The 230686-nt window shown below is 67.2% G+C and carries 202 protein-coding genes, 1 tRNA gene, 1 other RNA gene and 3 pseudogenes (2 of these 207 only partly in view); 87 read left to right on the top strand and 120 right to left on the bottom strand.

The window, feature by feature from the left end:
• From ACOGI8_RS05615 to ACOGI8_RS05605, 3 genes are all read right to left on the bottom strand, one after another.
• A protein-coding gene (locus ACOGI8_RS05615; RefSeq protein WP_419855905.1) for a hypothetical protein crosses the window boundary here: on the bottom strand, positions 1-521 show its 5' portion. 397 nt of this gene lie to the left of the window's left edge; 521 of the gene's 918 nt are visible here — the first part of the coding sequence; its start codon is at positions 519-521; its stop codon lies off the left edge, out of view.
• Positions 522-530: 9 nt separating this feature from the next.
• A complete protein-coding gene (locus tag ACOGI8_RS05610) occupies positions 531-1535 on the bottom strand; it encodes a hypothetical protein (RefSeq protein ID WP_419855904.1) in 1005 nt (334 codons plus the stop codon).
• Between the two features lie 66 nt (positions 1536-1601).
• Positions 1602-2546, bottom strand: a complete 945-nt coding sequence (locus tag ACOGI8_RS05605) for a hypothetical protein (RefSeq protein WP_419855903.1) — start codon at positions 2544-2546, stop codon at positions 1602-1604.
• Positions 2547-2627: 81 nt separating this feature from the next.
• Between ACOGI8_RS05605 and ACOGI8_RS05600 the strand changes: the two genes are divergently transcribed.
• Positions 2628-4694, top strand: a complete 2067-nt coding sequence (locus tag ACOGI8_RS05600) for a polysaccharide deacetylase family protein (RefSeq protein ID WP_419855902.1) — start codon at positions 2628-2630, stop codon at positions 4692-4694.
• A 70-nt stretch (positions 4695-4764) separates the two neighbouring features.
• Here ACOGI8_RS05600 and ACOGI8_RS05595 read toward each other — a convergent pair whose 3' ends face one another.
• The gene (locus ACOGI8_RS05595) at positions 4765-6120 is read right to left on the bottom strand and encodes an LLM class flavin-dependent oxidoreductase (RefSeq protein ID WP_419855901.1); all 1356 of its coding nucleotides are present in this window, start codon (positions 6118-6120) and stop codon (positions 4765-4767) included.
• A gap of 159 nt (positions 6121-6279) precedes the next feature.
• On the opposite strand from ACOGI8_RS05595, the gene ACOGI8_RS05590 reads away from it, so the two are divergent.
• Positions 6280-7038: an NUDIX hydrolase gene (locus ACOGI8_RS05590; protein WP_419855900.1), complete on the top strand. Its 759-nt coding sequence runs from the start codon at positions 6280-6282 to the stop codon at positions 7036-7038.
• A gap of 101 nt (positions 7039-7139) precedes the next feature.
• Here ACOGI8_RS05590 and ACOGI8_RS05585 read toward each other — a convergent pair whose 3' ends face one another.
• Positions 7140-8450 (bottom strand): NAD(P)/FAD-dependent oxidoreductase, encoded by a 1311-nt coding sequence (locus ACOGI8_RS05585; RefSeq protein ID WP_419855899.1) that lies wholly within the window; start codon positions 8448-8450, stop codon positions 7140-7142.
• A gap of 60 nt (positions 8451-8510) precedes the next feature.
• Positions 8511-9932 (bottom strand): aminopeptidase P N-terminal domain-containing protein, encoded by a 1422-nt coding sequence (locus tag ACOGI8_RS05580; RefSeq protein WP_419855898.1) that lies wholly within the window; start codon positions 9930-9932, stop codon positions 8511-8513.
• A gap of 58 nt (positions 9933-9990) precedes the next feature.
• Between ACOGI8_RS05580 and ACOGI8_RS05575 the strand changes: the two genes are divergently transcribed.
• Positions 9991-11526 carry an acyl-CoA carboxylase subunit beta gene (locus tag ACOGI8_RS05575; protein WP_419855897.1) on the top strand — a complete coding sequence of 512 codons (1536 nt, stop codon included), beginning with the start codon at positions 9991-9993 and terminating at the stop codon, positions 11524-11526.
• 56 nt (positions 11527-11582) lie between these two features.
• On the opposite strand, the gene ACOGI8_RS05570 is transcribed toward ACOGI8_RS05575, so the two are convergent.
• Genes ACOGI8_RS05570 through ACOGI8_RS05560 form a run of 3 tightly spaced genes read right to left on the bottom strand, consistent with a single transcriptional unit; the run spans position 11583 to position 15153 of the window.
• Entirely contained in the window at positions 11583-12668 is a 1086-nt protein-coding gene (locus ACOGI8_RS05570) for a transglutaminase family protein (protein WP_419855896.1), read from the bottom strand.
• On the bottom strand, positions 12665-13657 hold the full coding sequence (locus tag ACOGI8_RS05565; RefSeq protein ID WP_419855895.1) for an alpha-E domain-containing protein: 993 nt from the start codon (positions 13655-13657) through the stop codon (positions 12665-12667). Before ACOGI8_RS05565 ends, ACOGI8_RS05570 begins: the two co-directional genes overlap by 4 nt.
• Entirely contained in the window at positions 13654-15153 is a 1500-nt protein-coding gene (locus tag ACOGI8_RS05560; RefSeq protein ID WP_419855894.1) for a circularly permuted type 2 ATP-grasp protein, read from the bottom strand. Before ACOGI8_RS05560 ends, ACOGI8_RS05565 begins: the two co-directional genes overlap by 4 nt.
• 187 nt (positions 15154-15340) lie before the next feature.
• Here ACOGI8_RS05560 and ACOGI8_RS05555 point away from each other — a divergent pair, with 187 nt between their 5' ends.
• Entirely contained in the window at positions 15341-16261 is a 921-nt protein-coding gene (locus ACOGI8_RS05555) for an alpha/beta fold hydrolase (protein ID WP_419855893.1), read from the top strand.
• Here the strand turns inward: ACOGI8_RS05555 and ACOGI8_RS05550 are convergent.
• A tRNA-Val gene (locus ACOGI8_RS05550) sits at positions 16235-16308 on the bottom strand. The genes ACOGI8_RS05555 and ACOGI8_RS05550 overlap by 27 nt on opposite strands.
• A gap of 79 nt (positions 16309-16387) precedes the next feature.
• Between ACOGI8_RS05550 and ACOGI8_RS05545 the strand changes: the two genes are divergently transcribed.
• Positions 16388-17698 carry a cytochrome P450 gene (locus ACOGI8_RS05545; protein WP_419855892.1) on the top strand — a complete coding sequence of 437 codons (1311 nt, stop codon included), beginning with the start codon at positions 16388-16390 and terminating at the stop codon, positions 17696-17698.
• Positions 17699-17728: 30 nt separating this feature from the next.
• On the opposite strand, the gene ACOGI8_RS05540 is transcribed toward ACOGI8_RS05545, so the two are convergent.
• The 6 genes from ACOGI8_RS05540 to ACOGI8_RS05515 form a co-directional block, all read right to left on the bottom strand.
• On the bottom strand, positions 17729-19402 hold the full coding sequence (locus ACOGI8_RS05540; protein WP_419855891.1) for an ATP-binding protein: 1674 nt from the start codon (positions 19400-19402) through the stop codon (positions 17729-17731).
• 126 nt (positions 19403-19528) lie between these two features.
• On the bottom strand, positions 19529-20347 hold the full coding sequence (locus ACOGI8_RS05535) for an ABC transporter permease (protein ID WP_419855890.1): 819 nt from the start codon (positions 20345-20347) through the stop codon (positions 19529-19531).
• Positions 20344-21099 (bottom strand): ABC transporter permease, encoded by a 756-nt coding sequence (locus tag ACOGI8_RS05530; protein ID WP_419855889.1) that lies wholly within the window; start codon positions 21097-21099, stop codon positions 20344-20346. The genes ACOGI8_RS05535 and ACOGI8_RS05530 overlap by 4 nt, the downstream gene beginning before the upstream one ends.
• Positions 21096-22049, bottom strand: coding sequence for an ATP-binding cassette domain-containing protein (locus ACOGI8_RS05525; RefSeq protein WP_419855888.1), 954 nt, complete (start codon positions 22047-22049; stop codon positions 21096-21098). The genes ACOGI8_RS05530 and ACOGI8_RS05525 overlap by 4 nt, the downstream gene beginning before the upstream one ends.
• A 105-nt stretch (positions 22050-22154) precedes the next feature.
• Positions 22155-23348, bottom strand: coding sequence for a 2-methylaconitate cis-trans isomerase PrpF family protein (locus ACOGI8_RS05520; protein ID WP_419855887.1), 1194 nt, complete (start codon positions 23346-23348; stop codon positions 22155-22157).
• A 74-nt stretch (positions 23349-23422) separates the two neighbouring features.
• Entirely contained in the window at positions 23423-24799 is a 1377-nt protein-coding gene (locus ACOGI8_RS05515) for a TrpB-like pyridoxal phosphate-dependent enzyme (RefSeq protein WP_419855886.1), read from the bottom strand.
• Between the two features lie 131 nt (positions 24800-24930).
• Here ACOGI8_RS05515 and ACOGI8_RS05510 point away from each other — a divergent pair, with 131 nt between their 5' ends.
• From ACOGI8_RS05510 to ACOGI8_RS05495, 4 genes are read left to right on the top strand one after another with little or no spacing between them, the layout of a single operon-like run.
• Positions 24931-25986, top strand: coding sequence for an LLM class F420-dependent oxidoreductase (locus ACOGI8_RS05510; protein WP_419855885.1), 1056 nt, complete (start codon positions 24931-24933; stop codon positions 25984-25986).
• 60 nt (positions 25987-26046) lie between these two features.
• Complete coding sequence (locus tag ACOGI8_RS05505; RefSeq protein ID WP_419855884.1) at positions 26047-26805, top strand: SDR family NAD(P)-dependent oxidoreductase; 759 nt, start codon at positions 26047-26049, stop codon at positions 26803-26805.
• Between the two features lie 54 nt (positions 26806-26859).
• Complete coding sequence (locus ACOGI8_RS05500) at positions 26860-28485, top strand: sulfatase (protein ID WP_419855883.1); 1626 nt, start codon at positions 26860-26862, stop codon at positions 28483-28485.
• Positions 28486-28496: 11 nt separating this feature from the next.
• A complete protein-coding gene (locus ACOGI8_RS05495) occupies positions 28497-29342 on the top strand; it encodes a VOC family protein (RefSeq protein WP_419855882.1) in 846 nt (281 codons plus the stop codon).
• A 6-nt stretch (positions 29343-29348) separates the two neighbouring features.
• Here ACOGI8_RS05495 and ACOGI8_RS05490 read toward each other — a convergent pair whose 3' ends face one another.
• Positions 29349-30116, bottom strand: a complete 768-nt coding sequence (locus ACOGI8_RS05490) for a DnaJ domain-containing protein (RefSeq protein WP_419855881.1) — start codon at positions 30114-30116, stop codon at positions 29349-29351.
• Positions 30117-30274: 158 nt separating this feature from the next.
• Between ACOGI8_RS05490 and ACOGI8_RS05485 the strand changes: the two genes are divergently transcribed.
• The 16 genes from ACOGI8_RS05485 to ACOGI8_RS05410 all read left to right on the top strand — a co-directional run bounded on the left by ACOGI8_RS05485 (position 30275) and on the right by ACOGI8_RS05410 (position 54210).
• Entirely contained in the window at positions 30275-31753 is a 1479-nt protein-coding gene (locus tag ACOGI8_RS05485) for an acetyl-CoA acetyltransferase (RefSeq protein ID WP_419855880.1), read from the top strand.
• Positions 31754-31951: 198 nt separating this feature from the next.
• The gene (gene ppk1 / locus ACOGI8_RS05480; RefSeq protein ID WP_419855879.1) at positions 31952-34054 is read left to right on the top strand and encodes a polyphosphate kinase 1; all 2103 of its coding nucleotides are present in this window, start codon (positions 31952-31954) and stop codon (positions 34052-34054) included.
• Between the two features lie 263 nt (positions 34055-34317).
• Positions 34318-36045, top strand: coding sequence for a 2-isopropylmalate synthase (leuA, locus tag ACOGI8_RS05475; RefSeq protein WP_419855878.1), 1728 nt, complete (start codon positions 34318-34320; stop codon positions 36043-36045).
• Positions 36046-36053: 8 nt separating this feature from the next.
• Complete coding sequence (locus ACOGI8_RS05470; protein ID WP_419855877.1) at positions 36054-36815, top strand: alpha/beta fold hydrolase; 762 nt, start codon at positions 36054-36056, stop codon at positions 36813-36815.
• Between the two features lie 50 nt (positions 36816-36865).
• Complete coding sequence (locus ACOGI8_RS05465) at positions 36866-38497, top strand: Mur ligase family protein (protein ID WP_419855876.1); 1632 nt, start codon at positions 36866-36868, stop codon at positions 38495-38497.
• A gap of 65 nt (positions 38498-38562) precedes the next feature.
• Positions 38563-39687, top strand: coding sequence for a D-alanine--D-alanine ligase family protein (locus tag ACOGI8_RS05460; RefSeq protein WP_419855875.1), 1125 nt, complete (start codon positions 38563-38565; stop codon positions 39685-39687).
• Between the two features lie 64 nt (positions 39688-39751).
• Entirely contained in the window at positions 39752-40738 is a 987-nt protein-coding gene (locus ACOGI8_RS05455) for a hypothetical protein (protein WP_419855874.1), read from the top strand.
• A gap of 63 nt (positions 40739-40801) precedes the next feature.
• Positions 40802-43198, top strand: a complete 2397-nt coding sequence (locus ACOGI8_RS05450) for an HAD-IB family hydrolase (RefSeq protein WP_419855873.1) — start codon at positions 40802-40804, stop codon at positions 43196-43198.
• Positions 43195-44784, top strand: a complete 1590-nt coding sequence (locus tag ACOGI8_RS05445) for a lactate racemase domain-containing protein (protein ID WP_419855872.1) — start codon at positions 43195-43197, stop codon at positions 44782-44784. The genes ACOGI8_RS05450 and ACOGI8_RS05445 overlap by 4 nt, the downstream gene beginning before the upstream one ends.
• Positions 44774-45754 (top strand): lysophospholipid acyltransferase family protein, encoded by a 981-nt coding sequence (locus ACOGI8_RS05440; protein WP_419855871.1) that lies wholly within the window; start codon positions 44774-44776, stop codon positions 45752-45754. Before ACOGI8_RS05445 ends, ACOGI8_RS05440 begins: the two co-directional genes overlap by 11 nt.
• Before the next feature lie 85 nt (positions 45755-45839).
• Complete coding sequence (locus ACOGI8_RS05435; protein WP_419855870.1) at positions 45840-46721, top strand: M15 family metallopeptidase; 882 nt, start codon at positions 45840-45842, stop codon at positions 46719-46721.
• Positions 46722-46838: 117 nt separating this feature from the next.
• On the top strand, positions 46839-47924 hold the full coding sequence (locus ACOGI8_RS05430; protein ID WP_419855869.1) for a class I SAM-dependent methyltransferase: 1086 nt from the start codon (positions 46839-46841) through the stop codon (positions 47922-47924).
• 101 nt (positions 47925-48025) lie between these two features.
• A complete protein-coding gene (locus ACOGI8_RS05425; protein ID WP_419855868.1) occupies positions 48026-50305 on the top strand; it encodes an aconitate hydratase in 2280 nt (759 codons plus the stop codon).
• A 276-nt stretch (positions 50306-50581) separates the two neighbouring features.
• Positions 50582-51499, top strand: coding sequence for a LysR family transcriptional regulator (locus tag ACOGI8_RS05420; protein WP_419855867.1), 918 nt, complete (start codon positions 50582-50584; stop codon positions 51497-51499).
• Between the two features lie 10 nt (positions 51500-51509).
• On the top strand, positions 51510-52847 hold the full coding sequence (locus ACOGI8_RS05415; protein ID WP_419855866.1) for an acyl-CoA carboxylase subunit beta: 1338 nt from the start codon (positions 51510-51512) through the stop codon (positions 52845-52847).
• 91 nt (positions 52848-52938) lie between these two features.
• Positions 52939-54210 carry a citrate synthase gene (locus tag ACOGI8_RS05410; RefSeq protein WP_419855865.1) on the top strand — a complete coding sequence of 424 codons (1272 nt, stop codon included), beginning with the start codon at positions 52939-52941 and terminating at the stop codon, positions 54208-54210.
• Between the two features lie 48 nt (positions 54211-54258).
• Here the strand turns inward: ACOGI8_RS05410 and ACOGI8_RS05405 are convergent, their stop codons facing one another.
• Positions 54259-55242, bottom strand: coding sequence for an NAD(P)H-quinone oxidoreductase (locus ACOGI8_RS05405; RefSeq protein WP_419855864.1), 984 nt, complete (start codon positions 55240-55242; stop codon positions 54259-54261).
• 41 nt (positions 55243-55283) lie between these two features.
• On the opposite strand from ACOGI8_RS05405, the gene ACOGI8_RS05400 reads away from it, so the two are divergent.
• Positions 55284-56108 carry a tyrosine-protein phosphatase gene (locus tag ACOGI8_RS05400; protein WP_419855863.1) on the top strand — a complete coding sequence of 275 codons (825 nt, stop codon included), beginning with the start codon at positions 55284-55286 and terminating at the stop codon, positions 56106-56108.
• Between the two features lie 65 nt (positions 56109-56173).
• On the opposite strand, the gene ACOGI8_RS05395 is transcribed toward ACOGI8_RS05400, so the two are convergent.
• Positions 56174-60346 (bottom strand): ABC transporter substrate-binding protein, encoded by a 4173-nt coding sequence (locus ACOGI8_RS05395; protein ID WP_419855862.1) that lies wholly within the window; start codon positions 60344-60346, stop codon positions 56174-56176.
• 145 nt (positions 60347-60491) lie between these two features.
• Between ACOGI8_RS05395 and ACOGI8_RS05390 the strand changes: the two genes are divergently transcribed.
• Positions 60492-61604 (top strand): acyl-CoA dehydrogenase family protein, encoded by a 1113-nt coding sequence (locus ACOGI8_RS05390; RefSeq protein WP_419855861.1) that lies wholly within the window; start codon positions 60492-60494, stop codon positions 61602-61604.
• A 149-nt stretch (positions 61605-61753) separates the two neighbouring features.
• On the opposite strand, the gene ACOGI8_RS05385 is transcribed toward ACOGI8_RS05390, so the two are convergent.
• The gene (locus ACOGI8_RS05385; protein ID WP_419855860.1) at positions 61754-62635 is read right to left on the bottom strand and encodes an MBL fold metallo-hydrolase; all 882 of its coding nucleotides are present in this window, start codon (positions 62633-62635) and stop codon (positions 61754-61756) included.
• Positions 62636-62750: 115 nt separating this feature from the next.
• Here ACOGI8_RS05385 and ACOGI8_RS05380 point away from each other — a divergent pair, with 115 nt between their 5' ends.
• Positions 62751-63194, top strand: a complete 444-nt coding sequence (locus ACOGI8_RS05380) for a PGPGW domain-containing protein (RefSeq protein WP_419855859.1) — start codon at positions 62751-62753, stop codon at positions 63192-63194.
• Between the two features lie 19 nt (positions 63195-63213).
• On the opposite strand, the gene ACOGI8_RS05375 is transcribed toward ACOGI8_RS05380, so the two are convergent.
• Positions 63214-64896 carry a fumarate hydratase gene (locus ACOGI8_RS05375; protein ID WP_419855858.1) on the bottom strand — a complete coding sequence of 561 codons (1683 nt, stop codon included), beginning with the start codon at positions 64894-64896 and terminating at the stop codon, positions 63214-63216.
• Positions 64897-65011: 115 nt separating this feature from the next.
• Here ACOGI8_RS05375 and ACOGI8_RS05370 point away from each other — a divergent pair, with 115 nt between their 5' ends.
• The 3 genes from ACOGI8_RS05370 to ACOGI8_RS05360 all read left to right on the top strand — a co-directional run bounded on the left by ACOGI8_RS05370 (position 65012) and on the right by ACOGI8_RS05360 (position 68070).
• A complete protein-coding gene (locus ACOGI8_RS05370) occupies positions 65012-65401 on the top strand; it encodes a VOC family protein (protein WP_419855857.1) in 390 nt (129 codons plus the stop codon).
• A gap of 97 nt (positions 65402-65498) precedes the next feature.
• Positions 65499-66875 carry a replication-associated recombination protein A gene (locus ACOGI8_RS05365; protein ID WP_419855856.1) on the top strand — a complete coding sequence of 459 codons (1377 nt, stop codon included), beginning with the start codon at positions 65499-65501 and terminating at the stop codon, positions 66873-66875.
• A 16-nt stretch (positions 66876-66891) separates the two neighbouring features.
• Positions 66892-68070, top strand: a complete 1179-nt coding sequence (locus ACOGI8_RS05360) for a phytanoyl-CoA dioxygenase family protein (protein ID WP_419855855.1) — start codon at positions 66892-66894, stop codon at positions 68068-68070.
• Here the strand turns inward: ACOGI8_RS05360 and ACOGI8_RS05355 are convergent.
• Entirely contained in the window at positions 68067-69113 is a 1047-nt protein-coding gene (locus ACOGI8_RS05355) for an ABC transporter ATP-binding protein (protein WP_419855854.1), read from the bottom strand. The two genes, ACOGI8_RS05360 and ACOGI8_RS05355, sit on opposite strands and share 4 nt — an antisense overlap.
• A gap of 85 nt (positions 69114-69198) precedes the next feature.
• On the opposite strand from ACOGI8_RS05355, the gene ACOGI8_RS05350 reads away from it, so the two are divergent.
• The gene (locus tag ACOGI8_RS05350; protein WP_419855853.1) at positions 69199-69963 is read left to right on the top strand and encodes an SDR family NAD(P)-dependent oxidoreductase; all 765 of its coding nucleotides are present in this window, start codon (positions 69199-69201) and stop codon (positions 69961-69963) included.
• 5 nt (positions 69964-69968) lie between these two features.
• Here ACOGI8_RS05350 and ACOGI8_RS05345 read toward each other — a convergent pair whose 3' ends face one another.
• A complete protein-coding gene (locus ACOGI8_RS05345) occupies positions 69969-70886 on the bottom strand; it encodes a 50S ribosomal protein L11 methyltransferase (RefSeq protein ID WP_419855852.1) in 918 nt (305 codons plus the stop codon).
• Between the two features lie 115 nt (positions 70887-71001).
• Between ACOGI8_RS05345 and ssrA the strand changes: the two genes are divergently transcribed.
• Positions 71002-71365: a transfer-messenger RNA gene (gene ssrA / locus ACOGI8_RS05340) on the top strand.
• 156 nt (positions 71366-71521) lie between these two features.
• Here the strand turns inward: ssrA and ACOGI8_RS05335 are convergent.
• The 5 genes from ACOGI8_RS05335 to ACOGI8_RS05315 form a co-directional block, all read right to left on the bottom strand.
• Positions 71522-72121, bottom strand: coding sequence for a hypothetical protein (locus ACOGI8_RS05335; RefSeq protein ID WP_419855851.1), 600 nt, complete (start codon positions 72119-72121; stop codon positions 71522-71524).
• Between the two features lie 450 nt (positions 72122-72571).
• Complete coding sequence (locus ACOGI8_RS05330) at positions 72572-73684, bottom strand: HNH endonuclease family protein (RefSeq protein ID WP_419855850.1); 1113 nt, start codon at positions 73682-73684, stop codon at positions 72572-72574.
• On the bottom strand, positions 73681-74802 hold the full coding sequence (locus ACOGI8_RS05325) for an adenine-specific methyltransferase EcoRI family protein (RefSeq protein ID WP_419855849.1): 1122 nt from the start codon (positions 74800-74802) through the stop codon (positions 73681-73683). Before ACOGI8_RS05325 ends, ACOGI8_RS05330 begins: the two co-directional genes overlap by 4 nt.
• Positions 74803-74990: 188 nt before the next feature.
• Positions 74991-75239 (bottom strand): helix-turn-helix transcriptional regulator, encoded by a 249-nt coding sequence (locus tag ACOGI8_RS05320; RefSeq protein WP_419855848.1) that lies wholly within the window; start codon positions 75237-75239, stop codon positions 74991-74993.
• Between the two features lie 223 nt (positions 75240-75462).
• Positions 75463-76476: a hypothetical protein gene (locus ACOGI8_RS05315; RefSeq protein ID WP_419855847.1), complete on the bottom strand. Its 1014-nt coding sequence runs from the start codon at positions 76474-76476 to the stop codon at positions 75463-75465.
• Between the two features lie 2166 nt (positions 76477-78642).
• On the opposite strand from ACOGI8_RS05315, the gene ACOGI8_RS05310 reads away from it, so the two are divergent.
• Positions 78643-78909 (top strand): integrase core domain-containing protein, encoded by a 267-nt coding sequence (locus ACOGI8_RS05310; protein WP_419856368.1) that lies wholly within the window; start codon positions 78643-78645, stop codon positions 78907-78909.
• Between the two features lie 108 nt (positions 78910-79017).
• Here ACOGI8_RS05310 and ACOGI8_RS05305 read toward each other — a convergent pair whose 3' ends face one another.
• From ACOGI8_RS05305 to ACOGI8_RS05260, 10 genes are all read right to left on the bottom strand, one after another.
• A complete protein-coding gene (locus ACOGI8_RS05305; RefSeq protein ID WP_419855846.1) occupies positions 79018-80400 on the bottom strand; it encodes an SAVED domain-containing protein in 1383 nt (460 codons plus the stop codon).
• 71 nt (positions 80401-80471) lie between these two features.
• On the bottom strand, positions 80472-81371 hold the full coding sequence (locus tag ACOGI8_RS05300; protein ID WP_419855845.1) for an AAA family ATPase: 900 nt from the start codon (positions 81369-81371) through the stop codon (positions 80472-80474).
• Positions 81368-81874 (bottom strand): hypothetical protein, encoded by a 507-nt coding sequence (locus ACOGI8_RS05295; protein ID WP_419855844.1) that lies wholly within the window; start codon positions 81872-81874, stop codon positions 81368-81370. The genes ACOGI8_RS05300 and ACOGI8_RS05295 overlap by 4 nt, the downstream gene beginning before the upstream one ends.
• Before the next feature lie 5 nt (positions 81875-81879).
• Positions 81880-82839: a CBASS oligonucleotide cyclase gene (locus tag ACOGI8_RS05290; RefSeq protein WP_419855843.1), complete on the bottom strand. Its 960-nt coding sequence runs from the start codon at positions 82837-82839 to the stop codon at positions 81880-81882.
• Positions 82840-82977: 138 nt separating this feature from the next.
• Positions 82978-84738, bottom strand: a complete 1761-nt coding sequence (locus ACOGI8_RS05285) for an AAA family ATPase (RefSeq protein WP_419855842.1) — start codon at positions 84736-84738, stop codon at positions 82978-82980.
• Positions 84735-85634, bottom strand: a complete 900-nt coding sequence (locus ACOGI8_RS05280) for a hypothetical protein (RefSeq protein ID WP_419855841.1) — start codon at positions 85632-85634, stop codon at positions 84735-84737. Before ACOGI8_RS05280 ends, ACOGI8_RS05285 begins: the two co-directional genes overlap by 4 nt.
• A complete protein-coding gene (locus ACOGI8_RS05275) occupies positions 85624-86226 on the bottom strand; it encodes a hypothetical protein (protein ID WP_419855840.1) in 603 nt (200 codons plus the stop codon). The genes ACOGI8_RS05280 and ACOGI8_RS05275 overlap by 11 nt, the downstream gene beginning before the upstream one ends.
• A gap of 753 nt (positions 86227-86979) precedes the next feature.
• On the bottom strand, positions 86980-87444 hold the full coding sequence (locus tag ACOGI8_RS05270) for a hypothetical protein (RefSeq protein ID WP_419855839.1): 465 nt from the start codon (positions 87442-87444) through the stop codon (positions 86980-86982).
• Between the two features lie 119 nt (positions 87445-87563).
• Positions 87564-88418 carry a hypothetical protein gene (locus tag ACOGI8_RS05265; protein WP_419855838.1) on the bottom strand — a complete coding sequence of 285 codons (855 nt, stop codon included), beginning with the start codon at positions 88416-88418 and terminating at the stop codon, positions 87564-87566.
• A 51-nt stretch (positions 88419-88469) separates the two neighbouring features.
• Positions 88470-88643, bottom strand: coding sequence for a hypothetical protein (locus tag ACOGI8_RS05260; protein WP_419855837.1), 174 nt, complete (start codon positions 88641-88643; stop codon positions 88470-88472).
• A 598-nt stretch (positions 88644-89241) separates the two neighbouring features.
• On the opposite strand from ACOGI8_RS05260, the gene ACOGI8_RS05255 reads away from it, so the two are divergent.
• A complete protein-coding gene (locus tag ACOGI8_RS05255) occupies positions 89242-89664 on the top strand; it encodes a PPOX class F420-dependent oxidoreductase (protein ID WP_419855836.1) in 423 nt (140 codons plus the stop codon).
• A 153-nt stretch (positions 89665-89817) separates the two neighbouring features.
• On the opposite strand, the gene ACOGI8_RS05250 is transcribed toward ACOGI8_RS05255, so the two are convergent.
• The 3 genes from ACOGI8_RS05250 to ACOGI8_RS05240 form a co-directional block, all read right to left on the bottom strand.
• Positions 89818-90588 (bottom strand): SDR family oxidoreductase, encoded by a 771-nt coding sequence (locus ACOGI8_RS05250; protein ID WP_419855835.1) that lies wholly within the window; start codon positions 90586-90588, stop codon positions 89818-89820.
• A gap of 118 nt (positions 90589-90706) precedes the next feature.
• Entirely contained in the window at positions 90707-91765 is a 1059-nt protein-coding gene (locus tag ACOGI8_RS05245; RefSeq protein ID WP_419855834.1) for a 4Fe-4S dicluster domain-containing protein, read from the bottom strand.
• 11 nt (positions 91766-91776) lie between these two features.
• Entirely contained in the window at positions 91777-92694 is a 918-nt protein-coding gene (locus tag ACOGI8_RS05240) for an alpha/beta fold hydrolase (protein ID WP_419855833.1), read from the bottom strand.
• Between the two features lie 148 nt (positions 92695-92842).
• Between ACOGI8_RS05240 and ACOGI8_RS05235 the strand changes: the two genes are divergently transcribed.
• Positions 92843-95221 carry an ATP-binding protein gene (locus ACOGI8_RS05235; protein WP_419855832.1) on the top strand — a complete coding sequence of 793 codons (2379 nt, stop codon included), beginning with the start codon at positions 92843-92845 and terminating at the stop codon, positions 95219-95221.
• A 77-nt stretch (positions 95222-95298) separates the two neighbouring features.
• On the opposite strand, the gene ACOGI8_RS05230 is transcribed toward ACOGI8_RS05235, so the two are convergent.
• A complete protein-coding gene (locus ACOGI8_RS05230) occupies positions 95299-96603 on the bottom strand; it encodes a DUF3644 domain-containing protein (RefSeq protein ID WP_419855831.1) in 1305 nt (434 codons plus the stop codon).
• Between the two features lie 132 nt (positions 96604-96735).
• Here ACOGI8_RS05230 and ACOGI8_RS05225 point away from each other — a divergent pair, with 132 nt between their 5' ends.
• Positions 96736-97761: a sterol desaturase family protein gene (locus tag ACOGI8_RS05225; protein ID WP_419855830.1), complete on the top strand. Its 1026-nt coding sequence runs from the start codon at positions 96736-96738 to the stop codon at positions 97759-97761.
• A 68-nt stretch (positions 97762-97829) separates the two neighbouring features.
• Here the strand turns inward: ACOGI8_RS05225 and ACOGI8_RS05220 are convergent, their stop codons facing one another.
• The 3 genes from ACOGI8_RS05220 to ACOGI8_RS05210 form a co-directional block, all read right to left on the bottom strand.
• Positions 97830-98654 (bottom strand): hypothetical protein, encoded by an 825-nt coding sequence (locus tag ACOGI8_RS05220; protein WP_419855829.1) that lies wholly within the window; start codon positions 98652-98654, stop codon positions 97830-97832.
• A gap of 64 nt (positions 98655-98718) precedes the next feature.
• The gene (locus tag ACOGI8_RS05215; RefSeq protein ID WP_419855828.1) at positions 98719-99516 is read right to left on the bottom strand and encodes a HugZ family protein; all 798 of its coding nucleotides are present in this window, start codon (positions 99514-99516) and stop codon (positions 98719-98721) included.
• Positions 99513-99749, bottom strand: a complete 237-nt coding sequence (locus tag ACOGI8_RS05210; RefSeq protein WP_419855827.1) for a hypothetical protein — start codon at positions 99747-99749, stop codon at positions 99513-99515. Before ACOGI8_RS05210 ends, ACOGI8_RS05215 begins: the two co-directional genes overlap by 4 nt.
• An 86-nt stretch (positions 99750-99835) precedes the next feature.
• Between ACOGI8_RS05210 and ACOGI8_RS05205 the strand changes: the two genes are divergently transcribed.
• Entirely contained in the window at positions 99836-100294 is a 459-nt protein-coding gene (locus ACOGI8_RS05205; RefSeq protein ID WP_419855826.1) for a nitroreductase/quinone reductase family protein, read from the top strand.
• Positions 100295-100351: 57 nt separating this feature from the next.
• On the opposite strand, the gene ACOGI8_RS05200 is transcribed toward ACOGI8_RS05205, so the two are convergent.
• Positions 100352-101689 (bottom strand): MFS transporter, encoded by a 1338-nt coding sequence (locus ACOGI8_RS05200; RefSeq protein WP_419855825.1) that lies wholly within the window; start codon positions 101687-101689, stop codon positions 100352-100354.
• A gap of 219 nt (positions 101690-101908) precedes the next feature.
• On the opposite strand from ACOGI8_RS05200, the gene ACOGI8_RS05195 reads away from it, so the two are divergent.
• Positions 101909-102523 carry a PQ-loop domain-containing transporter gene (locus ACOGI8_RS05195; protein WP_419855824.1) on the top strand — a complete coding sequence of 205 codons (615 nt, stop codon included), beginning with the start codon at positions 101909-101911 and terminating at the stop codon, positions 102521-102523.
• Positions 102524-102560: 37 nt separating this feature from the next.
• On the opposite strand, the gene ACOGI8_RS05190 is transcribed toward ACOGI8_RS05195, so the two are convergent.
• Together ACOGI8_RS05190 and ACOGI8_RS05185 are read right to left on the bottom strand one after the other, a co-directional pair.
• Positions 102561-103031 carry a hypothetical protein gene (locus ACOGI8_RS05190; protein ID WP_419855823.1) on the bottom strand — a complete coding sequence of 157 codons (471 nt, stop codon included), beginning with the start codon at positions 103029-103031 and terminating at the stop codon, positions 102561-102563.
• Between the two features lie 67 nt (positions 103032-103098).
• Positions 103099-103353 carry a hypothetical protein gene (locus ACOGI8_RS05185; protein ID WP_419855822.1) on the bottom strand — a complete coding sequence of 85 codons (255 nt, stop codon included), beginning with the start codon at positions 103351-103353 and terminating at the stop codon, positions 103099-103101.
• Between the two features lie 234 nt (positions 103354-103587).
• On the opposite strand from ACOGI8_RS05185, the gene ACOGI8_RS05180 reads away from it, so the two are divergent.
• Positions 103588-104355: an indole-3-glycerol-phosphate synthase gene (locus ACOGI8_RS05180; RefSeq protein ID WP_419855821.1), complete on the top strand. Its 768-nt coding sequence runs from the start codon at positions 103588-103590 to the stop codon at positions 104353-104355.
• A 42-nt stretch (positions 104356-104397) separates the two neighbouring features.
• Here ACOGI8_RS05180 and ACOGI8_RS05175 read toward each other — a convergent pair whose 3' ends face one another.
• The 3 genes from ACOGI8_RS05175 to ACOGI8_RS05165 all read right to left on the bottom strand — a co-directional run bounded on the left by ACOGI8_RS05175 (position 104398) and on the right by ACOGI8_RS05165 (position 106414).
• Positions 104398-105015, bottom strand: coding sequence for an RDD family protein (locus ACOGI8_RS05175; RefSeq protein WP_419855820.1), 618 nt, complete (start codon positions 105013-105015; stop codon positions 104398-104400).
• A 418-nt stretch (positions 105016-105433) separates the two neighbouring features.
• On the bottom strand, positions 105434-105667 hold the full coding sequence (locus tag ACOGI8_RS05170) for a TlpA family protein disulfide reductase (RefSeq protein ID WP_419855819.1): 234 nt from the start codon (positions 105665-105667) through the stop codon (positions 105434-105436).
• A 60-nt stretch (positions 105668-105727) separates the two neighbouring features.
• A complete protein-coding gene (locus tag ACOGI8_RS05165; RefSeq protein ID WP_419855818.1) occupies positions 105728-106414 on the bottom strand; it encodes a hypothetical protein in 687 nt (228 codons plus the stop codon).
• 192 nt (positions 106415-106606) lie between these two features.
• On the opposite strand from ACOGI8_RS05165, the gene ACOGI8_RS05160 reads away from it, so the two are divergent.
• The 4 genes from ACOGI8_RS05160 to ACOGI8_RS05145 are packed head-to-tail and all read left to right on the top strand — an operon-like array spanning position 106607 to position 109951.
• The gene (locus ACOGI8_RS05160) at positions 106607-107110 is read left to right on the top strand and encodes a 2'-5' RNA ligase family protein (protein ID WP_419855817.1); all 504 of its coding nucleotides are present in this window, start codon (positions 106607-106609) and stop codon (positions 107108-107110) included.
• A gap of 59 nt (positions 107111-107169) precedes the next feature.
• On the top strand, positions 107170-107670 hold the full coding sequence (locus ACOGI8_RS05155; protein ID WP_419855816.1) for a VOC family protein: 501 nt from the start codon (positions 107170-107172) through the stop codon (positions 107668-107670).
• A gap of 19 nt (positions 107671-107689) precedes the next feature.
• Positions 107690-108814, top strand: coding sequence for an alpha/beta hydrolase family protein (locus tag ACOGI8_RS05150; RefSeq protein ID WP_419855815.1), 1125 nt, complete (start codon positions 107690-107692; stop codon positions 108812-108814).
• A gap of 12 nt (positions 108815-108826) precedes the next feature.
• A complete protein-coding gene (locus ACOGI8_RS05145; RefSeq protein WP_419855814.1) occupies positions 108827-109951 on the top strand; it encodes an acyl-CoA dehydrogenase family protein in 1125 nt (374 codons plus the stop codon).
• A 14-nt stretch (positions 109952-109965) separates the two neighbouring features.
• On the opposite strand, the gene ACOGI8_RS05140 is transcribed toward ACOGI8_RS05145, so the two are convergent.
• Positions 109966-110310: a metallopeptidase family protein gene (locus ACOGI8_RS05140; protein ID WP_416246681.1), complete on the bottom strand. Its 345-nt coding sequence runs from the start codon at positions 110308-110310 to the stop codon at positions 109966-109968.
• Between the two features lie 121 nt (positions 110311-110431).
• Here ACOGI8_RS05140 and ACOGI8_RS05135 point away from each other — a divergent pair, with 121 nt between their 5' ends.
• A complete protein-coding gene (locus tag ACOGI8_RS05135) occupies positions 110432-111043 on the top strand; it encodes an EthD family reductase (protein WP_419855813.1) in 612 nt (203 codons plus the stop codon).
• A 62-nt stretch (positions 111044-111105) separates the two neighbouring features.
• Entirely contained in the window at positions 111106-112380 is a 1275-nt protein-coding gene (locus ACOGI8_RS05130; RefSeq protein ID WP_419855812.1) for an MFS transporter, read from the top strand.
• 30 nt (positions 112381-112410) lie between these two features.
• Here ACOGI8_RS05130 and ACOGI8_RS05125 read toward each other — a convergent pair whose 3' ends face one another.
• From ACOGI8_RS05125 to manB, 11 genes and pseudogenes are all read right to left on the bottom strand, one after another.
• Entirely contained in the window at positions 112411-113310 is a 900-nt protein-coding gene (locus ACOGI8_RS05125; RefSeq protein ID WP_419855811.1) for a crotonase/enoyl-CoA hydratase family protein, read from the bottom strand.
• Between the two features lie 110 nt (positions 113311-113420).
• Positions 113421-114314: a cell division protein FtsX gene (locus ACOGI8_RS05120; RefSeq protein ID WP_419855810.1), complete on the bottom strand. Its 894-nt coding sequence runs from the start codon at positions 114312-114314 to the stop codon at positions 113421-113423.
• Positions 114311-115045 (bottom strand): cell division ATP-binding protein FtsE, encoded by a 735-nt coding sequence (ftsE, locus tag ACOGI8_RS05115; RefSeq protein WP_419855809.1) that lies wholly within the window; start codon positions 115043-115045, stop codon positions 114311-114313. Before ftsE ends, ACOGI8_RS05120 begins: the two co-directional genes overlap by 4 nt.
• A gap of 59 nt (positions 115046-115104) precedes the next feature.
• On the bottom strand, positions 115105-116226 hold the full coding sequence (gene prfB / locus ACOGI8_RS05110; protein ID WP_419856367.1) for a peptide chain release factor 2: 1122 nt from the start codon (positions 116224-116226) through the stop codon (positions 115105-115107).
• A gap of 21 nt (positions 116227-116247) precedes the next feature.
• Positions 116248-119055 carry a preprotein translocase subunit SecA gene (secA, locus tag ACOGI8_RS05105; RefSeq protein ID WP_419855808.1) on the bottom strand — a complete coding sequence of 936 codons (2808 nt, stop codon included), beginning with the start codon at positions 119053-119055 and terminating at the stop codon, positions 116248-116250.
• 62 nt (positions 119056-119117) lie between these two features.
• Positions 119118-119717, bottom strand: coding sequence for a ribosome hibernation-promoting factor, HPF/YfiA family (gene hpf / locus ACOGI8_RS05100; RefSeq protein ID WP_419855807.1), 600 nt, complete (start codon positions 119715-119717; stop codon positions 119118-119120).
• Between the two features lie 65 nt (positions 119718-119782).
• Entirely contained in the window at positions 119783-120031 is a 249-nt protein-coding gene (locus tag ACOGI8_RS05095) for a phosphoribosyltransferase family protein (protein ID WP_419855806.1), read from the bottom strand.
• 446 nt (positions 120032-120477) lie between these two features.
• Entirely contained in the window at positions 120478-121935 is a 1458-nt protein-coding gene (gene ahcY, locus ACOGI8_RS05090; protein WP_419856366.1) for an adenosylhomocysteinase, read from the bottom strand.
• Between the two features lie 204 nt (positions 121936-122139).
• On the bottom strand, positions 122140-123222 hold the full coding sequence (locus ACOGI8_RS05085; protein WP_419855805.1) for an SIS domain-containing protein: 1083 nt from the start codon (positions 123220-123222) through the stop codon (positions 122140-122142).
• A gap of 143 nt (positions 123223-123365) precedes the next feature.
• A pseudogene (locus tag ACOGI8_RS05080) lies at positions 123366-123569 on the bottom strand (Trm112 family protein); the annotation flags it as partial.
• Between the two features lie 62 nt (positions 123570-123631).
• Positions 123632-124990: a phosphomannomutase/phosphoglucomutase gene (gene manB, locus ACOGI8_RS05075; RefSeq protein ID WP_419855804.1), complete on the bottom strand. Its 1359-nt coding sequence runs from the start codon at positions 124988-124990 to the stop codon at positions 123632-123634.
• A gap of 136 nt (positions 124991-125126) precedes the next feature.
• Between manB and ACOGI8_RS05070 the strand changes: the two genes are divergently transcribed.
• The gene (locus ACOGI8_RS05070; RefSeq protein WP_419855803.1) at positions 125127-126701 is read left to right on the top strand and encodes a KamA family radical SAM protein; all 1575 of its coding nucleotides are present in this window, start codon (positions 125127-125129) and stop codon (positions 126699-126701) included.
• Here the strand turns inward: ACOGI8_RS05070 and ACOGI8_RS05065 are convergent.
• Positions 126692-130150 carry a glycosyltransferase gene (locus tag ACOGI8_RS05065; RefSeq protein WP_419855802.1) on the bottom strand — a complete coding sequence of 1153 codons (3459 nt, stop codon included), beginning with the start codon at positions 130148-130150 and terminating at the stop codon, positions 126692-126694. The two genes, ACOGI8_RS05070 and ACOGI8_RS05065, sit on opposite strands and share 10 nt — an antisense overlap.
• A gap of 175 nt (positions 130151-130325) precedes the next feature.
• Between ACOGI8_RS05065 and ftsH the strand changes: the two genes are divergently transcribed.
• Positions 130326-132260: an ATP-dependent zinc metalloprotease FtsH gene (ftsH, locus tag ACOGI8_RS05060; protein ID WP_419855801.1), complete on the top strand. Its 1935-nt coding sequence runs from the start codon at positions 130326-130328 to the stop codon at positions 132258-132260.
• On the opposite strand, the gene ACOGI8_RS05055 is transcribed toward ftsH, so the two are convergent.
• The 5 genes from ACOGI8_RS05055 to ACOGI8_RS05035 form a co-directional block, all read right to left on the bottom strand.
• On the bottom strand, positions 132257-132688 hold the full coding sequence (locus tag ACOGI8_RS05055; RefSeq protein WP_419855800.1) for a hypothetical protein: 432 nt from the start codon (positions 132686-132688) through the stop codon (positions 132257-132259). The genes ftsH and ACOGI8_RS05055 overlap by 4 nt on opposite strands.
• Complete coding sequence (locus ACOGI8_RS05050; RefSeq protein WP_419855799.1) at positions 132688-134364, bottom strand: hypothetical protein; 1677 nt, start codon at positions 134362-134364, stop codon at positions 132688-132690. Before ACOGI8_RS05050 ends, ACOGI8_RS05055 begins: the two co-directional genes overlap by 1 nt.
• Positions 134365-134433: 69 nt before the next feature.
• Positions 134434-137754, bottom strand: a complete 3321-nt coding sequence (locus ACOGI8_RS05045) for a glycosyltransferase family 2 protein (RefSeq protein ID WP_419855798.1) — start codon at positions 137752-137754, stop codon at positions 134434-134436.
• A 26-nt stretch (positions 137755-137780) separates the two neighbouring features.
• Positions 137781-139946 (bottom strand): SpoIID/LytB domain-containing protein, encoded by a 2166-nt coding sequence (locus ACOGI8_RS05040; RefSeq protein WP_419855797.1) that lies wholly within the window; start codon positions 139944-139946, stop codon positions 137781-137783.
• A gap of 140 nt (positions 139947-140086) precedes the next feature.
• Positions 140087-141067 (bottom strand): GDP-mannose 4,6-dehydratase, encoded by a 981-nt coding sequence (locus ACOGI8_RS05035; protein WP_419856365.1) that lies wholly within the window; start codon positions 141065-141067, stop codon positions 140087-140089.
• Between the two features lie 145 nt (positions 141068-141212).
• On the opposite strand from ACOGI8_RS05035, the gene ACOGI8_RS05030 reads away from it, so the two are divergent.
• Genes ACOGI8_RS05030 through cofE form a run of 3 tightly spaced genes read left to right on the top strand, consistent with a single transcriptional unit; the run spans position 141213 to position 144393 of the window.
• The gene (locus ACOGI8_RS05030) at positions 141213-142718 is read left to right on the top strand and encodes a cell wall-binding repeat-containing protein (RefSeq protein WP_419855796.1); all 1506 of its coding nucleotides are present in this window, start codon (positions 141213-141215) and stop codon (positions 142716-142718) included.
• Positions 142715-143686: a 2-phospho-L-lactate transferase gene (gene cofD / locus ACOGI8_RS05025; protein ID WP_419855795.1), complete on the top strand. Its 972-nt coding sequence runs from the start codon at positions 142715-142717 to the stop codon at positions 143684-143686. Before ACOGI8_RS05030 ends, cofD begins: the two co-directional genes overlap by 4 nt.
• The gene (cofE, locus tag ACOGI8_RS05020) at positions 143683-144393 is read left to right on the top strand and encodes a coenzyme F420-0:L-glutamate ligase (RefSeq protein ID WP_419855794.1); all 711 of its coding nucleotides are present in this window, start codon (positions 143683-143685) and stop codon (positions 144391-144393) included. Before cofD ends, cofE begins: the two co-directional genes overlap by 4 nt.
• Here cofE and ACOGI8_RS05015 read toward each other — a convergent pair.
• The 7 genes from ACOGI8_RS05015 to ACOGI8_RS04985 form a co-directional block, all read right to left on the bottom strand.
• Positions 144390-145439, bottom strand: a complete 1050-nt coding sequence (locus tag ACOGI8_RS05015) for a sugar phosphate nucleotidyltransferase (RefSeq protein WP_419855793.1) — start codon at positions 145437-145439, stop codon at positions 144390-144392. The genes cofE and ACOGI8_RS05015 overlap by 4 nt on opposite strands.
• Positions 145436-146260, bottom strand: a complete 825-nt coding sequence (locus tag ACOGI8_RS05010; protein WP_419855792.1) for a hypothetical protein — start codon at positions 146258-146260, stop codon at positions 145436-145438. Before ACOGI8_RS05010 ends, ACOGI8_RS05015 begins: the two co-directional genes overlap by 4 nt.
• Before the next feature lie 102 nt (positions 146261-146362).
• Entirely contained in the window at positions 146363-147736 is a 1374-nt protein-coding gene (locus ACOGI8_RS05005; protein WP_419855791.1) for a UDP-glucose dehydrogenase family protein, read from the bottom strand.
• Positions 147733-149337 (bottom strand): LCP family protein, encoded by a 1605-nt coding sequence (locus tag ACOGI8_RS05000; RefSeq protein WP_419855790.1) that lies wholly within the window; start codon positions 149335-149337, stop codon positions 147733-147735. The genes ACOGI8_RS05005 and ACOGI8_RS05000 overlap by 4 nt, the downstream gene beginning before the upstream one ends.
• Entirely contained in the window at positions 149334-150701 is a 1368-nt protein-coding gene (locus ACOGI8_RS04995) for an FAD-dependent oxidoreductase (protein ID WP_419855789.1), read from the bottom strand. The genes ACOGI8_RS05000 and ACOGI8_RS04995 overlap by 4 nt, the downstream gene beginning before the upstream one ends.
• 46 nt (positions 150702-150747) lie before the next feature.
• Entirely contained in the window at positions 150748-151911 is a 1164-nt protein-coding gene (moeB, locus tag ACOGI8_RS04990) for a molybdopterin-synthase adenylyltransferase MoeB (RefSeq protein WP_419855788.1), read from the bottom strand.
• Positions 151912-152120: 209 nt separating this feature from the next.
• The gene (locus ACOGI8_RS04985) at positions 152121-152936 is read right to left on the bottom strand and encodes an SIR2 family NAD-dependent protein deacylase (RefSeq protein WP_419855787.1); all 816 of its coding nucleotides are present in this window, start codon (positions 152934-152936) and stop codon (positions 152121-152123) included.
• Positions 152937-153097: 161 nt separating this feature from the next.
• Here ACOGI8_RS04985 and ACOGI8_RS04980 point away from each other — a divergent pair, with 161 nt between their 5' ends.
• Entirely contained in the window at positions 153098-153826 is a 729-nt protein-coding gene (locus ACOGI8_RS04980) for a hypothetical protein (protein WP_419855786.1), read from the top strand.
• Positions 153827-153833: 7 nt separating this feature from the next.
• On the opposite strand, the gene ACOGI8_RS04975 is transcribed toward ACOGI8_RS04980, so the two are convergent.
• Positions 153834-155294, bottom strand: a complete 1461-nt coding sequence (locus ACOGI8_RS04975) for a leucyl aminopeptidase (RefSeq protein WP_419855785.1) — start codon at positions 155292-155294, stop codon at positions 153834-153836.
• Positions 155295-155456: 162 nt separating this feature from the next.
• Positions 155457-156353, bottom strand: a complete 897-nt coding sequence (locus ACOGI8_RS04970; RefSeq protein ID WP_419855784.1) for a biotin--[acetyl-CoA-carboxylase] ligase — start codon at positions 156351-156353, stop codon at positions 155457-155459.
• Between the two features lie 54 nt (positions 156354-156407).
• On the opposite strand from ACOGI8_RS04970, the gene ACOGI8_RS04965 reads away from it, so the two are divergent.
• Complete coding sequence (locus ACOGI8_RS04965; RefSeq protein ID WP_419855783.1) at positions 156408-158171, top strand: acetyl/propionyl/methylcrotonyl-CoA carboxylase subunit alpha; 1764 nt, start codon at positions 156408-156410, stop codon at positions 158169-158171.
• Between the two features lie 100 nt (positions 158172-158271).
• On the opposite strand, the gene ACOGI8_RS04960 is transcribed toward ACOGI8_RS04965, so the two are convergent.
• Genes ACOGI8_RS04960 through ACOGI8_RS04935 form a run of 6 tightly spaced genes read right to left on the bottom strand, consistent with a single transcriptional unit; the run spans position 158272 to position 164472 of the window.
• Positions 158272-159255 carry a glycosyltransferase family 2 protein gene (locus ACOGI8_RS04960; protein WP_419855782.1) on the bottom strand — a complete coding sequence of 328 codons (984 nt, stop codon included), beginning with the start codon at positions 159253-159255 and terminating at the stop codon, positions 158272-158274.
• A gap of 41 nt (positions 159256-159296) precedes the next feature.
• The gene (locus tag ACOGI8_RS04955) at positions 159297-160082 is read right to left on the bottom strand and encodes an ABC transporter permease (protein ID WP_419855781.1); all 786 of its coding nucleotides are present in this window, start codon (positions 160080-160082) and stop codon (positions 159297-159299) included.
• Positions 160079-161110 (bottom strand): ABC transporter ATP-binding protein, encoded by a 1032-nt coding sequence (locus ACOGI8_RS04950; protein ID WP_419855780.1) that lies wholly within the window; start codon positions 161108-161110, stop codon positions 160079-160081. The genes ACOGI8_RS04955 and ACOGI8_RS04950 overlap by 4 nt, the downstream gene beginning before the upstream one ends.
• Entirely contained in the window at positions 161107-162087 is a 981-nt protein-coding gene (locus tag ACOGI8_RS04945; protein ID WP_419855779.1) for an ABC transporter permease, read from the bottom strand. Before ACOGI8_RS04945 ends, ACOGI8_RS04950 begins: the two co-directional genes overlap by 4 nt.
• Positions 162084-163031, bottom strand: a complete 948-nt coding sequence (locus ACOGI8_RS04940; protein WP_419855778.1) for an ABC transporter ATP-binding protein — start codon at positions 163029-163031, stop codon at positions 162084-162086. The genes ACOGI8_RS04945 and ACOGI8_RS04940 overlap by 4 nt, the downstream gene beginning before the upstream one ends.
• A gap of 55 nt (positions 163032-163086) precedes the next feature.
• Positions 163087-164472 carry a 4-hydroxyphenylacetate 3-hydroxylase N-terminal domain-containing protein gene (locus ACOGI8_RS04935; RefSeq protein WP_419855777.1) on the bottom strand — a complete coding sequence of 462 codons (1386 nt, stop codon included), beginning with the start codon at positions 164470-164472 and terminating at the stop codon, positions 163087-163089.
• A gap of 116 nt (positions 164473-164588) precedes the next feature.
• Here ACOGI8_RS04935 and ACOGI8_RS04930 point away from each other — a divergent pair, with 116 nt between their 5' ends.
• Complete coding sequence (locus ACOGI8_RS04930) at positions 164589-165413, top strand: enoyl-CoA hydratase/isomerase family protein (RefSeq protein ID WP_419855776.1); 825 nt, start codon at positions 164589-164591, stop codon at positions 165411-165413.
• A gap of 21 nt (positions 165414-165434) precedes the next feature.
• On the opposite strand, the gene ACOGI8_RS04925 is transcribed toward ACOGI8_RS04930, so the two are convergent.
• From ACOGI8_RS04925 to lpdA, 4 genes are read right to left on the bottom strand one after another with little or no spacing between them, the layout of a single operon-like run.
• The gene (locus ACOGI8_RS04925) at positions 165435-166286 is read right to left on the bottom strand and encodes a hypothetical protein (RefSeq protein ID WP_419855775.1); all 852 of its coding nucleotides are present in this window, start codon (positions 166284-166286) and stop codon (positions 165435-165437) included.
• A gap of 31 nt (positions 166287-166317) precedes the next feature.
• Positions 166318-168087 carry a lipoyl synthase gene (gene lipA / locus ACOGI8_RS04920; protein ID WP_419855774.1) on the bottom strand — a complete coding sequence of 590 codons (1770 nt, stop codon included), beginning with the start codon at positions 168085-168087 and terminating at the stop codon, positions 166318-166320.
• A 2-nt stretch (positions 168088-168089) separates the two neighbouring features.
• Positions 168090-169496, bottom strand: coding sequence for a dihydrolipoamide acetyltransferase family protein (locus ACOGI8_RS04915; RefSeq protein WP_419855773.1), 1407 nt, complete (start codon positions 169494-169496; stop codon positions 168090-168092).
• 39 nt (positions 169497-169535) lie between these two features.
• Positions 169536-170999: a dihydrolipoyl dehydrogenase gene (gene lpdA, locus ACOGI8_RS04910; RefSeq protein WP_419855772.1), complete on the bottom strand. Its 1464-nt coding sequence runs from the start codon at positions 170997-170999 to the stop codon at positions 169536-169538.
• Positions 171000-171225: 226 nt separating this feature from the next.
• On the opposite strand from lpdA, the gene ACOGI8_RS04905 reads away from it, so the two are divergent.
• The 3 genes from ACOGI8_RS04905 to ACOGI8_RS04895 all read left to right on the top strand — a co-directional run bounded on the left by ACOGI8_RS04905 (position 171226) and on the right by ACOGI8_RS04895 (position 172307).
• Positions 171226-171546: a hypothetical protein gene (locus ACOGI8_RS04905; protein WP_419855771.1), complete on the top strand. Its 321-nt coding sequence runs from the start codon at positions 171226-171228 to the stop codon at positions 171544-171546.
• A gap of 66 nt (positions 171547-171612) precedes the next feature.
• Positions 171613-171840 (top strand): hypothetical protein, encoded by a 228-nt coding sequence (locus ACOGI8_RS04900; protein ID WP_419855770.1) that lies wholly within the window; start codon positions 171613-171615, stop codon positions 171838-171840.
• A gap of 32 nt (positions 171841-171872) precedes the next feature.
• The gene (locus ACOGI8_RS04895) at positions 171873-172307 is read left to right on the top strand and encodes an SRPBCC family protein (protein ID WP_419855769.1); all 435 of its coding nucleotides are present in this window, start codon (positions 171873-171875) and stop codon (positions 172305-172307) included.
• On the opposite strand, the gene ACOGI8_RS04890 is transcribed toward ACOGI8_RS04895, so the two are convergent.
• A complete protein-coding gene (locus ACOGI8_RS04890) occupies positions 172304-173368 on the bottom strand; it encodes a ribonuclease H family protein (RefSeq protein WP_419855768.1) in 1065 nt (354 codons plus the stop codon). The two genes, ACOGI8_RS04895 and ACOGI8_RS04890, sit on opposite strands and share 4 nt — an antisense overlap.
• A 21-nt stretch (positions 173369-173389) precedes the next feature.
• Here ACOGI8_RS04890 and aceE point away from each other — a divergent pair.
• Both aceE and ACOGI8_RS04880 read left to right on the top strand, forming a co-directional pair.
• Positions 173390-176091: pseudogene (aceE, locus tag ACOGI8_RS04885) on the top strand (pyruvate dehydrogenase (acetyl-transferring), homodimeric type).
• Positions 176092-176149: 58 nt separating this feature from the next.
• Entirely contained in the window at positions 176150-176611 is a 462-nt protein-coding gene (locus tag ACOGI8_RS04880) for a MaoC family dehydratase (RefSeq protein WP_419855767.1), read from the top strand.
• A gap of 30 nt (positions 176612-176641) precedes the next feature.
• On the opposite strand, the gene ACOGI8_RS04875 is transcribed toward ACOGI8_RS04880, so the two are convergent.
• The 4 genes from ACOGI8_RS04875 to ACOGI8_RS04860 form a co-directional block, all read right to left on the bottom strand.
• On the bottom strand, positions 176642-177406 hold the full coding sequence (locus ACOGI8_RS04875; RefSeq protein WP_419855766.1) for an alpha/beta hydrolase family protein: 765 nt from the start codon (positions 177404-177406) through the stop codon (positions 176642-176644).
• Between the two features lie 62 nt (positions 177407-177468).
• Positions 177469-177690 carry a hypothetical protein gene (locus ACOGI8_RS04870; protein WP_419855765.1) on the bottom strand — a complete coding sequence of 74 codons (222 nt, stop codon included), beginning with the start codon at positions 177688-177690 and terminating at the stop codon, positions 177469-177471.
• Positions 177691-177718: 28 nt separating this feature from the next.
• Entirely contained in the window at positions 177719-178165 is a 447-nt protein-coding gene (locus ACOGI8_RS04865; protein WP_419855764.1) for a hypothetical protein, read from the bottom strand.
• 77 nt (positions 178166-178242) lie between these two features.
• Positions 178243-179355, bottom strand: a complete 1113-nt coding sequence (locus ACOGI8_RS04860; RefSeq protein ID WP_419855763.1) for an acyl-CoA dehydrogenase family protein — start codon at positions 179353-179355, stop codon at positions 178243-178245.
• A 267-nt stretch (positions 179356-179622) separates the two neighbouring features.
• On the opposite strand from ACOGI8_RS04860, the gene ACOGI8_RS04855 reads away from it, so the two are divergent.
• Both ACOGI8_RS04855 and ACOGI8_RS04850 read left to right on the top strand, forming a co-directional pair.
• Positions 179623-181383: a molybdopterin-dependent oxidoreductase gene (locus ACOGI8_RS04855; RefSeq protein ID WP_419855762.1), complete on the top strand. Its 1761-nt coding sequence runs from the start codon at positions 179623-179625 to the stop codon at positions 181381-181383.
• A gap of 63 nt (positions 181384-181446) precedes the next feature.
• The gene (locus tag ACOGI8_RS04850; RefSeq protein WP_419855761.1) at positions 181447-182088 is read left to right on the top strand and encodes an MBL fold metallo-hydrolase; all 642 of its coding nucleotides are present in this window, start codon (positions 181447-181449) and stop codon (positions 182086-182088) included.
• An 87-nt stretch (positions 182089-182175) separates the two neighbouring features.
• On the opposite strand, the gene ACOGI8_RS04845 is transcribed toward ACOGI8_RS04850, so the two are convergent.
• Together ACOGI8_RS04845 and ACOGI8_RS04840 are read right to left on the bottom strand one after the other, a co-directional pair.
• Complete coding sequence (locus ACOGI8_RS04845; protein ID WP_419855760.1) at positions 182176-183021, bottom strand: ABC transporter permease; 846 nt, start codon at positions 183019-183021, stop codon at positions 182176-182178.
• On the bottom strand, positions 183018-184025 hold the full coding sequence (locus ACOGI8_RS04840) for an ABC transporter ATP-binding protein (RefSeq protein WP_419855759.1): 1008 nt from the start codon (positions 184023-184025) through the stop codon (positions 183018-183020). The genes ACOGI8_RS04845 and ACOGI8_RS04840 overlap by 4 nt, the downstream gene beginning before the upstream one ends.
• A 207-nt stretch (positions 184026-184232) precedes the next feature.
• On the opposite strand from ACOGI8_RS04840, the gene ACOGI8_RS04835 reads away from it, so the two are divergent.
• Entirely contained in the window at positions 184233-184670 is a 438-nt protein-coding gene (locus tag ACOGI8_RS04835; protein WP_419855758.1) for a hypothetical protein, read from the top strand.
• A gap of 14 nt (positions 184671-184684) precedes the next feature.
• Here ACOGI8_RS04835 and ACOGI8_RS04830 read toward each other — a convergent pair whose 3' ends face one another.
• Positions 184685-186412 (bottom strand): DNA methyltransferase, encoded by a 1728-nt coding sequence (locus tag ACOGI8_RS04830; RefSeq protein ID WP_419855757.1) that lies wholly within the window; start codon positions 186410-186412, stop codon positions 184685-184687.
• A gap of 109 nt (positions 186413-186521) precedes the next feature.
• Here ACOGI8_RS04830 and ACOGI8_RS04825 point away from each other — a divergent pair, with 109 nt between their 5' ends.
• The gene (locus tag ACOGI8_RS04825; protein WP_419855756.1) at positions 186522-188054 is read left to right on the top strand and encodes a HEAT repeat domain-containing protein; all 1533 of its coding nucleotides are present in this window, start codon (positions 186522-186524) and stop codon (positions 188052-188054) included.
• On the opposite strand, the gene ACOGI8_RS04820 is transcribed toward ACOGI8_RS04825, so the two are convergent.
• Positions 188051-189514, bottom strand: coding sequence for an amidase (locus tag ACOGI8_RS04820; protein WP_419855755.1), 1464 nt, complete (start codon positions 189512-189514; stop codon positions 188051-188053). The genes ACOGI8_RS04825 and ACOGI8_RS04820 overlap by 4 nt on opposite strands.
• Positions 189515-189564: 50 nt before the next feature.
• Here ACOGI8_RS04820 and ACOGI8_RS04815 point away from each other — a divergent pair, with 50 nt between their 5' ends.
• The 3 genes from ACOGI8_RS04815 (at position 189565) to ACOGI8_RS04805 (ending at position 192387) form a co-directional block, all read left to right on the top strand.
• Positions 189565-190938 carry a M20/M25/M40 family metallo-hydrolase gene (locus ACOGI8_RS04815; protein WP_419855754.1) on the top strand — a complete coding sequence of 458 codons (1374 nt, stop codon included), beginning with the start codon at positions 189565-189567 and terminating at the stop codon, positions 190936-190938.
• 189 nt (positions 190939-191127) lie between these two features.
• On the top strand, positions 191128-191958 hold the full coding sequence (locus ACOGI8_RS04810) for a hypothetical protein (protein WP_419855753.1): 831 nt from the start codon (positions 191128-191130) through the stop codon (positions 191956-191958).
• A gap of 9 nt (positions 191959-191967) precedes the next feature.
• Positions 191968-192387, top strand: a complete 420-nt coding sequence (locus ACOGI8_RS04805; protein ID WP_419855752.1) for a hypothetical protein — start codon at positions 191968-191970, stop codon at positions 192385-192387.
• Here ACOGI8_RS04805 and ACOGI8_RS04800 read toward each other — a convergent pair.
• Positions 192380-192715, bottom strand: coding sequence for a hypothetical protein (locus ACOGI8_RS04800; RefSeq protein WP_419855751.1), 336 nt, complete (start codon positions 192713-192715; stop codon positions 192380-192382). The genes ACOGI8_RS04805 and ACOGI8_RS04800 overlap by 8 nt on opposite strands.
• Positions 192716-192823: 108 nt before the next feature.
• Here ACOGI8_RS04800 and sufC (ACOGI8_RS04795) point away from each other — a divergent pair, with 108 nt between their 5' ends.
• The 4 genes from sufC (ACOGI8_RS04795) to ACOGI8_RS04780 all read left to right on the top strand — a co-directional run bounded on the left by sufC (ACOGI8_RS04795) (position 192824) and on the right by ACOGI8_RS04780 (position 196737).
• Positions 192824-193618, top strand: a complete 795-nt coding sequence (gene sufC / locus ACOGI8_RS04795; protein ID WP_419855750.1) for a Fe-S cluster assembly ATPase SufC — start codon at positions 192824-192826, stop codon at positions 193616-193618.
• A complete protein-coding gene (locus ACOGI8_RS04790) occupies positions 193615-194862 on the top strand; it encodes a SufS family cysteine desulfurase (protein ID WP_419855749.1) in 1248 nt (415 codons plus the stop codon). Before sufC (ACOGI8_RS04795) ends, ACOGI8_RS04790 begins: the two co-directional genes overlap by 4 nt.
• A 30-nt stretch (positions 194863-194892) precedes the next feature.
• Positions 194893-195393, top strand: coding sequence for a Fe-S cluster assembly sulfur transfer protein SufU (sufU, locus tag ACOGI8_RS04785; protein ID WP_419855748.1), 501 nt, complete (start codon positions 194893-194895; stop codon positions 195391-195393).
• 162 nt (positions 195394-195555) lie between these two features.
• On the top strand, positions 195556-196737 hold the full coding sequence (locus ACOGI8_RS04780) for an acyl-CoA dehydrogenase family protein (RefSeq protein ID WP_419855747.1): 1182 nt from the start codon (positions 195556-195558) through the stop codon (positions 196735-196737).
• Between the two features lie 42 nt (positions 196738-196779).
• On the opposite strand, the gene ACOGI8_RS04775 is transcribed toward ACOGI8_RS04780, so the two are convergent.
• The 12 genes and pseudogenes from ACOGI8_RS04775 to sufB all read right to left on the bottom strand — a co-directional run bounded on the left by ACOGI8_RS04775 (position 196780) and on the right by sufB (position 205137).
• Complete coding sequence (locus ACOGI8_RS04775) at positions 196780-196986, bottom strand: hypothetical protein (RefSeq protein WP_419855746.1); 207 nt, start codon at positions 196984-196986, stop codon at positions 196780-196782.
• Between the two features lie 239 nt (positions 196987-197225).
• Positions 197226-197465 (bottom strand): hypothetical protein, encoded by a 240-nt coding sequence (locus ACOGI8_RS04770; protein WP_419855745.1) that lies wholly within the window; start codon positions 197463-197465, stop codon positions 197226-197228.
• Between the two features lie 9 nt (positions 197466-197474).
• Positions 197475-197765 carry an AbrB/MazE/SpoVT family DNA-binding domain-containing protein gene (locus ACOGI8_RS04765; protein WP_419855744.1) on the bottom strand — a complete coding sequence of 97 codons (291 nt, stop codon included), beginning with the start codon at positions 197763-197765 and terminating at the stop codon, positions 197475-197477.
• Positions 197766-197807: 42 nt separating this feature from the next.
• Positions 197808-198362 (bottom strand): NUDIX domain-containing protein, encoded by a 555-nt coding sequence (locus tag ACOGI8_RS04760; protein WP_419855743.1) that lies wholly within the window; start codon positions 198360-198362, stop codon positions 197808-197810.
• 10 nt (positions 198363-198372) lie between these two features.
• Positions 198373-198669, bottom strand: a complete 297-nt coding sequence (locus tag ACOGI8_RS04755) for a 4a-hydroxytetrahydrobiopterin dehydratase (protein ID WP_419855742.1) — start codon at positions 198667-198669, stop codon at positions 198373-198375.
• Between the two features lie 260 nt (positions 198670-198929).
• A pseudogene (gene sufC / locus ACOGI8_RS04750) lies at positions 198930-199682 on the bottom strand (Fe-S cluster assembly ATPase SufC); the annotation flags it as partial.
• Positions 199679-200011, bottom strand: coding sequence for a non-heme iron oxygenase ferredoxin subunit (locus ACOGI8_RS04745; protein WP_419855741.1), 333 nt, complete (start codon positions 200009-200011; stop codon positions 199679-199681). The gene ACOGI8_RS04745 and the pseudogene sufC (ACOGI8_RS04750), both read right to left, overlap by 4 nt.
• Before the next feature lie 28 nt (positions 200012-200039).
• On the bottom strand, positions 200040-201290 hold the full coding sequence (gene sufD / locus ACOGI8_RS04740) for a Fe-S cluster assembly protein SufD (RefSeq protein ID WP_419855740.1): 1251 nt from the start codon (positions 201288-201290) through the stop codon (positions 200040-200042).
• Between the two features lie 43 nt (positions 201291-201333).
• The gene (locus tag ACOGI8_RS04735) at positions 201334-201747 is read right to left on the bottom strand and encodes a hypothetical protein (RefSeq protein ID WP_419855739.1); all 414 of its coding nucleotides are present in this window, start codon (positions 201745-201747) and stop codon (positions 201334-201336) included.
• Between the two features lie 14 nt (positions 201748-201761).
• Positions 201762-202637 carry an HpcH/HpaI aldolase/citrate lyase family protein gene (locus tag ACOGI8_RS04730; RefSeq protein WP_419855738.1) on the bottom strand — a complete coding sequence of 292 codons (876 nt, stop codon included), beginning with the start codon at positions 202635-202637 and terminating at the stop codon, positions 201762-201764.
• Between the two features lie 17 nt (positions 202638-202654).
• Positions 202655-203725 carry an HpcH/HpaI aldolase/citrate lyase family protein gene (locus ACOGI8_RS04725; RefSeq protein ID WP_419855737.1) on the bottom strand — a complete coding sequence of 357 codons (1071 nt, stop codon included), beginning with the start codon at positions 203723-203725 and terminating at the stop codon, positions 202655-202657.
• The gene (gene sufB / locus ACOGI8_RS04720; RefSeq protein WP_419855736.1) at positions 203725-205137 is read right to left on the bottom strand and encodes a Fe-S cluster assembly protein SufB; all 1413 of its coding nucleotides are present in this window, start codon (positions 205135-205137) and stop codon (positions 203725-203727) included. The genes ACOGI8_RS04725 and sufB overlap by 1 nt, the downstream gene beginning before the upstream one ends.
• 114 nt (positions 205138-205251) lie before the next feature.
• Here sufB and ACOGI8_RS04715 point away from each other — a divergent pair, with 114 nt between their 5' ends.
• The 9 genes from ACOGI8_RS04715 to ACOGI8_RS04675 all read left to right on the top strand — a co-directional run bounded on the left by ACOGI8_RS04715 (position 205252) and on the right by ACOGI8_RS04675 (position 214429).
• The gene (locus ACOGI8_RS04715) at positions 205252-207801 is read left to right on the top strand and encodes a cell wall-binding repeat-containing protein (RefSeq protein ID WP_419855735.1); all 2550 of its coding nucleotides are present in this window, start codon (positions 205252-205254) and stop codon (positions 207799-207801) included.
• Positions 207802-207826: 25 nt separating this feature from the next.
• A complete protein-coding gene (locus ACOGI8_RS04710; protein WP_419855734.1) occupies positions 207827-211147 on the top strand; it encodes a cell wall-binding repeat-containing protein in 3321 nt (1106 codons plus the stop codon).
• Between the two features lie 144 nt (positions 211148-211291).
• The gene (locus tag ACOGI8_RS04705; protein WP_419855733.1) at positions 211292-211645 is read left to right on the top strand and encodes a DUF2442 domain-containing protein; all 354 of its coding nucleotides are present in this window, start codon (positions 211292-211294) and stop codon (positions 211643-211645) included.
• 225 nt (positions 211646-211870) lie between these two features.
• Positions 211871-212422 (top strand): RDD family protein, encoded by a 552-nt coding sequence (locus ACOGI8_RS04700; RefSeq protein ID WP_419855732.1) that lies wholly within the window; start codon positions 211871-211873, stop codon positions 212420-212422.
• A 190-nt stretch (positions 212423-212612) separates the two neighbouring features.
• Positions 212613-212864 (top strand): ribbon-helix-helix protein, CopG family, encoded by a 252-nt coding sequence (locus ACOGI8_RS04695; protein WP_419856364.1) that lies wholly within the window; start codon positions 212613-212615, stop codon positions 212862-212864.
• Positions 212851-213159, top strand: coding sequence for a type II toxin-antitoxin system PemK/MazF family toxin (locus tag ACOGI8_RS04690; protein ID WP_419855731.1), 309 nt, complete (start codon positions 212851-212853; stop codon positions 213157-213159). Before ACOGI8_RS04695 ends, ACOGI8_RS04690 begins: the two co-directional genes overlap by 14 nt.
• Positions 213160-213345: 186 nt before the next feature.
• On the top strand, positions 213346-213603 hold the full coding sequence (locus ACOGI8_RS04685; RefSeq protein WP_419855730.1) for a superinfection immunity protein: 258 nt from the start codon (positions 213346-213348) through the stop codon (positions 213601-213603).
• A 263-nt stretch (positions 213604-213866) separates the two neighbouring features.
• Entirely contained in the window at positions 213867-214166 is a 300-nt protein-coding gene (locus tag ACOGI8_RS04680; RefSeq protein WP_419855729.1) for a DUF2442 domain-containing protein, read from the top strand.
• Between the two features lie 2 nt (positions 214167-214168).
• The gene (locus ACOGI8_RS04675; RefSeq protein WP_419855728.1) at positions 214169-214429 is read left to right on the top strand and encodes a DUF4160 domain-containing protein; all 261 of its coding nucleotides are present in this window, start codon (positions 214169-214171) and stop codon (positions 214427-214429) included.
• A gap of 39 nt (positions 214430-214468) precedes the next feature.
• Here ACOGI8_RS04675 and ACOGI8_RS04670 read toward each other — a convergent pair whose 3' ends face one another.
• A complete protein-coding gene (locus ACOGI8_RS04670; protein ID WP_419855727.1) occupies positions 214469-215374 on the bottom strand; it encodes an LLM class F420-dependent oxidoreductase in 906 nt (301 codons plus the stop codon).
• 173 nt (positions 215375-215547) lie between these two features.
• Here ACOGI8_RS04670 and ACOGI8_RS04665 point away from each other — a divergent pair, with 173 nt between their 5' ends.
• Complete coding sequence (locus ACOGI8_RS04665; protein ID WP_419855726.1) at positions 215548-215781, top strand: hypothetical protein; 234 nt, start codon at positions 215548-215550, stop codon at positions 215779-215781.
• Between the two features lie 257 nt (positions 215782-216038).
• On the opposite strand, the gene ACOGI8_RS04660 is transcribed toward ACOGI8_RS04665, so the two are convergent.
• A complete protein-coding gene (locus ACOGI8_RS04660; RefSeq protein ID WP_419855725.1) occupies positions 216039-216557 on the bottom strand; it encodes a gamma carbonic anhydrase family protein in 519 nt (172 codons plus the stop codon).
• Between the two features lie 73 nt (positions 216558-216630).
• On the opposite strand from ACOGI8_RS04660, the gene ACOGI8_RS04655 reads away from it, so the two are divergent.
• Positions 216631-218811, top strand: coding sequence for a S9 family peptidase (locus ACOGI8_RS04655; RefSeq protein ID WP_419855724.1), 2181 nt, complete (start codon positions 216631-216633; stop codon positions 218809-218811).
• A gap of 91 nt (positions 218812-218902) precedes the next feature.
• Here the strand turns inward: ACOGI8_RS04655 and ACOGI8_RS04650 are convergent, their stop codons facing one another.
• Both ACOGI8_RS04650 and ACOGI8_RS04645 read right to left on the bottom strand, forming a co-directional pair.
• Entirely contained in the window at positions 218903-219277 is a 375-nt protein-coding gene (locus ACOGI8_RS04650; protein WP_419855723.1) for a MauE/DoxX family redox-associated membrane protein, read from the bottom strand.
• Positions 219278-219345: 68 nt separating this feature from the next.
• Positions 219346-219840 carry a flavin reductase family protein gene (locus tag ACOGI8_RS04645; protein WP_419855722.1) on the bottom strand — a complete coding sequence of 165 codons (495 nt, stop codon included), beginning with the start codon at positions 219838-219840 and terminating at the stop codon, positions 219346-219348.
• 67 nt (positions 219841-219907) lie between these two features.
• Between ACOGI8_RS04645 and ACOGI8_RS04640 the strand changes: the two genes are divergently transcribed.
• Together ACOGI8_RS04640 and ACOGI8_RS04635 are read left to right on the top strand one after the other, a co-directional pair.
• The gene (locus tag ACOGI8_RS04640; protein ID WP_419855721.1) at positions 219908-221428 is read left to right on the top strand and encodes a thioredoxin family protein; all 1521 of its coding nucleotides are present in this window, start codon (positions 219908-219910) and stop codon (positions 221426-221428) included.
• Between the two features lie 118 nt (positions 221429-221546).
• On the top strand, positions 221547-222065 hold the full coding sequence (locus ACOGI8_RS04635; RefSeq protein ID WP_323672043.1) for a UGSC family (seleno)protein: 519 nt from the start codon (positions 221547-221549) through the stop codon (positions 222063-222065).
• A 66-nt stretch (positions 222066-222131) separates the two neighbouring features.
• Here the strand turns inward: ACOGI8_RS04635 and ACOGI8_RS04630 are convergent, their stop codons facing one another.
• Both ACOGI8_RS04630 and ACOGI8_RS04625 read right to left on the bottom strand, forming a co-directional pair.
• Complete coding sequence (locus ACOGI8_RS04630) at positions 222132-223067, bottom strand: A/G-specific adenine glycosylase (RefSeq protein WP_419855720.1); 936 nt, start codon at positions 223065-223067, stop codon at positions 222132-222134.
• A gap of 35 nt (positions 223068-223102) precedes the next feature.
• A complete protein-coding gene (locus ACOGI8_RS04625) occupies positions 223103-223786 on the bottom strand; it encodes a MaoC family dehydratase (protein WP_419855719.1) in 684 nt (227 codons plus the stop codon).
• Between ACOGI8_RS04625 and ACOGI8_RS04620 the strand changes: the two genes are divergently transcribed.
• The 3 genes from ACOGI8_RS04620 (at position 223785) to ACOGI8_RS04610 (ending at position 226863) form a co-directional block, all read left to right on the top strand.
• The gene (locus tag ACOGI8_RS04620) at positions 223785-225383 is read left to right on the top strand and encodes an acyl-CoA dehydrogenase family protein (RefSeq protein ID WP_419855718.1); all 1599 of its coding nucleotides are present in this window, start codon (positions 223785-223787) and stop codon (positions 225381-225383) included. The two genes, ACOGI8_RS04625 and ACOGI8_RS04620, sit on opposite strands and share 2 nt — an antisense overlap.
• Positions 225384-225451: 68 nt before the next feature.
• Positions 225452-226243 carry a hypothetical protein gene (locus ACOGI8_RS04615; RefSeq protein WP_419855717.1) on the top strand — a complete coding sequence of 264 codons (792 nt, stop codon included), beginning with the start codon at positions 225452-225454 and terminating at the stop codon, positions 226241-226243.
• Positions 226244-226371: 128 nt separating this feature from the next.
• Entirely contained in the window at positions 226372-226863 is a 492-nt protein-coding gene (locus ACOGI8_RS04610; protein WP_419855716.1) for a hypothetical protein, read from the top strand.
• Positions 226864-226906: 43 nt separating this feature from the next.
• Here the strand turns inward: ACOGI8_RS04610 and ACOGI8_RS04605 are convergent, their stop codons facing one another.
• Both ACOGI8_RS04605 and ACOGI8_RS04600 read right to left on the bottom strand, forming a co-directional pair.
• Positions 226907-227482 (bottom strand): GGDEF domain-containing protein, encoded by a 576-nt coding sequence (locus ACOGI8_RS04605; protein WP_419855715.1) that lies wholly within the window; start codon positions 227480-227482, stop codon positions 226907-226909.
• Between the two features lie 8 nt (positions 227483-227490).
• The gene (locus ACOGI8_RS04600; RefSeq protein ID WP_419855714.1) at positions 227491-228285 is read right to left on the bottom strand and encodes an SDR family NAD(P)-dependent oxidoreductase; all 795 of its coding nucleotides are present in this window, start codon (positions 228283-228285) and stop codon (positions 227491-227493) included.
• Positions 228286-228486: 201 nt separating this feature from the next.
• On the opposite strand from ACOGI8_RS04600, the gene ACOGI8_RS04595 reads away from it, so the two are divergent.
• Entirely contained in the window at positions 228487-229383 is an 897-nt protein-coding gene (locus ACOGI8_RS04595) for an LLM class flavin-dependent oxidoreductase (RefSeq protein ID WP_419855713.1), read from the top strand.
• Here ACOGI8_RS04595 and ACOGI8_RS04590 read toward each other — a convergent pair.
• Both ACOGI8_RS04590 and ACOGI8_RS04585 read right to left on the bottom strand, forming a co-directional pair.
• Positions 229380-230261 (bottom strand): DUF1932 domain-containing protein, encoded by an 882-nt coding sequence (locus tag ACOGI8_RS04590; protein ID WP_419855712.1) that lies wholly within the window; start codon positions 230259-230261, stop codon positions 229380-229382. The genes ACOGI8_RS04595 and ACOGI8_RS04590 overlap by 4 nt on opposite strands.
• A gap of 25 nt (positions 230262-230286) precedes the next feature.
• Positions 230287-230686, bottom strand: the 3' end of a protein-coding gene (locus tag ACOGI8_RS04585) for an ABC transporter ATP-binding protein (protein WP_419855711.1). Its footprint extends 422 nt past the window's final position; only the last 400 of its 822 coding nucleotides appear in the window; the start codon falls outside the window, past its right edge; its stop codon occupies positions 230287-230289.

The raw sequence follows: 230686 nt of genomic DNA, 5'->3' as shown, positions 1-230686 counted from the left end.
ACGAACATGGCGATGCCGAGCGCGATGAGCAGCACCACAAACACTGCGAAGTAGATGATCGCCAGCAGGACGGCCTTCGGTACGCGCGCAAGCCCGGTCCCGAGCGAGCGTCCTATGGCGGTGTTGCGGCCCTCGACATCATCGAGCGCGACCAGCGAAAAGGCGATGGTCGTCGCCCAGCCCAGCAGCGAGACCAGCAGACTCACTGCGAACAGCAGCGCCGCATTGACCAAGCGATTTCCCTCGATGGAGTCGAGCCACGCTTCGAGCGACGCCTCGATCTCTTCGCTCGCGACGTCTTCCTGTGCTGTCAGGTCCATGAATTCTTCAAACCTGGGATTCTCGAAGACCTCGTCGCCGACGATGTCGAGAGCCGAGACGACTGCAGCAACCGAGACGACCGCGACGGCGGCGGCGACGATGGCGATGACAGCGACCTCGCGAAAGCGCCGGCCCACGACGCCGAACGTGCCCCCGATCAGGTCCCGAATGGGCCGGTGTCGCAAGTCGTCGTCAGCCACGGCGAGATGCTAGGCCGACTGTGATATGGGGACGTTGTTGCCGGCGCCCATTGCCTCGGTCCGTGTGACGTCCGTTTCCATGACGGCCTTGCCGGCGGAGATTCCTGCCAAATCGGCATAGAGGAGAGTGAAGGCGGTCGTCAGGACGGTGTCGACTACGACCACCGTGGCGACACTGAGGCAGAACCAGCCGACACTTCCGAACTGAACGGCAACGATCGCCCACGCCGCAGTGCTCGCAACGCGGACGATCTGCCAGAGCAGCACCCGACCCAAGACAGCAGCACGCTGTCCTCGAACGAGTCGGCGGGCCCGACGGAACCTGGGCCGTCGTTCTTCGATCTTGATCGCAGTGAAGTAGACGTTGATCTGCGGCGCCGCGTACGCAACGACACCCGCAACCAAGTAGCACCACGACATCAGGTAAGTCAGCTCGCGATCGAGCAAGTACAACTGCAGGAAGAACAGCGGTGCGGCGAATACTGCAAATACGAGAAGGCCGTATATGAGATTCGCGGTGATCAACCTGGGAAGTCGACGCGCCGCCAGTCGCAGAGCCGCACCCGGCGCGACCGTGCCGTCGGAGTCGGACTGCACGACGAGATTCGCCAAAGCCGTGGTGAACAGGTACGAGCCAATGACGCCAACCGCCCCGCCCACCAGGCCCACCAACGCAAGACGCAACCCGATATCGCCATCAACAGCCTCGTCGAAGATCGGCCGATAAGCCCATCGGTACGCGGGCCACAAGATCGCCAAGGCGACTACCGCGGGAAGAGCCACGACCAGGACGCTGCGCAAGTTCCGAACGGCGAAACTGAAGGTGTCACCGATGAGGGCCGATATGGGCCGCAGCCTGCCCGGGTCGGGTTCGGAGGGCTCCGCCCAGAAGAACGGCTCAGGCGGATCTGCAGGCGGTGCTTCAGGCGCTTCGACCGTGTCGAGGTGCGTCGCCCGAGGAATCTGGCGGATGATCTCCGGTGTCTCGAGATGACGTGGTCGCCCGACAGGCACGAGGCGAAGCTAGCGAGGAGATCGGCCGGGATCCGGCGGCGCCGTATCGGAAATGACACGCCGACGTCAGCTCGGCGATACGACCTCTGTCGGCGCCGATTTCTCCGCAGTGACCAGATCGGCGTAAATGAGCAGGTATGCGACCGCTGTGAAGACGAAGGTGAGCGGAGTGACGACCAAGTTGATGACCAGATCTCCATACAGGTCTGGCAACGGCATCGGTCCCAGCGACGCCGAGATCGCGATGCTGATGACCTGGATCGCCACGATGATGAGCACGACCCTGCCCCATATCGCTGCCTTGCGACCGCGCATCAGGCGCATCCACCGGCGCGGCGACGGCATACCGGGCGTCAGATAGGCCATCACGAAGTACACGGGCAGCAGCGGCCCGAACACGACCAGCAGGGGCAGAAGGGTCAACGCCCACAGGATGGCGAATGCCGAGTGCACCCAATACAGCAGAAAACACCCGGCACAGGCGACCGTGCCGAGCACCATCACCATGGCGAACACCTTCGGCAGTCGCCGGAATGCCACTGCCAGCGCTCGGCTCGCGCTGATCTCGCGGCCTTCGACATCATCTAGGGCCGTGTGAGTGGCAGCGATGTCCTGCACGAAGTAGCCGATGAGGCTGGCGAGGCCGAAGGCCACGAGGAGCACTATCGCTGTAGCAGTCGGGGTGACATCGAACGACTCAAGCCAAGTTCCATAGTTCGGCTGGCTGTCACCGAGCGGATCGGACAGCTCATCGATCATGGTGAAGAACTGCCCACCGAACAGCGCATTCAGGCCGAGGAACAGCATCACGAACGCAACGAGATAGCCGGCCGCGCCGATGAGCGCATATTCCCCCATCGGGCGCCAGCGTCTGCCGATGAGCGCAAACGTGTCGCGCAGCAGATGAGGGATGCGGCGGAGTTCGCCGGGCGCGAGCGGACGATGATGCCATTGAGGCCGTTCGGCACCCGGTGGGAGTGCCGGGCGAGGCCGCTGGTTGTCTTCAACCATGCGGTCATGCTATGTGCTCAGCACTTTGTGCGCGAGATAAGCGGAGCGTCGGAGAGCGACGGGCTGTTCTAGCGTCGGCGTATGCACGACGTGGCCGACCCGGACGACGCAGCCAGGCGAGCCGACACGGCACCTGGCCTGATTGCACCGCTGCCGCGCAGCTTGCCGCCCCATCGCGTGCAGTACCTGCCGATCGTCGACCGGCCGCGTATCCGGTGGCCCAACGATGCGCGGGTGGCGTTGTGGATCGCCCCCAATGTCGAGCACTACGAGTTCCTGCCGCCGCGTGATCCCCAGCGCAACACCTGGACGCGCTCACCGCATCCCGATGTGCAGGGGTATGGCTACCGCGACTATGGCAACCGGGTGGGCTTCTGGCGCATGGCAGAGGTGCTTGACCGCTTCGGCGTGGTCGCCACGGCCTCCACCAATCTCGCCGTGTTCGACCACTACCCCGAAGTCGGCGCTGCGATGGTCGAGCGCGGCTGGGAGATCATGTCCCACGGCATCTACAACACCCGCTACATCTCCTCGATTGACGAGACCGCCGAGCGGGCGTTCCACATCGAGTGCATCGAGGCGCTGCGCAGCCACACCGGCCAGCAGCTGCGGGGCATGCTCGGCCCGGCGGTGTCCAACACTGCGGCGACGCCCGACCTGATGGCCGAGGCCGGGTTGATCTACCACGCCGACTGGTTCCACGACGACCAGCCCGTGCCGCTCGCAACCCGCAGCGGGCAGCGGCTGGTGTCGGTGCCCTATTCGATGGAGCTGAACGACGTGCCTGTGTTCACCCAGCACCACGACACGAGCGAATTCGTGGCGATGGCGAAGGCGCAGCTCGATGTCCTGCGACGCGAAGCCGACGACGACGCCGGCGGCCGGGTGATGTGCGTGGCGCTGCACCCCTACCTGATGGGCATGCCGCACCGAGTCGATGGGCTGGCGGCGATGCTCGATTACCTGATGAGCCACGACGACGTGTGGCAGACCACGGCCAGCCAGATCGCCCAGCACTTCATCGACCATCACTACGACCACTTCGTCGCCCACGAGCCTGAGTCGCCGATCGCTCGACCCAAGGTTGCGGTGACGGCCGCAAGCTCGGCCGGCACCGCTACTGCCAACCTCGGCTCGGCCAGCCACGCAGTCGGGAGCGCCGCTACCGAGGACCAGGCCCAGGGCTACGAGTTCGGCCCGGCCCAACACCAGCACGGCATGGACCATCCCTACTACGACTGGTGGCCACTGCCGAGCCGGCCCCGATTCGAGTGGCCCGACCGCAGCCCGCTCGCCGTCGGCGCGGTCGTCGTGCTCGAGCACGTCGAGTGGGAACCTCCCCCCGACGCCTACTCGCTGCGCCGTCGCAGCGGCGGGCTGGCACGCCTGCCCGCCCCCGATTACCCCCAGCTCACGATCCGCGAGTACGGCCACCGGGTCGGCATTTTCCGCCTGCTCGAACTGCTGGAACGGCATGGCATCGCCGCCACCGTCGCCGTCGACGCGCTCACCGCGGAGCACTACGGATGGCTGGTCTCGCACCTGGTCGAGCGCGGATGCGAGATCGCCGGGCGGGGTGTCGCAGCCACCCGGCTCATCACCTCCAAGAGCACCGAAGAAGAAGAGCGGGACGCCATTGCTCGCAGTATCGACGCCATCGAGTCTGCGGCCGGCGTCCGCCCCACCACGTGGTTCTCCGCTGAGGGAGTCGAGTCGTTCCGTACCCCGGCGCTGCTGGCCGAGGCCGGCGTCGACACCGTGCTCGACTGGCCCAACGACGAGCAGCCCGTGCTCATGACGACGGACGGGGTGCTGGCCGGTGTGCACCGTCCCGAAGGCACGGCGCCGATGGTGTCGCTGCCGCTGTTCCTCGAAGCCGACGACGAGTTCGCCCTGTGGCACCGGCGTGTGTCACTCGACGGCTGGCACGACATCATCACCGGCGCTGCAGCCCGCATGCACCAAGACGGCACCAAGCACCCCGCCGGAAACCGCCTGCTCATGCTGACCCTGCGCCCCTGGCTGTCGGGCCAGCCGTTCCGCGCTCAGGCGCTCGACAAGGCTCTCGCCCAGGTGACCGCTCTCCGAGGTCTCCACACAGCCGCCGCAAGCGACTTGGCCGCCCACGCCCGCTTGGCGTTGGGCTGAGACGGTTGATCAACCGCGATTCGCCCGTCCCTACCCCTCACGCAATCGTCGCTGCGGCGACAAGCGACGGCTAGGCCAGGCGCCAGGTTCCCGGCTTGGGAACGGGCAGGCCGAGGTGGTCACGCAGCGTTGTGCCTGCGTACTCGGTGCGGAACAGGCCGCGGCGCTGCAGCTCGGGCACGACCAGCTCGACGAAGTCTTCGAAGGCTCCTGGCATGTGGGTGCCCGCGATCACGAATCCGTCGACCGCGCGCTCGGTGAACCATTCCTCGAAATAGTCGGCCAACTCGACAGGGCCGCCCACGGTCGGGTGCGCCAGCCGGCCCCGGCCTGACACCTGTACGAAGTCCCGCACGGTGGGGTTGGCGCGCCCGGTGATCTGCAGCACTTGGTTGCGGATGCCCTGGATGCCGGTCATGGCGTCGAGGTCGTCGTCGGACAGCGGCTCGTCCAGCTCACGGCTGGCGAAATCGAAGTTCAGCCCCTCCGACAGCAGCGAGAGGTCGTCCACCAGCGTCGGCAGCTCGTCGTAGGCGGCACGGCGGTCCTCGGCTTCGGCCATGGTGCGGCCCACTACGGGGAACGTGAGGTTGGTGATCTTGACCTGATCGGGATCGCGGCCGAGCGCCGCGATCTGGGACTTCACCGCGGCGTAGTGCTCGACGGCACTGTCGAGCCGCACTTGGCTGACAAAAAGCAGCTCGCCCCAGCGAGCGGCAAACGTGGTGCCGCGGCCGCTCTGGCCGGCCTGGATGACCACCGGATGTCCCTGCGGTGTGCGGGGCACCGTGAACGGCCCACGAGACGAGAACCACTGCCCCTGGTGATCGAGCCGGTGCACCCGATCGCCGTGGGCATACAGCCCCGCCGCCCGGTCGGCGGCAATCGCCTCGGCCTCCCACGTGTCCCAGTGGCCGTGCACCACCTCCATGAACTCGTCGGCCCGGTCGTATCGCTCGTCGTGCGCGGGCGCTTGAGCAAGGCCCATGTTGCGGGCCTCGTTGTCGTTGACGGAGGTGACGACATTCCACGCCGCTCGCCCGCCGGTGAGATGGTCCAAGGTCGCAAACACACGGGCCACGTGAAAAGGCTCGTAGTAGGTGGTCGAGTAAGTGGCGCCCAAGCCGAGCCGCGTGGTGGCCATGCCCATTGCGGTGAGCACCGTGACCGGGTCGAGCTTCACGCAGCGAATACCCGCCTCCACCGTGTGCCGGTGGTCGCCGCCGAACATGTCGGGCATCGCCAGCCGGTCATCAAAGAAGCCGAGATCGAAGCAACCCGCTTCGAGCACTTGGCCGATGTGCCGGTAGTAGTCGAAGCTGGTGACGTCGTGGCGGGCGTCGGGATGCCGCCAGGCGGCGGGGATGGTCGTGCAGTTCTGGGCCTGCAGGAATCCCACCAGCACGATCTGGCGCTGAGCGTTCACGACCAGCGATCGTAGAGAGCAATCGCACGCAAAGACGGCTCACCGGCGGCGGCGCTCACTGATCTGGCTTCATCACGTCCTCGTCGGATCGGCAGCGGGAGAGCCGTGGTGTCAGACTCTGCGGCCATGCCGAGCGCTGCGTCGAGCCCGAATCGAGTGATGAGGCCGGCTCGCGAGATCGCGCACGATGCTGCGCTGCGGGAACGACTGGTAGCCAACCTGGCCCGCCATGAGGTGCACCAACACCCGGGCGAGGGACGCAAGCACGCTGCGGTCGCAGTGATCGTGCTCGACAGCGACGCCGAGCTGCACGGCTCCGACCCCGCATTCAGCGGCCTCGGCGCCGAGGAGCGGCGCGAGTTGCTGGCGGACATCCCGGGCGCCGCCGACGATCCGACGCTGACCGGCGATGTCGAGGGAACAGCCGGCGGTGCATCGGTGCTGCTGACCCGGCGAGGCTCACACCTGCGCGGCCACCGGGGCCAATGGGCACTGCCGGGCGGCCGGGTGGACGACGGCGAGACCGTGCTCGAAGCAGCCATCCGCGAGTGCTCCGAAGAAGTCGGCCTGGAGCTGACCGGCGATGACCTGCTCGGCCGGCTTGACGACTACCCCACCCGCTCGGGCTACGTCATCAGCCCGTTCGTCTTCTGGCTGACCGACGACCGCGAGCCGGTAGCGAATCCCGCCGAGGTGGCATCGGTGCATCGGGTGTCGCTGCGCGAGCTGATCCGGCCCGACTCTCCCCGATTCGTCAGCATCCCCGAAAGCGACCGTCCCGTCGTGCAGGTACCCATCGGCGGCGACCTCATCCACGCCCCCACCGGCGCCGTGCTCTACCAATTCCGCGCCGTCGCTTACGACGGCCTCAACACCCGCGTCGACGAACTGGAGCAGCCCGTGTTCGCATGGCGTTAGCCATGCGAACCATCAGACGCAGTGCATGGCGTTAGCCATGCGAACCATCAGATCCAGTGCATGGCGCTAGCCAAGCGAACCATCAAACACAGCGCCTGGGGTTAGCCGAGCACCGACATCGACGAACCGTGGAGATCGCGGTTGCGTGAGAACGTGCCCATGTCGATGTCGAATCCGGTGTGCTTGCCGGTCACCACGACCGGGTCGGCATCGTGGTCGTGGTCGGCTTCGACCGCACCGATCAGCTCGGCCATGCAGTGACCGGCCACCGCAGCGTTCTTGAACTGATTGCCGCTGGTGCCGATAGCCACATAGAACCCGTCGAGCGAGGTGCGGTCGTAGATGGGGATCCAATCGTCGGTCACGTCGTACACACCCACGACGCCCCTCGGCTGGTGCGGCAGGCCGAGTTCTGGCATGCGCCTGGCAAACCGCAAGACGTGGGTTTCCCATTGCTCGCGGGTGAGGTCTTGGGAGCAATCGTCGACCTCGTCGGCGGTAAGCCATTCCAGGTCGGTCATGTCGAGTTCGAGCGAGCCGATGAGGATGTTGTTGCCCACCTCGGGTCGCACGTAGCAGCCGCAGTCGTCATCGGCCATCGCCGCGCCGACGCGCTCGAAGTCGACCCCAGCCGGTGACGGCACGTGGTACACCTCCTTGCGCTGCGGCCGGGTGCTGACCGTCATGTCGTCCAGCACACCCGCCAACTCGTTGATGGCGCTGCTGTGCGGACCGGCGACATTCACGACCACTGGTGCAGCCAGCACTTCGCCACCCGCCAGCACGACTCCTTTGGCTCGTCCTGATCCGGCGATCCCCACCACGGTTTCGCCGAAGCGAAACTCTGCCCCTGCGGCTTCCGCCGCCAGTCGAAGATTGTGGGCCGCGAGCTGCGGGTCGCCGACGTAGCCGGCTTCGGGCGTCCACAGCGCACCTTCGAGATGCGATGTCGGCTCGGACCAGAAGTCGGGATCGGCGATCTGCCGGGGCGGTCCGAACTGCGACAGGTCGAAGTGGCCAAGCCGGGCGGCCGCCTCGTCACGATCCCAGATCTCGTAGGGCACGCCGAGCGCGTCGAAATGCGGGACGGGCAGCAGGTGCGGACCGTCGCCGCTGATCAGCGTGAGCATCCCGCATTTGGTGAACGTGGAGTAGCCGGCCTCGTCGCAGTCGCCGATGTGGGTGGGCCAGTTCAGCCAGTACTGCAAGCCTTCGTATGACATCGCCACCCCCGCCCGGGTGGAATACGTGAACCGCACGATGGCCGATGAAGCGCTGGTGGAACCCTGGCCGGCCCCTGGGTTGCGATCGACACCCACCACCCGCCAGCCGCGCCGGGCCAGCTCACAGGTGACGGCATTGCCGATGACGCCCGCTCCGATGACAACGGCGTCGTAGCTCTGCCCGCTCATCGGCTCAGCCTCCGGAACCGGCCGCAGGGCCCGAAGTGCATGGGGTGGGCAATTCCCGTCTCAGCCGATGCGGATCGGCTTGTCGATCGCCGCGGTCAGCACCTCGGGATCGCCATCGGTCACCAGCACGTCGTCCTCGATGCGGATGCCGCCGAAGCCCCGCAGCTCGTCGACGCGCTCCCACACGACGCTCTCGGCGAACTTCTCCCGTCGGGCCGGGTCGCACAGTAGGGCGTCGATGAAGTAGATCCCGGGTTCGACGGTGGTCACCATGCCCGGCCCGAGCACTCGGTCAGGTCCCAGCTTGGACAGCACTGGATCGTCGCTCGGTTCCCGGCTGTAGGGGATGCTCGTGATGTCGTGCACCGACAGGCCGAGCAGGTGGCCGAGCCCGTGGGGGAAGAACAACGCCACCGCGCCGGCTGACACAAGTTCTGCAGGGTCGCCCTGGAGCACGCCCAACTCGACGAGGCCGGCACCCAGGATGCGGGCGGCAGCCAGGTGCACCTCCTTCCAAACGATGCCGGGGCGGCACATGTCGATGGTCTGCTGCTGGGCGCTGAGCACCAGCTTCCACAGGAACTCCTGCTCGTCGGTGGGATCAGCACCCACGACCATCGTGCGGGTGACGTCGCTGGCGTAGCCGCCGAACTGCGCGCCGGCATCGATGAGCAGCAGGTCGCCAGCTTCGACGGTGCGAGTCGCGGGACGCAGCGGATCATCGCCTGCATAGACGTAGTGCAGGTAGGCGCCGTGCGGCCCAGAGGCAACGATGCTGTCGTAGGCCACGCGGGGTGCTCCTGCGGCGTAAAACTGCGCCTCCATGCCGACCTGGATCTCACGCTCGGTCATGCCAGGCGCCGCATGCTGGTACACCCACTCGAATCCTGCCGTGCTGGCCGCAGCAGCCTGACGGATGTCGTCGAGTTCCGCATCGTCCTTGGTCATGCGCTCCAGCGCGATGGCAGCGCTGAGCCGCAGCACCGTCGCTTCGGTCGAGGCATCAGCGTGCTCGTCGGCATTGTCGCCCGGCGCGGTCTCCGCTGCGGCATCGGCTGTATCAGCGTCAGGCGTGTCAGCCTTGTCCGGCGCTGCCGACGAGGGAAGCGCCTGGGGCATTGCTGCGCCCGCGCCCAGCTCGATGACTGTGCGTTCGCCACGCTGTTCCAGCCAAGCGCCCAGTTCGTCCAGCGGCTGACCGACGGGTGTCGGCGGCTGCTCCCAGACGAGCCGCTCGGACGTGAAGCGGGGCCCGAACAGCTCCCACTCGCCAGCGGCGGCGTCGAAGGCCAGCGTCGTGCCCGGCGAGCCCACCGCCGTCAGGTAGGCGATATCAGGATGGGGCAGGAACGCAAAGTGCTGATCGGTCCCCGACCAGCTTGCCGGCTCGCCAGCGCGCAAGACCACGACCTCGTCGGTGAGCTCCCAGCGCTTGGCCACCCGCGCCCGCCGCTCGGCCAACACCTCATCCGTCGGCTTCACGCCGCGCACCCTAACGCCACGGGTTCGCCTACCGGCTCAGCCTCTAGGTTCTTGCTGCGTGAGTGACGAAGCTTCTCCGGAATCAGATGCGCCTCCGCTGCTGGCCAAGGCCATGGCGGCCAAGGAAGCCACGCTCGACGAGGCGCGGCCCACAGCGGTTGCGCGCCAGCATGCCCGGGGTCGGTGGACCGCACGGGAACGCATCGCTGCGCTGTTCGATCCCGACACGTTTGTCGAGTACGGCCAGCTCGCGCAGCCCCAGATCCGCTCGCTGGGCGATGCGCCAGCCGACGGCCTGGTCATGGGCGTCGGGCAAGTGGACGGCGTCGCGGTGTGCGCCTTCACCTACGACTACACGGTGATGGGCGGCAGCCAGAGCCCGACCAACCATCGCAAGATGGACCGGATGATGGAGGTGGCCGAGCGCAACCGCTGGCCGGTCATCTTCTGGTCGGAAGGCGCCGGGGCACGCGCCACCGAGCTGTTCTACGACAGCGGCACGGTCACCACCTTCATCCAGCTCGCACGGCTCTCCGGCCTGGTGCCGATCGTCACGATCCTGTCGGGGCCGAGCTTCGCCGGCCAGGCCAACATCGCCGGCACCTCCGACGTGGTGATCGCGACCCAGGACTCCACGCTGGGCATCTCGGGGCCGCCGCTCGTGAGGTCCGCGACCGGCGAGGACTTGACCCCCGAAGAACTCGGCCCCATGTCGATGCACGAGCGGGTGGGCACGATCGAGTTGGTCGTCGACGACGAGACAGCGGCACTGCAGACGGCGCGCCGGTACCTGTCGTACTTCACCGACGTGGCGACTCCCCCGCCGCCGGTCGCCGCGGACCAAACCCCGTTGCGCACGATGGTGCCCGAGAACCCCCGGCGTGCCTATGACGTGCGCAAGATCGTGGAGATCCTGGCCGACGAAGGGTCGGTCCTGGAGCTGCGCCCGAAGTTCGGCCGGTGCCTGTCAACGTCGCTGTGCCGGATCGACGGGCACCCCATCGGCGTGCTGGCGAACAACCCGATGTTCGGTGCCGGCGCGATCGACGCCGAAGGCTCGGCCAAGTTCTCGCGCCATGTCGAGCTGTGCAATGCCTACGACCTGCCGCTGCTCTTCCTGTGTGACACACCGGGCTTCATGATCGGGACGGCTGCGGAGAAGTCAGCCCTCGTGCGTCACAGCGCCCGCACCCTGGTGGCGCTCAGCGCTACCGACGTGCCGATCCTCAGCGTGATCCTGCGCAAGGCATACGGCCTCGGCTACTACGCGATGGGCTCCGACGCGCTCGACCCCGACCTGTACGTCGGCTGGCCGACCGCCGAATTCGGCGGCATGGGCCTCGAAGGAGCGGTGAACATCGTGTTCCGCGACGAGCTCGAGGCGGCGCCCGACGACGCAACCGAGCGTGAGATCCGGGATCGGCGCGTCGCCGAGTGGAAGGAGCGCAACACCGGTCTGGAGTTCGCCCGATCATTCCTGCTCGACGACATCATCGATCCGGCCGAGACGCGAGGCATCGTCGCCCGACTCCTAGCGACGCTGCCCTCGCCGCAGCCGCGTCAAGGCCGCAAGCACCCGATCGACCCCTGGTAGCGGCACACAGCCCGCGAGCCCCGATCGACCCCTGGTCGCAGCGCCCGCTGGGCGCGCTACTGCTGCTGTTGCTGGGCTGCCTGCTGCTGGGCGCTCGTGTCGGTCGCCGGAGGGTTGACCGCGACCCGGGCCTGGCGACGGATCGGCTCGGTGACCATTGACATCGGCGCCGTCGGCTGGGCGATGATCACCTCGGCGTCCACCTTGGCATCAGCCGTGCCATTGAACACGCCGCGCACCGGCGGGACATCGTTGTAGTCGCGGCCGTAGCCGATCACCACATGCCGCTCGCTCACAGACCCGCCGTTGGTGGGATCAAGGGCATGCCAGCCGTAGCCGGGCACCGCAGCTTCGATCCACGCGTGCGTCTGCACCGAGATGGCCGTCGGCGTTGCAGCCGGTGCGCGCTCGGGGGCGAAGACGTCCTCGCCGACAAGGCCATGGCTGTTCCCGCCATTGCTGGCGTTGGGTGCTTCGGCGCCGGCAGCAGGCCCACCGTCATCGGAACCCTCGTCGAGCCGTGTTTCGTCCAGCGCGAACAGGTAGCCCGAGACATAGCGCGCGGGGATGCCGATGCAGCGCAGCATGCCCACAGCCAGATGGGCGAAGTCCTGACAGACCCCTCGGCCGCCGTCGATCAGCTCCTCCAGCGTCACACCGATGGAGGTGGAGCCGCGCTCGTAGGTGAGCACCGTGGGCACCGCCTGGGCCACGGCCAGCACGCGCTCGCAGACATCGTCGGCAGCACCGCGGACGGCCCATGACGCCACTTCGTCCACCAACTCCCCCCATTGCACATGCTGGGACGGCGCCAGATATTCGACGTGCTGGTTGACGAACTGCTGATCGCCCAACCGCTCGCAGCTCACCGGCGCCGGGGCGCCGTCGGTCGGTGTTGTCTCCACGGAAGCTTCGGCAACCACCAGCAGATCGTCATGCGGTGCGCGCATGCCCAGGTGGTCGACGGTCGTGCCGAAGTAGTCGCGCGTCTGCAGCACACGGGTCGCCGGGGTGGTCGTCAGCCGGTACGACAGCACCTGCTGGCGCAGATCGTCGCGGGGCCGCACGCGGATCTCGTTCTGCGACTCCGAGACGGGCTCCGCGTACGTGAAGTGCAGCCGGTAGGCGATGTCGAGTCTCATTGCGGCCTGCCGTTCCCGTCTCCGGGCCGCACGAACTGTGCATGCACTTCGGCGAAGCTCGATCTCGCCACCGTGCTGGCGTGCACATCGGCAGCGAGCTCGGCCAACGCCGAGCCCAAGAACGCCAGCTCAGCATCGGGTTCGGCCAGCAGCGTGTCGAGCTCGCCGTACTCCAGATGCGCTCGCAGGGCCCCGGCGCGCCGGCGGGGGGTGGCGACGGCACCCGCGGCCGCTGCCAGATCCTCCAAGCGCAGCTCCACCCGGCCGAGGCACCACAACACCGAGCGGGGCATTTGCTCGTGCTGCAAGAGGAACTTTGCGACTGCATGCCACTGCGGCGAGTGCCCCAGCTCGCGCCGGGCGGCCTGCAGCGAGTGTGTGAACGCCAGCAGGCGGTTCCCGTCGAACACATCGCTCCCGGTGCCCAGACCCGACTTCAGCAGTTCCACCGTCAGGATCGACCGTTCGAGCAGCCGGCCAGCCTCCATGAACGCGTACCCCTCGTCACGGCTCATCGACTCGGTCATGACGCCGCTGAGTGAGCGACATCCCCGCCGGGCCGTGATCACCGACATGCGCGACACCTCGCCGCCGGTCTGCTCCCGAGCGGCAGCACCGACGGACTTGGCGCTCTGCATGAGGATGTGCAGGCTGTTGGCCTCCTCCCAGAGCTCCACCGGGATGCGGTCGCGCACGATGCGCAGGTTCTCCCTCACCGCCTCCACAGCCGACACCACCGAACCCGGATGCGAGTCGTCAGAAACCAGGAAATCCATGACGGCATACGGGCCGGTGCCGACCTGGGCCGCTACGAATGCGTCCTGCAGCCCGAGCGCCTGCACGAGCCGGCGGGAGGCCAACCGGGCCTCAGTGGCCTGACGGTGCATGACGGCATTGGTCTCGACCGACACGCACCGGGCGATGGTGTCCGCCCGCTCCAAGTAGCGACCGGCCCACAGCAGGGAATCGGCGTGGCGGGCCAGGATCACGTTCGAGGCCCCATCGGCGCGGAGCTGTGCGAGCCCGCCTGCGTCTCGCCCTGTGGGGCGAGCACCCAAGTGTCCTTCGAGCCGCCGCCCTGTGAGGAATTCACGATCAGCGAGCCCTTGCGCATGGCCACCCGCGTCAGGCCGCCAGGAAACACCTGCGTGCGCTCCCCGGTGATCACGAACGGGCGCAGGTCGAGGTGGCGCGGCTCGAGCACGTCATCGCACATGGAGGCCAGCGTCGACAGCTCCACTACCTCCTGGACCACCCAGTTGCGCGGATCGGCCTCGATATCCGCCCGAGCGTTCGCCAATTCCTCGTCGGTGGCGTTGCGCCCGATGACGATGCCGTAGCCCCCCGACTCGCCCACCGGCTTGATGACCAGCTCGTCGAGCCGTTCGAACGCGGCCTCACGCTGATCGGGCTCCCACATCACATACGTCTCGACGTTGGGCAGGATCGGCTCCTCGCCGAGGTAGTAGCGGATCAGGTCGGTCACGTAGGGGTGGATGGCTTTGTCATCGGCAACGCCGTTGCCGACGGCATTGCAGACGGTCACCGTGCCCGCACGCATGGCGCCCAGCAGCCCCGGCACGCCGAGCGTGGAGTCGGGCCGGAACGACACCGGGTCGAGGAAGGAGTCGTCGATGCGCCGGTAGATCACGTCCACCGGAACCAGGCCCTCGATGGTGCGCAGGTACACGACATGCTCGTCCACCACCAGGTCGGGCCCTTCGACGAGCTCCACGCCCATCTCCCGGGCCAGGAACGCGTGCTCGAAGTACGCCGAGTTGTAGATGCCTGGCGTCAGGATCACGATGAGCGGCTTTTCACCCGCCCCGGTGGGCGCTACCGACTCGAGCGCCGTGCGCAGCATCCGGCCGTACTGGCCGACAGGTTCCACGGTGTGGTCTTCCCACACACGGGGGAACGCTCGGGTCATCGCCGCCCGGTTCTCGATGACATAGCTGATGCCGCTCGGGTTGCGCAGGTTGTCCTCGAGCACCCGGTACTGGCCCTCGGCGTCGCGCACCAGGTCGATGCCAGCGATCACGCAGTGGGCGTCGTGCGGCACGCTGACACCGAACGCATTGCGCTCGAAGCCGTCCGACGACTGCACCAGCCATGCGGGCACGACGCCGTCAGCCATGGCCGCCCCCTCGCCGGTGTAGATATCGGCCAGGAACCGGTTCAGGGCGGTGACGCGCTGGGCCAGGCCCCGCTCGATGTCCTGCCACTCGGTTGCGGCGATCAGCCGGGGGAAGAGGTCCATCGGCCAAGTCCGCTCGGTGCCCTGCGAATCGCCGTACACCGTGAACGTGATGCCTTGGCGGCGAAACTCCTCTTCGATGATGCCCTCGCGGCGCCGCAGCTCGGCCGAGTCGAAGTTGGAGAAGCGCTCCACGATGGCGGCGTAGAGCGGGCGGACGTTGCCGTCACGATCAAACGCCTCGTCGTAGGCGGGGAACTCGGCGTCAGGCTTCCGCAGCTCCGCCATGGCCCATTTGATAGCGCGTCACGGCTTGTGCCGGTGCCATTGTCGCCGTGGACGGCACGGCCGAAGCCTGCGATTTCCGTAGGAGAGCCGTACCCCACCGACCGCAGTTCCTGTTGTCTGTATGCCGCCACTCGCGACGCTTGGCATTCTCCGAGACTCATTGACGCCGCTATAGGAGACTGATCCGATGACGAGTAGGACTGATGTATCGACCACGGCGATCGAGGCGAATGGGCATCGCTTCACTGCCGATGTTGCGGGGCCGGCTGACGGTGAGCTGGTGCTGCTGTTGCATGGGTTCCCGCAGACCCGGCACACATGGCGTGCTGAGTTGCCAGCACTGGCGGCGGCCGGGTTCCGGGCGTGTGCTCCCGACCAGCGCGGCTACTCGGCGGGTGCACGGCCTGAGGGCATCGACAGCTACCGCACTGAGCTGCTGGTAGCCGATGCGCTGGCGATTGCGGACAGCTTCGGCGCAGAGCGATTCCACGTCGTCGGGCATGACTGGGGCGGCGCATTGGCGTGGTTCATCGCGGCGCACCACGCCGAGCGCGTCTACTCGCTGAGCGTCATCTCGCGGCCGCACGCTGCGGCCTTCGTTGCGGCGATGCGCGACGACCCCGATCAGCCGCACCGCTCGCGGCACCATCCCGCCTTCCAGAAGCCCGGGGCAACCGACAACCTGCTCGCCGACAATGCAGCGCCCTTGCGACGGGCCATGGCGCACGGCGGGGTGCCTGACGCCGACATCGACGCCTACCTGGCCACGCTTGGCGAACGCGACGCCCTCGATGCCGCCGTGAATTGGTACCGAGCCATAGGGAGCTCGCAGTATCAGCCGGCCGAGACGCCCCCGGTGAGCGTGCCGACGATGTTCGTGTGGGGGAACCAGGACGCCACGGTGGGCCGCATGGCCGCCGAGAACACTGCTGGTTTCGTGACTGGCCCGTACCGCTTCGCCGAGCTTGGGGGCATCAATCACTTCGTCACCGACGAGGCGCCTGGCGCGTTCACCGGATTGCTGCTGGCCCACCTCGCCGAGCACGGTGGCGCCACGGCACGGCAACCTGCGTCGAAAGGGTGGGCGATACTGGACTCGAACCAGTGACCTCTGCCGTGTGAAGGCAGCGCTCTAACCATCTGAGCCAATCGCCCGCGGGGCGACGATGATAGGGCCTGCCGGCGCCGCCGAGCGCACGCCGGTCCCGACGGCAGGGCCCAGACTGGAGGTCCAGTGAGCGCCGACGATTACCACACCGCACCGGATCAGCTCTCGCCCCCGCCGCCGGGCTGCCCGGTGCACGAGACCTGGTCGCCGCTCAACGAGGAATATCTGGCCGATCCCTACCCGATCGCCACAAAGCTGCGCGAAGACCACCCGGTCTTCTACGCCGCCGAGATGGGTCACGTCGTGGTGACCCGCATGGACGACATCGAGCGGGTCTTTATGGACCCGGATACATATGCCTCGTCCAATGTGCAGGACCCCATCTTCCCCCTCGCTCCCGAGGCGGCCGAGGTGCTCTCCGCGTCCGACTACGACCCCCAGGCGGTCATGTCGAACCGGGCTGAGCCCGACCACGGGCGCATCCGCGTGCACACCCGCGGCGGGTTCTCGGTGCGGCGGCTGCGCACGCTCGAGGACTACATGCGCTCACGGGCCACCGAGCTGATCGAAGAGATGCTCGCCGGCCCCAAGCCCGCCGACTACGTGAAGGCGGTGGCGTTCCCGCTGCCGGCGGAGATCGTGTTCCGTTTCATCGGGTTCCCGCCCGAAGACGACCTCATGCTCAAGTCGTGGTGCGTGAACCGCAAGGCGTTCGCCTGGGGCAAGCCGACACCGGCCGAGCAGGCGCACATGGCCGAGGGGATGCTGGCCTACTGGCGCTACTGCCGTGAGTTCGTGGCCGAGCGACATCGCAACCGCACCGACGACTTCTGCTCGGAGCTGCTCGACGCTCACGATGCCGACCCCGACCCCGAGGGCGGTACCGGGCTCAGCTACCGGGAGGTCGAATCGGTCATCTACGGGATCTCCTTCGCCGGGCACGACCCGGTCACGAACCTGCTGTGCAACACGCTTCGCTGCCTGTTGCCGCGCCGCGACCAGTGGGAGGCGCTGGCTGCTGACCCGTCGCTGATCCCCACGGCAGTCGAGGAGACGCTGCGGTTCGACTCCAGCCAGGTGGCCTGGCGCCGGGTGACCACCCGCGACACCGAGCTCGGCGGGGTGCAGCTGCCGGAAGGAACACGGGTGTTCCTGAACTTCGCAGCAGCGAATCGCGAGCCGTGCGCGTTTGCCGAGACCGACCGGTTCGACGTCGACTCCTACGACATCGCCCGACCCGATCCCCATCGCCACATCAGCTTCGGCAAGGGCATCCACTTCTGCCTCGGCGCCAACTTGGCCCGCATGGAGGCCCGCATTGCGCTGGAGATCCTGACCCAGCGGGTGCCGTCGCTGCGGCTGCCGCCGCAGGACTACCAAACGTTTCCGAACATCACCTTCAGAGGCCCCGAGGAGCTCTGGCTCGACTGGAGCTGACGTCGCGTCCGCGGGTTCAGCGGCCGACCGCTAGTCAGAGCGCACCGCAAGGACGTAGCGGGTGCCACGGCGGGTGCCTTTCATTTCGAGAACGCCGTCATCGCGCATTTCTCGGAGCAGGCGGCTGGCCTGGTCGGGAGTCACTCCGCAACAATCGGCCGCGTCGCTTCGAGCAATCGAGCCGTTCTGCCTGACGAATTCGAGAACCGTCCGACGATGCTCGGCGCTGCTCAAGGAGATGGTCGGTCGACGGGGGGGCTGCCCGAACCGATGGCTGAGAGAAGACGTGAAGACGTAGCGTCGACCCCGGCCGCTCCCGTGGGGTTCGATGATCCCCTTGCCCGCGAGGCCACCCAAGACCGTGCGGGCCTCCGAGCGGCCCACATGACCCAATTCGGCTGCCCGCTCCACGGTCACGGTGCCCTCGGCCCGGAGTTCGTGCAAGATCAGCAGGTCGTCGAGCGACAGATCCTGGCCATCACGCCGCGTCTGCGCGACAAACCTGGCCAACGCCTTGTCGAGCGATCCCGAATGCACCCGTACGACGACCGAAGTGGGGGTGCTGCGGCCGTAGTCCGGCACCGAGCGTCCGAGCGACAGCTGGCTCTCGAATACCCGGTTGATTCCTCGGCTGGTGCGCTCCACGAGACCCGCTCGCTTGAATGCGTCAGCCAACGCGGGATTTCGAGGGTGCGGGGGGGCGGTCAACAGCGTGGAGGTCGTCACTCCCGCAGGCAGGCCCCCCGGATTGGAGACGGTCAGGGTGTCGGCGGCCACCTCCACCAGCGTCGGCCCCTTGGCGGTGTAATCCCGGTGAACCAGGGCATTGGCGATCAGTTCTCTCACCGTGATCCCCGAAAACGCCGGCAATGCGATCCGCTGGAGCCCCACTTCGATCTCGTCTTCGGGATTGCGAGCCGACACCCGATCGGCGAACTCGGACATCGCCCGCAGCAACGGGAAGGCCGCCATCTCGCTGGCCCGCACTTCGAGCCCGGCAAGCTCTTGAAACCCCGCCTCATAGGCGGGCAGGTGCCGGGCGATCAGCCGTTCTGTGCCGAACAGCAGAAGCCCGCCGACACAGATCCGGCTGTCGTCGGCCATGAAGCCGAGTGCCTTGAGCATTTCTTCATTGGACAGCAGAGCGAGAGTGTCGTCGCCGCCGGTGCGAGCCAGCTCGCGCATCCGGGCGAATTCCACGTCCGACAGATCATCGGATGCCAACCCGGGTGCAACCACCTTGCTGAAGTCCTGGGCGCCGACGCTGCCCGCTCGTGACACCACCTCGTGCGGTCGCATCGGCAGACACTGGGGCCTGCCGTGCACGTCGATGGCCCTGCGCAGATACCGCCCCGACTGGGTCCCGACCACCGAGTCGGCGGCGGTCACCGCGATCACGATCACCTCGACCTTTTCGATCTCAGCCAACTCGACCGCCACTTCCGCCGACGGCTCAGTCCGGCTGGCTATGAGCGCTTGGAGGCGAACCGGGTGGGTTTGCGGGCCGTGACGAGGCTGGGCGCCGTGGGGGATCCCGTCATCGCCCACCCCGATGAGCAAGAAGCCGCCGTCGCCGTTGGCCAGGCAGGCCACTGCCTCCACCACATCGGCGTCGTTGATCGGGTCGTCGCCTTGGTCGGACTTGAACTCGACGGTGAAGGTCTCGCCCCCGTCGAGAAGCCGGCGCAGCTCTTGGCTTTCCACTCTCGGCATTATACGACAGAGTTATGCGATTTGACAAGAGTTAGGCGATGTTTGCATATCTAATGCAAACTTGGCACGTAGACGGTGCCGGACATGATCTTGCGGGCAGTGCGGGTGACGCCGCCTTCAGAGGCCCCGAGGAGCTCTGGCTCGACTGGAGCTGAGTCCTCGTATGGCGATGAATCCGAACACCGCCGTCAGCGCGACGGCCCAGCACACCGCACCCAGGATCGGTCCGGTGAGCTCGCCGCCTCGCCCCAGGCGGTCCAGCGCCGTCACGAACGACGTGGCCGGATTGAACTTCACGATCGGCTGCGCCCAGCCGGGGTAGGCCTCCAACGGCACCATGCCGCGCGAGAAGAACAGCAGCACCAGGAACAAAGCGCCCATCGGCGGTACCAGTGCCTCCTGCGAGCGGGCCACGGTGGCGAACGCCAAGCCCACCCACACGATCGAGACGGCCACCAGCACCGACACCAAGATGAACCCTGCGATGGCAACCAAGCCGTTGTCGAAACGGAATCCGACCGCGTAGCCCACCGCTACCAACGCCACGAGCGCAGTGATTGCGCGGCTGATCTCGGCCAGCACGATGCCGATGAGCGGTCCCGACTGTGCGACCGGCAAGGCACGGATGCGTTCCATGTAGCCGCCGCCGAGATCGGTGAACAGCCCAGCGGCAGTGCCGATGGAGCCGAACATGAGGCCCGACACCACCATCATCGGAACGAGTCGCTGGGCGTAGAGACCTTCGTCGAAGGCCTCCACCGCGGTCGAGAACACGGCCAGCAGCGTCAGCAGCAGCACGATGGGGAAGCCGACGGTGTTGATGAGGGTCTCGGGTGTCCGCAGGAAGCGCTTGTACGAACGGGTCGCGAATATCGGTGCCGCCATGAGCAGTCGCGGCGCGCTGGCACCTCCGGGCGAGGGCGATTCCGCGCTCATGACGACCTCGCGAACGCTCGGCCCCCGAGAATCGAGAACACCACGGCGCCGCCGGCGAGCCAAGCAAGCGCTACCGGCAGGGTCTCGCTGACCGATCCGTCGCCGATGAGCGCTCGCAGGGCGTCGATCACCGATGTGATCGGCTGCCACCGCACGAACGGCTGCAACCAGCCCGGGAAGTTCTCGACCGGCACGAAGCCCGACGAGAGCATCAGGAACGGCAGGTACGGGATCGAAGCGATCGATACGGCCGCGTCCGGCGACGACGCCACGTATCCGATCAGGCCCATGCCCAGCGAGAAGACCACGGCGAACCCGAGCGCCAGCACAATGAAGCCAACAGCGCCGACGAAGCTCTCGAAGCGCATCCCGGCCAGCACGGCCACCACGGTGACGACGGCGAGCGACATCGCCGCCCGGACCACGTCACCCACAGCGCGGCCCACGATCGGCGCGGCTCGGTGCACGGGCAGCGAACGCAGCCGCGAGGTCATGCCCGACAGCCGGTCGGCCGCCACGTAGTAGGCCGACGACATCCCCGCGAAGATCATCGCCTGGGTGATGATCGTGGGCGGCAGGAGCTGCACGTAGTCGAACCCCTGGTTGTTCATGACGCGGCGCATCACGATGTTGAACAGCGCGAAGAACAGCAGCGGGAAGACGAGTGCCCCGATGATCGATGCCGGGTTGCGCCGGCTGCGCGTCACCGAGCGGGCGCCGAGAAGCCGTGCGTCGGCGAGGAGCGAGGTCACGCTGGGTTCTCTGGTGACTCGCCGGTCAGCTGCAGGAAGACCTCGTCGAGGGTCGGCCGGCGCAGCGAGATGTCGGCGAGCTCGATGCCGTTGAGGCTGGCGATGATCTGGGCCAGCGCATCGGGCCCGGCGTCGGCGACGGTGACCGATCCGGTGTCACGGTCCACCGCCGGCTCGCCGAAGGATGCGAGCGCCGCGGCGCACTCGTCCAGCCGCGACAGCTCGACGGGCACCACCACGCATGCGTAACCGCCGGCGCGATCCTTCAGTTCGGCGGGTGTGCCTTCGGCAACGACGCGACCGTGGTCGATGACGACGATGCGATCGGCGAGCTGGTCGGCCTCCTCGAGGTACTGCGTCGTCAGCATGATGGTGAGACCGTCGTCACGCAGTTCCCGCACGATCGTCCAGAGCTCGGCACGGCTGCGCGGGTCGAGTCCGGTCGTGGGCTCATCGAGGAACAGCACCGGGGCGGGCACCACCAGGCTGGCGGCCAGATCCAGGCGGCGACGCATGCCGCCCGAGTACGTGCCCACCCGCTTCGACGCAGCATCGGCGAGGTCGAATCTGCCGAGCAGATCGTCAGCGCGGGCCGCAGCTTCGGCCTTGGAGAGCGATCGAAGGCGGCCGAACAGGATCAGGTTCTCCCGGCCGGTCAGCATGTCGTCGAGGGCCGCGAATTGGCCGGTGAGCGAGATGACGTCGCGGACGGCTCGGGGCTCGGCCAGCACATCGTGCCCGGCCACCCAGGCGCGCCCCGAATCAGGGACCAGCAGGGTGGACAGCACGTTGATGGTGGTGGTCTTGCCGGCGCCGTTGGGGCCCAGCAGCCCCACCACCTCGCCGACACTCACGTCGAAGCTGACCTCGTCGAGCGCCAGCACATCACCGAAGCGGTGCGTCAACCCCTCGATCTGGATGGCCTGCGTGCCGTCCTGCGCCGCTCTCACGAGGGCCGACCAGTTCTGTTAGGCATCCTTTACATACTAACGTCGGCTGGCCCGATCGGGCCGGGACCTCGCCTGCCGGCTCGGCCGCTCGTCCTTATGCAGGACTCAGGCGGGCCAGATGGTCTCCGGCACATAGACAGAGCCGGACATGATCTTGCGGGCGGTGCGCGTGACGCCACCGGAAACGATCCGCACGTTGCCGTCGCGCGATGCCGTCTGCAGCGCGACTTCCAGCGAACCGCTCGGGTGCTCAATGGTCACGTCGCGTCGCTCGTCGCCGTCATGTTGAAGGTCGCCTGCGGTCGAGCCCGCCGACTCCCGCGCGAGCGCATCGGCAGCCGTGCCCGGGATTCTCGGGGCCGCCGCCGGGCCGTCGACCAGAGATGCGGCCACGGTGCCCGGCAACGCTGTGGCTGCCGCCACGCAGATGCCGCCCGAGACTGCGTGGGCGGGGTGGCACTGGGTGGGTGTGAAGTAACGAGAAGTGATCGTGCCGCCCTCGCGAGCGACCGAAAGCAGGCCGAACTTGGGCACGACGCTGCGGGACACGTCGCCGAGGCCCATGCGCAAACCTGCCTCACGGCGGATGACCTCCATCGTCGCCATGAACTCAGCATCGCCGTCGAGCTCTGGCGGCGCTTCGTAGCCAGTCCGGCCCAGATCGGCAGCCCTCACCAGCACCATCGGCATGGCCACGTCGATCAGCGTGGCCTCGACCGCCACGCCGCCGGCCGTGATCGTCTCGATGGCGCAGCCGGTCGGCAGCATCGAGCCGGTCACTGATCCCTCGATGCCCCGGAACCGCAAGTCGACGGGTGCGGCCGTGCCGTCTATCCCGTCAATGGCGCAGTCGCCGTCATAGGTCAGCTCGCCGCCGGGCGTGCAGCAGACGACATCGATGAAGCTGTCGGTATTGACGTTGCGCACCACCAGCGATGTCGTCGGATCGCCAGCCTGCACCAACCCTGTCTCGATCGCGAACGGGCCGACGCCGACCAGCATGTTCCCGCAGGTGGGCCTGGTGTCCACCGTGCCCCACACCGGGTCGACTTGCGCGAACAGGTAGTCCACGTCGGCGTCGGGATGTGCCGACGGGCCGACCACCGCAACCTTGCTGGTGACCGTGGTGCCGCCGCCCAGCCCGTCGATCTGGCGACCGGTCGGGCTTCCCATGACGGCAGCCAGCACCGCGTCACGCATCACCGGATCGTCGGGCAGATCCTCAGCAGCAAAGAACGGCCCCCGAGACGTCCCGCCACGCATCAGCACACACGGGATCGAACGCTGCGTGGCAGTCACAGCCTCAGCCTGCCACCCGCAACTAGGCAGGAGGTCAGTGGCTGTGCCGCGACTCAGTTACTCAAAAGCTTCGATCAGCCCACCGCGGGGACGCCGGCCATGGCGTCGGCGATCGCGTCGTCGCTTAGGTCGACATCGACGAGTGCGCCTGACAGGTACGCCTCGTATGCCGGCAGGTCGAGGTGGCCGTGGCCGCACATGGCGGTCAGGATCGTGCGTTCCTCCCCCGCCTGCTTGGCAGCCTCGGCCTCGCGCAGGGCAGCGGCTAGGGCATGGGTCGGCTCGGGCGCAGGCACGATGCCCTCGCTGCGGGCGAACTGGATAGCGGCGGCGAAGCACTCCTCCTGCGGGATGGCCAACGCCTCGACCAGGCCGAGTTCGTAGATGTGCGACAGCAGCGGCGACATGCCGTGGTAGCGCAGCCCCCCGGCGTGGATTGGCTGCGGGATGAAGTCGTGGCCGAGCGTGTGCATCTTCAGCAGCGGCGTCATCATGCCGTGGTCTCCGAAGTCATAGCGGTACTCGCCCCGGGTGAACGTGGGGCATGCCGCCGGCTCGATGCAGCGGATCGTGGGATCCATCCGTCCCGCCAGCTTCTCGCGCAGAAATGGGAACGACAGCCCGGCGAAGTTCGATCCGCCGCCGGTGCAGCCCACGATCACGTCGGGCGCCTCGCCGAGCTTCGCGAGCTGCAGCAGAGCTTCCTCGCCGATGATCGTCTGGTGCATGAGCACGTGATTCAGCACGCTGCCCAGCGAGTAGCGAGCATTGGGATCGGCGGCGGCGGTAGCCACGGCCTCGGAGATCGCCACGCCGAGCGAACCGGGATGGTCGGGATCTTCGGCCAGCAGCGACCGTCCGTACTCGGTCGCCTCCGACGGGCTCGAATGCACTCGGGCACCCCAGATCTCCATCATCGTCTTGCGGTAGGGCTTCTGGCGGTACGACGCCGCCACCTGCCACACCTCGCACTCGATGCCGTACTGAGCCGTGGCGAACGCCAGCGCGGAGCCCCACTGCCCCGCTCCCGTCTCGGTGGTGAGCTTGGTGACACCCTCAGCGTGGTTGTAGAAGGCCTGCGGCACAGCGGTGTTGGGCTTGTGCGAGCCCGCCGGGCTGACGCCCTCGTACTTGAAGAAGATCTTGGCGGGCGTGTCGAGCGCGGCTTCGAGCCGGCGAGCCCGGTACAGCGGGCTCGGCCTCCACAGCCGGTACACATCAAGGACACCGCCGGGGATGTCCACGTGGGACTCACCGGTGACCTCCTGCATGATCAGCCCCATCGGGAACAGCGGCGCGAGGTCATCGGGGCCGATTGGCTCGTGCGTGCCCGGGTGCAGCGGCGGCGGGGGCGGTGCCGGCAGATCGGGAATCACGTTGTACCACTGGGTCGGCATCTCGGATTCGTCGAGATTCACCTTGGTCGGGCCGTCATCGCGTTCGGTGCTCATTGCGCGCTCCTTCCTGAAAGCTGCCGCGTGGCTGGGTGCGCGCGGACTGTACCCGCCCACTTCTGTGCCGCTGGCCGCCAGCGCCCATACTGGGCACTCTTGGATTCCCCGCAACGACAAGGCGACGTGACATGAAGCTTGCAACCGGTGTCGGCTACTGGGCGGCTGGCCCGCCGCCTGATGCGTTGGAGACGCTGCAACTCGCCGAGCAGCTCGGATTTCATTCCTTCTGGACTGCGGAGGCCTACGGCTCCGATGCCCTGACACCGCTGGCATGGTGGGGCAGCCACACCGAGCGCATCGGGCTGGGCACCGGCATCATCCAGATCTCTGCACGCACCCCGGCCGCTGTGGGCATGGCGGCGATCACGATGGATCACCTCAGCGGCGGCAGGTTCATCCTGGGCCTCGGCGTGAGCGGGCCGCAGGTGGTCGAAGGCTGGTACGGCCAGCCGTATCCCCGCCCGTTGGCTCGTACCCGGGAGTACATCGAGATCGTCCGGGCGATCCTCGAACGCGACAAGCCGGTGAGCTTCACCGGCGACCACTACCAGATGCCCTTCCCGGGGGGCATGGGCCTCGGCAAGCCGCTGAAGTCGACCGTGCACCCGCTGCGGGTTGACGTGCCGATCTACCTCGGCGCGGAGGGGCCGCGCAATGTGGCCCTGGCAGCCGAGCTGTGCGAGGGCTGGCTGCCACTGTTCTTCGCCCCCAAGGACAACCAGTTCTATGCGGATGCGCTGAATACCGGCTTCGCTGCGGCGGGCAAACCGCTGATCGGCGATGACGGGCGGATTCCCGACGATGCCGATTTCGAGGTTGTGTGCCCGATCAGCGTGGTGCCCGACGACGACATCGAGCGTGCGGCCAACCGGATCCGCCCCATGCTGGCGCTGTACATGGGCGGGATGGGTGCCCGCGACGCCAACTTCCATTACGACGTGTTCTGCCGGATGGGCTACCAGCACGTCGCCGACGAGGTGCAGGACATGTATCTCACCGGCCACAAGCAGGAGGCCGCGGCGACCATCCCGATCGAGCTGGTCGAGGAGGTCTCGCTGATCGGCCCGATGGACAAGATCGCGGCAGACCTGCGGCGCTGGGACGACACCGTGGTGACCGTGCTGCAGCTCTCCGGCCCGCCGACGCTGCTCGCCGCAATGGCCGAACTGGTCGCCACAGGCTGACAGGGCGGAACAGTCCAGGACACTGAACGGCGCAACTCGCTGATCGAAAGACAACCGAACATGGACCTGACAGGAAAACTGGCCGTTGTGACCGGGGGTTCCGGCGACATCGGGCGTGCAATATGCGAAGCGCTGGCCGCGGCCGGCTCTGATGTGATCGTGACCTACGTGGGCGATCAGGAACGCGCCGAAATCAGCGCCGGGCTGGTGCGCGACGCCGGCCGGCAGGCGAGCATCCAGCAGCTCGACCAGCGCGACGAGGCCTCGATCGACGCTGCGGCTGCAGCGATTGCTGAACACGGCCGCTGCGACGTGCTGGTCAACAACGCGGCATGGAACATCGGCATCCCGTTCAGACAGCTCGAGACGCTCGACTCTGCGACTTGGGACCGGGTGCAGGAGACCAACTTGCGCGGTCCGTACCTGCTGACGCGGGCGCTGGCCGAGCCGCTGGCTGCCGACGGCGGCGGGCGTGTCGTGAACATCGCCTCTGTGGGCGGTCTGTTGCCCGGCTCGAGCAGCATCGCTTACAGCTGCTCCAAGGCGGCCCTCATCCACCTCACCCATTGTCTGGCGGTGGCCATGTCGCCTTCGGTCACGGTCAACTGCGTGGCGCCGGGCCTGGTGGAAGGCACCCGCATGGCAGCCCGCCTGCCCGACGAGATCTCCGAAGGGGCACGGCGAGCGTCGCTGCTCGGCCAGGTGGGCAGCCCGATCGACATCGCCAACGCCACGGTGATGCTGTGCGAGGCCGAGTCGATCACCGGCCAGACCGTGGTGGTCGACGGCGGCAACCCCGCCGCGATGAACTTCGGCTGAGCGGCCCCACCGCCCCAGCCACTCCGCTGCCCGCACCATCGACGGGAGATCGCTATGAACGCAGCCGAAAACGGTACGCAGGCGCAGCCGAATGTGCTGTTCATCATCACCGACCAGCAGCGCGCCGATCACACCGGCTTCGGCGGCAACGAAGTGGTACGTACGCCCAACCTCGATGCACTGGCGGCCCGGGGAATGGTGTTCGACAACGCCTGGGTGGCCAATCCGGTGTGCATGCCGAACCGCTCCACGATCATGACCGGGCGCATGCCCAGCGCGCACGGCGTGGTCTTCAACGACCGGTCGCTCGAGCCGGGCGCCAACACCCATGTGCGGCAGTTCCGGGCGGCGGGCTACCGCACCGCGCTCATCGGCAAGTCGCACCTGCAGCACGGCATGTCGCGTAACGCGGTGTTGCCGACAGGTGCGCCCGCCGGAGCAGTCGACCAGTACTGGCCGACCGGTTGGGACACGCTCGAAGATGCCGAGCGCTACGTGAATGGAGCTCCCGAGTTCCCCGACAACTTCTACGGATTCGAACACGTCGAGCTGGCCATCGACCACGGCGCACGCGTCAGCGGTCACCACCTGCTGTGGGCACTCGATCGCGGAGGCCGCCTCGAAGACCTCATGGTGCCGTTGACCGCGGAGTCACCGGCCCGCCGCCGCTCGGAACGCTGGTGGCAGGTGTACGAACCGCCCTACGGGCCGGAGCTGCACTCCACGACGTTCGTCACCGAGCGCACGATCGCCTTCATCGAAGACGCAGCCACCCAAGGCGGGCCGTGGCTGGCGTGGGCCTCCTTTCCCGACCCGCACCACCCGATGACGCCGCCCGGCGAGTGGTTCGACCGCCACCGTCCCGACGACATGGAAGTTCCCGTCTCGGTCGACGACGACTTGACGGGTGCCCCTCAATATGTGCAGCACATCAGCCAGCTACACCCGAGCAAACAGCGCGGCTGGGTCACGCCCTGCGGCGTGGCCGGCGACTATCAGATGCTGCGGGAGGCGCTGGCGGCCACCTACGGGATGATCGAGATGATCGATGACGGCATCGGCCAGATCCTGGCTGCGCTCGACCGGCTCGGCCAAGCCGGCAACACCATCATCGTGTTCACCAGCGACCACGGCGACATGATGGGCGACCACGGGCTGATGCTGAAGGGCTTCATGCATTACCGCGGCACGCTGGCCGTGCCGTACGTCATCGTCGACCCGCGGCGCTCGCCGGGCCGCACCCAATCGCTGGCCGGCAGCATCGACTTGGGGCCGACGCTGCTGGAGCTTGCCGGTCTGCCCGGCTACGACGGCATCGGCGGCAGGAGCCTGGTGCCGATCCTGGACGATCCTGCAGAGACAGTGCGTGACGACGTGCTCATCGAAGACGATTTCCCGGGAGCGCTCACCTTGGACATCCTGACCCCAGTGAAGACCCGCACGCTCGTCACCGCCGATCTGCGCCTCACGCGCCACAGCGATGGCTCCGAGCAGCTCTTCGACACAGCGGCCGATCCCGACGAGGTGGCCCCGCTCGGCCACAGCGACCCGGCACGGCGGGCCGAGATGTACGAGCGCCTGGCTGCTGCCCTGATCGAAGCTGACGACATCGCCCGCGGCATGCCCGTGTACGCGCCCCCTGCCTCGCCCAACGGGAGCGAATCCTCCTTTCGGGCATAGCCTGCGACGCCATGCCGACCGACACCCTCGTCATGGACCACGTCGCCGTGGTGAGCGAACGTGCCTGGGACAACGTGATCCGCTACAGCCGCGACCTGGGCGGTCGCTGGATCGGCGGCCCCGATAACGACCCCGCGTCGCAGGCGGGCGACGATTTCTACTTCTGCCAGGTGTCGTTCGACGGCGGCGCAAGGGTCGAGATCCTCGAACCGCTCGAGCACCCCGGCAGCGATTTCCTGCACCGCTTCCTGGCTCGCAACGGCCCCGGCCCGCACCACTTCACCTTCAAGACGCCCGACTTCGCCGACACCGTCGGAGCGCTCGGCGACGCCGGCTACAACGTCATCGGGGTCAACGAAGAGAACCCACTGTGGAAGGAAGCGTTCCTCCATCCCAAGGACAGCTGGGGCATGGTCATCCAGATCGCTTGGGCGGGCGGCGACGGCTGGGACGACGCCCCGCCCCTGCCGCCCACTCGCCACGGGCGGTCCACATCGTTGGCGACCGTGGTCCACTTGACGTCCGATGTACAGGCCGCAGCCGCGCTGTTCCGAGGACCGCTGGGCATGGAGCAGACCGACGAGTGGAAAGACCCCAACGTCGGAACCGGAGTGGACCTGCGCTCAGGCCCGTGGAACCTCAAGCTCATCCAGCCAACCGACGCCAACCTGGCCCACTGGATGGGCAACCGCCCCGGCCGCCTGCAGCTCCTGCACTTCCAGCTCGACGACCCCGGCCTGGTTCCGGGCGCGCAACGGGTCGGCGTGTGCGGCGCCGGTGAACAGCAGGACGCCATGTTCATCGTGCCACCCGAGCACAACCTGGGCGTGCGTCTCATGCTCACCGAGCACGGCTGACAGCCACTACTCCGCAGCAGGCGGTTCCCAGCGGTCTACGGGCACCAGGCAGAGGCGGCGGCCAGCGATCGGGGCTGGGTGGGCGGCGGCATCAGGATGACGGCAGCGGTCGCTGGCGGACGTTGTGATGATCTCATCAAGCACACCGTCGGTTTGCGGCCATTCGCACCCGACGGTGAACAGCGTGCCATCGGGATCAAACCAGAAGCACTCGCCGACCTCGAGCGCAGCGACCCTGGATTGATCGACGTTGTCGCTGGCGGTCATGTAGGCGCTGGCCACGAAGATCACCACGCCCACGACGGCGATCGACAGCCACGGCAGCACCCGCACCACGAGCGCCGCACTTCGGTGGCGGACCACGAACCCGCCGGGGCCGCCTGGCTCCACCGTGGCGCCGTTGCGTTCGTGAGCCCACGGATCACCGCGGTCAGGCTCATGCGGCTCGTTTCCCGTGCCCGACGTCGGCCGCGCGGTGGGTGCCGCTCCGGCCGCATGGTCACCAGCGGCGGCGCCTGTCGGCCGATTGCGGGCCTCCACTTCGGCTCGCTCGGCGTCGTAGGAGCGGCGCGAGTCTGCGGAACCGAGCACGCGCCACGCTTCGTTCACCGACCGCATCCGGCTGTCGGAACGCTCGCTCTGGGCCTGCGTAACGTCACCGGGCTGATCGGGATGATTGGCCCGCGCCGCTCGGATCCACGCTCGCCGTATCGCGGCGGTGTCGGCGTCCGGGCGTACTCCCAGCGTCGCGTAATGATCGGGCAGTTGGGCCACCGGTGGCCTCCCACCGGTGACGCTACTGCCGCCCGTCGAGCGCTACGGCGCCGCTCGCGACCCCCGCGCGCGTTGCCCGGCCCGGCCTCGCTGGAACGCCGTTCGCTAACGTCGCGTCTCATCCACCCCGCCGTTCCTAACCACGAGGCCGCATCGCCATGACAAACAGCCAGATCGATCCCCGCACCCCCGTTCTCGTGGGCGCTGGACAGTTCAAGCAACGCCCCGAGGTTCCCGTCGAAGCGCTCGAACCGGTCGCCATGATGGCCGAGGCACTGGCCGCCGCCGCGCAAGACGCAGGCGCACCGGGGCTGACCAGCCGAGCCACGCACACCTGGGTCGTGAAGGGTGCCTGGCCCTATTCCGATCCGGCTGCACTGCTCAACGAGCGCTTCGGGGCCACCGGCAAGACCGGACTCTCCACCGACGGCGGCAACACGCCGCAGTCGCTCGTGAATGAAGCCTGCCAACGCATCAGCGCCGGCGAAGCCGACATCGTGCTGATCGCCGGCGCGGAAGGTATCTGGAGCCGACGCCGGGCGCGTCGGGCAGACCAGCGCATTCCCTACACCGACCAGACCGATGTGTTGCCCGATGAATATCTCGGCAAAGACGTCGTGATGAACAACAAGGTGGAGGCCGAACGCGGCCTGAGGGACCCGATCTGCCTCTACCCCGTCTTCGAGTCGGCCTTCCGGGCGTCGCGCGGCGAGTCGATGGACGGCCACCGCGACCGTGTTTCCACGATGTGGGAGAAGTTCAACCAGGCCGCCGTCGCCAACCCGTACGCCTGGGTCCGTACCCCGATGACGGCAGAGGAGATCCGCAACCCGAGCCCCAGCAACCGTCTCGTCGGGTTCCCCTACACGAAGTCGATGAACTCCAACTGGGATCTCGACTTGGCCGCTGCGCTCATCGTGTGCTCCGCAGAGGCGGCTTCGGCGGCGGGGGTGCCCGCCGACCGCTGGGTGTTCCCCCATGCCGGCACAGACGGGCGCGACACCGACTTCGTGTCCAACCGGGGCGATCTGCACAGCTCCCCCGCCATCCGAGTAGCGGGCCGGCGGGCGATGGAGCTGGCCGGCATGGACGTCGACGACATCGACTATGTCGACCTGTACTCGTGCTTCCCCTCGGCGGTGCAGATCTCTGCCACAGAGCTGGGCCTCAGCCTCGACCGCGACCTCACCCTCACGGGCGGGCTCACGTTCGCCGGGGGGCCGCTCAACAACTACGTCACCCACTCCATCGCCACGATGGCGGGCAAGCTCCGCGAGGAACCCGGCAGCGTCGGGCTGTGCTCGGCGAACGGCGGCTACCTCACCAAGCACGCCTTCGGCGTCTACTCCACGACGCCGCCGGAGAGCGGGTTCCGCCACCAGAACTGCCAGGACGAGATCGACCGGTTCCCCTCCGTCGACCTCGACGCCGACTACAGCGGCGACGCCACCATCGAGGCCTACACCGTCATGCACGGTCGGGAGGCGCCCGAAGTGGCCCTGGCCGCAGTGCGAACTCCGAACGGGCGGCAATGGGCTCGCAGCACCGATGCATCGCTCATGGACGAGATGACGCAAGCCGAGTTCATCGGCACCGACGTCGTCATCGACGAAGCATTCGAGTTCACCCCGGCCTGAGCGTCTGCGCAGGCAGGTGTCCACAGGACGCCTGCTCGATGCACACACATTGTCCACAGGCCGTGCCCGCAGACTGCGGCGATCTGCAGGGACTTGGCCGTCCCCTTGTGGACAGTGACGCCGATTGCGTACTCTCACGGGCGCAGGGTGCTTTGCCCCATGGTGCCTTGCATCGACCGTACAGGGGCTTGAGCCGTCATGTCCGCCGCCAACGGGGCCCGATCACCCAAGCGCTATCTCAATCGAGAATTGTCTTGGCTGGACTTCAACCATCGCGTCCTGGCACTCGCGCATGATCGAGAGCTTCCGCTCCTCGAGCGCATCAAGTTCGTGGCCATCCATGCGTCGAATCTCGACGAGTTCTTCCAGGTGCGTGTGCCCACGGTGCTCGACTCCATCGAGGCCGGGGTGCGCCAGGCTGGCTCAGACGGCCTGACACCGCGGGCACAGCTCAAGGGGATCCGGGAAGCCGCCGCCGAACAGCTCCAGGACGCTTCGTCGCTGTTCGAGGACGATCTGCGGCCGGCGCTCGCTGCCGAGGAAATCTCCTTCGTCGAACCCGACGATCTCGACGCCACCAGCCGCGCCTGGGTAGCCGAGCTCTTCAGCGAGCAGGTGTTCCCCGTGCTGACCCCGCTTGCTGTCGATCCGGCTCACCCCTTTCCCTACATCTCTGACCTGTCGCTGAACCTCGCCGTATTTGTCGAGCACTCCCGCAGCGGTCCGTCGTTCGCCCGTGTGAAGGTGCCGCCGATCCTGCCGCGCTTTTTGGCCCTGCCCGACGAGCATCGCTTCATCACGCTGGAATCGGTCATCGCCTGGCATCTCGACGACCTGTTCCCGGGCGTGAAGCTGCTGAGCCACAGCACGTTCCGGGTCACCCGCGACGCTGATCTCGACATCGACGACACCGAGACCGACGACCTGCTCAAGCACATGGAGCTCGAGTTGCGCCAGCGGCGCTTCGGCGGTGCGGTGCGACTCGAGGCCGCACCCGACCTGGGCAGTGACGCGCTGGACATGCTGACTCGCGAGCTGAAGCTGACTCACGACGACGTCTACACCTCGAAAGGACTGCTCGGCCTGTCAGACCTCTTCGAGCTGTACGACATCGACCGCGACGATCTCAAGACTCCGCCCCACAACCCCCGGACACCGCTGCCGCTACGAGCCTCCACCGAAGCGAGTGCGCTGCTTGCCAGCGGCACCGCGAGCCGGCGGGGAGCCGCAGAAGAGTCCGAGACCGGCGTCGACTTCTTCGACGTGCTCAAACGCCAGGACATCCTGGTGCACCTGCCGTACGAGTCGTTCACCACCAGCCTCGACGCGTTCATCCGCCAAGCCGCCGACGATCCAGATGTGCTCGCCATCAAGCTGACGATGTACCGGACCTCGGAGCGGACTCGACTCGTCAATTCGCTCATCCGGGCTGCGGAGCGAGGCAAGCAGGTCGTGGTGGTCGTGGAGCTGAAGGCACGCTTCGATGAGCACGCCAACATCGAATGGGCACGCATCCTGGAGCGCGCGGGCGTGCACGTGGCCTACGGCGTCGTGGGTCTGAAGACCCACTGCAAGCTCGCGATGGTGGTGCGGCGCGAGCCCCGTGGCATCACCCATTACTGCTTCGTCGGCACCGGCAACTTCAACGCCGACACGGCCCGCATCTACGAGGACTTCGGACTGCTCACTGCCGACCGGGACTTCGCAGCCGACGTGGCCGCACTGTTCAACTCGCTCACCGGTTACAGCCGCAAGACCGACTATCGCAAGCTGGCCGTCGCACCGCACAGCCTCGGCCAGTCCTTGGTCAAGCACATCGCAGCCGAGGCCGCTGAGCCCGACGGCCACATCTTCATGAAGATGAACGCCATCGTCGACAGCGAGGTGATCGACGCCCTCTACGAGGCGTCACAGCAGGGCTGCCGCATCGACCTTGTCGTGCGCGGCATCTGCTGTCTGGTCCCCGGCGTCGAGGGCATGAGCGAGAACATCTCGGTGCGCAGCATCGTGGGCCGCTTCCTGGAGCACAGCCGGGTGTACCGGTTCGGCAATCGCGACCGGGGCTACACGATCCTGCTGGGCTCAGCCGACGCCATGCCGCGCAACCTGCGCTACCGCGTCGAGGCGCTGGCGCCGGTGGAGGCGCCCGCACTCATCAGCGAGCTTGTGGATCTCACCGACATGTACCTCGACGGCGGCATTGCTCGCTGGGAGCTCGGCAGCGACGGCGAGTGGACTGAGCACTGCGGCACCGATCTGCACGAATTGATGCTGACGCTGCACGCCGAGCGCCGCGGCTGAGCCGCAGTACTCGCTCACGCGACCTTCCGGAAGCCGTCTGGTAGCCTGTACTGCGTGATTCGCGCCTCGACTCACACCGCACTGCTTTCCGCTACCGGACTGCTCCTTCTTACCTAGGCGAGGACCGCACAGGTCCTCGCCCAACCTCCTGCGCCTCCGGGCCAGGGGGTTTTTTCGTGGCCCCAACCCAACCGATCCGCCCGAACCCGACCGATCCGATTCCCGAGAACCCCGAACGACCGCCCTAACCGCAGGAGATTCCCATGGCAGACGTCAAGCGCATCAGCGCCCAGCAGCCGAGCTCGATGCCGTACGGCCTCTATGGCACCTACGCCTATCCCGCGCATCTGCCGGACCGCACCTGGCCCGACAAGATCATCTCCGAGGCGCCGCTGTGGTGCTCGGTGGACCTGCGCGACGGCAACCAGGCCCTCATCGACCCGATGGACGTGCCGCGCAAGCGCCAGATGTTCGAGGTGCTCGTCGAGATGGGGTTCAAGGAAATCGAAGTGGGGTTCCCGTCAGCCTCCGCGCCCGACTTCGAGTTCTGCCGCATGCTGGTGGAGGAGGACCTGGTACCCGACGACGTCTGGATCCAGGTGCTCACGCAGAGCCGGCCCGAGCTGATCGAGCGGACCTACGAGTCGATCGCCGGGGCCAAGAAGGCGATCGTGCACCTGTACAACCCGACGTCGGAGCTGCAGCGCCGGGTGGTGTACCGGCTCGACAAAGAGGGCATCCGCGACATCGCCATCTCCGGCACCCGGCTCTGCAAGGAGCTGGCCCAGCGCCACGAGGGCGGGGAGATTCGCTTCGAGTACTCGCCCGAGTCGTTCACGGGCACCGAGATCGACTTCGCGCTGGAGGTGTGCAACTCCGTCAGCGCGGAATGGGGCGCCACCGCCGAGGAACCGATCATCCTGAACCTGCCCGCCACCGTGGAGATGGCGACCCCGAATACCTACGGCGACCTCATCGAGTACTTCCATCGGAACGTGGACAATCGCGATGCCGTCGTGCTGTCGCTGCACCCCCACAACGACCGCGGCTGCGGCGTGGCGGCTGCGGAGTTCGGCGTGATGGCAGGAGCTGACCGGGTGGAAGGCACCCTGTTCGGCAACGGCGAGCGCACCGGCAATGTCGACATCATCACGCTGGCGATGAACTTGTTCAGCCAGGGTGTCGATCCCGAACTGGACATCAGCCACATCGACCACCTGCGCCGCATCGCGGAGTACTGCAACCAGCTTCCGGTGCATCCGCGCCACCCCTACGGCGGCGACCTGGTGTACACGGCGTTCAGCGGCAGTCACCAAGACGCCATCAAGAAGGGCTTCGAAGCGCTGGCCGACGACTACGACTTCTGGGAGGTGCCCTACCTGCCGATCGATCCGGCGCATGTGGGCCGCACGTACCAAGACGTCATCCGCGTGAACAGCCAGTCGGGCAAGGGCGGCGTGGCCTACGTGATGAAGAACAGCTTCGGCCTCGACCTGCCGCGCCGGCTGCAGATCGAGTTCAGCAGCGTGATCCAGGCGATCACCGACGAGGGCGGCGAGATCCTGCCGGAGGCCATCAAGAAGACCTTCGACGAGACGTACCTGCACGCCGAATCGCCGTACACCTACCTGGGTCACCGCAGCTACTTCGACTCTGAGTCGTCCGACGAGTCCGAGGTGGAGGCCACCATCAAGGGACCCGACGGCGAGGTACGGGCGAAGGGGCGCGGCAACGGCCCGCTGTCCGCGTTCAAGACCGCCCTGGCCGACGCGCTCGGCGTCGAAGTGAGCCTTGTCGACTACCACGAGCACGCTGTGGGCGCAGGCGCGGATGCCACGGCCGCGGCCTATGTCGAAATCGAGACACCCTCTCGCGACGTGTACTGGGGCGTCGGGCTGCACTCGAACATCGTCACGGCCAGCTTCCGAGCCCTGCTGTCGGCCATCAACCGCTCGCACCCTGGGCCCGACTCGGCGGTCCTCGCCCGCTGAGTTCGCCGGTGCTGAGCAGCTTCGCCGACGGCAGCCTCTTCGGCAGCCGCGTCGGTGATCCGCCGGCCGACGTGCTGGCGCTGCATGGCTGGGGCCGCAGCCACGCCGACTTCGACACGGCCCTGACCGGTCTTGCCGAGTCGCGAGCGGCCACCGGCGCCATCGCCCTCGACCTGCCCGGTTTCGGCGCCAGCCCAGCGCCCACTGCGCCGTGCGGCGCCGCTGGCTATGCGGAGATGGTCTGTCCCGTCCTCGACGAATGCAGTCCTCGGGTCGTGCTGATCGGCCACAGCTTCGGAGGGCGGGTTGCGGTGGAGCTGGCCACGCGATTCCCAGACGCTGTCGCGGCGCTGGTGCTGTGCGGGGTGCCGCTGCTTCGACGAGCCGACCGCCCCGCTGCGCGGCCGGCCATGCGCTTCCGTCTCGCTCGCAACCTGCACCGGCGCGGCCTGCTCGGCGACGACGCGATGGAACGCATGCGGCAGCGCTTCGGCAGCGCCGACTACCGAAGCGCGACCGGAGTCATGCGAGATGTGCTCGTGACGGTTATCAACGAGACCTATGAAGCTCAGCTCGGCCAGATCTCGCAGCCGGTGGAGCTGGTGTGGGGCCATGACGACGATTCGGCACCAGTGGACGTAGCGCGGCGGGCGTGTGGAATCCTCGCCGATGCCCAGCTGACGGTCCTCGACGGCGTGGGGCACTTCGTGCCGACGGAGGCTGCACCGTCGCTCACCGATGCCATTTCACGGCGCCTCGACGTGCTGTGACAACCTCTGAGGCGCGTGCCTAGCGAACGACTGCCTGCGAGCGGGATCCGATGAACCAGATCGTGCTGTGGACATCAGTCGTGGCCGGCATGATCTCGGCTGCTCGCTGGCTGCGAGTGGCTCAGCGTGAGCACTACGGCGTCGGACGAACGTCGCGATTCGCCCGGCGCTGGTGGCTGCTCGACAGGAACAATCGCGTGCTGGCACTCGCGGCTGCGGCCGGCGTGGTGCTGAGCGGCACGTTCTGGTGGGCGCCAGCGATCACTGCGGCCGCCGTCGCGGTCGGTCCGCAGGGCCTCGACATTCGGGGACGGTCCAGCCCGCTGGCATGGACCCGTCGGCTCGCCACCGTGGCAATCACCTTGGCGCTGCTGTGGCTGGTTCTGGTTGGCGTGGGCCTCCTGGTGGGACTGGCCGAGCCCGTGGTGGCGGTGCTGCTCTTCGGCATGCCGCTGTGGGTGGATGTCGCTCTGGCGATCTTGGCACCGCTCGAAGCCGTGCTGTCGCGCCGCTGGGTGCATCGCGCCCGGCAGCGCCTGGATGAGGTTGATCCGGTGCGCGTCGCGGTGACCGGTTCGTATGGCAAGACCACCATCAAGGGTTACCTGCGCCAGCTAGTGGAGGGATCCCGGGCGGTGGTGGCAACGCCCGCCAGCTTCAACAACACCGCAGGGATATGTCGCAGCGTCAACGAGCACTTGGTGCCCGGCACCGAGGTGTTCGTCGCTGAGATGGGCACCTTCGGCGCAGGCGAGATCGCTGCCATGGCCCGCTGGGTGCGCCCGTCGGTGTCGATACTGGCCTCGATCGGACCGGTTCACCTCGAGCGTTTCGGCAGCCTCGACCGCATCGTGGCCGCCAAGGCGGAGATCTTCGCAACGAGCCGCACGGCGATTCTCAACATCGACGCCTACGGATTGAGCGCAGAAGCCGACCGGCTGGCCGCCTCGGGCCTGCGGGTCATCCGGTGTTCGACACAGGATCCGAGCGCGGATGTGACGGTGCTGCCCGTCAATGCGCCTGCCGATGCGCCGACCAGCGCCATCGTGAACGAGGCCGCCGTCACGCGTCGCATCACCGTGTTCGGCAGGGAGATCGCCATCGGACCGCTCGGCGGCGCAGCACCGGCGAATGTCGCTTGCGCCGTGGCTGCGGCATCGGTGCTGGGTGTCTCCGACGCCGACATCGCGAGCCGCCTGGGCGACCTGCCGACGCCCGACCACCGCCGCACCGCCGGGCGCAGCCCCGGGGGGGTCATGGTCATCGACGACACCTACAACTCCAATCCGGCAGGGGCGCGCGCTGCCCTGTCCATGCTGGCGAACACGGATGCCGGCCGGCGCGTGGTGGTCACGCCTGGCATGGTCGAACTCGGCCGCAGCCAAGCGCACGAGAACCGCCAGCTCGGCGAGCAGGCCGCCGAGATCGCCGACGACGTGCTCATCGTGGGACGGACCAACCGGGTTGCGCTGCTGGGCGGCGCTGCCGGCTGGGACAGGGCCACCGCGCGCCGAGCGACGCGCGGACGCAGCGCACGCAGCTTGATCCACGACCGCACCGACGATCGCGCCACGGTTCGCTGCATGGCAGACCGCGAGGAAGCAGTGAAGTGGGTGCGCGCTCATCTCGGCGCCGGCGATGCCGTTCTGTACGAGAACGACCTCCCCGACCACTACCCCTGATCGTCTCCCGTCCATGAGAACATGGCGCACATGGCGGAGTGCCGAAGAACCTCGCTGGTGTGCCCATGACCCGTCCCGGCGTCTGTTTCGGCGGACCGTCGCCTGAACACGACATCTCGATCCTCACGGGTTTGCAGGCGGTGCATGCGCTTGCCGATGCCGGGCGCAACCCAGTGGCGCTGTACTGGTCGCCGGTCGGCACATGGCACGAAGTGCCGCCCGATATCGAGGCGTCGGCCTTCGCCGAGGGTCTGCCGCGCTCGGCATCCGAGATCGAGCCCGCAGCACGCCCCGGCGGCGGGTTTGTCCGTGCGGACCGGCGTCGCCGGCCAGTGCCGGTCGACGTCGTCGTCAATTGCTGTCACGGCGGCCCAGGCGAGGACGGCGGCTTGCCGGCCCTGTTGGACCTGGCCGGCTTGGCGTATACCGGTCCGGGGCAGCGCAGCGCCGCTATCTGCATGGACAAGCTCGCGTTCAGCGGTGCGACTGAAGCGGCCGGGCTGCCCACGCTGCCGCTCTGGCTGCTCACCGAAGACTCGCCCAGCGATGATGCAGCGGCAGATCTGGACGGAGTTCCGCTGATCGTCAAGCCTCGTTTCGGCGGGTCTTCCATCGGCATCGAGATTGTCGACGATCTCGCGACGGCGCGGGCGCTGGCGCGGTCGTCGCCGCTGTTGCGCGACGGCGCTGTCGTGCAGCGCTATCTCAAAGACATCATCGATCTCAACATCTCGGTGCGCACTTGGCCGGAGCTGCGGCTGAGCGCCGTGGAGCGGCCGCTACGCAGCGACAGCACGATCTACACCTACGCCGAGAAGTACCTGACCGGCGGTGGCGGCATGGCCACGGCGCCACGCGAGCTGCCCGCGGTGCTGCCGGAAGCCATCGAGTCATCGTTGCGCGCCGCGGCGGTCGAGGTGAGCCACCTCGTGATGGCCCGCTCCGTCATGCGCATCGATTTCCTTTGGGACGGCGGCGACGACCCGGCCGGGCTGTGGGTGAATGAGATCAACCCGATCCCCGGCTCGCTGAGCTGGTACTTCTGGTTGCACGAGGGCGACAGCCTCATCGAGTTGCTCGATGACCTGATTGCCGAAGCGCTGGACGGGCCCACGCGTCGTTTCGTCACCCAAGGCGCCGACGGCACGGCCCTGCGCTCCGTGGGGTCCATCGCCGCAAAGCTGGCGTGACCCGGCGCTGATGATGCGCCGCACCGCCAGCGCAGCGGCCCGACAGCACAGTCGCGTAGCTGGCGTGACGCTGCGCCGGGCACTCGTCGGGTGTGCCGTGGCGGTGCTGCTGTCATCGGCTTGCAGCGATCCGGGCTTGACGCCTGGCGGCGGCGAATCGAGCAGCAGTGACGACCTCACGGCATGCGAGCGCGAGCGTGTGGCCGCGGCCCTTGGCCTAGGCGATGCGACGGAGTTGTCGCTGCCGCTCGACCCTGCCGATGAGCCGCTTGCTGACATCGCCCGGGACATCTGCGCGCTCGACAGCGGTACCCCTAGATCGGTGACCACACCGGATACCCGGGTGCGCTCCCCTGCGCAAGAGCGTGACGCGGCGCTGCCCGCCGCGCTGGTGCGCGCTCCTGCGCTCTTCGATCCAGACGACAGCCCGCCCGGAGATGATCCAGCACTCGACGAGCTCTGGGTGGTGTGCGGGCAGGGCTCGGCCAGCGCCTGCAATGCCTTGCTGTACGAGTCGCCCGCGGGCAGCGACTATGAGGCCTTCGCATTCAGCTGTGGGGGGCGCGAGAACCTGCACTGCAGCGTGTTGCTCGGCGATCCGGGCGCCGACGCCGGCCTGCTCGGCATCGAATTCGATCCCGAGTCTCCGGCGCCAGGCAACATTCCCGAACTGGACGGCTGGTGGGCGGCGTGCGGCGACGGCAGCAGCCGTGCCTGCTCGCAGCTGGTGCTGTCGGCGCCAGGCGGTTCGGCCTATGCCAGCTTTGGTTGGACCTGCGGTGGCCGCACCACGCGAGACTGCGTCTTGCTGGTGGGAGACGACGGCGCTCCGCCGGCGCTCGCCGGCCGATCGCCCCAGGACCCGCCGCCCGGCGACGACGAGTATCTGGACCAGTTGTGGGAGCGCTGCGGCGCCGCCGACGCGCCCGCCTGCCGCGACCTGGCCACCTTCGGACCCCCCGGAAGCGACTACGAGCGGTACGCCCTGTCATGCGGCTGGCGAGCCGTCAGGGCGTGCGCCCGCCTGTTCGCCGAGCTCGCCACAAACTGAACTGATGGACGGATTGGGTGGTCGTGCGCGTATCCGGCGCCCGTTGGGGCTAAACAACACGTCGTGATCGCCGACGCGTTGGCCGCAAAACGCATCGCCATCACCGGTGCAACCGGTTTCTTGGGCACAGCGCTCGTCGAGCGGCTGCTGCGCTCGGTGCCCGATTGCGACCTGGTGCTGCTGGTGCGGCCGGGCCGCCGCACCGACGTGAACCGGCGCGTGCAGCGCGAGATTCTGCGCAACGACGCTTTCGAGCGCCTTCGCGCTGCGTGGGGCAACGACTTCGACGAGATCTGCAGCCGGCGCATCACGGCGGTTTCCGGGGATGTGAGCGTCGACGGCCTCGGGCTCTCCCCCAGCGATCTCGAGCTGCTCTGCAGCTGCGACGTCATCATCCACTCGGCCGCCACGGTCAGCTTCGACAGCCCGCTGGACGCATCGATCGAGACCAATCTCCTGGGCCCCAACCGATTGCTCGAGGCCTGCCAGTCCCACGGCACCACACCGCACTTCATCGCGGTGTCGACGTGCTATGTGGCCGGGAATCGGCGTGGTTCAGCGGCCGAAGTCTTCCTGGCCGACACACCGTTCTCGATGGACGTCGACTGGCGGGCCGAAGTGTCCGCCGCGCGCCGCACCCGCGCCGATCTCGACGCCGCCAGCCGCTCCCCCGAGCGCCTGCGCCGCTTCCATCGGGACGCGCGAGAGGAGCTCGGCCCCGCCGGCCTGCCGCTGCTGGCCGCCAAGACCGAGCAGTTGCGCCGGGAATGGGTGGACGCCGAGATGGTCACCGCCGGTCGCAGCCGCGCGACCTCGCTGGGATGGCCCGACGTCTACACGTACTCGAAGGCGCTGGGCGAGCAAGCACTGGTGGAGCTGCAGGGCGATGTGCCCATCTCCATCGTTCGACCGTCCATCATCGAATCGGCCTTCGCCGAGCCCTCGCCGGGCTGGATCCGCGGCTTCCGCATGGCCGAGCCGCTGTTCGTGTCGTTCGCGAAGGGCGAGCTCGACACGTTCCCGGGCTACCCCGAGGGCATCATCGACGTCATCCCCGTCGACATGGTCGCAGCGGCGATCATCGCCCTCGCGGCGCGAGGGCCGGTGCCCGAGCCGGAGATCTTCCAAGTGGCGTCTGGTGCGGTAAACCCGCTGCGCTTCAAAGTGCTGACCGAGACAACCATGCAGTGGTTCCAAGACCACCCCGTCTACGACGCCAAGGGTCATCCCACGGCTAGCACCCAGTGGCGCTACGCCGGGGCAAGCGGTCTGGAAGAGCAGCTCGATCGAGCCATGTCGTTGTTCAATACGGCAGAGAAAGTGGTGCACCGGCTGCCGATGCGGGGCCGCAACGACTTCACCATCCGGCTTGCGCAGCGGCGAGCCGGCCTCGAGCAGATCCGCGACTACGTCCTGCTGTACGGCGCCTACGGCAAGTGCGAAGCGCTGTACGAGATCGACCGCACGACCGAGCTGTGGGAGTCGCTGCCTGAAGCTGACCGCGAGCGGTTCGGCTTCGACCCCCGGGTCATCGACTGGGCCGCCTACATCGCCGAAGTGCACCTGCCGACGGTCATCGCCCAGGCACGCGTCAAGACCACGCCCCAGCCCCGCACCGGACCGAGCCGCAACGAGCGCCTGCGCACCGCAGTGCTCGACCCGGCACGCCATTTCGCCGCATTCGACCTCGAGAACACCCTGATCGCCAGCAACGTGGTCGAGACCTACGCATGGCTCGCAACCCGGCGGCTCGACACGCCCCAGCGTGTGCGCTTCGCCCTGCGCACGCTCGCGGAGACACCTGGTCTGTGGCGGAGGGACCGCCGCGACCGCACCGATTTCCTGCGCTACTTCTACCGGCGTTACAAGGGCGCGCCGGTGGGCCAGCTCGACGCCGATGCGGCGGAGATGCTCAGCCACCTGTTCTTGACCAAGGCGTTCCCGGCAGGGCTGCGACGGGTGCGTGAGCACCGAGCCGCGGGACATCGCACGGTACTCATCACCGGTGCGCTCGAGCTGGCCGTGCAGCCGCTGGCGCCGCTGTTCGACCACATCATCGCTGCGCGCATCGACAGCCGCGAGGGGCGCTATACCGGCGAGATGATCGATGTGCCGCCCACCGGCGAGGTGCGCGCCCAGATGATGGTGGACTGGGCCGCGGAGGAAGGTCTCGACTTGGCACAGGGCGTGGCGTATGCCGATGCGGCCTCGGACATGCCCATGCTGGAGGCCGTGGGCTACCCGGTAGCGGTGAATCCCGAGACCCGGCTGGTGACCATTGCCGACAAGCGGGGATGGCTGTGCGAGAACTGGGAACGCTCCCCCGGCGGCCCCCGGCCGCTGCTGCCGATCGCGCCGCCGTTCCGGGTGCGCGCCAACACCGACCGGCTCGACCGCACGCATCGGTCCCGCCGGGCACGCGCCACGGTCGGGAACCCCGCTGAAGGGTCTCGACGGTGACCGCGCGCAAGGGCCTCGTCCTCGAGGTGGACCGCACGACCCCGCCGATCCTGTTCCACCACGGCGAGGGGCTCCGGCTGGAGAAACTGCCCGTCGGCAGCCGGGTCGTGTACCCCAACGAGCCGCTGGATCCCGTGCGCGATCCCGAACGCGCTATTGCCGAGGCTCTGGCCAATCCGCAGGGCGATCGCGATCCCCTGGCCGCCTACATGCAGCCGGGCATGAAGCTGACCATCGCCTTCGACGACCTCTCGCTGCCGCTGCCCCCGATGGCCGCGCCCGACATCCGCGGCCGGATCATCGAGCAGGTCCTGGACATGGCGGCCGCCGCCGGCGTCGACGACGTCGAGCTCATTGCCGCGCTTGCGCTGCATCGCCGCATGACCGAAGCGGAGCTACGTCACGCCGTCGGCGACCGGGTGTACGACGCCTTCGCCCCCCACGGCCAGCTCTACAACTTCGACGCCGAGGATCCCGACGCGCTCACCCACCTGGGCACCACCGACGCCGGCGAGGAGGTGGTGATCTCCAAGCGAGCCGCCGAGTCGGACCTGCTGGTGTACGTCAACATCAACCTGGTGTCGATGGACGGCGGCCACAAGAGCGTCGCTACCGGCCTGTCGCCCTACACGGCGCTGCGCCACCACCACAACGTGCACACGATGCTGCACTCGACATCGTTCATGGATCCCGAGAGCTCTGAGCTGCACACGCGCAACTGGCGCCAAGGGCGCCTGCTGGCAGAGGCCGGCGTGAAGGTGTTCCAGATCGAGACGACGCTCAACAACAACGAATTCCCTTCGCCGTACGACTTCCTGAAGCGGCGCGAGTGGGAGATGACGCCGCGAGACCGCATGATGCTGATGGGCACCAAGACGGCGCTCGACCTCATGTCGCGCCGGCAGGCCCGGCGCATCTTTCAAGGCATCCGGGCGCCGTACGGGCTGACATCCGTGCAGGCCGGCGAGGTCGAGGCCGTGCACCGCCAGACGCTGGAGAACGTCTACCGCCAGCACCTGGTGCGGGTGGAAGGCCAGACCGACGTGCTGACCATGGGGCTGCCCTACATCTGCCCCTACAACGTCAACTCGATCATGAACCCGATCCTGGTGGCGTGCTTGGGCCTCGGCTATTTCTTCAACCTGTACCGGGGCAAGCCGCTCGTCCGCCAAGGCGGCGTGGTGATCATGACGCACCCCACGCCGTGGGAGTTCCACCCCGTCCACCACCCCAGCTACATCGACTTCTTCGAAGAGGTCCTGGCCAACACCACCGATCCAGCGATCATCGAGCACCGGTACGAGAAGCGCTACGCCGAAGACGAGTGGTACCGGCACCTGTACCGGACCTCCTACGCCTACCACGGCGTGCACCCGTTCTACATGTGGTACTGGTGCGCGCACGCGCTCGAGCATCTGGGCGGGGTGATCATCGTCGGCGGCGACAAGGCCGCCACCCAGCGCATGGGCTTCCGTTCTGCTTCGACGCTGAACGATGCGCTCGAGATGGCAACCGACGTGGTCGGGCGCGACCCGTCGATCACCCACTTTCACAATCCGCCCATGCTGATGGCCGATGTCGTCTGAGAAGCCGGGGATCTCCCACCTCGGGGCCAAGCGCGCCCAGCGCACGAGGGCGTCGGTGACGCGCATCATGCGCGGCACCGAATTCCCGCTGCGAGCGGCCGCAACCCCCCGAGGCCAGACGCCCCTGCCGGTCAACGTGGGTCCGAACTACGACACCGACTGGGCTCGGCGCTTCCCGGCTCGGGTTGCCCGACGGGTTGCACGCGACACCATCGTCCGCGGGCTCGTGCGCTACTACGCCCAGCCGACGATCAAGGGAGTGGACCGGCTCAGCGAGCTCGACGGTCCGGCGGTGTTCGCTGCCAACCACCAGAGCCATGTGGATACGGCAGTCATCGCCACCTCGGTTCCCGAACCGTGGTGCAACCGGCTCGTGGTCGGCGCTGCGGCCGACTATTTCTTCGGAAACCGGGTGTCGTCAGCGATCTCGGCACTGTTCGTCGGCGCCATCCCCATCGAGCGAACCGCACTCAACCGACGCACGATCGACAAGGCGGTCACGCTGCTGCGCAACGGCTGGAGCCTGGTGATCTATCCCGAGGGCGGTAGATCCCGCGACGGCTGGGGTCAGCAGTTCCGTCCCGGTGCTGCATTCCTGGCCAAGCAGGCCGGCGTACCTGTGGTGCCCGTGCACATCCGGGGCACATTCGACATCCTGCGCAAGGGCCGTGCGTGGCCGAGGCGTGCGCGATCGGTGATCAATTTCGGCCGGCCGCTGAGCTTCGGCGAGGGCGAGAACAACCGCCGCTTTACCCGGCGGCTCCAAGCTGCGGTGGAGGGACTCGCCGACGAGACGGCCACCGGGAACTGGTTCGCGGCCCGTCGGCGCTTGCACGACGCCGACAGCCCCGGCCTCGAGGGCCCCACGGCATCGGCGTGGCGCCGCCGCTGGGCGCTCACCGAGCCCGCCCGGCTCGATGGGGCCTCGGACAGCCCAGCAGCCGCGAAGCGTCGCTGGCCCTACGTGTAGACCCATCCGCCAGCCGGCGGGACGAACAAAGACGCTGCCGGATCGCAGCCATCTCGTATGGTTCGATTGGTGCTGTCGATGACTGGTGAGCGCGCTGGTGTCAACTGATCGTCGCTTGGCTTGGGCGGCAGCCACGCTGGCCTTCGCCGTCGGCGCGCTCGTCTCCCCGAATGCAGCTGGCGCGAGCTCGATCGACGGGCAATGGCACATCACCGACCCAGTCGTCGGACCGTGGGATCCGCCACGAACCACCCACGAACCCGAGTCTCGATGGCAGAAGCTCCCGCCCGCCGGTGTCGACTCGCTGTCCTTCCCGCACTTCACCGGGCCGGAGTTCAACGAGCTGTTCACCACAGCAGAACTGCCGAACCTGTCGTCGCTCTCGGCTGCGCCGACGATCACCTATTCGGACGAGATGGACGAGCACATCCGTGCCGAGGCCATCGAACGCGGCTACCAGCGCCGGCCCCTGCCAGCCGACTACGCGCTGATGCGCCTCATCGACGATGGCCTCACGCTGCAGCGTCCTGCCGCCGCGGCATGGCTGGCCCTGCAGCAGGACGCTGCCGAGCACGGCTTCGAGCTGGAGTTGAACTCCGCGTACCGGGGGCACCGGTACCAGCGGCAGCTGTTCCTGCGTCCGATCAAGGCGCCATATGAGTTCGATGACGTGGCAGACCGCATGAAGATGTCGGCACCCCCCGGCTATTCCAAGCACCACACCGGATACGCCATCGACATCGGCCAATCCGGCTACCACGACTTCGGCAGCTCCCCGGCCTATGAGTGGATCTCAGCCGGCAACTTCGCCAATGCCAAGAAGCACGGCTGGATCCCCAGCTACCCCCCTGACGGCGGCCGGCAGGGCCCGGAGCCCGAGCCATGGGAGTTCACCTACGTCGGCGTCGAGGCAATCCTGTGCTTCCATCAGCCCCCGACCGGCGACGACCCCCTCTGCACCGCCTGAGCGAGCGGCCAAGAGGCTGAGCCGCCAGGCGAAGCCGGGGCCTGAGCGGCCCGTGAGCCCAATCGCATGGGAATGGGGAACATGAGCGGGAAACACAGGGCGAGTAGCTTCTTGCGGATGGCTGAGACCGCAACCGAACAGCGTGAGATCGATCCTGACGTCCTGAAGAAGCTCGCCTTCCAAGTGTGGACGTACAAGAAGGGCGAGATGGTGTCGGCGATGCTGCACATCGGCGACCAGCTGGGGCTCTTCCCAGCCCTCTCGGAGACCCAACCCGCCACGAGCCATGACGTGGCGGAGGCAACCGGACTGACCGAACGGTTGGTGCGGGAGTGGCTGTACGGCGTGGCGGCCGCCGGCCTCGTCGATCACGACGACGGCGCCTTCTCGCTGTCGCCCGAGGCCGAGGCGCTGCTCGTCGATGAGGAGGGCTCGCTGCACTTCGCCATGGGCGCCTTTCGCGGCGGGCTCGGTGACCAAGTCTTGGATCTGATCCTCGACTCGTTCCGCACCGGCATCGGCATGACCTACGAGCAGCAGGGTCCCCGAGCGGCGGCCGGCTTGGCCCGCACCACCGGGCCATTCAGCCGCCAGAACCTCACGTCGGTCATCCTGGGCGGTCTCGACGGTGTCGTAGCCAAGCTGGAACGCGGTGCCAAAGTGCTCGACGTGGGCTGCGGAGCGGGCGTGTCGGCCTGCTTGATCGCCGAGAAGTGGCCCAATACCGAGGTCGTCGGCTTCGATCCGTCGGCCATCGCGGTCCAGCAAGCACAGGAACGGGCTGAGGACGCAGGTCTGGAGAACACGACGTTCGTCGAGGCCGGCGCCTCCGACGTTCCCGCCACGGGCGATTTCGATCTGGCACTCACGTTCGACTGCCTCCACGACATGCCCCGCCCCGACGACGCACTCGACGCCATCCGAGGCGCGCTCGACGCCGACGGCACGCTGCTCATCAAGGACATCCGCTCCAAGGGTGACTTCAACCTGGACCGTCGCAACCCGATGCTGGCCATGTTCTACGGCTTCTCCGTCACGAGCTGCCTCCAGTCGGCGCTGAGCGAGCCGGACGGCATGGGACTGGGCACGCTCGGTCTCTATCCCGACAAGGCCCGAGAAATGACCGCAGCCGCCGGATTCACACGCTTCACCGAGCATGACTTCAACGACGCCGCGAACCTCTACTACGAAGTCCGGCCTTGATCGCGCAGCGAACAAGAGCCGCATCCTCTAGATAGGTTCGACGGCGAGCAGGCTCAACCGCTGCGCATGAGCTGAGCACGCCGACGAGCCCGGGAGGACATATGGCCGTTCACGCGAGTACTCCGATCGAGCTGATCGAAGGGGTGTACGCCGGACTGGCCGACGCCGTGGTCTTCGGGCGCGAGCGGTTGGGCCGAGCGCTCACGCTGTCGGAGAAAATCCTGATCGCGCATCTGTCTCACCGTGAACAGGAACTCGAGCGGGGTGTCTCGTATGTGGACTTGACACCCGACCGGGTCGCTATGCAGGACGCCACAGCGCAGATGGCGTGGCTGCAGTTCATGACTGCGGGGCTGGACGAGGTGGCGGTGCCCACCACGACCCACTGCGACCATCTCATCCAGGCCCGTGAAGACGGCAAGCGCGACCTGCTCGCCGCGTCGGAGAACAACGAGGAGGTCTACGACTTTCTCGAGAGCGTGTGCGCCCGCTACGGCGCAGGCTTCTGGAAGCCCGGCAGCGGCATCATCCACCAGGTCGTGCTGGAGCAATACGCCTTCCCCGGCGGGATGATGATCGGCACCGACAGCCACACGCCCAATGCCGGCGGGCTGGGCATGGTGGCGGTCGGCGTGGGCGGCGCCGATGCCGTCGACGTCATGACCGGCTTCGCCTGGAACGTGCGGTGGCCCAAGGTCATCGGTGTACACCTCACCGGCGAGCTGTCCGGCTGGAGTGCGCCGAAGGACGTGATCCTGAAGGTGGCCGAGATCCTGACAGTGTCCGGCGGCACCGGGGCGATCGTGGAGTACTTCGGCCCGGGCGCCGAATCGCTCAGCGCCACCGGCAAGGGCACGATCTGCAACATGGGTGCCGAGATCGGCGCCACCACGTCGCTGTTCGGCTACGACGCTGCGATGGCCCGCTACCTGTCGGCCACCGGACGCTCCGCGGTGGCCGCGGCGGCCGACGCGGTCGCCGAGCACCTGCGGCCCGATGACGAGGCGATGGCCGACCCTGGCGCCCATTACGACCAGGTCATCGAGATAGACCTGTCGCGACTGCGGCCCCACATCAATGGTCCCCACACGCCCGACCTCGCCCGTGAGGTGTCCGCCCTGGGCGCGGAGGCCCAAGCCGAGGGCTGGCCGCTTCAGATCAGCGCAGCGCTCATCGGCAGCTGCACGAACTCCAGCTACGAGGACATCACCCGGGCCGCCTCGATCGCTCGCGATGCCGCTGCCAAGGGGCTGCGGGCACGGACGCAGCTGCTCGTGACCCCAGGCTCGGAGCAGGTGCGTGCCACCATCGAGCGTGACGGGCTGCTCGCCGACTTCGAGGCGCTGGGCGCCACGGTGCTCGCCAACGCCTGCGGGCCCTGCATCGGCCAGTGGGACCGCTCCGGCGACGAGAACTACGTCCCCGGTCAGGCGAACGTGATCGTCACGTCTTACAACCGCAATTTCCCCAAGCGCAACGACGGCGACGCCGCGACGCTGGCATTCGTCACGTCGCCCGAGACCGTCATGGCCCTGGCGCTGGCGGGAACGCTCGACTTCGATCCCGTGGACGGCGTGCTGCACACCGATGCCGGGGAGCCGGTCTCGCTGCCGACCCCGGTGGGCGTGGAGCTGCCGCCGGCCGGCTTCGATCCCGGCGAGAGCGGGTTCGTGGCCCCGCCGGCTGATCCGGGCAGTGTCGAGGTACGGGTCTCGCCGACATCAGACCGCCTGCAGGTGCTCGAGCCGTTCGAAGCGTGGGACGGCGACGACTACGCCGATCTCCCGGTGCTGGTCAAGGCCAAGGGCAAGTTCACCACCGATCACATCTCCATGGCCGGCCCGTGGCTTCGCTACCGGGGCCACCTCGAGAACATTTCGGGAAACCTGTACCTCGGTGCGGTGAATGCCTTCGACGGGTACGACGTCGGGCACGGCAAGAACCAGTTGACCGGCGAGACGCAGCCGTACCCGGAGATCGCGAAGGCGTATCACGCCGCCGGCGTGAACTGGGTGGTGATCGGCGACCAGAACATGGGCGAGGGCTCGAGCCGCGAGCACGCCGCCATGGAGCCGCGCTTTCGGGGCGGCTTGGTCGCGCTGTGCCGCAGCTTCGCCCGCATCCACGAGACCAACCTGAAGAAGCAGGGCATGCTGCCGCTCACGTTTGCGGATCCTGCCGACTACGACCACATCGATGAGGATGATCGGATCTCGGTGCTGGGGCTCGCCGATCTGGCGCCGGGCCGCCCGGTCACCGTCGAGGTGCGCAAGCCGTCGGGCGACACGTTCTCGTTCGAGGCCAACCACACGTTCAGCGACGACCAGATCGAATGGTTCAAGGCAGGCTCGGCGCTCAACATCATCCGAGCCTCGCTTTGACGCGAGGAAGCCGGCCCGGGGGGAGGGCCGGCTTCTTCGCTGAGGTCGCTGGGCGTGGGGGACGCTTCGACCTGGAGCCGGTCGGAGCGGGGGCTTCCGATCCGGCTTTCGCCTGCCTGGGTGGGGGGACACCGTGCGGCAGTGCGATATGTGAAACGGCTTGGGGTAACCGCTCGAGATCAAATTAGCGTCGGCTTCACTATCGGGCCAGCAGTTAGGGCAGATAGTTTTAATCTCTTTGAGAGATAGTGCGCCGTCCGGCGCTACTGTGGCCTCATGGACCTCAGATACCTCGAAGCGCTGGCCGCCGTGGCCGAGCATGGGCGCTTCTCCGCAGCCGCTCGGGCGCTGCACACCGTGCAGTCCAACGTGTCGAGCCACATCGCCAGGTTGGAGGACGAGCTGGGCGCGGTGCTCGTGGATCGCGCTGTGGGATCGCTGACGCCGGAAGGCGAAGTGGTGCTGGCGCGCACCAAGCGCATCAACTCCGAGATCGCTGCGATGCGGGCCGATGTGGCGTCGATGACCTCCCACGTCACCGGGGAGGTCAGCCTCGGCATCATCGGCACTCCCGGAAGGTGGCTGCTGCCGCCGTTCCTCGATGAGCTGCGGCGGCGCCATCCCGACGTGGACGCCATGGTGGTCGACTCCACCACCCTGGCGCTGATCCGCCTGCTTGAAGGCGGCGAATTGGACCTCGCCGTGATGAACGCCCCGCTCGACCACGAGGAGTTGGTGGCGACTCCCCTGTTCGCCGAGGAATTCGTGGTCATCGCCCCCACCGGGCACGCCCTTGCCGAACAGGGTGACCGCGAGGTGAGCTTCGCCGAACTCGAACAGCACGAGTTGCTGCTCGGACCGCCGGATTCGGTCATGCGCACGCAGATTGATTCCGCTGCCGCCCGGCACGGCGTGAGGCTGCAGACGCTGGCCCAGCTCGACGGCATCCGGCTGACCGCCACGCTGGCCTTTCAGGGCTACGGCCCGGCCATCGTGCCGATCACCTCGATTCCCGTCTGGACCGATCGAGGCGACTGGAGCGTGCTCACCGTGACCGGGTTGCCTCCCCGCCAGGTCGCGCTCGCAATCCGCCGCCGGGGCATGCTCTCCGCACCAGCGGCTGCAACCCGTGACGTGCTGCGCACGGTGATGCGAAGCGTCGCCCGCCGCATCCCCGGTGTAACTGCCGCATAACCTCACCACAGTGGAATTGCAGCTACGGGCTGGCGCCAGTGGACATGTCACCGCCGGCGTCGCCACGCTCGGTGGCCGGACGGCCATGCTCATCTCCGCCGACAGCCCCCACCGGCGCGGCGCTCTTGCGCCTGCCGACAGCGAAACGATCGTCGCCGGCCTGCAGACCGCGCTCGCCAAGCGGCTTCCCGTCGTTCTCATGCTGTCCTCGAGCGGCGCCGACGCTCACCACGGGGTCGCCGCGCTGCACGGCTGGGGCGAGGCCGCTCGGGTGCTCGTTCGCTGCTCCGGTGTGGTCCCGATCCTGGCTGGTGTAACAGGCCAAGCAATTTCGGGCATCGCGCTGCTGATCGGCCTCGCCGACATTGTCGTCATGGCCGACGACGCGTATGCGTTCGTCAGCGGTCCCGTGCCAGTGCAGGAAATGACCGGCGTGGTCATCGGGCCCGATGAGCTCGGCGGCGCGCCGATCCACGCCAGAGCTTCAGGGACGGCGTGCGCGATCACGTCTGCGGATGACGTGCTCGAAACGCTGACCGACATGTTGGCGTACCTGCCGCACCACTGCGACGAGCTGCCGCCGACCATCGACACTGCCGATCCACGCGGGCGGCTCACGCCCGAGGCCGGCGCCCTGCTGCCCACCCAGGCGACCGGCGCATACGACGTTCGGGGCATCATCGGCGAATCGGTCGACGACGGCTGCTTTGTCGAACTGAGGGCCGGCTGGGCGCCCAACATGGTGACCGGCTTCGCATCGCTGGGGGGCTATGCGGTGGGTGTGCTGGCCAACCAGCCAATGAGCATCGCGGGCACGCTCGATATCGCCGCCAGCCAGAAGGGCGCTCGCTTCGTCAATTTCTGCGACGCCTTCGGCCTGCCGCTGGTCACGCTGGTGGACACACCCGGCTTCTACCCTGGCAAGGACTTGGAGTGGCGCGGCATGATCCGTCACGGCGCTCAGCTCGCATTTGCCTATGCACGGGCCACCGTGCCACGGGTCGCCGTTGTGCTGCGCAAGTCCTACGGGGGCGCCTACATCGTCATGGACTCCAAGACGATGGGCAACGACGTCTACCTTGCGTGGCCGAGTGCCGAGCTGGCCGTGATGGGTGCCGAACAGGCAGCCCAGATACTGCGCCGGGGTGCCGACCCCACCGAGATCGCCGACTACGTCGCCGACTACGAGGGCACCTACCTCAACCCCTACGTCGCCGCCGAGCGCGGCTACGTCGACGGAGTGATCGATCCCGCCCACACCAGGCGAGAGCTCATCGACACGCTCGACATGCTCTCGACCAAGCGCGAGCGGCTGCGCCAGCGCCGGCACGACAACACTCCGCTGTGAGTCCACCACCCGTCGAATGGCCCCCAGCGGCGCCGGATTCGCGGTCAGCCGACATTTTGGGTACATTCGGCGGCGCGAACGAGGGGGACTGATGGCGCAGGACAGCTTCACGATCACCGACAACCGCACAGGAGAGTCGGTGACCGTTCCCGTGGTCGACGGCACGATCTCCGCGGCCGCACTGCGCGAACTGGACCGGGGCCTGTGGTTCTACGACCCTGCCTACCTCTCCACGGCCAACTGCGATTCGAAGATCACCGAGATCGACGGCAGCGAGGGCATCTTGCGCTATCGCGGCTACCCCATCGAGCAGCTCGCGGAGCAGTCCAGCTTCCTCGAGGTGGCGTACCTGCTGATCCACGGCGAGCTGCCGACCGAGGCCGAGGCGGCCGAGTGGATCCACCACATCACGTTCCACACCTATGTGCACGAGGACATCACGCGCTTCATCAAGGGCTTCCGCTACGACGCGCACCCGATGGGCACGCTGGTTTCGACCATCGCCGCGCTGTCCACCTTCTACCCAGAGGCCAAGGACATCGACGATCCCTACAAGCGTCTGGTCCAGATCATCCGGCTGATGGCCAAGATGCCGACGATGGCGGCGTTCACCTACCGCAATCGGATGGGTCTGCCGTACGAGTACCCGGTCAACCACCTCACCTACACCGGCAACTTCCTGCGGATGATGTGGAACGTGGCCGATCCCGACTACGTGCCCGACCCGACGCTGACACGGGCGCTCGACGTGCTGTTCATCCTGCACGCCGATCACGAGCAGAACTGCTCCACCACCACGATGCGCACGGTCGGGTCCAGCCGGGCCGATCCGTACTCGGCGGTGGCGGCGGCAACCTGCGGGCTGTATGGGCCGCTGCACGGCGGCGCCAACGAGCAGGTCATCCGGATGCTGCACGAGATCGGCAGCTTCGACAACGTGGCTTCCTACGTCGAGCGAGCCAAGTCGGGCGACGTGCTGCTGCAGGGCTTCGGGCACCGGGTGTACAAGAACTACGACCCGCGGGCCAGGATCATCAAGGAGACTGCCGACGAGGTGTTCAAGGTGACCGGCCTGAACCCGTTGCTCGACATCGCCATGAAGCTCGAAGAGGTGGCGCTCAGCGACTCCTACTTCAAGGACCGGCGCCTGTACCCCAACGTCGACTTCTACTCGGGGCTGATCTACGAGGCGATGGGCTTCCCGCTCGACATGTTCACCGTGCTGTTCGCCATCGGGCGGACGCCGGGCTGGCTGGCGCACTGGGTGGAGATGCTGGGCGATCCCGAGCAGAAGATCTACCGCCCCCGCCAGAAGTACACCGGCCCCGGTCAGCGCGACTACGTGGCCATCGAGAGCCGCTAGCCGTCTCTCCCTCACCCGGCGCAGCGGGCGCGGCGCCGGGTCACGTCGCTAGGCGATGTCCAGCAGGATCTTGCCGACGTTTGCGTTGGTGGCCATGTACTCGTGTGCCTCGGCGATGTCGTCGAGCGCGAATCGGGAGTCGATGACCGGTCGCAGTGAGCCGTCGTCGAAACGAGGGAGCAGTTCGGCGCAGAACCGCTGGTTGGCGTCGATCTTCTGCTCGATGGGCCGCGAACGCAGCACGGTGCCGATCAGCGCCGCTCGCTTCGGCAGCAGCGCGCCGAGCGGGAACGTGGCCGTCGGCTCGCCCATGACGCCGACTTGGATGATGCGCCCTTGGACGCGCACCGAGGCAATGTTGCGGGCCAGGTAATCGCCGCCGATCACATCCAGCACCACGTCGACACCTTGGCGGCCCGTCCATTCCTTGATCGCCCCGGCGAAGTCGGTCTCGGTGTAGTCGACGACGAGGTCGGCGCCGAGATCGGTGCAAGCCACCACCTTCGACGTGGAGCAGGTGACGGCGATGCGGGCGCCGATGGCTTTGGCGATCTGGATGGCGGCAGTGCCCACGCCCGACGCGCCGGCGTGCACCAGCGTGGTGCCGCCCGAGGTCAGCCCGCCCTGGGTCACCAGTGCGTCGTGGGCGGTCATGAACACCTCCGGGATAGCCGCGGCATCGCGCAGCTCCACCGAAGCGGGGATGTGCTGCAGCATGCGCTCGTGGGTGACGACCTGCTCGGCCTTGGCGCCGCCCGACACAATGCCCATCACCTCGTCGCCCACCGACCAGCCGGTGACACGCTCGCCGAGCGCGGCGATGGTGCCGGCGAACTCAAGACCTGGGATCTCGAATTCGGGCTTGGGGCCGGGTGCGGGGTACAGCCCCATCCGCTGGAGCAGGTCGGCGCGGTTCATGGCCGAGCACGCCACGTCGACGAGCACTTCTTCGGGTCCAGGCACCGGGTTTGGCACGTCCCGCACCTGGAGGACTTCGACGCCGCCGTATTCGGGTATCACCACTGCACGCATGAGCGGCGACGGTAGCCCGCAAGTGATTACCCTGCGAGCCCGTGCGTCGGGATGCCGTCATCACCCTCGAGGGCGCGAACAACTGCCGTGACATCGGCGGGTATCCCGCAGCGGGCGGACGCTATGTGCGGATGGGGGCGCTGTTCCGCTCCGACCGCCTGAGCGCGCTGTCCCTCGACGATCTCGAAGAACTCGGCAGCCGGGGCATCCGCACCGTTGTCGACTTCCGTGCCGGACCCGAGATCGAGCGCGACCGCTCGCGGCTGTGGCCCGGCGTGACCTCGCACATCTCGCTGCCGGTGGGCGACACCGTGGACGGCGACATCAGCATGGTGGAGCAGATCTTCGAGGGGCGACTGCGGTCGGTGAGCGAGAGCGACATGGCCGGGCTGTACCTGAAGATGGTTGGCGAATACGGCGAACGGTTTGCCCAGTTCGCGGCGCTCGCGGCCGACGTCGACCACCTGCCGATGCTGTTCCACTGCACCGCCGGCAAGGACCGCAGCGGCATCGCGTCGGCGCTGCTGCTTGAAGTACTCGGCGTCGCCCGCGAGACCGTGCTGGACGACTACTGCCTCACCAACGAGCTGCGATCCCACCAGCGCATGGCTGAGCTGGCGCCGGAGTTCGCGAAGATCGGCATCAGCATCGACGACGTGGGAGCCATTCTGAGCGCTCCGCGCGGCGTCATGGCCGCGGTGTTGGCCGACCTCGACGTCCGATTCGGTGACGTCGGCGCGGCCCGCGACAGCCTGAACGGCAGCACGACGGACGAAGGACCGCAATCCGGTGTAGTGGGATACCTGCTTGCCCACGGACTCGACCCAGCGGCGCTGGAGATGCTGCAGGCGAACCTGCTGATCTGAGGCTGCTCGCGACCCGACTGGATCAACACCCCTCGCGTCGACGCCGGGGCGGCCGCGAGCGCCCCCTACTGATCGGTGCGGTACAGGTAGCGGATGTCCCAGTAGCCGTACAGCGTCGGCGTGGTATTGCCGAACACGTTGCGCACAGCGCCCAGTCGTTCGCCGAGCGTCGTGTAGATCAACGGCACGTTCGCTGCGGCGATGGCCTGCGCCTCGCGGTAGAGCCGGACTCGCTTGTCGTGGTCGAGTTCCTGGCTGGCCTCGATATAGAGCCGGTCGATCTCGGCTTCCCAGTCGGTAGCGGGTTCGTCTTGGAACGGATGCCACAGGTGCAGCGACTGGGAACTGTGCCACAAGCCGATGCCGCTGTAGGGATCGGGGCCGCCGGTGAAGCCGATGACCATCGCCTCCCAGCCATAGGTGGTGGTGAGCTGCGACACCAGGTCTCGGAATTCGATCGCCTCGTAGGTGACGTCGAGACCCGCCTCGGCCATCCCGTCCCGGATGATCTCGGTGACAGCCTGGCGCACAGCGTTGCCCTTGTTGGTCACCAGCGTGAACGAGATGGGGTTGCCCAAGTCGTCCTCGCGGATGCCGTCTCCGTCGGTGTCGATCCACCCCAGATCGTCCAGGAGATCGTTCGCCCTGTCGATGTCGTACGGGTAGCGACGCACATCGGGGTTGTGGAAGTCGGCGGCGGCCGGGCTCACTGACGACCACTGCTCGTAGCCCAGCCCGTGCTGGACGCCATCGATCATGGCGGCCTTGTCGAGCGTGTGGGCCACCGCCTGACGGAAGTTGACGTTGCCGAACCAGTGCAGCTTGGTCGGGTCGACGAACGGCTCGCCTGCGTCGTTCGAGCCCGGATTCTGGTTGAAGGTCAGGAACGTGGTGCCGAAACCGGGACCCCGGCGGTGCAGGGCGAAGTTCTCGTCTTCCTGCAGCGGCTCGAGCAGCGCGTACTCCTCGCCCAGCACACCGTGGAAGTCCGCGGTGCCGTCACGGAACAGCGCCAGCTCAGACTCCAGATCCGGCACCACCATGTGCACCACCTGATCCAAGTACGGGAGTTGCTGGCCGTCGGCGTCGGTCTGCCAGTAGTGCGGGTTGCGCTTGAAAACGACCCGCTCCTCGGGTGTGTACTCCCCGATGGTGAAGGGCCCGGTGCCGACGATCTCGGACGGATCGGTATCGATGTTCCAGAACTCGGTGAACGTGCCTGCCTCGATGGGCCCTTCAAAGATGTGCTTGGGGTAGATGGACGTGCCCATCGAACGCAGGAACGGTGCGAACGGCTGCGGCAGCACAAACTCGACCGTGTGATCGTCGAGCGCCGCCACCTTCATCTTCGACGTTTCCCACTCTCCGTCATCGTTGAGATAGCGGAACTCGAAGGTGGCACGGCTCGATGCGTTGAAGTCGTCGTTGTAGATGACCTGGTTGAACGTGAAGTCCACGTCGTGCGCTGTGAAGGGCGTGCCGTCGTGCCACCGCACATCGTCACGCAGGCGGAACACCCAGCGCAGCCCGTCGTCGGAGCTCTCCCACGACTCGGCCAGCAGAGGCTCGATCTCATCGTCCAGCCACGACGTCTCAGTGAGGCCCTCGAAGAGGTAGCCCAAGACATTCGACGAGCCGGCGTCGTTGGACAGCGCCAGGTTGAAGGTGAGTGGCTCTGAGATCGTCGCCAGCGTGAGCGCGCCGCCGTGGGTGCCGATGTCGTAGGAGAAGTCGGCGGCATTGCGGCGCAGCTCGTCCACGATCCCCTGGGTCGCCAAGTCTTGTTCGGACGGGCAGAACGACAGCCCGAGGCTGTCGAGATCGTCGGCCAAGAATTCGGCGTAGCGCCAGTCGGCGGGGATGCAGCCGCTGAGCGTGTTGGTGCCGCCGAGCATGATCTGTTCAAGATCAGCAAGCGCCGCGAGACCTGCCGGGATGGGGCCGGTGAGCTGGTTGCCTTGGAGCCAGAGGCGCCGCAGGCTGCTGAGATTGCCGAACTCGGCCGGTATGGCGCCGGTGAGCTCATTGCCATCGAGGTAGAGCCGTCGCAGCTTGGTGAGGTTGCCGAGTTCGGCCGGAATCTCGCCGGTCAATTTGTTGCCTCGCAGCCATACCTCGGTCAGCTCCACGAGATTGCCGAGCCCGGCAGGCAGCTCGCCGCTGAGTTGGTTGTCATCGAGGTCGAGCCGGGCGAGATTCACCAGGTTGCCGAGTTCGGCAGGGATGGGACCGGTGAGCTCGTTGTGCCACAGGTTGAGTCGCGTGAGCGAGCTGAGGTTGCCGAGTTCAGCCGGGATCTCACCGCTCAGCTCGTTGTAGCGGAGGAAGAGGATCCGCAGGTTCGCTAGGTCGCCAAGCTCGGCCGGAATGGGGCCGTCGAGCTCGTTGAAGCTGAGCGAGATGCGCTCGAGATTGTCCATGCCGCCGAGTTCGGGCGGGATGGGGCCGGTCAGGGCGTTCCGGCTCAGGTCGAGGTTGCGCAGCTCATCTAGGCCGCTCAGCTCCGCTGGGATCTCCCCCGACAGCTGGTTGTCGTGCACGACGAGTTGCTGGAGCTTGGCCAGCCGGGCCACGCCTGCGGGCAGCTTGCCGGTGAGCGAGTTCCGGCTGAGATCGAGGCTTCTGAGCTGGCCGAGCTCGCCGAGCTGTGAGGGAATGGACCCGCTCAGCAGGTTGTTCGCCATGCGCAGGTCGCGCAGCTTGGCGAGGCGGGTGATGGTGACGGGGATCTCGCCGGACAGGCGGTTGTTGCTCAGGTCGAGTTCGGTGAGCTTGGTGAGGTTGGCGACCGCTGTCTTCAGCGGGCCGGACAACTCGTTGTCATTCAGCCGCAGCTCGCGAAGTTCGGTCAGGTCCCAGAGCGCATACGGGATCTGCCCGTAGAGGACGTTGTCGCTGAGGTCGAGGTGCTTCAGCTTCGTGAGCGCCCCCACGGCACTGGGGATCCGGCCGGTCAGCAGGTTGCGGTCGAGGCGCAGTTCGGTCAGGCTCGCTGCGTCCGCGAGCTCAGCGGGAATGGTGCCCGAGAGCTGGTTGTCGCCCAGGTTCAGAACCTGGAGCTGGCCGAGCTCGCCGATCCGGCTCGGAATGTCGCCCGTGAGCCGGTTGCGCTCCAGCCGGAGTTCCTTGAGCCTGGTGAGCTGGCCCACTTCGGCGGGAATCTCACCAGTTAGCTGGTTGGCTTCCAGCCGCAGGTAGCGCAGGTCGACCAGGTCGCCCAACTCGGGCGGCAGCGCTCCGCTGAGGCCGTTGTGGTCGAGACGTAGATGCCTGAGTTCGGCGAGCTGACCGATCTCGGCGGGAATCTCCCCGGACAGCTGGTTCTCGCTGATGACCAGATACTCGAGTTCGCCGAGGTCGCCCAGCTCTCCCGGGATCGACCCGGTGAGCTGGTTGGCGCGCAGGTCGAGCGTGACGAGCCGCGACAGATTGCCCATCTCAGGGGGCATCTCGCCGGCCAGCGAATTGTCGCTGGCGTCGAGCCAGGTCAACCTGGCGAGGTCGCCGATCTCGGCCGGGATCTCACCCGAGAAGCTGTTGCGGCTGATGTCGAGCCACTGCAGGTTGTCGAGCTGGCCGATCTCGGCGGGGATCTCACCCCAGAACAGGTTGTCGCTGATCACCAGATGCGAGAGCTGGGACATCTCCCCCAGTTCGGACGGCAGCGGGCCCGACATGCGGTTGCCCCGCATGTCGAGGACACGCAGGTTGTCGAGCTCCCACAGCTCGACGGGATTCCTGCCCCACAGGGCGTTGTGCTTGACGTCGAGCAGCATCAGGTTGGTGAGTTCGCCGATCTCGGCAGGGATCTGGCGGTAGAGCCGGTTGTTCTGCAGGTCGAGCTCCCGGAGGCTGGTGAGCTCGCCGATGGCCCGGGGAATCTCGCCGTGGACGCCGTTGTCTCCCAGGTCGAGGCGTTGCAGGCGCGTGAGCTGGCCGATCGCCTCGGGAAGCTCCCCCGACAGCCCGTTGGACGGCAGTTCGAGCCGCACCACGCGCCCGTCGCTGTCGGTGGTGACGCCGTGCCACCGGCTGAGCGGCGCCCTGGAGCCCCAGAGGTCGTTGTGGCTCCAGTTATCCCCGCCGGTTGCCGCGAACAGTTCCTCAAGCGCTGCACGGTCCGACCGTTCGTCGCTGTGTTCGCTGGCAGCAGCAGGAACTGCGAACTGCAAGGCCAGCGCGAGGGCCAGCGAGATGGCTGCGGCCTTGGCCGCCGTGCCGCGACGGGCTCGGATCATGGGTGTGTCCTCGCGTCAGGAAAATGTGGGCGGGCCGACGGTCGGGCAGAGTACAACTCGACCTCGTCGACCCAGCGGAGCCTGCCTGCGCCGGCGTCGATCGGTGTCATGAATCGTCTCGCCCATGCGCCGTAGGGTCTCGGCGATGGACTACTGCTGGCCCCAGGAACTGACCGATCTGGCCGACGAAGCAGCCCGGTGGGCGCGCGAGGCGACCGCCGACCTGTTCACCATCGACGACAGCTGGCTGGTGGGTTACTCGGAGGAGTTCACGCTGCGACTGGGCGAGCGCGGCTGGATCGGGATGTGCTGGCCCGCCGAGGCCGGCGGCGACGGGCGGCCCGAAGTCGAGCGCTTCGTGGTGACCGAGCAGCTGCTGCTCGCGGGCGCTCCGATGGCCAGCTCGTTCTTCCCGGATCGCCAGATCGGCCCGGTGCTGCTCACCTACGGCACGCCCGAGCAGCAGGCCCGGTTCCTGCCGGAGATGCGCGCCGGGCGATCCCGCTGGTGCATCGGCATGTCCGAGCCAGACGCGGGCTCGGACGTGGCCGCGATCGGCACGACGGCGGTGCGAGACGGCGACCGCTTCATCGTGAACGGCCAGAAGATCTGGACGAGCGGCGCCGCCACGGCCAACTGGTGCTACCTGATCTGCCGCACCGATCCCGACGCCCCGCCGCACAAGGGCATGAGCGAGCTGGTCGTGTCGATGGACTCCCCCGGCATCGAGGTGCGGCCGATCCGCGACGCCTCGGGCGACGCCCACTTCAACGAGGTGTACTTCGACGACGTGGCGGTGCCCGTTGAACACCTGGTGGGCGAGCTGAACAACAGCTTCTCCCAGACCATGCGCCAGCTCGAGCACGAGCGGGGCGGCATCGACCGGCTGGCGTCGAACCAGCGCCTCTACCTCGACATGAAGGACCGGGCCGACACCTCGGACCCGCTCATTCGCCAGCGAATGGCCCGTATCGAGACCGGCTACCGGATCGGCCGCGACATGGTGCTGCGCAATGTGCTGCGCCAGACGCCCTTCCCCCAGTACTCGGCGGTGACCAAGACGTGGTGCACCGAGTTCGAGCAGGAGGTCTCCCGCTTCGTGGGCGACGTGGCAGGCGCCGAGACGATGCTGGCCAACCGGGTGTCGCGCAACGTGGTGTACGCGCCCGCCTACACGATCATGGGCGGCACCACGCAGATCCTGCGAAACATCATCGGAGAGCGGATCCTGCGGCTGCCCCGCGAACCCCGCGGCTAGCGGCAAAGGCCCGCCGGGCCCGTGCCTGTTGTCTCCCGCTCTTGTTCCCCATTCTCATGTGATTGGGCTCACGGGCCGCTCGGGCCCCGGCTTCGCCCTGTGCTGCCCGCTCTTGCTCGCTCCGCTCGCGGGCCGCTCGGGCCCGGGGCTCAGCCTCCGGGAGCGAAGACCCAGCTGTTGGGCTGGTCGCCCGTCGTGATGCGGCCTGCGGTGCGGCCGGCGAAATGGGTGCCGATGATGAGACGGCCATCGGCCCAGCGGGGGTAGGCGTCGAGGCGGGTCGCGGTGGAGCTGCCGTCGCGGTTGTAGTCGGCGCTGGAGGCGAGGTCGGGATGCGCGAACTGGAGGGGGTGGTGCGTCATGTCCCCGGTGATGACCGCCCGCTCGCCCGCAGACTCGATGATCACGCTGACATGGCCGGGGGTATGGCCAGGCGTCGGTTCGAACCAGACCTCCCCGTTGATGTGGTGATCCAGCGCCACCAGGTCGCCGAGGCCAGCGTCCATGACCGGCTCCACCGAGTCTTCGAACACGGGGCCGTAGTCCTGCGGCTCGGCGCGCCAGTAGTCGAACTCCTTTTGTGCGAACAGGTAGCGGGCGTTGGCGAACGTGGGCACCCACTCGCCGTCGACGAGGCGCGTGTTCCAGCCGACGTGATCCACGTGCAGGTGGGTGCAGGCCACGGCGTCGATGGTCTCGGGGGCGAATCCGGCGGCAGTGAGGTCTTCGAGGAAGGGCGTGGAGAGCTGCTCGAACGGCGGCGCGCCGGGACGCGACTTGTCGTTGCCCGCGCAGGTGTCGACGACGATGCGCATGCCCTCCGATTCGATCACCAGCGAGTGCATCGACAGGCGCATGCGGCCGTCGTCGGTGACGAAATCGGGCCGCAGCCAGTCGTAGTCGTCGATGAGGTCGTCGGCCCCCGGCAGCAGCACCGAGAACGGCCAATGCACCTCCATCTCGGAGACGCGGGTAATGCGGACATCGCCCACCGTCCAGGTGATCGGCTCGGGCGTTTCGACGGTCGGCATCGTTGGGACTCCTCGTTGTGTTGCGGCGCGCGGCGCCCGTCACAGCGATGACGTTGCGGGACGCCGACGAACCGCCACACTATTGCCGCCCCACATCCCCCTGCCGTGCCGAGTCATGAACACATTTGCCTCCGACACACCTGATCCCGGCGATCCGACCCGCAGCGAGCGGTTCCGCGAAGCCGCCATCGCGGCCGAGCTGGAGACAGGCGAACGCGAGCCGACCCGTCAGAAGGCGTGGCGCAGTTCGATGCTCCGGCTGGTCAGGATGGGCTTCGGGTTCAGCGTGGTGGTGCTCGGCGTCATCATGATGCCGCTGCCCGGCCCTGGGATGCTGGTGGTGGCCGTGGGCCTGGCGATCCTGGCTCGGGACGCAGCGTGGGCCGACCGGCTGCTGGGCAAGGTGAGAGAACGCCTGCCGTCCAATGCCGATGGCAAGCTGCCCCGCTCGACCATCGCCACCATGGTGCTGCTCGCCGCGGCGGGCATTGCCGCCTCGATCTGGTTCACAGTCGGCGACATCAACCCGCTCGACGTGATCCTGTTCTGGCGGAACTGAGGGCAAGGCCCTCAGTTCCTTATGTCGCGAGCGGGGGCGAAGCCCCTTCGCTCGCAGAAATCTGCACGGGCGTTGAGACTTCGCTGAAGAAGTCGTTGCCCTTGTCGTCCACCACGATGAAGGCCGGGAAGTCCTCCACCTCGATCTGCCAGACCGCCTCCATGCCCAGCTCGGGGTATTCGAGCACCTCGACCTTGCGGATCGAGTCCTTGGCCAGCCGCGCCGCAGGTCCGCCGATGGAGCCCAGGTAGAAGCCGCCGTAGCGAGCGCACGCCTCGATGACCTGGCGTGACCGGTTGCCCTTGGCCAGCATGACGAGGCTGCCGCCGGCGGCCTGGAACTGCTCCACGTAGGAATCCATGCGCCCCGCAGTCGTGGGGCCGAACGAGCCAGAGGCGTAACCCTCGGGAGTCTTGGCGGGGCCGGCGTAATACACGGGCCGCTCGCGCAGGTAGTCGGGCAGCCCGTCGCCGGCGTCGAGGCGTTCTTTGAGCTTGGCGTGGGCGATGTCGCGAGCCACCACCAGCGTGCCGGTGAGTGACAACCGGGTCTTGACGGGGTGCTGGGTGAGCTGGTTGCGGATGGCGTCCATCGGCTGGTTCAGGTCGATCGGCACCACCCCGGATGACAGCTCCCGTTCCTCTGTCTCGGGCAGGAACCGGGCGGGGTCGGTCTCGAGCTGTTCGAGGAAGACGCCGTCGGCGGTGATGCGTCCGAGTGCCTGGCGGTCGGCCGAGCACGAGACAGCGATGCCAACGGGGCAGCTCGCTCCGTGACGGGGCAGGCGCACCACCCGCACGTCGTGGCAGAAGTACTTGCCGCCGAACTGCGCGCCGATGCCGAACTCGCGGGTGAGCTCGAGGATCCGGCCTTCCCATTCGAGGTCGCGGAAGCCGTGGCCGGCCTCGCTGCCGGCGGTGGGCAGCGTGTCGAGATACTTGGCCGACGCGTACTTGGCCACCTTCACCGCGAACTCGGCCGAAGTGCCGCCGATCACCACCGCCAAGTGATAGGGCGGGCAGGCGGCAGTGCCCAGCGTGCGCAGCTTCTCGTCGAGGAACCGGGTGAGGCTGTCGGGGTTGAGCAGGGCCTTGGTCTCCTGGAACAGGAAGCTCTTGTTGGCCGAGCCGCCTCCTTTGGCCATGAAGACCAGCTCGTACTCGTCGCCTGGTGAGGCGTAGATCTCGATCTGGGCGGGCAGGTTGTTGCCGGTGTTGCGCTCGGTGAACATGTCGAGCGGGGCCATCTGCGAGTAGCGCAGGTTCGAGGTGAGAAACGTGTCAGCAACTCCCTGGGAGATCGCTGCGGCGTCGTCGAAGTCGGGCTCGTCATCGGTGCCGGTGAGCACCCGCTCGCCCTTGTGGCCCCAGATGATCGCCGTGCCGGTGTCCTGGCAGCTCGGCAGCACTCCCCCGGCGGCGATGTTGGCGTTCTTGAGCAGTTCGAGGGCGACGAAGCGGTCGTTGGCCGAAGCTTCGGGATCGTCCAGGATCGCAGCGATCGAGGCCAGATGGCCGGTGCGGAACAGGTGCGAGATGTCTCGCATGGCCTCAGCAGTGAGCAACCGCAGCGCCTCGGGCTCGACCTGCAAGAAGCGCCGCCCCGCGGCAGTGACGGTCGAGACATAGTCGGACGTGAGGTGCCGGTAGGTCACATCGGCGGGTCCGGTGGGAAGCAACTCCACGTGGGTGTAGGTGCTCATTGCTTCATGCTACGGACGCTTGCACGCTGGCGAGCCGACCACACCGGCACGTCGGGTTTGCGACGCGTGCGGGCGGTGTCGGCGCGATGCCGAATCTTGCGGCGAGAATGGCGCCGTGGCTGGTGTCGAGTCGATCAATGCGATCACGCTGCGGACCGCCGACATGGCGGCATCGGTGCGGTTCTACGAGGCACTGGGCTTCCGGCTCAGCTACGGCGGCGATGACGCGCCGTTCAGCACGCTGCGCAGCGCCGAGTGCTTCGTCAACCTGATCGCCGTGGACAGCCCTGCGGGGGCCGAGACCGGCTGGGGCCGGGTGATCTTCCATGTCGACGACGTGGATGCGCTGTATCAGCAAGCGCTCGACGCGGGCCTGACGCCGCAAGCAGCTCCCCGGGACGCCCCCTGGGGTGAGCGCATGTTCCCCATCTTCGACCCAGCGGGACACGACCTGAGCTTCGCCAAGCGCATCCGCGCCTACGAGGTAGACCACCCCGAGCTGTGATCGGGGCACTCGCCGCTCGCGCCCGCACCGTGGACCAGCTTGCGACGAGCAGCCCATGCTGCACGCGCCCTGAGCGATGGCGGCGTACCGTCGAGGCGTGAGCGAGGGGCTGTTCGAGGCTGCGGGCGCAGAGCGCTTGGCCCGCCAGGCGCCGCTGGCAGCACGGCTGCGGCCCCGGACGCTCGACGAGATCGTCGGCCAAGACCATCTGCTCGCTTCTGGACGGCCGCTGCGGGAGCTGATCGAGGCCGACCGGCTGTCGTCGGTGATCCTGTGGGGGCCTCCCGGCACCGGCAAGACCACGCTGGCACGTGTCGTCGCTGCGCTGACAGCCAAGGAGTTCTGCGAGCTGTCGGCGGTGAGCGCCACTGTCAAGGACGTACGCGAGGTCATCGCTGACGCCCGACTGCGGCTCGGCGAGCACGGCCGGGGCACCATCCTGTTTCTCGACGAGGTGCACCGCTTCAACAAGGCCCAGCAGGATGCGCTGCTGCCGGCGGTCGAGGACGGCCTGATCGTGCTGATCGGCGCCACCACCGAGAACCCGCACTTCGAGGTGAACCCGCCGTTGCTGTCGCGCTCGACGCTGTTCCGGCTGGTGCCGCTCGACGACGCTGCGCTGCGCACCCTCATCGATCGGGCGTTGGAAGCCGAGGGCGCCCAGGCCGACGCTGACGCCATCGACCACATCGCCGCCCGCAGCGGCGGCGACGGGCGCCACGCCCTCACCAGCACCGACGTGGCGGTGGCGCTCGCCATGCGCCGCCAAGAGGCAGAGGCCCTCGAAGCCGTCGAGATCAGCGGAGCAGCGCACGCTGCCCGTGAGGGATCGGCCGGGGGCACTCACGTCACGCTGGCCGATGCTGAGCACGCCGTGGATGCCAAGGCTGTCCGCTACGGCGCCGACGGCCACTACGACACCATCAGCGCCTTCATCAAGTCGCTGCGCGGCTCCGATCCCGACGCCGGGCTGTACTGGCTGGCCCGCATGCTCGACGCCGGCGAGGACCCTCGCTTCATCGCTCGCCGCATGGTCATCTTGGCCTCGGAGGACATCGGCATGGCAGACAGCTTGGCCCTGCTGGTGGCCGAAGCCGCCGCCCGGGCGGTCGAGTACGTGGGGCTGCCGGAGGCGCAGCTCAACCTTGCACACGCGGTGGTGCGCCTCGCTACGGCGCCAAAATCGAACCGGGTCACGGTCGCGCTCAGCCGCGCCAAATCCGATGCCCGCTCCGCCGGCACCGGCGAGGTGCCGATCCACCTGCGAGACGCCCACTACCAAGGCGCGGCGTCGCTCGGCCACGGCGAGGGCTACGTGTACCCGCATGACGACCCGAGCGGCTGGGTGCCCCAGCAGCACCGGCCCGACGAGGTAGCCGGCAACGTCTACTGGGAACCCTCCGAGCACGGCCGCGAACGCGACCTGCGCCCCGCCAAGTCCGCCGAGCAATCCAGCGAACCAGCCGCCGACTGACCACAATGGAGGCACTATGAGCGCGAACGCAGCAACGCTGGGACTCACCGAGGTACCCATCGTCGAATACGGCGATGTCGAAGACGACATGGTCGCCTACCGGGCAGCCGGCACCGAGCGGGCGATGCAGCTCGGCAACCGTGGACCGATCCGCTTCACCGACAGCGGCGACCTGCATCCCGAGATTGCCGAGGCCTACTCGCGCTGCGGCTTCTACGTCTTCACCGGCGTGCTCGGCGCTGACGAGCTGGCCGACATCGAGGCTGACGTCATCGACCTGCTCGACCGCTGCCCCACCGGCCCCGACTCCGACATCGATCGGCACGGCCGCCCGGCGCTCGATGCTGGCCGCACGGGCAAGGCCATCTCGTTCGTCCGCCCGCTGTCGGATCCCTACGGCGGCACCGATGTCGCCCACGGGCGCCATCCGTTCAAGATGTTCGAGCCCGCAGCCCCCGACGGCTCGCCGGAATGGGTGGCGCAGGTCATCAGCGGTTCGCTGCAGTACTCCGAGGCCTGCCTGCGGGTGTACGCGCACCCCGGCCTGCTGGGCGTCGCCCAAGCGCTCAACGGCCCCGATTTCACGCCGTTCAACGAGGTGGTGTGGATCAAGCACCCGGGCCTCGGCGGCTCGGTGGCGTGGCACCAGGACGGCTGGACGCACTGGGACCATCCTGAGCTCGACGAGGGCACGCACGGCTTCAACTTCATGGCCCAGCTCTACGGCTGCGATGCCACCAACGGCCTGTGGGTGGTGCCCGGCTCGCACCGCATGGGCAAGCTGGACATCAAGGCGATGTGCCAGGCAGCAGGCTCAGACCGGCTCCCCGATGCGGTGCCGCTCATCTGCGAGCCCGGCGATGTCGCGATCACCAGCCGCCAGGCCATCCATGGCTCGTTCGCCAACACATCCGAGCGGCCGCGGGTCACCATCAACTTCGGCTTCCACCGGCGTCGCTCGGTGCTGGGCGTGCGCAGCGGCGGCGTCCACAACCCGATCTCGCTGTACGACGAGGTCTACATCGCCGAGCGCTCCCGGGTGATCGGCTGGGCGATCGATGCCCGCAGCAAGCGCTTCGGTGACGAGACGCCGTTCGTGTACCAGCCCAACGTGGGCCGCGAGCACGAGTTCGTCTGGGATGACGACGCCCGTGAGGCCATCAAGGATTACAACCTCAAAGACCTCGGCATCTAGGTTTCGAGGGCGAGCACGGCACTTGGGCCGATGTGCAGCTTCACGTTGGTGCCCACTGCGGGTCCGTGGGGGGTGATGGAGTCCAGGGTGGTGGCGACGCCTCCGATGTCTGCTTCCAGCCGCAGCTCGTAGCGGTCGCCGCGGAAGCGACGCCGGACCACCGTTGCCGGCAGTTGTGCCGTCACAGCGTCTGCGACGTCCGCGCTGGCGCCGTCGTCAACCTCCACCTCGATGCGGTCGGCCCGCAGCACGAAGCTGTCCGAGCGACCGGCTGCCTGAGCCAGCTCCGGCGGCACTTCGGAGTCGAACACGTTCGTGTGACCCAAGAATCGGGCCACCTGGGCGGTGCGGGGGTCTGTCCACACCTCTTCGGGCGTGCCGATCCGCAGCAGGCGACCAGATGCCATCACCGCAATTCGGTCGGCCAAGGCAAATGCCTCGTGATGGTCGTGGGTGACGTGCACGGCAGTGACACCGACCTGGTCGAGCACGGGCCGCAGTTCGTTGATGAGCCGTTCGCGCAGCAGCCGGTCGAGCGAGCCGAACGGCTCGTCGAGCAACAGCACTCTGGGTTCGGGGGCGAGGGCCCGTGCCAGCGAGACCCGCTGCGCCTCGCCGCCCGACAGCGTGGCCACGTCGCGGCCCTCGAAGCCCGCCAGGCCCACCAGCGCGAGTACTTCGGCCACTCGCCGGCGCCGTTCTGCGAAGGGCACTCTGGCCATGCGCAACCCGAACGCCACGTTGCCCTCGACATCGAAGTGCGGGAACAGCACCTCGTCTTGGAACATCAGGCCGATGCCGCGCTGGTCGGGGCGCTGACCGGTCAGGTCGCGCCCGTCGAGTTCGATCTGGCCGGCGTCCAGCGGCTGCAGCCCCGAGGCGGCCCGCAGCAGCGTGGTCTTGCCGCAGCCCGATGGCCCCAGCAGCACCACCATCTCGCCGTCGCCGACCGCGAGGTCCACCCCGTCCAGCGCCCTGAAGCCGTCGAAGTGAACGTGGGCACCCGTGATCCGCAGCGTCCCGCCGCCTCGCCCGTCTGCCATGTGCAAGACGCTACGCACTCCCCGACGCCTGCCTGAACAGGTTTCTTGACGCAAACTGATGATTCGCGAAGGGAAGGTCTGGGGAATGACGGAGAGGTTGAGCGGACGGACGGCGTTGGTGACGGGGGCAAGCCGGGGTATCGGCGAGCATTGCGCCCGGGCCTTGGCCCGGGACGGTGCACGGGTGGCGCTGGCGGCGAGAACCACCGACGATTTGGATCGAATCGCGGCCGAGCTGCCGCACGACCCGGTGGTGATCGAGAGTGACTTGAGCGCGGAGGGTGCCGGGGCCGATCTGGCCGCCGCCGCTGTTGATGCTCTCGGCGGGGTCGACATCTTGGTGAACAACGCCGGCCGGGGCGAGCTGCGAGAACCCGGAGGCGACCAGGCGGTGCTGCAGCTCAACTACCTGGCGCCGCTGGAGACCACGCGGGCGCTGGCGCGCCAGATGGGCGAGCGAGGTCACGGCTCGGTGATCCACATGTCGTCGATCGCCGGTTCAGTCGGCGTGAGCGAGCTGCCCACCTACGGGGCGACCAAGGCCGCTCTGGATTCGCTCACCCGCTCGCAGGCAGCCACCTACGGCCGATTCGGCATCCGGGTGAACGCCGTGGCGCCCGGTTTGATCATCACCGAGATGTGGGCAGCCGGCCGCGAGATTCCCGGTCTCGCCGACGGCCTCGAGCGCCACATCGCCCTAGGCCGATGGGGCGTGCCCGAAGAGATCGCCGACGTCGTCGCCTTCCTCGCCAGCGACGAGGCCCGCTACATCACCGGCCAGACCATCACCGTCGACGGCGGCTACCAAGGCGTCACCGCCTGGGCCAACTATCCCGCCCCGAGCTCGTAAGCGCGTCAGACCAGACCGCCCGACGCCTTGCGCCCCGACAGCGAGACCCAGTCGTCGAGCCGGACGGGATCGGCCAGCTCGATGCCGTAGCGGCGGTAGGCGGCAGCAACCGACGAAGTCTGGGCTGCGGAGATGCCGCCGATGGCAAGCCAGCCTCCAGGTGCGACTCGCTCGGCAATGTCGCCGGCTAGCGGCATCAGCACACCAGCAGTGATGTTGGCAACGACCACGTCGTATGTGCCGAGTTCGGCGCCGCCGACAGGGACTACGCCGAAGCTGGCCACGGCGTCGAGTCCGTTGCGCTGGGCATTGGCCTCGGCCGTCGCGATCGCTGCCGGTTCGATGTCGATGCCCACCACTTCGGCAGCACCCAGCCGGGCCGCTGCCAGCGCCAGCACCCCGCTGCCGCACCCCACGTCGAGCACCCGCTCGCCGCCGCTGATGTGCTCCGCGAGCCACTCAGCGAGGAGCCGGGTAGATGGATGAGTGCCCGCTCCGAATGCCTCGCCAGGGTCGACCTCGACCACCGCCGCAGCGTCAGCGTCCGCCCACGGGAAGCAAACGGCCAGCTTCCCGCCGACCTGCGCCGCACGGTTGCGGTTTCGCCACCCCACGGCGTGCGTCTCGTCAGGCGGCCCCAGCACAGCGGCGTGACCGTCGGCGCGCAGCTGTGCCACCACTTCTCGGGCGGCGCGGTCGTCGGTAACCCGAACCCGACTCACCCACCGGCCCCGCCCGAGCCATTCGTGCGTCACCGTCAGCGCCGCTGTATCCAGCCGTTCCGGCAGCGGGGGTATGAGCAGCCCGCCATCTGGCGCTTCACCGCCACCCATCCCCAGCGGAGCATCGTCGGCGAGCACGACACACGCACCGCCGTGGCGCTCGTCACCCCACAGCGCAGCCGGCGGCTGCGGATCGCTCACCCCAGCATTCTCGCCATCAGACCGTCATGACGCCGCGTTCGGCCCGTCACAGCCCATCGCTAGGGTGGTAGCCCGCCGAACGGGGCCCGCACAGCGTGGGTTCCGCTAACCACCTGGGGGTGATCGGTTTCGACTTTGACGGTTGAAGTGAGAGAAGCGAGCCGTGGTCTCCGGATCCACGAAAAAGAGCCGGAAACAAATACAAACGCCAACGTCGATCAAGACGATCTGGTGCTCGCAGCCTGATCTCAGGTTGTGAGTTCGGCCCGATAGCCCCAGTCCTGCGGGCGTCGGTGCCATCATCTGCAGGGCTCGCCCGCCGCCCGTGCCGACGGGGCGCCGGGGACACGCACAGACGGCTACGGCGACTGGCAGGGTGTCGCTGCCCGCCATCGCCCGACAATCCCCCAGCGACTGCGCTCGGAGAAGACTCACCGAAACGTTGAAGGACGCGGGTTCGATTCCCGCCACCTCCACGCGGGCCGGTGCGCTGCATCACCCGCAGGTCGGCGCTGCCGCAGTGGATGCACGTCATGACGACCTGCTCTGTATGCGTCGGGCGAGCAGCCCGGCGGCCCAGGCCGCCTCGGCGCGCCGCCGCCTGCGCCGCAGCACGTCGCGCACGAGCGCCGCCGTCACCCCGTCTCCTGTTCCTCACCGCTCGATTGCTCGGTCGCTGCCTCGTAGAGCCAGCCGGGGATATCCGCCGCTGCGAGGCGCATTTCGATGATCGCCGCCCTGTGCTCATGCAGCGTGAACCACTTGTCATCTACACCACCGACCGTCTTCCACCATGCGGGTTCGGGCGTAACACCGCGCAGCCACATCGGAGCGTCGTAGAAGTTGGCGTGCACCAACTGATTGCGAAGCCCGCGGAGCTTGTCAAGCGCTTCGACGACGGACTCCGGGCACCCACTTTTGCGCAGAGCTTCGATCTGTCGCTCGCCGGGCCATCCCATGAACTGCTGTACGGCATCACCGATTGGCTGCATGTCGTTCATCGCCAAATCACGCGCAAGTTTCTTGCGAGCGTGCGCGCATTCGACATGGAACATGACACCCCACAGCAATTGGCTGTGCAGCATCACAAACTCGCCCATCACCCTTGCGGTCTCCACACGGAACTCAGCCAGCACGCGGTCCATTTCAGCGCTGCGCGGGGCGTTTCGTTGGACCATCTCTAAGACTTCTGGCGGTACGTCCTCAGGCGACATCTCCTCGAACTCAATCGTCATTCCGCTTCTCCCTAATCTGCGGCCCTCGGGTTTAGTTTCCCGAACTCCCGGTAGTGGCTCACAGCAGCGTCTCCAAAGGCGACGGCAGCCGCCCGACCTGCGCGGCGCTCATCGGACCGCCCCGCACGCCGCTGTCTGTGTCGCACCAGCGCCGCCACCGTGCCCGCAGCCGCCACCATTGCGAGCGCCGCGTCGGCGGCGAACGCTTCCCTGCGTGCTGGCGGGCGCTGCGGCTGCCACCTCAGCGCCACATCGTGCGCAGGCACCACCAACACAGCAAACACAGCCACAGCCGCCGGGAAACACACGACCCAGCCGGCGCACTCGCCGCCCGACGGCTCACGGGGTTGCCTCGCTCTCGGCCGCAGGCAGCAGCCGGGGTGTTGGGGTTCGGCCGAGTCGATTGACACAATGCCGACGGCCACGATGGCCGGCACGGCAGTCCCGGCCTCAGCGGGCTCCCTTTTGGCGATTGCAGTCAGCGCACAGCATCTGGCAGTTGTCGTCGGTCGTCTTGCCGCCCGCCGACCAGGGCGTGATGTGGTCGCCGTGCATCTTGCCTATGGCGAAGTGCTCGCCGCAGCCGTCCGGCTTGACACAGATGCCGTCTTGCCGTTCGTAGGCGCGGCGCTTCTGCGAGTCGTCGAACGTCCGCAACTGGAGATGCCGCTCATCGTCGGTCAGCAGATAAGGGCAGATGCCCGCCTGTCTGCGGATTTCGTCGTCGTCGATCAGCTCTGCTACCCGAGCGTCTAGCGCTGCTGCGTCGAAGTCACTGTCGCCGTGTTTGCTCCACAGCGTTCCCCAGTCAGCCGCATCTGTGATGCCGGGCCGCACAGTGGGGAACACCGACTTCGCCCAGCCGACCACGGTGCGGAAGTGCTCGCGCAGCTCAGAGGCATCGGGGGCGTGCTGGTGCTGACCCATGTAACGCTGCACGTCACCGCCCGAAATCCACTCCAGCGCCTTGCGCAGCAACTCCTGGCGGATGGGCGAGCCCTTCACGTATCCGTCGGCCAAGCCTCCGGCGGCGGCGTTGGGCCGCGAGAAGAACGCCTTGGCATCCTCCAGCCACGGACCTCGGAAGACGGCGTTCAGCAGCTCTTGGGGCTTGAGCTGTTCGCCTGCGAAGTTGATCGTCTTGAACCACGCGATCTTGTCGTCCTCTGACCCCTCGCACACATACACGCTCAGCCGGTAGTCGAGTACCTGTTCCTGTTCGTCGGCGCTGAGGTTGTCGAAGAACCGGCCGTCATGCGAGAAGTCTCTGTCGGCATAGCGGGCGATCGAGATGGTGCGCTGCTGACCGTCCAGCATCTCGTAAGTGCCGTCGCCGCAGTCGGCCCAATACATGACGTTCAGCGGATGCCCTTTGCGGAGCGTGTCGATCACGGCGACCTGCTGCTTGGGTTTGTAGACGAACTCCCGCTGGAACGACGGCCGCACGCACAGCAGGCCGTCGTAGGCCCACACGCCCTGTGCTCCGGCAGCGCCGTCTGTCGTGTCGTCGCTGTAGCCGTCTACTAGTTCCCGCACCGTGACCTCGATCGGAGTGATCTTCACGACGGTCTCCGGCGGATCAATATGCGCGAGTACGGCACGGTGACCTCTCCGTCCACCACCATGTAAAGGTCGCCGTCGACAGCTCCCCGCTTCTGGATTGTCTTGCGATACTCACGGTGCTCTGGCTTGTACGGCCGCACACCGGCAGCCAAACCCAAATTGGCGATGCCGACCCCGAGAATCTCGAACTGCTCAGGATTGTGCTTGTCGAGATACGTGATGGGCACCCCCATCGGTCCGTGGTAATCCTCGGGAATCTCCGCCACCTTGTTGACATTGATGGCTTCGTGGTTCTCATACGTGCAGTACGCCTCTGGCGTGTATTGCTTCCACAACTCCAGTCGCTCATGGCGCTTGGCGTGGTCGAGGTTCGTGAACCAGTTCACATCCCCGCGGCTGATGTAGCGAACGCCGTCCTCCATTTTGTTGCGGGCTTCGGTCTGGACGTGGTCGTAGTCGTCTGAGACCCGGAACCACTTGTTGCCGCCGTTGTTGACTCCGAGCCAAACTCGGCCGTCTTGGATCAGAGGGAATATCTCCTTGTACTTGGTTGCGTTCTGATGGCCGATGACTAGGAACTGTTTGCCGTGTTCGATGAGCTGGGTGATGTACTCGCGGAACAGGCTGAACGGCGGATTAGTGACAACGATGTCGGCCTGTTTGAGCAGCTCGATGCACTCGGAACTGCGGAAATCGCCGTTGCCCTCCAGCGGCCGCCAAGTGTTTCCGCCTTTGCGCAACAACCATTCGACATCGGCGAGGTCGACTCGGCCGTCATGATTATGGTCGGCCACTTCTCGTATGTCGATCATGTGCGCCTGCGACTTCTCGGCCTCGGGTATGCCCCGGCCCGCGAAGTCGAGCTGCAGGTGCTCGCCAGCCACAGGCGACCCTGAGTAGCTAGTGGCGATCAGCCGCTTGAGCCCAAGCGCGTTGAACTGGGCGGCGAAGAACTTGAAGAACTCCGACTCGTACGGATCGTCGCAGTTCAGATAGACGGTCTTGGCGGTGAAGTGCGGCCGGTAGTGCCGCAGCTCCGCTTCGACGTCCTCGCGCTGTGTGTAGAACTCGTCTCGCTTGGCGGCCTTAGCGGCGTTGAGGTCGCGATTGCCCGTCATCGCCAACCATCATGCCTCGTTGGCCTCAGCGGGTGTCGGTCCTTCCGCCGAGTCAAACTTCGCAGAGGGTGACCTAGCGATCCTGATTGCCCCAGTCCCGTCCAACGATCCCCGGTCGGCAGCCCACAGCGCCCATCGTGCTCGTCGTGCCGGCCGGCGCAGCCGCGCCTCGCATCTTGGCACCGGGCTCACTTTGCGCCCGGTCGCGGCGGTGCGGCCGACAGCGAGCCGATGCCCGAGACGGCCGGCTTGGCCGCCGTGGCCGTCTTGGGGTCTGTTTGCAGCCAGGGTGTTGGGGTTCGGCTGTCGATCCATGCCGCTACTTCGCCGCTGTGCCAACCGATAGCGCGGGCGGCGAGCTGGTAGCTGGCGGGGAAGTCGCCTGCGGCCATGAGCTTGTAGATGGTGGTGCTCCCCAGGCCGGTGGCAGCCTTCACGTCGTCACGCCATTCTCCACTTAGTGAATCTCGGGACGGGGTCCGGCGTCGGCGCAACTGTGCACACCCAATTGTGCACCGGCTCGAGCCCCGCTTGTCGCCCGCCGACGAGGTCGCCTTCCGCTGCACACCGTGATCGCGATCCGTCTCCGAGTTCCTGCGCGGCATTCGCTCGCCCGGCTTGTCCGGGCCTCGGTGCCGGCATTTCTCCTAGGTCTGGGGATCAGCCGTTGTCGTCCAGCAGTCTGCGGAGGACGGTTGACGCGTGCGGTTCGTAGCCCGCGGTCGGCAGCTCTGCGGGCGGTTCAACCAGGAGAACCAGGTCGTATGTGAGCGAGACGAGGCCGACCACCAGCCTGGTCGCTCCGATCTGGGTGATCGCAGGCCGGTGTACCGCCTGGTTGCTCGCGTCGGTCCAGTGATCGATTCGCTTCCCCAGATCGTCCAGCCGGAACTGAAAGTCGGAGGCTTCAGAACTATCGAGAGCGTCCTCGGCGAACGCCCAAAGCCGGTTCTTCCATTTGTCCTGTCCCAGCTCTCTGCCGTTGCGCTTTTCGTCGGTTGCGGGGAACAGCCGGTCCGCGAGCCGTTCGAGGAAGCGCCTGCATGAGAGTCCCGATTGGGCGTACTGCTCCGCTGTACGCGCCGTGCTCAGAGCGAGCAGCGCAGCGTGGAGCGCCTCGACGAGCCCCGGGTCCAGATCGCCGACGCGCAGCATCACCTCGCGGGAGACGCCTTCCAACAGGTCGTCGAGCAGGTCCTCCGCTTCGGCGAGCACCGCGCCGTGGCCCGCGGACTCGAACCCGTCGAACATCGTTCCCTTGAGGCCGATGTTCTCCCAGGCCACGTCGTCGAACAGGCCGCTCCATCGCCAGTAGTCGAAGGACTCCAAGTCCCTCTCGTCGTCGCCGGCCACTTCTGTCGCGTCGTGCAGCACTCGCAGTTGGTTCCCTACGAGGCGGTACCCGTGCAGCAAGGTGGCTCCGTACAGCAACCAGTGCGTCTCGTCGTCCAGCCGGACCGCCACGGTTCCCGCATAGTCCGAGTACTGGGTCAGCTGCGAGTGGGCGAGTTCGGCTTGCTTGCGGGTCAGCCCCTGCACGAGCAGCGCGTAGAGTTCATGTCGGCCGATTGCCTCGATGTAGGGAGCGCTCGACAAGTCAAATGGGTTGAGATCCAGCATGCTCTTGGCTTGCCGAGGCAGCGCGCCTGCGTCCGTCAGATCGTAGATCGGCAACGATCCGCGCCTGATCGCGACGTGACATCTGGTGGGCATCCCCAGCAGAACTGTGAACAGGCGCCTGTCCACATCGCGCCACCTGTGACCGAAATCGACAAAGTGAATTGCGTAACTCATGGAATCCTCCCAGCGATTGGTCACACCAGCAGAAAGCGCTCGACGGTGACGCCGCTCAGCAGCGTCGCACGGGCCGCTCACAAGACACGGGCGCTAGCATGGGTCCCCATTCGAAGGCACACGGCGCGGCCTCGGCGTGCGTTTCTGCGGTGCTTTCCGACACGGCTCACTTCGGCACTGCGTTCCAGTCCGGATCGGACACAGGGTCCGCGCGCGTGGTTGGGAGCACGGCTGCAACTGCCACCGTCACTACCGGCGGCCCGCTCGCGTCACGCGCACAAGTCCAGCGATGAGTCCGGCTCGCCTTGGGACGGCCGTCGAGTGCCGCCAGCTGTCGCAGGTGAACCCGTGTGCACCGACGGTGAACGGCACCGCTATCGCTCCGATGATCAAGTAGAGGGCGTTGGCGGACATGTCAACTGGCTTTCTAACTGAAGGAATGGCGGCCTGCCGGCCGGGTTGACCTGCTGATGCCAACACGCCTCAACACGATTCAGCAGTTAGGTCACCTTCGCCCAGCGGCCGTGGCACCGGTCCAATCGTTCGCGCAGGCCTCAGACTTGCCAACGCGACCGGAATGATGCAGTTGGGCAACTGAGCGGTCTAATCGCAGGCTTGGCACAACATGACGAGCGCACTGATCCATGCAGGCACCGCCACGCCTACCGTTGCCGCTACAGCTATCGCACGCGTAATGAACACCGGCAGTCCGCTAGCGAGTCGCTCAACAGTGCGGTCGGCTTCCCTGTCCGACGCGAATGTCCGCCCTTGGTGCCACCGCTTCGTGAAGCGCCCGCACGACGTAAGCAGCTCGGTGGCATCGTCAAGCCCGCTTCTGATGCTCTCCCCATAGCGGCCTGCGGGGTTTCTAGCCACTGAGTACTTCAAGCCAGCAGGCACGTATTTGTCGTTGGGCAAAGGCCCATGCTCGGCTTCGATCTCATCGTCAACAAGGGACCACACCTGGTGCTGCACAAATACGAAGTAGCGGAATTGGTGCCGCACCGCTCGCTTCGGCTTGACGCCCTCGCCTCCGCAGGCCACGCAACTGTCGCTGTGCACCGCCGTGTCAGTCTTGCAGGTGCATCAGCAACGGCACAGTGCGGTTCAGACTCGTTCAGTCTCGGAAACGTCCGATCCACCTGCAGCGCGGCAGCGAACCGCCAGTCCGGCGCGCTTTAGCACGGCCACAGCCATCAGACGGATCTACGGCACCGCATGTCCGAATTCGAACGCGAACCGCTGACAGCGCCTGCCCTCACGGCGCCCGTTGCCAGCCGCCGATGCCTGTGTGTCAGATCACATGGCGCGGCAACCTGACGTCACCGGTCTGAAACTGACGGAGGTTGTTGACAGTCGGGATTTCTCGTGAGACGAAGTCCTGATGGACGATCGAGAACAGCAACGCAAGATCCGGCATTGGTCCTGGGCGCGGCGTCGACACGCCGAGGAGGTCTCAGGAAACGTCGCGGCGACGTGCCGCTGTGCGGGATCAGCCGGACGGTGTTGCTGCAGGTGGCGGAACCGGTTCGAGGAGCTGGGTGCCCAGGGGATGGGGACCCACCTAACGATGCCCCACCGCGACCTAGGGCGAAGTGGTGAAGCGGATCGTGCATCTGCGCCAGAACTACCACTTCGGTCCCGCTCGCATCGCGATGTACCTGAAGCACTGCCACGACGTCGAGATCTCCCCCTGCGGGGTGTGGAGGGTCCTGCACCGGCTGGGTCTTGGCCGGCTGCCGGCCAACCAGCGCCAACAGCGCCGCGCCCAGCGCCCGAAACGTTACGAGAAGCAGCGCCCGGGCCATCGGGTGCAGATCGACGTGAAGCTCCGTCGCCCGGATCGACAGCGTCACGACCAAACAGCACCGCCACCTCACCGCCATCGAGGGCTGCACCGGGCTGCGCGTGCTGCGCATCTGTCCCAAGCCGACCAGCGCACCACAATCGGGTTCTGCGACTACGTCACCGAGCGGCTCCCGTTCCCCGTCGAGGTGACCCCGGACCGACAACGGCCCGAACTACACCTCAGACAGGTTCGCCGAGCTGCTCGCCGAACGGGCCATCACCCACCGCCGCACCCAGCCGTACCGGTCCCAGACCAACGGCAAGGCCGAACGGTTCAACCGCACCATCGTCGACAAGTTCCTCTGCGCCCGGGTGTTCCAATCAGAAACCGACCGGCGGGTCCGCCTGGCCCGCTGGATCCACGATTACAACTGCCACCGACTCCACACCGCCATTGGCGGCCCGGCCCCATCACGCGCGCACAACCTCACGCGAACCGACAGCAGCGGTCACTCACCGATGTGATCCCCCAAACTTGCCTCAAGCTGGTCTTCCCCGAGCCTGAATTCACATGCATCTCACCGACGAAGTTCGCTCAAGCTGGCCCGCCCAAGCAATCCAATGCCAGCCCACCTAGCTGGAGATAGTGAATGCTGCCTCGTAGCCGTCGTCCAATAGATCTTCGTAGATGGTCGTCGTGCACATCCGATCCCAAGACCAGCCGAGAAATGCCGCGAATGGTGCTGGCGCCATCAGAACGAGATCGATCTCGCGGCATTCGATGCTGGCTCGGATCCAGTCTCGGATTGCAACGGCGGCAGACAGCGCATCATCAGCGTCAGCGAGCAGCGACTGATGCGGTCGCTCCCCGATCGTCAAGGTTATGAACCGGCCGTGCTCTGACGACAGCAGCGTACGTCGGACGTCATCGGTCCCATCTGTCGACATTGCGACGACAATGAGAGTCGGGCCGTTACCGAACCGCTCGTCGGTGAGGATGTTGACGCTGCGATCGGTTATGCGGCGCTGGTCTGCGACCCAGACCCCGCCCCGGTATTCCACGGCAAGGTCGAAACCTGCCACGCCTCGGAGTGCTGCACCCAACGCGAACCAGCACGGCAAACGCAGCGCGCCCCGCAACAGGACGCGCGTGTTGTTCTGTTCAATGAGAGTCGTACGCAGCGCAGCGAGATCATCCGACAGGGCTCCGTTCCAGTCCGCTGGGTTGATCATTCCGCGACGGTTCGATGCTTCGGTGCCCCTGAATCGTTCGACCCAGTCCAGGACATTGTTCGCATCGGCAACTGGCTCCCGTCTCAGCCCTTGGACGACGATGACGGTTCTAGGATTTTCGGCCCGAATCGCCATGGACTCTGCTGCTGTGGCGATCTGTTCCGGTGTGCGCGGGTCGCGGGTGTCCTTTACCCAATCTCGGACCCAGGCGAGTGCGACGCCCACAGCTGATTTGTCGGCTTGAATGCCAGCGGCGGCCGCAATGTCGGCCACTCTCGTTAGCCACTCTGCTTCAGTTTGTCCGACGCGAATAGCGAGAGCGTCAAAGAACTCGCAAAGCTCTGCCTCAGCGCAGCCGAGGTGATTGGCGAGTTCTCTCCTTTCTGCCGTGAGCGCTTGCGAGTTAGCTCGGCGCAGACCCGTGCCGATTGAATTGCGACGATCAGTCAGCGCTAGCACACCGTCGCGTCCGTCGAGGGGTCTTCCTGTGATGAGCTCCAGTCCCGTAGCTGGACGGCCGAGGTCGACCCAAGACTTGTGCAGCTTCTGAAGCAAGCTCGGCGACGGCCTACCGGCTCCGGAGCGCTGGGGCCGATCCGTTAGCCAATGGATGTTCGCCAGGTTCGCACTCGCGACCGTTGCCTTGACCTGGATGAACTTGGATTGGCCGTCGGCGAAGCGAACGACGACATCGTCGACGTTCCCGACGTCGTCGGCCTCGACAGCTACGGATGAAATGCCGTCCGGCTCGGCAATTGCGCGTAGGCACCAGTACCACACCACGAGGTGTTGCAAGTCGTCGCCGGTGATCCGGGCCCCGGAACTACTCGGCTTCGATGTCGCGTCTAGAGCAGTCATTCGCTCTTAAAGGGTGGGGTCGGCGGATTGGTTGCGATCGCATCGGCGACTACGTCGATCGTGATCGGCCGATCTGGGAACGCCTTCAAGACGGCATCCGGGAGAACACGATGCACGAGGTCGGAATACGTGTAGCCGTAGCCGCATCCCGTGTCTCCCGTTAGATCGACGAGCTTCTCGATTTCAGTCGAGCTCAGCCCGCAGCCGGCTAGTGCCTGACTGAGCACCTCTAGGCGGTGAGCATCGTCAGGCCGAGTGAACTCGAATGCTGCCGCGGCACGACGCCGAACGGCCGGGTCCAGGGCGCTCAGCCTGTTAGTGCACATCACTACCAGGACGGGGCGACGCTCGGCCGCCAATGTGTCGATTCCGCGGATGAGGGCATTCACTCCGGCCCGGTCTTCGTGATGCATCTGTCCGAATTCGCGGGACTGGGCGATCGCGTCGGCTTCATCGATGATCAGCACGAGTGCATCCCCGCTGCGCAGGCCCCGGCCACGCCTGATGACCTCGTCGAAGGCATCACCAAGAAGACGCGTCATCTCGCCCACCGCGCCCGCACCTCGAGAACGGAGGCTGAGACGGAGCACTGAGACGTTGATGTCACGGTCTACCGCCACTTGCTGAGCGAACGTCTCTGCGAGAGTGGACTTCCCAGTGCCGACATCGCCGGCAAGCACGAACAAGGGTGTTCGTTCGGCGAACGTCTCGACGATCGGCAGCACCGAGCCGTGAGCGGCGGAAGACCACGCCCGCAACGCGCTGGGATCAAGCAAGACCGCAGCGTTGGCGACCAACGCAGCCTTGACCGAGTCGAGGCCGACGAGGCGATCCAGCCGTTGCTGCGCAGAACGGTCGGGCAATTCAAGTTCATCGTCGAAGAGGTCCTGGCTCATAGCGGTCTGAAGGCCCCTCGTGCGACCCCGGTGCCGTTTGACGAGTAATTCCGGTCTGAGCTCCAATATCCGCCGCTCGTGCCGGGCTGGGGCGCTCCTGTGCGCGATGTGGGCAGTGAGTCCTTGATCCGGCTTCGCTCGCTCGCTGGCAGAGATTTCCACTTCGGGCTGTACGTCAGATATGAGTAGAACTGTGCTCCAGCGATATCGACTCCGCGCGGGATCCCGCCCGCACGGTCGTCTGCGGCGAGCGTCCCATCGTTGCGGGCGGTGTACTCCAAGGCCAATACCCAGCATCCATTGCGGCGATAGCCGTAAGTCACCGTGCCCAGATAGCCACGATTGAGGAGCTGGGCGGCTTCCTCGCCAAAGGCTTCGATGCCAGCATCCGTCGGCGAGCCATAGGTCTTCTGCAGCAGCTTGAGATCGGTCTTGATCTTGGAGGTCACGTATCGGGCGTTCGCGATCGTGAAGGTGTTGGTGTGCGTCGTCGTCATGCTCATGAGAATCAGCCCTTGAAGGTTGTGCCGAGAACGATCTGCCAACAAGCGACCGCCTGAGCCTTGGTGGTGGCGAAGCCCGCTTCAACGAGAGCATCCAAGGCCGTCTCGGCCCGGGCCACGATGCGTAGCCGGTCCTGGTCGGTGTAGTGGACTGCGACGTTGTTGTCGGGGTTGACAGGGTCGAAGATCTCAATTGCGGCAGTCGAGGCAGCGGGGAGATCGCTGGCCGTGTAGTAGTCGTCGAACGCGATGCGATCATTGAGTCCGCTGTCAACGATGTACTCGAACACCGCTGTCAACGCAGCGATGTGGTCGCTGAAGGAGATCCCGCTGTCGGACAGGTGAGCGACGATCAGTTCTGCCATGAACGACTTGAACTTGAAAGTCTCGTCGTCGCGCTTCTGGTTGCGGACCCACCACTTCAAGTACCGGACGACTTGAGCCAGATTGCCCGGGTGATCGCTCTTGCGCGCCCGGATGAAGTCCAGGTGCATCGGAATGCTGGTCAGCAGCCGCTCGCCGGTGTCCTTCGCGACGAGGTAGCCCTTGCCGTCGCCATCCCCTTCGTCGAGGACGGGGACAACATCGACGTTGAGCCCGGACGCGAAGGTGATCGTCGGGCAGTGGGTGCCCGGCTGAACGGCGTCATGGGCGATCGTGGCGCCGTAGACCTCCCGAAGGCGGTCCGTCATCCACAGGACGAGGTTCTCATCGCCGAGTGCGTCGGCCTCGACGTAGACCCCCACATCCATGTCGTTGAGGTCGGCGAGACCCGTTCCCTTGGCGACGCTGCCCGCATGGAGCATTCTCACCAACGAGAACCCCGGGTTGTTCGCGATGTGGTCTTCCAGCCGCTTTCGCAGAAAGCGCACGCGGTCCCTGCCGGCGCTGACCTCGTCGATCTTGAGGTTGATCCTCTTCTCGGCGAAGGCTTTGAGATCGGTGTTCGTTATGTGTGGTGCCATCTGGTGCCTACCCTTCCTGGTGGTGCCTGCCCCGCGATCAGGGCAAACGTGGTCTCAGGCACCGCACTGCAGGTGCCCTTCACCTCCTTGTCGAACGGGCAGCCCGAAATACAACCCCCTGCGGCAGGATTCTTTGGTTCAGGTTCGCGGACGGGCGTCGGCGTACACGACTCTCACGTTGTCCGGATCCGTCGCGGCGAGCTGGCGAGCGATCCGTTCTTCGTACGTCGTGACAATCAACTGCGCGACGGTGTCCGTCTGTCCAGCCCGCACGATCGTGCGAGCGACTGCCGATCGGCGGCGGGGGTCTAGGTGCTCTAGCGGTTCATCGAACCATACCGTCGGAATCCGCGTCGTCGATGCCGTGACGAGGAGACGTGCGATCAGAATCGCTGTAGCTCGTTCGCCACCGCTGAGGTCAGCGATGTCTAGGGTGCCGTTCGCAGCATTCACGCTGAGTTGGCCAGACGGGTCAAGCGTCAGGCCCTCGGTACCGAAGAGGAGCTTCCACCGTCCTGCGAGTTCTTCGATCAGCGGATCAATCCGGTCGCGCAGAGTCTTGTCCGCCAGTTGGTTGAGTACTTCGATCGCGGTTGACAGCAGCTGTTCTTGATGGGCCGCCGAGCTCAGAGCAGCTCGTTTCTGCTCAATCCTCGTGCCGAGAGCAGCCTGATCAGCCTCCACTGCCGCAATCGCCTGGAGCCGCCCTGCCTCTTCTGCCAGCGATTGCTCGGCCTCCCGGATCTCACGTAGCTGCTCGCCAGATTCTGGGCCGGGATCTGGGTCCGCGGGAGGGCTTGGCGCGTGTAGCGCTGCAAGCCTCGCCATGAACACACTCAGCGTGTCGAGACGATCCTGCGCTGCGGTCTCGGCCTCTAGAGCCATGCCCGCATCGCTGTCTGCTTCCGCAATTGCATCTCCGTGCTGCGCCAAGGCGGCATGCCGCTCGTGCTCACTCAGTGGTCGAAGACACGTCGGGCATGTCGTCACCGGGTTCGCGAGCAGATCCGACGCGCCGGCAGATCTGGCACTAGCTATCTCTAGGTCTGCCTTGGACTGTCGTGCTTCAGTCACCAATGCGGTCGCTTCTTCGCGTGCCGCAATGAGGCTCTGCTCTGGTGCATCGGCGTCTACCTCCATCACCTCACCGACTTCGACGAGAATGGCTGCAACGGCGCTGTTGTGAGCGACTGTCGCTTCGCGGTACTCATCCCACCGTCCGGCAAGTGACGCGTCAGCTTCAGATTGTCTGCGCTGAGCGGCGATTTCCTGTCGACGCTCGGTGATCGTGTTGAGCTCAGCGGCAGCGTTGGATGCCGTCGTCTGTCGCGAGACCACAGCAGATTCCTCGTCGTCGAGGTCTGCGCGCATGTCCGCAACACGCTGAGCAACCGCCTTGCGGGCGTCTTGAAGTCCCGTGGCCGCTTCAAGCAGCGGCTTGACGCCGAGCGTCGCAGCAAGATGATCACGCACCGGAAATGCAGACTTGGCCGCCGAGAGCTGAGAATCATTGAACATGAGACGGTCAATCAGCCCACGATCGGCCTTCCACCGGTCGACCAGCAGCGACAGGTACTGGCCCTCTTCGACAGCCCTCCCATCAAGAGAGGCCGCAAACGTGGTCCTGCCAGCCGGCGTGAGTGATCGCTCGACCCGCAGCGTCTGCTCGGGCTGCTCAAGCCCGACTTCTACGGAAACGGATGCCGACGGCGACCCGAGCCTGACGGCCGATCTCGCCTTGCGATTTGCTGGCTCACCAAGCAAGCACCACCGCACGGCCTCCATCAGCGACGACTTCCCGACGCCGTTGGGAGCGACGAAGAACACCACCTTCGAGTCGAGATCGATCGCGGCGTCCTGATAGGCACGCCAATTCTGGAGTTCGACGAACCGAATCACGATCTCGCCTCAAACAGTGACTCGATCTCCGCCTGCACATCCTCGCCGCTCGCAGAACGGCGCTGAACCCGTCGTGCCCAGTCGATGAACATCTCGTCGTCGCAGCCGAGCACAAATGCCCGCGCCTCCTTCCTGTGCTCCAACCGCGGTCGTGTCGACGCCAACTCCTGCTTGACTTCCTGAACGATCGCCACGACGTCGGAATCAATACCGCCCAGCACGTCGGACATGTCCAGGCCCTGGATCGCGCCCCATCGCGGATCAGATCGCTCGAGATAGCGACCAAGCGCAATCTCAAGTGGCTCACCATCGGAAACGGCAGGGGAGTCGGCCCATCCTGATGCGGGATCGAGCATCCGATGGCTCTCCGCGTACGTCAGCACCGCCGACTCGGTTCCCACCGTCGTCGTGTAGGCAACCGCCGAGAGATCCTCGGCGAGGGCGAATGCACTCCGGGCATGCGCCGACATCGCTGCTCTTGACGTCCCCTCTGGGACGACCACGATGAGCACGTTCTCAACCATCGAGCGGCACTCGAAGCGGCGCTCGAATTCGGTCCCGTCTGTGGCCGCAGGCGTACATGCCACGCTGAACCGGCGCTCGACCTCGGCAACTGCGGCCGTGACCGGATCGTCCCGATCAGCCGATGCCTGAAGCGGAGCGCCTGTAGGCGCACCTACCAACCCGAGACGAATGGCCACCGGGTCACGTTCAAGCGGCGGGGATCCAGGGGTTGCGTCGACAAGGGCTTCCAGGACTCTGAAGGCACCCTCTGCTGCATTCGACAAGTCTTCATCAAGACCAGCCAGGTCGGGCTCGGGGCCGCCTTCTCGGAGGAACCGCAAGTACTCCTCGATCAAATCATCAGGAATCATCGGATCGGAGTCACCCGCCATCGGGCCGATCCTTTCTCAACGCAGTCTCAACGCATCTTCTCAGTGCCGCAATTGCGCGCTCGACCATGCGTCGACACGCCTCGTAGGTGGTGCCTCGGCGCTCGGCGTACTCCTTGAGCGGCATCGTTCCGTCGATTGTGCCCTCCACGGTGGCACTGACGACCGCCCGCTGGTCGGCAGTGAGGTGCTCCTTGCACTGCTGCACGATCTCCAGCGTCTTGGCGTCCTCAAGTTGATCGCGGGCTGAATCCTCATCTGAGAGCCGCAGCAGATCCATCCCGAGTTTCCGGTCGTCGCGCCTCTCCCGCAGTATCCGCCTGCCCCGGTCGATCCCCCGACGATGCGCGATCGTGCGGGCCAAGCCGAGCAGCGACTCAATCTCAGACCGGTCCGACAGCCAGAGCTCATTGAACGCCTGCACTACCACATCCTCGACGTCATGTTCGCTCGGCAATGACCCCACTGTGTTGCGGATACCGTTCCTCGCGCCAGCCTTCATCGCTCCTTCTACGTCCACGAACAGAGCCAGTCGTGCAGGGCCGTCATCACCAGCCACCCATTCATCGGGTCGCGGCGTTTCCGTCACCGTCATCACTGGTTAGTCGACCGGGTAGAAGAAAATACAACCGTCTGACCGCCAGGGATCTCGCTCCCCGGTCGATGCGGACACCCCCAGAGCCCCGGCGGGCAAGGCCCTACTCGACCGAATGCGGCCGCGTCAGACTTGGCTGCGTCACCCTGCCCCAACTCCACCGGCAACGCCCCTAAGGCGACTAAGAGGCCCATGAGCCGTCCCCTGACTGAACCTGCACGCACAGTTTGAGACCCCTCGCCCAGCCGTGCGGCGACAGGAGTGTAACTACACGATTGTGAGAAGCTACGGGCCGCAGCGCACGCAAGACCCCGGCGGCGAACTAGCTGGTTTCGACGCTGACAGCCGCCGGCGGTGCTGGCAAATCGCAGATTCGCACGGACCACTCCGCCGGGAGCCAATCCCGATTATCCACGGTCCGGCAGGCAAAGGCTTGGACAACGCAGTCGCTGTGGACCGTGACTCCGGATCTGGCAGAGACGTTCGGTGACGCAGCCCTCTTACCTACGATTGTGATCTGGACGCGGTTACCAGAGGTCGGTCGTGGCGGGTGGACGCGGCACCGATGTCAGCGCAATCGGCAGCGCGCAAGCGGAATCTCGATGTCGGCGACGGCGGCATACAACGGTCGTAGCGGATGCCGAGTGGCGGCCCGAATGCGCCCGTGTATGCGGCCGTAGCTGCTCGATCGAGGGCAGCCCGGTCCATCCCGGTTCGACACTGCTCTAGACGGCTTCGAACATCGGTTCTCCGTCAACACACCGACATAGCCAACAGGGCCGCACCAGCAAGGAGCATTAGGCGGAGCGAGGATCTGTAGATGTACATGCGCGTAGTGATGACATCGCTGACTTGCGGGATCATGTTGAGGTACGCATGAGCGAGCGAGCGTCGCGAGGGTGGCGGGGTTTGGTTGCTCAGCACGAGGACATCGTTGAAGGCGACCAAATCCTTAGTCGAGAGATTGGCTGCCGCACCCCAGAGTCCGACCAAGAAAATCCCGGCTGCGATCCACCATGCCGTGACGGCTGCGGTACCCGATTGGTCGTACGTTCCGATTGCCAGGATGAAGCCACCTAGCCCAGTTCCAAAAGAAAAGCGTGTGCGTGTGTGGGCGCTCGTCAGCAAGGAGATTTGCGTCGCCTGCTGAACTCGAGCTTCCTCGATCAGGTTCTCAATCGCGTGGTCCGACCAGCGGTTGATGTCTCCGCGTTCCATGTCGCCGTAGTAACTCGCGTAACGAGGCAAGCGATCTGGAATCAGCAGGGCGAGACAGTGGCTTGTGTAGACCCCGGCGTCCCGAAGGAAGCGCCGCGCCGATTGCCGACACCGCATCATCAGCCGGTTTGACATAGCCACGCAGCAATCGCCTTTGCGATCATGCCGTCATCGGGCAAGAACAACCATTGACCGGCAGGATTTACGTCAACGATCCAAGTTGTAGTGCCATCGTCGAGCCAATCCTGGCTCGAGAATCCGACTCCGAGCGCACTCGCGACACTGACGGCGCTCTCAGCGAGTCGCGCGTTGTCAGTCAACTCGAAGCTGTCGTGGGCACTGGCCCAGTAGCGCCAGTCGAGGGGTTCGCCGGGCTCGACCGACCGTACGAAGGACCATGCCTGCGTGCCGACCGTCACAACTCGAAAGCACCGTTGGGTATCGATGCGAGGCTGGTAGAGGTAAGCCTCGGGTTCCATTTCGTCCTCAACAAGATTGCTGACGTCACTTGTCGCGACAGATGCATGTTCATCTGAACTCCCGAACAGCGAAGGTCCCAAGGGCTTCGCCACGATCTGCGATGTCCCTAGCGCCTGGGCGCCTGAGGATGGAGTGCACGCGATGACGGTCCGTGGCGTTGGCACATTGGCAATGCGCGCCGTCTTGGCGAGCAGCAGTTTGTTTTCTGCCGCTAGGAGATGGTCGAGTTCGCTGAGCCATCGAATATCGGAAACACGGAGGAACGAAACCAACATGACGAGCCATGCGGCTTGGTCGCGGGCGGCCCTACTGCCGGCGACCGCGCCCGCCGTCCAGCCGGGCGGCATTACGCGTCGTATCCAACCCCGATTCGGATACACCCGTTGCGTCCCGAATCGGAACGCCCCTTCGTCAGTGAGACTGATGTTGCCCCGGCGAAGCGTGGACACGTCAACAATCAACGGCTCCTCTAGGTGCCCTGCGACCGCTGCCACATGCGGATCGTCGGTCGAGCCAACGATGACGCCTTCAGAGACGGGCGACACTCATCCGGGAGGAACAACGCCGAGCAGCCATGACTCCTGATCATTATCGATGGTTTCAGGCGACAGGGTGTGGATCGTACCTACGCCGCGTTCCGCAATGGTGTCGTCACTGACGTCCACGTCGCTCCGAGCCAACCTTTCGGTCAGCCGATCTCGTCGCATCTCGGTTGCCATTGGCGGGAGGGTAGCACCGGCACCTCTGCAGACGAATCTCGCCGTGACGTCACCGGCATGCGGCATCGCACCTGCGCTGGAGCCCTTGCTGTGCAGGTCAGAGGTTGAGCTGCGTCCAACTCTCCTCTTCGAGTGCTTCCGTGAGGTTCAAGGTCAAGATTGCGTCGATCCCTGCGAAAGCAGGGGTGAAGCGACCAGGTCGTACTCGTCACCCGGCGAGGCAACACAATCCCCACGCAAGTGGGGGCGCAAAAATCGGATGTCTCGGAGGGACGCGCGCCGGACGATGGCCCTGCGCGTCTGCACTAGGTGCCACTCCCCCGGCGCACCCGGTCCGCAACCCCACGGCGACGCCGGTGTTGCGCTCAGAGCCGACATCGCACCCAATCCGACGAAACTTCCCACGCTCGCGACCTCGCGATTCCGCGAGGCCGAAAACACCCTCTGACCAGCTAAAATACAAAACGGCGTGTGGAGCAAGCGGCGAAATTTTGTGGAGCTAACCCGCCGACAAAAAAATCGGCACCGCTGACCAGCGGAAACGAACTCGCCGATATCCCACGCGTTCCGCTGCACGAACGGAGCCGGCATGCACCCGATGAGCGCCACGGAGGCGTTGGATTTTCTGGGTGAGGGCTCACGGACGGGCAAGCTCGCATGGGTCGCGGCCGACGGACATCCCCACGTGGCGCCGGTGTGGTTCATCGTGGAAGACGGTGACCTGCTCTTCGCTACCGGCACTCGAAGCGGCAAGGCACTGGCCATGAAGCGCGAACCGCGTGTCTCGCTCGTCGTCGACACCGAAACGCCGCCGTACGCGTTCGTGAAGGTGGACGGGGTCGTGGAACTCACCGAAAACTCCGAGGAACTTCGGCGCGTGTCCACCCTCACCGGCGCCCGCTACATGGGCGAGGATCAGGCCGAGTCGTTCGGCGAGCGCAACTCCGGCCCCGGTGAATGCCTGGTGCGCCTGCACCCCACCAGCATCACTGGTGTCGACGGAGTCGCCGACTGGGACTGACAGCGGCCTGTTGGCGTCGCTGAAACATCCAACAACCAGTCGGGCCGTGGTAACTGAGTATGCAATCTGCAAGTACCAACTTCAGTTTGCATACTCAACACCGCGCCACAAGGCCGTTATGACGCCAGAAACCGCTCTCTCCCGCGGTTGCAGCTAGGTGACGTGGGTGGGCCAGGCGTCGGGGTTGAGGGCGGCGTCACTGCCGCCGTCCATGTACACGACCGATCCGCAGAAGAAGCCCGCTTCGGGCGACAGCAGGAATGCGAGCAGGTTCGCCACTTCTTCGGGGCGTCCTGCCCGTTCCTGCGGGATGGGATACAAATCGCCGAGTGACAGGACGACGTCGATCATGTCGGCCGTCATGGGTGTGTCGATGAGCCCGGGGGCCACTGCGTTCAGGCGGATTCGGGAACCGGCCCAATCCGGGCCGACGGCGGTGCGGCGAACCCATCGAGCCAAGGCGAGCTTGCTGGCGGCGTAGGCCACGATGGGATCAGTGCCCGCCAGTGCACGAGCTCCGGCTTCGTCGTCGCCCAGGCACGCATCCACCAGATCCTCAGGCAGATCGGGCATGGCGGTGCTGGAGTTGGAGCTGATGGCGACTGCTGAGGGATCGGACCCGTTGACGAGCAACGGTCTCAGCCCCGCGATCGTGGCCACTGCCCCGAAGTAGTTGATCGACACGACCTGAGCCGGGTCGGGTCCGGTGATTCCCGCACCTGCCACGAGACCGTCGATCCGCCCGCCGCTGACGTCGGCAACCGCATCGATCATCGCAGCGCGACCCTCGGCCGTGGACAGGTCGGCGATGACCTCGGCATCCCGGAGATCCACCCCGATCACCTCGTGGCCGTCGCGCACAAGCCGCTCCCTGGCCGCTTGGCCGATCCCGCCGGCGGACCCGGTGATGACGATCGTTCCCATCCGGGCTTTCTAGCCGGAATCGAGCGAGGCCCGAGGGAGCGACTGCGCTCGGAGAAGACTCACCGAGACGTTGGAGGACGCGGGGAGGCTGCTTGGGCGATGCGATGTGCCCCTGACATCAGTTGGTCTGCGCTGGAGGCTCGTCTGCTCGGTCTCGGGCGAGCTTGCGGCGCATGTTGTCGGCCAGCCGCGGGGCGGCGCCGGGTGTGGACCACGGGCACACGGCGATGCAGATGCCGCACCCGTAGCTGACGGCGAAATACGGCAGGCATCGGTCGAAATCGACCGCCCATTTCTCTGTTCCTCGCACCAGGCGCTTGTCGGGGGCGATGGCGTCGGGCGGGCAGGCATCGGTGCAGACACGGCAGCCGCTGCAGAATTCGTCGACACCGAAGGTGTCCGGAGGGGTTGCAACGAGCGGCGCTTCGGTCAGCACCAGCGCCAGCCGGAACGACGACCCGAGTTCGCTGTTGATGATCGAGCCGTGCTTGCCGAGCTCTCCGAGCCCGGCGGCGATCGCAGCGGGGACCATCTGCATGGGTCCTGCACCGGGGCCGCCATGGCCGACCGCTTCGAATCCCCGGCTGCGGATCCAGTCGGCCAGCATCCTCGCAGCGGCGGTTCCCCGGTTGTATTGACGGTGGACCTCCATGGCCGACGTGTACTCGGGCGCGGTCGCCAACTCGCCGTGGTCCATCGCGACGGCCAGCAGGATCGCCCAGGGAAGATCGGACTCGCGGCCCTCGAAGAACCATTCGCGTCGGGCGGCGACGACCGCCACCAGTTCGACGCTGTGGCCCTGTTCGCTCGTCGCGAACTCGGTGATCTCGGTGAGCCATTCCGCCGGCGTGCGATCGATCCTGCGCGGATCGACCGGTGCGGGCTCGTGGCGGTCATCGGTGCGCAGCACTGTGCGGAGTTGAGGATGTGCCAGGAACTCCTCGGTCATGCGCACCTGGACCGGGCCGTGGGCGATCGTGGCGGGATGAGCCCACATGACCAGCGTCGGCTGGCGAACCTCAGATGAGCCCCAGCCGTTCAGCTCGTTGCCCGACACCTCGCCCATCAACTCGACGATCTCGCCCGGGGTCTCCCAGACCGGCGTCCGACGCTCCATCCGCCGCAGCCGCTGCGGCTTCGCTGGCTGGCCCGGCCGGCCCTCTCGTTCAGAAGTCACCGTCCCGCTCCCTATGCGCTCGACCCGTCCCGATGCCGCCTCCCGGGGCTGGCACCGCCGAGGGAGGCGTGGGCGGGATCGGCGCGTGGGTCGCGGCGGGTCCACTGACCGGCCTCGACAGCGCTGAAGAAATCTGCCGCCATCTGGTTGAAGGCAGCAGGTTCTTCCAGGTTGATGCCGTGGCCGGTGCGGGGCGCGATCCACAGGCCGGCCCTCGGCAGCACCCGCTTGAGGAAGACGTTCGTCTCGATGACCGGATCGTCCTCGTCGCCGACGACCAGCAGCACGGGAACGTCGAGCTGGCGCAGGTCGGCTTCGAAGTCATACAGCGACGGGCGCCCGGCCTGGAAGTTGCGCATGGTCAGCCCGGAGCCGACCGGCGAATGCTCCGACAGGTACTGCTTGAACTCCTCCCAGCCCCTCGGGTCCTTGTTCTGCAGCTGGACACGGGTGGCGCCGACCGCCAGCCGCTCGGCAGCCACCTCCATCCCCTCGTTCATCATCGCCTCGGCGGCGGCACGGACCTCGGCCAGGAACGCTTCACGGGTGTCGCCGAATGCGCCCGACCCGCCGCTCGCGAACAGCAACGACATGACCCGCTTGGGATACCGCAACGCGAACATCAGCCCCGTGTAGGCACCCATGCTGAGGCCGACGATGTGAGCCCGCTCGATGCCGAGGCTGTCGAGCACTGCCCGCAAGTCCTCCCGCTCCCGCTCGAACGTGTACGCCGCATCGCTGTCGGGCACATCCGACGGCGGGTAGCCGCGGGCGTTGTAGGCAACGCATCGATGGCTCCGACTGAACCGCCGGATCTGTCCTTCCCACGTGCGGTAGTCGGCGGCGAACTCGTGCAGCCACACGATGGGATGCCCATCGCCGGCTTCCTCCGCGTACAGCTCGACCCCGTCTCCTTGGATCATCGGCATGACGTCAACTCCACTCGCCCGCCCTCAGGATGCACCAAGCACAGCAACCACCGCCGTACGCACTAGCGCAGATTCGCTGAGCATGCAGTGTCATAGGCTGCACTATCGGACGCGTCCGGTGGGTGTTCGTACGACGGGACGAGCACGGATGATCTTGAAGGGTGCCGAGTTGGCTGACATCGACCGCTTGAGCGCAGAGAACGCAATGCTGCGCGCCCGCCTATCGGGGTTGACCGAGGCGATTCTGCGCATCAGCGAGGATCTGGACCTTGACGTGGTGTTGCAGGAGGTGGTGGACGGAGCTCGAATCCTGACCGGCGCTCGCCATGGTGCCATCACCATTATCGACGCAGCCGGCGATCTGCAGGAGGTGCTGTTCTCAGGTCTGTCCGACGAGCAGGAGGAGATCACAGTCGGCTACGACCGCGGCATGGAGCTGTTCCGCTACCTCAGCGGGATGGAGGAGCCACTGCGGACCAGCAATTTCGTTGCCCACTTGGAATCAGTGGGATTCGATGGGTTCGAGCCCCACGTCGGGGCATTCCTAAGTGCCCAGATCAAGGTGCGGGACCGCCAGGTGGGCACGATCTTCGTCGGCGACAAACACGATGGCTCAGAGTTCACCCACGAAGACGAGGAAACCGTGGAGATGTTCGCCAGCCAGGCGGCGATGGCGCTCACCAATGCCCGCCGCTACGGCGACGAGCAGCGCGCCAAGGCCGATCTGCAGGCGCTGGTCAACACCTCTCCGGTGGGTGTGCTGGTGATGGATGTCGCCTCGGAGAACGCCGTGATGGTCAACCAAGAGGCGCGTCGCCTGCTCCGGGTCGATCCCGACCAGCGAGAATTCTCGGTCGCGAGCGTCGAGCGCTTGGCGTTCAAGCGAATGGACGGGTCCGCGGTCGCATTCGAGGAACTGCCGTTCAAGTCGGCGCTGCAACGCAGCGAGACGGTGCACGCCGAAGAGCTGGTAATCGTGCGTCCGGATGGCAGCGAGGTGACCACGCTGGTCAATGCCACACCGATTCGCTCCGACGACGGCGAGCTGGTGACGGTGATCTCGACGCTGCAGGACATCTCGCCGTTGGAGGACTTGGAACGGCTGCGAGCCGAGTTCCTAGCGATGGTGAGCCATGAGCTGCGAGCGCCACTGACGTCGATCAAGGGATCAGCGGCTACGGTGCGCAGCTCGCTGGTGCCCCCCGATCCCGCAGAGGTCCGCCAGTTCTTCCGCATCGTCGAAGAGCAAGCCGATCACATGCGGGGCCTGATCAACGACTTGCTGGACATGACGCGCATCGAGGCGGGGACCCTCTCGGTGAATCCGACGCCATCAAGCTTGGAGTCGATCATCGAGCAGGCAAAGAACACCTTTCTCAGCGGCGGGCATCAGCACAATGTCAAAGTCGAGCAGGGGCCGAGCCTTCCGCGCGTGTGGTGCGACGGGCAGCGGATCACCCAGGTGCTGCACAACCTCTTCGTGAACGCTGCGGCCAACTCCCGCGACTGGTCGACCATCAGTGTGTCGGCGACATTGGACGACACCCATGTGGCGGTCTCTGTGACTGACGAGGGGTCCGGCATCGCCACCGAGCAGTTGCCGCTGCTGTTCACAAAGTTCTCTCGCAGGCGTCCCGACGAGACCGACAGCGCCGTCAGCGGCTACGGGCTGGGGCTGGCCATCTGCAAGGGCATCGTGGAGGCTCACGGCGGTCGGATCTGGGCCCATAGCGCGGGCAATGGCAGCGGCGCGCAGTTCACCTTCACCGTTCCCGCCGTCGACGAGCCGCCGGTCGCAGCAATCCTGGCTGATACGGGCGACCGCGACTCGAGCCGGGCCGGAACCAAGGTCGAGCGGATCCTCGTCGTCGACGACGATCTCCAGGCGCTTCGCTTCATCCGCAGCACGCCGGCACGAGCCGGCTACACGCCCGTCGCCACCAGCGACCCCGACGAGGTCGAGAGCCTGCTCGAAGCCGAGACGCCTCATCTCGTGCTGCTCGACGTGGTGCTGCCTCGCGTCGACGGATTCGAACTCGTCAGGCGCCATCCCAAGATCCTGGAGGTGCCGCTCATCTTCGTATCCGGGCGCGGCGACGATCAGTTCGTAGCGAGAGCGTTCGAGATGGGCGCGGCCGACTATCTCGTCAAGCCGTTCTCGCCCACCGAGCTGCTGGCCCGCATCGGCGCCGCTCTGCGCCGCCAAGCGCAATCACAGCATGTCGAGACTTACCGGATGGCCGACCTCACCCTCGATTTCCTGACTCGGACCGTCACCGTCGCCGGGCGAGCGTTGAATCTCACCCCGACCGAGTACAAGCTGCTCTCGGAGCTGTGCATCAACGCCGGCCGCGCACTCAGCTACGAACAGCTCCTCGATCTCGTCTGGGGCGATGATTCCAACGGCGACGCGCAGCGAGTACGCACCTTTGTCAAAGACCTGCGCTCGAAGCTCGGCGACGACGCCAGGAACCCCACCTACATCCTCACCGTGCCCGGCGTCGGCTATCGGGCCGCCGCGCCGTAGCCGACGCTTCGCTCACGCCTGGCGCCGTCGCGCCGAGTTCGCAGGAATCCGCGCTGTATCGCGCGACTAGCGCAGCATTACGCATCCTGCTTCTCATGCGGGTGCAGCACGGAGATGGGCAAGGGAGGAACGCCGGTCAGCTCGGTGAACCGCTGCGGTTCTGCGAACTCGGCAACGAGCCGGTCGATCCACGCCTGGGTGTAGAGGTAGCTCTTGTAGCTGGTCAGGTACTCGGCGTAGTTGAGGTTCATGGTGCGGTCGTTCTGGCCTCTCGGGGGACGCACGCCGAGCTTGCGGCACGCCTCGACGTGCATGGCGGTCGTGAACTTCAGGCCCGTGCGGCGACGCACCTCGCCGACTACATCGGACGGCCTGAAGCCGTGCCGCGCCACTGGGCGGCTGAGCACCACGAACTGATCGAGGGCATCGGCCAGCTCGGCCGGCACCTCGCCGGGCCGCACGAAGTAGGCCACGGCGTCGGGATTGTTGGCCGACGAGCGGGGCACCGGCACGAATGCCACCCGGATCATGTACGTGGGGTCGTTCAGCACCTCGTCGGGCACCGCCTCGGCGCGGCCCAGCAGCGCCTGCACGTCGAGCGGGAGTGACGCATGGAGCTTGCGGGCAGAAGCGAGCACGCCGGGGTCACGAAAGCCCGACAGCTGCAGCGGCACCGACAGACTGTCCCCAAGCGAGTATTCGGGACCGAACTCGCTGGTCAGCGCGTTCTCGAAGTTCAGCAACCCGGCTTGCGCAAACGGGATGACCGTGACGTCCAGCCCCGGTAGGTACCGATGGGCGGTGGCGTTGCGAAGCTCAACCCAGCGAGCCACGTTCTCGCGGGTGCCACGATGGGGACTGCTCCCGAACGCCCGACCGATCAGGTCGAGCGTGTCGAGCGATTGCTCCGCCCCGTCGAACAGCGTGGGCTGGCCGTCGTAGTCGAGCTTGCGCCACTCCTCGCCGTCGCGCTGCAGCACCGCCAGCGACAGGCTGTTCCACGCCGTCACGAACAGCAGCGAGAACGCGCCCGTACGGAACGAGCTGCGCGGATCGTTCCAAACTCTCAGTGCTTCCAGGCACGATGCGCGGGCCTGCTGCAGCTGGGTCTCCCACTCGGCGGCGCGGATGCCCACTGGTTGCGCGCCCAGCGACCGCACTTGGGACTGGAGATCTTCGATGAGGTCGGTCTGGCGGGCACGCCCCGTCGTCTCGATCTGCAGCGTGCGACGCATGAACCGGTCGAACCGGCGGCCGTGCGACGAGCCGTCCTCCCAGGTGTGACGCTCCAGCTCGCTCTTGGAGATGCCCCTGCCGTAGTCCCACAGGTCGAGCAGCTTGAGCGCGAGCTCGACGTCGTCGTCGCTGGGCGGCTCGGCCATGCAGCACCGTACCGCTGCGGTCGCCCACCGTCACCACGGAAGCCGGTGTGGGACGCCGGAGGGCTTCGTAGTGCGGAGTATTCTGCCGCTGAGGTGACGAGGGCTGGACCGAGCAGAGAGGACGGCACTCTCATGGCGGACACGCAGGCGCCCGACGGCGTCGCACCGGACACCGACGCCAAGGGTTTCGAGCCGGATCTGCCCATCAGCGTGTCGCCGATCCTGGATTGGCCGCCGCGCCCGCTCGCAACGCTGCGGAACATCACCTCGATGATGTGGCCGCAAGGAATGCTCTGGGTGGCGATGTCGGCGCTGGCGTGGAACTTCTTCACGCCCTCCATGGAGCGCATGTCCAGCCTGAGCCCGCGATGGGTGCTGGAGATCTACCTGCGAAACGTCGTCATGTTCACGGCCGTGGCCGGAACCCTGCACGTGCTGCTGTACATCCGGCAGGTCCAGCAGCAGCGCTACAAGTACAACCGCCAATGGCTCAGCACGACCAACCGGGCGTTCCTGTGGAACAACCAGACCCGCGACAACATGTTCTGGTGCCTCGTCAGCGGCTGCGGGGTGTGGACGATCTACGAGTCGCTCACCATGTGGTTCTACGCCAACGGCTGGATCCCGCAGGTGGAGTGGGGTTCTGCGTGGCTGTACCTGTCAGCGCTCGCGGTGCTGACCTCGCTGTGGTCGGTGACCCACTTCTACTTCATCCACCGCGTGCTGCATATGCGCTGGGTGTACGCACACGTTCACTACCTGCACCATCGCAATGTGAACACCGGGCCGTGGAGCGGCCTGTCGATGCACCCCGTCGAGCACATGATGTACCTCAGCATGTTCGTGTTGTGGTGGGTGGTGCCGGCCCACCCCTACATCGTGATCCTGACGCTGCTGTCCAACAGCGTCGCAACGGCAATGTCACACTCGGGGTTCGAGCGCTTCGAGCTCGGCAAGCGTGAAGGCCCCACTATGGCCGGCGGTGACTACTTCCATCACCTGCACCATCGATACTTCGAGTGCAACTACGGCAACAGGCCTGTTCCGCTCGACAAGCTGTTCGGCACGTTCCACGACGGCACGCCCGAGGCCCACGCTCGGATGCGCGAACGGGCGAAGGCCCGTCACGCGAGACGCCGGCACGGCGCGGCGCGCTAGGCCGTTGATTCGGCCGCGAGCGCGGGCGGCGGGCGCCGGTTCTGCCGGGTGCGAGTCGGGCGACGGGTTCAGACCCGTGCTTCGGCGGCGTACCTCTTGTTGTACCGCTCGCGGCAGATGTAGAACTCATCGACGCTCTGGAAGGCGTCGTGCGCAATGAGCAGGTCCAGGTTGCCGCGCACGAGACGGTCGGGGGCCACGCGGGTTGCGAGGACCTGGATCGCCCCGTACCCCACCGGGCCGGTTCCTTCGGCGGTGTCGCGCCCGTGGGTCACGCCGAGCAGGTACTCGATCTCGTCGAGCAGGGCGTCGAAGAGGGCGTCCTCGGTGGTCTTGGGGACGAACTCGTCGGTGATCGACCGCAGGGTCATCCACAGGCGCAGCGATGCCTGGATGGGCGCTTCGTCCGCTCGCTTGAGCCGCTCGCAGTTGACCAGATAGGTGACTCGTCCGACCCTGCCGTCGTCTTCGGCATGCACCGTCCCGATGATCCGCGCGAGCGGGTCGAGCCGATCTGCAGCGGCAGCGCCGAAGGCGACCGCATAAATCGCCAGCAGCGTCACTTGGTGCTGCAGATTGATCTCCGTTCCATCGGCTGAGCCCGGGAACGGAATCCGGTTGGCCAGCAAGCGAATTGCGTGAGCCCATGCTTTGTCGTGGTCCGCGCAATTCGAGAAATAGGCGCCGGTGACGAGCAGTTCGATCAGGTTGGCCGATGCAGCCTCGTAGGCCCGCAAGCACTCGTCGTAGCCCTGGCAATCGGCATTGCGGAGAGCTTCGATTGTCCGGATCGTCTCGTCGTGAATGGCGTCGTGGAGCTCTATGCGAGCAGCCGGTTCGGCGAGCAGGTCCTTGAGTTCGGCCACAGTGACCGTTTCGGTTTGTGACGACACGCGGCCAACAGTACAGCGCTCTGATTTCGAGCTTTGTCATCCGGCTGCGGACCGCAGGGTGTCGTCAGGACTTACCCCGCTGGGCCCGAGCTTCCTTCAGCAGTTCGATGACGGCGGCCTGCGCCTGATCGGACTCGGTGAGGGGTTCCCCGTAGGGCACACGTGCCATGCGCGGTCCCGCCGGCGTCGTGACCCGCAGGGTGAGTCCGTAACGGTCGATCCCCACCATGGCCGCATCGGTGGCATCGTCGAGGCCGGCCTGGACCTGCGCGTACATCAGGTTGGCATCGGCGTGGTCGCCGTTCATGTGCTCGATGATCCCCGCAGCGGCCTCCCACAGCGGATCCACCGCGGCGTCGCGGTAGCCGTCAGCACTCACCCAGCTCATGTGTCCGAAGCCGCCCACATAGCGGCACTGGGCGACATCGAGGCGCCAGAACGCGAAGTCGGTGAAGTCCGCGTAGTAGGCCGCGTAGGGGTGGGTCTGGAGGTAGCGGTCGCGCAGGGCGCCGGGATCGTCGAGCACCTCCAAGCGGCCGACGAGCGTCAGGCGGGCTCGGCCCAGAGGATCGCCGTCGCCGGCACCGTCGACGATGAGCATGCTCGCCCGACTGTCACCTCGGGCGTTGACCGTGTGCTCGGCCATTTCCGAGATGAGGATGACCGGCGCACCGGCGTCGTCAGCGGCGTAGGAGACGACGCTGCCGTAGGGAAATCCCTCCGAAGTCAGCGTCGAGAGGCTGGCGATCTTGGTGGCCGCCACCAAGGTGCGCGACAGCTCCGCATCGGAAGGGAACGACGAGGGGTCGCCTGCGATCGGGGGCCCAGCCTCGCCGCCGCCGTGGGAAGTCGGACGGGTCATGACATTCGGTTGCTTTGTCGACTCTGGGTCATTGCTGCGAGTCCGGTGAAGATTGGCACAACGAGCAGGAAGATACCGATCGAGAGGATGGCGAGCACGCTCGCGACCAGCAACAGCAACGTCGACAGCCACAGTGCGCTCACGCGTTGCTCCGCAAAGACAATTGCGGCAGCAATCGCCAAGATGCCTCCGAGGAGGCACCCGTAGAAGGTGACTGTCAAGAGCATTGCCATTCGGGCCTCATCATGTCCTCGAAGGACCCGGACTCAGCGTATGGCGCGCCCCTTCTTCAGGGCTGCGGATCGGCGAGAATGGCAGTGTGACAGTGAACCTGTGGTCCGATTTCACGTTCAAGCTGGCGAATTGGGCGAACCGCACGGCGATCCGCTGCAGCGGCGGCCGCATCGGATGGATCCACAAGGGAACGCCGATCATCGAAGTGACCATGACGGGCCGGCGCAGCGGTGAGCCCCGGACCACGCTGCTGTCCGCCGTCGCGGAGCGGAATGGCGCATTCGTCGTCATCGGCTCACGCGGGGGCGACTCGAAGCACCCTGCATGGTTTCTGAACATGCGAGACAACCCTGCGGTCACTGTTCGCAACCGCAGCGGCACGCGTCAGATGACCGCCCGCCTCACCGAGGGCGACGAGCGCGCCGAGCTGTGGGAGCAGGCAACTGCCAACGGCGACCACTACCTCCGATTCCAGGCAAGAACCGACCGGCAGTTCCCGATCGTCATGCTCGAACCCTCCGACGGCGCTTCCGATTCCACGTAGCGGCGGCGGAGCCGCCCTGAAGCTGCCGACAGCTCCGGGCGATGGCACCTGAGGGTCTCAGCGAGCCGCGGCGCTATCGGCTGGTGCGACTTCGTAGGTCATGTTGATGTAGCGCCAGTCGGGCTGCGGGGTCGCGGCAGGCTCGGGAGACGGCACGGCCGCGAAGCCCGGCCGGTTGCGACGCGGCAGGCCGAGCGACGCGAACATGCCGACCACCGCCAACGACGCCGACAGCAGGAACACCGGCGTGAATGAGCCCGCCGTGTCGGCGATGAAGCCGCCGAGCTGCGGCGAGATCATCTGGGCGATGCCGAAGCAGAAGGTGGTGGCTGCGAAAGCGGGCCCGTAGTCGTCGGTGGATGTGTTGCTGACGACATAGACGGTCAGCACCGTCGGCATGGCAGCGAACAACAAGCCGACTGCCACCGACAGGAAGATCGTCGGCACGAACCAGCCCGGCAGGATCAGCGTGGTGGTGATGGCCCAGCCCGCGAACGACATCGCCAGCGTCCATCGGGTCCCAATGCGGTCGGAGAGCGCTATGAACAACGGCCCGCCGAAGATCATTGCGGCGCCGACCAGCGTGAACGCCAGCGACGCTTGTGAGCTCGTCCAACCGCTGTCGTCCTCCAGCCGTGTGGTGAGGAACGAGATAACGAGCAGGTACAGCAGCCCGAAGATGACGAATCCGCTGACCATCGGCACCCATCCAGGCACCCGTCGCAGCGCGCTGAACCCGCCAACGCCGGTTCCCGACGACAGCCGTTCTTGGCGGTGGCCGATGAAGAGCAGCACCACCGCGGCGATGACAGCGCCGATGATGAGCTGCACGAAGTACACGTTCCGCCACGACGCGTCTCCCATGGTCGAGCGAACGATGCTGGCGAGCTGACCCGCGAACACGACGCCGAGACCCATGCCCGCCCCAAGAAACCCGACGGCGAGCCCGCGTCGCTCCGGCGCAATTGCGTCTGCGGTGACGACCGGAGCGGGGATCCACGTCAGCGCACCGCCGAGGCCCTGTGCAAACAGCCCGACGCCCAGCACTGCCGGTCCCGGGGAGATCGTCGCAAGCGCTTGGCCGATGATCGCAAGCACCAGGCCGATCCGCATGATCGACAGCAGGCGGAACCGGCTGGACGCTACGGCGACGATCAGGCTGCCCACCAGATACGCCGCCATGTTCACGGTTGCGAGTGAGCCTGCGACGGTGTTCGACAGGCCGAGGTCGTCGCGGACTGCTGGGAGCAACACCCCGTAGGTGAATCGCCCGAATGACTGGGCGATGGCAGCTACCAGCGCCATCAGGATCACTGCGGCCGCGCCCATCAGCCGGCGCTGACGGGTCGGAGCTTCACTGCCGAGGTCGGTCACGAATGACCATGCAACAGGCAATCGCTCTCTCCTGCACATGTCGTCCGTGGTCCGAGTGCCCGCGTCGGATGCGGGACTCGCAAGATGGCGAGGGCACACGCCGCCAACTGCGGGGCAATCGGTCGGTCGGCGGCCTTCGAAGTGCGCTGGGTGCGACACTCTCAAGGTGGATGCTGTGCGTTCTGCCCGCCGGACACAGCCATCACGGCTCGTCGCGGTGCGAGGTCGGCGGCGCGTGCCGTGAGCGAGGAACAGTTCGCCAACCTGGTGGCCGTCGTTGCGACGGCTGTGACATTTGCCCAGGTCGTGCCGCAGATTGTGCGCCTGTTGCGATTGAGGCGGATCGAGGGCACCTCGCCAGCCTGGGCGGCGATCGGCATGGTGATCAACATCGGCTGGACGGCGTACGTGATCGCCGAGGAATTCTGGGTCACCATTCCGGCGGTGCTTGCGGCCGTCATCAGCTTCGGTCTCGTGCTGTTTCTGCTGTGGCGCAACGGTGCCGACGTGCGCGTCGCTGTCATTGCCGGCATTGCCGTGGGAGTGGCATGTGTGGGCTTGCAGCTCGTCGCGGGCTGGACGTGGCTGGGCATAGCGCTCGGCTTGGCGAACGGCTTGTATCTCGGACCATCGGTGTGGGCCGCTTGGCGGTCGTACGCGCCGGTCGGCGTGGCCCCGCTCACCTGGGTGCTCACTGCCGGCGAAGGCATCTTGTGGGGCTACTACGGGGTGCTCGTGGAAGCAAAGCCGATCATGGTGTACGGCGGCACTGCGCTCCTGCTAGCAGCGTTCGTACTGCTGCGGCTGTGGATCACTCGCCACCGGATCCGGGCCGAGCTCGCGTCGCCCGACTGACCGACAGGCGTTCGCCTGCCCCGATCTCGTTGCGCGATTACGGCGCGGGAACTGGGCAGGCGACGGCTCGGTAGGTGCGCAGCCGCTTGCGCAGCGTCCACACCAGGAGTGCGACGGCGACCAGCCCCACGACGGGCTGCACCGGCGCCCACCACGACAACGCCCCTGAGATGCCCACGAGCGCCACGACTGCCTGATTGCACACCGGACAGCCGACAGCGAGGAACGAGACCAACCCGCCCCACAAGGTGGTGGTGCCCTGCCGCTCAACGGCCGCTTCGGTGCCTGTCTCGGCGCTCGACGGCGGCCGGATCGCGAAGATCAGGCCGATCAGTGCCGAGGTGATCGCCAAGATCACCCAGTCGAGCCACCGAGCCTCGATGGGCCGACCGAAGATCGGCGTGTCGATCAGGTCTGACGGGATTCCGATGAGCACGGCGGCGATAGCCCCGTACACCAGGGCTCTCGGCCACACTGCTCTCGGAAGCACCCGCAGTTCCTGCAGCACCGCGACGACGCTACCGCGCCCCCCACCCAACCCATCCGCGCCCCATTGGCCTCGGCCGCGAGCAAGGTCAGCGTTCGAGTTCTTGGATGGTCTCGAGGAGGGTGGCGGTGTCGCGCATCCAGCTCACGACCCGATCGATGCAATCCGGGCGGGTGACGTCGAGCAGCAGCGTCGCGACGGCGACCGTGGCTCCCGCCTCGTCATCGGCGACCATCGTGGTCGTCGGCCGCAGGCGTGCGTCGGAAGCAACCAGCACGCCCGCCGCACGGAGCTGACGGCGCTGCATCTCGCCGCCGTCATCGTTCATGAGCTCATCTTCCATATATTTCAAGCTATTTCATTGTTCTCCAAAATTCCAAGTGATTTTCCCTGCGAGCACTCGGGCGGGGCGAAGCCGCCACGTCCACGAATCGCCGTCTACCGGCGGGCCGACGAGGAATGCAGCGAGCGGCACACGTCATGGCCAGGTGTGGCGATCCAATCTGAGGGCTGACGAGACGGGCGGGGACGTAGAGTCGCTGCTCAATCGGGCCAACTCGCGGAGCGAATTCGTCCCATGGCTGCAGACAACCCCGCTGACGACACCGAGCCGGGCTCGGTCGCGGTTGGCCACCGGTTTGCGGCCGCGCTGCGGGAAGCTGGACTGTCGGTCATCGCCGAGATCAAGCGGCGCTCGCCGTCTCGTGGGGCGCTGAATGCCGACGCCGACGCAGCCGATCTGGCATCGGAGTACAAGGCGGGCGGGGCTGCCTGCCTGTCTGTGCTGACCGAGAGCGAGCGGTTCAGCGGCTCGCCCGAGGACTTGCAAGCGGCCAAGGCGGTGACTGGTCTGCCGGTGCTGCGCAAAGATTTCCTGCGCACGCTCGACGACGTACGCGACAGCCACGCCATGGGCGCCGACGCAATGCTCGTCATCCTCGCCGACATCGACCCGGCACAGCTGCCGCCCATGCAGGAATTGGCGCTGTCGCTGGGCGTCGACGTGCTCACCGAAGTCCGCGACGAGGCCGAGCTGGAGACGGCAGTCGGACTTGGCGCCTACATGATCGCCATCAACCAGCGCGACAACCCCGAGTCCACCAAGTTCACCGTCGACTACGACAAGGCAGTACGGGTCAGCCGCAGTTTCGAGAATATCGACCATCGGATACTGCTGATCGCGGCCTCAGGCATCGGCGTGCCCGGCGGCACCTCCATGCGAGCGATCGCCGACGCCGGCTACCACGCCGCCCTGATCGGCGAAGCACTCGTCGTCGCGGAGGATCCTCCGACTCTCCTGAGAGACCTCATCGCTGACGCCGAGCCGAATACCAGAGCGAACTAGCGAGCATTCAGGCGACTCAGTCACTCGGCAGATTGGCGAAGGTCAGGTACCGCCATCGAGTGGCTCATCCGGAGGCCCGACCACGACCGTTCCCGCCAACTTGTCGTGCCATCCCTGCCGGTGACGGTTCGATATCGCCGACACATAGACGAGTGCCCAGAATGCGGCACCAAACTGGAACGGCGTCCAAACGCCGAGTCTCCACGAGAGCAAGGCTCCGACGGCACCCGCCAACATTGGCAAGAGCGCACGCCAGAACGATGAGATGAGCGACGGCGGTGTTCCGTCCACTGCCCTCACGACCTCAATGCCTGGGGCTCGCTTACCTAGTGTTCGGCTTCCCCTGGCTGTGGACACGGTCTCATACAGCAACCACGTGAACGCAATAGACGCAGGAAGCACCCACGAGAGCACATCGATCGCCTCGCCGAGCGTCCCTTGAAAGAGTGCACCCCAGTCGTGCCCCCATCCGAGGAACGAAAGCGGCAGAAAGACCGCAAGCATGACGACGACCTCACATGTCAGCAGGATGGCCGCGTCGACGAGCCGTCCGACAACGCGTTCGCCGAAGGTGGCGAGCCGGACTTCGGCACCGTTGATCATGATGAACCGCGAGCGCATGCCTTCCATCGAAGGCTCGCGTTGGGAGCCGGTGCTCATCACCGTTGGTTTCTCGGCTCGATTGCGAGCGTCGTCAGATGTCGCTGAAGTCGACTGTCAGTTCCCTTGCTCGGCCGTCTCACGACAACAGTGCCGGCCAGTTTGTCGTGCCAGCCCCGTCCGTGGGCGTCCAAGTGGGCCGATAGAACGACCACCGTCCAAGTTGCCGCGCCATAGAGGATGACTATCGACGCGGCAGCGATGGCCATGCCCACCGCGTAAGAGAAGGCGACTCCATTCCCGACTCCCATCTCCGCTTCCAAATGGAATGGGAATACAAGGAACAGCTCCACAATTCCGATGAAGCAGAACATGACCACGACATCTACGAGTCGAGCCGCGACGCGGTCAAGAAACGGAGCGGTCGTGACAAGGTCGCCAGTACCGAGCTGGTATCTCCGGGGCGCGAAGCGGGCCATCATCCGGGGGTGAGGGCGTCGGTGACGACCGACGCGGGAATCGCACCGCCACCCGCATCTTCGGTGCCATCGGCGCGGATCAGCAACCAGCGGGGGTGATAGCTGACGCCGAGTGCTCTGGCGAGCTGATTCTCGGTATCGGGCAAGTTCGGCATGTGGCCGAGTCCGTAGGAGCTCACGAAGCGTGAGATGGCCGACGCCGTGTCATGTCCCCCGACGCTGACGAGGGCCAAGTTGGTTCCGTGTTGTGTCTTCAGCGCTGCGACCGCAGGCGCCTCCCGCTGGCAGTTCGGTCACCACGGTGCCCAGAACCACACCAGCACGTCGCGGCCGACAAATGCGCTGACGTCAAGCGTCGTACCGTCGACTTGTGCGACGGCCAGCGCCAGCACCTTTTGCCGATCCTCGGTGGGCTCGGGCTCGGTGACAGCCTCTTCGTCACCGTCTCCCTCTGCCTCCTGCTCGTCCTCGCCGGCTGTCTCGGCCTCTTGCGATGAGCCGTCGTCAGCTTCGGCATCCGTTGCTTCGGCCTGGTCGTCGCCGTCCTCGACGGTGCTGGTCGCGGCAGCGTCCTGTTCTCCCCCGCCGCCAGCATCAGCGGCCTCGTCATCCGCCGATGGCTCAGCGTCACCGCCGGACTGGTCGTCAGGCTCGTCCTGTGGCTCTGCGGCAGCGTCGTCCGCGCCGTCCGCCGCAGCCCCGTCATCAGTCTGCGCGGCGGCCTGATCGGTGGCATCATCGCCCGCCTCGTCAGCGGTGCCGGCGTCCTGCGTCGCGCCTTCGGAATCTGCTGGCTCAGCAGACACGGGCGCCGTGGTCGGGCTTGCAGGCGGTTCGGTCGTTGCGACCACGGGTGCGGCGCTGCTGGCAGCCACCGTCTGCGGTGTCCCGTCGCCGTCGCTGCTGCAACCGGCCAGCAGGCCTGCGCCCACGACGCAGCAGACGACCACCGAAGTCACTCGCCACGCAAGCCGCTTCACCACTGCGAGCGTAACCCGCGCCCGTGCCGGCTCAGAAGCGGCATCGAACCTTGGACCGAGCGCTTCGGGCATGCCGGCCCAGAAGCGGCGTCGAAACTGAGGCCGAGTGTCTCAGGTGCTCTGGCTCAGAAGCGGCCAGATCCTGAGCGGAGGGTCTTCGGCATGGCAGAGACGCGCAGCTAGGTTCGCACCGTGCCGCGCCTGTTCGTCGCCGTGTGGCCGCCCCCTTCCGTCGTCTACGAACTGGCTGGGCTGCCAAGACCTTCCGAGCCGGGTGTCAGCTGGACCAAGCCGCACCGCTTGCACATCACGCTCCGGTTCCTCGGCGAATGCGACACCGGCGAAGCGCTCAGCACCCTCAGCGCGCAGTCATTCGGCGGGACATCGGTAACGCTCGGACCGGCGCCCGAACGACTGGGTCGGGGAGTGCTCATGCTTCCGGCGGTCGGCGCCGACGATCTCGCCGAGTCCGTCATCGACTGCACTCGCTACATCGGTGATCCGCCGCCGGATCACCCTTTCGTGGGGCACCTCACGGTTGCCAGGTTCCGCAAGCGGCAGCCGACGGTCGACTGGCCACGCCTGGGTGAGACGTTCGAGGTCACCGAGATCAGCCTGGTCGAGTCAGCACCGTGGGGCGAGTACCTGGATGTTGCGAAGTTCCCGCTCCACGAGCATTCCAGACCCGATCCGTGAGGCGAATCGGCCCGTCGGGATGTGAGAACCTTGCGGTGAACACCGCAGCAGGGGGAGCCATGGGACTTCACCACGTCGCCTACGCAACACGGGACCTCGAGGCGACGCACCGCTTCTATGAGGACCTGATGGGCTTCCCGCTGGTCCACGCCGAGCAGGCCGAGCGGCCGCGTCCCGACGGCGGGCCGACAGGCCACATCAAGCACGTCTTCTACGACATCGGCGACGGCGAGTGCATCGCCTTCTTCTTCATCCAGAACATGGGCGAGCAGGCCGACTACAGCACCGACCTCAGCGCGACGGTGGGGCTGCCGGTGTGGGTCAATCACGTCGCCGTCCGGGCGACGCCAGAGCAGCAAGAGGCTGCCCGCGAGCGCATGGCAGCCGCCGACATCGAGCCGCTGATGGAAGTGGACCATGGCTGGTGCCATTCGCTCTACTTCGTGGACCCGAACGGGATCATGGTCGAGCTCTGCCGGGACACCACCGGCATCGAGCCCGATCCCGCCGAGGCGCTGGAAGTGATGCGCTCCCCCATCCCCGCCGACGCCTCGGCCTGAACCAAGGGCCGGTCGGAAGATGGGAATCACCCGCGAGTTCGTCGCGCTGCCGAGCGCCGGCGCTCCCCGGTCCGGCGTGGGCGGGCATCCCTGCCAAGGCGTCTACCACCGGCCCGAGGGACACGAGCCGCGCACGGCCCTGATCGCAACCCACTACAACATCGATTTCAGCGAGCACTACCTGGCCAGCTACATCGCCGAGCGGGGCCTCGGCTTCCTCGGCTGGAACACCCGCTTCCGGGGCGCCGAGCCCTACTTCCTGGCCGACCTGGCGCTCGCCGACATCGATGTCGGCGTCCGCTGGCTGCGCAGCCAGGGCGTCGACTGCGTGGTGCTGCTGGGCAACAGCGGCGGTGGCTCGCTCATGGCCACCTACCAGGCACAGGCCACGGCGCCCAATCTGGTTCCCGAATACAGCCGGCGAGGTGTGCACCCGGCGATCGAGGACCTGGCGGGAGGCGACCTGTACGTCTCGATCGTGGCGCACACGGGCCGTGCCGAGGTGCTGACCAACTGGATGGACCCGTCGGTCACCGACGAGAACGATCCGCTCAGCGTCGATCCGGCCCTCGACCCGTTCGGCGCCGACCGGCAGCCGCCGTTCGATGCTGATTTCGTCGCGACGTACCGGCGTGCCCAGCGTGCTCGCAACGAGCGCATCACCGCCTGGTGCAAGGACGAGCTGGATCGGCTCGCGGCAGCGGGACACCGCGAGCGCCTGTTCGTGGTGCCGCGGCTGTGGGCCGACCTGCGGATGCTCGACGGTTCGATCGACCCCAGCCAGCGCATCGTGCCCGGCTGCTACCTCGGCGATCCGCGCCGGGCCAACTACGGGATCTTCGGCGTCGGAACGGTGAGCTCGCTGCGCACCTGGCTGTCGATGTGGAGCCTCGCCGACTCGCAGTGCAGCACCGACCAGGCGCGGCACATCGATCTCCCCGCGATCGTCATCGACGCCGATGCCGATACAGGCATTTTCTCCTCCGACACCGCCAAGATCGTCAACGCGCTGCGCGGCCGGCCCAGTGCACCGGACGTGCCGGTGCATTCCATCTCCGGCGACCACTACCTGACAGAACCGGCTGGTGCGCGGGCCGAAGCAGCCGACCTCATCACCGACTGGGTCCGCACCCACACTGCCTAGAGAGCGCCCGCGATGCCCGATTTCCTCGACACCGAGCACACTGAGGTGCTGCGCACTGCTGAGCGGCTGGCTGACGAGCTGGTGGCGCTGTCGGACCGGATCGCCGAGAGCGACATCGGGCCAGCGGTGCGGGAGGCATCCAAGACCGCCGGTGTATTCGGCATGACCCAGCCGATGTCGGTCGGCGGCACTGCGGCGGGCGCTTTGGCGCTGGCCGTCGTGCGTGACACACTCGGCAGCCGCAATGTGGGTCACCTGCCGGGTGTCTTCGGGCCGTCGCCGGGGGTGCTCGCCGAGGTCGGCGAGCCGTTGCGCAGCCAGTTCCTGCTGCCGTATCTCGCCGGGGAGCTGCGCAGCGGTTTCGGGTTCACCGAACCTGCCGATGCACCGCGCCACACCTGGGCGCAGCGTGACGGGGACGAACTGGTGGTCAATGGAGCGAAGTCGTACGTGACCGGCGGCGCAGACGCCGATTTCATCAACACGCTGGTGGAGGTGGAAGGGGTCGGCACTGCGATGGTGCTCATCGAGACCGACCGTGCGGGCGTGACGCTCGAGAAGCGCTTCGGCACCCTCGACGGCAGTCACCATGCTGCGTTCACGTTCACCGATGTACGCGTTCCGGCGACCCACCTCATCGGCGAGGCCGGGGGTGGCCTCCGACGGGCGATGAGCCAGATCAACGCCACGCGCATGGCGATTGCAGCCGAGTGCATCGGCCAGTGCCGGTTCGCGATCGACCTCGTCGAGCAGACGCTGGCTGAGCGGGCGGAGCTGCGCAGCTCGACAGACGAACCGGCGCGGGTCGGCACCGACCTGGAGCGGGTGACGCTGGGAGACATGCGGATCGCCGCCTACGCAGCTCGCAGCGCGCTCTACCGCACGGCACTCCTGCTCGATGCCGGCGAGAACGCTGTCAACGAGGTGATGGCGGCCAAGTCGCTGGCCACCGAGACGCTGAGCCGGGTTTGTGACGACGCGGTGCAGCTTGTCGGGGGCACCGCGCTCGTGGACGGCCACCCGCTGGCCGACATCTTGCGACGCGTGCGCGCACTGAGGCTGGCAGAGGGACCCACCGAGGTGCTCGCGGCCAACGTTGCCCGCGGGCGCCTCGATCTCGGTTTCGGCCGCGTGTGAATGCTCGGCTGGAGTTAGTCCCAGCCGAGTTCGTGCAGCCGGTCGTCGTCGATGCCGAAGTGGTGCGCTATCTCGTGCACCACCGTCACCAGCACTTCTTCGACGACGTCGTCGGCCGTCTCGCACATCTCCAGGATCGGCAGCCGGTAGATAACGATGCTGTCGGGCATCGCCAAGCCGCCGTAGTCGTGGCGCTCGGTCAGCGGGATGCCCTCATAGACACCGAGCAGGTCCGGATCCTCCCCGCGGTCCTCCACGAAGATCGCCACGTTGTCCATCAGCGAACGCAGCGCGTCCGGTATGTCTTCGAGCGCCTGCTCCACCAAATCGGCAAAGCGGGCCTCGTCCATCTCGAGCACGCCCCCATCCTGCCGGGCGAGCCGGCCCGCGTGAGGGGCAATAGACGAATCGGGGTCGGGCGCTGTGCTGGGGCCAGCAGTAAGTTGCACTGCGTTTGATGCCCAGCACTAACGTGCTGGCGTGCACGAGCTCGTCGTCACGGGAAATGATCCGGATGCCGCTGCGGACGTAGCGGCATCCGTCGGGGGCGTGTGTTACGCGGCCGACCCAGACGACCGCCGCGAGTTTCCCTTCCGCACGCTCGTGCGCGCCATGACCGATTCCCCAGACCTGCTGACACCCGCCGCAACGGTCGGTACCTACCTGGCGTTCTCACGCGTCATCCGCGAGCGCCCCCTGGGGTCTGACCCGGGCACTGCCTCGCCGGGCCTCACCGCCATCTTCCCGATGGTCCACCACCCACGGCTGACGCACGCGCAGGGAGACAGCCACTGGCGTGACACCCACGTGCCGCTGGCGCTGCAGCACCACCCCGGCATGTGGGACTACACCCAGCTGAGCGTCGTGGCCACCCTCAACGGCCCGTCCTATGACGGCTTCGCGCTGGTCGCGTTCGCCTCGCTTGAGGACATGCGTGAACGCTTCTTCGGCGACGACCACGACCGCGACGTCATCCGTGCCGACGTGGCGAAATTCGCCGACACTGAGCGCTCTCCCCGGCGGGTGATCGTGACCGAGACGATCTACCGCCAGCGTCCCCCGCTGCCAGCAGTGACCTGGCCGCACGACTAGCTCGCGCGCCCCCAAGCGAGCCTCAGTCCGCCGCGCGCCATGAGCCAGCCAGCGAACTCATCGTGACTGCCGCGCCCCACGCCGAGGCATTCAGCCCTGCCCGCCGGATCGGCACGCTGCTGACGCTGGCCGGGGCAGCGGCGGTGTCGCAGTCGTTCGGCCGCTTCACCTATTCGCTGCTCTATGCCGACATGCGCGACGGGTTCAGCCTGTCCAACACCGTGGCCGGTGCCCTCGGCTCGCTGAACCTGCTGCTGTACGTGGTGGGCTCGCTGGTGGTTGCGCTGACGGTGGGACGCACCGGCTTGAGCGGTGCCGTGCGAATCGGCCTCGCCGGCAATGTGGCCGGCTTGGCCCTGCTGGCCTGGAGCCCGAACGTAGGCGTCGCGGCCTTCGCGCTCGCATTGACGGGCTTCTGCGCGGCTGGAGTGTGGGTAGGCACTCCCGGGCTGGCCGCGGAGTTGCTGGGGCCCGAGCGGCGAGGCGCCGCAGCCGGCTGGATGACCGGCGGGGTCGGCAGCGGCATGGTCGCGGCGGCGGCCATCGATGCGCTGCTGAGCCGCTCCGACAGCTCACAATCCGGCGAGGCTGTGCTGGTCGCGGCCGATCTCAGCCATCCGCGCAACGTGTACCGGGTCGAACTCATCATCGGCGCGGCGATTTTCGTCACCCTCGCCGTCGCCGTGCGCAGATGGGCACGCACACCTGGTCGTACGGGCTTCGGGGGCGCCCGCGCAGCGCTCGCCAAGGTTCCCCGGGCGGGCCAGCTCATCACTGCCTACACGTTGCACGCCTTCGTCGTCACGACAGTGCTCACGTTCATCGTGGACCACCTCGAGGGCTACGCCGACCTCTTCAGCTCTCGGGATGCTGCGATCGCATTCTCGTCGATCGGCATCGGCAGCATCGCCGGCGGGCCGATCTTCGGACGCTCAGCCGACCGTCTTGGCAGGCGGCGCACCGTCACGATCGGGTTCTGCGTGTCGATGATCTCCATGGTCTTCATGACGGCCTACCCCCTGCTCGAGGTGGGCGGGCGGGCGCTGGCGTGGACGGCGGCATTCATCTTCGGCACGGCCTTCACCGGCATCATCACATCGATCGCGGCCCGGGTCAGCGACAACCTCTCCGGCGACGAGTTCGGCGCCGCCTACGGCGTGGCCACGATCGTGTTCGGCCTCGGCTTGGCTGCCGGGCCGTGGCTCGGCGGCGTGACGGCCGACTGGTTCGACAGCTTCGGTCCCGCATTCGGGCTTGCCGTCGCGGCGTGCGTTTTGGGCATCCTGCTCACCGGCTGGGGCGACGACCCTGTGCCTACCGAGCAATCCGGGGCCTGAGCCGACTGACCCGAGCCAGCCGATCCCGGATTAGCTGAATTCGGGTTCGTCCCACCAGGGGAAATACTCGGGCAGGTCCTGGGTGGGGCGCAGCGAGAATTCCGGCGGCCGCTTCTCGAGGAATGACGCAACGCCCTCATGAGCGTCAGCGCCCCGTCCGAGGTGGAAGATGCCCCGGGAGTCGATCTTGTGAGCCTCCATCGGGTGATCGGCAGCCAGCATGCGCCACAGCATGTGGCGGATCACCGTCACCGAGACTGCCGAGGTGTTCTCGGCGATCTCCGCCGCAATGGCCCGGGCCGCCGGCAACAGGTCGTCCGGCTCGTGCAGGCTGCGCACCAGCCCGCCTTCGAGCGCCTCCTCGGCATCGAACACACGGCCGCTGAAGCACCACTCCAGCGCCCGCGACAACCCCACCACGCGCGGCAGGAAGTACGACGAGCAGGCCTCGGGCACCACGCCCCGGCGGGCGAACACGAACCCGATGCGGGCCTTGGTGGACGCCAGCCTGATGTCCATCGGCAGCGTCATCGTGACGCCCACGCCGACCGCCGGACCGTTGATTGCCGCGATCAGAGGCTTGTTGCACTCGTACAGGCGCAGCGTGAGCAGCCCGCCGCCGTCGCGCATCCATTCCAGATCGCCGCCCTCGCCCCGCTCGGAGGCTCGCTCGGCCTTGCGTTCATCTGACTGGCTGTCGAAGTCGAACGTGTCGGCGCCCCCGCTCAGGTCGGCCCCGGCGCAGTAACCGCGGCCAGCACCGGTGAAGATCACCGCCCGCACATCGTCGTCGGCATCGACCAGGTCGATGGCGTCCGTCACATCACGCAGCATCTGGCTGTTGAACGCGTTCAGGCGCTCGGGTCGATTCAGCGTGATGGTGGCGACACGGTCGTCAACCTCGTACAGGATCGTCTCGAACTCCGGCACAGCGCCCCCTGGGTCAGTGGCCGCCCGAAGGTGCCGGACGGCGGTGTCGGCGGCTTTTCTACACGCCCGACCGACCCCTACGTCGAGCGGCAGGTGGAGTTCGGGCCCGACTACACGTCGAGGAAGCGGCTGGCTGCGAACGCCGAGCCGATCATCCCGACGAGCACACCGGCGATCACCGTGACGAACACCACGGTCGTGAACTGATTGGACGTGACCACGAACGACCGGAAGAACGCCAGGATGTCCGAGCGCGAGAACAGGCCTTCGACGTGGCCGCGCAGTGCTCCCGCAGCGATTGCCCCGATGATGCCGCCGGCGAGGCCGTGCAGCATGCCTTCGAGCATGAACGGGAACCGGATGAAGCTGTTGGTGGCGCCGACCAGCTTCATGACCTCGATCTCGCGCCTTCGGGCGAACATCGCAACGCGGATCGAGTTGAAGATGAGCATGACGCTGGCGCCCGACAGCACGATCGAGAGCAGCAGCACGATGCCCTGGAACGACGTGAACCATGTGCGAATGGCGTCAACTTCCTCGCGCCCTGTCTGCACCGACAGCACGCCGGGCCGCTGGCGGAACTGGGCGGCCAGCGACTCGATCAGCTCCGCCTCGACCGACCGGGGCACCACCCGGTACGACGCGGGCAGCGCTTCGGGCGACACCTGGGCGAGCAGCTCGGGCTGGTCGGCCATCTGCTGGGACACCAGCGCGTAGGCCTCCTCGGCGCTGAAGAACTCGATGCGGTCGATCTCGGGGTGGGTCTGCAGCTCGATGCCGAGCGCATCGATCTGGCTGGGATCGATCTGGGGGTTCAGGAACACCTCGAACTGGACGCCGCCCTCCCAGCGATCGAGGGCATTCCCGCTGGCGTAGCCCGCCATGAGCCCCATGCCCACCAGCATCACGCCAACAGCCACCGTGAGAATCGCAGCAAACGTCAGTGTGAGGTTGCGCCGGATGTTCGTCCAGGTTTCCCGCGCGAAGTAGCGGATCCGGCTCACAGGCTCGCCCCATCGACAGGATGCGAAGCGAGCCCCTCCGGCGAGTCGGATTCGCTGCCGTAGGCGCCGCGCTGCTCGTCACGCACGAGCTCGCCGTGGCGCAGCGCGATCACCCGGCGCCGCATGCGGTCCACGATCGTGCGGTCGTGAGTGGCCATGACCACCGTGGTGCCCGTGCGGTTGATCCGGTCGAGCAGCGACGTGAGCTCTTCTGAGGTGTCGGGGTCGAGGTTCCCGGTGGGCTCGTCGGCCAGCAGGATCAGGGGCCGGTTCACGAACGCCCGGGCGATGCTCACACGCTGCTGCTCGCCGCCTGACAGCTCGTCGGGAAACCGCCGATGCTTGTCCTCCAAGCCCACCAGCTCCAAGATGGCCGGCACCTGCGTGCGGATGACGTTCTCGGGGCGACCGATGACTTCGAGCGCGAAGGCCACGTTCTGGTAGACGGTCTTGTTCGGCAGCAGCTTGAAGTCTTGGAAGACCGAACCGATGTTGCGTCGCAGGTAGGGCACGCGCCAGCTGTTCAGCTTGGACAGGTCCTTGCCGGCCACGTGGATGTCGCCGGCCGTGACCTTCTCCTCGCAGGTCATGAGGCGCAGCATCGTGGACTTGCCCGAGCCCGACGGCCCCACCAGGAAGACGAACTCGCCTTTCTCGATGTTGAGCGTCACTCCGTTGACCGCGCGCGTCTCGCCCTTGTAGATCTTCGTGACGTTGTCGAAGCGGATCATGCGCGCCCCAAGGTACGCCAGCGACCCGCCGCAGCCCGGTCACCGACCGGCCCAGTCGTCTAGGTCTCGACGGCGGTGGGTTGCTGCGAGCGCTGCCAGCGCAGGTACGCCTCCATCAGGCCGCTGAGGTCGCCGTCGAGCACGGCATCGACGTTGCCGATCTCCATGCCGGTGCGCAGATCCTTGACCTGCTGGTAGGGGTGCAGCACGTATGAGCGGATCTGGCTGCCCCACGCCACGTCGCGTTGCTCGCCTGCCAGCGCGGCAACCTCAGCCTCGCGTTCGGTCCGCTGCAGGTCGGCCAGCTTGGCCGCCAGCATCTGCATCGCACGATCCTTGTTCTGATGCTGGCTCCGCTCGTTCTGGCAGGCCACCACGATCCCTGTGGGCAGGTGTGTGATGCGCACAGCGGAGTCGGTGACGTTCACGTGCTGGCCGCCCGCGCCCGACGAACGGTAGGTGTCGATTCGCAGATCGCTCTCGTCGATGGGCACCTCGTCTGACACCTCATCGAAGAACGGCACCACCGACAGCGACGCGAATGCTGTGTGCCGGCGCGACTGCGAGTCGAACGGCGAGATGCGCACCAACCGGTGCACGCCCCGTTCCGCTGCAAGGAACCCGAACGCGTGCCGCCCCTTGACGAGAAACGTCGCGGAGCTGATCCCCGCTTCCCCGCCGTCGGTTGCCTCGGTCAGCTCCACGGTGAAGTCGCTGCGCTCGGCCCATCGCTGGTACATGCGCAGCAGCATCTCGGCCCAGTCACAGGCGTCGGTGCCCCCGGCCCCCGAGTTGATCTCGCACACGGCGTCGTTCTCGTCGTGCTCGCCGCCGAACAGCGCCATCAGCTCGATGTCGGCGAGCCGGCTCTCGGCCGCGGTGACCACCTCGTCGATCTCGGGCAGCAGCTCTGCGTCGTCTTCTTCGATTGCCAGCTCGACCAGTGCCGTCGCATCGTCGACCTCGGCTCGTGCCCGCTCCCAGCGCTCGATGTCGTCGCGCACTCGCGACAAGCGTGTGGTGACCGCCCGGGCGCGGTCGGGCTCGTCCCACAGCGACGGCTCCGATGCCTCGGTCTCCAGCCCGTTCGCCACCGCACGCGCCTCGTCGATTCCGAGGTACTGATGCGCCTCGCTGACGCGCCGATCCAAGTCGGTCAACGCGTCGGCAAGGTCACTCAAGGATCGGCTCACCGCAGCGCCCTAGCGACCGCAGCAGTGCTTGAACTTGCGGCCCGATCCGCAATGGCAGGGATCGTTGCGGCCCAGCTTCTCCTGGGCCGACTTGACCACGGTGCCGGTCGACGCGGCGGCAATCCGGCGCGACTGCGACGGCCCGCTGGGACCCCGCTGCGCCGGTGGCGCGGGGCCGGCAGCCGAGGCGCCGTTGCCGGCTCCGACGGTGGCGGGCGTGAGGTCCGGCGCCGAATACCGCACGTCGGTTGCCCCAGCTGCGTCGTCCGCCGCCCTTGACCGTGACGGTCCAGCCGGCAGGGCCGCGCCATCGGTTGCAGCCTCGCCGTCAGGCGGCGCCGAGGTGACCTGCACGTGCATCACGTAGGTCACGAAGTCGCGGTAGACGCGTTCGAGCATGGCGCCGAACATGTCGAAGCCCTCGCGCTGCCACTCCGCCACTGGGTCCTTCTGACCGATGCCGCGCAGGTGGATGCCCTCGCGCAGATGGTCCATGTCGGCGAGATGCTCGCGCCAGCGCTGGTCGATGAGGCGCAGCATCACCTGGCGCTCCACCTCGCGCATCGCCTCGGGACCGATCTCGGCCTCCCGGGCCTCGTAGTGGTGCACGCCGTCGGCGCACACCAACTCCACGGCGTCGTCGACGCTCCAGTTGCGCTCGCCGTCGCCCGACAGCTCCGCAGCCGTGAGCTCGGTGGGCCAATAGGTGCCCACCGTGGCCAGCAGCCCGTCGAGGTCCCACTCGTCGGGCACTTCGCTTGCGCAGTGATCCAGCACCGCAGCTTCGGCAGCGTCACGGAGATACCCCAGCGATTCGGTGCGCAGATCGTCGCCGCCGAGGATCTGCTCGCGCCGGGCATAGATCACCTTGCGCTGCTCGTTCATCACCTCGTCGTACTTGAGGACGTTCTTGCGGACCTCGGCGTTCTTCTGCTCGACGGTGTTCTGCGCCCGTTCAATGGCCTTGGTGACCATCTTCGCCTCAAGCGGCACGTCATCGGGCAGGGTGCGATCCATCACCCAATTCACGGCACCCGTCGCGAACAGACGCATCAGATCATCTTCCAGCGAGAGATAGAAGCGGCTCTCGCCGGGATCGCCCTGCCGCCCTGCACGACCGCGCAGCTGGTTGTCGATGCGCCGTGACTCGTGCCGCTCGGTACCCAGCACGTACAGGCCGCCGAGCTTGCGCACCTCGTCGCCTTCGGCACGGCACTCAGGCTCGTAGCGCTCGGCCCGGGCCACCAGGTCCGCTGTGTTGTCCGCATCATCCGGGTCGAGCTTCTCGCGCAGCATGTCGCGCCGTGCCAGACCCTCGGGGTTGCCGCCCAGCAGGATGTCGACGCCGCGGCCGGCCATGTTCGTGGCAACGGTGACCGATCCCAGCCGGCCCGCCTGAGCGATGATCTCGGCCTCTCGCGTGTGCTCCTTGGCGTTGAGCACGTTGTGATCGATTCCCCGGCGTTCGAGCGCTGATGACAGCTTCTCGGAGTTCTCCACGCTGACCGTGCCGACCAGCGTGGGCTGCCCGGAGCGGATCCGCTCGGAGATGTCGTCGACGACCGCCTCGAGCTTGGCGGCCTCGGTCTTGTAGATGAGATCGCCCTGGTCGTCGCGCGCCACGGGCAGGTGGGTCGGCACCGGCACCACGTCAAGTCCGTAGGTGCCGTTGAACTCGGCGGCCTCGGTGGTGGCCGTACCGGTCATGCCGGCGAGCTTGTCGTAGAGGCGGAAGTAGTTCTGCAGCGTGATAGTGGCGAGCGTCTGGTTCTCCTCCTTGATCGCCACCCCCTCCTTGGCCTCGACCGCCTGGTGGAGACCCTCGCTCCAGCGCCGCCCTTCCAGGATGCGGCCGGTGAACTCGTCGACGATCTTCACCTCGCCGTGCGAGACCACATAGTCCTTGTCGCGCCGGTACAGCTCCTTGGCCCGCAGCGCTGCGTTCATCTGGTGGACGAGATTGGCCGAGACTTGGTCGTACAGATTGTCGATATTGAGCGCTCTCTCGACCTTGGAGATGCCCGGCTCAAGCACGGCCACGTTGCGCTTGTCTTCTTCCACCTCATAGTCGACGTCACGGGTCATGGTGGCGGCGATGCGTGCGAATTGCTGGTAGAGCTTGGCGGCGTCCGCGACCCGGCCGCTGATGATGAGCGGCGTGCGGGCCTCGTCGATGAGGATCGAGTCGACCTCGTCGACGATGCAGTAGTTGTGGCCGTGCTGGACCTGAGCGCCCCGGGCCGGCGCCATGTTGTCTCGCAGGTAGTCGAAGCCGAACTCGTTGTTGGTGCCGTAGGTGATGTCGGCTTCGTACTGGCGGCGTTTGTGCGCTGCGTCATAGGCGCCGGGCACCACCAGCCCCACGTCCAGGCCCAGGAACCGGTGGATCCGTCCCATCCACTCCGCATCGCGTGCGGCCAAGTAGTCGTTGACGGTGACCACGTGAACGCCCTTGCCGCTGAGCGCATTGAGGTACACGGGCAGGGTGGACACCAGCGTCTTTCCCTCGCCGGTACGCATCTCTGCCACCCAGCCGAAGTGCAGCGCCGCGCCGCCGATGAGCTGCACGTCGTAGTGGCGCTGGCCGATGACCCGGCGCGCGGCCTCGCGGGTGACTGCGAACGCATCGACGAGGACGTCGTTGAGGTCGGCGCCGCGTTCCAGCTCAGTGCGGAACTCGCCCGTGCGGGCCCGCAGCCCGTCGTCGGAGAGGCGCTCGATCTCCGGTTCGACGGCGTTGATCTCGGGCACCAACTCGGTCAGCAGGCGCAGCTTCTTGCCTTCCCCGGCACGGAGGACGCGCTGAAACAGAGCCACAAGCGCAGGCTACCGCTGCCCCCCGACGCCAGAGCCGAGGATTAAGCGCTCAAGGTCAACTCTCAGGCGTCGATCTCGATGAGGCCGGCGTCGCCGTCGGAGCGGAGGTACACCACGCTGGGCTTGCTGGTGTCTGCGTTCACGAAGAGGAAGAAATCGTGATCCAGCAGCTGCATGCGGGTGACGGCTTCGGCGGGATCCATCAACTCCAGGTCGAAGCTCTTGCGGCGCACGATGCGCGGCACCCACTCGGGATCCTCAGGCCTCGCGGTGGTCTCGGGCGCCGCAGCACCGTTGACGAGGTCGTTCTCGAGACGTGCAAGCGGATGATGCGCCTCGTCGCGGTGCAGGTTGGGACGGTGCCGTCGCACGACGCGGGTCTTGAGCTTGCGGAGCTGCTTGCCGAGCTTGCCGACTGCCAGGTCGACTGCCTGGTGCTGGTCGACACCGGCGACTGAGGCGCGCACGTGGTGGCCATGGCCGAGCAGCGTTACCTCCACCTGCTCCCGCTCAGCGATGCGAGGATTCTTCTCCTCGCGGAACACCACCTCGGCACGATCCAACCCGCTGACGAATCGATCCAGTGCCCCGATCTTCCGCTCCACCGCAGCCCGCACATCGTCGGGAACCTGAACTTTGCGACCCGTGATGGTGATCTGCATTGCCTCGGCTTTCTGAGCATCTGCACGGCGGCTGCAGCTCTGCTCCAACTGAAGGGAGTGCCATGTTAGGCACCTGCGCGAACGAGGTCGCGACCCCGTCGAGCACACGCTGCCACATGGACGGCTGCTGCACCGGCATCGGTCAGTGCAGCCGTTGCTGCCCGCAGCGTGGCCCCGGTGGTGACCACGTCGTCCACGAGCAGGATCCGGCGCCCGGCCGCACGGGCGCGTCCCTCGAAGCGAGGACCCGCCAACCGCGCCTCCCGGCTGGCGCCGGACTGCGCCCTCCCGCCGATCCGCCGCAGCAATCGCATCGGACGTGCCCTCAAGGCCTTGGCAGTAGCCCTGGCCAGCGTCTCAGCCTGATCAAACCCCCGCGCCCGCCGGTGCGCCGCGGTAGTAGGCGCCCACGTCACTGTGTCAATGGGCGCCGGCCCAGCCGGCGCGGTGTCAATCGGCGCCGCCTCCCCTCTGACGTCGAGGTGAGCAAGCGCCAGCGATTCCCCCAGCCAGCCGGCGATGGCCCGCTCGCCCCGGTACTTCAACGCATGAATGAACTCCCGCCCGACATCGTCGTGAGCGAACAGCAGCGCGACTGATTCCGCGCCTGGAACCGTCGCCGGCTCAGGATCACCGAGTGCCTCAATACACCCCGCACAAGGGCACCACCCCAACACCCCACACCCAGCACACCGAACCTCAAACAACACCCGCGCGACCGTAGAAGCAGCGTCGCGCGCCGCTGAAACGATTTCGTGTCTCAGTAGCGGTAGCGATCCGCCTTGTAGGGACCGTCCACGTCGAGACCGAGGTAAGAGGCTTGCCCCGGCGTCAACCGGGTGAGCTTCGCGCCGAGCCGGTCGAGATGCAGCCGAGCCACTTCCTCATCCAGCCGCTTGGGCAACACGTGGACATCAGCCTCCAGCTCCTCTGCATGGGCGTGCAGCTCGAGCTGAGCGAGCACCTGGTTCGTGAAGCTCATCGACATCACGAAGCTCGGATGCCCGGTCGCGCAGCCGAGGTTCACCAAGCGACCCTCGGCCAGCACGATCACCGAGTTCCCGCTGGGGAACACGAACTCGTCCACCTGCGGCTTGATCGAGCGGCGCTGGACATCGGACATCGCGGCCAGCCCCGCCATGTCGATCTCGTTGTCGAAGTGCCCGATGTTGGCCACGACCGCCTGGTGCTTCATGGCCGACATGTGCTCGGCCGAGATGATGTCGCGATTCCCCGTCGCCGTCACGTAGATGTCGGCGAAGTCGAGCACGTTCTCGAGCCGATCCACCTCGAAACCCTCCATGGCGGCTTGCAGCGCGTTGATCGGGTCGATCTCGGAGACGATGACCCGGCAGCCTTGGCCGCGCAGCGCCTGCGCGCACCCCTTGCCAACGTCGCCGTAGCCCGCCACGAAGGCCACCTTGCCGCCCAGCATCACGTCGGTGGCCCGGTTGATGCCGTCGATCAGGGAATGCCGGCAGCCGTAGAGATTGTCGAACTTCGACTTCGTCACCGAGTCGTTGACGCTGTAGGCCGGGAAGGTCAGCTCCCCGCGTGCTGCCATCTCGTAGAGCCGGTTGACGCCAGTGGTGGTTTCTTCGGAGACGCCTCGCAGACCCGTCGAGATCTCGGTCCACAGGCCGGGCTCGGTGCGCTGGATCTCGCCGAGCAGCTCGTGCACTGCCGCCTCGTCGGGCGATGCCACACCCGGGCCGTCGACTGGCAGGCTCGGCACGCCGCCCTGCGACTCGTAACGAGCCCCGAGGTGAACCATCAGCGTGGCATCGCCGCCGTCATCGACGATCAGCGTTGGGCCGGGCCCGTCGGGCCAACGGAGCGCACGGAAATTGCAACGCCAGTATTCGGCGAGCGTCTCGCCCTTCCACGCGAACACTGGCACGCCTTGCGGGCTGTCCACGGTGCCATCGCGCCCCACCACGACCGCAGCCGCGGCCTCGTCCTGGGTGGAGAAGATGTTGCAGGACGCCCAGCGCACCTGCGCGCCCAGGTCGACCAGCGTTTCGATCAGCACAGCGGTCTGCACTGTCATGTGCAGGGAACCCGTGATGCGCGCTCCTGCCAGCGGCCGGGAGTCGATGTGCTGTGCGCGCAGGGCCATCAGCCCGGGCATCTCGGTCTCGGCCAGCTCGATCTGGAGCCGTCCTGCAGCCGCCAAGCTCAGATCGGCTACCTCGAAATCATCGATCACGCTCGACATGCTGGAGCGTGCGCTAACTGGCGCACCTTCTCGTCGTACTGCCATTATCCCCCGCTCTTGTTCGCTGCGCTCACGGGCCGCTCGGGCCACAGCTTCGCCCTGCGCTTCCCGCTCTTGTTCGCTGCGCTCACGGGCCGCCTCGGGCCCGGGGCTCAGCCTCTTGCTCATGGGATCACCTCGTTCTTGGAGCGACAGCCTGCCGCCTCAGGCAAGGAATGCCTTCAGCTCTTCGAGCAGGGGGATCGGGCCAGGGTCACGCCGGGCGGCTGCGGCGACACGAAGGCTCAGCACGTCGACCTGGTAGATGAGGTCGAACAGCTGCGCCATGGCGCCATCGCCCGCCGCGTGCAGTTCGGCATGCGGCACAGCAATGCGGGCATCGTCGAAAACACCGCTGGCGAAGTCGTAACGGCGACCGAGCTGTGGATGCTCGAAGTCGTGACGCAGCGCGATCACCGCCAGCGGCGAGCCGTCGACCAAGCGACCGGCTTGGTCCCAGCCGGCCAATTCGTTGTGGCACAGCTCGGGCATGAAGCTGGCGAAGGCAGGAATCTTGGCGTTCTCGTTGATCTGGGCCTTGGCACGACCCGCAGCCACCGCACCGAGCGCACCGCCGCCATAGAAGACAGGAGTCAGTTCGCCGTTGCCCACCGCTCTCACGATGCTCTCGAGCGAATCTGCGCCGGCACCGGCGGCATCGCGACGTGCACGCAGTTGGGCTACCGCAGCGTCCACCCAACCGGCAACGCCCGACAGCAGACCGGCTCGTTCAAGTGCAACGAGCGGGGCGACAGAGATCGCGCCGACCGCGGCCCGCGGCATCGGGATCGCGCTGTCCACCTCGTAGAGCGGTGCAGCCCACTCGCCTGCCAGCTCGGTCAAGCGCCCGCCTGATGTGACGGCTATCACCGAAGCGCCCGCATCGTGCGCTGCCGTGGCCGCCTCGAGCGTCTCTTCGGTGTTGCCGCTGAACGAGACGGCGATGACGAGCGTGGTCGGGCCGACGAAAGCCGGGCACTCGTAACCCTTAACGACGGTGACCGGCACCGGCATCAGGGGGGCTGCGAGCGCCGAGACGATGTCACCGGCGACGCCGGAGCCGCCCATGCCCATGACCACGACATTGGCGATGCGGCTGCCGTCGACTGGCCCCTGTGTGGCCTCAGACGAGGCGAGCGCGGCTTCCATCTGTTCGGGTAGGTCAGCGACCGCTCGCGCCAAATCGAGAGAATCAACCGCAGCCTCAGCGGCGGTCATCGCTGAGGCGTCATCGTGCGGTGATGTCATGGCTCGAGAACAATTCGGCGACTGGCGGAACCCTCCGTTGCGTCACCTGTTGCTTCCCGCTCTTGTTCGCTGCGCTCACGGGCCGCTCGGGCCACGGCTTCGCCTGCCGGCTCAGCCTCTTGCGTCGGGGTGAGTTCGCCGTTCGCGATGCGGGCGTCAAGCGCCGCAGCAGTGGCCGGATCGGCATCGGTTGCCTCGTCGATCAGCAGCACCGGAATGCCGCCGTCGATGGCGTATGCCTTGCGCAGGCGCGGGTTGTACAGCAGCTCATCGTCGGGCACGAAGTACAGCGGCCCCTTGTCCTGCGGGCACGCCAGCACTTCCGCCAAGACCGGATCAAGACCCACGCGTACCTCCCTCGCGCGGCGCGACCTCGTCGTGGGGCGGCGTCTGCGCTTCCATGCGGCGATCATGCCAGCAACGTCGTGATCTCACTCACGCGCTCCGCTACTGCGGGAGCGTCAGGCGCCTCGAGATTCAGCCGCAGCAGCGGCTCGGTGTTGGAGGGTCGCAGGTTGAACCACCAGTCGCCCCCGTCGACCGTGAGGCCGTCGAGATGGTCTTGGGGGAACAGCGAGAAGTGCGCCCCGACCCGTCGCAGCACCTCGTCGACATCGGCGACACGGGTGTTGATCTCGCCCGAGGATGCATACCGGTCGAGCGGAGCCAGCAGCTCCGAGAGCGGCATCTGCGCGGCACTGAGTTGCTCGAGTGCGACGAGCGCCGCAATGAGGCCGGAATCGGCCCGGTAGTTGTCAGCGAAGTAGTAGTGACCACTGTGCTCGCCGCCGAAGGCGGCCCCGGTGCGTGCCATCTCTGCCTTGATGAAGCTGTGACCCACCCGGGTGCGCACCGGCCGGCCGCCCGCTTCGACGATCGCCTCGGGCACGGCGCGTGAGCAGATCAGGTTGTGCAGGATCGGGCCCGGCCCGCTGCGGCGCAGCATGGCCTGGGCCACCAGCGCCGTGAGCAACGACCCGCTGACCGCCCTGCCCCGCTCGTCCACGAGAAACACCCGGTCGGCATCGCCGTCGAATGCGAGGCCGACGTCGGCTCCGATGCCGCGCACGCGCTCGCTCAGATCGACCAGGTTCTCCGGTTGGATCGGGTCGGCCGGATGATTGGGAAAGGTGCCGTCGAGCTCGCCGTACATCAGCTCCCACTCGAACGGCAGCGGGCCGAAGACCGCCGGCACCACGAGGCCTCCCATGCCGTTCGCGGTGTCGGCCACGACGCGCAGGGACTCGAGCCCCGAGACATCGACGAACGAGCGGACATGGGCGGCGAACGTGTCGAGCAGATCGCGGCGGCTGAGCCGGCCGCCGCCAGGCGGCGACGAAGCGCCGCGTGCCGCACGCTCAGCGATCTCGTCGAGTCCGCTGCCCGCACCCACCGGCGCGGCACCCGGTCCGCACAGCTTGATGCCGTTGTAGGACGCCGGATTGTGCGACGCCGTCAGCATCGCACCCGGCATGGCCAAGTGGCCGGAGGCGAAGTAGAGCAGATCCGTGGAAGCCAGCCCGATGTCGATCACGTCGACGCCGACAGCTTGGACACCATCGGCGAACGCCTCAGCCAGCGAAACCCCGCTCGGGCGCATGTCGCGCGCCATGACGATCTGCGGCGCTGTCGACCACGCCGCAAAGGCGTAACCGATGCCGCGCGCCACTGTCGGGCTGAGCTCCTCAGGGCAAATACCACGTATGTCATATGCCTTGACAATGCCTGCCAAAACGCCAGTAGATACGGGATCGATTCGGGCCGCCATACGCCCGCAAAGCCTAAAAGACCGCGCAGCGGTGCGCGGCCCTCGCGGACAAGCCCCTTGCAAACTGCACCCTCGTTTCCCTAGGGTGGGAGCAGAGAGTGGGATGCGACCCTGCCTGAAGCAAGCGAGAGAGGCGATGACGAAGAGTAAATACCAGCCAACGGAACGGGAACAATTGGTGCTTGACGAGGTCGAGAACCCCAGGTACGACCGTCAAATTGTCAATGGTCTCGAACCCTTCATGAGTGGCTCCGCGCCTGATGATTTCCGCACTTTCTATACCGAGAAGGAGCTCAGCGACTTAGGCAAACTGCGCGGAACCGACCGTGATGTTGAAGTAAGAATGCCCGTCAAACTGACACGACATTATTTCGAAATGGCCAAGTCGAGCCCTGCACTTCAAAAGCTGGTCAAGGCATCGCCTGACGAAACTGTTGATCTTGAGGGTGATCCAGACCCAGCGAATCAACTTGACTACAGCCCCATCGAAGGATTGCTGCACAAGTATGAAATGGCGCTGCTGTATGTGATCTCAACCTGTTCGGCCCATTGCAGATTCTGTTATCGCGAGGAATTGATCGGCCGCAAGGAGATTGAACGCTCGGACGGCACAGTCAAGAAAAAGGGCCTCGCCCAAGTCGGTGAGATCACCGAGTACATCCAGACACACAATGCCGCTGTAGCAGCGAACGGGGGAACTCATCCGGAGACCGGCAGGCCGAAGCTGCGCGAGATTCTCCTGTCGGGCGGCGACCCCATGGTGCTGCCGAATTCCAAGCTGGCAGCTTGGTTCACCGCGTTGGCCGAAGCGGGCGCGGAAGCCATCCGGGTGGGCACCAAGGAGCTGGCGTTCTACCCGGACCGGTTCGACGACGCTTTCTTCGCGATGATCGACCGTTTCCATGAGGTGTATCCCGATGTCGCGATGCGGTTCATGATCCACTTCAACCATCCAGACGAGTTCCTATTGAAAGACGCCGACGGGCGCTATATCGCCGATGAGAAGGGATTCCTTCAGTGGCGTCCGAACACACGGCGGGCCGTCGATTCGCTGGTCGAACGCGGCTGGATCAGCGTCGAGAACCAGACTCCGATCATCGCTGGAGTCAACGACGACGCCGATGCACTGCGGGTCCTCCAGCGCACGCTCAAGGGCGTCGGCGTCGAGAACCACTACTTCTTCTGCGGACGGAACATCATTGCCTACAAGGCATTCAATGTGCCCATCGAAACCGCGTGGCAGCTCCTCAACGATTCGCAGCGCGGGCTGTCGGGAGTGGAGTCGCACGCCCGACTCACCATCGTGCACTACAAGGGCAAGACGGAAGTCTCAGCGGTGACCGATGAGCCGATCGCCGGTTTGCCGGGCGCCGAGAACGGCGTAGTGATCTTCAAGGTGCTGCGAAATCCCGCCCATGCGCCGGACCGGGGCAAGGTCACGATCGTCGGGCGGAATCCCGAAGCGCTGTGGTTCGACGAATACGAGGACCGGGTGCTGCTCGACGAAGCGGGCCTGTTCTCCCAGACGCGTCCCAGCGGCGTAACCATTCCGCGATCGCGATCACGGCACCATGCGTCGCCGAAGGGGCGCACGCCCCCTCAGGCACGGCCCGCCCCGCTCATGGCCGTCGTAGCGAGCAATGAGCGCAGGCCGCACCCCAAGAGCCCAGTCAGCGATCCCGCGCCTGCTGTACAAGACGCTCAAGCCTGAGTAGTCGCGCCCGCTGCGGCGGCGGCAGGAGGCACTCGAGGCGCGTCGTAGGCGCCAGCGGCGGCGCGGTGACGGATACGGCCGATGTCGGCCACAACTCTGAGCAACTGGGCAACCAGGCGGACGGTGGTATCGGCTGAGTGGTCCACGGTGACGGGCACCTCGGCGGCCGTCAGCTCGAGGTGCTCGACCAGGTAGAGCACCTCGACGTCGAAGGCGAACCCGTCAATGACAGAACGGCTGAAGATCTCCTGCGCGGCATCGGCGGTGAAGCCCTTGAAGCCACACTGCGTGTCTCGGTAGCGACGCAGGAGCACGAGGCGCGTGAAGGCGTTGAACATCCGGCTCGCGAACGCCCGGGCGGGCCGCGCCGGGTTGACCGTGCGGGCTTCGGCGTGGCGCCGGTTGCCGAGCGCGACATCGGCTCCGTCACGGAGCGCATCTATGAGCGAGGTGAGCTGCCCAGGCGGGTAGGCAAGGTCGACATCGGTGAACAGGCGCAGACGGCCGCTCGCCGCCAGCATCCCTGCGCGCACCGCTGCGCCCTTGCCTCGGTTGGTCTCCAGCGACACCACCACATCGGCCCCTGCTCGCCGGGCCGCCTCCGCTGTGCCATCGGTCGAACCGTCGTCAACCACCACGATCTCGAGTGGGCCATCCAGAGCTTCGTGGCCGCGCAGGGCCGCGCCGACCTCCGTGACGGCTGCGCCGACGAGGTGCGCTGCTTGGTAGGCCGGCAGCACGACCGAAACCGCCGTGTCCTGCGCGGGATCGGTGCCGGATGCTGGATCCACCCCCGGCGACTCGATTCCGGTGGGAGGTTGCATACGGGCCACTCGGGCGGGGGGCTCATCCTGCGGGCGACGGCGGTCGAAGCGCACCGGGGGCCGCACGGCGACGAGCGCGAGCGCTATCGCTCCGAGCACAGTTGCCAGCCAAGCCAGATACTCCACTCCGGTGGCGCCATAGGTCAGCTCGACTCGTTCGTCGGTAGGGATCACCACCATCCAGTTGGGTGTCACCCGGTACGGACCCTCGGCGCCGCGCACGGACCAGTTCGGAAAGTACGACACCTTCACCAGCACCGGAATGCCCGTCCGATCGACAGAGAACGACAGCCGCTGCCGACTCAACTCGGGGGGGCTGATCTGCACCGGAGGCAGGGCGCGCCTCGGTGCCGCGCTGAATCGCGTCAAGGACGCAGGCGGCGCGCCGTCTGGATTGGGGGGCGCCAGCAGCGACACCCTGGACCAGTGCTCTGGCCCGTCTGCTGCAATCGGCACCGCCCACACCGTCGGGTCGTTCCACCAGATTGCAGCCGGATCGGTCCACGCCCGTCCGGCCTGCGACACATCTTCGGCCACAGCTGGCTCGAACGGCAGCGGCGACACCAGATCGCTGTCGGCGACCAGGTAGATCGACCACGGCCCCGCCGTGGCAATGTGCTGCAGGTCAGCAGCGTTCTGCGCCGCGGCCGTGGCCTCGGAGCTGAAGGCCGCGTAGTAGCGCACGCCCGACATCTGCAGGTGGGGAACGCCCAAATCAAGGTTCAAGGCGTTGTAGGGCAAGCCGCGCATCGGACGCGACGGCGACGCCGACAGCTCCGACTGCATGAGGAAATGGAACGGCACCGTGGCCGACGACTCGAAGTAGAGGCCCTCCATGGAGGCGATGCAGCCGTCCGTCCAGCGCGGCAACAGCATCGGGGCCATCGGCGTGCCGTACGCGCCGATGACGTCTCGGTCGTACTCCCAGAGCAAGCGCCCGCAGTCGTACGCAGGTGTGTTGCCGATGTCGCGCATGACATTGACGAACTCTTGGAGTTCGGGCCATGCAGGACGCCCCTCGTAGCCGCGGAAGTTCCAGCGCGCCCAGCCGGACACGAAATTGCGGTCGTCCGACGACACCGTCAATGGGCCCCAGCGGTATGCGCCATCGGCGTCGAACCTGCCGCCGGGAAGATCACCGGATTGCAGCGCCAGCAAGCCTGCCGCGGCCGCCAGAGCGACCGCTGGCACGAACACCCGCACCGGGAGCGGCAGAGCACGCCCATCGTGCCCGCCCGCCGCCAGCGCGGCAGAGGCCGCCCCAGTCGCCGCCGGTGCACCGTCCACCGAAGGGTCGGTAGGCCGGGTACCCAGCGCTGAGGCACCCACGGTCGGGGCATCTGCACCCGGAGCGCCCGCAGCGGGCGGGTCGCGACGGGTCAGAGCCTCAATGAGCAGCCAGAGGCCCATCGCCGCCAGCACGTACACCGCCAGGTACCAGAACGGCAGGATGCGTGCGTTCCACAGCCGGTGCTGGGGCCAGTGGACAAATCCCATGGCCATCGTGAAGGCGATGACCGTCCACGTCAGCGCCGGGCGGTACCAGCGTGCGAGACCGACGACGGCCCCGACGCCCGCGAGCACGAGCAGCCAGGTGATGCTGTGGTGTGCCCCGTCACCGCTGATGTCGTCGGTGAAGAACAGGTGCTCACGCACCGCGGTGAGCCGCTCCCAGCCCATGTCGTTGAGGTATGCCCGCCGGGCAGCGAACGGCACCGTCCAGAATGCCGACAGCGCGCCGCCGATGATGCCGATGACCAGTGCGTGCCACGATCGGCGCCACTCCATCGCCACGAGCACCGCAATGGCCCCCGCAGGCACCGCCAGGCGAGCCAGTGGAGACTCGGCGAGGTTCCAGACGGCGGCCCACAGCATGATCGCCGCGATGGACGCACCCAGCGCCGGGATCCGGCCGATGCGGCCAGGCAGCGCGTGAAGGCCGCGTACGGCCACCATCAGGATGCTGGCGGTGACCGCGAACGCCAGCGGGATGGGATGGCACAGGGCCACGAACGCCAGCACCAGGCTCGCCCGTGCCCGCCCTGTCCCCCGTTCCAGCGAGCGCCAGAACATGCCGAGGTACACGAGCGTCGCCGACAGCGCGATCGAGAACGCGAACTCCCCTGCCAGCGTAGAGGCGGCATTCCCGCCGTAGATCGTGAAGTTGACATCGAAGACGAACAGCAGCAACGCAGCGGGCAGCAGCATCCGCAGTGGCTGTGCCCAGCCGGCCAGCCGACCCATGAGCCAGGCAGCGGCTGGTATCGACACGACGCCGCTGATCGCCACCAGCTTGAACGCCACGCCGTAGGGCAGCACCACGTCCGCCGCCACGATCATCAGGTACGGCAGCACCATGTAGAACTGCATGGCTGGCATGCCCGCGTACCACTCCGGCGACCAGCCGCGCAGCGAGCCGGCCGGCAGAAGTTCGTCGCGCAAGAACGCCGGACCCCAGACGTGGGCGCCCATATCACCGCCGGTCGGCGTCGACGCCGACACGATGCCGCCCGGGTCGAGCCACGCCACCACTGCCACGCAGCTCGCCACGACCACCGCCGCTTCGACCCACGCTCGCAGCACCGACCCCGTGCCAGGGGGGCGCGTGGTCAGTGCGGCCACCCGCGCAGGCTAGAGGCCGGGGGGAGAGGCGACGACGCGGACCGCCCAACAGAGGTCCGGGACTGCCAAGCCCCGTGTTCCCCGCTCTTGTTCCCGAGTCCCAGTGTGACTGTGCTCACGGGCCGCTCGGGCCGCGGCATCGCCGCATAGCGGCTCAGCCTCTTAGCATGAACCCATGGCATCTGAGGTGCCCTCGGGCGAGCGGCACTCCCGCGCGCGCAAGCCGCGCGCCAGCGAGCCTCCCGACGCGCCAGCCGACGACGCCCCGAACGACGGGCCACGGCACAGCGGCTCGTCCCCGGCGGGCTCCGAAGCCCGCCGGCGCAGCGAGCGCTGGCCACGCTGGTCGATCTGGCTGCTCGCCATGGTGCTGCTGTCGGTGATGTTCCTGCCCGGGCTCTTGCGCAACGACGGCGGCGAACCCATCGACTACAGCGCGCTCATCGCGGAGGTGTCGTCGGGCACCGTCAGCAGCGTCACGGTCACCAACGGCACCGGCGCGATCACCGGCGAATACACCGACGGCACCCGGTTCTCCTCCGAGGGACCTGTAGAGCTTCCCGAAACCGATCTGGCCTTGCTGCGAGAGCGCGAGGTGACCATCGAGTTCCATACCGACCGGCCCAACCTGCTCGTCAGCCTGCTGCCGTTCCTGCTGCCGTTCGGCTTGATCTTCCTGCTGTTCTGGTGGATGCAACGGCGGGCACAGGGCCAGATGTCGGGGATCATGTCGATCGGCCGGAGCAAAGCCAAGACCTACACCACCGAGCGGCCCTCCACGAAGTTCGAAGACATCGCCGGCTACGACGGCGTCAAACAGGAGATCACCGAGGTCGTCGACTTCCTGAGAACGCCCGAACGCTTCACGGCGATCGGCGCCAAGGTTCCCAAGGGAGTGCTGCTGGTGGGCCCGCCGGGCACCGGCAAGACGCTCATTGCCAGGGCAGTGGCCGGGGAGGCCGGTGTGCCCTTCCTGTCGGTGACCGGCTCGGATTTCATGGAGATGTTCGTGGGTGTCGGCGCCAGCCGCGTGCGGGACCTGTTCCAGAGTGCACGCAAGCTGGGGCGGGCGATCATCTTCATCGACGAGATCGACTCGATCGGCCGCAAGCGAGGAGCGGGTCTCGGCGGCGGCCACGACGAGCGCGAGCAGACGCTCAACCAGATGCTGGCGGAGATGGACGGCTTCGAGGAGAGCGGCGGCATCGTGATGATGGCGGCCACCAACCGGCCCGACATCTTGGATCCCGCTCTGCTGCGGCCCGGCCGGTTCGACCGCCAAGTGGTGGTGCCGCTGCCGGAGTTCTCCGAGCGCCTCGCCATCCTGGAGGTGCACTCCAAGGACAAGAAGACCGACCCCGACGTGCAGTTCGACACCTTGGCGAAGGGCACGCCCGGCATGAGCGGCGCCGACCTGGCGAACCTGGTCAACGAGGCGGCCCTGCACGCTGTGCGTCGCGACTCAGAATCGATCGCCCAGGCAGACTTCGAGGCAGCGCGCGACCGGGTGCTGATGGGCCAGCGCCGCGAGTCGGTGGCGCTGACCGAGCGGGAGCGAGAAGTCACCGCCTACCACGAAGGCGGGCATGCGCTCATCGCCACCCTGTTCCCGCACGCCGACCCTGTCCACAAGGTGACGATCCTGCCGACCGGTCAGGCGCTCGGCGTCACCATGCAGCTGCCCGAGGAACGCCACGCCTACAGCCAGGAGTACATCGAGGACCGTCTGGCTGTGCTGTTCGGCGGTCGCATGGCAGAGGAAACCGTGTTCGGCGTGACCTCGACCGGGGCGGCGAATGACCTCGTGCAGGGCACCGAGCTGGCGCGCAAGATGGTCTCTGAGTGGGGCATGAGCGACCGGGTGGGGCCCATGGCCTGGGGGTCGCACGCGCAGGTCTTCCTCGGCGAAGACCTGGTGTCGGGACGCGACTACTCCGACGAGACCGCCCGAGTCATCGACGAGGAAGTCGAGCGGATCCTGCGCACACAGCAGGACCGAGCACGCAGTGCGCTGGTCGAGAATCGGGCGGCGCTGGACCGGATTGCAGCGGCCCTGCTCGAGCACGAGACCATCACCGGCGAGCAGATCACCGCACTCGTGGCTGGCTAATTCTGAGGGGGCTCGACGCGGGGCACGACCTGCGCCAGCGCCGCGGCCAACCCGGACAGATCGACGCTGCCGACCCAACCGTCCACCACGCGCCCGTCGACTTCGGTCACCACCGTGGTCGGCACAGTGTCGATGCCGTGCTGGCGATGCACCTCTCGCTCGGCACCGAACGGCACTTCGGCGACGGGCAGGCCAGCACCAGCGGGACCCCGCACCACCGCGAGCGCCGCATGGCAAGTGCGGCATGTCTCTTCGGTGAAGACAACCAGCGCCGGGCCTTCGGGTATGCCCACCGCCACGAGGTCGACGGCAGGGGGCAGTTCTGACCTCGGCACCGCCGTAGCCGATGCACTGCGGCGGCGCTGGGCGAGTGTCGCAATTGCGATCGCGACCACGATCAGGGCTGCGGCGATGACGAGACGCTCCATCAGCCGCTCACCCAGGCCACCGGATGCGCCACGCTCAGGCCTGCATCGGACACTCGTGCCTGCCACAGCAGCGCCGCGAACGGCGTGTCGGACACGAGGAGGCGGGCTGTGCCGCTCGCCAACCGGTGAGTGACCACGCCCGATGCGGGCACGTCGATGACCGCGACCGTTTCTCGGCCCAGCGTTGCGACCACCACCCGGCCGTCGCCGCCTGCCGAGACAGCTGAAGCGTCGCCATCGGAGGCATCGGTGTCGGACGGCGCGAACGGGTCCGTCATGATCGTCACAAATGCCTCGCCACCGGATTGCGGCGCAATGACGACCAGCCACCGGTCACCGGTCTGGACGACGCCCGGCACGAACGCCAAGCCCGACCGCGCTCGCAGCACTGGCGGGTGGGCCTCGACTGCCGGCTCATCGACGGCTCCGTCAGCGCTGCCGGATGCGGCGGCGCCCGTTGAGCCGCCTGCCTGGGCAACCACCGTGACGGATTCGGCCTCCGGCTCGACTGCGGAGGCAGGTTCCGGGTCGGCCGTGATGTCGGTGAGCGGACTCGCCGCGCTGCCGACCAGCGTTTCTGCCCATACGACGATGGGAATGTCATTCTGCGACGCCACCGACACGCCGAAGGGGACTCCGGGAGCGGCGAGGAGCGTTTCCAGTCCCGGTGCCAGCTCACCGGGCGAGGCGACCTTCAACTCCATGACGTCATGCGATGCCACGGCGAAGGCCAGGCGGTCACTGAGCGGGTCGTCGGACACGATCGACGCCGTGACTTCCGCCACATCGTCGGACGGGTTGAAGACCCGCACCCACAACCGCGTGCCATCGTCGATGCCGGGGACCGGTACGAGCCAGCGCTCGCCGGTGGCCACTGACGCCAATTCCGCGGCCAAGCCGCGGCGGCCGACGCTCCCGTCGTACGCCAGGAACGAGTCCACGGCGATGCGCCCGGCGCGGGCCCGGACAGATGCCGCCACGACATCTCGACGGCGCGCATGCTCGCCGATGTCAACGGCGACAGTGCTCCACGCCGGCACCACGACCCCGGTCAACTCCGGCGCCACAAACGGGCCGAACTCTGCTTCGGAAGCAAACGTGACATCGACGATTGCATCGCGGGGCAGTGGATTCATGATGGCCAGCACCGCCAGCGCGTCGGTCTGCGTATCGCCGACGGGCACGTACCAATCCGGAGCGAGCGCGCTCGAACAGCGAGCCTCGTCGATGCCGAGCGGCGAGACAAACCTGCGCGTCACTGCCAGCCCGCCCGACGAAGCCTCCACCAGGGCGCCGATGACCTCATCACGCACGTAGTCAGAGGTGCTGACTACCCCGGTGCTATGCGGCGCAACGTCGGCCATCACATACTGCCGACCCGTTGTGCGTCCACGGAACTCGACCGACACCGATGCCGCCTCGGCCGTCATGTTCGTGAGCAGCACCTCTGTGGTGACCTCTCCGAAGCTCTGAACTGGTCCACGCATGCCGACGAGCGGGCAGAACCAACTCGATGTCAGCGCATCGGGGGGTGGCACCGCGATCTGTGCCTGCGCCTGCGGGCCTTCGACCGCAACAGAGGTAGGTGCCCGGTCGTCACGAGTGTCGATCACCAGCGCTGCCGCCAGCGCCAGCGGGATCAGCAGCCGGGGCAGCCACCTGATGGCGGCCATCATCGCACTGCCCTCATGAGTCCACCGCCGTGCCGCCAGGCACGCCGCGCCGCTGCGACCCCCGCACTGCCCTCATGAGTCCACCGCCGTGCCGCCAGGCACGCCGCGCCGCTGCGACCCCCGCACTGCCCTCTTCATGAGCCTGGAGATTCGGTCGGCGAGCGGGGTGGGCTGGCCGATTGCCACCCAGATCAACGCCAGCAAGATCAGCACCTGCGCAGCAATCCGGTTGGACACCGCGGCCGAACGCTCGAAGCGCAGCTCAGCCTGGCCAGCTTGGGGCGGATCGAATCGCATCGCCCAGCCCAGCGCAGGTGCTGGCTCGACTGCCGTAGGGCCCGCATTGTCTGCGTTGCCCGCATTGCCGATATGGAGTCGCCAGCCCGGATCGTAGGACTCGGCGACCAGCAACGTGCCGGTACCCACCGGTCCGAACTGGCTCGTCGCCGACCGGTAATCCGTGAGCACGCCGATGCCGTCGGTCAAGTCGCTCACCACGAGATCCACCGGGTCCGCGGCGAAGTCGGCCTGGATCGGCCGGGAGAACTGTGACCGCGACGACCACCACGCCTCGTTGCGGAACACCTGCACCGAGGGGTCCGCCGCCAGCGGGCGCAGATCGATCTGCGAGGCGAGCGCCTCGGAGACCGCCGCGGACACCGGTCGGTCCCAGCCCTCGGTGTACGACGGTCCAGAGCGTTCCACTACCACGACATACCTGACGCCGAAGGAACCCAGCAGCCGTCCCAATCGCAGCGTGTCGCCCGCCAGCCCCATCCGTACGGCACTTTCCAGGCGTTCATCGCCGGGTGCCTGCGGTGTGGCCCACGAGTGCCGGATGTCGGGATACCCCCGCACCGACACCCCCATGGCGAGTCCCTCCACGCCGAGGTCAGTGCCGCGCAACGGCAGGACCTCGGGGGCGCCGAGCCAGAGCACCCGGTAGTCAGGCCCGACGTCCCGGTCATCGACCAGCCCCAGCGGGACCCGGTGGTCGAAGCTCGGCGCCGACCAATCGCCGTCGATCGACGCCCATGCAGTCGGGAGCACCATGGCACCCACCGCGATGCCGCTCAGCAAGACCATGGCACTGCGGATCCGGGGCGGCGCGACTCCATCCGCGGTCGCCAGCGCTGCGGGCCCTGCTGCGGCGGCCCAGCACAGGCCGACGGCCCCGAATACCAGGGACACTTCGGCGAGCGAGAGCCCCGGCGTTGCGCCGCTGATCAGCTCGTCGGCCCAGCCGGCCACGACGATCCATGCGAACGCGAAGCCAGCCAGCGCTACCAGCCAGCCGCGCACCGCCAACCACAGCCGGCCCCCGCTCCCCACCAGCAGCGGCACGATCGCAGCAACCAGCAGACCCCAACTGAGCGGCAGGTTGCCGAGCGGGCCGGTCTGGAACCGCAACAGCTCTGCCAGCGACGACGGTGTCGACGAGGTGGGGCCGCCGAGCGAAACGTCAACCAAGGCACGCAATGAACCGAACTCGAACAGCCAGGGAAGATGCGCCACCGCCGCAAGCACCACGGCCACAGTCACCCGCAGCAATCCGGCGATCGGCGCACCGAGCGGTTCGCGGCGCGCCCCACGGCGCACCAGCTCGACAATGGTGAGCGTCACCCCCGCCGCGGCGGCCAGCACGACGATGAACGGCTCGAAGGCCGCCGCAACAGCAAGGAGCAAAGCGAGCGAAGCCAGCCTGGCGGCGGTGCCACGCCGAGAGCCGTCGCGTGGCAGACGAGCAGCCGAAGTGCCCACCAGGCGGCTGGTGAGCAGCACGATCGCAGGTGCAGTTCCGTATGCCAGCAGCACGTCCCAGCGGCCGGCCGCCAGCGCGTTGTACGGCAACGGGCACACGGCGTAGAGCACGAGGGCGACCAGCCGGCCATTGCGGCTCGGCCCGTCTCCACTCGAACCAGTGGCGCACAACCGCCAGATGCCGACGGGGCCCGCGAGCACGAGGCCCCAGATGGCGATGTTCCTCAGAAACCCGACAGCTCCAAGCAGCACAGCACCAGCGAGGCCCAGCAAGCCCATCGCGGGAGGGCCGAGGCCGGCTGCACCGACCCCGCTGTCACGCCAGCCATCGAGGTACGCCCCGAGCATCGTGCCGACATCGGGGAAGTGGGCGAACTGGCCGTATGTCCCGATGCCGCCGGTGAGCAGGTGGCGTGAGCCGAAGGCAATCAGCCCGAGCACCGCCAGCCAGACCACCCACACCGTCCGGTGCGCATTGCGTCGCCAGGTGCCCAGGATGCTCTCGTCGATCGTGGTCCGTGCCGCCAGCCCGCCTTCAGGACTCAGGCGATAGCGGAACCAGTCGGCGACACGTACCGAACCGCCCTGCTGCAATCGGCGCAGATCGGCATCTCGCACCCGCCGGTAGCGCTTGGCAGCTCCACGCAGTGCGAACGTGCCACCGAGGTGGCGCGCGTTCCACAACCATGCCAGTGCCACGTCAGAGGCCTGAGCGAACCGCCCGCGCAGAGCGGCCAGCAGCACTTCGCCCACAGCCAGCACTGCTGCAAGAACCACCGCAGGCAGCAGGTGCACCCACCCGTAGCACTTCGCCATGGTGCGCAGCCGGGCTCGATGCTCATGCTGGCGCGCCGAGGGCCCGTGAGCGGCCGGCGCCGTATCGGGAAGCACCGTCCCGGTTGCAGACGGCACCACCCGGACACGCGCACCCGAGAGCTGGATCCGCCAGCAGAGATCGACAACGGCGCCGTCGCCTTCGAGCGCTGGATCGAAGCCGTCGACGATGCGGAAGATGTCCTCCCGCACCAGCATCGCCTCAGTGGGAGCCACGAACAGATCGCGGGCCTCATCGTGCTGTTCTTGGTCGAGTTCGTCCTGGCCGGCGACGGGAATCCGGACCCCGAGCCGATCAGCGGTGCCGCCAAGATCGCGCAGCGTCAGACCGTCGCTGGCGTCGAGCAGCTTGGGACCGGCGACGCCGACGATCCGGCCGGGGACGTTCTCGGCATCGTCGACGAGAATGCTGATGGCATCGGGCGCCAGCGCGACGCGATCGGACAGGAAGAGGAGGTAGTCGGCCCCCCGGACCAGCGATGCTCCCCGGTTGTTGACAGCGCCCATCCGCCCGCGCTGCGCCCCACGGCCTCGACTCCTACGAGACGACACGGGATCCGCCACAGCGGCGGTGGGAAGCAGCTCTCGGACCCGAAGCCCCTGCTCCCCTTCGGCATCGCACAGCACCAGCACCGCGAGCCGCGGGTAGTCCTGCGCGGCGAGCGCCCGCAGGGTGGACTCGGTATCGGACCACCGCGAGCCCGTCGTGACGATGGCAGCAACCGCAGGCGGAGGCGCCAGAACGGCTGGTTCCGCCTCAGCGGATGGCGACAGCTCCTCCGATGGCGGCGAACTCACGGCCAGGTCACTCCGCGCTCAGTCTCTCAACGCACGGATTCGGCAGCGACAACGCCGACTCCCGCCCGGGAGGTGCGGTAGTCGGGTGCGTCCCCGCGGTTGAAGCTGGTGCCGTCGCTCCACACCAGCCAGTAGCCGTCGCCACTGGCCGTGGCAGCGAACCCGACGGCGCGCAGCCGGTTCTGACGGTCGGCGCGATCGCCGTGATGGTCTGCCGCGCCGATGGCGTGCACTGCCGTATCGGCGCCGGCGAGCCAGTAGCCGTCGCCGTCCGGCGTGGCCGCGAGACCGATGCCGGCCGTGCCGGAGTGCAGCAGCGGTCCGCATCCGAGATCGCGTGCGTCGCCGAATGCCAGGACACGTCCGTCCTCGAGCGCCAGCCAGTAACCGTCGCCGCTGGGCGACGACTCGATGTCGACCACGTCTACATCCAGGCGCAGGTGCGCTATCGCTCCCCAGTGCCCGGCCGTTCCGAAGGCGAACACGTTGCCCTGGCGGGTCGCGAGCCAGTACCCTTCCCCGCCCGGATGCGCAGCCATCGCCACGACGGGCTCGGCTCCCCCGGTGCCGACCGCGTTCCCGTGATAGTCGGCGTCGCCGAAGGACTGGACATCGCCGCCGGAAGTCGCAAGCCAGTATCCGTCCCCGTCCGGATGCGCGGCCATGGCCGTAAACCGGTCCGACGACGGCAGGATTCCGTTGCCCAGATGCCGTGCCGACCCGTCGGCGAAGACGGTGCCGTCGGATTTCAGCACCCACAAGCCAGGGCTGTCTGTGTCTGACGGCGGATCCAGGGTGCCAGGCGCAGGCTGCTTGCAGGGCTGGCCGTCGGGGAACTGCGGGAAGCGGTACCAGTCCGACCGCAGGGAGAAGGCCTTGCGGAAGGAGTCGTGCGCCCACCTGATCCAGCTCTGCTCCCAGACGCCCGCAGTTCCCACGATCCTCACGCCGCGGACCCGCCCGCCCCAGGCGCCGTTGCCGTTGCGCTTGGTGACCTCGATGCACACCAGCTTTCCGATGCGGGGAAACGCTGCTTCGATGTCTGCCCGCCGCAGGGTGCTCTGCCACGTGTGCCACCTGTTGCCGTCGACACTGTCGCCGAGGTCCTCGACACTGCCGAAATGGGAACCCTCATCCAAATCGGCGGTCCATCCTCCGCTCGAGGCGTGGTACTCGGTGAGGGCGATCACGCCGTCGGCTCGCTGCACGACTCGCCCGGCGGTGTTCCCGATCGCGGTGTTTGCATGAACGTAGCGAGCACCGTGGTCAAGCGGCTGACCATTACGCGCTGCGCCTTTGTACACCTGACAGGCAGTGACATCGCACGTATCGGTGAAGCGGCGCGTCTCACGAGCCGCCGCGAGCGCCAGCACGTAGGACCGTGCGGCGACGGCTTGCGCTTCGAGTGCTCCGATGCCCAAGCCGTCCTTGGCGGCGCCCCATTCGGGGACGCTCTCGTGCGGCACGACGCCCCGCAGGTATTGCTCGAGCGGCAGCCGGTTGAACGTGAAGGGGCCGCCTTGATCAACGATGCCTACTGCCCCGCGGTACGCGATGCGCATCGACTCGACATCGGAGTTATCGCCAACGCAGTAGATCACCGTCAGCATCGCAGACGTGTCGTCAGCCTTGTAGTCGTCGCTGCTCGGCAGCGCCTCGATGTACCGGTTGCCGCGTCGATTCGACGAGGACAGGGCATCGTTGATCGAGATGCCGTGCTGAGCGCACCCAGTCGTCGAGCGGACCCAGAACGAGCCGTTGCTCACGCCGATACGCGCTATCGCTCCCGCATCGAAGGCCTGCCCGGCGACGGTGAAGCTTGCGCCAGAGGTCAGCAGCAGGTGGCGGCGGTCGTTCTGGGTCAGGTGTACCCAGATGTCCTGGTCCGCCACGTCGGCTATCGAGGTGGGTCCGTGCGATGTCGACCCGTAGTAGTGCGAAACGATGCGCTCGCCGTCCCAGCGGTGCTCGGTCGCGTACCCGAACGCTCCCCACTGGCTCATGCCGGTGCCGTGGCCCCAGCCCCGTCCGTGCACGCTGATGACGTCGGGCGCCAGCTCGGCACTGACCTGCGCTCCAGCCGGTGTCGCCATGAAGGCCATGGACCCCGCCGTCAGCGCTGATGCCGCCGTGGCGCACGCCACGACCACGCTCGCCAGTCGGCGAAGGCTTGCGGTTGCGCGCTGCAACACCGGGGGTTCCCGCACCTCTGTAGTGGTACCGGCCTGCGAGCGCTGCCGGTCGGATATTGCACCGAATGCCGCCCGCGCTCGCGCCCGAACGCGCCGGTGCCATCTGCTGCCCCTAGGGCAGAAATCCTGCAGTGGAGTCGTCACTTCAGCTTGCGCCGCTCGATCTCGATGTCGTTCGTGACCATCGTCGTCACCAACTCTTCGAAGGACATCTGGGGCACCCACCCCAGTTCCCTTGCAGCCTTGGAGGCATCGCCGACCAGCAGGTCGACCTCAGCAGGCCGGAAGAACCTGGGATCGATCCGCACGTAGCGCTCCCAGTCGTCGATGCCAGCCGCGGCGAAGGCGAGCTGCACGAAATCGCGCACCGCGTGCGTCTGGCCCGTTGCGATGACGTAGTCATCGGGTTCCGGCTGGGAGAGCATGAGATGCATCGCCTGCACGTAGTCGCCGGCGAAACCCCAGTCGCGCTTGGCGTCGAGGTTCCCGAGTGCCACTTCGTCCTGCAGTCCGAGCTTGATACGGGCGACGGCGTTGGTGACCTTGCGGGTCACGAATTCGAGGCCTCGCCGGGGAGACTCGTGATTGAACAGGATGCCGCTGCAGGCGTACAGCCCGTAGCTCTCGCGGTAGTTCACGGTGGTGTTATGGCCGAACACCTTGGCCGAGCCATAGGGGCTGCGCGGGTGCAGCGGCGTGAGCTCGTTCTGGGGTGTCTCACGCACCTTGCCGAACATCTCACTGGAGGAGGCCTGGTAGAAGCGGATCGGGTTGTTCACACCGCCCACGAGCCGAATGGCCTCCAGCAGTCGCAGCACGCCCAGACCGGTGACGTTGGCCGTCAGTTCAGGCTGCTTGAACGACAGCGCCACGAAGCTGATGGCGCCGAGGTTGTACACCTCGTCGGGTTGGGTGTACTCGAGCGCCGCGATCAGCGATGCAAGGTCGGCGAGGTCGCCCGGGACGAGCTCGACGTAGGGCAGATCGGCCGCCATCGTTTCCGAGCGTGGATTGCGCTGACCCGTGATCAGCCCGACCACCCGGTAACCCTCGGCGTGCAGGTGCTCGGCCAGGTATTGGCCATCCTGGCCGGTGATTCCGGTGATGAGGGCCGTCGGCACGGGTCGGCTCCGGTTCGCGGTTCGCAGGTCAGGCGTGTTGGGGGCGCAGTTCAGGGTACGGGTCACCGTCGATGCTGTGAAGTCACCACGCGCCTCCTCGGAGGCCTCACCCGCATGGACGATGGGTTCCGGTACGGTGCCGCGGATGGCACGCCGCCCGCATCACGGCCGGGTTCGCCCGCTGCGGGCGGTGACGGCACTGCTGTTGGCCGCGACTGCGATCGTGGGTGTCGGGAACACAGCCGGAGCTGCCTCACGTGTCGATTCGGACCGGCTGTGGGGCGCCGACCGCTACGAGACCGCGGCGAAGATCGCGAAGGAGTACGCGGACTCCGCCGGGCCGATTGACACCGCCATCGTGGCCTCAGGCGAATCCTTCGCCGACGCGCTGGCAGCCACCCCGCTGGCACGCGTGCGCAATGCACCGATCCTGCTGTCGCCACCCGATGAGCTGCACGCCGCAACCCGCAGCTTCATCCAGCGGCACCGGATCGACAACATCGTCATCGCCGGCGGCACCGCTGCCATTTCCGACGACGTCGAAGATGCGTTGGCCGGCTTGATCAGCGGCAGACCCGAGCGGCTGGAGGGTTCCGACCGCTACCGGACCGTGGTCAACATCGCCCGCGAGATCGATGCCGACGAGATCGGCGGGTACTGCGGTGACGGGCGCCGCACTGCCCTGCTGGCGACCGGCGAGAAGTTCGCTGATGCCCTGGCGCTGTCGCCGCTCGCCTATTCGGGCCCGAACCCCGTGCTGCTCTCCGAATCCGACCGGCTGCCGGCGTCGGTCAGGAACTACCTCGTCGATTACACGATCAAGCAGGTGGTGATTGCCGGTGGAACTGCAGCGATAGCGGACTCAGTCGAGGCGGAGATATCCGCCCTCGGCATCACGGTCGAGCGCCTGTGGGGACGCGACCGCTTCGAGACGGCTGCCGAGATCGCCGAAGAGCTGGCAGACCGCTGCTACGGATCGGACGAATTCGGTCTTGCCGACGGCCGGAACTTCCCCGACGCGCTGGTCGGCGGCGCGCTGCTGGGGCTGAGACGGGCACCGCTGCTGCTATCTGAGCCGGCTCTGCCCGATGCGACACGCCGATTCCTGGCCGGCCCGGTTCCCGATGCGGGCACCGTACAACTCACGATCTTCGGCGGACCCGCCGCAGTGTCCGATTCCGCAGCGGCGGCAGCAGCCGACGCGCTGAGAGGCCTGGACCGCGAGTGCGACCCCCGCACCGATGCACCCGGAGTGCCGCGTGACGTAACGGTGCAGCCGCGCAACGGCGCCCTCGAGATCCGTTGGAAGGCACCGGCCACGGTCGGCAGCAGCGACCCGTCCGGCTACCGGATCAGATACCGGCCCGTCGGAGGCCAGTGGATCACCGAGCGCGATGTCAGCTCGCCCGCAACCATCTCGGGACTCCAGAACACTGCCCTCTATGAGGTGCAGGTACGCGCCGACGGCAGTGGCTACGAGGTGTGGAGCCCGAGCAGCTACGCGACCCCATCGGATGCGGTAGGTGTCGCAGCGCCGTCAGCTCCGGGCGGCACGAGCCGCGGCCACCGCGCCATCGCCGTGTCGCTGGCCGCCGGGCAGCAAGCAAACACAGCAGCACCAGACTGCCCGCCCGCACCGGCCTCGGCATGATCGCCTCGAGCTCTCGAACCGTGGCCGTGCTGGCCGGCGGCGTCGGTGCTGCCCGGTTCCTCAGCGGGCTGCTGCGCGTGTGCCGGCCAACCGACGTCACCGCGATCGTGAATGTCGGCGACGACTTCACGCTGCACGGCCTGCACATCAGCCCCGATCTCGACACAGTCACCTACACGCTCGCCGGCCAGATCAACCCCGAGACCGGCTGGGGGCGGGACGGCGAGACGTGGCGTGTGCTCACCGAACTGGGGCGGCTCGGCGGGCAGAACTGGTTCAAGCTCGGCGACCTGGATCTTGCGCTTCACCTGTTCCGCACGCAGCGACGCAGCGAGGGTGCATCCCTGTCGCAGGTAACCCGCGAGATCGCTGCCAGCTTCGGGCTCGAGCTGACGCTGCTGCCGGTCAGCGATCATCCCATCGCCACCCGCATCACGCCGGCTGAGCCCGACGGTGCAACCGAGATCGACTTTCAGGACTATTTCGTTGCCCGACAACACGGCATCGCCATCCGCTCGGTTCGCTTCGCGGGCATCGAGTCGGCCAAGCCGGCGCCGGGCGTGCTCGATGCGTTGAGCAATGCCGACACGGTGGTGGTTACGCCGTCGAACCCGTTCGTCTCGATCGGTCCCGTCATCGATGTGCCGCAGGTGCGCGAGACGCTGCGCGGACGGCGGGACAGCGTCGTCGCCGTGTCGCCCATCGTGGGCGGCGCATCGATCAAGGGTCCTGCTGGCGCCATGATGCGCGAGCTGGGCCACGAGCCCAGCGTGGTCGGCGTGGCACGGCTCTATGCCGGTTTCGCTGGAACGCTCGTGATCGACCACGCCGACGCCGAACTCGCTCCCGCCGTCGCCGAGGCGGGGATGACACCGGTGGTGACCGACACGATCATGGCCGACCCGGACCGTGCGGCCGGGCTGGCCACCGCAACGCTGCAAGCCGCAGGCGCAAGGGAAAGCACATGACCATCGAATTGCATCCGCTCGAAGGCATCGGCGAGATCACGCTCGGTGCCGACCTCGGAGCCGTCATCGCCAGCGCCTGCGAGGCATCACCCGCCGGCCTGCAGAGCGGCGACGTGCTCGTCGTGACGCAGAAGATCGTCTCCAAGGCCGAGGGCGCCATGGAGCAGATCGACCCCAACGATCCGCTGTCGCACAAACCGCTCGTCGAGCGTGAATCGGTTCGCATCCTGCGCCGGCGCGGCAACCTCATCATCAGCGAGACCAAGCACGGATTCATCTGCGCCAACGCAGGAATCGATCTGTCCAACGTCGAACGGGGTTACGCCGCGCTGCTGCCCGACGACAGCGACCGCTCCGCCAACAAGATCCGTGACCGCATACGGGCGCTGTCGGGCTGCACTGTCGGCGTGATCATCTCCGACACATTCGGGCGCCCGTGGCGGCGCGGTGTCACCGATGTGGCCATCGGCTGCGCGGGCATCGCCGCCGTCGTCGACCTCAAGGGCACTGCCGATGCGCTGGGGCGGGAGCTGATGGTCACCGAGGTGTGCGTGGCCGACGAGATCGCCTCCGCTGCCGACCTGGTGTGCGGCAAGGCGCGGGGTGTGCCGGTCGCGATCGTGCGCGGGGTCGAGGGGAGTTGGCTGCGGCGTGCCTCGGTGCGCTCGGAGATCATCAGGGATCCCGCCGAGGATCTGTTCCGCTAGCTGTCAGCTACCGGCTCGGGCGGAGGTTGGCGCTGTGCGCGCAGCACGGCGCCCGGGGGCACCTGCTCGCCGCTGCCGAGCACCGTGTAACCGCAGAGCGTTGCCCCGGCTCCCACGGCAGCGCCTGCGCCCAGCATCGAATCGATCACGATGGCACCTGCAGCAAGGCGGCAGCCGTCCCCCACCACTGAGCGCTGCACGACGGCGCCAGGTCCGATCTCGCACCCGCGACCGATGACCGACGTGCGGACCTGCGCTTCGGGGTGGATGCCATCCGACGCCGCAAGCATGCCGTCCGCCACCTCGGCATCGGCGCGCCGCCCCTCGAGAATGTCCAAGTTTGCAGCCAGGTACTGCTGGGGCGTTCCGGTGTCGAGCCAGTAGGTGTCTGACGTCATCGCCCACAGCGCCTGATCGGCCACTAGGTGGGGGAACACCTCGCGCTCGATGGAAACGGCCCGCCCAGGCGGGATGCGGTCGAGTACGGCAGGCGTCAGCACATAGATCCCCGCGCTGATCGTCGGCCGCTGGTCTCGCTGCAGCGCCGCGGGGGCCGAACCCGGCTCGGGTTTTTCCGAGAACGACATCACTTGGCCTGCCGCGTCGGTGGCCACGAGGCCGTATGGCGCCGGATCGGCGACCGGCTGCAGTGCGATGGTGGCCTCCGCGCCCGAGCGCTCATGCACGCTCGCGAGCGCGCCTATGTCAAGATCGGTCAGCACGTCGCCATTGAGCACCAGGAACGTGCCCGTGATGCCGCTGGCCTCCGCGGCGAACCGCACAGCTCCCGCGGTACCGCGCGGGTCGGGCTCGACCGCCACCTCATATGCGAGCTGTCCGATGCGACCGTGCGGATAGGCCGCGGTGAATGCCTCGGCCCGGTAACCCAGCGAGAGCACGACCTCGTCGACGCCGTGCCGGTGCAGGTGTTCACAGACCCACTCGATCATCGGCCGCCCGCACACTGGCAGCATCTGCTTGGGCGTGTCGTTGGTCAGCGGGCGCAGCCGGGTGCCGAAGCCGCCCAGCAGCAGGATCGCCTTCACTCAGCAGGCTCAGATGTCTCCGAAGGCTCCGACGTGGCCGGAAGGTCGCCCTCGGCCGGCTCGCTCTCGCTGCCGTCGTCAAGCACCGGTCCTTCTTCGGTCGAGCCGTCGATCAGCGGCTGATCTTCGGGCGGCAAGTTGAGGTAGGCCCGCAGGAATGCATCGTCGGGTCGCGGAACGTCCGCGTTCTCCACGCTCGGGTGGACGAATGCGAACACGAAGATCTGGCCGTCGTCGAGGAAGCGCACATCGCGCAGATCCTCGGTGAACGCCAGCGCCTTCTCTGCCTGCAAGGTCTCCCAGCGCATGATCCGCAGCTCTGCGCCCGGTTCGGCCACAGCGGGGTCGTCGCTGTCGGGATCAGGCGATGCGCAGCCCTCTCCGGACTCGTCGAGGATGGTCCGGTCGGGCAGCTCGATCCTCGAGTCGGTCAACTCGAACTCGATCTCGCGCATGAACGCACCGACGGTGGCGAACTGGCCCGTCACGCCGGTGTGGAACGGGTGGATGTGGATGAGCCCGTCGCCATGCGTGTGGATGCCCGACTGGTCGTCGACATCATTGGGGTACACATCGAGAATGAAGTCGTCGCAGTCGTAGATCGCGTACAACGAGTGCCAGTGATCGCCTAAGCGCGGGGGGCCTGCTGGGGCATTCGTAGACCGCTCATTGCGGGCCACCAGGATCAGCACGACGCCCAGGAGGACGACGAGCAGCATCGCCGCCGGGAACAGAATGTCGCGCCGGGGGCGAAAGCTCCTGCCGCTCCCGCCGGCGCTCGCTGCTTTGGCAACCTTCTTGGCAGCGGCTGATCTCGCCATACGGGGCGACAAGCTACCGGCGCTCGGGGCCGAAGGGTGCTCGGCGCCGGCTGTGTCCGCTGCGCCGACGCTCAGCGCCGGCTGTGCCTGCTGCGCCGACGCTCAGCGTCGGCCGAGGCCCTCGTAGGTGAAGCCTGCGGCGCGTAGCTGGTTCGCGTCGAGCAGGTTGCGTGCGTCCACGATGCGAGCTGCGGCCATCTCCGACCCGGCCCGCTCCCAGTCAAGGGCCGCGAACTCAGCCCACTCGGTGAGCACGACGGCCACATCGGCACCGTGCAGGGCTTCGAATGCCGAATCTCGGACGTGCAGGGTCGCTGGCAGCTGCGAGGCGATGTCGGGACGGTCGTCGAGGTTGCTCAACGCAGGGTCATACGCCACGAGGCGCGCGCCCGTCGCGCTCAGCCGCTCTGCGACTCGCAACGCGGGAGAGCCGCGCAGGTCGTCGGTGCCGGCTTTGAAGGTGAGTCCCAGCACGGCCACCGTGGCACCGTCGAGGTCAACAGAGCGCGAGGCTCCGTCACCGGCAACCGGATCTGCCACCTTGTCCGGCTCGCCCACGACCATCCGGGCGACCTTCGCAACCACCCGGTCGAGCTGCTGCTCGTTGACCGCGATCACGCCTTCAAGCAGGTCGAAGACGTAGCCCGCGTCGTTGGCGACTGATACCAAGGCACGGGTGTCCTTCGGCAGGCACGAGCCGCCCCAGCCGGGGCCGGGTTGCAGGTATGCCGAGCCGATGCGGTGATCGGTGCCGACCCCGGCAAGAACCGTGTCGACGTCGGCACCGACCGCCTCGCACACGGCGGCAAGCGCGTTCACGAACGAGACCTTGGCGGCCAGAAAGGCATTTGCGGCGTACTTGACGGTCTCGGCCGAGGTCGGATCGCTGAGGATCACCGGTGCTTCCACGCCCGCATACAGCGCCGCGACCCGGTGTGCCACTGAGGGATCTTCGGCCCCGATGACGATCCGATCAGGTGACAGGAAGTCGGCCACCGCTGAGCCTTCCCGCAGGAACTCGGGATTCGACGCCAGCGCCACATCGGTGCGCCCGAGCGCCGCGGCGATCTTGGGCGCGGTTCCGACCGGCACGGTCGACTTCGTCACCACGACCGAGCCGGGCTGCAGGCGAGACGCCACCGAATCGAGCGCTGCCAGCAAGTAGCTGAGCTCGGTCTCGCCGTCGGCACGCAGCGGTGTCGGCACGCAGACGAAGACGAAGTCGCACGTGGCTGCAACGGCTTCGGCCGAGATCACGAACCGGAGACGACGCTCGGCGATTCCTTCGGCGACGAGCCGATCCAGATCGGCTTCGCGAATGGGCACCACGCCGGCCGACAAGGACGCCACCTTGGCCCGGTCGATGTCCGCGCAGATGACATCGTGGCCGAGGTGGGCGAAACACGCGGCTGTCGTGAGTCCGACGTAACCCGCGCCGACGACGAGAATGCGGTGTTCGGGCGGCGTACCGCTCATGACGCCAGCTGCTCGGCAGAAGGCACGTCGACACTCCGGTAGCCGGGATCGATGCGAGGCGGCTCGTCGCCGACGTGCAGGATCACCGTGGTTGCGTCAAGCTCGGCATGGCCGGCGAAGTCTGGCACAGGCACCAGGTGACTGGCCAGCAGGCCGGCCGCAAGCCGTCCCTGCGGGGCCAGATACACAACGGTTCCCGTCGGTTCATCCGAAATGCCCTCCGGCATCGGCCCGGTTGCCTCCGCGTCGAATCCGAGCTCGCTCAGCCCTGCAGCCACTTGGTGCCGCGCCGTCCCGGTCACCTGCACCCGCACGCGGGACTCGACAATGTCGTCCCAGCCGATGCCGCGGAACACGTCCAGAACGCGTTGATTGTGCTCGGCGCGCTGCGGATCGAGTCCGAGGGACCATCTCACGGGATCGTGCACGTCAACGAACCGCAGCTCGTAGTCGTCGACGTCGGCGTCGACATCGAGGTCGGCGAACTTGTCCGCAAGTCTCCGGCCGTCGTTCACAATGCTCAGCGTGTCGGACGTGGACAGGTGGTCGGCTGCGATGTCGAGCACCGCGAGCAGGTTGATCGGGTTGGCAAGCAGCGCAGGCGCGACCTGCGCGGCGGCGGTGCGCATGAACTCACGCTGACGGTCGATGCGGGCGAGATCGTTCCAAGCGCCGTGGCGTTGCCAAGTCCCGTCGGGCAGCTGCTCCTCGAGATGGCGGCTGCGGACGTACGCAAGCGCCTGCCGGCCGTTGAGGAGATGGGTGCCCGCGCTGGTGAAGAACCCGCTTCGGCTGTCCGTCGGATCGGTGGCGTTCGCTTTCGGTTGGTCACGCAGCGGCCGGTTGAAGGTCATCCAGACGCCACCGACCGCATCCACCATGCGTAGAAACGCCCGGAAGTCCACCTCCACGAAGTGCTGCAGGGTGATGTCGAGGTTCTCCTCGACGGTGTCGATCAGGCGGGCTGCGCCCCCCGCCGTGGTGCGATCGCGGTTGTAAGCGCTGTTGATCTTGGCCATGACGCCAGTACCGGCGATATCGCTCGTACCTGCGATCTCGGCTGCCAAATCCCGCGGGATGGACATCATCGCCGCAGTGCCGTCGTCGCGCAGGCGGATCACCATGATGACGTCCGCGAGCCGGTTGTAATCCGAGTGCCCGGCCCGCAGCGGATCATCGGCAGCGAGTCCCACGGGGCTGTCGGTGCCGACGAGCAGGTAGTTCTCGCCAGTCGGGCCGCCCGGCAGGACCGGCTGGCCCGCGGACCGGTCCGCAGTCCCTGGCGAGTCCGACAGAGCGTCCGGCTCGTCACCCGCCGAGACGCCATCACCCGCGATTCCCGCGTCGCCGCTTCTCGTGCCGCGTGCATCGGCCGCGCCGTCAGGATTCGCCGCCATCGTGGACGGCTGCTCGATCAGCACGTCGGCTGCGGTCACCGGCTGCTGAGGAGCAGATGTCAGCACATCGGCCAGCTCATGTCGCTCGATCCGTCCGAGCTGCAGCAGCACGAACGCAGACGCCCCGGTAGCGACAGCGCCGGCGAGGGTCAGCGCCGCCAGCGAGATCAGAATGAGGCGCGTCCGCCAGTTGCGGTGGCTCACTCAGCTGCCTCGGAGAGGGCCTCGCTCAACGACGGGTACACGAACAGGCTCTCAGCGATGTCCTGAACCCGCAGGTTCGCGCTAACGGCGAGAGCCACCACCGAGATCAGCTCGGCCGCGTGCCGGCCCACGATGGAACCGCCCAAGACTTGGCCGGTCAGCGGGTCGGAGACGATCTTCACGAAGCCGCGGGGGTTCTCCTCGATGAGTGCCTTGGCGTTCGCGCCGAACGGCACCTTCGTGACGCGGATCTTGCGGCCTGTGGCAAACGCTTCCGCCTCGGCGAGCCCGACATCGGCGATCTCGGGCTCGGTGAAGATGGCCGATGCCGCTTTGTCGTAGTCGAGATGGCGGTGCGGGCGGGTCTCGTGCAAACCCATAGCGTGCTCGACGATCTTGCGTCCCTGCATCGCGGCGACCGACGACAGCGGCAGCTTGCCCGACAGGTCGCCCGCGGCATAGATGGTCGGCACCGACGAGCACAGGTTGTGGTCCACCTCCACATACCCCTCGCCGTCGACTCGCACCTCGGTGTTCTCCAGCCCCAAGCCGTCGCTGTTGGGAATCGAGCCGATGGCGAGCAGGGCGTGCGTGGCCCGTACCGTGCGACCGTCGCTGCACACCACCTCGACCGCGTCGCCGTCGCGCACGATGTCCACCGCACGTGCGCCCTTGAGCATGGCCACACCGAGATCGCTGAAGGTCTGCTCCAGCACCGCAGCCGCTTCGGGGTCTTTGTGCGGCAGCACCTGTTGCCGGCTGACGATCAACGTGACTCGGGAGCCCAGCGAGGTGAACATGTGCACGAACTCCACGCCGGTGACCCCGGAGCCCACCACCACCAGGTGTTCGGGCAGCTCTGCGGGCGGGTATGCGTCGCGGGTGGTCAGAATCCGCTCGCCGTCGATGGGTGCCCACTCGGGGATGCGGGGGCGGCTGCCAGTCGACAGCACGACGACATCGGCCGACAGCTCCACCGCCCCATCGGCGGTATCTGCGCAAACTTCGTTGGGCCCGAGCAGACGGCCCGAGCCCGACAGGATCCGCACCCCCTGGCTGACCAGCATCTGCCGGGCAACCTCAGCAAGGCGGTCTTCAATGTCGCCGATGCGCTGGCGAAGGTGCGGGGTGTCTACCGACGTGGACACATTGGCAAGGCCCAGCTCGTCGAGATGGCCCGCGAAGCTGAGCGCCGAGCCGGTCGCGATCATGGTCTTGGACGGCACGCAGTCGCGCAGGTGGGCGGAACCGCCCACGATGTCGCGCTCGATGAGCGTCACGTCTGCGCCGTAGCGCGCTGCATAGGTGGCCGCCGAGTGGCCCGCCGGGCCACCGCCGATCACGACGAAGCGCTTCTGGGCCATGGACCCGCAGCGTACCGGTGCCCCCCAGCCCTACTGTGGTCGCGGCTCAGCTCAGCGTGGGGCTGCAGAGGCCGTCAAGTTCGCTGACGGTGATGCGCTCGCGATTGGCGTAGGTGACTTCGTTGGCGGGGTCCGGACGCAGCCGGAACTCGCGGAACGTCATCTCCAGCGAGTCGAAGGCGACGATGCGGCCCGACAGCGAATCACCGACGCCGAGGATCAGCTTGATGGTCTCGAGCGCCTGGATCGAGCCCACGATTCCCGGCAGCACGCCGAGCACACCGGCCTCCGCGCACGACGGGGCAAGCTCGGCCGGCGGGGGCTCGGGCAGGTAGTCGCGATAGGTCGGCCCGTGCTGCGGGTCGAACACGGTGACCTGGCCTTCGAAGCGGAAGATCGAGCCGTGCACCACCGGAATGCCCAGCTTCACGGACGCATCGTTGAGCAGATACCGGCTCGGGAAGTTGTCGGCGCCGTCCACGATCACGTCCCAGCCCGACAGGATCTCCAGCACATTGTCGGCGCCGAGCCGCGTGTCGTAGGTGACCACGTTGACGTCGGGATTCAGCGCAGTCAGCGTCTTCTTGGCCGAGTCCACTTTGCGGTCGCCGACCCGGTCGACGTTGTGGAGAATCTGGCGCTGCAGGTTGGACTCGTCGACCACGTCCATGTCGATGATGCCGAGCGTGCCGACACCGGCAGCAGCCAGGTAGAGCGCAGCAGGCGAGCCGAGGCCGCCTGCGCCGAGCATGAGCACCTTGGCGTCGAGCAGCTTGAGCTGTCCGGCCTCGCCCACTTCGGGAAGCAGCAGGTGCCGCTGGTACCGGTTGCGCTGCGCGGCACCGAGCGAGGCCGGCGTCGACCACTGCCGGCCTTCGTCCTTCCACTGGCCGAAGCCGCCGTCCATGGACACCGCGTTCGGGTATCCCAACTCGGCAAGCGTCTTCGCCGCGAAGGCCGAGCGCACGCCGCCGGCGCAGTAGATGATGATCTCGGCGTCGTGATCAGGCAGCCGGTTCTCGATCTGCGCCTCGAGGTGGCCGCGTGGGATGTGGATCGCGTCGGCCAGCGCACCCTGCTCGTATTCGTCGGGCTCGCGCACATCGAGCACCACCGGTGAACGGTCGGCAATCCACTCGGCCGCCGTGGCCGTGGTGATCTCGGTGATCTCGCGCTTGGTCGCTGTCAGCAGTTCGCGGAACGAGGGCATCGGGGCCTCCCTGTTCGTCGCCCAGTGTCTGGAACGATCGTGTCGCGTTCGATAGTGCCCAGTCCTGTGACCAGGCTCAGGCACTAAATCCTACTAATTCGGTCGGGTTTTGCTCTGGCTGTGCGGACGGGCGAGCCTTATCGTTGTCGCACCTGTCGCTCTCCGCTCTTGTTCGCTGCGCTCACGGGCCGCTCGGGCCACGGCTTCGCCTACCGGCTCAGCCTCCGGCCGCCGCCGCAGATTTGGGGGAGGACCTCGGAGATGGATCGGCGGAGAACCATGTCGGCGAGATGATCCATCTCGGTGGGCTCCGCATTGACGATCACCACGCGAGCGCCTGCCGATTTTGCCGCCGGCACCACCGCAGCGATCGGATAGACGGCCAGCGTCGTGCCCACGGCCAGCATCAGGTCGCAGTTCTCCGCTGCAATCTGCGCACGCAGCAGATCTCGCGCCACGAGCTGCTGGCCGAAGCTGATCGTGGCACTCTTGAGAATCCCGCCGCACACCGGACACGACGGATCGTCCTCGCCGAGCCGCACCCGATCGAGCACCACCCCCATGTCGGCGCGGTAGTCGCACTCCAAGCACGCAACCTCGCGGATGGTGCCGTGCACCTCCACGATCTTGTCGGGATCCGAGCCAGCGTCGTGGTGCAGCCCGTCCACGTTCTGCGTGAGCAGCGACACCAGCTTGCGGCGACGCTCAAGCTGCACAAGGGCTCGGTGCCCGTCGTTGGGCTCGGCACCCCATGCACGGTGATCCATGCGCGCCCGCCACGCCAGCACGCGCACCTCCGGATCTGCCAAGTAGTTCTGCAGCGTCGCCTGCTTCTCGGCAGCGGGGTTCTTGGTCCACACGCCATTGGGGCCGCGGAAGTCCGGGATTCCCGAATCAGTGGAGATCCCGGCGCCGGTCAGCACCGTGATGGCGCTCGCCTCGTCGATCCACTCCGCCACCGTCCGGACATCGTCCTCGGTGTCGGAACCCGCATCAGGCCCCCGGTCCGTCTCGGCTGGGCTCATGCCCCACAGTCTGACTGATCGCCGGGTACCGGGCTTGACGAGGTTTGTGTGACTAAAAGTTTATTTCATGTTGTATAAGTATTTTTTGCTATACAACATGTCAACCGCACACGAACGCCGGCCCCGGCCGGACGCGACACGAGACGCTGAAGGAGACCTCGATGCGAAACGACGGCCTGCCGACGACTCCCCCGCCCCTGACTGCCAGCAGCGACGCTGCAGCGGTCAACCTGCAACTGGTCGGCGGCACGGCGACTGTGCAGAGCGAGCCGCTGGTCCCAGCGGCCACAAGCGAGCCGCTGCGTGTTCTGTTGGCGCGGCCGTGGGATGACCCCAACTTGCGGCGCCGTGGCCACGATCCGCGGTCGGCCTACGTGGAGCGCTTCTGGGTCGCCATCCTGGGGCCGAGCGCCGTCTGGTTTCTGCGGCTGCTCGCACGGGAGTTCGACGAGCTGGCCCCAGGCGAAGATCTGTGGCTGGATCTCGACTCCACCGCCCGGCGACTCGGGCTCCAGCACCGCGGCGGCCGCACGAGCAGCTTCATGCGCACCATCGACCGCTGCGCCATGTTCCACCTTGCGCAGTTCGCCGATGATGCCGTGCTGATGGTTCGCCGCCTGCTGCCGCCCGTGCCACGCCGGCTGTACGACCGGATGCCCCAAGAGCTGCGTGAGGATGTCGGACGCTGGTCGCGCACCGATGGGGGTGCGGATTTCTCGGTCGGCGAGACACGCCTGCTCGCTTCGTGCATGTTGATGCTCGGCCACGGCCTGCACGAGTCGGCCGAGCGCCTGGTGACGCTCGGGCTCGCGCCCAATGCCGCAAACGAGGCAACGGCATGGGCATGGGCGCAGCGACGCACGCGACCCGGTACGCGCCGCAGCCGCTAGAAGTCGGTCACCAGCCGCAGATCAGCTCCACCAGCGTGCGCACGCCGAAGCCGGTCGCGCCCTTGGATAGCTCGCCGGCGTCGGCATCGGTGCGCACAGGCCCGGCGATGTCGAAGTGCACCCACGGCGTCTCGCCCACAAACTCCGACAGGAACAGGCCTGCGTGAAGCGTGCCCCCGTAGCGGTTCTTGCCGATGTTGCGCAGGTCGGCGATCGGCGAGTCGAGCTGCTCGCGGTACTCCGGCGGCAGGGGCAGATGCCAGAGCAGTTCTCCCGCGGCGCTTGCCGCAGCCTCGGCACGCTCGATCGCTGCGGCGTCGTTGCCCATGAGTCCGCCGTACTTGTCGCCGAGCGCCACCATGCAGGCGCCCGTCAGCGTCGCGAGGTCGACAACTAGGTCAGGCTCCTCTTCGACCGAGAGCGACAGTCCGTCGGCGAGCACGAGCCGGCCCTCCGCGTCGGTGTTCAGCACCTCGACCGTCTTGCCGTTGCGGATGCGCAGCACATCGCCGGGCTTGGTGGCTGTGGGTCCGGGCTGGTTGTCGGTGCAGCAGCAGATGCCGGTGACCGCGACATCGGGCGCCAGCCGGACGATCGCGCTCATCGCGCCGATGACTGCGGCAGCGCCGCCCATGTCGATCTTCATCCACTCCATGCCCTCGAAGGTCTTGAGGTTGAGCCCGCCCGTGTCGAATGTGATGCCCTTGCCGACGAGATGCACGGTCGCACGCGGTGTGGCCGTCGGCTGCCAGCGCATGCGGATGAGCGCCGGGGGCTCGGTCGAGCCCGCGTTGACGCCCAGCATCCCGCCGCATCGCTCGGCTTCGAGCCGTTCGCGGTCCCATACCTCGACAGACGCGGTGCCCGCAGCGTCGTCGCCTTCGGCGCTGGCAGCTTCAATCGCTGCCGTTGCTGCTTCGGCGAGGCCGGTGGCCGTGAGCGCACCGCCCGGCTGGTTGACCAGGTCGCGGGCGAGGGCAATGCCACCGGCCACCGCTGCGGCTCGGGTGATGGCTGCCGCCGTGTCGGTGCCGTCGGGCGCAGCGAGCACGACTTGGCCGAGCGCGTCGGCTTCGGGCGGCTCGCCCTTGTGCTCGTTGAACCCGTAGGAGGCCAGGAGCATGCCTTCGACGACTGCCGCGAGTGCGATATCGGCACCGAGATCGTCAGCCGCAACGGCCGCCAATGCCGATGTCAACGAGTCGACCTTCGATGCCGCCCGCCAGAGATTCGCCGCAGCCTTGCGAACACCCGCGGCAGTGAGTTCGTCGGCACCGAGCCCGACGGCGATGGGCATGGTGTCGTCCGAAGTGTCGGCGATGCCGGCCATCAGCGCAGTGCTGCCCGCTGAGCCATCGAAGCCGCTGGCTGCCAGGTAGTTGGCCGTGGCCCCCAGCGTGTCCAGCGCGTCGCTGCGCACCGGCCTGTCGGCGGCGGCCGTGGGCGGCGCGCCGGCGGGGTCGGTCACAACCTGAAAGTTGTCAATCGAAACAGTCAGCGGCACAGCATCCTCGCTCTGTCGGGTGCGTCACGAACGACGGCAAGCATCGCGCGCGTTGCGGTTCTACCCGACGCCGACGCTCGACGCAGCGGATATGTGCTCGGCGCCGACCCCGGGGCGTATCTCGCGTCACGCAGAGCGCAGGTGCACCACGTCGCCGACCGCCACGGTGTGGATCGTCCCGGCATCGTCGGTGATCAGCAGCCTGCCTTCAGCGTCGAGGTCGCTCGCCACACCTTCGAGGCTGCGCGCGTCGTTGGCGGGCTCGTCCGTTGTGGCATCAAGCGAGACGCGCACACGACGGCCGAGCGTGGCGGAATTCGAGCGAGCCTCGTCCAGCACGACGGCTGCTCCGGCGCCGTCAGCGGCCCGGCACAGCAGCTCGTAGCGAGCCTCCAAACCCTCGAGCACCCGGCGTGCCAGCAGCGTGCGGTCCACGGGAGCTCCCGATTCCAGGTTCAGGCTGGTAGCGACACTCGCGAGTTCCGCGGGCACCACCGGCCAGCCGGTGTTGAGGCCCATGCCCACGACAAGTGCAGACAGCCGTCCATGCGTGCTGATGGACTCGGCCAGGATGCCCGCCAGCTTGCGATCATGGCGAACCGCGTCGTGACCGGCCGCTTCAGGGCCCGCAGGGCCAGCCATCACGAGGTCGTTGGGCCACTTCAGCTGCGGCCGGACGCCGCTCACCTGTTCGCACGCGTCTGCGGCCGCCAACCCGACGGCAAGCGCCACCAAGGCCGCCCGAGTCGGAGGCAGCGGTCCCGGCGGTGGGCGCAGCAGCACCGACATCATGAGCGAGGTGCCCGGCGGCGCCGTCCAGCGACGGCCGCGACGGCCGCGTCCGGTGGTCTGCAGGTCCGCGATCAGCACCACTCCTTCGGGTGCCCCGCGGCGGGCCCGATCGAGCAGCTCGGTGTTGGTGGAGCCGATCTCGGCGTGCCACTCGACATCGGCGAAGCGGGTGCCAGCGACCGACCTGAAGTGCGGTGAGTCGAATTGCCCCGGTTCGTGCTCGGCAGGCACGCAGCGACAGTACCGGTAGCGAACATGAGCGAGGAGCAATAGCGTCGCCGGTCTATGTTCGGCAAGCTCCTCATCGCCAACCGGGGCGAGATCGCGGTGCGTGTCATCCGGGCGTGCCGCGAGCTGGGCATTCCGTCGGTCGCGGTGTACAGCGAACTCGACCGCGACGCCATGCATGTGCGACTCGCGGATGAGGCGTTCGCCCTCGGCGGTCAGACAGCAGCGGAGAGCTACCTCAACACCGAGGCAATCCTCGACGTCATAGATCGAAGCAGTGCCGATGCGGTCCACCCCGGCTACGGCTTCTATTCCGAGAACGCCGACTTCGCCCGCGCCATCACCGAGCGGGGCGTGACGTTCGTGGGGCCGCCGCCTGAGGCCATCGAGGTGATGGGCGACAAGATCTCGGCGCGCCTAGCGGCTGAACGGTCCGGCGTCGCCGGCGTTCCCGGCACCACCGAGGTGATCACCTCCCCCGACGAAGTCGCGGCATTCGGCGATGAGCACGGCTACCCCATCGCTATCAAGGCGGCATACGGGGGCGGCGGCCGCGGCATGAAGGTGGTCAACGGGCCCGACGAGATCGAAGCCGCGCTGGCCTCGGCACAGCGCGAGGCCGAGGCGTTCTTCGGCCGGGGCGAGTGCTACATGGAGCGCTACCTCACCTGGCCTCGCCACATCGAGATGCAGGTCATCGCCGATCACCACGGCAACGCCGTGTGGCTGGGCGAACGTGACTGCTCCGCGCAGCGCCGGCACCAGAAGCTGGTGGAGGAGAGCCCCGCGCCGCTGCTCGACGATGCCGTCCGCAAGGCGATGGGCGACGCGGCGGTGGCCGTGGCCCGTGGATGCAACTACACCAATGCCGGCACGGTGGAATTCCTCTACCAGGACGGCGAGTTCTTCTACCTGGAGATGAACACACGGCTGCAGGTGGAACACCCGGTCACCGAGATGGTGACCGGCATCGATCTGGTGCGCGAGCAGATCCGGGTGGCCGCCGGGGAGCCGCTGTCGTTCACGCAGTCGGAGGTGACCTCGGTCGGTCACGCGATCGAGGCGCGCATCAACGCCGAGGATCCCGCAGGCGGTCGCTTCCTGCCGTCTCCGGGCCCGCTGACATCGCTGCGCGTGCCCGACGGTTTCGGCATTCGCTGGGACGGCGGCTACGAGGCCGGCGACACGGTCAGCCAGTACTACGACAACCTCATCGGCAAGCTCGTCGTGTGGGGCTCGGATCGACCGACGGCCATCGCCCGCATGCAACGGGCCCTCAGCGAACTGAGCGTCGGCGGCGTCGCGACGACCGCAGCAGCGCACGCGCAGATCATGGCCTCAGACGACTTCCAGGCCGGCATCCACAGCACGAAGTGGGTAGAAGAACAGCTCGACCTCAGCGGTGTGACCGGCAAAACCGACGTAGAACCACCCGCTGCGCCCGACGGCGATGAGGGGCCGCGCGTGCGACGGGATGTGGTGGTGGAAGTGGACGGCAAGCGGTTCTCGGTGAGCGCATGGGTGCCCGAGACAGCGCCAGCCGCCAATGCGGCCAACATGGCGGCTCGCCCCCGGCGAGCGAGCGGCGGATCTTCGGCGGGCGCCGGTACCGGTCAGGTGACCGTCCCGATGCAGGGGACCATTGTCAAGATCCTGGTGGAGATCGGCCAGGAGGTTTCTGCCGGAGAGGGGGTGGTGGTGCTCGAAGCCATGAAGATGGAGAACAGCATCAACGCCGACCGCTCCGGAACCGTCACCGAGATCAAGGTCGAGCCTGGCGACACGGTGGGCGCCGGCGACGTGGTGGTCGTTATCTCCTAGCGCGGTGTCCAAAGCGCGCCCGCGGTGAGGGCGGCACCGTCTCCTGCTCACGGAATCCAGCAGGTCCCAAGCTCGCAGGCGCCGGCGCCGCCCTCACCGCTCAGTGATCTGTGTCTTCGGCCTGCTGGTGCTTCTTGAGTGTTCCGAGGTCGAGTTCTATGGCGCGGACGCGGCGCAGAGTTCGCTCTGCGATGACGCGGTTGGCGCGCAGCAGGTCGGCCAGAACGCCGAGCATCACCAGCTGCATGGCTACAAGCAGCGCGACGGCGCCGATGATGAGCGATTGCACGTGACCTGAGCCGTCCGAGGTCACCAGGAACCACCCGAAACGGGCGAACAGGAACAGGCCGACCGCCGCGAACAGCGCAGCCGGCACGGCGAAGACCCGCAGCGGCTCATGCATGGCGTACACACGGGCGATGGTGCCTGCCGATCTGCGCACGTACTGGCGCTTGGACTTGAACAGGCGCGACGGCCGGGTGGTGGGATTCACCCGCACCGGCACATCGGTGACTGCAAGGTCCGACTTTCCGGCCTGGATCACCGTCTCGAGCGTGTAGGTGAACCGCGACACCACGTTCGCCGCGAGCGCTGCCTCCCGGCTGTAGGCGCGGAACCCAGAGGTGACATCGGCCACATCGGTCGCCGAGGCCTGCCGGACGGTCCACGAGCCGAGCCGCTGCAGACGCTTCTTGAGCGGTGAGAACTCCGGGTGGTTGCGGATGTCGCGCGAGCCGATCACCAGGTCGGCACGGCCGGCCACGATCGGCTCGGTCAGCTTGCTGATGTCGCCCGCGTCGTACTGGTTGTCGCCGTCGGTGTTCACGATGACGTCGGCGCCCATGCGCAGTGCCGCATCGAGACCGCTGGCGAACGCCACGGCGAGCCCCTTGTTCTGCGTCAGGCTGACGACTGCGTCGGCGCCGTGGTTCCGGGCCACCTTGACCGTGTCGTCGGTGGAGCCGTCATCGATGACCAGCCACAGCACCTCGTTGAAGCCGTCCACCTGGCGTGGCAGGGCGCTCAGGGTGGTTCCCAGCGTTTCGGCCTCGTTCAGGCAGGGGATCTGGATGACCAGCCGCACCCGCCCATTGTGTCGGGCGCGCTCGCGGCGGAGGCGACAGGTCAGTCGACGTTGAGGCGGGCGAGGCGTATGGCGGCGAGGGCGAGGCTGACGGCTGAGACGCTGGCCAGCACGACGACGGCGGTGATGAGCCCGTAGGTGGTGAAGCCGAGATCGACATCGGCGATCCGTGAGAGCAGCGAGCGGGCATACCCGCGCAGCGACAGGCGCTCGGCAAAGTCGCCGAGACCCACCGCCAGGCCCTCCCACAGCAGCACGTAGGCGATCCCCCACAGAACAGCTTTGCGGAACAGCAAGCCCAGCAGCACGAACAGGCACGAGTAGGCGACGGTCCCCAGCGCCGCGGCAGCCAGCGCCCCAAGCGCGACGCCTCCTGAATCTGCAACGAGGTCAGTCGCGAACCAGCCACCCAGCGTGGTCGGGATGACGCACAGCGGCAGCGAGACCGTAACGGCCGCAGCCGCCGCAGCCACCACGAGCGGAGCGCGGCCCATGGGACGCAGCCACAGGTACACGAGCGTGCCGTCGTCGCGGACATCGCCCAAGGAGGCTGCGGCGAAGACCAGCGAGACGATCGGCACGATGATGATCAGGCCGAAGCCGTCGGCATAGCTGGCGCCGTCGAACAGCGCCCCGGCGTTGGCCGAGCCCCCGCCGTTCGCTGAGTTGCCCACCACCCAGCCGACCACGACCATGACGGCGCCGAGCGCGCCGAGCGCCACCAGGCGGCCGACGGAGAAGATCTGGCGGATGAGAACCCGGTAGCACAGCGCCGTCGTTCGCAGAGCGCCGACACGGTGCCGCTGTGCGTCGAGCGCTGCGTTCATCGTCGTTCCACCAGGTAGCGGAAGACCGATTCGAGGTCTTCGTCGAGCGGGACGACCTGTCGCAATCGGGCGCCCAAGTCCTTCGCCAACGGCGCGATCTCACGTCCCAGGCGATCCACCTCCATTGTGTCCGCCACCACGACATCGCCCTCGATGCGCACCCCGACCGCGGTGCCCGAGGTGACCAGTGCCGCGGCGAGCTCGCGGGGCTTGTCGGCCTCGATGCTGATGCGATGCGGGCGGTCGTCCATCAGCTCGCGGAGTTCGCGGTAGTCGCCGCTGGCGACGAGGCGTCCCTGGGCGATCACCAGAATTCGCGATCCGAGCCGGGCGACCTCCTCGAGTACATGAGACGACACAAGTACGCAGCGCCCTTGCGCGCCGAGATCCTCGAGCAACTCGATCATGCGGCGTCGCTGAACGGGATCGAGTCCGTTGAGGGGCTCGTCGAGAATCAGCACCTCGGGATCGTGGACGAGGGCGGCGGCCAGCTTCGTGCGCTGGCGCATGCCCTTGGAATAGCCCGACACCGGCCGATGATCGTCGGGGTCGAGTTCGACGATGCCCAGAGCGTGTCTCCCCGCCGCCTCGGGATCCGCCACACCTTGCGTGGCGGCTGCGATCGTCACGAATTCGAGCGCGTCGAGCCGGTCGAACAGGGCGTCCTGCTGCGGTGACAGCCCGATCCGGCCGCGCACATCCCGGTCGGTGCGGGCGTCAGCGCCCAGCACGCGCACCGTTCCCCGCGACGGCGGAATCAGCCCGCACATCATGCGGAACAGCGTCGACTTGCCTGCACCGTTGGGCCCGAGCAGCGCAGTGACACCGGCACGGACGGCGAAGGTCACGTCGGACACGGCAACCACATCGCCGAAAAACTTCGACACGCCGTGCACCTCGATCATGCCGACCGGTGCAGTGCCATTGCGTCCGGCCGCCGAGGCGCCGGCGGAACGGGCGGCGGATGGGCCGGGACCGGTCTGCGCACCCGGCGCGGGGGCCGGTACCGGGTTGGGGCGAGCGCTCATCGGCTCACCACGATCCGGCGGTAGCGCCACCACACCACTGCCCCTCCTGCGATGACCCAAGCAGCGTTGGCCGCGAGGACGAAGAGCGTCGACAGCTCGCTGATGCGCGTGCTCGGCGGCCCTTCACTCTCACCGAGCGTCGAGGGCGGTCCGACACCAAAAATCCGGTCCTTCAAGGCAGCGCCGATTTCGCCAAGATTGAACCCATACAGGTGCGGGTCGACTTCGGCGACTTCGACGAGCACGCTGGTCACGAGATTGCTGCCCAGCAGGAGCAGGATCACGCCGATCACCGCAAACGCCCGCCGGTCGGTCAGGCTCGAGATGGCCAGGCTCGCCGCGGTGATGGTGGCTGCGATGGCAACACCGGCCACCAAGATGCGGACCAGCACAATGGCCCAATCGACGGGTCCGTCAGGTCCGGATCCTTCGATGGTGTAGGCCACCAGCAGGAACAGCAGCGGTCCGACGGTGATGACCGCCAGCGTCGCAACCACCGCGGCAGCCTTGGAGGCGAGGTAGCTCCACGGCCGCAGCGGCGTCGACAGGTAGAGCGGCAGCATCCCGTTGCGCCGATCGGCGACGAGGATCTCGGGCACCACGATGCCGCAGTAGAAGAACAGCGCCGCCTGGATCCAGCTGTAGTACTCGTGATAGTCGGGCAGGATCTGGCTGGAGATGAGGTCGCTGTCGAACACCGTCGCCCAACCGACGAGCACGATCGCTGGCACGAGGGCGATCACGACAGCCAGCCACGGCAGGAACTTGTGCCTAGCGGGGCGCCCCAGCCCGAGCGTGAACCGCGTCGACGAGACGATCACTGCGCGCATGGCGCCGGCGAGCCCGTGCCGAGTGCCGCTGTAGGAGCGGTAGCGCTGGTCGAGAATCTGCGCGGCGTCGTCGCCGGCTTGCGTCGCCGGCATGGCGGCGTCCCTGACAGAGCTCACGTCGGCACTTGGGTCGCCCCTGTCAGTCATGTCGACGACGCTTCGAACAGGTCAGCCAGCGTGCGCCGCCGGGCCTCAAGGCGCCGGATGCGCGCCCCTGCTTGGGCAACTGCGTCGCGGGTCCGATCGCTCAGCTCATCGGTGTCGACGCCGCTGAGTCGCAACGTGGTGCCAGTGCGCTCCACGTCGAGGCCAGCACCACGCAGCGCGCTCTCGACCGCGTCGACGGTCCCTGCGGGCTCAGCGATGTCGACCAGCTCCAGCGTGATGCCCTCGCCGTCGCCGACGAGTTCGGCGATCGGGCCGTCGGCCACCAGGCGCCCTGCGTCGAGGGCCACAATGTGGTCGCAGACCCGTTCGACCTCCTCGAGCAGGTGCGACGACAGCACCACGCTGACCGAGTGCTCGCTGCTGATCTCACCGATGAGCGTGAGCATCTCGCTGCGCTGGGTGGGGTCGAGCCCCGAGGTCGGCTCGTCCAGCAGCACCAGCTCGGGGTCTGAGGCGACGGCCTGCGCCAGCTTGACGCGCTGGCGCTGACCGGTGGACATGGTGCCAAGCGTGCGGGTGCGCTCCTCGCCCAGCCCGACCAGCCACAGGCTGTCCGACGCGCGGGTGCGGGCCTCGCTGCGGGGCAGCCCTCGCACCTGTGCCAGATGGCGCACGAAGTCGACGGCCCGCATCTCGTCGGGCAGCACGTCACGCTCGGGAGCGAACCCCACCCTTGCCCGCAAGGCGGCGCCTTGGCTGCGGGGGTCGAGCCCCAGCACCCTCGCGGAGCCCGAAGTCGGCTGACGCAGGCCGAGCAGTGCGCTGAGCAGCGTGGTCTTGCCGGCGCCGTTCGCCCCGACCAGTCCGGTCACGCCGGGCCGCATCTGAATGTCGAGCGTGTCGAGCGCGACCGTCGATCCGAACCGCTGTGTCAACGCTGCCGTGGAGACGAGCACTGTCTCGGCAGTGGCAGCGTCGTTCACGCGCTCAAACTAAACCATTGGGCGGCTGGCAGCCGTCATGGGGCGAGATCGGTGGCTAGTGATCCGCTTCGGCGAGACCCGCAACGGCCAGCGCCTTCTGCTTGGCGGCATCGAGGTCGTAGTGCTTGCGGGTGACGATGCGCTGGGCATAGAGGCCGCCCCCGGCTTGCAAATTGGTCACGAACTTCCAGCCGCCGTAGGAGTCGGCTGTGAGGTCGCGAATGGTGTGCATCAGTCGTGCCCGGTACTCGCCGTCAACGTCGTTGCGAGTGGACATGTACTTGCGGGCCAGCGCGCCGACATCGGGATTCTCGAAATCGGCCGGCACCGGCGACGTAAGCACGGCACCGCCGGCGATGTCATGGAGGTGCCGCACCATGGCGCTGTAGTTCGCCGCCGCCTGGAACTTGCCGGCGTTGGTGTAGAGCTCGTTAGGAAACGCCGCACCCTCGGGCCCGATCGAGCAGTGAGCAATGGCAGCTTCCAGCGCCGCTCGGATGAGCGTCGCGTGGATGATCAACTCGGAGATCTTCTCCTTGACGTGGCCGATCCCCGCCGTGCCGTTGGCCTCGGCCACGAGCTGGGCCAAACCGACGAGCTGGTCGGCTTCCTCCACGAAGGCCGACAGCCCGCCGAGGCGTTCCCACAGTCCCAGCGCATGGGCGAACACGGCGGCATAGTGCGTCTCGCCGTCGAGGAAGACGCGCTCGTGGGGCACGAACACGTCGTCGAAGATCACGAAACCTTCGGGATAGTGGTGCTCGCCCGACACGGGGAACGCCCGGGGATCCTCATGGCGGGGCGCGTAGGTGGTGTTGATGATCTTGACGCCGGGGGCGTTCACCGGCACCGAGCAGCCGATCGACCAATCCTCCTCGCCGGCCTTCATGGCCTTGGTGGGAATGGTGAGCAGTTCGTGGCCGAACGAGGCGCCGGTGATGTGGAGCTTGGCGCCGCGGATCACCACGCCGTCGCGCTGGCGATCCACGACGCGCACATAGGAGTCGAGGTCGTCCTGGCGGGCAGGCGGCCGGCTGCGGTCGCCCTTGGCGTCGGTGATGCACTGGGTGATGCGCACGTCATCGCGCTGCGCCTCGCGGATGAAGGCGTCCATCCGCTCGATGTAGTCGGGCTTGGAGTCGACCATGCGGCCTGCGGCGGTCTTCAGCGTTTGGATGGACGTGTAGGTGACATGGGCCATCATCCCGGCCGAATGCAGCATGGGGATCATCTCGCGCAGGTCGTCCGCGCTGCGCGGCACGGTCATCAGCGGCGACATGGCCTCGGGTGCCGGGTCGTAGAAGCGGTCATAGCCCGCGGCCGTGGCGTCCACCGTCTGGCCGAGGATCGGGTGTGTCTCCAGGTCGTCGATCTGCTTGCCCTCGAAGTACGTCAGGCGTCCGTCTGCGAGCGATTCCTTGTACTGCTGGCCGGTGCGCATCGTGAGCTCCCCATTTGTCACAGTTGCCGTGCGAGCGGCAGTCACGCTAGTGGCGCGCGGTGGAACCGGCCGGGGTCGGAGGTGACTGCAGGGGCCGGTGCGCTAGAACGGCACCCATGACCGATCCCTCCTACAAGGGCCCCGTGCCCGACATCTCCGACCCCGACGCAGCGGCGACGTACCAGCTCGACGGGCACGTCGCCACGATCACCTACAACCGGCCCGAGGCAATGAACGCCATCAACGGCGACATGCGGCAGTGCCTGAACGCCGCGTGGATGGAGTTCTACAACAACTCTGACGCGTGGGTGGCCATCATGACCGGGGAGGGCCGAGCGTTCTGCGCCGGCGCCGACCTGCGCGATCCGACGCGGGGCTCGGCGGGAATCTGGTCGGGGTCGTACTTCGAGATCCCCACCATCAACAGCCTCGAGAGCGGCCTTGAGCTGTACAAGCCGATCATTGCGGCCATCAACGGCGCGTGCATCGGCTACGGGCTCACCGGGGCCCTGGTGGCGGACTTTCTCATTGCGTCTGACCGTGCCATCTTCGGCATGCCCGAGGTGAGGATCGGTGTGCCGACCATCGTGGGCTCCATGCGGATGCCGCACAAGATCGGTTGGGCGAACGCCATGGAGATCCTGCTGACCGGCGAGAACTTCGACGCAACCCAAGCGCACGAGATGGGGCTCGCGTGGAAGGTCGTGCCGCACGACACGCTCATGGACGAAGCTCGCACTCTGGCCGAGCGCCTGTGCCAGGGAGCGCCCCTTGCCGTTCGGGCCGTGAAGGAAGTGGCGTGGCGCAGCCAGCGCATGGGCTGGACCGAGGCCCTGCGCATGGGCGAGTCGATCCGCAAGATCGTGGGCGACAGCGAAGACGCCAAGGAAGGCGGGCGGGCCTTCGCCGAGAAGCGCCCGCCCGAATGGACGGGCACCTGACTGTCCAGCCGCTGAACAGAGCTAACCGGCGAGGGTGAGGCGGGCCACGAGGTCGGTGCCGAAGCCGGTGAGGATCGCCAGGTAGAGCAGCCCGGTGGCCGCCATGACGGCCGCGTACTGGCGTTCGCGCAACGCCGCCATGGCAACGGCCGCAAGCGCCACGGTGGTGACCGCGCATGCAATCCAGAACCAGCCCAGCAACCCGCCGTAGCCGTCGTCGATGGTGCCGGTCAGCACCGCGATCATGCCGGTGGGCAGCAGCAGCAATCCCACCTCGATCGGCCAGATGCCGCCGAGATGGCGCACCAGCTCCCGCAACGGCTCCCGGCGCAGACCGGGCTGCACGAGGTACCAGTGGCCCAGCAGCATCGAATTGCTCACTACGCCCAGAAACGCAGCGCCGACAACGACACGCGCGAGGTGGAGCGCCGGTGCGATGTCGCCGCTCGCGCCGAGTCCTGCAGCGATGACCCCGACCAGGCCCACGAGAGGCGCTGCGAGGTCCCAGCGCGGGTCGAAGCCCTCGATCGTCCTCGTCGGTGAGGAACCGGTCGTTGCCCCGCCATCGCTGCCGGCATCTCCGGTCGGCGCGTCGAAAACTCCTGCGGGCACGTTGGGCACGGCCGAGCGCACGAGTGTCGCACCAGCGCACAGCGCCATCGCAATGCAGGCCGCGTCGCGCACGGCGTTCGGCTGGAACACGAAGCCGGTGACTGCTCCGATGGCGGCGATCACGGCATACAACGAGCGCAGCAGCCAGCCGTAGCCGAGCCCGACTTCGCGCCGCCGCGTGGTCACCCACAGGTACGCCAGCCCCCCTGCGGCCCACTGGCACATCACCGTCGCCACGTCCACCGGTGCGCCCTCAGCCATCGCCTCGCTGCCTCTCGCTGATCGGGGTGCGCTACGCGGGGACCGAGCGGGTCCGCGCGCTGAGCTCCACGGCTGCGGCGGATTCGGCGGCGTGATAGCTCGAACGGGTCAGCGGGCTCGACTCGACATGGTCGATGCCGAGCGCGGTGCCTACCGCCCGCCAACGTTCGAACGACTCGGGCGGCACCCAGCGGGCGACGGGAATGTGATGGCTCGTCGGTCGCAGGTACTGGCCGATCGTGACAATGCTCACGCCGACAGCTGCCAAGTCGGCCAGCGTGAGATCGACCTCTGCGTCGTCCTCGCCCATGCCGACGATGATGCCTGACTTGGTGACGTGCCCCGCCGAGGCGCTGCGCGCCAGCAGGGCGAGGCTGCGGGCGTAACCGGCCGAGGGCCGCACCGCCCGCTGCAGTCGGGCGACGGTCTCGATGTTGTGATTCAGAATGTCGGGGCTCGCGTCGAGGACGGTCTGCAGCGAGGCAGCGTCGCCGCCGAAGTCGGGAACGAGCACCTCGACAGTCGTGCCGGGCGACTCAACCCGGATGGCAGCGATGGTCTCGGCGAATGCGGCGGCCCCGCCGTCGGGAAGATCGTCCCGGGCCACAGCGGTGACCACCGCATGATCCAGCCCCATCTCGGCGACCGCGTCGGCGACCCGGCGTGGCTCGCCGGCGTCGAGCGGTGCCGGTTGGCGAGTGTCCACGAGACAGAAGCCGCAAGCACGTGTGCATCGTTCGCCGTTGAGCATGAACGTGGCCGTTCCTGCCCCCCAGCATTCGAAGATGTTCGGGCAGCCGGCCTCCTCGCACACCGTCACCAGTTCGTGCTGGCGCATCACCCGGCGCAGCCGGAGATAGTCCTCGTTCAGGTCCATCCCGGCACGCAGCCACGACGGCTTCCGCTCGCCGAGGTGCAAGCCGCCGTCGACTCCGGCCTCGGCCAAGCGCGCACGGCTGCGGGGCGCGGCCACCGCAACGCGGCGCGTGCCGTCTGCACGCGCAGTGCTTTTGCCGGCAAGCGCGGCACGCGCTGTATCTCGCGAACGACGAGAATCAGGCGATTCCGGGCCGGAGGGTTGCCCCGGTCCCAGGCCCCGGCTGAAGGCACTGAGGTCGGACGGGCGGTGCCGCCACGCCACGTCGGCGCGCTCGCAGCCGGCTCCGCCCCATCGCTCGGCCGCGCGGCGGACCACAGCATCGGCCACCTCGCGCATGGTCGCTGCGCAGCCCTCGGCTCGCAATGACGTCGGCCGGAGGTCGCGGATGCCGCACGGGATGATCCGTTCGAACCACGACAGATCCGTCTCGACATTGAGCGCGAAGCCGTGCATCGTGCGGCCGCGGCTCAGACGCACGCCGATGGCGGCGATCTTGCGCGGCGTGCCCTCAAGATCCAGCCACACTCCCGGGTACCCGCGCAAGCGCCCGCAGCCGGGCAGCCCCAGGTCGGCCAGCGCATCGATGAGCACCTGTTCCAGATCGCACACGTACGCCGATGTCTCCGCCAATCCCCCGCCGCGGCGACCGGGCAGCGTCAGGATCGGGTAGCCGACGAGTTGGCCGGGACCGTGGTAGGTGAAGTCGCCGCCGCGGTCGATGCGGACGCAGTCGGCGCCGACCTCGCCGGGATCGACGAGCAGGTTGGCCTCGTCTGCGCTCGGGCCCGCAGTGAAGACGTGGTGGTGTTCGAGCAGCAGCAAGTAGTTCTCCGCGCTGCGGGCCCACAGGCGCCGCTGCAAGTCGAGCGCTTCGCGGAAGCCGACCCTGCCGAGCCAGCGCACCTGCAGCACGGAGTGCACAGTTAGAACTCCGCTCCCCAGTCGTGCTGCTCGAGCATCTGGCGGATGTGGCCCAGGAAGCCTGCGGCGTAGCTGCCGTCGAACGCACGGTGATCCCAGCCCATCGCAAGGTGGCCCACCGAATGCACGGCGATGCTCTCGTTGCCGAACCGGTCCGTGACGACGACTGGCCGTCGAGCGACGCCGTCGGTCGAGAGCACGGCCACCTGGGGCTGGTTGATGATGGCCGCGGTGGTGTAGGTGCCGAACGAGCCGTTGTTGGAGATGGTGAACGTTCCGCCGCTGATGTCGTCGGGTGTCAGGCGCCGCTCTCGGGCACGCGCAGCAAGCTTGTTCATCGTGCGGGCAACGCCACGCAAGCTGAACGAGTCGGCATCGCGTAGCACCGGCACGATCAGCCCGTCGTAGTCGAGGTCGACGGCGACGCCCACGTTGCGACGGCGCCAGATGCGCAGGCCGCCGTCCTCCACCGAGGCGTTCAGCCGTGGCCAGTGAGCCAGGGCATCTGCCACGGCGACCACGATGAACGGCAGATAGGTGAGGCTGAATCCCTCCGCGGCTCGCCACGCCTCGCGGTGGGCCCGGCGAACCTGCTCCACATTCTCGTAGTCGACCTCGACGACGGTGAGAGCGTGCGGCGACGTGGCCATGGAGTTCACCATGTGCTCACCCGTGCGGCGGCGGATGTTGTTGAACGACTCGTAGCGCGAGTCGCCGTCGGTCCATTCGGCTGCGGCAGCAGCGGCGACCGGTGCCGGCACCGGCGGCGGGCTGGGTGCCGACGGCCATTCGCCGGCGGCCGGTCTGGCCGGAGACGTCGTGGGGCCCGCACTTGCAGCCGCAGCGCGCTGCCGCTCGTCGATGGCGTTCAGCACATCGGATCGGGTGATACGACCGCCCACGCCCGTGCCCACGAGGGCCGCAGGGTCGAGGCCATGCTCTCGTACCAGGCGCCGGACGACTGGCGAGAGCAAGTGGCTGCCATGGTCGGTTGCAGGCCCGTTCGCTGCTCCGTTGGCCCGTCCGGCAGCCGCACTCGCCGCGACAGGTGCAGCGGCGGGCGCGGCAGGCGGATCGGCGGGCGCCAGCGCGGCGGCAGGAGCGGCAGCCGGTTCTGCTGGCGCGCCACTGGGCACGGGGATTGCCGCATCGGGCGGCGGCGCGACAGCGCCTTCGGCCAGCTCCACGATCGCCAGCACCGTCCCGACGTCCACGGTCTCGCCCTCGGGGACGCGTATCTCGGTGAGTACCCCCTCCATCGGCGAGGGCACTTCGCTGTCGACCTTGTCGGTCGACACCTCGTAGAGCATCTCGCCCACCGAGATCGCATCACCCGGGTTTTTGAACCAGCGAGTGATGGTGCCCTCGGTGACCGTCTCGCCGAGCTGGGGCAGCACCAAGTCAGGCATATCGCGCCCCTGAACGGCGCACGGCGGCTGCCGCCGGGCTCATCCGTGCAGACCTCGCCCAGTGAGCGAGAGCATCGTCTCGCCGAAGAGCTCTGACAGCGTGGGGTGGGGCTGCACCAGCGCCGCCACTTCGGCGACCGTGGCCTCCCAGTTCACCGCCAGGTAACCCTGACCGAGCTGCTCGGTGACCCACGGCCCCATCATGTGAACGCCGAGCACGCGCCCGGCAGTGCCGTCGGCCTCACGCTCGGCCACGATCTTGACGAGACCCTCGGTGTCGTTGACGATCATCGCCCTCGAGTTGCCGGTGAAGCGGTGCTTCGACGTCACCACCTCGTAACCGGTTTCGCGAGCCGCCGCTTCGGTGAGCCCAGCAAACGCCACCTCGGGATGGCAGTAGATCGCCCAGGGCACGTTCGCGTAGTCGACCGGCGCCGGTTCTTCGCCGAGCATGTCCTTCGTGGCCACGATCGCCTCCGCGAACCCGACATGGGCGAGCTGCGGCGTATTGATGAGATCGCCGATGGCGTAGACGCCGGCCATGGTGGTGCGGCACACTTCGTCGGCCACCACGAAGCCCCGCTCGTCGAGCTTCACACCGGTGCCGTCGAGGCCGAGATGATCTGCGTACGGCCGGCGTCCCACCGACACCACCACCGCGTCGACTTCCAGCGACGCTTCGGTCATGTCGCCGTCGCCAGACCGGGGAGCGATCTCGTGCTGCACGGTTGTTCCACCGCCGCCCGGCGTGTGGCCGGTGACCCGGCAGCCGGTCAGCACCGTGATCCCCCGCTTGGAAAACGCCCGAGCGAGGGCCTTGGCGATGTCGGCGTCGACGCCGGGGATGATCTGCGGCGCGTATTCGAGCACGGTGACTTCGGCACCGAGATCGGCGAGCATCGAAGCGAACTCGCAGCCGATGGCGCCCCCGCCGATCACGGCCACGCGGCTCGGCACCTCGTCGAGTGCCAAGACCTCGTCGGAGGTCATCACCAGCGTGCCGTCGCGATCGAAGCCGGGCAGCGTCATCGGCACTGATCCCGCTGCGAGGAGGACGTGATCGCCCTGCAGCGTCTGGATGCCGGACTCGCCTGCGTCGACCTCGACGGAACGGTCGGCACACAGCCGTCCCGTGCCCTCGTAGGTCGTGACCTTGCGGCGGCGCAGGAGCCCCTTCACCCCCGTCTCGAGGCCGTCGACGATGCGCTGCTTGCGGCCCTGCGACACGGCGAAATCCAGCTCCGGCGGCTCGACATTGACGCCGAACTCGGCGGCCTCGCCGACGGTGCGCCAGACCGCTGCTGTCTCGAGCAGTTCCTTGGCGGGAATGCAACCTCGATGCAGGCACGTGCCGCCGAGCCGGTCGCGCTCCACGAGCGCGACGCTCATGCCCGCAGCGCCGGCGTACAGGGCTGCCCCGTAGCCCGCGGGGCCTCCGCCGATCACCACGAGGTCGTACCGAACCGGACTGCCTGTATCGCCGGTGTTCGTGTCACCTGCCATCGCGCGACGAGGGTACGCCGCGTTTCCGACCGGTTCGCACCGGGGCCTCGCCGCACGCACTGCGGCCGAGCCAGGCTGTGCTACAGCGCGATGAGCACCTGGACTGCGAACGCCATCAGGATGACCATCCCAGTCACGAGAGCCAAAGCAATCAATGCCCGGGTGCTCACCGGGCCGAATGTATCCCGCGCTATTGCATCCTGGACCCAGGGATAGGCTCGGCAAGGTGACGCATCCGCGGTACCGAGCGGTCATCGTGCTGCTTGCCGGGCTGGCAGGCCTCGGCGTTCTGGCCGGCTGCGGGAGCGTCGAGGTCAGCGTGTCCCGGGACACGGCGGCCGCGACATCTGCTGCCGAGGCGCCCGCTACCACCTCCGGCGGCACCGACACCGGTGCGGCTGCCGAGCCAACAGCAACAACTGCCGCCGTTCAGGAGACCCGGGCCGAGATCCTGCTGCTGGAGGGTGCGCTGCTCGACGGGCAGCAGTTCGACTTGGCTGCAGCGGCTGGCAACGATGTTCTGCTGTGGTTCTGGGCGCCCTGGTGACCGGCGTGCAATCGCGAAGCGCCTGCGGTCGCAGCGCTGAAGAGGGAGCACGGCGACAGCCTGATCATGGTCGGAGTCCCGGGCGGCGATTCCCAGGATTCCTACCGGAAATTCGTGGCCAAGCACCAGCTGGGCGAGATCCCGCAGGTCGCCAACGAAGACGGCGAGCTGTGGCGCCAGCTCGGCAACAGCTCCCAGCCGAGGTGGATGCTGGTGCGGGCCGACGGCAGCATCGAGCGCGGCGGCGGCACGCCCCCGCCCGACATCGTTCAAGACGCGCTTACGCCCGCCTGAGAACAGCCATGGCCGAGCCGAAGCAGCGGAGCGTGAGTGTGGAACGGCTCATTGTCGCTCCCGCGGAGAAGATCTTCGCGGTGCTGACCGATCCCGGCCGTCATTGCGAGATCGACGGCTCGGGAACACTGGCTCGCCTGACCACCAGCAATGCCCCGCTGACACTGGGCAGCACGTTCTCGATGCGCATCAAGGTCGGCGTGTCCTACACCGTCAAGAATCGGGTATTGGAGTTCGAGGAGAACCGCCTGATCACCTGGGCGCACTGGCAGGGACAGCGTTGGAGCTACCGGCTCGAACCCCAGCCCGACGGCAGCACGCTCGTGCGCGAAACCTTCGACTGGTCCACTGCGAAGCTGCCGCGGAGTGTCGAGCTCATCGGAGCTCACAAGAAGAACGTGGCCAACATGGAGAAGACGCTCGAGCGGCTCGCCGCACTCGTCGAGACCCCCGCCGAGGGCGATTAGTCGCCGGGCTCGATCACCCAGACATCGTCCAGCGCATCCTCCAGGCGCCGGTTCAGATCGCCCAGCGTGCGGTCGTCAGCGCGGCGCACCAACACGGCTTCGTCGCAGTTGTGCATGAACCAGGTGTCCCGGCGACGCATGGCCTTGCCGAATGCCTCGGTATCCGCCGGCACGCGGTTGGCAAGCACGAATTCCTGCACTGCACGCTGGCGCAGCTCTGCAAACCGCTGGCGTGACGGCCCCGGCCATCGACGCTCAACCCCCTCGAACGCCAGCACCACCACATAGGGCACACCGGCCGCGAGCGCAGCCTCGGCACCCAGGGTCTCGGCGCCGAGCCCAAGGCCTGTCGCTATGACGAGATCGGGATGCAGCTCGCGCTTGGCCGCAATGACGTCGCTCAACTGCCGGAGCACTTTGCGCGAGACCGGGTTCTCGTTGTAGCCGCCGAGCTCCGGCGGCCGGTGGCCCAGCACGGCTACCGCGTGACCGGTGATCTCCCGGTTCCCGGACGTCGGCTCGTCGGTGCTCACGGCACCTTTGGCAGGGCGGTGCGGCGCCGAACGCGGGTCGCTCAGCCGATCGAGCACGTCATCGTCGAACCGGTTGCCGCTCTGGCCGGCACCTGCCCCCGCAGCATGCACAGCCAGCGCGTCGGCAGCGGAGTTCAGCCGCTGGCCCGCATGACCCTTCACCCACTCGAACGTCACATCGCCCCGCGCCAGCACGGCCTCGATGAACGGTTCCCACAAGTCGCGGTTGGCCACCGGTTTCTTCGCAGTGTTCAGCCAGTTGCGCCGGTGCCAGCCCTTCCACCATTCATCGGTGAAGCACTTCACCACATAGGTGGAGTCGCTGACGATGCGCAGCGGTCCGTCCAGGTCCTCGACGGCTTGCGCCGCAGCCGCGACCTCCATGCGCTGGTTCGTGGTGGAGGGCTCGAAGCCGCAGGCCCACGGTCCGCCGTCGACCACGTAGGCCCAGCCGCCCGGACCTGGATTGCCCAGGCATGACCCGTCGGTGAAGACCTCTCGCGCTGCCGCGTTCGATATCTGGCTCATCCAAGTGCGACACTAGAACCCATGCTCTTTGACGGGTTGCATGAGCAGATTCCCGATATCGACCCCGATGAGACCGACGATTGGCTGCAGTCGTTCGCGGCAGTCGTCGAGGAACGGGGCAAGAACCGCGCACGTTTCCTGATCCGGCGGCTCATGTCCAAGGCCCGTGAGATGCAGGTCGACTTCCCCGCCACCGTCTCGACGCCATACATCAACACGATCGCCCCGGAAGACGAGCCCTGGTTCCCCGGCGACGAGGAGATCGAGAAGCGCCTGCGGGCCTTCATCCGCTGGAACGCCGTGGCCATGGTGACCCATGCGAACTCGTGGGCCGACGGCATTGGCGGCCACCTGTCCACCTTCGCCAGTTCCGCTGCGCTCTACGACGTGGGCTTCAACCACTTCTGGCACGGCAAGGACGACGGCGAACCCGGCGACCACATCTACATCCAGGGCCATGCGGCGCCCGGCATCTACGCCCGGGCCTATCTCGAAGGCCGCCTCGACGACACCGACCTCGAGCACTTCCGGCGCGAGATCGGCCGCACGGGCCTGTCGTCGTACCCCCATCCCCGCCTGATGCCCGAATTCTGGGAGTTCCCCACGGTGTCGATGGGCCTCGGGCCGATCACGGCCATCTATCACGCCCGCTTCACCGCTACCTCCACAACCGCCGAATCGACAACACGTCGGAGTCGAAGGTGTGGTGCTTCGTGGGCGACGGCGAGACCGACGAGCCCGAGACGCTCGGCGCGCTGCACCTCGCCGCCCGGGAGCGGCTCGACAACCTGATCTTCGTGGTGAACTGCAACCTGCAGCGGCTCGACGGTCCCGTGCGCGGCAACGGGAAGATCATCCAGGAGCTGGAGGCCAACTTCCGCGGCTCGGGCTGGAACGTGATCAAGGTGATCTGGGGCGGCCGCTGGGATGAGCTGCTGGCGCGCGACCGCGACGGCGTGCTGCTCAACAAGATGAACGAGACCATCGACGGCGAATACCAGCGCTACTCGGTGGAGAGCGGGCAGTACATCCGCGAGCGATTCTTCGGCCCCGATCCGCGACTGCGCGAGATGGTGCAGCACCTCTCCGATGAAGACCTCCAAACGCTGCCCCGCGGCGGCCACGACTACAAGAAGCTGTACGCGGCCTACCAGGCGGCCGTCGAGCACGAGGGCAGCCCCACGGTCATCCTGACCAAGACGGTCAAGGGCTGGTCATTGGGGCCCGACCTCGAAGCCCGCAACGCCACACACCAGATCAAGAAGCTGAACCGCACGCAGCTCATGACGATCCGCGAGCGACTGCGGCTGCACAGCGAGATCGATGCAGAGTTCGATCCCGACGATCCGCCCTACTGCCGGCCGGCGCCCGGCAGCGCCGAGCACGAGTACCTGATGGCACGCCGCAAGGCGCTCAACGGCCCGCTGCCCAAGCGCATCGGCAACTGGTGCCGCAAGACGCTGCCGATGCCCAGCTCCAAACCCTTCGAGGAATTCTCGGCGGGGTCGGGCGAGATGGCGGTGTCGACCACCATGGCGTTCACCCGGATGCTGCGGGCGATGACGCGTGAGCCGGGCTTCGGCGACCGGGTGGTGCCGATCATTCCCGACGAAGCCCGCACGTTCGGCATGGACTCGCTGTTCCGCGAGCTGGGCATCTACGCCAGCCAGGGGCAGCTGTACGAGCCGGTCGATCACGACCTGCTGCTGTCGTACACCGAGCACATCGACGGTCAGATCCTCGAAGAGGGCATCACCGAGGCGGGTGCGCTGGCCAGCTTCACCGCCGCGGCCACGTCGTATGCCACCCGCGGCGTGGCGATGGTGCCCTTCTACACCTTCTATTCGATGTTCGGCTTCCAGCGGGTCGGCGACATGATCTGGGCGCTGGCCGACATGCGGGGGCGCGGCTTCCTCATGGGGGCCACGGCGGGTCGCACCACCCTGATGGGCGAGGGTCTCCAGCACCAGGACGGTCACTCGCCGCTGCTGGCCTCGGTGGTGCCGCCGTGCCAGGCCTACGACCCGGCGTTCGCCTACGAACTGGCTGCCATCGTGCAGGACGGCATCCGGCGGATGTACGGCGTGGGCGAAGACATCTTCTACTACCTCACCATCTACAACGAGAACTACGTCCAGCCTCCTGAGCCCGATGATCTCGCTGTGCAAGATCTGCTGGCGGGGCTGTACCGCTACGCCCCGTCGCCGCCCGGGCGCGCCCACTCCGGCACGATCCTGTTCTCGGGCTCTGCGCAGGGGGCTGCGCGGGCAGCAGCAGAGCTGCTGGCGGCCGAGCACGACGTAGGCGTCGACCTGTGGAGCGCCACGTCGTACAAAGCGCTGCGCGAGGAGGCGCTGTCGTGCGAGCGGTGGAACACGCTCCATCCCGACGATCCCCAGCAGGTGCCCTTCGTGACCCGGCAGCTGGCCGACGGCATGGGGCCCGTGATCGCCGTGACCGACTTCATGCGGGCCGTGCCCGACCAGGTGTCGCGCTGGATCGGCCGCGACTACACGTCGCTCGGCACCGACGGCTTCGGCCACAGCGACACCCGCAGCCGGCTGCGGGAGCACTTCGAGATCACCGCCGAGCACATCACCGTGGCCGTGCTGTGGCGCCTCGCCGAGCTCGGCGAGATCGATGCGAGCGCGGCGGCGGAAGCCATCAAGCGTTACGGCCTGGCCACCGACAGCGCCGACCCCTGGTCCGCAGCAGCGCACTGAGCCCTGCGAGCAGCGGGCATGTCCGGTGATGTCCGGCCTACGCCGCCAGACTGTCCCGATGCCCAGCGACATCCCGTGCCCGCAGCGATGGTTCGACGACTACGAGGCCGGCGAGCGTTTCACGTTCGGCTCCACGACGATCGACGAGGCCGAGATCATCGAATTCGGCCTCAAGTTCGACCCCCAGCCGTTCCACATCGATCCCGAAGCCGCCCGTCACACCGTGTACGGCCGGCTGATCGCCTCGGGATGGCACACCGGCTCGATCATGATGAAGCTGCTGGGCGAGCACCTGCTCGGGCCATCCAGCATGGGCTCACCCGGTCTCGACGAGCTGCGGTGGCTGGCGCCCGTCTATCCGGGCGACCGTCTCACGCTTGTAGTCGACGTGCTGGAGCTCGTCCCGAGCCGCTCCAAGCCCGACCGGGGCATCGTCAAGATGGCACACGAACTCGTCAACGAGCACGGCACCACGGTGGTGCGCTCGGTGGCGAACATGATGATCGCCCGGCGCACCTGAAACAGCCCGATCCACGAGCGCTTCGCTCGGCTAGGCGTACTGGGCGGCTGCTTGGCGCTCCAGCCAGCCCAGCAGGATGGCCACCGCTCGCGGATCGTGACGGATGCGGTGGTCGGCACCCTCGATGAGGCGCAACTCTGCACTGGGATGCCCCGAAGCCAGATGTCGGGCCTCTTCGTAGGGCACCTGCCGGTCGTTGATGCCGTGCAGGATCAGCAGCGGCCGGTCGGCCAGCTGTCCCACAGCGTCCATCGCCCGGTTCTGCTTCAGTTCACGATTCCAAGCGCCAGTCGACTTCGGAAACCCATCAGTTCGGATCACACCCACGTTGCGACAGTGCTGCAGGAACGCCTTGGGGTCGCTCGCCCAGTCGTCAAAATCCGCCCTGGGCGCCATCGCGGCCACGCCGCGAATCCGGGCGTCGCGCGCGGCCGCCAGGATCGCCACAGAGCCGCCGGTTGTCGAGCCCACGAGCCATACACCCCGGCAGCCCTCGGCGAGCACACGGGTGACCGAGCGGCCGATGTCGTCAATCCAGCCGAGCAGGGAGAAATCGCCGTCAGACTCGCCGCAGCCGCGCATGCTCACCGCGAGCACCGTCCAGCCCTGGGCCTCGGCGATGCGCTCGGCGAAGAGCTGGTAGGTGCGGTTCGGCACGCCGGGCCGCTGCATCGATGGGAAACCGTGGCACAGCACCACTGCCGGCCCGCTGCGGACAGATCGCTTCGGGCGCACCAGGATCGCTGCGAGGCCCGGGCTGCCCTCGATGGTGGTCTCGGTGACGTCGGTGCTCACGTCGCTGCGCGCTGTCGGCCGAGCACCGCTTGCGCGGCTGTAGCAGGGCGCACCGTCACGTCCTAGCGGCAGAGCCGCGACAGGCGATAGCCGCGGTTGCGGGCTTCTGGCAACTCGTCGGGGCCGAAGGTGGCGTACGACTGCGCCTCCACGATGTCGGCGACCGCGGCGGCGAGCTGCTCGGTGACCGCCGGATCATCGGACGCCAGTTCCATGTCGTAGACGATCTGGTTGCGCTTGTCGCCGACAAATCGGCAGCCGGCAAGCTCCCTGGGGATCTCCATGGGGACATTCTGCCGTCCGGCCGCGGGCTCAGCTTCCGTCGGGGTCCACGACGGCAAGTGCGCCAATCAGTCGCAGGTACTCCAGGTGCGCATCAGCGACCGCGGTGACCTGCTCCAGCGACACCTCAAGCCCGTCTCGACGGACGCTTCGATACAGATCGGCCGCAGAAGACTGGTCTTCGGTGACCGTCGTGCTCGTCTCGCCCGCAGCGTCAGGATCAGCGTCGTCTGGCGTAAATGGGGGCGCGAACTGCAGCTGGTTGAGGTGTGCCCGCAGCAGCGCTTCGAGCTCGCTGGGCTCCAGTGCCGCAGCAATGTCGAACGGCACGAGATCGGCGACGACTTCCGCCGCCTCGGCGAGACGCCACACGGGCTCGCGTCGCTGGCGGCCCAACCGCTGCGCCTGCGTGCCGACCACGCCCGCGGCAACGACGAAGCCGATCACCAATGAGATGACGATGACCGCGACGATCACCGGTGCCTCCCCGGCAGCTCAGATGCGGGCGCGGCGCGACTGCCGCTTCGCATTGCCTCAGTTTGTCGTGTCGCGGCCTAGAGGCCGATGCGCTGGGCGAGTTGCTCCCGGTGGTATGCAGGATCGCCGAAGATCAGCTCTGAGCTCTTCGCGCGCTTGAAGTACAGGTGCGCGGGGTGCTCCCACGTGAAGCCGATGCCGCCGTGGATCTGGATGTTCTCCGCGGCGCAATGGAAATACGCCTCGGAGCAGTAGGCCTTGGCAAGCGACGCCACCGACGGCAGCTCGTCGTTCATCTCCGCAGCGCACCAGGCCGCGTAGTAGGCGGCCGACTTGGCCGACTCGACCTCGAGCAGCATGTCTGCGCACTTGTGCTTGATGGCCTGGAACGAGCCGATCGGGCGCCCGAACTGCACACGGTCCTTCGCGTACTGCACGGCCATGTCGAGCACGAACTGCGCACCGCCGACCTGCTCGCTGGCCAGCGCCACCGCAGCCAGGTCGAGCACCTGGTCGATGTAGGCGAAGTTGTCGGTGTCGCACAGGTGCTTGGCCGGCGTGTTGTCAAAAGTGATGCGGGCCTGCTTGCGGGTTTGGTCCATAGTGGCGAGGTTCTCGCGGCTGAGCCCCGCTGCGTCGCCCTCGACGGTGAACAGGTGGATCCCGCCGTCGCAGCGCGCTGCCACCACGAACAGGTTCGCCGTGCCGCCGTCGGTCACGAACATCTTCTCGCCCGAGATCGTCGCCGAGTCGCCAGTATCGGTGGCCTCCACCTCGACGCCCTCGGCATCCCAACGGCCGCTGGCCTCGGCCAGCGCCAGCGTGGCGATGATCTCGCCCGATGCGATGCCTTCGAGCAGCTCTTCTTTGGCCTTCTCGTTGCCCGAGTGCAAGATGGCGTTGCCGGCCAGCACCACCGTGGAGAAGTAGGGCGAGCACAGCAGGCTGCGGCCCATTTCCTCAAGCACGATGCCGAGCTCCACGTAGCTGGCGCCCTGGCCGCCGTACTCCTCGGGAATGATCAGCGCCTGCAGGCCGAGCTGCTCGGCCATCTGCGACCACACGGCGGGGTCGTAGCCGTCGTCGGTCTCCATCAGCTCCCGAACGGTGGTCTCCGGGGACTTCTCCTCGAGGAACGAACGGACGAAGTTGCGGAGCTCTTCCTGCTCCTCGGTGAATGCGAAGTTCACGGACGCGCCTCCGGGGCTGGTGCAGCCAGTGCCGCTTGAGCACCGGCCCTGCCGGTGCGATGGACAGCCGAAGTTCTATCACCCAGCGGCCGGATCGACTCAGAAACGGTGGAACCTCCGGCACACCTGGAGCGTTAGCTTTCGTGACAGGCGCCCCTAGCGGGTTACACCGGTTCGACCCCCCGACCGGTGCCCGTCAAACTCGACCCGGAGGCTGAGCCGGCCTCCTGCAGCCAGCAAGCCGACCCTCCATCGAAACGGGCAGACATGAGCGACAGTTCCCACGAGGCCACGGCAGATGCCCCCTCCCCCTCCGAGGCTCCGGACGGCCGAGGAATCGGCAGGCTCATCCGCCGACCCGGCTCGGTAGCCGGGCTGCTCGCTGGCATTGCAGGTGCGGCTGTCGCGCTGGCGTTCGGCGAGTTCATCGACGGGCTGGTGGACTCGATCCCGTCGCTCGTGGTGGCCGTCGGCGAGGCGCTGGTGGACTACTCGCCCGACTGGGCGGTGAAGCTGAGCATCGAGCTGTTCGGTGAGAAGGACAAGGCGGTGCTGGCGATCGGCATTGTCGGCGTGTCGCTGATCATCGGCGGCCTGCTGGGCGCTTGTGCCATGGCGCCACGGCGCCGGTGGGTGCCGTTCGCAGGATTCGCCGCGTTCGGCGTGATCGGCGGCTGGACCGCCGCGCGCAACCCGATGAGCCCGTTCGTGGGCTCGTGGGTGGTGGCCATCGTCGCCGCTGCGCTTGGCTACATCACGCTGAGGCTGTTGCTGCGAGTCGCCCCGGCCCGACACGAGCCACCTCCCCCGAGCGAGCCGCCCGACCCGGGGGGCGAACCGGCAGTCGTCGCTGGTGCCAGGCCCGACGGCGTGCCCGATGCCGGCCGCCGCCAGTTCCTGCTCGGCGTCGGCAGTGCCGGTGTTGCCGCGGTGGGATTGGTGGCGCTGGGGCGTGGCGTGCGCGGCCCGTCTGCGGCAGAGACCGCGCGGGCCGGCATCGACCTGAGTGCGACGAGGCCTCCCCCCACCACCGCTGCCGCAGGTGCGGCGACCGCTGTTGAGCCCACGGCCACTACCGCGGCTGGACCCTCCGTTGCCACCCAGGTCGCTGCGCTCGACACGCTCGACGAGGTCGGCGGCATCTCCAGCTACCTGACACCCAACAACGAGTTCTACCGGATCGACACAGCGCTGACGGTGCCGCAGGTCGACCCGGCTAACTGGAAGCTCAGCTTCACCGGCATGGTCGACAATCCCTACGAGCTGACCTTCGACGAGATCCTGGCGATGGACCTCCAGGAGCACGTCGTCACGCTGTCGTGCGTCTCGAACCGGGTCGGCGGCAACCTCGTCGGCAACGCCGTCTGGACCGGCGTGCCGCTGGTGGACCTGCTCGAGCGGGCGGGAGTGCAGTCGGGGGCCGACCAGGTGGTCGGCCGCTCGGTGGACGACTGGACCGCCGGGTTCCCCACCCCTCTGCTGTACGACGGCCGCAACGCCCTGCTGGCCGTCGGCATGAACGGCGAGCCGCTGCCCACCCGCCACGGCTTTCCTGCCCGCCTGATCGTGGCAGGGCTCTATGGCTACGTGTCGGCGGTGAAATGGATCGAGGAGATCAACCTCACCACCTGGGACGCCTTCGACGGCTACTGGGTGCCGCGGGGATGGTCGAAGCGCGGGCCGATGAAGACGCAGAGCCGGATCGACGTGCCGGGCAGCGGCGACCGGCCGGTAGCGGGGACCGAGACTGCCATCGCCGGCATCGCCTGGGCGCCAACGCGGGGCATCAGCGCCGTCGAGGTCCGCATCGACGACGGCCCGTGGCAGCAGTGCGATCTGGGCGAGGCGCTCGGCGACGAGAGCTGGGTGCAGTGGTATCTCCCCTGGACGCCCACCTCAGGCACGCATTCGCTGCAAGTGCGGGCCATCGACGGCACCGGCATGACCCAGCCAGAAGGCCCCAAGGACGTACGGCCCGACGGGGCCGAAGGCTGGCACCGCGTCGCCGTGCGCGTGGACGCCGCCTGAGCCAAGCTCGCTGCCGCCTTCGCAGCGGGCCCACCTGTCCGAGCACGCTCTTAGGATGCGGCCATGGCTCTGCACTGGTCCGCCACCGGTATCGAAGTCCACAAGCATGTCGTGCGCCCGCTCGAGGGCAACCTGCCCCACGGCTTTCCCGACGACTTCGACAACAACGTCTTCACCATCCGCTGCACCGAGACCGGCGAGGCGATGCTGATCGACGCTTCGAACGAGCATGAGCGCCTGCTGGAGGTGTGTCAGAAGCTCGGCGTCGTCACGGTGGTGGAGACCCACGGCCACTGGGACCACATCCAGGCCGTGCCTGCCGTGCGCGACGCCGGCATCGAGGTAGGCATCACGGCCGAGGACGCGTCGATGCTGCCCAGCTACGACTACATCCTCGAAGACGACTCCGTGATCGAAGTGGGCCGCCTGCGGATCCGCACGATTCACAATCCCGGTCACACTGCCGGCTCCATGAGCTTTCACGTCGAGGGCACGCCGCTGCTGTTCACCGGTGACACCCTGTTCCCGGGAGGGCCCGGCGCCACCAGCGGCGGCGGCGACTTCGATCAGATCATCCGCAGCATCGAGGACCGGATGTTCTCGGAGTTTCCCGCAGACACAATGGTGCTCCCCGGCCATGGCCTCGACACCACGATCGGCACCGAGTCGCCCCAGCTGCAGGAGTGGATCGACCGCCGCTGGTAGCTCCTAGCCGGGCGCCATCCAGCGACTGTGTCTCACCCGTCGTTACGCGACGACTGCGTCTATCCGGTCGCCACCCGGCGGCTGCATCTATCCCGTCGCTACGCGACGGCCGAGCGACCTGAACGCCATGAAGAAGGTGACTACGGCGAGGCCGAGGATTGCCGCCGCGCCCTTGGCGAGCGCAGCGCCGTCCCAGCCCGTCGTCAGGATCGTGCGCATGCCCTCGAGCAGGTAGGTGACCGGGTTCCAGGCTGCAACAGCGCGCATCCAGCCCGACATCAGCTCCCGGGGCAGGAAGGCCGGCGTCAGGAACGCGAACGGGAAGAAAATCAGGAACGCGGAGTTCACTGCGGCAGGGTTCCCGGTGCGCAGCGCCACGGTGTACGGGAAGCCGGTGAACGCAAGGCTCCACGCAATCGACAGCAGCAAGAACACGGCCAGTCCCAAGACGCCGGTCTCGAACCACACGCCGAAGGCCAGCCCCATGACAATCACGAACAGCGCCAGCCCCAGCGCCATCACGATGTCGGCCACCATGAGGCCGAGCAGCAGGGTGGACCGTCGAATCGGCGTCACCAGCATGCGGTCGAGATAGCCGGACTGGATGTCGATCACCAGCACGCTGGCGCGTGAGATTCCTGTCACAGCGAAGATGATCGCCACCGGCAGCTGGAACGCCCGGTAGTCGGCGACGCCGCCCGACATCGGGCCGGCCCCTTCGCCGGCTGCAGCCCCCGCCTCCACGAACGGCTCGAGCGCACCGACGTTCACTACGAAGAAGAACACCGGGATGATGAGCGCCGGTCCCACGAACTCGGGTTCGCGCAGCACGCTGCGAACCGCCCGCCGGGCAATAGTGGCGATGTCGGTCACAAAGCCGACCCGGCGGGTGAGTCCGCCGCCCGTCAGCGCCGGCGCTGTGGTGTCGGTCATAGCGTGCCCTTCGTCGCCTCGTCTGCAGCCGCTTCTTCGGCAACGGCCATGCGGTACCCGGTGGCCTGCAGGAATACGTCGTCGAGCGTGGGCGTGCGTACCGTCAGCGCGATGGGATGCACGTCGGCGTTCGCCAACGCCACCGCGGCCGCACCGATGAGCCCGGCGCCGTCGGATGTCGCGATAGTCACGCCGAGCCGGCCTGATGTCACGTCATCTGCGCCCGGCACTGACGACGCCACTTCGGCTGCCCGGCTGATGTCGCTGGGCTCGAGATCCACCACGATGACGTCGGCGCCGACACCCCGCTTCAGCTCGACCGGCGTTCCCTGCTCCACGATCCGGCCGTCGGCCAGGATCGCGATCCGATCCGCCAGCGCATCGGCTTCCTCCAGGTACTGGGTAGTGAGGAACACCGTGACGCCCAGCTCACTGTTGAGACGTCGCACCTCCTCCCAGACCTGTGTACGGCTCACCGGGTCGAGACCGGTGGTCGGTTCGTCGAGGAAGATCACTTCAGGTGCATGGATGAGCGATGCCGCCAGATCAAGGCGCCGCTTCATGCCGCCGCTATACGTGCTGACCCGGTCGTCGATTGCATCGCCGATGTCGGCAAGGTCGATGGCCTGGGAAATGGATGAGGCTCTGTCGGCTGGGCGCAGCCCGTACAAGCGGGCCTGCAAGTCGAGGATCTCGCGGCCGGTCTGCTTGTCGTCCAGGGCCGCCTCTTGCATGGCCACGCCGATGCGGACGCGGACCTCGCCCGGATTCTTGGCCACGTCGTAGCCGGCCACCCTCGCTGAGCCCGCCGTCGGTGTCAGCAGCGTGCACAGCATGCGTACCGTCGTGCTCTTGCCCGCGCCATTCGGACCCAGGAAGCCGAATATCTCGCCCTGGTGAACCAGCAAGTCCACCCCGTCCACCGCCCGCTTGGTCCCGAAGTCGCGCACCAGCCCATGGGCCTCGATGGCCGTTACCGGCGCTGCGGAATTCGATTCGGACACCGGCGGCAGGCTACCGAGCGGCCTGCGGGCCGCTGACGCTCGCAGCGGACTCTCGTCGGCTTGGCGACGTGCCTGCTCCGCAGTCGATCACGTACGCTCGATTCTGCTGGCACGCTGACCCGAAGAAGGTCTCGGACAAGCAAAGGTGGCAATGTGATCTTCGACCGTGCTTCTGATATCAGGCTCCCCGTTGCGCTCGAAGTTCAAGTGAGCGCATTCGGACCCAATGGCGAACTCATAAGCGAGCGTCGCTACGAGCCTGCCGATTTCGACGATGACCTCGTCCCTTGGCTGATTGGCGAGCGCCGCGTCGATCTGCGTGATGGCACTGTCACCGCAGAAGACCGGGCAGCAATGGCCAAGGTCGCCGACGAGGCCCTGTCGTGGGTCGCAGCAGAGCACGAGACCGCAGCCTTCTCCGCCGGGACATACCTGCCGATGCAGTGGGACAGCACCATCGATAACACAGAGCGGGCGCGCCGAGGATTGTCGTCAGATATCGCTCTGGTGGTCGACATGGAAGGTCGTCCACACCACGAACGCCACGGTTCCTGCGTTCTTTGCAAGGAGTCCTGCCCATCGTGTGACTGCGATCCGCACATGGTGGCCACTGCCCGGGTGACCGTCGCCCGATCACCTGCCTGACCCGTAGAGGTTGGTCAAGCGTTCGTTTTCTGGCGAAGCAGGCCGGTTCGCCGATCAACCTCGTAGTCGGCATCGCGCAGTGCCTGGGTCACCGTTCGAAGATTAACTGCCGACAGGTCCCAGCTTCTTCGGAAGCCCTCACGCAGCACCTCGACGTAGCACTGGCTGGGGCTGAGCCGACCGGATGCCGCAAGCGCTTCCCGCAGCACGGCCGCGACCTCATCGGATGTCGGCACCGTCACTGCTCCCGGCGGACATCCAACACGCATGGTCAGCATGAGGTCGACGGTCGAGACGTGCTCGAAGCCAGAGGCCAAGCCCTTCACCGATCGCTGGCCCTTGTCGAGGGTGGCGATCATCTCCGGCACCACCACCAGCCCCGCCGTCGCGATGGCCCGTTGAAGAAGCCGCCACACACCGCCATCGCTGTTGCCGAACAACAACGTGATGTGGCCGCCCGGCTTCAACACGCGGCTGCACTCCCGCAGCGCTTCGGTCAATATCGATTCGTACCGATCTGCCGAGCGGTACGCGCCTGTGTCGGTTCTGTCGACAACGGCCTCAAGCCCGGAGTCCGTGAGTTGCTGACCCGGCAGCCAGACCTCGTGGAACAGGTTCATGTCGGAGTAGAAGATGTTCGAGCCAAACGGCGGATCGGTGAACACATAATCGACGGAGTCATCCTCCAGCGGCAGCGAAGTGGCGCTCGCAACCTCGTAGGCGATGTCATCGCCTGACACAGTCACTGCGAGTCCGCGCTCGCTCCGCAGGGCGCGTATCCACTCGTCAGATCGGATGACAGCCTCAACCTTGCGGGCGAACAGATCGAAAACGTTCCACTCGTAGAACACGGGCGCTACGTAGTAGTTGGCATTTGCTGCGTTGAGCGGCCGTTGACGCGACCACTGGTACCGCTTGCTCGCCCGGGTCAGGATCGCGGTGAAGGCGAAGCGCAGCTTCTCGCGCACGGGAACGTCTTCCGTGGCCTCAACTGAATCGCGGAGGGCCGCCAGCGCGTACAGATTTCGACGGCCGAAGAAAGCTGCCGTCGATGTCAGGCCATGACGCCCGAGAGCCGACGCCTGATACATCTGCCGCGACGGCTCGATCATTGCATCAGGCCACGAGACGTCCGACATCGGCGGCGACAGCGGCTCAGACCAGGGTTGCTCCAACTGTGTGCGCGAGCAAACGCAGGCAATGGAATCGACAACTGGTCCCTCGCCCAGCCGCCTTGACCGACTGCTGATCGCAGCCCCGCAGTCGGTGCAACCCATCGCCGCCTTGCTCCATTCGGCATCGCGGAGCGACTCGAAGTAGTTGACCTGAGCACCGCATGCAGCGCATTCGACGATGACCGAGCAGATCGTCTTGGCCGTCTCAGCACGCCTTCCGCACGCGGCGCACTTCACGCCGTAGATGTCGCCGAGCACATCGCGGGCCTGCTTCACTGCCGCCTGCCCTGCGCATCGAAGCTGGGTCGGATCGACGAGCTTGACGTAGTTGCTGCCGATGTGCCGCCCGAGCACTGACACGTCGAACAGGTGGGCCCGCCGACCCGATGCCAGAGCGGCCACACCGGTCATGCCCGACCCGGCGAACGGATCGAGGATGGTGTCACCGGGTGCCGTGAGCGCCTCGATGAACGGCAGCACGGCGGTCACCGGCACCTTGGTGAGATACGCGTGGGCCATGTACACGGGGTCCGAGCGCTTCACCGCAACCGTCGCAGGCAGCGCCACAGCGCCATTGCTGCCGGGTTGAAAAAGCCCCGCCTGCCCATTGACAGCGGCCGTAGCGTGGGGCGTTCGCGGCATACGTCACATCATGCCGTCCGGAGAAGGTGGAGCGATGGGTTTCAAGGAAGACGGAGACTTCGCCCGGTTCGTCGCGATGGGAGCGGTCGGCGCCGCGACCGCCGCCGATGTCCTGCGTGATCGCTACGGCCATCAACCCATTGAGTTCGAGCGCTACGCGATGGCCAACAAGGTCTGGCAGTCCAAGGTGAAGCGTCTGCGCCTGCCCGACCTGTTGTGCGTTCGTTGCGGCCTCCGCGTCGAGGCACGGGCGAAGTCGAAGCTGGGAATCGTGCTGTCGCACTCCGACACACCGGGTCGCCGATGGGACGACGGCGGCATGCGTGATTCGGACCTATACGCATTCATGCGGGCTGACTCGAGTGGGTTTCCACCCGTTGCCGCTGAGCCAGACTGGTTCACGACGGCCGCTCTGCGTTCCAGCGTGGCGAACGCGCGCCGTTCTCAGCCGAAGGCCGCGTCCGAGGGTTCCGAAGTGACACTGCGATGGCCGTGCTGGGTGCCCAGCTACGGCGGCACCTTCGAGGGCGTCGACGATCAAGATCGGATCGTCGTCACCGACGACACTGGGAGACGACGCAACTACTGGCACTGGCGCAACTGGACCGGTCCTCGCTACCGGTACCTGCAGCCCGGAGACACTTTCGAGCCCGACGAGCGCATCGTCGCCGGCATTGTGGAGCCGCCGGCTTCCCTCGCGTGCCCTGGCGAGACGTGGAACGTTCTGGAGGCCATCCGCTCTCCGGACCCGGTCGAACGCCTCGGCGCAGTACGGGCACTCAGCGTCGCTGATCGAGCGGACATGGCTGCGCTGTTGTTCCGGGTCGCAGACGACCCGCACGAGGACTGGCGCATCCAGCTCGAAGCTCGTGCAGCGCTCGCACGCTCCGACCCGGACCGCTGGGTGCCGGCAATCACCTCGACTGTCGATGCCGCCACGGAGCGCGAACGCTCGATGGAAGCAGTTCTGGCGCTCGCAGAGGTGTCAGCGCCCGCTGCAACCCACGCACTGTCCGATATTGCGGCGCAGCTTGACCTTCATGAAGACGTCCGGGCCGCCGCCGCATGGGGCGTCGGGCAAGGGGCGGCAGCCGACCCTGTCCGGTTACTGCCCGCCGCGCTCGACCCGGAACCCATCGTCGCATTTCACGCCGTCGCCGCAATTGACACCGTGACCGCAGACATGGAGGCGACGTTGCTCGAATGGCTGGACAGCGGCAACCAGCGCAAGGCCTCTACTGCGGCCAACGTTCTCGCCCGCACGGGAAGCGTCGACGCGCTGCTTGATGCGTACGAGCAACTAGAGCAAGCCCGGCCATGGGCTCTGTACGCACTTGGCCTCATGGGAGCATCGGCCGTGCGAACACGAGCAGCGGGACGACTGACAACGGCGCTCAGGATCGCTTTGGAACCAATGTGGCTACGGGAACTCGACTGGCTCAACGGCGAAGACGACGACCCGCTCGCTGCACTCGATCTCCAGAAGATCCGGTTCGACCCGCTTCATCCCACGACTCTCGATGCACGGGGCGTTGGCGCTCATGGGCCGAGGCCAATTGGGCCTTAGCCGATGGGAGGCGGCAAGACGGCGGCGTGATTGGTGGCCGATTCCCAGGCTTGAGCTAGTTCTAGGACGGCGCGATCGGCGCGGTGGCGGCCGATGAGTTGGAGGCCGACGGGGAGACCCGCTGGGGCGGTGTCGGTCGGGGTGGTGAATCCGGCCGGAACCGAGATGGCGGGATGGGTGGTGACCGTGATGTCGCTGCATGAGCGCATCCAGTCGATGTAGGTCTCGAACTCGACGCCTTCGATCTCGGTGGGGTACTCGACCTCGACGTCGAACGGCGGCACCTGGGTGGTCGGGCACGCCAGAAACTCGAAACCGTCGCCATCGGGCGACATGAAGGAGTCGACAGCGGCGAACAGTTGGGAGTGGCGACGGCAGGCATCTGCGTACTCGCTGATGGTCATCTGCAGGCCCTTGTCGATGTTCCAAGCGAGTGTTTCCTTGAACTGATCCCGGTGCTGTTCGAGCAGCTGGCCGAAGCCGACCGCCATCACCCAGGCCCTGCGGGCCTGGAAGACTTGCGGGGCGTCGGACAGGTCGGGCCAGGCTTCGATGACCTCGCAGCCCAGGTCGGCGAGCACATCGGGCACGTTCGACGTCGCGGCCCGAACCGCCGGGTCGACCGGGAGACCGCCGGCGTCAGGCGACCACGCCACCCGCACACCGCGCAGATCCCGCTCCAGCGAACCGGCGAAAACGTCCGGCGACTCCTGGTTCGACACCGGCGAGCGGTCGTCGGGGCCGGCCAGCGCCTGCAGGAAGAACGCCACGTCGCCGACCGTCCGGCCCATCGGGCCCTCGACCGCCAGCGGGAACCAGGCATCCATCGCCGTAGTCGACGGCACCCGTCCAGGCGAGGGCCGGAAGCCGACGATGTTGCAGAACGCGGCCGGGTTGCGCAGCGAGCCGCCCAGGTCTGACCCGTCGCACAGCGGCAGCATCCGGGCGGCCAGCGCCACTGCTGCGCCCCCGCTGGAGCCGCCGCAGGTCTTGCCGACGTCGTAGGGATTGCGGGTGATGCCGAACACCGGGTTGAACGTGTGCGAGCCGGCGCCGAACTCGGGCGTGTTGGTCTTGCCCACCATCACGGCCCCGGCTTCCCGCTGACGCTCCACCACCAGCGCATCGATGTCGGGAACGAAGTCGGCGAACAGCGGCGAGCCCATCGTGGTGCGCACGCCAGCCGTCAGCGCTAGGTCTTTGTGCGCCACGGGCAGCCCGTGCAGCAGTCCCAGCGACTCGCCGCGGGCGTGCGCCTCGTCGGCTGCCGCCGCACGCTCGGCCGCTCGTTCCGGCGTGAACGTGACAATGGCGTTCAGTGCCGGGTTGACCTGCTCGATGCGCTCAAGATGGGCTGCCAGCAGCTCTCGCGCCGAGATCTCGCCCTTCGCCAGCATGGCCGCCATGTGTGTGGCAGGCAACCCGCAGATGCCCGCATCATTTCCGGAGCCCGAGTTCATCGGGTCATTCGACCACAGACGCACCCACGCCGCCGCGTAAGTTGCTCCCCATGAGCCAGTCATTCACTGCTGGGACCAGCGACGAGAACCGTCGCACCAACCAGACCGTCGAGCTGCTGCAGACCCTGATCCGCAACGAGTGCGTCAACTACGGCACAGCCGAATCCGGCGGCGAAGTCCGCAACTCCGACACCATTCAGGCCTACCTCGAAGGCGCCGGACTGGATCTCGAGGTGTTCGACGCGGCGCCTGGCCGGCGATCGCTGGTGACCCGCATCGAAGGCAGCGACCCGAACGCTCCCACCCTGTGCCTGATGGGCCACACCGACGTGGTGCCGGTGAATCGTGACGGCTGGAGCCGCGACCCCTTCGGCGGGGAGCTCATCGACGGCGAAGTCTGGGGCCGCGGCGCCGTCGACATGCTCAACCTCACGTCATCGATGGCGGTGGCGATGCGGCATCTGGCCCTGACCGGCTACCGGCCCAAGGGCGATCTCATCTATTTCGCCTGCGCCGACGAGGAAGCCGGTTCGAACTACGGCGCTCGCTGGATGGCCGAGAACCACTGGGATGTCATCGGCGCCGACTACGTGCTGACCGAGAACGGCGGCCTGCACTCGGGGTCGCCCGATGCCCCGTTCATCGGCATGAACATCGGCGAGAAGGGCGTGGCCTGGCGGCGACTGCGAGTGCGCGGCGTGCCTGGCCACGGCTCCCGCCCGTTCCGGCAGGACAACGCATTGGTGAAGGCCGCCGCGGTGGTGCACCGGATCTCGCAGTACCGGCCCCCGCCACGGTTCCACGAGCTGTGGCGCGAGCAGGTCGACACGCTCGGCGTCGATGACGAAACCAAGGCCATCATGCTCGACGAGCACCTCATCGAGGACTGGCTCGACGCCCATCCGAGCGCATCGGCGGCAGCGCACCTGTACTCGTGCACTCATACGTCGTTCTCGCCGAACGTCCTCGATGCGCCATCGGGCATGAAGACGAACGTCATCCCCGATCACGTCGACATCGAGGTGGACGTGCGCACGCTGCCCGGCGAGGGCACCGCCGAGGTGCAGGCGCATCTCGACGAGGCGCTCGGTGACCTGGCCGACCAGGTCGAGGTGGAGATCATCATGAACGACCCTGCGTCGCTGAGCCGGGTCGAGACGCCGCTGTGGGACGCGCTGGAGGTGGCAGTGGGGCGGCGCTTCCCGACTGCCCGGCTGACGCCGCAGCTCATCATCGGGTTCACCGACTCCCGGGTGTATCGAGACATGGGAGCGGTCGCATACGGCGCCGGTCTGTTCAGCCCCGAGCTCGACGGGGCCGACTTCGGCGCCCGGTTCCACGGGAACGACGAGCGCATCGACATCGAATCACTCGCCCTCACCACCCAGCTCTGGCTCGACGTGGTCGACAGCCTCTGGGGCTGAGCCGCTCTGCCCCTCGCTAGTGGCTGCGAATGGTCGACTAGCGCAACCAGCCCACCGCGACGGACATACTCTTGAACGTGCGATATGTGCGTCTAATGTCCTTGTTTCGGACGTTTAGTGCACATATACTGCCTGCATGAGCGGAATCCCGCACCATTGCCTCAGATACGAGACCAGAAAGGGTTGACGATGAGTGCCGACGAAAAAGAGACAGAGAGCACCGCAGACCACCTCAAGCGAACAAAACGCGGTGCATCATTTCCACGCATGGCGCTGAGCGAAGCGGTGAGTGCCATTCAGGAAATCGCCAAGATGGGACGTCAGCACAACCAAGGGTCCTTGGCGTCTGCGTTAGGGCACTCATCGGCCAAGAGCGGTACATTTCGCCAGCGTCTCGCTGACCTGCGTGAGTACGCGCTAGTTGCTGGTCGTGGAGAGGATCTGGAACTCACGGATCTCGCGCTACGAATCACACATCCCACCTCCACCGCTGATGCCGACGGCGCCCTTGCGGTGGCGTTCTTGAATTGCGACACATTCGCGCAGATGTACGGCGAACTGGAAAAGGGCGAGGCGATCCCACTAGATCGCCTGGGCAACTTCTCTATTCACCGACTCGGTGTCGGGCACCATGTGGCTGAGCGTTTCGCCGAGTCATTCGCTGCGGGTGCGGTCGCGGCCCAACTCGCGGAACGTAACGATCTTGGCCTCATCATGTGGGAACGTGAGCATGCTGGCGGTTCGCGCTCGGCCGAGACTTCCGCCGATGAAAGCGCGCCTGCAAAGCCCGACGAGCTGGAGCAGACTGGACAATCGCCGGACTTGGTCGTCGTGCTCAAGCAGGCCTGGCCACTGAACAACGGTGAGGTGCAGTTCTCGGTCAGACTCACTGATGCTCTGCCCAGTTCGGCGTTCGGGCCAGTCGGCGATGCAGTCTCGGCGATCGAGACCTTCGTGCAGCATCTGGCCGATTGCTTCCCCGAGGAACCGCAGCCACCAGAAACCGGAAACGAGGGCTAAGTCACTCTCGTGCCGACACCGAAGGCCTGGTCCATCCGCTTCTTCCAGCGCGAGAGTTGCGCTGGCCTGCCAGGTGGTGTGCCCGCGCGCGACTTCCTCGATGAACTGACAGAGCGCGCAGCTGCCAAAATCGAAGCTGTCTTGGTAGCTGTCGCCGAGGCGCCACCGCCAAGTTTCAGCGGAGGTGGCAAGTGGCAGGCGATGCATGACGAGATGTCGGGTTGCTACGAAGTGCGGGTCCGTGATGGCAATCTGAATCATCGCCTCATCTGCCTGCTGGACCGTCCGGGAGACGACCAAGAAGACCCGTCCATCGTGTGCCTAGGCGGATTCTCGAAGCGTCTTCGCACCTCAGCGGCCGCGCGGGAGTATCGACGACTGGCCAGCTACCGTCAGGAATTCCTAGAGACTCGCCGAACTCTCAGTTAGCCGCGGCCGCGAGCGGCTCCGTTGCGCTGTCGAGCAGCTCAAGGCGAACGGTAAGGCCCAATGCCGCAGCTACAGCCGTCACTGTCTTGAAACGCGCCGCCCGCCGCTGCGGCGACATGAGCCGACGAAGTTCTCGACGAGGGACACTGGCGCGGGCAGCGAGATCATCGAGATCGAGTCCCAGCGCCTGCTGTCGCTTTTGCACCTCGCGGACAACTGCATCGACGGAATCGATCTCGGCCTTGGCCTGCAGATACGCGGCGTGGTACTCGGCATTCTTATGCCGCGAGGCGAAGTATCGCTCCGCTCCCGTTCGTACCTCCGACATGCACACGATGGTAGCCCTCCCCACGGTCGGTTGTGTCTAGGGGGAGTTTGGCCGAAGCACGCGGCAACGTCGGTTGGGGCATTTGGGGCCAGCCATACACTGCGGTTGATGGCAGTGGCCAACACAGGGCCGGACGCCGCATCCGGTACACCGCTCTTCGAGATCGACGACTTGGGGGTGCGGGCCGTCGACGGCCCGCAGATCCTGCGCGGCGTGGATCTGGTGGTCAACGCGGGCGAGTGCCACGCCATCATGGGCCCCAACGGGTCGGGCAAGTCGACACTGGCCACCACGATCCTGGGCTCGCCGGAGTACGAGGTGACCGGCGGGGAGATCCGCTACCGCGGCGACGACGTGGCCGAGTGGGATCCCGACGCCCGCTCGAAAGCCGGACTGTTCCTGGCGTTCCAGTACCCGCAGCACATCCCGGGCGTATCGGTGCGCAACTTCCTGCGCCAAGCGGTCTCGGCACGGCGCGGCGAAGACGTGTCGGCCATCGAGATCTACGTCGCCATGGGCGAGTGGATGTCGCGGCTGGGCATGGATGAGTCGTTCATGGACCGGTACCTCAACGAGGGCTTCAGCGGCGGCGAGCGCAAGCGCAACGAGATCCTGCAGCTCGCCCTGCTCGAACCCGACGTGGCCGTCCTCGACGAGACCGATTCGGGCCTCGACATCGACGCGCTGCGGGTGGTGGCCACCGGTCTGCAGCAGGTCCGTGCCGAGCGGCCGCACATGGGTGTCGTGCTCATCACCCACTACGAGCGCCTGCTGGGCGAGATCGAGCCCGACTACGTCCACGTGCTGGTAGACGGGCAGATCGTGGCCTCGGGCGGCCCCGAGCTCGCCGCCGAGCTGGAACGCGACGGCTACGAGCCCTTCGAGCAGAAGGCTGCGGCGTGAGCGCCGGGGCCGGCCCCGACATCGACGGGGCAGTCAAGGCGCAGTTCCCGCTGCTTGAGCGCAGCGTCCACGGCCGTCCGATCGTCTATTTGGACTCCGCGGCGTCGTCGCAGAAGCCGGTGGCGGTGCTCGACGCCATGGACGACTACTACCGCACGGTCAACGCCAACGTTCATCGCGGTGCGTACGAGATCGCCGCCGCCGCGACCGAGCAGATGGAGCAGGCTCGGGCAGACGTCGCCCGATTCATCTCGGCCGCCAGCGCGGACGAGATCGTGTTCACCAAGAACGCCACCGAGGCCATGAACCTGGTGGCCCGCTCGTGGGGCGGTTCGAACCTCGGTCCGGCCGACGCGATCGTGCTCACCGAGATGGAGCACCACGCCAACATCGTGCCATGGCACATCCTGGCCGCCGAGCGGGGCTTTGAGATCCGCTGGATCCCTATCACTCACGATGGCTGCTTGGACCTCACCGACCTCGACCGCCTGCTTGATGGGGCGAAGCTGCTGTCGGTCACCGCCATGAGCAACGTGCTCGGCACGCTCAACCCGATCCCTCGCCTTGCCGCCGCCGCTCACGACGCCGGTGCGCTGCTCAGCGTGGACGCCAGCCAGTACGTGCCGCACCTGCCCACCGATGTGGGGGAACTGGGCGCCGACTTCATGGTGTTCACCGGGCACAAGATGTGCGGCCCGACCGGTGTGGGCGTGCTGTGGGCTCGCATGGAGCTGCTCGACGCCATGCCCCCGTTCCTCGGCGGCGGCGAGATGATCCTCGACGTCACCAAGGAAGGCTTCCGGCCCAACACGGTGCCGCACAAATTCGAGGCGGGCACCCCGCCCATTGCCGAGATCGTGGGCCTCGGTGCAGCGGTGAGATACCTGGAGGGGCTGGGCATGGATGCGGTACGAGCCCACGAGGTGAGCCTCACGGGGTACGCGCTTCGGACGCTGACCGACCGCCACGGCGACGACATCACCGTGCACGGGCCTTCGGAGCCGGCGCAGCGCGGCGGCGTGCTGTCGTTCGTGTACCGCGACGTGCACCCCCACGACATCTCCCAAGTGCTCGACCAGAGCGGCGTGTGCGTGCGAGCCGGCCACCACTGCGCCAAACCGCTCATGCGATGCCTCGGCGTCTCCGCCACGACGCGGGCCTCGCTGTACGTGTACAACGACACTTCCGACGTAGATTCGCTGGCAGAGGCGCTCGACGAAGTCGGCGCGCTGTTCGGCCACTAGAGGCAACGGACCGGGGCGAGACAGGATCCAATGGCTGGGCTCGAAGATCTGTACCGGGAGATCATCCTCGACCATTACCGGAACCCGCGCAATCGCGGCGAGCTGGAATGCCCGCCGGCACGCCGCAGCGAGGGCTTCAACCCGCTGTGCGGGGACGAGGTGGTGCTGACCTTCGAGATGGACGGCGACGTGGTGACCGACCTGCGTGTCGGCGGGTACGGCTGCTCGATCAGCCAAGCGTCCGCGTCGATGATGTCCGCTGCGGTGATCGGCAAGACCATCGATGAGATCCGCGATCTGACGCGGTCCTTCAAGGCCATGATGTCGATCCACGAGGAATCGATCGGCGGCGACGGCAGCGAAGCGCTCGACGGAGCCGGTGAGTCAGACGGCTCGACCGACGGCGCTCTGCGGCTAGGCGATCTGGAGGCCTTGCGGGGCGTGGTGAAGTTCCCCGTGCGCATCAAGTGCGCCACCCTCGGCTGGAACGCGCTCGCCACCGGCCTCGACGAGACGGTCGAAGCAAGTTGACATCGGGAAGCTGCGGCTGATCCGCTGACTGCTGCGCTGCATCGGCTCGATCTGATCGGCAACACTTGCTAGGCCGATACGAATATCGAATCCGGTCGCGAGGGAAGGCATGGCCTATGGCTCGATCAGGCAGCCGAACAACCTCTGTTGCAGTGGTCTGCCGTGGCTGAGGAGGCTGGCCGACGTGCCGAACTCGTCGAGCGGGCGCGCCAGCTCGCCCCGAAACTGGCTGCGCGCGCGGCGGCCGACCCGTGGGCTCGCCGTGTCGAACCCGATGTCATCGAAGAGTTGCGCGGCGCCGAGCTGCTGACGATCGGCCAGCCGAGCGCCAACGGCGGCCAAGAGCTCGACTGGATCACCTACCTCGAAGTGAACGCGGCGCTGGCCGAAGGCTGCCCTTCAACCGCGTGGCACTCATGCGTCGGCAACGCGCACGCCTGGCTGGTGGGCCACTGGCCCGATGAGTGCCAGGAAGAGATCTACGGCAACGGGCCCGACATCTACGTGGCCGGTGTGCTGGTCGACCGGGGCGACGCCACCCCCGTCGACGGCGGCTGGATGCTGAGCGGCTTCTGGCCGTTCGGCTCGGGCATCGATCACGCCGGCTGGGTCATCCTGGGAGGCCACTTCCCATCCCCCGACGGCGACGGGCAGGTCTCGGGCATGTTCGTGCTGCCGGCCGAGGATGTCTCAGCGCTCGACGACTGGCACGCCAACGGGCTGCGGGCCACCGGCAGCAGCAGCCTCGTGGTGAAGGACGCATTTGTACCCGAGCACCGGTTCATCCGCGGTGACGTGCTGGCGTCAGGCCAGACGCCTGGCATGGCCCGCAACGTCGGCTGGATCCAGCGCAGCTCGCTTATGCCGACCTTGGCCTATGCGCTGGTGCCGCCTGCGCTGGGCGCAGCCCGCGCGTCACTGTCCGCATTCGCCGAGGAGGTCGATGGCAAGGTCATCAGCCACGTCGACGTGCTGCAGACCGACTGGCCGCTCACACATCGCCAGTTCGCCGAAGCCCACGCGCTCGTCGACCAGGGCGAGCTGCTGATGCGCCGCATTGCAGAGCTGCTCATCGACGCTGCGCTCAAAGATGAGGCCCTGGAGCTGCCGCTGCGGGCGAGGGTCCGGCTCGACTGCGCATACGCCGTCCGCCGCTGCCTCGAAGCCGTCCGGACGCTCTACCTCGCCACCGGAGGCCGTGGCGTGCGCGACTCCAACCGGATCGGCCGCCTCCAAGCCGACCTGCAGGCCATCAACATGCACGCCATCACCGCGCTCGACCCGGCCCTAGAGGCCTACGGCCGCATCCTCATGGGCCACCCCCCGCGCACCCCCCGCCTCTAGCCGAAGGCGCAATTGGCCGATCCGAGCACCTGTCAGCTTGGACTATCCGCGTTCCGGCGCCGGCTTGTCGAGCAATCGATAGTCCGCGCCGATGCCGGCCATCGCAGCGCCGATACGCGGCCCGTGATCGCCGGACCACACGCAAAGCGGCGCGGCGAGGAATTCTGCCGCCGCCACAGCTTCCGCGCCGAGGCTGGAGAGCCCGAATGTCGCAGCCAATTCGGCCATGCGAAAGGCGATCGATCGCATCGGCACAATCTGGACATCCTCATCAAGGATGACAAGGCGATCGCCGAGAGCGCGTTGGGCAGCCCGCGGCCATGCACCCGTGAGCGCCCCACCGCTTGATCGGACAACCGAACGACACAGTCGCACCAGATAGAGATTGGTGGTAGCCGGCGAGTTGTCGGCGAGCGTCCAGCTGAGCGCCGAATCTGCCTCGTCTGCGAGCAGGTCGCGTAGGAGATGATCGTCCAGAATGACTCGGCTCATGTGGTGGCGAGATCAGGATCGTCGTCAAGGGAACGGACGAACTCCGCGTGCTGCTCGTGACTCAGCAGATCACCGAGGAGCCGCCGGGCCTGACCTGCAGGCACTGTCAGCACACAGAACCCCAGATCCAAGACGTCGACCTGACCGCCATCGTCCAGTTGCCAGCGGTGACGCACCCCAGCGGGCAGCGACATCTGCCCCGACGACGACACCTTGTACTGCTGCACGGCGCTCATGGCGGTATTTTACTTGGTGAAGAGCACTGCATTACCAAGTTTTTGCAGCGACGCCTCGTGTCTGGCAAATCGGGTTTCCTCGAGCTCACGATCAAATCGCCGTTCTGCCATCGAGGCATCGGTCAGGCTGGGCTCGCCCGCCAAGCAGCCGATCAAGGAGCGGGCGTCACCGGCGCGCCGGATGCTGACCGAATCGCCATCGCACCAGAAGCTCACGCGATCGCCGGGATTGATGCCGAGTTGGTCGCGCATCTCTTTCGGGATTACCACCTGGCCCTTCGGCCCCACCTTGCGAGTCATGCCAGTGAGTATGACTGCTGCGGCAGGCAACTCTCCAGCCAATTACCAGCGGTGGCCGGGGGGGACTCCGGTCATCCATTCGGAGATGCGGCGTGAGGTGCCTGGTGTGGTGCCGGGTGGCAGTTCGCCTGGGGGGAAGAAGGCCACCTCGGCGATCTCGGGCGAGACTGACTCCTCGACACGCCAGTCGGTCACCACGAATACGACGATGTGGTCGCTGCGGTTGCCGTGGCGTGAGGAGTACACGCCGAGCACGTTCTGGGGCGTTTCGGCGACCACGACACCGGTTTCCTCGCGCAGCTCCCGCGCCACCGCCTCCACCAGTGCCTCGCGGGTCTTGACGCCGCCGCCGGGCAGGAACCAGCCGTCCCGGTAGGTGTGCCGCACCAAGCAGACGCGGCCCTTGTGGTCCACGACCAGACCGCGCACGCCGAGCGTGACTCTCGCAGGTCGCAGCCGCACCCAGAACTCGAAGAGCTGGTGCAGCATCCGGCGCACGCCCGGTTTCGACTCGACCGTGCCCTCCACGACGGGCGCGGGCGCAGCACGCTCGGGGCGCTCCGGCTTGGCGCGCCGCTTCAGGCGTGGCAGTCGCATCGGGAGGCGGTCAGCCCGCGGCGCCCGCTAGGCCGTCCATTGCACGAGCCAGGGCGGCATCCAGCTCGGTCACGCCGCCGCGGTCATGCGTGTTCAGCGCGACGTCCACGGTGCTGTATACGTTCGACCAGTTGGGGTGGTGGTCCATCTTCTCGGCCACCAAGGCGGCGGCGGCCATGAAGCCGAACGCCTCCACGAAGTTTCCGAAGCGGAAGGTGCGTTGCAGCTCGCTGCCCGACACCTCCCAGGCTCCGAGTTCGGCGGCGAGTTCGCTCAGTTCGTCCTGCGTCAACAGCTCTCGTGCCATCGGATGGCCCTCCCCAGGTTTCCCCTTGCCCAGTCAACACCAACCGGCGCGTACATCGAAAGATCAATATGCGCGGTCGTCGAGGGCAGACGCCAAGCGATACTCAGCCGCGCTCAGCCCAACTCGTCGAGCGGGTCTGCCCAAGGATCGGCGAAAGGATCGTCGGCAGGGGTCGATCCGACCCCACCGGAGAGAGGGCTGCCGAGCCCTCCGATGGACACTGCCACGCCGGCATCGGGCTCTTCGGGCAGGTAGGGCGTGTAGCCGTCGGCTTCGAGTGCCTCGGCAAGCTCGGGACCGCCAGAGTCCACGATGCGGCCGTCCACGATCACGTGGACCTCGTCGGGCCGGAGATACTCCAGCACCCGGGTGAAGTGCGTGATGGCCAGCACGCCTAAGCCGGCTTCGGTGAGCGCTTCGATGCGGTTGGCGCAGGCGCGCAACGCGTCGATGTCGAGGCCGCTGTCGATCTCGTCGAGGATGGCGATGCGGGGCTGCAGCACGGCGAGCTGGACTGTCTCGTTGCGCTTCTTCTCGCCGCCCGACATGTCGACATTCAGCGGCCGCGCCACCAGCTCGGCCGTCAGCCCGACAGCGGCCGCCTCGGCTTCGAGCAGGCTGCGGGTGCGCTCAAGCTGGTCATCGCTCGGGCCGTCATCGCCAGCCCGCAGCGCAAGCGCCTCGGCCAGTGCTTGGGCGGCCGAGACGCCCGGCACCTCGGTCGGATGCTGCATGGCCAGGAACAGCCCGGCCTGCGCCCGCTCCCAGGGCGCCAGGCTCAGCACGTCGACGCCGTCGAGGGTGACCGACCCGGCGGTCACCTCGTAGCCCGGGCGGCCCATGACAACGTGCGCGAGTGTGCTCTTGCCCGAGCCGTTGGGCCCCATGACTGCGTGAACTCGCCCGGAGGACACTTCGAGATCCACGCCCTGGAGGATCTCGGTGTCGCCCGCCGATGCGTGCAGTCCTTCGATGCGCAGCGTGTGCGCGGCCTCGGCGGTCGGAGCGCTCATGGCAGCACCACCGCCACGCCGTCGTCGCCGCTGCGAATCTCATACACCGGGACCGGCTGGGTGGCGGGGAAGCAGTTCGGCCTGCCCGTTCGCAGGTCGAAGCTCGACGAGTGCTGGGGGCATTCCAGTGCGCACTCGTCGGGCCACACCCAGCCGTCGGCCAGCGAGTAGTTCTGGTGGCTGCACTGGTCGCCGATGGCGTAGAAGTCGTCGCCGATGCGTGCGAGCGCGATGCGGTGACCCTCGACGTCGAAGCGGCGGGCCTCGCCGTCGGGCACGTCGTCGTGCTGGCACAGCACGACAGTGCGGGCGTCGTCGGCGTTGCTCACAGTGCCGCCTCCATGGCGGTCGTGCTCATCACAGCGCCGCCGTGAAGTCAGCGTCCGACACCAGCTCGTCGATGCGCTGGCGCACCGATGCCGAGATCTGCTCAGACGGCAGCGCATCGAGCACCTCGTCGAAGAAGCCGCGCACCACGAGCGCCTCGGCAACGTCAGTCGGCACGCCCCGGCTCTCGAGGTAGAAGCGCTGGTCGGCGTCGACCGGCCCGATCGACGAGGCGTGGCTGCACTGCACGTCGCTGTTCTCGATCTCGAGGTTCGGCACCGACTCGGCCCACGCGTTCGGCGACAGCTTCAGGTTCCGGTTGGTCTGATCGGCCTGGACGTTCGAGGCGTCGGCCTCGATGCGGATCAGCCCGGTGTAGACGGCCCGGGCGTAATCGTCGACCGCCCCCTTGAACAGCAGGTCAGATGTGGTGTGCGGCGCGACGTGGGTCTGGAACGTGCGGAAGTCGAGCGTGGAGGTGCCACGGCCGAAATACACGGCGTCGATCTCGCTGTGGCCGCCGCGGCCGGTCATGTCGATTCCGATGCGGGCCCGTGCGTAGTCGCCGCCCATCGCCACATGACCGATCCTCAGGTTGGCATCGCAGCCCGCGTCTGCGCAGAGGTTGGCGATCTGCCAGGCGTCCTCGCCCAGTTCCTGCACCGTGACGTGACCCAGATGTGCGCCATCGCCCACGCTCAGCTCGGTGAACGGGCAGATGAGTGCGGGCGTGTCCCCGCCGGTGTGGTGCTCGATCACGGTGGCCTGGCTGGTGCGGCCGGCCATCACGACGAGTCGAGGGAACCATGCCAGCCCCTCGACGTCGGTGTGGACGTGCACCACGATGGGATCGGTCAGCACCGCCTTCGGATCGATGCTGACCACCACCGGAGCCGAGGCGAGTGCGAGGTTCCAGTCGCCGAAGACATCCGGGCCCTCGGGCGCGACCGTGCCGATCAGGTCATCGGCTCCGCTGCCGAGCGTGTCGACGCGGACGCCGTCGGCTCGCACCGACACGTCGAGGACTGCACCGTTGGCGATGTGGACGACCGCTGCGGCGCCGTCGTCGACACCGCTCATCAAGCCCACCGGTCCGGCTGTGCCGCCCGGCGCCGCGACGGCAAATCGCGCCGGGTCGAGATCGTCGATCGGGGTGTAGCGCCACACCTCTTCGGTGAACGACGGCTGGCCCGTCGCGACTGCCCGATCCGCTGCCGCGCGGCGCCGCTTGGCCAACGCGTCGGAACCGTCGAGCGCGTCGACGAGGTCGGTGCTGAACACGCTGCGGAGGCTACCGGCGCGCCCGTCAGGGCCTAGGGCTTGATCAAACCTCGCCGTCCTTGCGATCGTCGCGGTCCGCACGACGCTTCACACGCTTTGCCTTGCGGGCAGCCTTGCGATTCTTGGACCTGATGCGGATGCCCTTGCGCCGGGACTGTTCCGCGGCAACCTCTTCGAGGATTCGCGGACCGGCCTCGTTCAGGATGTCCTCGGCAGCGTCGAGGAGGTCGCCGATGGACTCATCCACGCCGATGCTTTCGGGCTCGGTGGCGAAGTTACGCACACCCAGCGAGCCGTGCTGCCAGCCGGCGTCAAGCCGTCGGGGCGAATACGACGGACAGTCTTCGGGGCAGCGCCACGGGGCCTCGGGGGCCAAGTCGAGGTTGCACTTCCGCACGGTGTCGCCGTTGGGGTAGGACCGGCTCTCGTAGTGGCGACAGTTGGTCCGCATCGGCATGGCAGTCGCCTCCTTCAGCGCTGCGAAATCGCCTCGGCCAGCGCTATGGCCCGCCGAGCCTCGTCAACATGAAGATTCTCGACCATCTTGCCGTCTACGGTCACCACTCCACGGCCATCTGCCACTGCCGCCTCGAATGCCTGGATGACCTGGCGGTGGAAGTCGAGCTCGTCAAGGCTCGGCGAGAAGGCTTCGTTGGCGGGGTCGACCTGGCTGGGGTGGATGAGCGTCTTGCCGTCGAAGCCCAGGTCGGCTCCTTGGCGGCACACGGCCGCGAATCCGTCGGCGTCGCGGATGTCGTTGTAGACACCGTCGAGGGCGGTGACGCCGGCCTCCCGGGCGGCCACCAAGCAGGTTGCGAGGTGCGGCACCAGCGCAGCCCGGTCGGGCGTGATGGTGGCGTGCAGTTCCTTGGCCATGTCGTTGGTGCCCATGACTACCGCTTCGGTCCGCTCGAAGCCGGCGATCTCGCGGGCATGGGCAATGCCCGCCGGTGTCTCGATCATCGCCCAGATGCGCACCGAATCGGGCGCGCCCGCGGTGTCGAGCAGGTCGGACACGGCAGCGAGATGTGCGGCGCTCGACACCTTGGGGATGACGACGGCCGAGGGAGCTGCTGCACCCGCGGCCCTGATGTCGTCACGACCCCACGGGGTGTCGAGCCCGTTGCAGCGGATGGTCAGCTCGCGGTAGCCGTATTCGCCCGATGATGCGGCGGCGCACGCGCCCTCGCGGGCGGCTTCCTTGGCATCGGGCGCCACTGCGTCCTCGAGATCGAAGATGAGCGCATCGGCGCCGATGGTCTTGGCCTTCTCCAGCGCCCGGGCATTCGCCGCCGGCATGTAGAGCACCGATCGGCGCGGGCGGGGGCTGGCGGCGGCAGCGCTCATATGGAGTCCAGACTCTCTCAGGCAGTCTCGAGCCCGTAGGCGGCGGCGAGCTCGGGATCGGCCGCGGACAGGTCACGAGCGAGCTGCAGCACCACCCGGCACTGCTTCACCGTGGCGTCGTCCTGCATCTTGCCGTCGATCATCACGGCGCCGGTGCCGTCGCCCATCTCGGTCACCACCCGCTGCGCCCACGCCACCTCGGCTGGTTCGGGGCTGAACACTCGCTTGGCGATGGCGATCTGGCTGGGGTGCAGGCTCCACGCCCCCACGCAGCCCAGCAGGTAGGCGTTGCGGAACTGGTCCTCGCAGCCGATGGGATCTGCGATGTCGCCGAACGGCCCGTAGTAGGGCAGGATCCCGGCGGTGCCGCAGGCGTCGACCATGCGCGCCAGCGTGTAGTGCCACAGGTCCTGCTGGAAGGCCGTGCGAGCGCCGTCGCCTGCGTCGCCGTCTCCCTCGGGCACCGGATCGGTGCGCACGAGATAGCCGGGGTGCCCGCCGCCCACCCGGGTGGTCTTCATGCGGCGGTCGGCGGCCAGGTCGGCAGGCCCCAGCGACAGCCCCTGCATGCGAGGGCTGGCCAGGCAGATCGACTCCACGTTGGCCACGCCGCGAGCCGTCTCGAGGATCGCATGCACCAGCAGCGGCTGCTCGATGCCCACCCGGGCTTCAAGCTGAGCCAGCAGCCGGTCCACGTAGTGAATGTCTTCGGGGCCTTCCACCTTGGGCACCATGATCACGTCGAGCTTGTCGCCGATCTCGTGGCACAGCGCCCAGACATCGTCGAGGAACCATGGCGAGTCGAGGCTGTTCACCCGGGTCCACAGCTGCGTGTGACCGCGCTCCCACGCCTTGCCCACCTCGATCAGCCCGGCACGGGCGGCGTCCTTGCTGTCGGCCGACACGGCGTCTTCGAGGTTGCCGAGCAGCACATCCACGGTGGGGGCGATGTCGGGCACCTTGGCCCGCATCCGCTCATTCGACGGGTCGAAGAAGTGGATCATGCGAGACGGCCGGAAGGGGACCTCGCGCAGCGGAGCAGGCGCCCCGAGCGCCAGCGGGGCGAAGAAGTCTTTTGGACTGCGCATCAGCCGATCGATCCCTCCATCTGAAGCTCGATCAGCCGGCTCCATTCCACGGCGTACTCCATCGGCAGCGTGCGCGTCACCGGCTCGATGAAGCCGTTCACCACCATTCCCATGGCCTGCTCGGCCGACAGGCCGCGGCTCATCAGGTAGAAGAGCTGCTCGTCGGCCACTTTCGACACCGTGGCCTCGTGGCCGATCTCGGCGTCACGTGAGCCGATCTCCTGGTACGGGTAGGTGTCCGATCGGCTGTCCTGGTCGAGCAGCAGCGCATCGCACTGGACGTGGCTGCGGCAGCCGCTCATGCCGTCTTCCACCCGCACAAGGCCGCGGTAGGTGGTGCGCCCGCCGTCCTTCGAGATCGACTTCGACACGATCTTCGACGTGGTCTCGGGCGCCGCGTGCACCATCTTGGCCCCGGCGTCCTGGTGCTGGCCGTTGCCGGCATACGCCACCGACAGCACCTCGCCCGAGGCCTTGGGCCCCATCAGGTACACGGCCGGGTACTTCATGGTGAGCCGGGAGCCGATGTTGCCGTCGATCCATTCCACGTGGGCCTCGTCGTAGGCGGCGGCCCGCTTGGTGACCAGGTTGAACACGTTGTTCGACCAGTTCTGGATGGTGGTGTAGGTGATGCGCCCGCCCGGTAGTGCCACCAGCTCGACGACCGCCGAGTGCAGCGAGTCGGTGGTGTACACGGGTGCCGAGCAGCCCTCGATGTAGTGCACCGTGGCACCTTCGTCGGCGATGATCAGCGTCCGCTCGAACTGGCCCATGTTCTCGGCGTTGATGCGGAAGTAGGCCTGCAGCGGCATCTCCACCTCGACGCCGGGCGGCACGTAGATGAACGACCCGCCCGACCACACGGCCGAGTTGAGCGCAGCGAACTTATTGTCGCCCGGGGGGATGATCGTGCCGAAGTAGCGCTGCACGATCTCGGGGTACTCCTTGACGGCGGAGTCCATGTCGCTGAACAGCACGCCTTGGGCTTCGAGGTCTTCCCGGTTGCGGTGGTACACCACTTCCGACTCGTACTGGGCGGTGACCCCGGCGAGGTACTTGCGCTCGGCCTCGGGGATGCCCAGCTTCTCGTAGGTGTCCTTGACCGAGTCGGGCAGCTCTTCCCAGGCGTCGACCTGACCCTCGGTGGGCTTGATGTAGTAGTAGATGTCGTCGAAGTAGATCTCCGACATGTCGCCGCCCCAGTTGGGCATGGGCTTGCGCAGGAAGGTCTTGTAGGCCCGCAGGCGGAAGTCGAGCATCCACTGCGGCTCGTTCTTGAGACTCGACATCTCGCGGATGATCTCTTCGTCCAAGCCCTTGCGCGGCTTGAAGACGTAGTCCTCCTCGTCGCTCCACCCCAGCTTGTATTTGCCGAGGTCGATTCCGACGGTTGGCTCGGCGATGTCGGTCATGTGTTCAGCCTAACGCCGCAGCGCAGACTGTCGATAGGCAGAACGGCGACCGGCTAGGCCGCGAACGGCGCTCGCGCAAGTGCAGTATTCCTCATGTCAACTAGCGTCCGCTTCATGCCGATTGGGGGCCGGCTGGCGGCCTGGGGTGCCGTGCTCTTGGCGACATTGATGCTGGGCGTTCCGGCTGGCGCCCAATCACTCAGTGAGAGCGGCAACCCTCAGACCACCGCGTCCCAGAATGAGGATTCCGAGACGACTGAGCCGGAAGCGACTGAGGCAGACCCGGGCGAGTCCGTGCCAGGCGTGCAGGTGGTGCGGTACGACGGCTCGGATCCCTACGCGCTGTCGATCGAGTTGGCTGGGGCGTTGGCAGAAGCTCGGGGCGGCGCTGCGGAGTGGGTGGTGCTCGCCTCAGGCGAGAGCTGGGCCGAGGCGGCGGTCGCCGGGCCGCTGGCGGCGTCGCTTGGCGCTCCGGTGCTGCTAGCGCCTCCCGGCGGACTGCAATCAACTACGGCGCGGTCCGACCTGGTGACGTTCCTGCGCTCTGCTGGCACGAGGCGAGCGGTGATCGTCGGCAGCCCCGTAGTGCTGCCGAATCATGAGCCATCGCTCCTGTTCGGGCTAGGAATGCTGCCCCGCAACATCGAACGCGTCTATGACGACGATCCGGTCGGAACCTCAATTGCCGTCGCCAAGCGGATCGGCACTCCCGCGAAGTTCGAAGGACTGGGCCGCACGGTGATCATCGCCAGCGACCGCAGCGTTGCTGACGCCGTCGCGGTCGGGCCGTTGGCTGCTGCGGGACCGTTCCCGCTGCTGCTCACCGCCCCCGATGCGCTCGACCAACGCATCTCGGCGTACCTCGCTGAACACGAAATCGCCCATGTGGTGCTGGTCGGCGGCACCGTCGCAGTGACGCCCGAGACCCAGGACGCGATGGAGGCTGCTGGGGTGGCCGTGACGCGGCTAGCAGGCCGAGACCGCACCGAGACCGCCAAGCTCGCCGCTGACCTGTTCAATGAGCACATCGCCGACGCCCCGAAGTGCGCTGGCGGACCGACACGGCTCGGATTCGCTCCAGCCCAACACCCCGGACAAGCTCTCACCGCAGGCCCCCTGCTCGCCGCGGTATGCACGCCCCTGCGCTACACCGAGTCGGGCCGGCTCGCTGTGAATGAGCGCAACGCCCTCTACCTCGCTTCACACCGCCCCGGCGGGGCACGCGTCGTGGCCTTCGCAGACGAGACACAGATAGCTGATGGCATCTTGCGACCCTCGGTACCTCCAGTACGGATCGCAGCGTGGCGCGTTATGTCAGAACAGCCATCCGGTGAACGCGAGGTCGTGCTCGTTGTCATTGACGAGCACGGCAATCAAACGGCTCTCCCGGACACCGAGATGGTTGTCCCGGCACGACCGGGCTTCTGGAACAAGCAGTTGTCGTGGGCCCCTGATGGTCGCTGGATCGCATACCGTCATGCCGCAAATCACGACCTTCGAGTAGTCAATCTCGAGACCGGCGAGCTGTTCGAGCTTCGCTACGAAGACTATGTGCCTCGTCTCGACTCAGATCTCGGCGTCGAGTGGTCGCCGAACAGCTCGCTGCTTCTCTTTGCTGCTTTCATCGACGACGATTCCACTGTGTCGGAATTCTGGGCAGAATATTTTGGAGGACATGAATTCGCATCTGAGCTGTTTGTTTTCGATGTCGCAACTCAAGGCGTCAATCGTCTGACTCACAATGATGTTACAGAATCTCCGGAGCAGTGGAATCCAAACGGTCGATCTTTCAGTTACTACGACTCGGGCACTCCTTTTACATCTGGGCTCCCATACACAAGAAAAGTAAATCTGAAAACATACGAACTGGATACAGGTCAATCGTATCGGATTTATGGAACCTATTTCAGGCCGGCGTACTTCGAGGCTCAATGGTCGCGTGATGGGGAACGGATCGCCTTCAGCGGAACGCCGCTCGCCGACTTGAATGACTGGAGATGGAACGATTTATTCGTTGCCGACTATAACGGCGAGAATCTTGAACAGTTGACGCCGTCAAACTGCCCCGAGTGTGCCGCGCACCGCGGTGAATCTCCGCGGTGGGATTGGACAGTCGCGCTGTCTTGGTCACGCGACAATCAACGCATCGCATACTACAGCGACCCGTCCCTGCAAGTTCATGATTTTGGGACGGGAAGCGGCCAGGTTCTGATCCCTGTTGGCGAATCAAGCCAAGACGTCTTCCATCGTTACATGGGCGATCTAGTGGGATGGTCAACGGATGACGAATTCCTATACGTGCAGGGTTACGACCTATTCGGGCGGCGTTCTGTAGAAGAGCGGTGCCGTATCTCAGGGCTCAGCACTAACCGGAGTGGTGATGAAGATCTAGATGACCGCGCAATTGACATTCCAGTTAGCGGCTCCAGCTGCGGGTACAAGGCGATGCTTTCTCCGGACGGTTCGCATTTCGCGGTCATCTACCCTCAGTCGGGCTTGCGTCTATTCGGAATCATGCACAGTCAGTGGCAGGTTGTCCAGAGCGAGTGGCGCACGACCGAAACTGCGGCCAACCAGGAGCTTCAGGGTTGCTCGGCCGAGTGGACCACCAGCGGAGTCCTCGGGCGTTGCGACTACCTCCGAACATCCGACAGCGACGGATGACCGAAAGTTGAAGGCTGTCTGAGACATGCGTGATGACCTCGCCGGGGCACTGATCGACGACGGCGCCAGCCGTTCCGGCCACCATCGTCAGGGCCGCTCTGCGTGGATGCTGGCACTCGCTGCAATCACCTTGCTCGCGTCACTCGTGACACTCACCCCCGCCGGCGCCGCAAACGAGCCTGCTGACGCCGGCGACTCAGCTACCGATGCCGAAACGCAGAACGAAGCTGAACCCGACAGCGCGCCAAGCGGTTTGCAGGTAGTGCGCTACGCAGGTTCCGATGCCTATGCGCTGTCGATCGAGGTGGCGCAGGCGCTGGTGGACTTGAACGGCGGCTCTTCAGCGTGGGTAGTGCTGGCGTCTGGCGAGCACTGGGCTCACGCCGCAGTGGCCGCTCCGCTGGCCGCATCGTTGGGTGCGCCGGTGGTGCTAGTGCCACCAGGCGGGCTGCAATCGCCCACAGCGCGGCCCGAGCTGGTGGAGCTTCTGCGATCTGCTGGGGTTCGCCGGGTGGTGCTGGTCGGTGATCCCGAGGGGTTGCCGAATCACGAGCCATCGGTGCTGTTCGGGCTGGGGATGCTGCCTCGCAATGTCGAGCGCGTGTGGGGCGACAGTCCGGCAGCGGTGTCGGTCGCCGTTGCGCAGCGACTGGGTGAGCCCGCGGAGTTCGGGGCACTGGGCCGGACGGTGATCGTCGCCAGCGACCAGAGCGCCGTCGATGCCGTTGCAGTGGGACCGCTTGCCGCAGCGGGGCCGCATCCGATACTCCTGACAGCACCAAGTGAACTGCACGCTGATGTCGAGGGATTCCTGGCCGCACACGATGTCGATCATGTGGTGATAGCTGGCGGGCTGCTGTCGGTCGGGTCCGCTGTCGAGGAGGCCATCGAAGCCACCGGCGCCTCGGTGACACGCCTGGCCGGCAGCGACCGCCATCACACCGCGGTGCTGGCAATGGATCTGCTCGCCGCCGCGCCGGCATGCGCCGACACCGAAATCGACACGGTCGGTCTCGCTCCCGCCGAGTGGCCGGAATTCGCGATCACTGTCGGCGCCCTGTTGGGCCAGCAGTGCATCCCGCTGCTGTTCACCGATGGGGACCGGCTCGCGCCCGTCACCCAGAATCACCTGTACCTGCATCGCCACCGCACCGGTATCGAGCCGAGGTGGCATCTCATCGGTGACGAAGTCACCATCGACCCGGCAGCCATCCAGCACCCGCCGGTACGCATGGCCACCGTCGCAGACAACCCCGACGGCGACGGCCAGCACATCGTCGTGCTCGACGAGCACCACCAGCCCACCCATTACTTGCTCGACGCCGGCTTCAGCGGCATCACCGATGTGCGGTGGACCTCCGACCACACGGCCCTCACCTTCACCGGCATCCTGGGCGGCACCCCGCTTGCGCACGCGCAGGTCGAGTACTTGGCCTGGGGCGCACCTGCGGATGTCGACGACGGCATTCGCAACTCCTACGTACTCGACCTTCGCAGCGGCACTGCGCGGCTCCAACCATCCGTTCCGACTTGGCTCCAGTGGCCTGATTCGTCTTGGTACGTACCGCTGATTCAAGACGGATGGATCGACCCCGTGCCCTCCCCCGGACGTGAGTACATCGTGTTCCGCGGCCCCACCGAGGACCACGCCGGACACTCGCTGTTCGCCTTCCATGTCGACTCAGGCGAGGTCAGACAACTCACGCACAACGCCACCGACGACACCCATCACGTCGTTAGCGCTAACTGGCTGGCTGATGGGCGGCGACTCATCTACACCCACGTCACCATCGCCCAGCTCGACAATCCCGGGCCTCAGGCGGACACCACTGAGGAGAAGCGGGCGCAGGCTTACGCCCGACCCGCAGCGTTCGGCAGCGAGTGTGACAACGCCCCACAGCAACGGGCTCACGTCCTCGACGTTGCGACGGGACAGACCGACCCCCTGCCCCACGGCAGCTACCTCGTCAACGAACCGTTCCAGTTCTCGCCCGACGGCAGATTCGTCGCCATCAAGAGCCATCAGGCATACAAGTTCGCGCCCGAGCATGCAGATGCGCTCTCATTCGAGCTGTGGCGCTGCTCGCATGATGGCGTCGGCACACCCTCGATCTCGGTGTATGACATCAGCGGCCCGAGACCCCGCGCTGCGAGCGGGGCCAGCCTGAGCGGCTACGACCCGACATGGTCGCCTGACAGCAGCTACCTGGCCTTTCGGGCACAGGCCGGGAGGCACGCCGGCCACTCGCTGTACGCCCTTGAAGTCGAGTCGGGCGATGTGGCACAGATCACCGACAACCAGTCGAACGAGCATCACCACATGGCACAACAGTGGCTGCCGACAGGCAACCGGCTGCTGTACACCGTTCAGAGCATCGCCGAATTGAAGGCAGGTGGGTGCGGCGGTCTCTCGCCATCACAAGAGCAGCCAAGCGGCGTGCCACACATCGCGGCTCACATCGTGCATGTAGAGAGCCGACGCTCGGCACAGCTCAAGTTCGACGGGTTCATCGTCGATGGCGGCTATGAATCGGGCTTTGATCTCTCGCCCGACGGCGACCACCTGGCATTCCCGTCCGGCAGCGGGTACGTGTTCTATGACCGCCGTGGCCCTTGCCGCTACCGCAGCGAAGACCCCATCAAGCTGAATGTGTTCGACGTCTCCGCCAGCGAACCACAAGCCGTCGCAACTGAGGCCATGCACTCCACGGGCTGGGGATGGTCACCCAACGGCAGATACCTGGCCTATGACCGCAACACGGTCATAGACGGCGTAGATCGCACTGTCGAAGAGGACCACCTCATCCTCGACACGGAGACCGACACCATCTGGCAAATCGATGCGGAAAGCCTGTTCGGCGTCGCGGTGGACCTTTCCGACGTCGAATGGTCTGATGACAGCGAACGTCGGCTCTACCTCGCTTACGACTGGAGCGGTCCCGCCTTGGCCGTGACACCGGTCATCGCACGTGTCGCGGCTCGAGAACTGCTGCCGCTTGAGCTGAAGACGGACATCAGAAGTTCGCTGAGAGCGGCCGGGTTTTCTCCCGATGGCCTCCAGGTTCTCATCGAAGATTGGGGAGCCGAGAACGACTGGTGGGGCTCACTGCGCAGCGACTCACTGAGCAGCAAGTCGGGTCTGCTGTACCTCAACGACGTCGCATCGGACGGCGCCTTGGTCGGTGTGTATGACCTGTACGCCGCTACCGAGGTCGCGGCACCTGTCCTCAGCAACCCGCCACGCAGCCGCCACACCACCTCGTGGTTTCGCTTTCGGGTGGAATGGACCGTCAGGGGCATATTCGCTGCCGGCGAGCACTCTCTCTACACCTCCCCCTACTCCTGACCCTGTGCGGCCTCCGGCGTGTCGCCGTGCTCTGCAATCTCGCCGCTGAACAAGCCCAGCGCTCAGGGCACGACAAGAGCGGATCAGCGCCAGCCGTCGAGAGCAGATTCAGCACCGGAAAGCGCCTTCAATACGCTTGACAGCGTGCTCTCGCCCTGCGTCGTCGAGCTTGAGGTCCGCCGGCCTTACGCCATCTGGGTGCGCTTCGATGACGGCACGGCCGGCGAGGTCGACCTCTCCGACAGCGCCAAGACGGGCGGCATTTTCTCTGCTTGGTCCGACGCGGCCTATTGGCGCAGCGCTCACATCGTTCCCGACAGCGGCGCAGTCGCATGGGGCGACGGCAGCGAGGTCGATGTCTGCCCGCTCAGCCTGTACCTGGACCTGACTGGCCGGTCGTTCGACGACTTCCGCAGCGGCCGAGCCCAGCAGGGCTCGCGTCGCTCGAATAGCTCGGGACACGGAGCACGCCAATACCGGGGAACGGCAGAGCTGTAGAGTCAGCCGCGGGGCTTGGTTCATTGACTCGATCAAACGCGCTCATGCGCATCAGGGGCGAACGGCCATGCCGCCTGCAGCCGCGGTGTTCATTGCTCGCGGCGTTGGCGAGGGCTCGGGATGGCGCTTCGGAGTGGACGGCGCTCTCGTCGGGCGAGCGCTGGACTGGGGCGGCGGCGACAGCGAGCCAAGTAGTCCTGCTGTCCAAAATCAGGCGAGTTGGCCATGGCCGCTGATGAACCGGAACGGATGCCTGAGAACGACAAGGGCGCGGAGTACCCCGATCTCTTTGCGCGCATGGGTGCTTGGGTGTTCGACTCGTTGATGCTGATGGTCGTGTTTGTCCCGGTATTGATCTTCCTTGTTGTGTACTGGTACGCCACATACGGCAGCCCCGTTTGTTGTGGCCACAGCTCGGAAGAATTGGCCGTGATGTGGCTCGTTCCAATCTGCGCGGGGGCTGGCTACGTCTTTCACCGTGTTTATCGGTTGGTAGTCACTGGTCAATCGCCAGGAATGCGCCGTTCTGGCATCGAGATCGTGCGCTTCGACAATGGGCAGAGGATCTCGTACCCCAAGGCTCTTGTCCGAACGATCTTGCCGCCTAGTGCCGCAGCTCTCGGGCTTGCTATCGCGACGGTTGCAGGCATCGAGGATCCGCTGTGGGGGCTGCTTCTCGGGCTGATCTTCCCCATCCCCGCACTCTGGAACCCCGACAACCGCGGTTGGCACGATCAAATCGCAGGTGCAGTCGTCGTGGCCAAGCAATCGCAATAGCGACGCGCGCCAACTGACTGACCGGTCGTTTGACAGCTCCGGCATCTTCGGGCCGAACGCTGCCAGCACGTTCTCATGCAGCTCCTAGGGCCGTGGGCTGTGAAGCAGGCACTGATCACGTCGCACGGCCTCGAAGATCTGGCCGGGGTTCACGGGCGTCGTCATACGAAATAGAGTTGATCGTATGACGATGACCATGCTGAGCTTCCGAGCCGATGAGGACGACGTCAACCGAGTCCGGCAATGGTCCGAGCGGCTCGGTATCGAGCGCTCCGAGCTGATGCGCGACGCGCTGCGCCGCCATCTTGCCCGGCTGGCTGCCGAGCATGAGGTTGCGCTGTACGAAGCCCATCCGCTGACCGACGAAGAGCTCGCGCTTGGGGCAGTAGCTGATTGGGGGCCAGCCGAGGACTGGTCCGACTGGCTCGATGCAACGCGGTGAGGTCTGGTTCGCTCGAGCCCCTGACGGTGACCGGCCGGTCCTCGTGCTCACCCGGGACCCTGTGGCCGACCGAATCGGCGCCGTGGTGGTTGCTGTGATCACCAGGACAAGGCGGGGGCTGGTATCCGAACTCGAACTCACCGCGACCGAAGACGGCGTGCCGAGCGATTGCGTCGTCAGCTTCGACAACATTCACACCATCGAGCGCACGCTCTTTCGCAGGTTCGTCACCAAGCTCAGCGAAGGCCGCATGGAACAAGCATGCCGCCGCCTGCGCGACGCCGCCGGCTGCTGAAGCGCTGCGGGGTGCATCTGACAGTCGCGGCCATGGATCTACCGGCTCGCATGACGACCCGTCTCATCGACATCGACAACAGCACCAGCCTCGAATCCGCAACCTGTGGATGCCGAGCCGAGACCCCATGGCGACGCCCGCGTCGTCCTAGATGCCGTGACGATCTCGTGCATAAACTCATTTGTGATGTTGCTGGCAAATCTCGACGGAATCCCCGTCTGGGTAGCCGCAGCCTTCTACTTCTGCTTGGCGTTGTTGCTCGTCTCCGCCTTGGTCGGCTACCTGCTGCCGGCGATCATCGCCAAGAGAGGCGAGCATCCCGATGCAGCTCAGATCGCCGTACTCAACTTCCTGGCTGGTTGGACCGTCGTCGGGTGGATTGTCGCCCTCGTCTGGGCGCTCCGCAAGCCACGCCCACAGTGGAACCCGGATCTACGTCGATAAAGCACCTGCCCCACCGGCTGCCGCTCTGGCACGCCACGGCGACCAGCAGCAACCACCCGGTCAGAGCGGCGAGAGGCACAATCCGATCGCGCTGATGCTCCAGGCTCCGTGCGTGCACCTCACGATGATGCTGCGTGCCGGGCCCACGGTGCTTTGCGTGTGCAGGCTTCTTCACCACACGCGTGTCACTGTTCTGGATGTGGCAGCGCCAGCCGTCGAAAACAGATTCAGCACCGGAGAGTGCCTTCACTACGCTTGATGTCGTGCTTTCGCCCTACGTCGTCGAACTTGAGGTCCGCAGGCCGTACGTCATCTGGGTGCGCTTCGATGACGGCATGGCCGGCGAGGTCGACCTCTCCGACAGCGCCGAGACAGGCGGCATCTTCTCTTCATGGTCGGATTCGACCTATTGGCGTAGCGCTCACATCGTGCCGGATAGCGGCGCTGTGGCGTGGGGCGATGGCGACAAGGTCGATGTCTGCCCGCACAGCCTGTACCTGGACCTGACTGGCCGGTCCTTCGACGACCTCCGCAGCGACTCAAGCGCAGCAGCAGCCAGCTAACAGTGCCAGAACTCAGCCGATTCTTCGGCATCGTGATCACGATGTATGCCCGGGATCACCCACCGCCGCACTTCCACGCCCGGTACGGCGAGCACGAAGTGCTGGTCGACGTCGAGAGCCTTCAAGTCATGCGCGGATCGCTTCCTCGACGCGCACAGGACATGGTGGACGAGTGGTCAGTAATGCACCGTGCCGAACTCCGCGCAGCCTGGGACGCACTTCGCAGCGGCCGAGCCCCGGCAGGAATCGCGCCGCTGGATTAGCGATCCATGCGGGCTGCACAGACCGGCGGTCTGGAGGGCTCAGCTGAGCAGGGCGGGGGCGAGGCGGCGCCAGCCGTCGAATGCAGCTTGGGGGTCCTCGGCCAGGACCTGCACGCAAACGTGGTCGGCGCCGGCGTCGAAGTGGGCGTCGACACGGGCCTTGACGTCGTCTTCGCTGCCCCAGGCCACGATGGCGTCGACCAGCTTGTCGGACGGGCCGCCGTCGGGGCCGCCGTTGATGTCGGCCTGGGTGAAGCCCAGCCGCAGCAGGTTGTTGGCGTAGTTCGGCAGACCCAGATAGATGGCCATGTTCTTGCGGGCCAGCGCACGGGCCGAGTCGGCATTCGTGTCGAGAATGGCCATCTGCTCGGGATACAGCGCCGCGTCGGGGCCCATGGTGTCGCGGGCCACTGCCGTGTGCTCGGGCGGTACGAAATAGGGGTGGGCGCCGGCAGTTGCGGTGGCCGACAGCTCCAGCATCTTCGGGCCGAGCGCCGCTAGCACGATCTCGGGCAGCTCCTGGGGGCCGTGTGCCATGAAGCGGGCCTTGCCCATGCGCTCGAGGTACTCGCGCATGTAGCTGAGCGGCTTGGAGTAGTCGTGCTTTCGGATGTACTCGACGAGGTGGTGATGGCTGACGCCGAGGCCCAGCAGGAACCGTCCGGGGTGGGCTTCGTCGATGGTGCGCAGCGTGTTGGCCATCGTCATGGGGTCGCGGGCGTAGATGTTGGCGATGCCGGTGGCGATCTTGATGGTGCTGGTGCCTTCCAGCAGGCGGCCGGCGGCCACGAACGGGTCACGCCCGACGGCCTCGGGGATCCAGAACGCCCCGTAGCCCAGTTCCTCGGCTTCGGCCACGAACTCCACGCCCTGCGCTGACGGCAGTGCGTCGAGCACCCCCGTCCAGATGCCGATGCGTCCCAAGTCGATGCTTCCCATGCTCATGGGCCGTGACGCTACCGCCGCCGGATTGGCGGCGCCGAGGGCAGCCGTGGGATGCGAGCACTCGACTCCGGGGTGTTAGAGATTTCAGTATGTTCTATTAATTCTCGTGCTTCGCCCGGCAATGCCGAATATGGTGCCGTGGTAACTTCTAGGACGTGGGGAGCGTGAGTGCGATGGACATTGCACAATTCGTCACATTGGTCGTCGGCATCGTGGCACTCATCTGGCACCAGCAACGCTCCATCAACAACCTGCGCAAGGAGCTCAAGGGAGAGATCGCCGAGCTGCGCGCCGACGTGACCGACGTCAAAGAACGGCTCGCACGCATCGAGGGCTTCCTCGGCATCGGGATGCCCGCTGAGGCCGCTGCCGCAGCGCCCGGCGCCGGGCTCGCAACGGCCGACTGAGGGTCTGCGAACCGGATTGATGCGTGAAACGTCGGACCGACGACTTGCTCGGCCCACTTCCGTGCAGGACGCCCAGCGATACACGACGCAGCCTGTGACTGCGGCCGAGGTATCGCTCGCACTCATTGCCGATTGGGGACCCACCGAAGATTGGTCCGACTGGATTGAGGCAATGGAGCGAAACTCGGCAAGTGCGCACGTAGGCGAATGCGGGACGCTGCCGGCGGCCAGCGACAAATCCTCCAGCTAAGGGCCGGTCAGTCGAGGCGGCGGAGTTCGCCCATGTAGCGGACGCGGCGGTCGAGGTAGTTCTGCACGCCGGGCATGATCAGCGGCTCGGTGTCGACGCCGTCGCGGATCTTGGCGGGCGTGCCGACTGCGATGGTGCCCGGCGGGACCTTCATGCCGCCTGGCACGACGGCCCCGGCTCCCACCAGCGCTCGCTCGCCGATCTCGGCGTCGTGCAGCACGATCGCTCCCGTGCCTACCAAGGCCTCGTCGTGCACCACACCGCCCTCGATGTGGGCCAGGTGGCCGATGGTGCAGCGCTCCCCCACGGTGGTCGACCATTCGGGGGTCACGTGCAGCACGGCGTTGTCCTGAATGGAAGTTCCTCCGCCGACGAAGATGTCGTTGTCGTCGCCGCGCAGCACCGCGCCCGACCAGATCGACGCCTCCGGGCCAATCGTCACCCGCCCGATGATGATCGCCTCGGGCATCACGAAGGCGTCGGGATGGATGTCGGGCTCGTAGTCGCCAAGCGCGTATATCGGCACGCCGCCACGCTAGTGGTCAGCCTCCGAATTGACGGAGTGATCGACGCAGCTCGGGCGGTACGGTGCGGGCTCCATGACGCAGGCTCCGGTGGCACCGCAGCGGCCGCACGTGCGGCGCATTCACGGCACTGAGACCGACGACCCCTGGCACTGGCTGCGTGATCGGGACGACCCCGCGGTGCGGGAGTATCTCGAGGCCGAGAATGCCTATACGGAAGCCGCGACTGTCCACCTGGCGGATCTTCGGGAGCAGATCTTCGGCGAGATCAAGGCCCGCACCAAGGAAACCCACCAGTCGTTGCCGACGCCGAAGGACGACTGGGAATACCGGGCTCGCACCGTGGAGGGGTTGCAGTACGTCATCCATGTGAGGCGCCCCCGGGGCGGCACCGACGATGACGAGGTGGTGCTGCTCGACGAGAACGAGTTGGCCGAGGGCCACGAGTACTTCGCCGTCGGCGACCTGGCCGTCAGCCCCGATCACCGCCTGCTCGCCTACACCACCGACACCGACGGCGACGAGAAGTACACGCTGACGGTGGTCGACATCGCGACCGGTGAGGTGCTGGACGGCCCCGACGTGCCCGCAGCGGGGTGCGGACTCGCCGAGCTCAGCTACGGGCTGGTGTGGGCCAACGACAACTCGACGCTGTTCGCCGTGCGCACCGACGACGCCCAGCGCCCAAACCGGGTCATCCGCCATGCCGTAGGCACCGACCCCGCCGGCGATGTCGAGGCCTACCGAGAAGACGATGAGCGGTTCTGGGTGGGCGTGGGCGCTACCAGCAGCGAGCGCTTCGTGGTGATCGGTTCGCAGTCGAAGATCACTTCGGAGCACCGGCTGGTGGACGCTGATCGGCCCGCTGTCGAGCCGCTGGTGGTGCGGGCACGCAGCGAGGGCATCGAGTATGGCGTCGATCACCAGGGCGACCGGCTGCTCATCGTGACGAACGACGGCGCGCTGGATTTCCGGTTAGTGGAGGCCCCCGTGCCCAGTGCAAGCGATGCACCGGCTACGGGCGAATCCCCTGACGCCGACGACGAATCGGCCAGAAGCGATGCCCCGGGCGAAGGCAATACATGGCGTGAGCTGATTGGCGCACGTGACGGCATCCGCATCGATGGCATGGACTGTTTCCAGGATTTCGTGGTGGTTCACGAGCGCCAGAACGGTTTGGTCCGGCTACGAATTCACGACACTCGTGATGCCCAGCCGAGCGGGTTGGGTCCGAACGGTGCAGATTCGGGCGAGCTTGGCCCTGCATTTGAGATCGAGATGCCAGAGCCGGTCTACGAGGCCGGTGGCGGGGCGAATGCCGAATTCGACACCCGCCGCTACCGATTCGGCTACACGTCGATGGTGACGCCGCCGTCGATCTTCGAGCTCGACTTAGACAGCGGCGAGCGAGAACTGCTCGACCAGCTGCCGGTGCTCGGCGATGTTGACCTGACGGCGTACACCACCGAGCGCATCACCGCCACGGCGCCCGACGGCACGGCGGTGCCGATCAGCCTGGTGTGGAAGCCCAGCGCAGTGAGCTGGCCAGCGCCCTGCCTGCTCTACGGCTACGGGGCCTACGAGATCGGCATGCCGGCGTCGTTCTCGACGGCCCGGCTGTCGCTGCTGGATCGGGGCGTGCTGTTCGCCATGGCCCACGTGCGCGGCGGCGGCGAGTTGGGGCGGGCCTGGTACGAGGGCGGCAAGCTGGACAGCAAGCACAACACGTTCGATGACTTTGCCGCCTGTGCCCGACACTTGGCTGCGGCCCGATGGGCGAACCCCCACCGGATCTGCGCCCGGGGCGGCAGCGCCGGCGGCCTGCTCATGGGGGCGATGGTGAACCGCCACCCGGAGCTGTTCTGCGGGGTGGTAGCCGAGGTGCCCTTCGTCGACGTGTTGAACACGATGCTCGACCCGGCCATCCCCTTGACTGTCACCGAGTACGACGAGTGGGGCGACCCGACCGACCCGGCGGCGTTCGAGACGATCCGGTCATATGCGCCCTACGAGAATGTCGAGCCGGCCGACCACCCAGCTCTGCTGGTCACCGCTGGGCTGACTGATCCGCGGGTGCAGTACTGGGAGCCTGCCAAGTGGGTGGCCAAACTGCGGGCGACGACCACTTCGACCGAGCCGATCCTGTTGCGCACCGAGATGGGCGCCGGCCACGGCGGGCCATCAGGCCGCTACGACGCCTGGCGCGATGAGGCGTTCATCCTGGCGTTCATCTGTGATGTGCTCGACGTGGCGTAAGCCGCGCGCAGACAGCACGGGTGGCCTAAGCCACGCGCAGACAGCACAGCTGGCGTTCGCCACGCGCGCACAGACAGCTGGCAGAGACGGCCTAGATCAGCGCCAGCACAGCGAATGCGGCCAGCAGGCCGTTGCGCAGCAGCGAACCGGCGCCGACGGGTTTGGACGACCAACGGCCGAAGCACGCGCAGGCGGGGCGCTCGTCGCGCGGGCGCTGCAGCACCCGCGCCAAGGCTGCGGTGAACACAACCAGCAGCCCGAGCGCCAGCCACGCCGGCCATGGCTCGGCAACTCCCGCCGCCAACCCCGCCCCCAGCACGATCTCGACCGGAGCGATGAACGGAACTGTCCAACGGGGTGCGCCCATTGCACGGGCGGCGCCCGGCCATGACGGGTCGCGCAGCTTCAGCGCTCCCGACCCCAGGAACAGCACGCCGAGCGCTATGCGGGCGATGGCGCTGATCACCGGAGCAGCACACCCAGTGCGGTGCAGACGACGGCGCTGATCACCGCTGCCCGCCCATCAGCCGGCCGTCACACAAAGGTGCCGTAGCCACCCTTCCAGAACAGCAGGGGGTCTTTCGCATCGAGCACCTCGAGATCGACGACACGCCCCACGACGATGTCGTGATCGCCGCCGTCGTGCACGGCTTCGATGGTGCAGTCGATGTAACCGATTGAGCCCTCGATGATCGGCGCACCGGTGGGCCCGGGCCGCCACCCGACATCGGCGAACTTGTCGTCGGCCCGGCTGGCCATCACGCCACAGGTGGCCATCTGGTCCTGGGCCATGATGTTCACGCAGAAGCTGCCCGCGGCACGGATGTCGTTCCACGTCGTCGAGTCCTTGGTGGGCAGAAACGCGACGAGCGGCGGGTCGAGCGACACCGAAGTGAACGAGCCGATGGCCATGCCGACCGGCCGACCCTCGTTCACGGCGGTGACGGCGGTGACGCCCGTCGGGAAATGCCCCAGCACATCCCGGAAGAGCCTGCTGTCGATGGAGGGCTGGTCGCTCGAGTCAGTCACGGCGCCAACCCTAGACAGCCGAACCCCGCCCGGGCCGCCCCCGGCAAGCCACATATAGCCTCCGGCCATGGCTTCGAGCGCTGACGGGAACACGGCCGACAAAGCGGCGGCGAGCGCGCCGCGGAACGGCTTGGTGGCCGTGGTGAAGCGGGACTGCCCCACGTGCGAGCTGATCGAGCCGGTGCTGGCCGACATCGAAGCCCGGGGCTCGCTGACCGTGTTCACCCAGGACGATCCCGCCTTTCCCGAGGCAGTCGCAGCCAGGGTGCACGACGCCGACCTTGGCTTCTCGTGGCATCACGACATCGGGACGGTGCCGACGCTGATGCGGTTCGCCGACGGAGGCGAAGCCGGGCGCATCGTGGGCTGGTCCCGGCCCGAGTGGGAATCGTTCACCGGGCTCGACAGCTTGGGCGCCAGCCTGCCCGAACACCGGCCCGGCTGCGGTTCGCTCTCGGTCGATCCGGCTCACGTCGACGCCCTGGAGGCTCGCTTCGGCAGCTCGGGCCTGAGCGCTCGTCGGGTCGAATTCGGCAGTCAGGAAGACCTCCACGAGGCGATGTTCGACCGGGGCTGGTCGGACGGGCTGCCGCTGGTGCCGCCCACGGCTGAGCGAGTGGCGGCGATGCTGGCGGGAACGTCGCGTTCCCCCGACGAGGTGGTGGCCAACGTCGCACCCGACCTCGCCGACTGCACGGTCGAGAAGGCTGCCGTCAACGCGGTGATGGCCGGCTGCCGGCCCGAGTACCTCCCGGTGGTGCTGGCAGCGCTGACCGCAGTGTGCAACGACACGTTCAATATGCACGGGATGCTGGCCACCACCATGCCGGTCGGGCCGGTGTTCATCGTGAACGGGCCCATCGCCCGACAGATCGGCATGAACAACGGGATCAACGTGTTCGGCCAGGGCAACCGGGCCAACAGCACGATCGGGCGGGCGGTGCAGCTCATCGTGCGCAACGTGGGCGGCGGGCGCCCCGGCGAGGTAGACCGGGCAGCGCTCGGCCAGCCCGGCAAGGTGGGCTTCTGCTTCGCCGAAATCGAAGGCGAGGATGAGGCCTCGGAAGAAGGCAGCAGCGAAGGCAGCGGCGCCGGCTGGGACCCACTGTGCACCGACTTCGGCTTCCAGACCGGCACCAACACCGTGACGGCCTTCCCAGGCGAGGCGCCTCGCTCGGTGGTCGACCAGCTCTCTCGCGATCCCGAGTCGCTGGCCCGCACCATGGCGGCAGCGCTGAATGCAATCCACCATCCGAAGCTGGTGCTGGGCTTCGATGCGATCCTGGCGGTGGCGCCGGACCATTCACGTGTGTTCATCGACAGCGGCTGGACCCGCCAGCAGACTGCCGAGCGAATCAACGAGCTGACGACCCGCCCCGGCTCTGAGCTGGCGCGCGGCGCTGGCGGCATCGCCGAAGGCGTCCCCGAGTTCCTGGCCGAGGCCGACCTGCCGAAGTTCCGTGAGGGCGGCCTGCACCTGGTGCACTGCGGCGGCGGAGCAGGGTTGTTCTCGGCCGTGATCGGCGGCTGGGTGAACGGCGAGGTGGGCGCTCAGCCCGTGTGCGTCGAGATCGATCCCTGGCGCTAGCAGGGCCACCTGGGCCTGCGCTTGCCGCTCTTGTTCGCTCCGCTCACAGGCCGCTTGGGCCTGGGGCGGCTACAGTCGATCAGGACGTGCCCACCGGATCCAACACAGGGGGGACCACATGAGCACTGTCGTCTTGGACCCGACGAACGAAGCGGCACCGGCCCATCGTGAACGGGTCACCCGGCCCGATTCGCTGGACGGCCTCACCGTGGGCCTGCTGGACATCAGCAAGCCCCGCGGCGATCGCTTCCTGAACCGGCTCGAGGAACGGCTGACCGAGCGGGGCCTGCGCGTCGAGCGCTACTCCAAGCCCACGTTCACCAAACCGGCCCCGGTCGACCTGCGCCACGAGATCGCCACCAAGTGCGACGTGGTGATCGAAGCGCTAGCCGATTGAGGCAGCTGCACGTCGTGCAGTGTGCACGACATCGCTGATCTGGAACGCCGCGGCATCCCGTCGGTATTCGTCGCCACCGTCCAGTTCGTCGACGGCGCCGAGGTACAGGGCAAGGCGCTCGGCTTCGATCCGGCGGCCGTGTGGGTGGAGCATCCCATCCAGGACCGCACCGACGACGAGATGGTCGCCATCGCCGACAAGGCCTTTGACGAGCTGATCGAACAGCTCGTAGCCGCTTGAGCTACGAGCTCGACAAGCACAGCGTGGCTTCTTGAGCCACGAGCCAATCAAGCACAGCGTGGCCGCTTAGCCGAGGCGGATCCGGTCGCCGACTGCGGTGATCAAGCCTTCGGCGATCAGCTCTTCGACGAGGCGCTGAGCCCGGGCCTCGTCACGTTCGAGATCCATGGCGCCAGCGGCGCCTGCACGCTCAATGTCAATGGTTGACAGTGCTGCGAGCAGGCGGCCCCTGGCCTGGCGGTCGCTGCCCTCGAACGGCGCCTGCCGCGCACTGACCCCGGCGCTGCGGTCGGCTGGATCGGGTCGACCTGAATGCTCCGAGCCCAAGACCTCGCCCGCCCACGCACACCACGGCTGCACAGGGCAGCGGCCGCAGCCCGGATCGCGCTTGGTGCACACCAGGGCCCCGAGGTCCATCATCGCCTGGTTCCACGCCCAGCTCTGCCCCGCGGGCACCCGTTCGTCGGCAATCCGCTGGGCTTCTGCAGGAGCCAGCCGACGACCCGTCCAGCGGGCCAGGGTGCGGCCCACGTTGGTGTCCACCACACCGATGTCGATGCCGAAGGCGAACGCCTGCACTGCCCGGGCGGTGTAGGGGCCCACGCCCGGCAGCGCCAGCAAGTCGTCGAGATCGGTGGGTACCCCGCCCCCATGCCGTTCGGTGATGATCGCCGCTGTCCGCCAGAGGTTGCGGGCGCGCCGCGGATAGCCCAATCCCTGCCAGGCGGCCAGCACGTCGGCTAGCTCCGCTGCCGCGCACTGCTGCGGCGTCGGCCAGCGCTCAGCGAACGCCTCGAAGTACGGCAGCACTCGGTCCACCTGGGTCTGCTGCAGCATGACCTCCGACACCAGCACGAGCCACGGGTCTCGCGTGCGCCGCCACGGCAGGTCCCGTCGCTCGGCCTCCCACCACTGGCTCAGGCGCGCATGGAGCCCGTCACGTTCATCAAGTCGCGCAAGCGGCGCTCCATGCGAATCCGGCCCGGCAGTGGGCACGCTCATCCGCAATCGCCGGGCGCGGTCGCTGGGGCAAGCGATCAGCCTTCGCCGACGGCCGTCTCGTCGCTGTAGGGGAAGCGGCGCTCGGGCCCAGCTTCCCGCTTCCAGATCATGACTTTGCGGCGGAAGTAGCACACCTCTTCGGAGCGCTGGTTGAACGCCCGGGTCTCCACGGTCACCACGCCCCGGTCGGGCCGCGAGCCGGACTCACGCTTGTCGAGCACCTTGGTGACGGCGTAGATCGTGTCGCCGTGGAACGTCGGACGGGAGTGCGTCAGCGTCTCGACCTCGAGGTTTGCAATGGCCGCGCCGCTCACGTCGGGCACGCTCATGCCCAGCACCAGCGAATACACGAGGTTGCCCACCACCACGTTCTTGCCGTGCACGGTCTCATGCTGAGCGAACCACTCGTTGGTGTGCAGCGGGTGGTGGTTCATCGTGATCATGCAGAACAGGTGATCGTCGGCCTCGGTGATGGTCTTGCCGGGCCAGTGCCGGTACACGTCGCCGATCTCGAAGTCCTCGAAGTAGCGCCCGAACGGGCGGTCATGGACGGTCACAGGAACCTCCGTGCGGTGGTCAAGAGCAGTGGTGCTGGTGCAAGGGTCGGGCCATCGTACGGCGCAGCGTCCTCGCTGACCGGACCCAGCCCCGTCACTGCCCGGGCCGCGCGCAGGAGCGGGCTTTAGCCTGTGCGGCTGTGACGACGACGGGGACGACATGACTGCCGACGCTGGCCTTGCTGTGACCGAGCCGGACATGCAGGCGGCGGCCGATGCGCTTGCCACCGGCAACGCCGCGTTGAGCCGTGCGTGCAGCCATGCGGTCGGCATGGGCGACGACCACCAGTGCTTCCTGTACGACCTGGCCCACACGGCCTCGGCGCTGCGCATCTGCGACTCGCTGGTCGCGTGGGGTGCGCTGGGCGATGCCGAAGCTCGACTCGCCTGCGGTTTCGTCGCCGACGCCCTCGGAGAATTCCACGCTCGGCTGTTCGCCCGAGAGGCCCAGTGGGGTCTCGCGCCCGGCGCCCTCGACGGCGCTCGCGACTTCGTCGCCGCCTACCGCGACCCGGCCTACGTGGCCACGCTGGCCGGCCTCGACGCTCCCAGCCATCTCGACGAAGACTTCGAGCTCGTGGCGGACACCTTCCGCCGCTTCGGCGAGGACAAGATCGCCCCCGCTGCCGAGCACATCCACCGGGGCGACACCGACATCCCCGAAGACATCATCGGCGGGCTGGCCGAGCTGGGCTGCTTCGGCCTGTCGGTGCCCGAGGAATACGGCGGGTTCGCCTCCGGCTCCGAGAGCGACTACCTCGGCATGGTCATCGCCACCGAGGAGCTGTCCCGGGCATCGCTGGGTGCGGGCGGCTCGCTCATCACCCGGCCCGAGATCCTCACCCGGGCGCTGGAGCGGGGCGGCACCGAGGAGCAGAAGAAGCACTGGTTCCCCCAGATCGCCACCGGCGAGACCATGGTGGCGGTCGCCGTCACCGAGCCCGACTACGGCAGTGACGTGGCCAACCTGGTCGTGTCGGCATCGCCCACCGAGGGCGGCTGGCTGATCTCGGGCACCAAGACGTGGTGCACGTTCGCCGGCAGGGCCGATGTGCTGATGCTGCTGGCCCGCACCGATCCTGACCGGCGCAAGGCCCACCGGGGCCTCAGCCTGTTCATCGTGCCGAAGCCCCAGTCGGAGGGCCACGACTTCCAGTTCACCGACGAGCGGGGCGGCACCATCGAGGGGCGGGCCATCGCCACGCTGGGCTACCGGGGCATGCACAGCTTCGAGATCGCCTTCGACGACTGGTTCGTGCCTGCAGCGAACCTCATCGGCGGCGACGACGGGATCGGGCAGGGCTTCTACCTGCAGATGGCCGGCTTCGAGAACGGGCGGCTGCAGACGGCGGCCCGGGCGGTGGGCGTGATGCAGGCGGCCTACGACGAGGCCCGCACCTATGCCGACGAGCGCAAGGTGTTCGGCCAGCCGATCGCCGAGTACCAGCTGACGCAGGCCAAGCTGGGCCGCATGGCGGCGATCATCGCCGCGGCCCGCCAGTACAGCTACGAGGTGGCCCGCATGATGGCTCGGGGCGGCGGCGCGCTCGAGGCGTCGATGATCAAGGCATACGTCTGCAAGGCCGCCGAGTGGGTGACCCGCGAGGCGCAGCAGCTCCACGGCGGGTTCGGCTTCGCCGAGGAATACACGGTGAGCCGGCTGTTCGTGGACGCCCGGGTGCTGTCGATCTTCGAGGGCGCCGACGAAACGCTGTGCCTCAAGGTGATCGCGCGCCGGCTGCAGACACAGAGCGCCTGAGCAGGGCAACACAGCGCCCTTTCGCGCACGCAACGAATCGGTTCGCCGGCACGGGATAGCTTCGGCGCGTGCACCCGATGGAACACCTGCGCTACGTGGCGCGTGCGGGCGACTTGTCCCAGGACGTGCTGGTACGCGAGGCCGCATCGGCGCTGGGCGCGCTCGCGTCGGACCCGCTGGAGCTGGTCACGGTGTGCCGCCGCATCCTCGACAAGTACCCGATCGCCGGTGCGCTGTGGTCGATGGCGGCCCGGGTGTGCACGTCGGCGCAGCCCTACCAGGCTGCGCGCGAGTTCTCCACCGAGCTGCGCTCTGACGCCACCGCGGATCACGCTGCAGATGCATTGCCCGACGGTGCCGCGGTGTGCCTGCTGGGCTGGCCCGACATAGCAGCCGACGGCCTGGGACGCCGCTCCGACATCGACGTGCGGATCATCGATGCCTACGGCGAGGGGGCGGGCCTGGCCCGGAGGCTTGCAGGCAACGGCTGCGAGGTGACCGACGTGCCGCTCGCCGGCCTGGCGGCGGCGTGCTCGAACGCAGATGTGATCCTGGTGGAAGCTGCCGCCGCTGGGCCTGATGCGGTGATCGCAGCGGGTGGCTCCCATGCCGCTGCTGCAGTCGGGTACACCTCGAGCACCGAAGTCTGGTGCGTCGTCGGATGGGGACGGGCGCTGCCTCAGCAGTTCTTCGACGCCACTGCCGCCTCGGTTGCCGACGAGCCGTGGGAGTGCGACGAGGAGGTCGTGCCGCTCGGCCTGTTCAGCCAGATCGTCGGCCCGGGCGGCATCGAGCCGGCCGCCAGCTGGCAGCGGGCCGACTGCCCCCTTGCGGCCGAGCTGCTGCGCCCGCCGATCTGAAAGCCACAAGACTCGCTGTTGCACCAGGCGAGCCGATCGCAGGCGGGCCGGACGACCATCGGGTGACTGCTGGGCGCATCGGTGCATGAACCGTGGCCGCGCCCACCGGGAGCGCTAGTTTGCCTGCCGTGCTTGACGCGCCGTCCACCGACATCAAGCTCGAGACGCTCTCCGGCCACACTCACACGCTGGCCGAATGGCTGGTGGTGTTCAACCTCATGGGAGTCGTCATCGACCCCTACACGCACCAGAGCGGCTGGATCCTGCCCACCGCGTCGCGGCTGTTCCTGGTGTACGAGGAGGCCGACGTGCGCTGCGCATTCGTTGTGTGCAGCGATGCGCAGGGCGCCCGCAGCTTCCTGGGGCGTTTCGCCGACGAACACTTCGTGCTGCTCGACCCCGAGCGCGAGTTCGTTCGATCACTGGGCCTGGAACGGCTGCCTGCCATCGTGCACCTCGCCCAGGACGCCAGCGTGCTCGGCGCGGCACAGGGCTGGAATGCCGAAGAGTGGTCCGACGTGATCGACGGCGTCGAAGAGGCCATGGACTGGCGGGCACGCCCCGTGCTGCCCACAGCCGACGACCCAGGCAACTTCGAAGGCACGCCGGCGCTGGGTTGAACCAGCGCCTTGGGCTGAGCCGGCCTGCGGGGACAGTCAACCGCTAGGACTGCCAACCCTTCTGGCGGTACATCGAGCGATCAGCCGCGTGGAGCAGAGCTCCGGGCGAAACCTCACCGCCACGACCGGTGGCACTGCCGATGCTGACGGTGACACCCATCTCGGCCAAGGGATCGCCCGACTCGCCCTGCGCAGGTGCTTGGGTGAGCGACGCGTGCAAACGCTCGGTGACGATCTCCATGTCGCTTGCCCCGCGCAGCCCGCCGCACACCACCACGAACTCATCGCCGCCCACACGGGCCACCACGTCAGACGGCCGGACCGCATCGCGCAGGCACTGCGCCACCGTGACCAGCACCAAGTCGCCGGTTAGGTGGCCGTGCTGATCGTTGACCTGCTTGAAGGCATCGACGTCGCAGAACGCCACACCGACCATCCGGCCAGTGCGTGCTGAGCGCACCAGCTCGGCATGCAGGTGGCGCAGCGCGCCGTCGCGGGTGGCGACACCGGTCAGCGAGTCGGCGCGCCACGTCCGGCGCCAGCGGCCCGACGCCAGCCACCAGCCGCCGCCGAGCGCTGCGGCCAGCGCAGCTGCGCCCACCCGCAGCCCGGACGCCACCCGCCGGCTCACCGGGCGGTCCAGCCCCCGTCCACCATCAGCGAGCTGCCGGTCACGTAACTGCTGGCGTCGCTGGCCAGGAACAGCAGCGCCCCGTCCAGCTCGTGCTCGTGCCCGGGGCGCCGCATCGGGGCGTTCCGGCTGATCCACGCCATTGAGCGATCGTCGTCGAACATCGGCGCCGTCAGCTCAGTCTCGAAGTAGCCGGGGCACAGGGCGTTGACCCGCACGCCCCGGGTCGCCCACTGCACGGCGAGATCACGGGTGAGGTTCACCAAGCCCGCCTTGGACGCCGCGTACGCAGGCTGCAGGTTGGGCGCCGAGGCCACATGACCGTGCACCGAGGCCACATTGATGATGCTGCCCGTGGCCTCCCGACCGATGATGTCGGCGGCGACGAGCCCCGCCAGCAGGAAGCACGCGTTCAGATTGATGTCGACCACGTGTCGGAAGCTCTCCACGTCGGCCTGCTCGCCGGGGTTGACGGCGTCGCTCACGCCGGCGTTGTTGACCAGCACGTCGACCTTCCCGTAGCGATCCACCACCTGTGCCACCAGGTCTCGGCAGGCGTCGTCGTCGCCCACATCGCAGCGCACGGCGAGTGCATCGGGCAACTCGGCAGCCAGCGCCTTCAGCCGGTCGGCCCGCCGGGCGGCCACGGCCACCTTGGCGCCCGCCGCTGCGAACACCCTGGCGAAGCGGACCCCGAAGCCGCTTGACGCACCGGTCACCAAGCACACTTGACCGTCGAGCCGGAATGGCGAGGTCAGGTCGATCTGCCCATTCGTTGCGGTTTCACTCATCGACAGTCCTTCGTTGCGGCCGGCGCTAGCCCGTCAGCGCACGAGGGTACGACGCACAGCAGCGCCGTTCATGCCGAGGCACCAGTCACCCAGCAGCGCCGACCCCGCCACGGCGAGCGCGGCGTCGGCGCTGCCCGGGCACCGACCCGACCTCGGTGCTGGCCCGGGCCAGCGGGGGCTAAGTGCCCTAGCGTGTGAGCCATGAAGATCCGGATCGGCTTCGGGCTGGGCACACGCAGCTTCACCAACGACCACGCCACCTTCGATCCCTTCGTGGACGCACTGGAAGACAACGGCTTCGACTCGCTGTGGCTGAGCGAACGGCTCGGCGGCGAATGCCCCGACCCGATCGTGGGACTCGCATACGCAGCAGGTCGCACCAAGCACATGAAATTCGGCATGTCGGTGCTGGTGCTGCCCGGGCGCAACCTCGCGGTGCTGGCCAAGGAGCTGGCCAGCCTCGATCGGCTGTCGGACGGCCGGCTGCTGCCGGCATTCGGGCTGGGAGTGGCTGATGTGCACGAGCAGGCGGCCTTCGGCGTGGAGCGCCGCCAGCGGGCGAAGATGTTCAACGAGGCCCTGCCGCTGCTGAAGCGCTTCTGGGAAGACGGGCCCGTCACCCATCACGGCGATTGGTACCACTACGACGAGGTGTCGCTGCTGCCGAAGCCGGCGCAGAAGCCGATGGACATCTGGCTGGGCGGCGCCGCTGAAGTGGAGCTGCGCCGCTGCGGGCGTTTCGGCGACGGGTGGCTGCCGTCTTTCTGCACCCCCGACATCGCTGCCGCTGGCTGGAAGATCGTGAACGAGGCCGCCGACGAGCACGAACGCTGGATGGATCCCGAGCACTTCGGCGTGCTCATCCCCTACACGCACGGCGAGATCAGCCCTGGCTACAAGGCCATCCTCGAGCGGCGGGCGCCTGATGCCGACCCGGGCGACATCATCCCGACCGGCTGGGACGGCTTGCGCGACCAGATCCAGCGCTTCATCGAGGTGGGCGCGTCGAAGTTCGTGCCTGTGCTGGTGGGCGAGCCCGACGATTGGTTCGCGGAGCTCGAAGGCGTCGCCAGCGCCGTCCTGCCGCTGCAGAACTAGGCCGACTCGCCGACTTCGGCAGATTCCGAGCCGGTGCCGAGCAGCGCTTCGAGCATCTGCTCGACGGAGGCGCTGCGGGCGTTCTTGAACTCGCCGAGACGGGCGAATACCTCGCTGGCAGCGCGGTGGAAGCCGTCGGGTAGGCCGGCCGCTGCGAACGTGTCGGCTATCTCGTCCATCTCGCCCACCCAACGCCACGCCTTGGGAGCCGACCGAATCGCCGTATACGTGAGGCGCTGCGACAGGCCTGATTGGGATAGGCCCCACTCGGCGGTCAGCTCGTCCGACACGCCTTCGGCAGCGGCCAGCGCTGCGACCGCGACGAGCAACGCGTTGGTGCCCTTGGTCCACGACGCGTAGGCCATCTTCAGCGCCGAAGCAGCCCCGATTCCGCCGCCGTCCAGCACACGGGCGTCCAGCAACGACCCGGCGAACCTCGCTGCCACGCGGGCAGCGCCGGGGCCTGCCAGGTACAGCCGGGTGGTCCCCGGCTCTCGCGCCGGCGGACCGATCAGGCTGCCGTCGACGAAGTGCTCAAAGCGGGCGGCGATGCGCCGGGCAGTAGCCGGCGAGACAGCATTGGCGTCCACGTAACAGCCCGCAAAGCCGGCATCGGCCACCGTGGCAGCCAGCTCTTCCGCGCCATGGGGAGGGCACACCGAGATCACGATGTCAGCCGCGGCCACCAATGATGCCAAGTCGCCGACGTCGGTGAGGCCGGCACCGTGCGCCCGCTCGCGCGTCTCGGCCGATCGACCTTCGCTGGCCCACAGCACCGTGCCTGCACAGGCCGCAGCCACGGTCACGCCCATGTCGCCGGGGTGCAGCACCCCGGTCACGGCTTCGTCGGGCGTCGTGGTGGCTGAAGCCTCGCTCACGCAGCCAGTCCTAGCAGGCTCGCTGTTACGACGACTCCCCAGCAAGGCTCTCGCCTGCCTCGTTGTCGCCGTCGTCCTGACCGCCGCCTAGGTACGACGTGCGCAGCGCCGGATTCGCCAGCAAGGCCTCGGCCGTGTCGTCGAGCACGACACGGCCTGTCTGCAGCACCCAGCCCCGGTCAGCGATGCCGAGGGCCATGTTGGCGTTCTGCTCCACCATGAACACCGTCATACCGGCCTCGTGAATCTGGGAGATCAGCTCGAAGTTCTGCTGCACCAGCGCCGGCGCCAAGCCCATCGACGGCTCGTCCATCAGCAGTACCCGGGGCTGGGACATGAGCGCCCGGCCGATGGCCACCATCTGCTGCTCGCCGCCCGACAGCGTGCCCGCCTTCTGGCCGAGCCGCTCCTTGACGCGAGGGAAC

Origin of the sequence: Candidatus Poriferisodalis sp., from assembly GCF_965204195.1 — a bacterium.
In the GTDB taxonomy this organism is placed as follows: Bacteria; Actinomycetota; Acidimicrobiia; order Acidimicrobiales; family Poriferisodalaceae; genus Poriferisodalis.
The sequence above is the reverse complement of the archived record's forward strand: the minus strand, read 5'-3'. Positions and strand labels throughout refer to the sequence as shown.

Coding starts and splice junctions, on each gene's coding strand:
- ACOGI8_RS05605 (WP_419855903.1), bottom strand. CDS start 2,546: ATGGTTGAAGACAACCAGCGGCCTCGCCCGGCACTCCCACCGGGTGCC.
- ACOGI8_RS05600 (WP_419855902.1), top strand. CDS start 2,628: ATGCACGACGTGGCCGACCCGGACGACGCAGCCAGGCGAGCCGACACG.
- ACOGI8_RS05590 (WP_419855900.1), top strand. CDS start 6,280: ATGAGGCCGGCTCGCGAGATCGCGCACGATGCTGCGCTGCGGGAACGA.
- ACOGI8_RS05585 (WP_419855899.1), bottom strand. CDS start 8,450: ATGAGCGGGCAGAGCTACGACGCCGTTGTCATCGGAGCGGGCGTCATC.
- ACOGI8_RS05570 (WP_419855896.1), bottom strand. CDS start 12,668: ATGAGACTCGACATCGCCTACCGGCTGCACTTCACGTACGCGGAGCCC.
- ACOGI8_RS05560 (WP_419855894.1), bottom strand. CDS start 15,153: ATGGCGGAGCTGCGGAAGCCTGACGCCGAGTTCCCCGCCTACGACGAG.
- ACOGI8_RS05555 (WP_419855893.1), top strand. CDS start 15,341: ATGACGAGTAGGACTGATGTATCGACCACGGCGATCGAGGCGAATGGG.
- ACOGI8_RS05535 (WP_419855890.1), bottom strand. CDS start 20,347: ATGAGCGCGGAATCGCCCTCGCCCGGAGGTGCCAGCGCGCCGCGACTG.
- ACOGI8_RS05515 (WP_419855886.1), bottom strand. CDS start 24,799: ATGAGCACCGAACGCGATGACGGCCCGACCAAGGTGAATCTCGACGAA.
- ACOGI8_RS05510 (WP_419855885.1), top strand. CDS start 24,931: ATGAAGCTTGCAACCGGTGTCGGCTACTGGGCGGCTGGCCCGCCGCCT.
- ACOGI8_RS05505 (WP_419855884.1), top strand. CDS start 26,047: ATGGACCTGACAGGAAAACTGGCCGTTGTGACCGGGGGTTCCGGCGAC.
- ACOGI8_RS05500 (WP_419855883.1), top strand. CDS start 26,860: ATGAACGCAGCCGAAAACGGTACGCAGGCGCAGCCGAATGTGCTGTTC.
- ACOGI8_RS05495 (WP_419855882.1), top strand. CDS start 28,497: ATGCCGACCGACACCCTCGTCATGGACCACGTCGCCGTGGTGAGCGAA.
- ACOGI8_RS05485 (WP_419855880.1), top strand. CDS start 30,275: ATGACAAACAGCCAGATCGATCCCCGCACCCCCGTTCTCGTGGGCGCT.
- ppk1 (WP_419855879.1), top strand. CDS start 31,952: ATGTCCGCCGCCAACGGGGCCCGATCACCCAAGCGCTATCTCAATCGA.
- leuA (WP_419855878.1), top strand. CDS start 34,318: ATGGCAGACGTCAAGCGCATCAGCGCCCAGCAGCCGAGCTCGATGCCG.
- ACOGI8_RS05465 (WP_419855876.1), top strand. CDS start 36,866: ATGAACCAGATCGTGCTGTGGACATCAGTCGTGGCCGGCATGATCTCG.
- ACOGI8_RS05460 (WP_419855875.1), top strand. CDS start 38,563: ATGACCCGTCCCGGCGTCTGTTTCGGCGGACCGTCGCCTGAACACGAC.
- ACOGI8_RS05440 (WP_419855871.1), top strand. CDS start 44,774: ATGTCGTCTGAGAAGCCGGGGATCTCCCACCTCGGGGCCAAGCGCGCC.
- ACOGI8_RS05430 (WP_419855869.1), top strand. CDS start 46,839: ATGGCTGAGACCGCAACCGAACAGCGTGAGATCGATCCTGACGTCCTG.
- ACOGI8_RS05425 (WP_419855868.1), top strand. CDS start 48,026: ATGGCCGTTCACGCGAGTACTCCGATCGAGCTGATCGAAGGGGTGTAC.
- ACOGI8_RS05420 (WP_419855867.1), top strand. CDS start 50,582: ATGGACCTCAGATACCTCGAAGCGCTGGCCGCCGTGGCCGAGCATGGG.
- ACOGI8_RS05410 (WP_419855865.1), top strand. CDS start 52,939: ATGGCGCAGGACAGCTTCACGATCACCGACAACCGCACAGGAGAGTCG.
- ACOGI8_RS05405 (WP_419855864.1), bottom strand. CDS start 55,242: ATGCGTGCAGTGGTGATACCCGAATACGGCGGCGTCGAAGTCCTCCAG.
- ACOGI8_RS05395 (WP_419855862.1), bottom strand. CDS start 60,346: ATGATCCGAGCCCGTCGCGGCACGGCGGCCAAGGCCGCAGCCATCTCG.
- ACOGI8_RS05390 (WP_419855861.1), top strand. CDS start 60,492: ATGGACTACTGCTGGCCCCAGGAACTGACCGATCTGGCCGACGAAGCA.
- ACOGI8_RS05385 (WP_419855860.1), bottom strand. CDS start 62,635: ATGCCGACCGTCGAAACGCCCGAGCCGATCACCTGGACGGTGGGCGAT.
- ACOGI8_RS05380 (WP_419855859.1), top strand. CDS start 62,751: ATGAACACATTTGCCTCCGACACACCTGATCCCGGCGATCCGACCCGC.
- ACOGI8_RS05375 (WP_419855858.1), bottom strand. CDS start 64,896: ATGAGCACCTACACCCACGTGGAGTTGCTTCCCACCGGACCCGCCGAT.
- ACOGI8_RS05360 (WP_419855855.1), top strand. CDS start 66,892: ATGAGCGCGAACGCAGCAACGCTGGGACTCACCGAGGTACCCATCGTC.
- ACOGI8_RS05355 (WP_419855854.1), bottom strand. CDS start 69,113: ATGGCAGACGGGCGAGGCGGCGGGACGCTGCGGATCACGGGTGCCCAC.
- ACOGI8_RS05350 (WP_419855853.1), top strand. CDS start 69,199: ATGACGGAGAGGTTGAGCGGACGGACGGCGTTGGTGACGGGGGCAAGC.
- ACOGI8_RS05335 (WP_419855851.1), bottom strand. CDS start 72,121: ATGACGATTGAGTTCGAGGAGATGTCGCCTGAGGACGTACCGCCAGAA.
- ACOGI8_RS05325 (WP_419855849.1), bottom strand. CDS start 74,802: ATGACGGGCAATCGCGACCTCAACGCCGCTAAGGCCGCCAAGCGAGAC.
- ACOGI8_RS05300 (WP_419855845.1), bottom strand. CDS start 81,371: ATGAGCCAGGACCTCTTCGACGATGAACTTGAATTGCCCGACCGTTCT.
- ACOGI8_RS05295 (WP_419855844.1), bottom strand. CDS start 81,874: ATGAGCATGACGACGACGCACACCAACACCTTCACGATCGCGAACGCC.
- ACOGI8_RS05290 (WP_419855843.1), bottom strand. CDS start 82,839: ATGGCACCACACATAACGAACACCGATCTCAAAGCCTTCGCCGAGAAG.
- ACOGI8_RS05280 (WP_419855841.1), bottom strand. CDS start 85,634: ATGGCGGGTGACTCCGATCCGATGATTCCTGATGATTTGATCGAGGAG.
- ACOGI8_RS05275 (WP_419855840.1), bottom strand. CDS start 86,226: ATGACGGTGACGGAAACGCCGCGACCCGATGAATGGGTGGCTGGTGAT.
- ACOGI8_RS05270 (WP_419855839.1), bottom strand. CDS start 87,444: ATGGAACGCGGAGACATCAACCGCTGGTCGGACCACGCGATTGAGAAC.
- ACOGI8_RS05260 (WP_419855837.1), bottom strand. CDS start 88,643: ATGGCAACCGAGATGCGACGAGATCGGCTGACCGAAAGGTTGGCTCGG.
- ACOGI8_RS05255 (WP_419855836.1), top strand. CDS start 89,242: ATGAGCGCCACGGAGGCGTTGGATTTTCTGGGTGAGGGCTCACGGACG.
- ACOGI8_RS05250 (WP_419855835.1), bottom strand. CDS start 90,588: ATGGGAACGATCGTCATCACCGGGTCCGCCGGCGGGATCGGCCAAGCG.
- ACOGI8_RS05240 (WP_419855833.1), bottom strand. CDS start 92,694: ATGCCGATGATCCAAGGAGACGGGGTCGAGCTGTACGCGGAGGAAGCC.
- ACOGI8_RS05235 (WP_419855832.1), top strand. CDS start 92,843: ATGATCTTGAAGGGTGCCGAGTTGGCTGACATCGACCGCTTGAGCGCA.
- ACOGI8_RS05230 (WP_419855831.1), bottom strand. CDS start 96,603: ATGGCCGAGCCGCCCAGCGACGACGACGTCGAGCTCGCGCTCAAGCTG.
- ACOGI8_RS05225 (WP_419855830.1), top strand. CDS start 96,736: ATGGCGGACACGCAGGCGCCCGACGGCGTCGCACCGGACACCGACGCC.
- ACOGI8_RS05215 (WP_419855828.1), bottom strand. CDS start 99,516: ATGACCCGTCCGACTTCCCACGGCGGCGGCGAGGCTGGGCCCCCGATC.
- ACOGI8_RS05210 (WP_419855827.1), bottom strand. CDS start 99,749: ATGGCAATGCTCTTGACAGTCACCTTCTACGGGTGCCTCCTCGGAGGC.
- ACOGI8_RS05185 (WP_419855822.1), bottom strand. CDS start 103,353: ATGGAAGATGAGCTCATGAACGATGACGGCGGCGAGATGCAGCGCCGT.
- ACOGI8_RS05180 (WP_419855821.1), top strand. CDS start 103,588: ATGGCTGCAGACAACCCCGCTGACGACACCGAGCCGGGCTCGGTCGCG.
- ACOGI8_RS05175 (WP_419855820.1), bottom strand. CDS start 105,015: ATGAGCACCGGCTCCCAACGCGAGCCTTCGATGGAAGGCATGCGCTCG.
- ACOGI8_RS05155 (WP_419855816.1), top strand. CDS start 107,170: ATGGGACTTCACCACGTCGCCTACGCAACACGGGACCTCGAGGCGACG.
- ACOGI8_RS05150 (WP_419855815.1), top strand. CDS start 107,690: ATGGGAATCACCCGCGAGTTCGTCGCGCTGCCGAGCGCCGGCGCTCCC.
- ACOGI8_RS05145 (WP_419855814.1), top strand. CDS start 108,827: ATGCCCGATTTCCTCGACACCGAGCACACTGAGGTGCTGCGCACTGCT.
- ftsE (WP_419855809.1), bottom strand. CDS start 115,045: ATGATCCGCTTCGACAACGTCACGAAGATCTACAAGGGCGAGACGCGC.
- hpf (WP_419855807.1), bottom strand. CDS start 119,717: ATGCAGATCACCATCACGGGTCGCAAAGTTCAGGTTCCCGACGATGTG.
- ACOGI8_RS05095 (WP_419855806.1), bottom strand. CDS start 120,031: ATGCGATTGCTGCGGCGGATCGGCGGGAGGGCGCAGTCCGGCGCCAGC.
- ahcY (WP_419856366.1), bottom strand. CDS start 121,935: ATGTCGAGCGTGATCGATGATTTCGAGGTAGCCGATCTGAGCTTGGCG.
- ACOGI8_RS05085 (WP_419855805.1), bottom strand. CDS start 123,222: ATGACATCACCGCACGATGACGCCTCAGCGATGACCGCCGCTGAGGCT.
- manB (WP_419855804.1), bottom strand. CDS start 124,990: ATGGCGGCCCGAATCGATCCCGTATCTACTGGCGTTTTGGCAGGCATT.
- ACOGI8_RS05070 (WP_419855803.1), top strand. CDS start 125,127: ATGACGAAGAGTAAATACCAGCCAACGGAACGGGAACAATTGGTGCTT.
- ftsH (WP_419855801.1), top strand. CDS start 130,326: ATGGCATCTGAGGTGCCCTCGGGCGAGCGGCACTCCCGCGCGCGCAAG.
- ACOGI8_RS05055 (WP_419855800.1), bottom strand. CDS start 132,688: ATGGAGCGTCTCGTCATCGCCGCAGCCCTGATCGTGGTCGCGATCGCA.
- ACOGI8_RS05050 (WP_419855799.1), bottom strand. CDS start 134,364: ATGATGGCCGCCATCAGGTGGCTGCCCCGGCTGCTGATCCCGCTGGCG.
- ACOGI8_RS05030 (WP_419855796.1), top strand. CDS start 141,213: ATGGCACGCCGCCCGCATCACGGCCGGGTTCGCCCGCTGCGGGCGGTG.
- cofD (WP_419855795.1), top strand. CDS start 142,715: ATGATCGCCTCGAGCTCTCGAACCGTGGCCGTGCTGGCCGGCGGCGTC.
- cofE (WP_419855794.1), top strand. CDS start 143,683: ATGACCATCGAATTGCATCCGCTCGAAGGCATCGGCGAGATCACGCTC.
- ACOGI8_RS05010 (WP_419855792.1), bottom strand. CDS start 146,260: ATGGCGAGATCAGCCGCTGCCAAGAAGGTTGCCAAAGCAGCGAGCGCC.
- ACOGI8_RS05005 (WP_419855791.1), bottom strand. CDS start 147,736: ATGAGCGGTACGCCGCCCGAACACCGCATTCTCGTCGTCGGCGCGGGT.
- ACOGI8_RS04995 (WP_419855789.1), bottom strand. CDS start 150,701: ATGGCCCAGAAGCGCTTCGTCGTGATCGGCGGTGGCCCGGCGGGCCAC.
- moeB (WP_419855788.1), bottom strand. CDS start 151,911: ATGCCCTCGTTCCGCGAACTGCTGACAGCGACCAAGCGCGAGATCACC.
- ACOGI8_RS04985 (WP_419855787.1), bottom strand. CDS start 152,936: ATGAGCCCAGCCGAGACGGACCGGGGGCCTGATGCGGGTTCCGACACC.
- ACOGI8_RS04980 (WP_419855786.1), top strand. CDS start 153,098: ATGCGAAACGACGGCCTGCCGACGACTCCCCCGCCCCTGACTGCCAGC.
- ACOGI8_RS04965 (WP_419855783.1), top strand. CDS start 156,408: ATGTTCGGCAAGCTCCTCATCGCCAACCGGGGCGAGATCGCGGTGCGT.
- ACOGI8_RS04955 (WP_419855781.1), bottom strand. CDS start 160,082: ATGAACGCAGCGCTCGACGCACAGCGGCACCGTGTCGGCGCTCTGCGA.
- ACOGI8_RS04950 (WP_419855780.1), bottom strand. CDS start 161,110: ATGAGCGCTCGCCCCAACCCGGTACCGGCCCCCGCGCCGGGTGCGCAG.
- ACOGI8_RS04945 (WP_419855779.1), bottom strand. CDS start 162,087: ATGACTGACAGGGGCGACCCAAGTGCCGACGTGAGCTCTGTCAGGGAC.
- ACOGI8_RS04935 (WP_419855777.1), bottom strand. CDS start 164,472: ATGCGCACCGGCCAGCAGTACAAGGAATCGCTCGCAGACGGACGCCTG.
- ACOGI8_RS04930 (WP_419855776.1), top strand. CDS start 164,589: ATGACCGATCCCTCCTACAAGGGCCCCGTGCCCGACATCTCCGACCCC.
- ACOGI8_RS04925 (WP_419855775.1), bottom strand. CDS start 166,286: ATGGCTGAGGGCGCACCGGTGGACGTGGCGACGGTGATGTGCCAGTGG.
- ACOGI8_RS04915 (WP_419855773.1), bottom strand. CDS start 169,496: ATGCCTGACTTGGTGCTGCCCCAGCTCGGCGAGACGGTCACCGAGGGC.
- lpdA (WP_419855772.1), bottom strand. CDS start 170,999: ATGGCAGGTGACACGAACACCGGCGATACAGGCAGTCCGGTTCGGTAC.
- ACOGI8_RS04900 (WP_419855770.1), top strand. CDS start 171,613: ATGGTCGGAGTCCCGGGCGGCGATTCCCAGGATTCCTACCGGAAATTC.
- ACOGI8_RS04890 (WP_419855768.1), bottom strand. CDS start 173,368: ATGAGCCAGATATCGAACGCGGCAGCGCGAGAGGTCTTCACCGACGGG.
- ACOGI8_RS04880 (WP_419855767.1), top strand. CDS start 176,150: ATGCCCAGCGACATCCCGTGCCCGCAGCGATGGTTCGACGACTACGAG.
- ACOGI8_RS04870 (WP_419855765.1), bottom strand. CDS start 177,690: ATGGAGATCCCCAGGGAGCTTGCCGGCTGCCGATTTGTCGGCGACAAG.
- ACOGI8_RS04855 (WP_419855762.1), top strand. CDS start 179,623: ATGAGCGACAGTTCCCACGAGGCCACGGCAGATGCCCCCTCCCCCTCC.
- ACOGI8_RS04850 (WP_419855761.1), top strand. CDS start 181,447: ATGGCTCTGCACTGGTCCGCCACCGGTATCGAAGTCCACAAGCATGTC.
- ACOGI8_RS04845 (WP_419855760.1), bottom strand. CDS start 183,021: ATGACCGACACCACAGCGCCGGCGCTGACGGGCGGCGGACTCACCCGC.
- ACOGI8_RS04825 (WP_419855756.1), top strand. CDS start 186,522: ATGGGTTTCAAGGAAGACGGAGACTTCGCCCGGTTCGTCGCGATGGGA.
- ACOGI8_RS04820 (WP_419855755.1), bottom strand. CDS start 189,514: ATGAACTCGGGCTCCGGAAATGATGCGGGCATCTGCGGGTTGCCTGCC.
- ACOGI8_RS04815 (WP_419855754.1), top strand. CDS start 189,565: ATGAGCCAGTCATTCACTGCTGGGACCAGCGACGAGAACCGTCGCACC.
- ACOGI8_RS04810 (WP_419855753.1), top strand. CDS start 191,128: ATGAGTGCCGACGAAAAAGAGACAGAGAGCACCGCAGACCACCTCAAG.
- ACOGI8_RS04800 (WP_419855751.1), bottom strand. CDS start 192,715: ATGTCGGAGGTACGAACGGGAGCGGAGCGATACTTCGCCTCGCGGCAT.
- sufC (WP_419855750.1), top strand. CDS start 192,824: ATGGCAGTGGCCAACACAGGGCCGGACGCCGCATCCGGTACACCGCTC.
- sufU (WP_419855748.1), top strand. CDS start 194,893: ATGGCTGGGCTCGAAGATCTGTACCGGGAGATCATCCTCGACCATTAC.
- ACOGI8_RS04775 (WP_419855746.1), bottom strand. CDS start 196,986: ATGCGATCGATCGCCTTTCGCATGGCCGAATTGGCTGCGACATTCGGG.
- ACOGI8_RS04770 (WP_419855745.1), bottom strand. CDS start 197,465: ATGAGCGCCGTGCAGCAGTACAAGGTGTCGTCGTCGGGGCAGATGTCG.
- ACOGI8_RS04765 (WP_419855744.1), bottom strand. CDS start 197,765: ATGACTCGCAAGGTGGGGCCGAAGGGCCAGGTGGTAATCCCGAAAGAG.
- ACOGI8_RS04760 (WP_419855743.1), bottom strand. CDS start 198,362: ATGCGACTGCCACGCCTGAAGCGGCGCGCCAAGCCGGAGCGCCCCGAG.
- ACOGI8_RS04755 (WP_419855742.1), bottom strand. CDS start 198,669: ATGGCACGAGAGCTGTTGACGCAGGACGAACTGAGCGAACTCGCCGCC.
- ACOGI8_RS04735 (WP_419855739.1), bottom strand. CDS start 201,747: ATGCCGATGCGGACCAACTGTCGCCACTACGAGAGCCGGTCCTACCCC.
- ACOGI8_RS04730 (WP_419855738.1), bottom strand. CDS start 202,637: ATGAGCGCTGCCGCCGCCAGCCCCCGCCCGCGCCGATCGGTGCTCTAC.
- ACOGI8_RS04725 (WP_419855737.1), bottom strand. CDS start 203,725: ATGCGCAGTCCAAAAGACTTCTTCGCCCCGCTGGCGCTCGGGGCGCCT.
- sufB (WP_419855736.1), bottom strand. CDS start 205,137: ATGACCGACATCGCCGAGCCAACCGTCGGAATCGACCTCGGCAAATAC.
- ACOGI8_RS04715 (WP_419855735.1), top strand. CDS start 205,252: ATGCCGATTGGGGGCCGGCTGGCGGCCTGGGGTGCCGTGCTCTTGGCG.
- ACOGI8_RS04710 (WP_419855734.1), top strand. CDS start 207,827: ATGCGTGATGACCTCGCCGGGGCACTGATCGACGACGGCGCCAGCCGT.
- ACOGI8_RS04700 (WP_419855732.1), top strand. CDS start 211,871: ATGGCCGCTGATGAACCGGAACGGATGCCTGAGAACGACAAGGGCGCG.
- ACOGI8_RS04695 (WP_419856364.1), top strand. CDS start 212,613: ATGACCATGCTGAGCTTCCGAGCCGATGAGGACGACGTCAACCGAGTC.
- ACOGI8_RS04690 (WP_419855731.1), top strand. CDS start 212,851: ATGCAACGCGGTGAGGTCTGGTTCGCTCGAGCCCCTGACGGTGACCGG.
- ACOGI8_RS04685 (WP_419855730.1), top strand. CDS start 213,346: ATGTTGCTGGCAAATCTCGACGGAATCCCCGTCTGGGTAGCCGCAGCC.
- ACOGI8_RS04670 (WP_419855727.1), bottom strand. CDS start 215,374: ATGAGCATGGGAAGCATCGACTTGGGACGCATCGGCATCTGGACGGGG.
- ACOGI8_RS04665 (WP_419855726.1), top strand. CDS start 215,548: ATGGACATTGCACAATTCGTCACATTGGTCGTCGGCATCGTGGCACTC.
- ACOGI8_RS04655 (WP_419855724.1), top strand. CDS start 216,631: ATGACGCAGGCTCCGGTGGCACCGCAGCGGCCGCACGTGCGGCGCATT.
- ACOGI8_RS04640 (WP_419855721.1), top strand. CDS start 219,908: ATGGCTTCGAGCGCTGACGGGAACACGGCCGACAAAGCGGCGGCGAGC.
- ACOGI8_RS04630 (WP_419855720.1), bottom strand. CDS start 223,067: ATGAGCGTGCCCACTGCCGGGCCGGATTCGCATGGAGCGCCGCTTGCG.
- ACOGI8_RS04620 (WP_419855718.1), top strand. CDS start 223,785: ATGACTGCCGACGCTGGCCTTGCTGTGACCGAGCCGGACATGCAGGCG.
- ACOGI8_RS04625 (WP_419855719.1), bottom strand. CDS start 223,786: ATGTCGTCCCCGTCGTCGTCACAGCCGCACAGGCTAAAGCCCGCTCCT.
- ACOGI8_RS04600 (WP_419855714.1), bottom strand. CDS start 228,285: ATGAGTGAAACCGCAACGAATGGGCAGATCGACCTGACCTCGCCATTC.
- ACOGI8_RS04595 (WP_419855713.1), top strand. CDS start 228,487: ATGAAGATCCGGATCGGCTTCGGGCTGGGCACACGCAGCTTCACCAAC.